Below are 230,686 nucleotides of genomic sequence, written 5' to 3'. Positions count from 1 at the left end.
AAAATGGATGGACCAGCGCAAAACCGCCGCTTGTCTGGGGTATTTATAGGAACCTTCCTTTTGCAGCCTTGGGGCTTTTGATCATTATCCTGTTTTACCAGAAGACACGGAATGGCAAAGACAGGCCGTTTCAGTGGATGTGGCTTACCATTACCCTGAGTTTTGCCTTCTATATCCCTGTTGTTCTGCTGGCAGACAGATTTCCGGCAGCAGGTATGCTGATGATTCCAAAAACATGTGCCTATGTCTGGACCGTTTTGATAGGATTCCGGGATATGAAAAAGTGACGTAACACCGCAAAAAATATCATGCACTGTTTGTACTCTTTCGGTATACTAGACATAGGAGACATCTAAAAACGAAAAGAGGTATTGACAAATGACAGATATTATAGTGCAGGGACTTACTCAAAATAATCTGAAACATGTTTCATTCAGGATTCCAAAGGAGAAGATCACCGTGTTTACGGGTGTGTCCGGCTCAGGAAAATCCAGCATAGTTTTTGATACCATCGCCGCAGAGTCACAGCGGCAGATGAATGCCACTTATCCGGCGTTTGTGCGCTCAAGACTGCCAAAGTATCCAAAGCCGGTGGTGGAACGGATCGACAACTTGACAGCGTCAGTGGTGGTGGACCAATCTCCTCTGGGAGGAAACGCCCGCTCGACAGTGGGGACTATAAGCGGACTGTACTCCAGCCTGCGGATTCTGTTTTCAAGAATAGGAAAACCTTATGTGGGAACGGCCTCTTATTTTTCTTTTAATGATCCCAATGGAATGTGCAAAACTTGTTCCGGCCTCGGGAAGGTCTCCCAAATTGATATAGAAGCCGTGATCGATCCCGATAAATCATGGAATGAGGGATGCATCAAAGATTCCCTTTACCGCCGCGGTTCCTGGTATTGGAGACAGTATGCCGAGTCTGGGCTGTTCGACCTTGACAAGCCTGTCAAGGATTACTCCAGTGAAGAGTACAATCTCCTTCTGTATGGTTCACGGAACGGAAAGGGAGAACCGGAGAATCCAAAAGTAACTGGTATCTTTCATAAATATACGAAAACTCTGTTAAACCGCGACCTCAGCAGCAAAAGTAAGCATACACAAAAGAAGTCACAGGATCTGGTCACGGAAATGGAATGTACGGAGTGCCACGGAAAAAGGTTGAATGAGGAAGCCCTGAGCTGCAAAATCAATGGGTATTCCATCGCAGATCTTTGCGAGATGGAATTGACTCAGTTGAGGGAAGTTTTATCACAGATTACAGATCAGACCGTGGGGGTACTGGTCCAGACATTAATAGAGGGGCTGGACAGGATGATAGAGATCGGTCTGCCATATCTTCATTTAAACCGTGAAACACCGTCGTTGTCCGGCGGGGAGGCGCAGAGGCTGAAACTGGTCCGATACATGGGCAGCAGTCTGACCGGGATGACCTATATTTTTGACGAACCCAGCGCAGGGATGCATCCAAGAGATGTCTACCGTATGAACAATCTGTTAAAGCAGCTTCGGGATAAGGGCAATACGGTCCTTGTGGTAGAACATGACAAGGATGTGATCTCGATTGCAGATTATGTGATCGACGTTGGACCTCAGGCAGGACAGGACGGCGGGGAAATTGTTTTTGCAGGCTGTTATGGTGATCTGCAAAAGTCCGGTACATTAACGGGAAAGGCAATGCTTCAGTCTCTTCCGGTAAAACAGGAACTGCGCCGGCCGTCGGGAAGTCTGCCGGTTCGAGGAGCAAACCTTTATAATCTAAAGAATGTAGATGTGGACATTCCTCTGGGGATCATGACGGTTGTGACCGGAGTGGCCGGTTCGGGAAAGAGTACCCTGATCTCCAAGGTATTTGCAAACCAATATGAGAACGATGTTGTAATGATTGACCAAGGGCCCATCACGGCAACCAGCCGTTCCACGCCAGCTTCCTATCTGGGCTTTTTTGATGCGGTCAGGAAACTGCTGGCGGAGGAGAATGGGAAACCGGTCAGCCTGTTCAGCTTTAACTCCACAGGAGCTTGTCCGGTGTGCGGCGGAAAGGGTGTCATCGTAACAGAGTTGGCTTTTATGGATCCGATCATCACAGAGTGTGAAGCCTGCGGCGGAGTACGGTATAATGAGGAAGCGCTTGCCTGCGCCTACAAAGGGAAGAATATAGTGGAGCTTCTGGGATTGACTGCATCACAGGCTTTGGAAGTGTTTGAAGATGCAAGGATCACGAAGCGGCTTAGAATGATGCAGCAGGTGGGATTATCCTATCTGACTTTGGGGCAGCCGCTCAGCTCATTGTCCGGCGGTGAACGCCAGAGGATCAAGCTGGCTAAGAATTTGGGAAAAAAGGGAAGCATTATCATTATGGATGAGCCAACCACAGGACTGCACATGTCAGATATCGAAAACCTGCTAAAGCTGTTTGACATGCTTGTGTCCCGAGGGAATACCCTGATAGTGATCGAGCATAATCTTGACGTGATGAAGCAGGCGGACTGGATCATCGATATCGGACCCGATGGAGGAAAAAACGGCGGCGAAGTAGTCTTTGCCGGGACCCCTGCGGATATGGTTAAGAGCGCCAAAACACTGACTGCACACAGCCTGCGGGCATCCTGTTCCTTTTTATAGACCTGGCTATCCGAACAGTACCTGAAAAGAGAGGATTCATTCAGCAGGATGGATTATAATGAGACAGGGAAAAAAGAGAGGAAACAAGGAGGACATAAAAATGGATTTACCTTTCCGTATCATGAAAAAGGACAGTTTTCGTGTTGTGGGCTACGCAATTCAGACAACGAACAAAAAAAGAGAGGCAAGAAAGGCAGTTCCTATGCATTGGGCCAGGATCAAGAAGGAGCACCTTGAAGAACCGCTGTTAAAACTGGCAGATGAGGAACACCGTGGACTATTTGGTATCAATATCTACAACACCAATCCAGCGGACTCCAGAAAATTTGAATACCTGATAGGGGTTTCCAGCGGCTGTGAAGTGCAGGAGGAACTTGTAGAATTTACTATGCCTGCTGTGACGTGGGCTGTATTTCCGTGTATAATGGAAACGATAGGAAAAACAGAGGCCCAGGCAATTACAAAATGGCTTCCAAAATCCAATTACAAGCCGTTGAATAAAGGTTATATAACCGGAAGGATGAAATCTGGGGCACCGGATATTGAATACTATGGAAAGGACGGGCATGTAGAGGTCTGGATCGCAGTGGAAGAAGGATAGAGACATTGCTGAAAAACTCTAACTTATGTTACAATTCTACCAGAGCACAGGTATGAGTTTTTCTCCATTATTTCCAGTCGGCTCTGGAAAGGCCTCCTTCCAACAATGAAGAAAAACTCTTAGAGGTGGAGCCTTTTGTCTTGTAGCAGCCTGCTCCAGCAGACATTACGTCCCTGAGACAGCAAGGCGGAGAACTGGTGAAAATGTAATGACATTTTCCACATGATCTCCGTTCGGCTCTTAGAATGTCTCACTCCAATCATGTAGAAAATGGACGTAATGTCTGCTGGAGAAGGACTTCTGTCAAAACATGGGATGCCCCAGAGGGTATAGGTTTTTTGACCAATATCTCCTATGCAGGGACAGATTATTGATTCTAAAGGAGTAGATATGTATACATTTGAGAGCAGAATAAGATACAGTGAAGTAGACGCAGAGGGAAAGCTTCCGGTACCGGGCATTATTGATTATTTTCAGGACTGCAGTGTATTCCAGTCAGAGGATCTGGGTGTGGGAGTGGAGTATCTGGCATCCAAAAATCGGGCTTGGATGCTGAACTCTTGGCAGGTTGTCATCGAAAGACATCCTCTGGAGGGGGAACTGGTGAGGACCAGCACCTGGGCGTCAGGCTTTGAACGGCTTTTTGGACTGAGAAATTTTACGATGAAGGATGAACAGGGAGAAATGCTTGCCTATGCAAATTCCTACTGGGTGTATATGGATCTGGAAATGGGAAGACCTGTGAAAGCAACACCGGAGGAAGTTGCGGTGTATCAGCCGGAACCTGCTCTTTTGATGGAATATGAGCCGAGAAAGATCAAACTTCCGAAGGAATGGAAGGAAAAGGAACCCCTGACGGTTCCGAAATCATGGATTGACAGCAATCATCATGTGAATAACAGCCAGTATGTCAGACAGGCATGGAACGCTCTGCCCCTTTATACAAAAATAAAGCAGGTCAGGGTGGAGTATAAGAATTCAGCAAAGCTGGGAGATGTGATGATCCCAAGGACATGGACCGCAGAGGAAAAGATCATTACCGAGTTATGTGATGAAGATAGGACCCCCTATGCAGCCGTAGAATTTCAGCTGAAGGTTTAAAAAGAATGAAACAAAACAGGAAGAGCCTTGTGAAAGGAGCCGTTATGCGGCGGCCCCAGCAAGGCTTTTTTCATTCCATAGGAAAGTTCTTCGAACCTCCCTATGGAATAAAAAAGCCCTGTGGGCAGTATGCACACAATGATATGTACCCCCTTCACTGGTTTTGTCCAGTAAAGGGGGTACATATCATAGGTCTAACTTTTGGGGATCAGTTCAGGGGAGATGAGTTGGGCTTGACCACTTTGTTCCTTTATAGGAAACTTGTCGTTTCCTATAAAGGGGTGTTTAGAATAAAAAAATATACCCATCAAAAGATGGGCATGGCAAACAGATGAAATGGATTAGAAGAGATAAAAACCTTCTTCTCCGATTTCATCATCAAGATCATCCTCCTCATGCAGGAAATAATCCATATCCAGTAAGTCATCATCGCTCATAGATCTGATGTCTTTCGTGGTCATCCCTTCAGGTGGATGCTGCATATACGTTTGTCTGAGTTCCTCGATGTGTTTTGGATCCATTTTGATTGTCCTCCGTTTGGTTCAGTATATCACAGCGGAGGAGGCTGTGGGAGTAAAGATTAAGGACCATGATATTTTTCCTTGGCTTTTCGATAAAGTTCATCGAGAGGAACGCGCTTGTGGTTATGATAAATTTCGAGCAATTCCATTTTTTGGTTACAGCATGGGCATTGAATCGGGTCATATCCAAAAGAGAGACTGATACAGTCCCGCCATCTGTTCATAGAAAGATAAAATTTATGCATTGATGAATGGATCGCATGATGGAGTTTGTAATCTTCTATATGGGATCTGGCATAAAGCCCATAGTAACGAACTTGTTTAAAATGTTTTTCTGGAATGTGTCGGATCAGTCTTTTGATGAAGTCCATGGAGGGAAGAGTTTCTTCCACATAGTGATCATCTTCATGACGGTTGTAATGAAACGTGACCGTATCATCAATAGAGTTGTAGAGATCAATGCGGGAAGTGGCGATGACGGGTCTGCCCAGATACCGGCCGATGTAGTTAATCACCTGTTTTGGCTTACAGCGGTTTGGTTTTGCATAGACATAAAAGCCATCCCTGCTGTTTTTGTAAACCTGAGAGACCACTTCTTTGAAAGAATGAGGAAGTTTCTTCTTAAGTTCATTCAAAAGAGCAGTTTGAAAGGAGCTGCGCATGAAAGTATAGTTAAAATGTGATTTTGCCTGCCACAGGCCACTTTTGCCCAGACCACCTTCTGAAAGGAGACAGTGAATATGCGGGTTCCATTTCAAATCTCTGCCAAAGGTATGAAGGACAAGAATGAAACCAGGAGTAAATAATTCTGTTTGATTATCCTTGTGGAACATGCGGAGAATGACACTTCTTACAGCAGAAAAAAGGCAGTTAAGAAGAGAACGATCCTGGAGGAAGTAAGAGCGAAGTTCATCTGCAATGGTAAAAACACAATGTCTGTGTTTGACGTTGATGATTTTAAAAGCCATAGAAGTAGTGCGGTCAATGGAATACTTGGCACCGCAGGTAGGACAGAAACGGCTTTTGCAACGAAAAGGAACAAACTTTAAGTTGCCACATTTGGAGCATCCATACATGGCACCACCGAAAGAAGGGTCGCCACAATGAAGCATTCGGTCAATGTTTTGGATGACAGAAGGACGAGGATGGAGAGTATATTTGATTTCTTCATAATGGTCACAAAAGATTTTCTGTAATATATTCATAGGACTATTATGAAGGAAAAAGAGACAAAAGAAAAGCCTTAACCCCTCATGAGTGAGGGGCAGGGGAGTTGAAGTGTCGAAGACACTTTTTTATATTTAAGGTCTTGCTTGTGACGCAGCGTAACGAAGTATAATGGTAGGCAGGAGGGGGATCAATGAAGAGAGAAAGAGCAATTCCAGAGAATTATATGACCGTAGGCGAACTTGCTAGAAAAATGGGAACGACGGTCCGCACATTACAGTATTACGACAGAGAAGGTATTTTCTCACCTTCTGCTGAAAGCAGCGGGGGCCGAAGGCTTTATACCTATAGGGATATGATCAGGCTACATCAGATCCTGTCTTTAAAGTCCCTTGGATTTTCATTAAAGGACATTAAAAATAAGCTGGTGTCGCTTGAGACACCGGAGGATGTCGCCGATGCTCTGACCCATCAGGCTGACGCCGTGAAAGAGAAAATTCAAAGCCTTACAGAATCGTTAAAGGCAATAGAAGCATTAAAATCGGAAGTGCTGAGCATGCAGTCCGTAGATTTTAAAAAGTATGCGGATATCATCATCAATCTGCAAATGGGAAATGAGTACTATTGGCTTATCAAACATTTTGACAATAAGATGCTGGACCATATCAGAACTCGTTTTGACATCGAAGGCGGTATGGCTTTTATGAACCGGTTTCAACAGCTGAACGATGAAGCCATGGAACTAAAAGAAAATGGTGTCCCTCCACAAGCCCCCAAAGCACAGATACTAGCAGAAAAGTTTTGGAATCTGGTTTTGGATTTTACAGACGGGGATATGAGCATGCTGCCCAGCCTTATGGAATTTGCAGGCCAAGGGGATATTGAGAAAGGCTGGGGGCAGAGACAGGCGGAGATCAGTACCTATCTGGAACCTGCATTATCTATCTATTTTTCAAGATCAGGGATTGATCCATTTGGGGAGGAATGAATATGGGCTGTGCCATACAGATTGAAAATCTGAGAAAAAGCTACGGGGAGCACCTGGTATTAAAGGGGCTTAATCTTAGGATTGAAGAGGGGGAGATTTTTGGTCTTCTCGGAATAAATGGAGCGGGAAAAACAACAGCATTTGAATGCATTGAGGGTTTAAGAAAATATGACAGCGGCCGGATCACGGTAAACGGAAAAATGGGAATTCAGTTACAGTCATCCTCTCTCCCTGCCTATATAAAGCCCCAGGAGGCGGTTTTGCTGTTTGCAAACTGGAATGGAACAGCGGCTGATCCGTCCATACTTGCGGCTCTCGGTATCCATGAACTGGAGAAAAAGCAATACAGGGAACTATCCATGGGCCAAAAGAGACGTCTGCATCTGGCACTTGCCCTGGTGGGCAATCCGGATCTTGTTTTCCTTGATGAGCCCACAGCAGGGCTTGATGTGGAGGGAAGGATCTCTCTGCATGCACAGATCCGACTGTTAAAAGAACAAGGAAAAACGATCCTGCTGGCCAGTCATGACATGGCTGAGGTGGAAGCCTTGTGTGACCGCATTGCCATTCTTAACAAGGGAAATCTCGCATTTCTTGGCACCGTAGATGAACTGACTGCAAGCATCGGAAGACGATATAACATTAAGATCATAACCAAAGCCGGTGAAGAAGACTATGCTGCAGAGAACATCGGTGAAGCTATGCTGGACCTGTTGGAAGGCTATAAGAAGAGAAATCTTACGGTTCTTGATATTAAGATTGACAGGGGAACTCTGGAAGAGCATTTTATCAATATCGCAAAGGGGGAATAAACTATGAAGGCGTTTCTGTATGGAATGGTCCTGCAGTGGAAATTGGATATCCGCAGCAGGGCATTGCTGATTACCTGCTATGTTGTCCCTCTATTGTTCTTTGCGGTCATGGGAGGAATCTTTACGTCCTTAATGCCGGAAGCGAAGGATACATTGATACAATCTATGACGGTCATGGGGGTATCTATGGGTGCGTTGATCGGGATGCCGCCTTCACTGTCCGAGATTTACGGCACAGATATAAAGAAAATGTATCGGGCAAACGGAGTACCGATGTATTTTGGACTTGTCTCACTGGCCTTCTCAGCTTTTGTCCATCTGCTGATCATGAGTGCTATCATCCTTATCACCGCTCCGATTGCCTTCGATGCGAAAATACCGTCTGACCTGCCGTTGTATTTTACAACACTGACAGCATTTATTGCTGTATCCTTAAGTGTTGCCGGTGTCTTGGGGCTATCTGTAAAAAACCAGGCAAAGCTAACGATGATTTCCCAGCTGATATTTTTGCCATCCATCATGCTGTCCGGAATTATGTTTCCAGCAAAACTGCTCCCTGGAATTTTGAATAAACTGGGAAAACTATTTCCAGCAGCCTGGGGATACCAGCTGCTTTCTGGTCCAAAGTTTGACATTTCAATCATCTTTCCGCTTCTGCTGATCTTTATAACCGCAGTAATCCTATGTCTTTTCCTGTTGAAGAAACAACGATCTGAATAAAAAAATAACTTCCTTTTTTAAACTCTGCATAGTGCAGAGTTTTTTTGTTCCATAGGAAAGTTCTGCGAACCTCCCTATGGAACAAAAAAGCCCTGCGGGTACTATGCACACAAATGCGTGAGGAAACTATTTGACTACGTCAAATCGCATTTGGCGCGCAAAGTTGCCAAGCCCCTCAAAGAGTGAGGGGTTGGGGAGATGAAGTGGGCTTGCCCACTTTGTTCCTTCCATAAGACAGTTCTCCGAAACTCCCTATGGAATACAAAAGCGAAAGGAATCCACCCTAAAAAACATGCTTTAAAGGCATTAATTTCTATTTAATATAGGTATTTGATATTGATAGAACGCAGTTGTATAGTAAAGCTACAGGGCACATTGTTTCTTATCCCCTTCGGGAGAGCGTGCTGTTGCAAAACAAAAGGCGACTCCTACGATACTTTTTTCCTATTGTCGGAAGGATGCCTTTCCAGAGCCGACTGGAGATAATGGAGAAAAACGATCGTAGGAGGTGATGAGGTGGCAGAGGATCAGGACTATGATTCCTTGGTACAGAATCTGAAGGATGCCGGATGCGCGGAGGAAATGATCGACCGTTTTATGGAAGAATGGAACAAGGATGATAGGAAGGAACAGATTCAGGTATTATCGGGGCACAGAAAAATATTACTTGACATGATGCATACAAAGCAGCGGCAGATCGATTGTCTTGACTATCTGATGTATCAATTAAGAAAGAGATAGAAAGGGGATGGAGGAACTTCCTATGAAGAAAAGTATCGTCTGTGCGGCGCTGGCTTTGCTGCTGACGGCATCTGTCACAGCATGTCAAAAGCAGGCGGATGAAAGACGGCCATCAGAAAACAAAGAGAAGTCTTCCAATACAGAGAACGGGCGAAAGAAGAAGGAGGAGACAGTTTTGAACATTGAGATTGGAAAAAGAATATTCCGGGCAGTCTTATACGACAATCAATCTGTGAGGTCCTTCAAAAAAATGCTTCCCATGACAATTTCCATGGAGGAACTAAATGGAAATGAGAAATATCAGTACTTAGATGAAAAACTTCCGGAAGATTCACAGAAAGTGAAGGAGATCCGTACCGGTGATTTCATGTTATATGGGTCCGACTGTCTGGTGTTATTTTATATGGATTTTAAGACAACCTACGCTTATACAAAATTAGGATATATAGAGGATCCAGAAGGAATGGCTTCCGCCCTTGGTCAGGGAAGTATAACGGTGACATTCCGGCTGGAAGAAAATTAGAAATCAGGGAAAAAGGAGAGTTTAGAATGAAACAGATTACACAGCAGTTTTTAACAGGCGAGAGGGCACTTTTTAAAGAAAATGATTTAGAGATTTATGATACTGTATTTGCAGACGGGGAGTCCCCGTTAAAGGAAAGCAGGAACATTGAATTGTACGGCAGTATGTTTAAATGGAAATATCCTCTCTGGTACAGCAAAAATATCAGGATGAAGGACTGTACTATTTTTGAAATGGGAAGGGCGGGCATCTGGTATACAGAAAATATTTCTATGGAGGATACTACAATTGAAGCGCCGAAAAACTTCCGCAGGGCGAAAGGAATCACCTTAAAATATGTAACGATGCCAAATGCACAAGAGACCCTTTGGAACTGTGAGGATATTACCATGGAGCATGTTTCGGCAAAAGGAGATTACTTTGCCATGAACAGCAGGGATATGGTGCTGTCTGACTTTACTTTGGTTGGTAATTACTCCTTTGACGGAGCTAAAAATGTGGAGATTCACCATGCGAAGATGTTGTCAAAGGATGCGTTTTGGAACAGTGAAAATGTGACCGTATATGACTCCTTTATTTCCGGTGAATACCTGGGATGGAACGCAAAAAATCTGACTCTGGTCAACTGTACAGTGGAAAGTCTGCAGGGAATGTGTTATATCGACCATCTGGTTATGGAAAACTGCAAACTGTTAAATACCACACTGGCTTTTGAATATTCCACAGTGGAAGCTCAGATCAACGGAACCATTGACAGTGTGTTCAACCCATCCGGCGGGGTGATTCAGGCCGGCCATATTAAAGAGCTGATCATGGAAGAGGACAAAGTGGATCCGAAAGAGACAAACATCATTCTTCAGGAGGAAATGAAAGATGCCGTATGATTTTAATAAAGTGATCAACAGAAGAGGCACAGGGTCCATGAAGTGGGATGTGCCTGAGAGAGAACTCCCCATGTGGGTGGCAGATATGGATTTTAAAACTGCACCGGAAATCATGGAGGCAATGAGAAGGAAAACAAATCTGGGCATCTATGGGTATTCTGTGGTGCCGGAAGATTGGTATGAAGCTTACATCCGCTGGTGGGAACGCCGTCATGGATTTACCATGGAAAAAGAATGGCTCATATTTTGTACTGGAGTAGTCCCGGCCATATCCAGTATGGTGCGCAAACTGACCACGGCAGGTGAGAATATTTTGGTATTGACGCCTGTTTATAATATCTTTTTCAACTCGATTATGAATAACGGAAGAAATGTGCTGGAGAGCAGACTAAGATATGACGGCAGCGGATATGAGATTAATTTTGAGGACCTGGAAGAGAAACTTTCAGATCCTCAGACCTCTATGATGCTTTTATGTAACCCGCATAATCCGGTAGGAAAGATATGGGACAGAGAAACACTGAGAAACATCGGAGAACTGTGTGTCAAACATCATGTGATCGTAATTTCTGATGAAATCCACTGTGATCTCACAGAACCGGGTTATGACTATGTGCCGTTTGCCTCTGTATCCAGAGAATGCAGGGAAAACAGCATCACCTGTCTGGCCCCTACCAAGGCATTTAACCTGGCAGGACTCCAGACTGCGGCAGTGGCAGTGCCGGACCCATATCTGCGTCATAAAGTGAGCAGGGGGTTAAATACAGATGAAGTCGCAGAGCCCAATGTGTTCGCCGCAGATGCTGCTGTGTCGGCGTTTACTCACGGGGAAGCCTGGCTTGAGGAACTGCGAAGCTATCTGTGGGAAAACAGAACCTATGCAGAAGAATATATAGGAAGAGAAATTCCATCCATAATGCCTGTGCCTGCCCATGCCACATATCTGCTGTGGATGGAGTGTAAAGATGTGATCGGAAGTTCTGTGGAATTCAGCCGTTTTCTGAGGAAACACAGTGGACTTTATGTGTCAGACGGCAATGAATACAGAAACGGAGAAGGGTTTCTGCGCATGAACCTGGCATGTCCACGCACAGTATTAGAAGACGGTTTATTGAGGCTGAAAGAAACGATTCCTGTCTATGAACAATGGATGGCATCCCAATGTTAAACGGAGGGAAAAACTCATGAATAAAAAAATGATTTTTATACTGACGGTGGGAGTGTTCAGTATCATCAATACAGAAATGGGCGTTGTGGGCATTCTGCCCATGATCGCGGAAAGGTACCAGGTGAGTATCTCCACAGCAGGGCTTTTGGTGAGCATGTTTGCCCTGGCCGTGGCGGTTTCAGGTCCCACGATGCCGCTTCTGTTTTCCGGGTTTAACCGAAAAAGGGTTATGATCCTTGTGCTGGGGGTATTTACTGTGTGCAATGTAATCTCTGCATTTGCCCAGCACTTCCCGGTGGTCCTGGCGGCCCGGGTGCTGCCCGCATTTTTTCATCCTATTTATGTATCTATGGCACTTTCTGTGGCGGGCGGATCTGTTGAAAAGAAGGAGGCTCCCAAGGCAGTTGCTAAAGTCATGATGGGAGTATCAGCAGGCATGGTGTTAGGAGTACCTGTGGTCAGCTATATTACAGGACTGACCTCCCTGCGGATCGGCATGTTATTTTTTGCTGCGGTCAATGGGTTTGTTTTGCTGGCCACGATATTCTTTGTGCCGGATCTTCCGGTAAAAGAGAAAATGTCCTATGGTTCGCAGGTAAAGGTTTTAAAAGAGCCTTCAGTTTGGATTTCCATCGCGGGGGTTGTGCTGTTAAACGGTTCTGTGTTTGGTGTGTACAGTTACCTTTCTGAATATATGGAAAAAGTGACAGGACTTTCTGCTGAGTGGATCAGTATTCTGCTGCTGGTGTATGGATTGTCAAACATCATAGGAAATATTCTTGCAGGCCGGCTGCTCAGCAGCAGGCCCATGGGATTCATCACCACATTTCCGTTTCTTTTGGCAGCGGTCTATATAGTGTTATTTTTCCTGGGGTATTTAAGTTTTATTATGGCTGTGCTGACCTTTGTGTGGGGTGTTCTTGCAGGGGCGGCGGCAAATATTAATCAGTATTGGATGACAACAGCAGCGCCAAAAGCGCCGGATTTTGCCAATGGTCTGTTTCTGGCAGCCACCAATCTCGGTACCACAGCGGCTACGACAGTCTGCGGATTTTTCTTGTCCGGCATGGGGACTCCTTATCTGATGATTGGAGGGATTTTATTCCTTCTGCTGGCATTCGCAGCCATCATGTTCAGGGTACTTGGACAAAGGAGGCTGGCAGATGCCGGACTGTGAGATTTAGAGCTTTCCCGCTGAAAATTCTTTCTTAGCCAGTTCCAGAAATTTTTCAGCGGCCTTTGAGAATACCTGATATTTTTTCCATACAAGGTCTAATTTAGCCTCATATCTTGGAGAAAGGGGGCGGAAGCACAGACGGCTGTCACCGGAGGTGTTGAGCAGTTTATCCAGGCAGAGAGCATAACCAAATCCCTCGTCCACCATGAGAGAAGCGTTGTAGATCAGATTGTAGGTACTGACAATGTTCAGAGTATTAATCTCTTTTCCCAGCCAGGCTAAAAAATCATTTCCGATGGACTGGCTGGAGGTGATCAGAGGAACGTCTGATAAATCCTCAGGAGTGATGACATCATTTTTGGCCAAAGGACAGTCTTTTGGCATGAGAAGCCCCCAGGTGTCTTCAACAGGGAGATGGATGTGATTATATTTTTTTAAGTCACCGTATTCAATAAGCACTCCAAAATCCAGGAGTCCTTTGTCCAGACGCTCCGTGACATTGTCCCCATTGCCGCTGTACAGGTGATAACGGATCCCAGGGTGTTTTTTTCGCAGGTCGGATGCGATCCGGGCAATCAGGCGCATGGCATCTGTCTCACCACCTCCGATGTAGATGTCCCCGGTGATGATGTCATCAGGGGCGTGAAGTTCGGCCTCTGTTTTCTCTACAAGGTCAAGGATTTCAGTAGCTCTTTTGCGGAAAAGAATCCCGTCTTCCGTCAGGGTGATCTTCCGGCTGCCCCGGATGAAAAGCCGTTTGCCAAGTTCTTCTTCCAGCTCCATCAGCTGTCTGGACAGAGTCGGCTGTGTGATATGAAGAGACTCAGCGGCGCCGGAAATGCTCTGCTCTCTGGCAACAGCGAGAAAATACCGCAGTACACGTAATTCCATAATAGTTACCTCCCAATTTGTTTCATGTATAGTCTGAGTATAGTAAGTCAATTTATGCCTGTCAAGTATAGAGACTAGTCTGACAGAGAAAGTAGTTATGGAAGAATGATGAAAAGGAAGGAGTCAATATGTGGGAAAATTTTTTCTTGAAAGGATTGGCTGTCGGGCTTCTGTTTGGAATGCCCGTGGGTGCTGTTGGTGCCCTGACCGTTCAGCGGATTCTGAAGTTTGGGCCGGGAGCCGGGATTCTGTCCGGCATGGGTTCATCAGTGGCAGACTGTATTTATGCCTGTATAGGGGTTTTTGGGCTGTCTTTTCTGTCTGATTGTCTGCTTCAAAACCAAGAGGTGATCCATATTTTGGGAGGCATCTTAATCCTTTTTATGGGAGTTGGAATCATCAGGAAAAAAGCAGAGACAGGCAGTGTAAAGGCAGACGCAAAAGCAGGTGCTGCCATGTTTCTTTCCTCTTTTGCGGTGGCCATCACCAATCCGGCCTCTATCTTGTCATTTCTGTTTGTATTTTCATATTTCGGAATTTCAGGCAAGGTAGAGGCGGCAAGGGGAATTCAGCTGGCAGCGGGAGTATTCATGGGAACCTTTTTTTGGTGGGGGATGCTCGCCGCAGGGGTAGTCAGGTTAAAAGCTAAGATAGGAGAACAAATGATTCAAAAAGTCCATCGGTGCTTCGGTGCTGTCCTGGTATTGTTTGGCACGGCAATATTTGTAAGGACCGTACTGTGAGAACCGGGCAGAACAAGCAGAGGATATCCGTTTTGCGTACAATGATTCACCTGTCCATTCCCACCATCATAGAACAGGTGTTGGAAACAGTCGTCCAGTATGTGGATACAGCTATGGTTGGACATTTGGGAGAACAGGCAACCGCAGCAGTCAGTGTCACAACCACAATTAACTGGCTGATTCACAGTCTGATGTCAGCCTTTGGTGTGGGAATCCTTGCAATGACTGCCAGGGCAGTAGGTGAAAAAAATAAAAAATTAACAGGAAAGCTGGCAGTGCTCACTGTCTGGCTGGTTTTGATCCTTGGAGCCATAGAAGGTACAGGGGCAGTTCTGTTAAGTCCCTATATTCCTGTCTGGATGGGAGCAGCACCCGGAGTGCGGGAGGATGCGGCCCTTTATTTTACCATCACCAGCATTCCCATGATCTTCCGGGCAGGAAGTGTGATCTTTGGAGCGGCTGTCCGTGCATCAGGTGACACAAAGACCCCGATGGTGGTCAATGTGTTTGTCAACGGGATCAATATTGTCTTAAACTACTGGTTGATATACACAGAGGGACTGGGGGTATTGGGGGCGGCGGCAGCGTCTGCAGTTTCCTATACATTCGGCGGAATCAGCATGTTTTATATATTCAAGAAAAAGTCTGTATTTTCCTGGAGGAAAGAAAAGCGGATCCCGGATATGGCTGTCTTAAGAAGATGTTTTAGGATCAGCATTCCTGTCATGATGACAAACACTGCATCCTGCCTGGGACAGATTATGTTTACGGGGCTGGTATCCGGTATGGGTACTTCTGTATTTGCGGCGCATTCTATAGCGGTGACGGCGGAGACTATTTTTTATATTCCAGGATACGGTATGAGTACTGCGGTGTCTGCAATGGTAGGATACTCCATAGGAGAACGCAGCAGGGAGAAGTTTGACGTGTTGTGGAAACAGGCTGTGTGCCTGACTATGATTCTCATGTGTGCCGCCGGGGCAGTTCTGTATTTTGTGTCAGATGCACTGATGGGGATCTTTACCCCCAGTCCACAGGTGGTGTCGCTTGGAGCACAGATGCTCAGGATCGTTGCAGTGTCAGAACCCTTTTTCGGTCTTATGATCATCATGCAGGGGATTTACAATGGCCTTGGAAAGACCGGGTATGCTTTTTTTGTGGAAACCGGAAGTATGTGGGGAATACGGATCCTGCTGAGCCTTTTATGCGTAAAGGTCTGGCAGCTGGGTCTTGGTGCCGTATGGTATTGTATGATCGCAGACAATATAACCAAGGCGGTGCTTTATATGATAAGGTTTCTTGTTCCGGGAAAGAGGGAAAAGCTGTGGAAACAGGCATTTCATTAAGGAGGGAAACATGAAAATTTTAATCTTAAACGGCAGTCCGCGGCCAAATGGAAGCACATCAGCCATCGTAGAAGCATTTGCGGAGGGAGCAGAGGAAGCAGGTCATTCTGTTGAGATAATAAAGGTGGGAAGAAAAAAAATTGCAGGATGTCTGGGCTGTGAATACTGCCATACAAAAGGAAATGGTCAGTGTATCCAGAAGGATGACGAGAAAGAAGTCTACAAAGCTCTTGAACATGCAGAAATGCTTGTATTGGCATCTCCAATCTACTACTATTCATTTTCGGCCCAGCTTCAGGCGGCACTCCACCGGACTTATGCGCTGAAGGTTCCGAAGAAGGTACGAAAAACAGCCTTGCTTTTAAGCTCTGGGTCCCCGGATGTGTACGGACCGGCAGTACGGCAATACCAGCTTTCTGTCGTGGAGTACTATAAGACAGAAGATCTTGGAGTGATGACAGTGAATGAAGAGAATTATAAGGCTGAGGATCATCTGGAGGAATTTAAGATGTTTGGAAGATCTGTCACTGAATAGAGTCAATTAAAAAACGAAACGTAACATCAGGTGTTGCAGTTACAATTTGTAGAAGTAGAAGTCATGGGGCCGCAGCGGCGATTTCATGACTTCTACTTCTACTTTTCTAAACAATGCTTAAGAAGCATGATTATGTATTTTCTATAGGTATTTGATATCGAAGCGCCAGATAGATATAATTTTACCAAAGGGTGGGGCAGGAAAGAAGAAACTATAAAAGTGGAATCAGGATAGGAGAATGGCAGAATTGAAAAAAACAAAAACAACAGTCATGATTTTATTGGCAGCTCTATTGGCTGCAGCAGTACTGGTCATTACAAAATGCGGCCGTACAGAAAAAGATGACAGCATCAAACAGGTAAGAAATACGAAGGGAGGAAGCACGAAGGAGGTCGACCCGGGGCATAAGATTGTGAAGCTGGAAAAGGGTCTGTCGGCTGTCAGGTATGATGGTGACTACGGGTTTGAGGATTACCTGAGACAGGGAGGTGCATCCTCAGACTCAGAGGTGATTAAATTTATAACCGGGCATCTGGGCATCGGACCCACAGGACTGGGTTTCAGGAAAAACGTATATGGATGTAGCACTATATCTGTAAAGAGTCCAAAAAATGAGGCACTGTTTGGAAGAAACTTTGACTGGGAAAGCTGTGAGGCCATGATCACGGTCTCAAAACCTGACACCGGATACGCTTCTGTATCTACAGTCAATATGGACTTTATCAATGCAGGATCAGGTTTTTCTGTTTCCAGGCTGCCTTCCAGGATACAGGCCATGGCGGCTCTCTATGCACCCCTGGATGGGATGAATGAAAAAGGGCTTTGTGTGTCAGTGAATATGATACAGGATTCAGACAGCATTGAGCAAAATACGGAGAAACCGGACATCACTACAACGACTGCGGTCCGTCTGCTGCTGAACAAGGCGGCTGACGTGAAAGAGGCTTTGGAACTTCTTGATCAATATGATCTTCATGCATCAAAAGGGATGATGATCCACTTTGCAATAGCGGATTCCTCCGGGCGAAGTGTTGCAGCAGAATATGTCAACGCTCAGATGACAGTGACAGATACTCCTGTGGTTACAAATTTTTACCTGGCAGAAGGAGAGAAAAAAGGGATCGGCACAGAGCAGTCCCACACACGGTATGATATTCTGACAAAACAGCTTTCTAAAACTCCGGCCATGGATATGGAACATGTCCGGGATGCTCTGGAAAGCGTGAGCAAAAAGAATTTCGGGGAATTTGAATCTACGGAATGGAGCATTGTATTTAATCAAAAAAGCAAAGAGGTCCGCTATTATCACAGGGAAGATTATGATAACAGCTATCGGATTTATGTGAAATAACGAATGAAATGAGGAAAGGAGACTTTGCAATGAAATACATCCGTTTATTGTGGAACTTATACATGCTGAAGAGAAATACGAAAAAATCAAAAAAGGAACTTGGTAAATTGCAGGAAAAGAAGTTAAGGACCATGCTTGGTTATGCATTAGAACATTCCGAGTATTACCGCAGGACATTTAAAGCGGCAGGCATAACAAAAGAAAATTTCGGAAGAATGCCGCTGTCTGCTTTTCCTGCTATGGATAAAGCGGCTTTTATGGAAAATTTTGATGAACTGGTCACGAATCCTGAACTGTCAGCAGAGGAACTTCAAAGATTCGATCAGGAAGCCCCGGCCGGAAAGAACAAATATAAGGATCGATTTCACGTAGTGCATTCTTCGGGAAGTACAGGGAAACCAGGATATTTCGTATACGATGAGAAGGCCTGGAGCCAGATGCTGCTTGGGATCATCAGGGCGGCTCTGTGGGATATGACCATGCCCCAGATTATAAAACTGCTGCTTCGGGGGCCAAGAATCGTCTATATTGCCGCTACAGACGGACGCTACGGTGGTGCCATGGCGGCAGGAGACGGAATCAGCGGAGTGGGCGCAGATCAGCTGTTTCTTGATATTAAGGAACCGATGAGTGAATGGAGTGAGAAAATCAACCAGTTTCAGCCAAATATAGTGATCGGATATCCATCTGCGGTAAAAATCCTTGGCGAGTTGAAGGAAAAAGGCGAGATCCAAATGGATCTATGCCGGGTGATCTGCTGCGGGGAGCCGCTGGGAACCGGACTGCGCCATTATCTGGAGACTGTTTTTGATACTGAAGTGGTCAATGTTTACGGGGCCAGTGAATCACTGGCGCTGGGAGTTGAGCTGCGCAGCCAGGAGGGAATGTTTCTGTTTGACGATCTGAATTATATCGAAGTGGAAGATGGATGCATCTATCTCACATCTCTCTATAACTTTGTACAACCGCTGATCCGCTACCGGATTTCCGATCAGCTGCAGCTGAAATCAGATTCAGGACAGGAGAGATATCCATTTTCCAGGGCAGAAAGCCTTCTGGGGAGAAACGAGGATCTGATGTGGTTTGAGGACCAGCAGGGAGGCAGAGAATTTCTCCATCCACTGGCCGTGGAGGGCTTTTGTATTGAGGGACTTCTGGACTATCAGTTCCGGAAATTCGGAGAGAATTCCTTTGAGATATTGGCAGAAGTACCCGAAGAAGGCAGACAGGACTGGATCCGGCAGGAAATCATGAGGCTTATGAAGGAAATCCTCAGAGAGAAGCATCTGGATCAGGTGAAGTTCTATGTCCGTTTTGTGGAGGAAATCCTGCCGGACCCGCAGACTGGTAAGAAACGGCTTATGGAGACCCTGGAGAAAAGGAGGGCAGGATGAAAAACGCGATGTTGTCAGGCAGAAATGTATGCAGAGTTTTTAGGGAAGGAGACACAAAAGTCCAAGTGCTGAACGGAGTGGACATTGACATCTATGAAGGCGATTTTACAGTTATCATGGGCCCCTCCGGTGCAGGGAAATCAACGCTTTTGTATGCTTTAAGCGGCATGGACGGCATAACCGACGGGCAGGTGTTTTACAGGCAGCAGGAAATCAGTGGCAGCAGTGAAAAGCAGATGGCGGCATTGAGAAGCCGGGAATTTGGTTTTGTGTTTCAACAGACCCATTTGGTAAGCAGCCTGACCTTATATGAAAATGTGCTTGTGAAAGGCTTACTGAACCAGCCCAAAGATCCGGATGATGTCCGGTCTAAAGCAGAACAGCTGCTTGGAAAGATGCAGGTTGGAGATGCCAGGGACAGACTGCCTTCCCAGGTTTCCGGAGGAGAGGCTCAGAGGGCGGCTATAGCCAGGGCGGTGATCCATGATCCGGGGATGATCTTTGCCGATGAGCCCACAGGAGCGCTCAACCGTGAGAATACAGAGAAGGTATTAAAACTTTTGTGGGAACTGAATGAAAACGGACAGAGCATCCTGATGGTAACCCATGATGTTTTCGCTGCTATGAGGGGAACCAGGCTGTTATATCTGGAGGACGGGATGGTCCTGGATGAACTTCTTCTGCCTCCCTACAGGGAGGAAGAGGCCAGAAACCGGGAAATAAAGGTCAGCGGATGGCTCTCCGCCCTGCAGTGGTAGGAGGGATGCAGATGGAAAATCGAATTCTTATAAAAGCCGGCATGCACCGGCACCGCGGAAGTCTGGCCGGGATTTTTATTCTGGTCTTTATGATATCCGCAGCGCTTTCTACCGCAGCGGCAGTGTGGACCAACGCGGGACATTATGTACGAACGGAAATGGACCGGACCGGCTTCGGAGATTTAACGGCATGGGTTTCAAAGGTACCGGAGATCAAAGAACTGAAAAGCAGCATAGAGAGTCTTAATGAGGTAGAACAGGTAAGGACTCAGGAACTGATTTTTTCAAAATATGAAGCAGCGAAAGAACAGTCTGACAGCGACGGACAGCTGATTCGCTGGAATCGGTCAGAGAACCGGTATCGATTTTTTGACGGAGATTTGTCCGGCTACAGAGATCCTCCAGATCGGATCAAACCAGGTCAGGTTTATGTGTCCCCGTCCATGGTATCTGTGATGGAAGTACAGATTGGTGATAAGATTACCTTTCCGATCGCCAGAAACGGCAAAAAAATAAGTCTGACTGTCAGCGGTTATTATGAGGATCCTTATATGGGAAGCTCGATGATTGGCATGAAAGGTTTTCTGGTCTCACAGGAAGATTATAGCATGATCCATGGCTTGATAAGGGATGCAGGTATGAATGCACTGGCTCGTGACGGAGCCATGCTGCATATTCAGAAAAAACAGGGCAGTAAGTTGTCAGTTTCAGGCTTAAACCAGATTCTGAACAAGGAGACAGAACTTCCGAAATACACAGAGTTTATCTACAGCAAAGACGCTGTGGCAGGCTTTATGCTCATCCTTCACAATGCCTTCTGCGGACTGTTTGCTGCTTTTGCAGCTGTGCTTTTGTGTGCAGCAGCATTGATTATGGGACACAGCATTTCAGCGGTGATCGAGCAGGAATACGTGAATATGGGAATTTTAAAAACTATGGGTGTGACTGGAAAAAGGCTTCGATGGATACAGCTGATCCAGTACCTTACTGTGATCGTTCCCGGGATGGGGGCGGGGCTTCTTGCTGCCATACCTTTGAGCAAAAGGGTGGGCGGCATGACGGTCACTGCCTCAGGAGTTCTGATTCCAGCCACATTGCCGGTGAGGTTCTGCATTTTTTGTTTTCTGGTAATTTTGCTGCTTTTAGCAGGATCAGCCGCTTTTAAATTGAGAAAGATCAGCCGTGTCACACCGATGAAGGCCATACGGGGAGAGACTGAGGATTCGGGGAAACAGCCGGGAATCCGTTTCTCCATAGGCGCAGAGGGACTAAAAGTACGTCTTGCCTTGAGACAGCTTTATACAGGAAGGCGAAGATACCTGGGTATTGTTTCGGTGGCAGTGCTGCTGGCATTTTCTGTTTCTCTGGTGGGACGTATGGACACATGGCTTGGACCGGACGGGAAAGGAATGATGGATGCTTTTAACCCCGCAGAACATGATATCGGTGTACAGGCATTGGGGAGACAGGAGCCGGAAAAAGTCAGGGAAACGATACTCTCTTTTACGGGCATCAAAGACAGTTATCAGCTGGCTATGCCCGATGTTTCAGTGAACGGCAGAAACTACACGGCAAATGTGATCACGGAACCAGAACGATTTCACATCCTGCAGGGAAAGACCTGCACAGGCGGGCAAGAGATCGTGTTGACGGAAGCTGCCGCCTCAGATTTAGGTGTTTCCATTGGGGACACCCTTACTGTCCGGGGAGATAAGGACAGTAAAAACTATCGGGTCTCCGGCATTTATCAGTGTGCCAATGGGATGGGAAATAACATTGGTATGAGCAGGGAAGGGTATCTGAGCATCGGAACTGATCACAGACAGCTGTGGTGCCATCATTATTTTCTGGAAGATCCGTCCCTGAAACCACAGATCACGAAAGCACTGTCAGCTGCCTATGGCGGCGATGTGCATGTCCATGAAAATTCATGGCCGGGACTTTGGGGTATTATTTCAGCCATGAAAGTTCTGCTGGTTTTCATGTACGGCATGACCGCATTGTTTGTTTCGATTGTGACGGCTATGACCAGCGGCAAAATTTTGGCAGCAGAGAAACAGGATATGGGAATTTTTAAATCCATGGGGGTTTCGTCAAGAGACTTAAGGCTTAACTTTGCCCTGCGGTTTGGGGTGACTTCGGCTATCGGATCAGCGGCCGGAGTCCTGCTCGCAGCCTTAGTGACTGACCCGGTTGTATCGGCAGTTATGAGATTTGCAGGGATCAGTAATTTTTCGTCTGTGTGGTCTGTTGGAAACAGCCTGTTTCCGGCAGCCGCAGTGACACTGCTATTTACAGGCTTTGCTTATCTTAGTGCAGGTAAGATTAAAAAGACAGATATGACGGTATTGATCACAGAATAAAACAATTTATGTGCCACAAGAAAAGGCAGAAAGGAAAGAGATATGAGAAAGAAAATAAAAAAAATCACAGGTGTGTTGACATTGGCAATGATGGCCGGGCTTGCTTTAAACGGGTGCAGACGCTCAGACAGTGCCGTAAGAGATACAAAAATAGAAAGCAGCAGCAAAGATTTGGATACAGAGAAGTCCGAGAACAGTGTTCCTTCCAAACTGGAAGTGCGTTTCGGGGACGATGGCGAGCCATTTGAAATGCATTTATATAACAATGAGACAGCTGCGTCTATCGCAGGGTATGTGGGGACTTCGGACTGGCGGCTGCCGATCTATGAGGATGACGATTCGGCCGACTATGATGTCATGCAGTATTATGACATCCCGGACAGCTATGAGATCCCGTCAGCACCAGAAACTGTCACTGCCGAAAAAGCAGGGGAGGTGTACTATTCTGATCCCAACCGGATTGTTCTATTCTATAAGGATGCCACGATCAAAGGTGAGTATACCAAGATTGGCTATTTTGATCCTACACAGAAGTTTGTGACAGCGGTAAAAAATAATCCGGTGCTGGAAGGATGGGGAAATAAGATTGTTAATATTGCACAGCCATGATTGAGATGAGTTTATTACGATATTTTACAGGAAAAATACAAGATTCAGAAGGAGGAGTTAAGAAATGTTAGGAAATTTTATATATTCAAACCCGACGAAATTATACTTTGGAGAGGATTCATTAAATTATCTCAATGAGGAACTTCCCAAATACGGGAAAAATGTACAGCTTGTATATGGCGGAGGTTCCATTAAGAAAAATGGGATTTATGACAAAGTAGTCGAAATATTAAAGGCTAACAATAAAGAGATCATTGAGGATGGCGGAATTATGCCCAATCCAACAGTAGAGAAGCTTTATGAAGGTGTGAAGCTTGCCAGAGAGGGAAATGCAGATCTGATCTTGGCGGTTGGCGGCGGCTCCTGCTGTGATTATGCTAAAGCAGTCTCTGTCTCTGTCCACTGTAAAGAAGATCCGTGGGAAAAATATTATATGAAATTTGAAGATGTAGATGCAGGTACAGAGATCATCCCTGTGGGCTGCGTACTTACCATGGTTGGCACGGGCTCGGAGATGAACGGCGGTGCTGTCATCACAAACCATGACAGCAAGCTGAAAATCGGCCATATTTTCGGAGACAGGGTATTCCCTAAATTCTCAATTTTAAATCCGGCTTTTACATTTTCTTTGCCTAAGTACCAGATGGTGGCTGGCTTTTATGACATCTTAAATCATATTACAGAACAATATTTTTCAGGAGAGGATGATAGTACATCAGATTACATTATGGAAGGTTTGATGAGATCTTTGATCCATAGTTCCAGAATTGCAGTCAAAGATCCCGAAAATTATGAAGCCAGAAGCAACATTATGTGGACTGCAACGTGGGCATTAAATACATTAGTGGCGATGGGCAAATCTACAGACTGGATGGTACATATGCTTGGCCAGGCTGTGGGAGCTTATACAGACGCAACGCATGGAATGACACTTGCGGCAGTGTCTCTGCCATATTACCGGCATATCATGCCATATGGACTTGCCAAATTCAGACGTTTTGCAGAAAATGTGTGGGACATCAGCACACAAGGAAAAACAGAAGAAGAAATAGCTGGGGAAGGATTAGATGCCATGGAGGCATGGATGAAAGAACTTGGCCTGATCATGAACTTAAAAAAACTTGGTGTAACGGAAGACATGATGGATGGTTTAGTAAAAGCGACCTTGATCATGGAAGGTGGATATAAAGTTCTGTCACAGGAGGATGTGCTTAAAATATTGAAGAAAAGCATGTAAGTAAAGAATAAAACTGTTATAGTAAACAAATTTATGAGAATGATCAAATTTCCCTTGACTTGGAGTTAACTACAAGGAGTATTCTTAATAGTAGGAAGCAAGCACAACGAGGATTTAGAGATGAAGTCAAGGAGGATTTGTATGATTTATAAAGATTTTAAAGGAACTAAACTTTCTGCACTGGGGCTGGGAGCAATGAGACTGCCGCTGATAAAAGGTGGAGGGGATACCCAGATCGATGTGGAGCAGACGGCACAGATGGTGGATTATGCCCTGAAACACGGGATTAATTACTTTGATACCGCTTACGGTTATCATGACGGACAGTCAGAAACTGTGATAGGTAAGGTACTGAGTGCCTATCCGAGAGAAAGCTATTATCTGGCAACCAAGTTTCCAGGGTATGACTTGTCAAATATGGACAAAGTGGACAGCATTTTTGAAGAGCAGCTGAATAAATGCGGGGTGGAGCATTTTGATTTTTATCTGTTTCCCAACGTTTATGAAAAAAATATCGATCCCTATGTGGACGAAAAGTACGGCATCATGGAATATCTCTTAGAACAGAAAAAGGCCGGAAGGATCAAACATTTAGGATTTTCCTGCCATGGCCGCTATGACACGTTAAAGCGCTTTTTGGATGTTTACGGAGAGCATCTGGAATTCTGCCAGATCCAGCTGAATTATCTTGACTGGAAGCTTCAGGATGCCAAGGCGAAGGTAGAACTGCTCAATGAATATGAGATGCCGGTCTGGGTCATGGAGCCGCTTAGGGGAGGAAAACTGTCCGCGCTTTCAAAAGAAAACAGCAAGAAACTTAAGAACCTCCGTCCAGATGAGGGGATTCCAGCCTGGGCATTCCGTTTTCTCCAGACCGTTCCCGGAGTGACCATGGTCTTATCCGGCATGTCAAATATGGATCAGCTGGAGGAAAATGTGGCTACATATGCCGAAGAAAAACCTCTGGATGATCAAGAAATGACGGCACTGATGGAAGTGGCAGATAGTATGCTGGATATCCTTCCATGCACTGGCTGCCGGTACTGTACCTCCCATTGCCCGAAGAAGCTGGATATTCCTACATTGCTTTCCCTATATAATGAAAGCCGCTTTAACACAACAATCATCACACAGATGGCTGTGGAAGCTCTGCCGGAGGAGAAACGCCCGGACGCCTGTATCGGGTGCAGAGGATGTGAGGCGGTCTGTCCGCAGCAGCTGAAGATTTCTGAGGCCATGGCTGACTTTACAGAGAAATTGAAGCAGCCTGCAGGCTTATAAGAGAAAAATAAGGGAGGAAACACTATGGAACTTCGTGTGTTGACTTATTTTTTGATGGTGGCAAGAGAAGAAAATATCACAAAAGCTGCCAATCTTCTGCATGTGACCCAGCCCACCCTTTCCAGACAGCTGATGCAGCTGGAAGAGGAACTGGGGGTGAAGTTATTTGAACGCAGCAGCCACAAGATCATGCTGACAGAAGAGGGCATGCTGTTAAAGCGCAGAGCCCAGGAGCTGGTCTCCCTTGCAGAAAAAACAAAACAGGAGCTGTCTGACAAGGGGCAGCTGTCCGGAGACATCGCCATCGGCTGCGGAGAGATCCACAGCATGGGTTGTTTTTCGGAGTTCCTTGTTTCTTTCCGGGATAAATATCCTCTTATCCATTATGAAATATACAGTGGAAATGCGGACAATATCAAAGACCGCATAGAGAGAGGTCTTCTCGATCTGGGGCTTTTGCTGGAGCCGGTGGATATCGGGAAATACGGGTTCATTCGTATGTCCCAGAAGGAGCAATGGGGAGTGCTGGTACGTAAGGACTCCCCGCTGGCTCATAAAAAGGAGATCCACCCGGAGGATCTTGTCGGCATCCCGCTGCTGTCTACGAAACGGGAGCTTGTACAGAATGAACTATCTAACTGGTTTGGTGAGTATGCCGATCAGATTGAGGTCGCCGCATAATCTAATCTACAATGCCGCTATCATGGCAGAAAAAAATGCCGGGGCTTTGCTCTGTATTAAATTGGAAAGTAAGTTTGACTCTCTTTGTTTTGTACCCTTTTCCCCGCAGCTGGAGCTAGGCTCTGTTCTGGCATGGAAAAAGCACCAGATCTTTTCAAAGACTACCTCTGCGTTTCTCGATCATGCCAAAGAGTATTTTAACAGAAATGCTTAAAACACATTCCTCATCATTAAGTATAGGTATTAGACATAAAATTCGGCTCAGATTAAAATAAAAAGTGTTCCAGAAAGGAGCACTTTTATTTTAATTCTATAAGGAGTGAGGTGATCGATTGACCATTAAGGAAGCAAGTGAAAATTATGGAATCCCGGTAGAAATATTGAGGGAATTATGAGGGCTGGGGCCTATGCGGTGCGGTGAAAAATGTCATGGGAGTGTGGCAGTATGATGACCAGGACTTGGAACGCCTGAGTCTGATCATGACACTGCATGATATTGGATTTGATATGGATGAAGTAGAAACTTATATGAAGCTTTTACTGTCGGGTGAGACAACGGATAATAAAAGAATGCAGATGCTGGAGGAAAAAAGAAGGAGGGCCCTGGACGAGATTCACTTCCGGGAAAAGCAGCTGGAACGATTGGATTATCTCAGATTTAAGATTCAAGAAGAAAAAGAGAATCAGTCATAAGGCAAAATCAAATTTTGTGGAGGTAAGGAATATGAAGAAGCAAAAAGTAACAGCAGGCAGAGAAGCATTGGGGAAATTTGCGCCACAGTTTGCAGAATTAAATGATGATATATTATTTGGGGAAGTATGGTCCAGAGAAGAGAAGCTGTCACCAAGGGACCGGAGCCTGATTACAGTGACGGCGCTTATGACCAGTGGAATTTTTGACAATTCGCTGAAATTTCACATGGAAAAAGCAAAGGAAAACGGCCTTTCAAAAGAAGAGATTGCTGAAACATTAACGCAGCTGGCCTTCTACAGCGGCTGGCCAAAAGCCTGGGCGGCATTTAACATTGCAAAAGAAGTCTGGAAGGAGGAAGAGAGTACCAATGTGATGAAATCCCAGCTGGGATCAGGGGCGGTTTTCCCTGTTGGAGAAAAAAATGATGCCTTTGCTCAGTATTTTGCAGGACAGAGTTATCTTAAAATGCTTACTACAAAAGGAGTTGGGATCGGTAACGTGACTTTTGAGCCTGGGTGCAGGAATAACTGGCATATCCACCACAAAGGAGGACAGATCCTTCTGGTGACCGGAGGGTGTGGTTATTACCAGGAATGGGGAAAAGAAGCGCAAAAGCTTCAGCCGGGAGACGTGGTGTCCATTCCGGCGGAGGTCAAACACTGGCATGGCGCGGCGAAAAACAGCTGGTTTTCCCATCTGGCTGTGGAAGTACCGGCAGACGAGGCTTCAAATGAGTGGCTGGAGCCGATGGCGGATGAAGACTATGAGAAATTACGATAGCGGCACAGAAGGACTGTTCGTCAGTGTGAAGCATACTGCAGATGCATGAAAGGATTCTGAGGTTAAAGAAAATGTCATAGAAATATAAAGAGATAATATTTCCGAGGTACAGGGAGAGATCAAAGGGTGGATTTCTGATATCGGATACTGACAAGGAGGAAGCTATTGAGACAAAAGAAAAAACTGATACTTACAGGAGCAGCTGTCATATCGGTATCGATGTTGTGTGTTATCTTTACACTCGCTTACTGCTGGAGAGAACATTGCCAGGCAAGAGACAGATCCTATGATATTAAGAAACAAGATAGCGAAAGTGAACTGGTACTGGATGACAGCAAGAAAACTTTGATTAAAATTTATACACCTGAAGAACAATATACTGCACTGGGATCTGTAGAGATAACCAGGAATGGAGTGCATGGATCAGAGACTGTTCTTGAGCTGAGGGGAAGCATCTATTCAGCAGGGACAACAAAATATAAAGGAGAAAACCAAAAAGAAACAGCCAGGAAAGATCAATTGACGATCTTGAGAGTTTACACTGCGGAAGATGAGATTTACAGTTTTTGCAGCCAGAAAAAAATATCCTCAAACATCATAAATGACCGGAATCAAATAGAGTTCCATGGTTATCTTGAAGGGTATTCTAACGGTGAACAGGAAGGTTACTAAAAATTATATAAGAGGTTTCATAAAAATTCCCAGCGAACAGTATGTAATATCGCTGGGAATTTTAATAGTATGATAAAGATATCACGGATCTCTACGGATGAATAGATAAAAATACTGGACGTCATATGCTATAATAAAAAAGAATCTTAGTTTTAGAAATGATCAAGGGAAAGGAGACAGCTATGCAGACAATTATGATCTATCTGCTTTTTATCAATGTAATAGCGTTTTTCTTGTATGGAAGTGATAAACAAAAGGCAAAAAAGAATCAGTGGAGAATACCGGAAAAGACATTGATCCTGCTGGCAGTGGCAGGCGGGTCCCTGGGAGCCTTTACGGGAATGCAGGTGTTCCGGCATAAGACGAGGAAACCGGTGTTCCGGTATGGGATCCCTTTCATTATCCTGTGTCAGGCAGGAATGTTTCTTTTCTTTTTATATAAGATGTTTTAATGTTGGGTGATAAAAATGTGTGAAAATGAAGAGATGATAAAATGCCATATGGAAAATCGATTAAAATCCCAAGAACAGAAGTTCCTGGATGTGACAGAGAGGATGTAAAGGGCGCGGGTGTCCATTTTCTTTTCTGTCAGGGCGATGACGGGGATGATTCCGTATATAGGAGAAGCGGAAAATGTTGTGGAACGGTTAAATCAACATTTGAGGGATTATCATGCAGGAAAAATACAGTTATGAAAGAATCACAGACCGCTGTGATGGAGGAATTCATAGAGAATGTAAAAGTTTTGATCAGTATTTTAGGCTATAAAGCGTTAGTGCCGGCTCCGCAGGCAACAGACGATACGATTTATCTGTACTGTAAGGGATCCGGCGGTTCTGCGAAAGGATTTGTCAGCTCAGAAGGATTTACCGTGCTAAAGGATTCTGTTATTTCCGATCATATTGTCCCATCACTGGAAACCAGAGGGAAGACTTATTTTAACCTGAGAAATAAGCTGGAGACGGATGGAACAATTGTTGACAGGACCTTTATAAAGAATTACGAATTCAGCGCGCCGTCGGCCGCTTCGGCAGTTGTCTTAGGGCACACTTCCAATGGAAATATAGACTGGAAAACAAAAGATGGGACAAAGCTGAAAGATCTATAGAAAAGGGGGACCCTCTATGGAGAAAGAAAAAATAATATCATACCGAAGGATGGACATACATGACATACCAACGATCGTCCAGATGAGAGTGGAGCAGCTCCAGGACGAGGGGGCACAGGCGGACTTTGATCTCACCCCCTATTTGACTGGATTTTATCATAAGAACCTGGGAAACGGCCGGTACATTTCATGGCTTGGGGTGTGCGGTAGGGAAATCGTGGACACCAGTGGAATGTCGTTTACGGAGAAACCTCCGTATTATGCGAATCCATCGGGGAAGATTGGTATTCTCTCCAGCATGTATACAAAGAAAGAGTTCAGGAGAAAAGGGATCGCTAGAGTTTTATTAAATATGGTCATGGATGAGGCAAAAAATTATGGATGCGGAGCTGTCCATGTGACCGCATCTGACATGGGAGTTTTGCTGTATTCAGATTATGGGTTTCAGAGGCATAAAAATTTTCTGCAGTATGTTTTTAAAGACGAAATGAATGGGATATGAAAGCGGAGGTCAGGATGAACGGAAGGATTTTATTGCTGGAAGATGACGAAAGTCTCAGACGAGGGATTTGTTTTAAATTAGAAAAGGAGGGGTATGAGACAGAAGCATGCGCAGGGATACAGGAAGGCATAAAACTCTGGAATGAAAATGAATTTGAACTGATCATCTGTGATATTACACTGGAGGACGGCAGCGGGCTGGACTTCTGCAGGGAGATACGCAGGACCAGCAACGTGCGGTTTATGTTCTTGACAGCCATGGACCAGGAAATTGACATTGTCATGGGATATGAAGCGGGAGCTGACGACTACGTGGTAAAACCGTTCAGTCTGGCGGTGCTCATATCAAAAGTTCATGCGGTATTTGCTCGTATGGAGGTCCGGGAAGAAAAGATTGAATCAGGGAGAGTCTGTGTCCATAAAAATGGGATGAAGGTGCTGATCTCAGGGGAAGAGAAAAATTTGACCAAAAATGAGTGGAAATTGCTTCTCTTATTTATTACTCATCCAAGGCAGGTGTTTTCCAAAGGACAGATCCTGGAACAGATTTTTGATATGGACGGGGAGTTTGTCGATGAAAACACGGTGGCAGTCAATATCAGAAGGCTTAGGGAGAAGATTGAGCAGGAGCCGTCAAAGCCTGAATACATTAAAAATATCAGGGGCATCGGGTATCTCTGGGATAAGGAGTGTACAGGATCTTGAGACAGATAACAGAAAAGAACAGGTGGATTTTCTTCAGCATCTTTACAGCGGCGATCTTCCTTTTTCTCTTCGGCCTTGGATGTGTCAGGGAAAACAGAAGGCTGATGGAAAAGGAGAGCCAGATCTTAAAGGCTGCCGGGGTTTTGGAGACGGAGAAGACACAGGACGCACTGTATCATATGCTCCGGGAAAAAGGGGAGGATACAGTGAAAGCGAGGGGAAGGGAGATCCTTGGGAAGTACGGATATAAAAAGGCAGTGCAGCAGAGCCTGCGCACCGAGATGAGACAATACATGCACTGGTCGGCTGCACTGCTTCTTGGAGTCTATGGTGCGGTGGCAGGGGCAGCGTTTCTCTGGATGAAAAAGACGAAAGCGCAGAGGGAGCAGGAATTTGAAGAACTCCGGGCCATGGCAGAACAGTTTTACTTAGGGAACTATCAGGTTTCCTATGAGGAAGCGGAGGGAACAAAGAGCCAGCTTCTGAGCCGGCTGGATTCTTTGGGAAGGAAACTTATGGTCAATGAGAACAAACTTTGGGAGGAAAAGGAAGGGACAAAGTCTCTGGTCACGGATATCTCCCATCAGTTGAAGACACCGGTGGCAAGTCTTGGTATATGCCTGGAACTGCTGGAAGGAGAGGAATTGACGAAAGAGGAACAGAAGGAATTCATTAAGCAGGCAGTGGGACAGACAAAGAGGCTGGACAGCCTTACAAAAGCCTTGATCAACATTTCCAGAATGGAGACAGGAATGATCTCGATCCAAAAGGAAATGAAACCGATCATGGATACCATCGCTCAGGCAGTCAGCACCATATATGTGAAAGCTCAGGAAAAACAGATCCAGATTGAGGTTATCAAGGAAAGCAGTTCCATAGAGAACCTGGAGATTTTCCACGACCCGAAGTGGACAAGGGAGGCCATTGCCAATATATTGGAAAACGCTGTAAAGTACAGTAATGAAGGCACGGACATTCAAATACGGATGATGGAACGGACCAGCTTTCTGCGTATTGAGATTGAGGATCAAGGGATCGGGATTGACCGGGAAAATTATTCCAAGATCTTTCAGAGATTTTACAGAGGAAACGAGGACAGGGTAAAAGAAGCGGAGGGATCCGGAGTGGGACTGTATCTCACGAGAAAAATACTGGAGGCCCAGGGCGGAACGGTTTCGGTTTCTGCCGGCAAACAGGGCAGTATCTTTATCTTACATTTAAGTCTTACAGATTTGTAAGGCTTTTTCTTTTTGATTGAAAGCCAAATGAAAGAGTAAAGGGTTATCATTGTCAGTATAACAAGGAGGTATAAGATCATGAGTGAAAATATTATGTTAGAGACAAAAGATTTATGTAAATATTACGGAGAGGGAGAAAACGAGGTAAGGGCGATTGACCACACCTCTCTTGAGATCAGGCAGGGAGAGTTTGCTGCCGTTGTGGGAAAAAGCGGTTCAGGAAAAAGTACGCTGCTTCATATGCTGGGAGGGCTGGACCATCCCACAAGCGGGAAAGTGCTGATCGGGGGTAAGGATATCAGCTGTATGAAAGAGGAGGAACTGGCAATTTTCCGCCGCAGAAAGATCGGTTTTATTTTTCAGTCTTTTAATCTGATTTCTTCTCTGAATGTGTGGGAGAATGTTGTCCTTCCCATTGGTTTGGATGGAAGGAAACTGAATGAAGAGTTCGTGGAAGAAATCCTAAAGACACTGGAAATGACAGAGAAGAAGCAGAGCCTTCCGAATACCCTGTCGGGAGGGCAGCAGCAAAGGGTAGCCATTGCAAGGGCTATCGCTTCTAAACCAGACATCATTCTGGCAGATGAGCCCACAGGGAATCTGGATTCCAAGACCGGGGATGAGGTGATCTCCCTGCTCAAGATGACGGCAAAAAAATATGGACAGACCCTGGTAATGATCACCCACGATGAGGAGATCGCACAGATGGCAGACCGGATCATCCTGATCGAAGACGGCAAGGTGGTGAGGTAGATGAAGACAGTCACAAAGTTATCCGAAAAAAACCTGAGGCAGAACAGAGGGCGCAGTATCCTGATCGCAATTTCGATTATTCTGACAACTGCGCTGCTTACGATCATCGGACTGAGCTGCAATGGTTTATTAAAGGCCAACAAGGCAAATAGTTCTGCGCTCTACGGAGATTTCCACGGGGCATTTATGAACGTCGGCGAAGAAAAAATGAAGGAGATCATAGTCCGGGGAGAAATTGAAAAAGCAGGAGTTATGGCCAATGCCGCCACGGCAGATCTGGGAAAAGCCAGTGGGATCCTGGCCTACTATGACCAAAAAGCAAGAGCTATGTCGAACCTTAAGATGACCGGACATAGCAGGATTCCTGTGGAAGAAAACGAAATCATGGCCCAAAAGGCATTTTTTAAAAACCTGGGTCTTAAAAAACCGGAGATAGGAGACAGTGTCACGGTTCCATACAGGATCGGCGCAAAAGGCAAAGTTATAAAAAAGGCTTTTAAGATCTCTGGTTTCCTGCCGGATAATGAGATAAATGATTTAAAGCAGACTTACGGTGCGGTGGTGTCTAAAAAGTTTTATGAGAACACGGTCCCTGTAAAAAAGCGGTCATATTCAGTATGTTTTAAAATGAAGAACGATCAGAAGATGACAGAAAATGAAATGGAAGAAAGTATCCAGGATTTAGGGAAAGCCCTATCCATCCCCGAACGTAATATTTCGTTAAATAAAATCTTTATCATGTGGGATACAGATCCGGGGACGCAGACGGTTGCTGTCGGGGCATTTGTGGCTGCCATTGTGATCCTGTTCAGCATCGTTGTGATCTATAATATTTTTTATGTGGGTATGGTGCAGAAGGTACAGGAATATGGAAAGCTGCGTGCCATCGGTATGACCAGGAAACAGATGAAGCAGATGATCTTCAGGGAAGGAATGATCTTGTCAGGCATCAGCATACCTCTGGGCCTGTTCATAGGATTTATCGTAACAAAGCTGTTCTTTGTGAAAATTGCAGGGATCGGAGGCACCAACAAGACTGTGGGGGAAGTGATCTCAAATACACCGCTGTTTAGCCTGCCGGTATTGATCGGGGCAGGGGTTCTGGCATTGCTCACAGTGTATCTGTCTATGAAACGGCCTATGCAGGTGGCAGCCAAGGTCTCTCCAGTAGAAGCCGTACGGTACCAGGAGGGCACAGGGAAAAAGAGACAGAACCGGAAAGGCTGCCGGCAGATCAATCTTATCAGGATCACCCAGGCAAATCTGGCGAGAAATAAAAAACGGACAGTGACCACCATCCTCACCATGGGACTCAGCTGTGTTATGTTCATTGTCATTGCGAACCTGGGAGGAAATATGAATCCGGCATACGAGGCCGGAAAGGATGTGAAAAAAGGAGACTTTTATATTACTCTGGATACAGGATTAGATGACAAAACGTACCCGGAGAAGAATCTGAACCGTGTGCAGCAACAAAATCTGATGGACAAAAATATGACGGATCAGATCCGCCAGATCGACGGTGTCACCAAAGTAGAGACCGGAAAATGGGCGGTGGTAAATGTGAAGAAAAAGGGTGGTGAAGGAACCTCTGTCATCCAGATTCTCTCAAAGAAGGATTTTGACGCTTTTGTAAAGAAAGAATTGGAGCGGGGAAGTGCGGACTATGATACGATGAAGAATAACAACGGGGTTGTATATCTTTGGGATCACTTTTTTGAAGACTACGGGTATCATATCGGCGGCAAGCTTCATATGGAGATACTGGATGGAACGAAAAAAATTCCATTTTCCGCAACTGTTGTCGGATCTGCCAATGGCCATATGGATGCCTCATGGGCAATGACGGAGGAGACATTTGAAAAGCTTGGTACGAAAACGGATCTGACCAGCGAGATTTATGTGACATGCAGGCCGGAGAAAAAGGCTTCAGTGGAAAAGAAGCTGAAAGAGCTTATGGATACCAGTGAATTTTATCATATTAAATCTTATGACGATGCTTATCAGGAGGTGCAGCTTAGCATCGGCCTGCTCAGGGATTCTCTGTACGCCCTGCTGTTTGTCATCGGGCTCATCGGGTTTATGAATATGGCAAACACTCTGATTACAAGCATTGTCACAAGGAAAAAGGAACTGGGGATTTTCCAGGCCATCGGTATGACGGCAAAACAGGTGAGAAGAATGCTTCAGATGGAAGGGCTCATTTTTACTGGAGGTACTCTGGTCATTGCACTCACCCTTGGAAATGTGATTGGATATTATCTGTTTCTTAAGTGCAAGGAGACAGGAATGATCGGACTGAATGACTATCATCTGCCGCTGTCTGAGATTCTGGTTATGGCAGGGATCCTGCTGCTTCTGCAGATGGTCCTCTCCGCGGTCATGAGCAGAAAATTCCAGAAAGAATCCGTGGTAGAAAGAATTCGGTATGATGAATAGCCGCGGATTAGTTATGCTATACTCATAGGGCACACCGCATTTTATATCCTTCAGATGGGCATGCTACGTATCATTAAGAAAGTTCTTTACCACTATTTCCGTCGCGCTTTTGAAATGCGCTCCTCCAATAGTGGTAAAGAACTTTCGAAAAGTGGCACCTTTTGACTTACATCATTTTACTTTTTGGTTTATTTTTTTAATGTTGCACATTCATTAAGTCTCATTGGCAACTCATTAAAACTAGGTGTAATATCTGTTGACAGATAAATTCAAAAAAACAAAAGGTGCCATCCTAAGATCGTTTTTCTTCATTGTTGGAAGGAGGCCTTTCCAGAGCCGACTGGAAACAATGGAGAAAAACTCATTATAAAAAGAAAAGGAGTCAGCATGGATAAAACATTGGAACAGGAAAATAAAACACATACCATTTATCTGGCAGGCGGCTGTTTCTGGGGTCTGGAAGCTTTTTTAAAAGAGCTTCCAGGCCTTTTGGATACCCAGGTGGGATACGCCAACGGGACGGTAAAAGATCCAACTTATGAACAGGTATGTAACGCAAACACCGGTCACGCTGAGGCTGTAAAAGCAGTATACGATGAGTCACGAATTTCCACTGAACGGCTGCTGGACGGCTTTTTTAAGGTGGTGGATCCGACCAGCGTAAACCGGCAGGGCAATGACAGGGGCAGCCAGTACCGCTCCGGGATTTATTATGTTGATGAAAACGATAGGGATCTGGCTATGAAGGCCGTAGAAAAACAGCAAAAACAATATAAGGCACTGGTCGTGACGGAGGTCCTGCCGCTTACATGCTTTTATCCGGCGGAGGAATATCATCAGGACTATCTGGATAAGAATCCAGGCGGTTACTGCCATATTAATTTAAGCGCTGCCGGGGAGTTTAAGAACGATGATCCTGTCTTTGACGAAAAAGAGCTGAGGTCAAGGGTTTGAGTCAGGCTGCGGATGGCCAAGCTTTTCAAAGCCTCTTGAGCCTGATGCAGTGACGGAACACGACGACAGGTCCTTCCTTATGCGCCGAACAGAGGTTAAAAGCCGTGTGGGGAGCAGCCATCTGGGGCATGTGTTCGATGACGGGCCCAGGGAGCTCGGAGGCCTCCGGTACTGCATCAACAGTGCATCCCTGAGGTTCATTCCCTATGAAAAGATGGAAGAAGAGGGCTATGGTTATCTAAAGCATGACATTTTCCACATGATTTCCGTTCGGCTCTTAGAATGCCTCACTCCAATCATGTAGAAAATGCATACTTTATCGTGCAAAGCACGCCTACCCGAAGGGTATAAGACACGGGATGCCCTACTGGGTATAAGTTTTCTGATTGATATGAAATAAAAAATCCTTCCGGGAATTGCTGCCACATTTAGGCCCGGAAGGATTTTTAACATTTATAGGATCAGGTTTCTTACCATTTCCAGCCGTTGACGTTCCTGGACGGTCATGGTTTCTGACAGGGCATCGATGATGATGCCGGTCTCTTCGTTGGTAAATGCAATTCCCTGTTCTGCAAGACGGCTGGAAGCTGCCATCAGATCCGGGAGAATATCTTCCATATTTTTGCCTCGGCTCTGATTGACCAGAAGTTCCATGATCTCTATTTTCTTCGGATCGATGTTCTGGACAGCGGGATTCATTTTCCATTGTTCATTCATGCGGGGTACCTCACTTTTTCAGAATTTGATTGATTTGGTTCAGCAGATCGCTGTTAGGTGCATTGGATGTCTCCTGCTTACCCGGCTGGGACTGGGACATGAAAAGCGGCATTAGCTTTGCCATCATGTCGGAGTCAGCTGATGAATTTCCTGACGGAGTATTGGCGTTGGGGTTTGCTTTCAGAAAATCCTGATAGGACTGGTACATCTTCGCCATTTTCATCATCTGGAGCAGCTGGTCAATTTGAGCGGCGGTTTCCTTCGGAGCTCTCATCCTCATGGCAGTCAGCATCATTTCCATAGAGGCGTCGTTCTGGTCCAGCCCGCAGGCAGAGAGAGTATCCTCGTCGTCAAAATCTTCCATGATATTCTGAAGTTCATGAAACTTGATGTAAAGTGCAGCGGATTTCTTTAGATTGGGAGGTAGATATGGAAGAGCATCTTCCAGCATATTGGACGAATCATCGCGGAAAAAATGCTCCCAGTGGGTTTGTTTTTGATCCATTTTGTCACAACCTTAGGTTTCGTTCTCATATCCTATATTATTAGGAGGTGAAGAAAAATATGAGTGAAATCTTTGTGGAAGAAGAAAATACTGTCTACGAACTGGATGAGGAATGTCTCAGAAAGAAGGGGAAACTAAACGTTTCCGGTCAGGGACATGATATGATGAGTAAACAAAGCATGGACGGCGGAAATATGTTAATCGTGCTTCTGGCACTGTTCTGCTGTATCAGGTAAATATAGATTTCTGCCCGGGAGTAGTCTTCCGGGCTTTTTTTTATTTCATAGGGAAGTTCTCCTTTCCTCCCTATGGAACAAAAAAGCCCTGCGGGCATTTGGCGCTCAAAGTTGTCAAACCGCTTATGATTTAGGGATTTGAATTGAACTTGTCCGCTTTTTTTAGAAAAAGAAAGAGAGCAGCAGGTAAATTACCCGCTGCCCTCCTTTTATCAGGACATGTCAGATTAGCATCCGCATCCGCATCCGCTTCCGCTTCCGCCGCCGAATCCACCACCGCAGCAGCACAGCAGGATGATGATCCAAATGATGGAGTCACAACCGCATCCGCAGCCGTCTCCGCCTCCGAATCCACCGTCACCTCCGCAGCAGCATAATAAGAGAATAAGAAGAAGACAGTTGTTTCCTCCGAATCCTGAATTGCATGATGTTCCGCAACCTGTAGCAGCTAAATCACTCATGTTATTTCCTCCTTGATTATATTTACAGTTTATATTATTCGGTCCCTGCCAATGTGTGATGAAAAAATAAAAACTTTTTTATGTCATAGGAAATTGCGAAGGAATTTCCTATGACACAAAAACGCTCCGCGGGGATGCACACAAATGAGCAAGGAAATCATTTGACTACGTCAAATCGCATTTGGCGTGCAAAGTGAACAAGCCCCTCAAAGAGTGAGGGATTGGGGAGATGAAGTGGGATTGCCCACTTTGTCTTGATTGGTAAAAAGTGGTGGTCAAACAATTGTAAGCTATTTGTAACAAATGGAAAGATGTGGTGTGATATACTTAAAAAATGAGAGATCAACAGAGGAAAGGAGAGAGTATGAGAAAGGTTAAAAGGTGGGCTGCATGGATGCTGTCCCTGGCACTTTTATCTACGGCAGCACCGATAACGGCAAAGGCTGCTTCTGATAAGGATCAGGTTACAGACATCAAAAAGCAGCTTTCAGAAAAGAAGAAATCCGGGTATGTAGAAGGGGAGGCGCTGGTTTTGTACCGGACAACCGTGTCAGGGCAGAAGAACAGGTCCGTTCCCTTTTCTTCGGGTATCAAGGTAAAAAAGACATGGAATTTTTCCACGGACTTGAAGGGAAAGACAAGGTCAAAGTCCAAGGATCCTGTGGTTTCCATTGCCAGAGTGTCTTCCGGCAAAAAGACGGAAGAGCTGCTTAGGGACTTGGACAAGAATCCCCAGGTGATTGCGGCACAGCCAAATTATAAGACGAAGATCCTTAGTGGCAGTGATCCCTATTATGATTTCCAGTGGGCCAACAGCAATCAAGGACAGAACAGGGGAACTGCCGGGAAGGATGTGGGCTATGACCAGTTTTACAGCAAGACCTCCAGTTCCGGCGGAAAAGAAACAGTTGTGGCTGTTGTGGACACGGGGATCGACTTAGGGCACGAAGAACTGAAGGGCCGTCTGTGGACCAACAAGTCGCACACATTGAGAGGAAGCCACGGATACGATTTTGAAAACAATGATCCCGACCCTTCCGATGACAACGGACATGGCACCCACTGTGCCGGGATCATCGCAGCGCAGGCGGGAAACGGGAAGGGGATTGCAGGTATCAGCCAGAGCAGTGATATCAAGCTGATGGCACTGAAGGTCTTTGATGAAGACGGCGGCGGTGATCTGTCAAATGTGATCGATGCCTACTATTATATTTACAAACAGCAGCTGGAAGGCGTCAACGTGGCGGCAGTCAACAACTCCTGGGGCACCGATGAGACCGAGTACGCGGAAGTGATGAAGTACGTGATCGACCTGGTCGGAAAGAAAGGAGCGGTTACCGTCTGTGCCGCGGGAAATGAAATGGAGAACAATGACAAGACCCTGACAATTCCGGCTGGCGTAGACAGCGATTATCTGATCTCAGTGGCAGCCACCAACGAAAATGGACAGCTGGCCGCTTATTCTAACTATGGAGCAGAATCCGTACATATGGCGGCGCCGGGCAATGATATTCTGTCTTCCGTTCATGAAGATTGCTTTAATCCCACGATTTACAGTGACGCAGAGAGAAACAGCTTATGCCAGTTCTACAATGGATTTGAAGATGGGAATGTCTCTGGCGTTAAGACAGAGGGTGGCGGGAATACCGGCAAAGGAACGGTGACGGTTTCTGCGGACAGAGATTACTTTGGAAAAGATAAGAAAGGAACATCTGCTAAGATTTCTGTGGAAGGGGCAAAATCCGGAGATATTTATACGGTGTTTCTTCCTTACGACAGCAGTAAAGGAAATACGAATTCTTATTTGAGTACCATGCTGAAAGCGGTGAGTAAGGCAGAGGCGGAGGATGAGACCGGCCTTGTTCTTGTAATGGACTATCAGCTGGACGAAGAGGGGCAGATCAAGGATCCGCTCACACTGGAAGATATCGCAATAAATATGCTGGCAGGGGGAATCCCTATGATATCTATCGGCAGCAAGGCAGATGACTGGACCCATTTTGTCTATTCAGACCGCAGCTCGACAAAGAATGAAAAGCGTGCGCTGGGAATCACCTTGATGGCTTTAAGTGACGGGGATTTCACAATCCATCTGGATGACGCGGCGGTGAGCAAGGCAGGGGTATCCAGTGAAGCGTTCGGCAAATATGACTTTTACAGCGGCACGTCCATGGCTGCGCCTCTTGTGGCCGGGGCGGTGGCCAATGCATCCAAGTATTATAACAGCAGCAATGCCGCGGCCAACCGGGAGACAGTCCTTGGGATGACAAGAACTGAAAACGGCATGCCTTTGATCACCAGAGGGGTATTGGACGGAAGAAAACTGGCTGACGTCAATCCGATTATCACCAAGGCCTTCGTTTCAGGAGGAAGAGTGGTCCTTCAGGGGAAGGGATTCGGAGCTTCAGGCGGCACTGTGTCGGTGAACGGCAATACAGAAAAAGTGTCTAGCTGGAGTGATACAAGGATCGTGATGGATAACAGGAAGCTGGTAAACCGGGTCGGAGAGGTGAAGATAACGACCAGGCAGGGCAAGACCGTTGCTGGGTCATTCTATTTTGTGAAAGGCAAAAGCGGACCCAGACAGGTGTTTACCACAGAAAATATCACAGACGGAGGAGATGTCTTTTCCGACGGTAGTAAGTTTTATTACTTGGACAGGGAGCTGAATCTCTATGTAATGGATGAGGAAGAGCGGGAGTTTTCCAAAATGTCTTCTATGGACATGGAAAAGGCATTCTCAGGCATACAAAAGGGAGAACTGGACCGGGCAAAGTTCGATCTGGATTCCGCGCCTGTTTACTGTGACCAAGCTGTCTATGCCATTGTGGAGGCAGAGCTTGGGTATGAAGTGAAACGGTCCCTGGTGTGCTACTCCTTTAAGACCAAGAAGTGGTCGAGAGTTGACTCTTATCTGTCAAAAGCAGGAGGCTCTAAGGTCCAGGGTTCCTCCCTGGCGGCTTATAACGGCAGGATCTATGTGATCGGCGGACAGAATAAAAAGAATCAATCTCTGGAGAAGAGTGTATACCGCTATGATACAGAGAAAAAGCAGTGGTCGAAAGCTGCGTCACTCCCGGAAGGCCGCTGCGAGAGTGCTGCAGTCCAGTCTGGCAGCCAGCTGCTCCTCACTTTAGGCAGCATCGGAAAGAAAGGGCAGATTCCTAAGAACCTTGTCTACAGCGACAGAACTAACCGGTGGATAAAAAAGTCGGCTTCTCTGACGCCGAGGAATATAAATGAGGAAACGTTCTCTGCCTGTGTCGGGGTATGTAAGGATGGAATTGCTTATGTAGGACTGGACACGGACGGTTACGGCAATGTATTCCGTTATTCCATTTCCAAAGATCGGTTTGAGGCTATGGATTACACCGCATCCTTTGACGAGGAGATAATCGGGACCACAGCAGGTTCAAGATTTCTTTTAATGCCGCTTGCCCAGCAGTATGACTTTGATCTCAAGCATCTGGGCAAGGGGAAAAAGACAGTTCAGTCCAAGGCACAAGATGACGGAGACGATGATGAGTTTGAGGACAGCAGCCCTGTGTATTCCTACTCTGTGCCCTCCGGCCTTGTGAAAGTCACAGCCAAGGCAAAGCATGGAACGATCACGGGCAGAGGATCTTATCTGCCTGGGCAGAAGGTGACGGTAAAGCCTAAGGCGGCAAAATATTATTGTTTTAAGCCTTCTACCATGAAAGCGGCAGGTAAAAAGATCAAAGGCAGCAGTCATTCTTTCCGCGTCACGGCAGCTACTACGGTTTCAGCCGTGTTCAAGAAGACCGTTGTAAAGTTAAATAAGAAGAAACTTACTTTAAGAGCTGGCAATAAATATAAGCTGAAGGCCAAGGTCAAGACTGTGGGAAAGAAAAAGTCTGTCACATGGAAATCCAGCAAGAGCAAGTATGCATCTGTCTCAAAACAAGGAGTTGTCAAGACAAAGAAAGCAGGGAAGGGAAAGACTGTTACGATTTATGCCTATGCAAAGGACGGCTCCAGATCCAAAGCCAAAATTAAGATAAAGATCCGCTAGATGGATCGGCAAAAAGAAATCCCTGTGTTTCTGAAGTATGGTATAATTAGAAACGCAGGGATTTTTAAAGTTTCCAGGAGGTTTTGTATGTATCGGACAATCTTACATAATGTAAAACAAAATCCATCCCTTGTCCATTGCATGACCAATTATGTGACGGTCAATGATGTGGCGAATATGGTTCTGGCATCAGGAGCATCACCGATCATGGCGGATGACAAGAGTGAGGTAGAAGAGATCACGAGTATCTGTACATCGCTGGTGATCAACATAGGAACATTAAATGCCAGGACCATAGAGGCTATGGTGCTGGCAGGAAAAAGGGCCAATCTGCTGGGGCATCCGGTGATCTTTGATCCGGTGGGCGCCGGTGCGTCAAGTTTAAGAACTGAGACGGCAAAGAGGCTTCTTGACGAAGTGAAATTTTCTGTCATACGGGGGAATGTTTCTGAGATCAAGACAGTGTATGCAGGAAGCGGAGCCACCATGGGAGTGGATGCCAATGTAGCCGATGCGGTGACAGAGGAGAATATAGGGGAAATGATCCGGATGGCACAGGATCTTTCTGTGCGGACCGGTGCGGTGATTGCCATCACTGGAGCCATCGACATTGTCACGGATGAGAGCAGGGCTTATATTATAAGAAACGGAGATCCGATGATGGCGAGGATCACCGGGACCGGATGTATGCTGGACGGTATCATCGCAGGGTTTGTGGGATCCAACAAGGACCATGTACTGGAGGCGGCAGCCGTTGCGGTATGTGCTATGGGATACTGTGGGGAGAACGCAAAAAGAAAATGCAGAGGTACATCTTCCCTTAGGATGCATCTCATTGATGAAATGAGTTGTCTTAAGGCCGAAGAGCTGGAAAGGGGCGCAAAAGTTGAAAGTAGAATCTAAGGCAATGACCCTGTATGCGGTGACGGATGCAGCATGGGTGGGAAAACAGACATTGATGGAGCAGGTAAAAGATGCGCTGGACGGAGGCATCACGTTTCTGCAGCTGCGGGAAAAGAATTTAGACCGTGATGCATTTTTAAAGGAGGCCAGGGAGATGGCTGAACTTTCACAGCAGTACCATGTACCTTTTGTCGTCAATGATGAGGTGGAGATTGCCTTGGAGTGCGGCGCCGACGGAGTACATGTGGGACAGGATGACATGGCATGCCAAAATGCCAGAAAACTCCTGGGCCCGGACAAGATCATCGGAGTGTCCGTACATAACGTGGAAGAGGCATTAAAGGCCCAGGCTGACGGAGCGGATTATCTTGGCCTTGGGGCTGTAAAGGCCACCCCCACAAAGACGGATGCCAAGGTTGTGGAGTTTGAGGAAATTCAAAGAGTGTGTAATGCAGTGTCCATACCGGTGGTCGCCATCGGAGGGATTAAAAAAGACAACCTGATGGAGCTTCAGGGCAGCCACGTGGACGGTATTGCCGTTGTCTCTGCCATTTTTGGCGCTGAAGATATCAGGCAGGAGACAAAGGAGTTACGAAAGAAAGCAGAGGAGATGAAACGAAGATGAAGACTGTATTAACCATTGCTGGATCTGACTGCAGCGGCGGCGCAGGAATCCAGGCTGATCTAAAGACTATGGCGGCCCATGGAGTTTATGGAATGTCAGCCATAGCGGCGCTGACCGCGCAAAACACTACTAAAGTTGCAGGAATCTATAATGTTTCAAAAGTATTTCTGGAGCAGCAGATGGACTGTATATTTACAGATATTTTCCCGGATGCAGTTAAGATCGGAATGTTATCGGAAAAGGAACTGATCCAGGCAGCTGCCGAAAAGCTGAAGGAATATGGAGCAAAGAACATTGTACTGGATCCGGTTATGGTGTCTACCAGCGGAAGCCGGCTGCTCAGTGAAGATGCCATCGGCGCATTGAAAGAAACTTTGTTCCCTCTGGCGGATATCATCACACCAAATGTGCCGGAGGCGGAGGTGCTTTCCGGAGTGCGCATCCAAACAAAAGAGGATATGCAGGAGGCAGCTGCAAAGATCGGGGAATACTTTGACGGAGCGATCCTGATGAAGGGAGGGCATTCGGTGGAGGATGCCAACGATTACCTGTTCTGTCATGGCAGGATGAAGATGTTCCGTGGTACAAGAGTGGATAATCAAAATACCCATGGGACAGGCTGTACTTTATCATCTGCCATTGCATCCAACCTGGCCATGGGATGTGATATGGAGACAAGCGTTCAGAATGCAAAAGAATATATTACCGGCGCTTTGCTTGACGGACTGGATTTGGGAAAGGGCAGTGGTCCTTTAAACCATATGTACCGTCTGAAATAAAAGAGACGCCGGTCCAGTTAGAAAGAGGGTGTTTTTTGTGAGGGAAAGCCTGATCAGCCAGTTGGAAGTCATAACAGAAGAAGAACAGAAGATCCTGGACGGGAGAAATGTAAGCAGAACTTTATATACCACAAAAAAGACGTTTGAAGTGGAAGCCGAAAAACTTCTGAGGGACGGGCGTCTGATCCAGGTGAGGACACACACAAGATTTATTGATTTTCCGGAGCATAATCATAATTATATAGAGATGATGTATGTCTGCCAGGGAAAGATCACCCATTTTATCGGCGGTAAGGAAGTGGTCATGGAGGAGGGAGATTTTCTCATCCTGAACCAACATGTCCGCCACAGCATCTGTTGCGCATCCAGGGAGGATCTGGGGATCAACTTTATCGCTCTGCCGGAGTTTTTTGATATTCCGCTGCAGATGCTCCAGGGAAATAATGTGTTAGCTGATTTTCTGGTGGATACGCTCAGACAAAATTCCTTTTCTGAAAAATATCTGCTGTTTAAGCTTTCCGGTATCTTAGAGATTGAGAATCTTATGGAGAACATCGTCTATTCCTTAAAAAACCTGGGCAAAAATGAAGAAAAGATCAACCAGCTGTCTATGGGGCTTGTGTTCCTTCATATACTAAACCATATAGACAAGCTGGACTATACTTCTCCCCAGAATTACAAGGAGATCGTACTCCAGACAACACTGAGTTATATAGACCAGCATTACAAGGAGGCGAATCTTTCTAAGCTTTCAGAGGATTTGAACCAGTCCCTGTCTGTGCTGAGCCGGATGATCAAACAAAATTTCGGACACACGTTCCAGGAACTGGTGCAGAGAAAGAAGTTCCAGAAAGCCATGACACTGTTGTCCGAGACAAATCTGTCCATCGCAGATATTGTGGCGGCTGTCGGTTATGAGAACAGCAGCTATTTTTACAGGAAGTTTAAAGAAAAATATCATATGTCCCCCAGAGAATACCGCCTGACTCACCGAAACGGGGATCAAATACGTATATAAAAGATAATAATAAAGTATAGTTATTTATATTTGACGTACGCCAAAACGTACGCTATAATATATTTAAGTAGATGAAAGAGGGAAGGAGGGATGATGATGAGTGTTGTAAATGTCACGAATGCAAGACGAGATATCTATAATCTTTTAGAGAAAGTGAATAACGGAAGCGAGCCTGTAACGATTGTAAATAGCAAAGGACAAAATGCAGTTTTAGTTGGCGAGCAAGATTGGAAAGCGATTGAAGAAACACTTTATTTGAATAACATACCAGGGATGAGAGAACATCTGCAAGTTGGAATGAAGACTCCTATTGAAGATTGTGAAGAATATAAGGAGGATGAAGAGTGGTAAAATACAAAATTGTATTTACAAAGCAAGCCTCTAAAGAAAAGAAGTTGATAAAACAGGCGGGCTTAGAAAAAAAGGCCAGACAATTACTCACAATTATTTCTTTGGATCCATTTCAGAATCCGCCTCCGTATGAAAAACTTGTAGGGAATTTCGATGGCTTGATTTCCCGGCGTATTAATATAAAACATCGTCTTGTATATCAAGTTTATGAAGAGGAACAGACGATAAAAATTTTAAGTCTCTGGTCGCATTATGAGCGGTTATAAGAAAAAGAGCATTGAAATATTCCGAATACAAACAAATGTGTTCGGGATATTTTTTTTGTTCCATAGGAAAGTTTTTTGTATCTCTCTATGGAACCAAAAAGCCCTGCGGGTACTATGCTCCTGTACAGTCAAATAAAGACACCTTTTTCGTCAAACCACGTCCTAACTTTTGGGCGTGGTTTTTCTTATACTTAATGTATCGAAGGAAAGAACGAAATCAAAAGGAGGAGAAACATATGAACGCAGAGTATCGAAGGAAGGCATCGGCTGTCCCGCCGGAAGACCGGCCCATTTCCAAAAAGAACATTTCCGGACTTGGGAATTTCTTTGGGATTTATGGCGGAGAACACATCGCGGCTACAGAGTTTGTCATCGGCGCTACACTGGTGACCTGGGGTGTCAAGGCCACAGACATTTTTATCGGACTGTTTATCGGCAACATTCTGGCAACGCTGACATACGCACTGATCTGTGCACCGATTGGGACTGACACAAGAGTTACCCTATATTCTTACTTAAAAAAGGTCATGGGACCTTACATGCAGAAGGTTTACAACTTTGTCTGGGGGCTGGCATCCATTGCCATGGCAGCATCCATGCTGACCGTATCGGCCTCAGCAGTGAGAGAAATCTTTGGGATCAGACTGCAGACTCAGTGGTATCCGACGGATATCAAATTTATTCTGGTGGTCATTGTGCTGGGTATCATTGTAACTTTAGTGGCGGCAAATGGATTTGAGGCGGTGGCCAAATTCTCATCCGTCTGTGTGCCGTGGATGATCATTATTTTTGCAGCAGGAGTCTTCGTGGTTGTCCCTGAACTGATCAAGGTAACCAACGGGGCGCCGGTACATAGTTTTGCCGACTTTATGAATCTTCTAAACACCAGTGTGTGGAACGGGGCAGTCATTCCGGGAGGACAGAAGCTGGGTATCATCCATGTCATTGGATTTGCCTGGATGTGCAATCTGGCTTACCATGGCGGACTGAACGATATGGCATTGTTCCGCTACGCAAAGACTCCAAAATACGGATTTATTACCTCTTACGGAATGTTTATAGGACATTTTTTTGCATGGGGAAGTGCGGGAATCATGGGAGCAACAGCTTCTGTCATATTGAACAAATCTCTGCTTATCCTGGATTCAGGAGCCATCACAGGAGCCGTTTTGGGGGCAACCGGCCTGCTGGCAGTCATTGTGGCAGGGTGGACCACTGCCAATCCGAATATTTATCGTGCAAGTCTCGCATTTGAAACTATATTTAACAAGATACCACTGAAAAAGCTCACCTATGTGATCGGCGCAGTTATGACCTTTGCGGCATGCTTCCCGATTACCATGAACATTATGGCGATTGTCAACATCATTGTGCTTGTGATTCCGGCCATCGGGGCAGTGATTTTTACGGAACACTGGATCCTTCCGAAACTGGGCGGCACCAGATACTGGGCTACATTTAAAGGATGGAAGATTAATTATGCAGGTCTCTTTGCATGGCTGATCTCACTGGTATTTGTGGTGGTGATGACCTTGACCGGAGTGATCCACTCTTATCTTTTATTCCTGCCCACGTATCTTCTTGCCATGGTAAGTTATATCATTCTGGCCTGTTCCATGGGAGCCAGGGAGGACTATACGGCCCAGAAGGAAGAAGACCAGAAGGTGCGGGCGGCACTTGAGGAATTAATGGAAGAGGAAGATGAAAATATCATCGAATATGTGCCGAAGAAACCTGAATTCCAGAAAGCGGCAGCGCTCCTGTCCTATGCAGTTTTAGCTGCTCTGGCAGCTGTGACAGTTTTGGTATTCGCAGGAGGCATCGGTGTGGAAACATGGAAAACAATCTCTTTTCCGATCACGGTCTGCTACTTTGTACTGGGAGGCATTGCCACCTATCTGAAGTATGGATTAACGGAAGCCAAAGAACAGCAGGAGGTAAAGAATGAAACAATACAAAGGATTCAAAATGAAGCTCTATGAAGGGCAGGCAGAAGAATATGAAAAAAGACACAACCAGCTGTGGCCGGAGATGAAGGATATGATCAATGAATATGGCGGAAGCAATTATTCTATCTATCTGGATCCGGAAACCAATGTTTTGTATGGATACATAGAAATCGAAGATGAAGAGAAATGGAACCAGGGGGCAGATACGCAGATCAACCGAAAATGGTGGGATTTTATGGCTGACATCATGGAGACGAATCCGGACAACAGCCCGGTCAGCCAAGACCTTCAGCTGGTATTCCATTTAGACTGATCAGGAGGCAGAAAAATGAAAAAATATTTTTTGGCAGTGGACATCGGAGCTTCCAGCGGAAGGCATATCTTAGGCACTCTGGAAAACGGAAAGCTGAAGCTTGACGAGATCTACCGGTTTCCAAACAGTATGGAGAACGAGGACGGCTCCCTGTGCTGGAACACAGACGCTCTGTTTTACGAGATCAAGCAGGGGCTTAAAAAATGCAGGGATCTGGGGAAAATTCCTGTCTGTATGGGAATCGACACCTGGGCAGTGGATTACGTTTTACTGGATGAAAATGACTGTCCTATAGGAAAGTCTTACGGGTACCGTGACAGCAGGACGCAGGGAATGGATACAAAAGTATATGAGGAGATCTCTCTTAAGGAGCTGTATGAGAGAACCGGGATACAGAAGCAGATCTTTAATACAATTTACCAGCTGACAGCGGACAGGGAGAAGGAACCAAAACGTCTTGATCAGGCCAAAAGCCTTCTTATGATCCCGGACTACTTTAACTTTCTTCTGACAGGAGTCAAGAAGACGGAGTACACCAATGCCACCACAACGCAACTGGTGGATCCGGAGACAAAGGATTGGGATTATCCTTTGATAAAGCGTCTCGGTTTTCCTGAAGAGATCTTTCAGGAAATAGCGGTTCCCGGAACTTTTGTCGGAAACTTCACTGAGGAGATCCAGAAGGACATCGGATTCAACTGCCAGGTGGTGCTTCCGGCAACCCATGATACTGGGTCTGCAGTGGCAGCCATACCAACGGAAGATGAACAGGCTTTATATATCAGCTCTGGCACATGGTCCCTGATGGGAACCGAGCTTACAAAAGCGGACTGTTCCATGGAAAGTATGAAGGCCAACCTGACCAATGAGGGAGGCGTGGATTACCGGTTCCGTTATTTGAAAAATATCATGGGACTGTGGATGATACAGTCTGTAAAGAAGGAGTTTGACACGGAATATTCATTTTCCTATCTCTGTGAGATGGCATCTAAGCAGACGATCCCATCCATTGTGGACTGCAACAATGAGTCATTTCTGGCACCGGACAGCATGATAGCGGCGGTAAAAGATTACTGCCAAAAGACCTCACAGCAGGTGCCGAAGAGCGAGTGGGAGACAGCGGCAGTGATCTATCACAGTCTGGCAGAATGTTATGCAAAGACCATCAGGGAGATCGAGAGCCTGACAGGTAAAACGTATGAAAAGATTTATGTAGTGGGCGGAGGCGCAAACGCCGGATACCTCAATGAGCTGACAGCAAAATATACCGGGTGTACCGTATATGCAGGACCGTCAGAGGCAACAGCCATAGGAAGCCTGCTCTTACAGATGAGATACGCCGGATGTTTTAAGGATTTGAAAGAAGCAAGAAACTGTGTGGCGCAGTCATTTGAAATAGAAATTTATAAACCGGAAAATATAGGAGGAAAAGCATCATGACAGTAGAAGAAAGATATGAGGCGGCAAAAGAAAGCTATAGAAACATCGGGGTGGACACAGATCAGGTACTGGAAAATTTAAAAAATGTACCGATCTCTATGCACTGCTGGCAGGGAGACGATGTGGCCGGTTTTGAAGGAGAGGGAGCGTTATCCGGAGGGATTCAGGCTACGGGAAACTATCCGGGAAAAGCGAGGACACCAAAAGAGCTGATGGAAGACATTGACAAGGCGATGAGCCTGATTCCGGGAAAACACAGGCTGAACCTGCACGCCAGCTACGCTGTGTTTGAAGATGGATTTGTGGACAGGGATGCCCTGGAACCGAAGCACTTTAAAAAATGGGTGGAATTTGCAAAGAAAAGAGGCCTGGGCCTGGATTTTAACCCTACTTATTTTTCTCATCCAAAAGCGGAGGAAGCGACTCTTTCCAGTGAAAATGAAGAGATCAGGCAGTTCTGGATCCGTCACGGCCAGGCATGCTTAAGGATCTCCGAATATTTTGCAGAGGAGCTTGGAACTCCCTGCACAATGAACATCTGGATCCCTGACGGCTTTAAGGACATTCCCTCAGACAGAAAGGCACCCAGAGCAAGGCTGAAGGACTCCCTGGACCAGATCCTGGCGGCAGGCTATGACAAGGAAAAAGTCAATGTGGCAGTGGAATCCAAGGTGTTTGGCATCGGCATGGAAAGTTATACCGTAGGCTCCCATGAGTTTTATATGAACTATGCGGCTAAGAATGATATCCTCTGCCTGCTGGACAACGGACATTACCATCCTACAGAGGTAGTCTCTGACAAGATCTCATCCATGCTTCTGTTTTCAGACAAGGTGGCTCTTCATGTAACCAGGCCGGTGCGCTGGGACAGCGATCATGTGGTTCTTCTGGATGATGAGACAAAAGAGATTGCAAAGGAGATCGTTATGAGCGGGACAGAGCATGTGCTCCTTGCGCTGGACTTCTTTGATGCCAGTATCAACCGTATCTCAGCCTGGGTGGTCGGCATGAGAAACATGCAGAAAGCCCTGCTCACAGCCATGCTGAGACCTAATGAGAAGCTTAAGGGGCTGCAGGAGAACAGGGAATTCACGGAGCTTATGGTGATGCAGGAGGAATTGAAGCTGTATCCGGCGGGGGACGTATGGAATTATTTCTGTGAGATCAACGGGGTACCTGCAAAAGAGGACTGGTTTCAGGAAGTAAAAGCTTACGAAAACAATATCCTGTTAAAGCGCGATTAGAGGAGGCAGAACATGAACGTATTGGGAGCAGAATTTATCAAAGGATTTATCAGAATGTGCACAGACGGCTTTGCGCAGGGGTGGCACGAGAGGAACGGCGGAAATGCAACCTACCGTATGAAGCCGGAGGAAGTTGCTAAGATCAGGGAGGCATTTAGCCTGGAACGGGAGTTCACTCCGATCGGAACAGAAGTTCCGGGACTGGCCGGTGAGTATTTTTTGGTGACGGGTTCCGGCAAATACTTCCGCAATGTGGAGCTTAAGCCGGAGACAAACATCGCTGTCATCGAGATCGACAGCAGGGGAGAGAATTATCGGATCGTTTGGGGACTGGAAGGAGGCGGAGTGCCCACCAGTGAACTGCCTTCCCATTTGATGAACCACGAGGTGAAAAAAGAAGCTACAGGCGGAGCCCACAGGGTGATCTATCATTCCCACACACCTAATGTGATTGCACTGACCTTTATCCTCCCCATTGATGACAAGGTATTTACAAGAGAACTGTGGGAAATGATGACCGAGTGTCCGGTTATATTTCCAGATGGGATCGGAACTGTTGGATGGATGGTTCCGGGAGGAAGAGAGATTGCGGTGGAATCCAGCAGGCTGATGAATAAGTACAACGCTATCATATGGGCTCATCACGGCATCTTTTGTTCCGGAGAGGATTTTGACAACACCTTCGGTCTGATGCACACCGTGGAAAAGGCAGCAGAGATTCTCATAAAAGTGCTGTCTGTAAGACCTGATAAGCTTAAGACCATCACACCGCAGAATTTCAGGGATCTGGGTGAAGCATTTCAGGTAAACCTGCCAGAGGAATTTTTATACGATAAGAAATAAGAATACAGAACATAAAAGAACTGCTGCCCCGGGGAGTAATATCCAAGGGCAGCAGTTCTTTTAGACTACTCGTGGTTCATGCACAATTTCGCTTTTTTAATATCCGGAACTGCCGTCAGGATTGGCAGCAGAATGGCTGCCACAATCAGGCCGGAACAGCCCTGGATGGCATTGGAAGGCACGCTTAAAAGTGCTGGTCCGATTCCCTCCGTAATATAGGAGTGGAGGAAGTATCCTGCCACCACAAATAAGATGTCAGCCAGTCCGCACGGGATCATGGCGATCAGTTCTTTCACTCCGTGACTGGTGAGGGCTTTATACAGTACGGCTGCACAGAGCGCCACCATGAACTTTACAATGAAGGTAGTCGGCGCATAGTAAGCATAGCCTGAAAAGATATCCGCAAAGGCAGAGCCGATACCGGCGGCCAGAGAGCCGTACTTCTTTCCCAAGATAACACCGCTTAAGATGACAAAGGCATCACCCAGATGAATATAGCCGTGGGTGGCAGGGGTTGGGATCTGGATGACCATGGTCCCCACACAGCACAAAGCCGTGAAAAGAGCGGTATATACAAGTTTTTTCGTTTGATTCATAACGATCATTCCTCCTCAATTAAGATTGCTCAAATCCGTTTCATTTATCTTAATAAAAAAGTGGCATTGATGAAAATGCCAGATATAAAGTTTTTAATGGTGCCAGCTTATTTTTCTTTCCTAAAACAGCATCTTATGATATAATCTCCTAAAAAGATTCAGGAGGAAAGTATGATTAATTTGTATGAAAAAGGTGCATTTTTAGTAGACGGCACCGAACTTGTAGATGAAAAAAACGCAGAACGATTAAACCAGCTTGTTGGGTCTGTCCCGACAAAAGAAGAAGCGAAACAAAACACCATCGCATATGGAATTCTTAACGATCATAACACGTCCGGCAGCATGGACAAGCTGATGATTAAATTTGATACATTGACATCCCATGACATTACTTTTGTGGGGATTATCCAGACCGCAAGAGCGTCAGGGATTGAAAAGTTCCCGGTCCCTTATGTGCTCACAAACTGCCATAACAGCCTCTGTGCCGTTGGCGGAACGATCAATGAGGATGACCACATGTTCGGCCTGACTGCCGCAAAGCGCTACGGCGGCATGTATGTACCTCCTCATCAGGCAGTCATTCATCAGTTTGCAAGAGAAATGCTCGCAGGCGGAGGAAAGATGATCCTTGGTTCTGACAGCCATACAAGATATGGTGCACTGGGAACCATGGCTATGGGTGAAGGCGGGCCGGAACTTGTAAAGCAGCTGCTGAACCGTACTTATGATATTAACATGCCTTCCGTTGTCGGTGTTTATCTCACCGGAAAACCTGAAAAAGGGGTAGGGCCTCAGGATGTGGCTCTGGCCATCATCGGCGCCGTATTTGAGTGCGGATATGTGAACAACAAGGTAATGGAATTTGTAGGGCCTGGTGTGGCAAACCTGTCAGCGGATTTCAGGATCGGCATTGACGTTATGACCACAGAGACAACCTGTCTTTCTTCTATATGGAAGACAGATGATACCATCAAGGAATTTTATGAGATCCACGGCAGGGAAAAGGACTACAAAGAATTAAATCCTGGAGCCGTTGCATACTACGACGGAATGGTGGAAGTGGATTTATCCAAGATCAAACCGATGATCGCCATGCCATTCCATCCGAGCAATACGTATACAATTGATGAAGTCAATGCAAACTTAAGTGATGTATTGGCAGAAGTGGAAAAACGCGCCATGGTAAGCCTAGATGGAGCTGTAGATTACTCGCTTCAGGATAAGATCAAAGACGGAAAACTGTATGTAGATCAGGGAATCATCGCGGGATGTGCCGGCGGCGGATATGAGAATATCTGTGAGGCAGCTCATATCTTAAAGGGAGCCAGCATCGGTTCTGATGAGTTTACCCTGAGTGTTTACCCTGCAAGTACGCCGGTCTTCATGGAGCTTGTAAAGAACGGAGCGGTGGCGGATCTCATGGCCACAGGAGCCGTTGTAAAAACAGCCTTCTGCGGACCGTGCTTTGGAGCCGGAGACACACCTGCCAACAATGCGTTTAGTATCCGTCACTCTACAAGGAACTTCCCGAACAGAGAGGGCTCCAAGTTACAGAGCGGGCAGATCGCATCCGTGGCACTGATGGATGCTAGATCCATCGCAGCCACTGCGGCAAACAAGGGATACCTGACTCCAGCCACAGATCTGGATTCTGATTTTAATGTACCAAAGTACTTCTTTGACAAAACAATTTATGAGAACCGTGTGTTTGACAGCAAGGGTGTGGCGGATACTTCCGTGGAAGTACAGTTCGGACCCAATATAAAGGATTGGCCTAAGATGTCTGCACTCCCTGAGAATCTCTTATTAAAGGTTGTGTCTGAGATCCACGATCCAGTCACCACAACCGATGAGCTGATCCCGTCAGGGGAGACTTCTTCCTACCGCTCTAATCCTCTTGGGCTGGCAGAGTTTACGCTGTCCAGAAAAGATCCTGCATATGTGGGACTTGCAAAGGAGATTCAGAAAGGCCAGAAAGCCATTGAGGCGGGAACCTGTCCTCTGGATGTAGTAGAAGAATTAAAGCCTGTCATGGAGGCTGTCAATAAAAAGTATCCGGGAACCGGAGAAGGCAATCTTGGGATCGGAAGTACCATCTTCGCAGTGAAGCCGGGTGACGGCTCTGCCAGAGAACAGGCGGCATCCTGCCAGAAGGTATTGGGCGGATGGGCAAACATTGCCAACGGATATGCTACTAAGCGCTACCGCTCTAATCTGATCAACTGGGGAATGCTTCCGCTGACAATCGAAGAAGGAGCGCTACCGTTTAAGAACAAGGACTACTTATTCCTGCCGGGTATCAGAGAGGCAGTGGAGAAGAAAGCAGGCAAGATCCAGGCCTTTGTTGTGAAGGACGGGGAGCTTCTTGAATTTGAGCTGTCCTTGGGAGAACTTACAGATGATGAGAGAGAGATCATCCTGAAGGGATGCCTGATCAATTACTATAAAGAGGAGAACTAAGGAGCAGCATAAATGGTCGGAACTATTTGGGCGCTGGTACCGCCCATCATTGCCATTGGACTGGCATTGATCACAAAAGAGGTTTATCTTTCCCTGATGGTGGGGATTGCTTCCGGGGCTTTGATGTTTGAACACTTCAACCCCGTGGAAGCAATGAATACCATATTTGAAATTATGACTGGAAAAATCGGGGGCAACTGTGACATCCTGATTTTTCTTGTGATGCTGGGTATTTTAGTAGCCCTGATCACCAAATCCGGGGCCTCAAGGGCCTATGGAAAATGGGCATTAAAGGCAATTAAGTCAAAGAGACAGGCCATGTTTGCCACGTCTCTTCTTGGAACTGTGATCTTCGTGGACGATTATTTCAACTGTCTGACGGTTGGAACCGTCATGAAGCCAATCACAGACAAATATAAGGTCACGAGGGCCAAGCTTGCGTATGTGATCGACGCCACCGCAGCGCCGATCTGTATCATTGCCCCGATCTCCAGCTGGGCTGCGGCTGTGGGCTCCTCGCTTCCAGAGGGAAGTAAGATTGACGGATTCTCTTTGTTTGTCAGGGCTATCCCGTTTAATTATTATGCTCTCCTGACTTTGGTGTTCCTCATCTTTCTGATCATCATCAACGTGGATTTTTCCAAGATGAAACAGTATGAGGAGGAAAAGGGGAACGAGACCCATGACCAGAAGCATGACGCGGATGTGCCTGTGGTGGGAAGAGGACAGGTAAAGGATCTGATCCTGCCCATCGTATTCCTGATCGCTTCCTGCATCGGATTTATGCTTTATACAGGCGGATTTTTTGGCGGCAAAGATATCATATCGGCCCTATCCGGCTGTAACAGCGGAAGAAGCCTTGTACTCGGGTCTTTTTCCACCCTGATCTTTACGTTCCTTCTGTATATACCGAGAAAGGTCGTGGCATTTGTGGACTTTTGCGGAAGCTTCAGCCAGGGATTTAAGTCTATGACTTCTGCCATTATGATTCTGTGCCTGGCATGGACACTTTCCGGCATCTGCGGAGATGAATACTTAAGGATCGGCCAGTTCGTCAGCGGAGTTATAAGCGGAAATACATCTGCCACCGCAGTTTTGCCAGCCCTGTTTTTCCTGGCGGCACTGGGGCTTTCTTTTGCCACAGGAACTTCATGGGGGACCTTCGGGATCTTGATCCCCATCTCCGTAGCGGTCATGGGCAGCGATATTTCTATGCTGACCTTATTGGTTGGATCGATCCTTTCAGGGGCTGTATGCGGAGATCATATTTCCCCGATCTCTGATACGACCATTCTGGCCTCTGCGGGGGCCGGATGCCGCCATATAGACCATGTGGCGACACAGATGCCCTACGCGTTTATCGTTGCGGGGTGTGCGGTGATCGGATATCTGACAGCCGGAGCTTTGGGAAATGGATTTTTAGGTCTGGCCATCGCGGCCGGGGCACTGGCTGTTGCCATGGCTTGGATTGTCTGGAATGTAAAAAAGAAGGCTTAGAGGTGATGTGATGAGCAATTTGGCCGGAAGGGCGATTGAGGAAATAGGAAAAGTGATCATTGGAAAGGACCATATCACGAGACAGGTGATGACGGCGATCTTAGCTAATGGACATATTCTGATCGAGGATATACCGGGGGTGGGAAAGACTACCCTTGCCATTGCATTTTCCAAGGTGCTGGGGCTTGATTATCAAAGGATCCAGTTCACGCCGGATGTGATGCCAGCGGATATCGCCGGTTTTTCTGTCTATAAGCAGGGCAGCGAGACCTTTGAATATCAGAGAGGGGCTGCGATCACCAACCTTCTCCTGGCGGATGAGATCAACCGTACTTCACCGAAGACTCAGTCCGCCCTTCTTGAGGCCATGGAAGAAGGTAAGATCACAGTGGACGGAGTGACAAGAGAACTTCCGGACCCGTATGTGGTCATTGCCACACAGAACCCTCTGGGAGCGGTGGGAACCCATTCCCTTCCGGAAGCTCAGCTGGACCGTTTTATGATTCGTATTTCCATGGGCTACCCTGACAGGGAGAGTGAAATTGCCATGTTGAAACAGGAAAGAGTCAATGTGGCCATCGATTCACTGGAGGAGATTATTAAGATCACGGATTTGGTTTTGATGAAACAGCAGGCAGAGAGGGTATATGTCCACGAGGATCTATATCGGTATATCGTCGACATTGTATGCGCCACAAGGAATCATCCTGATCTGAGCATGGGGATCAGCCCGAGAGGAACCATTTCTTTACTGCAGATGGCAAAAGCGAATGCTTATCTTGATGAGCGGGACTATATGGTGCCTGGCGACGTCAAAGATGTTTTTTATGCCACATCGGCACACAGAGTTGTAAAGAGCAAAGAGGCAAGAATCAAGCGTAAGACGGTAAGGGACATCCTGGAATCCATCGCCGAGGGTATCCCGGTCCCAGAGAGTAGATAAGGAGCGGCCATGATAATCGGAATCATCTTCCTGAGCATGATTTATGTTATTCTATATCAAGATATCATTGGAGGATGCCTGCTGGCATCCTTATTTGTTTTGGTTTTTATTTCCTGGTGGATCGTCCGCAGGAAGGCATCAAAACTCAGGGTAGAAGTTTCTCTGGAGCCGAAAGCGGCATCGAGGAATGACGAGATTCTTTTAAAAGGCGTCTTTACTGGAATCCGGTGTCTGGACGCAGTGGAATGCGAAGTGACCTACCAGGTGCGCTACTGGCTCATGGGACGGAAAAAAGTCATAAAAGAGAAGTTTGAGTATGCCGGAAGAGGAGGGGAAGGATTTCAGATTCCTCTGAAGTTTGAGCACTGTGACGAGGTACATATCACAGTAGCCAAGATCCGTATCAGGGATATAACAGGACTGTTCTGGGCAGAAAAGTTTGTAAAGTCCAAGGCCGGAGTACTCATCATGCCGGATGCATATCCGCTGGGACTGATGTTTGACCGGGTGGTGGAGGCAAAAACAAAGAACCAATATGAGTATGACGGGCTGAAGGAATATCATCCGGGAGATAAGAGCTCCAGAATCCACTGGAAACTGCTGGCTGGGAAAAATCTGATGATGGTAAAAGATTTGGAGGACGAAAAGGAAGAAAAACTGTTGATCCGGCTTTCCCTGCCGGACCAGGAGGAGGCATATGACGACTTTTTTACTGTATTTTTTTCCATATCCAAGTTTTTTTTGGAGCAGGAAATGCCCCAGACGGTCTGCTGGGGAACTAGGGAATTTTATTTGGAGCGTTATCAGCAGTATGAGGAATTGTTTGGATTGATGTTTGCCTCAGATTTTAATGAAGATTCCGGAGATGTTGAATCTGAGGGGATTCATATCTTTATGAAAAGCTCAGACACTGATTTCATTTATGTAGAAACGGGGTCAGAGACAAATGCAGTTGACCGGAGCGTACTGGAACAGGGAATTTATGATCTGGAATTATTTCTTTAGAGGTCTTTTTATATGAAAGAAAAAATAGAACCATATATTAAATACATATTTCTCAGCATGATATTTCTGGGGCTGGCAGACAGTGTATTTGTGGGCTTCTTTACCAGAGCCTTTCAATATTATCTGCTCTGTTCGGGCGTGGCGATCTTGACTGCTCTGTGTGTGCTTTTAGAGCGTTATCCAAAAGCGGTCTACGGAGTTCTGGGGTTTGCGGCGGTTACCGCCTTTTTCCTGCGCGGCGCGCTGGCCAACGGCTTTCAGGTGATCAGCAACAGGATGGCCGATGCCGTAAACAAAGTGTATGACATGGGGTTTTATTATTATGTGGATATACAGGCGGATGATACAAGGAGGGACAGCATTCTCTTTATTCTTCTGCTTTTTCTCGTGGGAAGTGTTCTGTTTCATCTGCTGGCCAAAAGGACCAAGATGCTCACAGCCGCTGTATCCATTGTGGAAGCGTGTCTGCTGATCCTGACTCCCTATTCCATTACGGGTCCGTTTCTGCTGTTCCTATGTGGAATTGCCGGATACAGTTTTTGGATGCGCAAAAAAAGGTACAGCGCTGTGGTGATCTCGGGCTGCCTGCTCTTGGGCGCTGTGGCTGCATCAGGAACCGTGGGGAGTCCCGTCAGTACCAATCCGCTTAAGGAAACTGCTCTGGAGTTTGTGAGAACTGTGTCCCAGGGCAAGGATTACCAGGTTGCAGGTGGGATCGGAAGCGGCGATATCGGAAAGATCGGCTCTGTGGCACCGCGTGGGACTGAACTTTTTAAGGTTCAGCTTTCAAAGCCCAGGACATTGTATCTGAAAGGGTTCACCAGCGGCATCTACGAAAATGGTATGTGGAAAAAGGAGAAGAAGGATGCGAAGGTGATCCTGGGAGAAAACAGCCTGGATCTTCCGTTTCAGTTTTTTGACCTGAAGATTCCGGAGCTTTCTCTGGAACTTTTAGATACAGGTCTTCAGGTGAAGGCAGAAAAGGCTGAGATCACCTATCAGAAGTTCACTGACGACTACTATTTATGGCCGTATTTTTGCAATATCTCACCTGAAAAAGGAAGATATTACGGCGATCTCAACATTGCAAGGATAAACCTTAAAAAGAAAGAGACTTTGTTGTATTATCCTGTTTCCTTAGACAGCATGCTGAAAGCGGACGGCAGGATCACGGATGCCCTGCTGGACGGACAGACAGGAGATGTCACTTTGGAACGGGAGTACTTTCAGGCAATGGATTCTTATAATCAGTATGTAGACAGCCAGTACACCAAAGTACCGGAAAGCCTTAAGAAAAAGCTGCTGAAGAAGTTTCCGGCACTGGGCGCAGTTGTCTCAACACGCAAAAAGACCCAGATGATCCAGGAGCTGTTAAAGAAGAACTATCATTATACCAGCGATTCTGGGATGACTCCGGAGGGGAAGGACCCTATTTGGTACTTTTTAAATGAGAATAAGAAAGGCTATTGTACCCAGTATGCTTCCGCGGCAGTCATGATGTTCCGGTCAGCGGGGATCCCGTGCCGGTATGTGGAAGGATACCGGATCGACAAGAAGAAATTCCAGAGGAGCAATACCGCGCAGGTCACAGATTTCTATGCCCATGCCTGGCCGGAGATTTACATAGAGAATGCAGGCTGGGTTCCGGTGGAGGTGACGAACACGAACAGCCTTCTGGCGCAACAGGAGCAGTCAAAGGAGGAGCCGTCCGCAGCGGTGGATCATAAGGGATCATTTTTTGAAAAAAATATGGTCCTCCAGAGTCTGATCGTATTGTTTCTATCTCTTTGCATAATTGTTACAATTGTTAAAATTATAAAGGAAATCCTGAGGTACCGTAGATGGAAAATGAGCTCTAATAAGGAAAAAGTCATAGTTTATCAAAATTTAATAAATTCCCTGATGGAGGGAAAGAATTTGGATGAAAAACACCGCCTTATCTACGAAAAAGCTCGAAATATCGCGGAAAAAGCAAGGTTCAGCCAGCATGAGATCACAGATGAGGAACTTAGATTTGTGAAGAGATTTGTCGATATCTTAAAGAAAAAAATATAATTGTTACACAATTGTTAAAAAACTCTTGACAATTTCATTACATATAAGCTACAATAACAACAGTGAAAGAAACACATGAAATAATATCGTAGCATTTGTAGTGATTGAGTAGGAGAGTACATGAAACGTTTAGTAGTAAAAGCACTGGTAGTCGTAATGCTCACAGTCGTGGGATGTTCCACAATCGGGGGAACAAGAGAAGCAGAAGCTGCTTCCAATAAAGGACAGAAAGTTGTAAACTATGCAAAACGCTTTGTAGGAAATAAATATAAGTACGGCGGAACAAGCTTAACCAGAGGAGCTGACTGCTCCGGATATGTAATGTCTGTTTACAGAAAGTTCGGTAAAAGACTTCCTCATTCTTCTTATGGAATGAGAAAAGTAGGAAAGAAAGTAAAAGGCGGCATCAAAAAGGCAAAACCGGGAGATATCATCTGCTACAGCGGACACGTAGCGATTTACATAGGTAAAAATAAAATTGTTCATGCCAGCAACTCAGCGCCATATCCAAGAGGGGGAATCAAGATCTCTCCTAACGCAAGATACAGAAAGATCGTGGCTGTAAGAAGAGTCGTAAAATAGCACATATACATAATATATAGAGATAAAACTGCCGTATCGGTCATAAGACTGCCGATACGGTTTTTTATTTCATAGGAAAGTTCCTCCAATCTCCCTATGGAATAAAAAAGCCTTGCAGGCAGTATGCATACAAATGCGTAAGGAATCTATTTGACTACGTCAAATCCATTTGGTGCTCAAAGTTTTTAAGCCCCTCAAAGAGTGAGGGGTTGGGGAGATGAGGTGGGCTTGCCCACTTTGTTTTCTTGGAATCGCAGTGAGATTCATTGCACTTTTACACTGCCTATGGTAGAATTAATTAATATATATATGGACAGAGTTAGTGCGGGAATGAGCGTTTTTTTTCCTGTCTGATGTGGGGAGCAGTAGCAAAGGTGGTGCTGTCAATGGAGAAAAGAGAACGTATGAAAAAGCAGGAGACGGCCGGCAGGACGCTGCAGGCATTGAGAGAGAAAGCGAAGCAGTCTTTGAGCCGTATTCCGGGCGGAGTGTGTGTCTATTATCTGGAAGATGGTTATGTTTATCCGGTGTTTTATAACCCTGCTTTTTATAACATGTTAGGGTACTCAAGCGAACATATTTCTGAGATCGAGAATTCCGGACAGGAACTGACATTGTCGGGAGTACACAAAGAGGATATCCCTGCGCTGAAAGAAAAAATAACGAAACTATTACATGAGGGTACGACTTTATCTCATACCTGCCGTATATTTCATGACAAGAAGGGGATATACCGGTGGATCCATTTGGATGGGGCCAAGGGCTGCATGGAAGATAAGGGGGTGCTCTTTTATGTTGTCTTAAGTGACGTGAGCGATCAGATCCAGATGGAAGAAGATTTGATCCGTGCCAACGAAAAAATGCAGGATATTATAAATGCAATCCCGGGAGGCGTAGCCATCTATAAAGTCTCCGATATTTTTGAGACGGTCTATTTTTCAGATGGAGTACCGGAACTGTCCGGTTACACGGTGGAAGAGTACAGGGAACTCGTCAAACAAGACGCGGTTGATATGACGTATTGGGAAGACAAGGAAATGGTCATATCCAAAGCCATGGAAGTCATTGAGAGCGGCGGTGTATCAGAGTTTGAATTTCGCAAGCAGCACAGGGACGGGCATATCGTATGGGTACATATTCACATAAAATGGATTGGTGAGGAGGATGGCTGTCCGCTGCTTCACTGTGTGTTCCACAATATCACCAGCCTGAAGCAGGTACAGCTGGAAAAGGACCATCTGATCAACTCCATACCAGGGGGCATTGCCAGCTACCGGGTAGAGGGAGGGCGTTTTATCCCTGAGTTTTTTTCAGATGGAGTTATGAGACTCTCAGGGCATACGAGAAAAGAGTATGAGGACATGGTGAGGTACGATGCCCTTGATGTTATCTACGGGCCGGACAGGGACCGGGTGTTTGAGGCCACGAAGGAGGCTCTGGCCAGCGGTGAGGTGCTGGATGTATCCTACCGTATCTTTCACAGGGATGGACACTTGATCTGGGTCCATTTAAACGGAAGGCGTATGGGACCACTGTCAAAGACATCAAGATTCTATGCTGTGTTTACAGGCATGTCGGCAGAAACCCGCCTGTTTCAGAGCATTGCCAACGAGACTGCGGACGGGATCTATGTCATAGATAAGCAGAACTATGACCTTCTCTATGCAAATGAATCCACCCATCTTTTTATGGAAGGAAAGGACTGTACCGGCCAGAAATGTTACAAAGCCCTGCACGGCAAAGACAGTCCCTGCAGCTTCTGTCACATGAATAATTATGAAGCAGGAAGCGGCGAACATAAGATGAAGATTCCCGCTTCTGACAGGGTATACAGTGCGCATTTCCGTGAGACAGACTGGAATGGAATACCAGCATATATCCAATATGTGCGGGATGTGACGGAGGAGGTCATTACAAAAAGAGAGAAAGACCGCCTGGAAATGTATTTTCAGACGATCATCAAAAATCTTCCTGGCGGTATTTCGGTCATCCGATGTGAGCCGGATGGGACGCTGGTTTCAGAATTTATCTCTGACGGCTATGCCGCCATGACCCATATGACGGTGGAAGAAGCCGAGAAAATGTACGAGAAGGATATCCTTGCAGGAATCTATCCGGAGGATGTCAAAGGGATCCGGGAGAAGCTTCAAAGCTATATCAGGAATGGAGAAGGCAACTGTGAGCTGACTGCCCGTGTGATGCAGGGAGACGGAGGATATATCTGGGTTAAATGCATGTTGTCCCTGCTTAAGGCAGAAGACGGGGCTGTCAGGCTTTATGCAGTCTATACCGATATCACCCAGTCGGTGGAGGAGCAGGAGAAGATCCGCAGCCAGTACAAAGATCTGATCCTGCAGCATTACCGGACACCGGGACCGAATGCGCTGGTCGTGGGGCACTGTAACATTACCCAGAGCAGGATCCTGGATATCATTGATTACACGGATTCTGATCTGCTGAAGACATTTAGTGATGACCGGCAGAGTTTTTTTACCGGACTGTCCGGTTTCATTGTGGACGAAAAGGAACGCAGGGAATTCCTTGGAACTTATCTGGACGAGCCGGCGTTAAGAGCCTTTGAGGAAGGGAAGCTGGAGCGGCAGATGGAGTGTTTTGTAAAGCTCCCTAAAGATACCAGAGGCCGTTATATACAGTTTAAAATGCATATGGTGGCAACTCCCGACAGCGGGGATGTCACAGGGATACTAACGGTCACAGATATTACAGAGCAGGCCATCTCGGAGCGTATCCTTCACCAGCTATCTGTGACAGGCTGCGACTTTGTTGTGGATGTGGATCTGACTACAGACAGATACAAGATTCTTTCGTGCAGTGAAAACGCATGTTGTATTCCGCCGCCCACGGGAAGCCATTCTGCATGGATGGATCAGATGCTCCGGACAAGGGTCGTGCCGAGAGACAAAGAACAGTATAGGAGAGGGCTTTACCCGGCAGATATGTATAGGAAGCTGAAGCGGGCAGGGGCATACACCTTCGCGTTCTCCGTGCTGGATGACAATGGGGATATCAGGACAAAGAATATGACAGTCTCGGCTGTTGACCTGAGACTGGGAAGGGTATGCCTCTCAAGAACTGATATTACGGACTCGATCCGTGAACAGCAGGGCCTGCTCCACATGATCGCCTATACATTTGAACTGGCAGCATTTATCAATATCGGCAGCAGGGAATTGACACTTTATACAAGGGAGAGTGTACTAGAAAATCTGCCAGCTCTGGTAATCGGCCAATATGATAAGGCAATCAGGAGATTTGTGGACAGCCATGGCACCACGGAGAATCTTGAGGAAGCCCGGATACAGTTCCGGATCTCAACGATGCTGGAGCGTTTGGAGAAACAGCCCAATGGATATGATTTTCTGTTTTCTTATCAGAGTGAGGAGGGAGAACGGTATAAGCAGATCAATGTCCTATGGGGGGATTTAAACCATCGGACGCTGTGCTTGGTGAGGGCAGACGTGACCGACATGCTGGCGGCGGAAAGAAGGACAAAAAAGGATCTGGAAAATGCGCTGGTTTTTGCAAAAGAAGCAAACAAAGCCAAAAGCGACTTTCTATCTGCCATGAGCCACGATATCCGTACACCGATGAATGCGATTATGGGAATGACGACGCTGGCATCCACTTTTTTGGATGACAGAGAGCGGGTGAAAGATTGTTTACAGAAGATCGAAATTTCTTCAAATCATTTGCTCAGCCTGATCAATGACATTTTGGATATGAGTAAGATTGAGCGTTCCCAGATCAATTTGAATCTTGACAAGGTTTTTCTTCCGGATTTGATGGAGCAGATCTCTGTCATGATCAAGTCGCAGACAGAAGAGGCGGGTCTTGAGTTCAGAATGCGGGCAGAGCATATCGATCAGGAGTGTTTTTGCGGGGATCTGCTGCGCATCAATCAGATCCTGATCAATATCTTAAGCAATGCGATTAAGTTTACGGAAAAAGGCGGCGTCATCGAATTTATAGCTGAGGAGTTAAGCCTGCCAAAGGATAAGGGCCGTGTCAGATACCGCTTTACCGTTAGAGATACGGGGATCGGAATGCCAGAGGAGTTCCTTGCACATGTGTTTGAACCTTTTACCCGCAGCGGCAATGCAGCGCGCATTGAGGGTACCGGACTGGGGTTGAGCATTACAAAGGGACTGGTTGACCTGATGGGAGGAGAGATAACGGCTGAGAGCCGGATCGGCAGCGGCTCCGTGTTTAAGGTAGAGTTAGAATTTGACGCAGCACAGGCCGGCGGTGAGTCCCACAGTGGAACAGCAATGGACTTTCTGGACTCTGTGAAAGAGAAATTGTTTGCCGGGAGGCATTTTCTTGTGGCTGAGGACAACGCTATCAATGCGGAGATCCTATGTGAGCTGCTTCGGATATGCGGAGCGGAATCTGTATTGGAGACCGATGGTGTACAGGCAGTCCGTGCGTTTCAGGAAGCGGAGCCTGGAACTTATGACGCAGTTCTTATGGATATCCAGATGCCGGAGATGGATGGCTATGAGGCAACACGGATGATCAGAAGGACTACACGGGCGGATGCGGCCAATATCCCGATCATCGCCATGACTGCCAATGCATTTGCGGAAGATGTACAGAATGCACGTGAGGCAGGGATGAACGCCCATGTGTCAAAACCCATTGACCTGAATGTGCTTCAGACAACGCTTCAGAGAATCTTACAGGATAAGAGCATAAGCAGGAAGGATATGGAAGGGGAAACTTGACAGTGGAAAAAGGAACGATTATAATTTTCAGTAATCGTTGAACTTGAAAAGCAAAGGAGATATACATGAAAATAAGTCCGAAAGTCCGTGAATTTTTGTGCCTTACCGCACATCCTCAGGGCTGCAGAAAAAATGTTGAAGATCAGATTACATATGTAAAAAAACACAGCGGTGTTGAGAATGGGCCGAAAAAGGTCCTGGTCATCGGCTCATCCACGGGATATGGCCTGGCATCAAGGATCACCGCTGCATTCGGGTGCGGAGCGGATACCTTGGGTGTCATGTTTGAGAGACCGGCGGCCGGTAAACGTACCGCCACTGCCGGATGGTATAATACAGCTGCATTTGAACAGGCGGCGGCCAGAGAAGGCTTATATGCGAAGACGGTCAACGCAGATGCATTTTCCAGGGAAGTAAAAGACCAGGTCATCCAACTGATCAAGAAGGATTTCGGTAAGGTTGACGCTGTCATTTACAGTCTGGCTGCACCGAGAAGAACGACAGAGGACGGCACGGTTTATCAGTCTGTCTTAAAGACAACAGGGGAAGATTTTACAAATAAGAACCTGAACCTTAAAGATAATACCATCAGTGAGAAAACCATCGAGGCTGCCACAGAGGAAGAAGTGAAAGCTACCGTGAAGGTCATGGGCGGGGAGGACTGGAAGGCATGGATCCAGGCGCTTACCGATGCGGATGCCATTGAAAAGGGCGCAGTCACCTTCGCATATTCTTATATCGGACCTAAGCTTACATATCCTATCTATTTTGAGGGAACCATCGGTGCCGCGAAGAAGCATCTTCATAAGACGGCGGGTGAGATCAATGAGGAATTCTCAAAGGATGGAATCAAAGCATACATCTCCGTCAATAAGGGGCTGGTGACACAGGCCAGTTCTGCCATTCCGATCGTACCGCTTTATATGGCTGTGCTGTACCGCGTTATGAAAGAAAAGGGACTTCATGAAGGCTGTATCGAACAGATCGTAAGGCTGTTTTCTGAAAAGGCTGTCTTTGGACAGGCCAAGACAGATGAACAGGGTCTGATCCGTCTGGATGACTGGGAACTGCGCCCGGAAGTCCAGGAAGAAGTGGAACGCCGCTGGGAGAAGGTCTGCACCGAAAATGTCCAGGAGTATTCTGATATTGACGGATACTGGGATGATTTCTACCAAATGTTCGGCTTCCGTATGGATGGAGTGGACTACGAGGAGGATCTTGACCCTTCTGTGGATATCCCAAGCATTTCCGGCCAAGAATAGTACATATGAATGAAGTAATCATCACCAGACGCCGGCAGCATATTGTCAGCGGCTGGCTTTTGGACGGAGAGTTTGTAGAATTTTCTTCTGAGCCCCTCACTGAGGGAAGTCTGGTCGGAAATATCTATAAAGGTAAGATAAAGAATATTGTGCCGAATATCAATGGGGCTTTCGTGGAGATTGACAGGGGCAGGCTCTGTTTTTATCCCCTGGATGAGCGGAGAAGCAAAGAGAAGCTTAAAAATGAACAGGAGATCCTTGTGCAGGTAAAGAAAGACGGCACGGACAAGAAGGAACCGCTGGCTACTGAAAACATAGAACTAACAGGAGAGTTTTTGGTGTTGTCTTCGGACAGATCTTTCGTGGGCATATCCGGCAAGATCCGGGACAAGGCAAGGAGAGAAGAGTTAAAGAGTCTCGTCTCTGGTTTTGTTACCGGGGACTACGGATTTATCGTACGCACGGAGGCCGCCGGTGCAGGGGATGAGGAGATCATAAGCGAAGCCAGAACTCTGGCTGAGCGGTTTATAAAGATTCAGGAAAAGCAGCAGTATCTGAAACCATGCCAGCTGGCAGCCACCAACCAGAGTTTTTCATCCCGCTATGTATTCGGCCTCTCGCCGGGGCAGACGGACAGGATTGTTTCCGATGACGGCGAGATATGCAGACAGGCACAGGAACATGGATATCAGGTCCGCCAAATGGAAAGGCAGGACCAGTCCATCGAGCGGGCCTATCGGTTCTCCCACAGCCTGGAGGAGGCATTCCATACGAGAGTATGGATGAAGTCAGGGGGATTTCTGATTATTGAGCGCACCGAAGCCATGACCGTGGTGGATGTAAACACAGGAAAATCCATCGGGCGGGGTAAAAAGGAAGGCCATATTATAAAAATCAACAGGGAAGCTGCAAAAGAGACGGCCAGGCAGATCCGGCTGAGAAACCTATCCGGCATTGTCCTTGTAGATTTTATTGATATGAAGGAAAAAGAGGAAGAGGATAAGCTTCTTTCTTACATGCAGTCCTGCCTGAACAGGGATTCCAAAAAGGCGGCGGCAGTGGATATGACGAGACTGGGACTCATGGAGATCACCAGGAAAAAAGTCAGAAAACCCATAGAAAAAGAGGATTTCCTGTAAGAAAACTTCTTGACACAGAAAAAATAAATTGCTATACTATACCAGTATGCCGCACAGCGAGGTATAAGAATCCTCAGAGATCACCAAAGCTGGCGAGTTTGATTATAGGAGGTGCCATAGATGTACGCCATTATTGCAACAGGAGGAAAACAGTACAAAGTAAGCGAAGGTGATGTGATCAAAGTTGAAAAACTTGACGCAGAAGTCGGAGCAAAGATTACTTTTGATCATGTTTTATTAGTTGGTGGAGATACTGTTAAGGTAGGAACACCGAACGTAGACGGTGCGAAGGTTGAAGCGAGCGTTGTAAGCGAAGGCAAAGACAAAAAAGTCGTTGTTTACAAGTATAAGAGAAAAACCGGATACCATAAGAAAAATGGTCACAGACAGTTATTCACACAAGTCAAGATCGACAATATTGTTGGATAATCAAGGGCCGAGAGAATGACAGAGATCACATTCTACCGGGACCATGAAGGAAAACCCAGAGGGTTTTCTGCAAAAGACCATACCGGATATGCGGAGGAAGGACAAGATATTGTCTGCGCCGCAGTTTCTGCACTGGTCATAAATTTCCTGAATTCTTTTGAACAGCTGACAGACGATGTTGGCACACATCATGTATCTGAAGAAGATGCAGTGATCAGTTTTGAAGTCTCAGGGATATGTTCTGAAAAGGGACAGATATTATTGGATTCTCTGGTTCTTGGGATAACCAACATTGAATCAGAGTATCATCGATATATTCACGTAGTATTTGAGGAGGTGTAAGACAATGATGAAAATGAACCTTCAATTTTTCGCTCATAAAAAGGGAATGGGTTCCACAAAGAACGGAAGAGATTCCGAATCTAAGAGATTAGGTGCGAAGAGAGCTGACGGACAATTTGTAAAAGCTGGAAATATTCTTTACCGCCAGAGAGGAACAAAGATCCATCCGGGTGTCAATGTAGGACGCGGTGGTGATGATACATTATTTGCATTAGTAGATGGTATCGTTCGTTTCGAGAGAAAAGGCAGAGATAAGAAACAGTGTTCTGTACACCCAGTTGCATAAATTGTTAACATCGTTTGTACAGGCAGACAGTTGAATGTTTAACGGCTTCAAATTTCACAATTTGGAGCCGTTTTTTTGAAAATAAGAAAGGAAAAGCCGATGTTTGCAGATAGAGCAAATATATATATCAGATCAGGAAAAGGCGGCAACGGACATGTGAGCTTCAGAAGAGAGCTCTATGTGCCCAACGGCGGTCCGGACGGCGGTGACGGCGGCCGCGGAGGCGATGTAATTTTCGCTGTGGATGAGGGAATGAACACTCTGGCAGATTACCGCCATAAAAGGAAATATAAAGCCGGAGACGGTGAAGAGGGCGGAAAAAGGCGCTGCCATGGTGCTGACGGACAGGATATCGTGTTGAAAGTCCCGCCGGGCACGATCATTAAAGAGAAAGAAACAGGGAAAGTAATCCTTGATATGTCAAATAAAACAGAGCCGGTGGCGCTCTTAAAGGGCGGCCGGGGAGGAAAAGGAAACCAGCATTATGCCACAGCGGTGATGCAGGCACCGAAATATGCCCAGCCGGGCGGCAAATGCCAGGAACTTGAAGTGACTTTGGAGTTGAAGGTCATCGCTGACGTGGGACTGGTAGGATTCCCGAATGTGGGCAAATCTACGTTCTTATCCAGGGTGACAAACGCAAGGCCGAAGATCGCCAACTATCATTTTACAACCTTAAATCCCAATCTGGGTGTTGTGGACCTGGCAGGCGGAAAGGGATTTGTCATCGCCGATATCCCGGGTATTATTGAAGGGGCATCCGAAGGCGTAGGCCTTGGATTTGAGTTCCTGCGCCACATTGAGAGGACAAAGGTGATGATCCATCTGGTGGATGCGGCTTCCGTGGAGGGCAGAGATCCCATTGCGGATATCCATGCCATCAACCAAGAGCTGGAGAAATACAATCCGGAGATCCTAAAACGTCCCCAGGTGATCGCGGCAAACAAGATTGATGCCATGACTCTGGAAGACAGAGAGACCGTGATGGACTTGCTGTCAGAAGAATTCGGAAAAGACGGCATTGAGGTGTTCCCGATCTCCGCAGTTACCGGAGAAGGTGTCAAAGAGCTTTTGTGGCACGTAAGCAGACTTCTGGACGAGCTGCCGGAGGGAGCGACTGAGTTTGAGCAGGAATATGACCTTACATTTGAGGAAGAAGAGGGCAGTATTATTGTAGCGAATCCAGAGGAAGGCCTGTTCACCGTAGAAGGCCCCAAGGTGGAGCGAATGCTCGGTTATACGAATCTGGAATCTGAGCGTGGATTCGATTTCTTTCAGAAATTCCTGAAGCAGAATGGTGTCGTAAAAGAGTTGGAAGCCCTTGGGATAGAAGAAGGGGATACCGTGAAGTTATATGATTTAGAGTTTGATTATTACAAATAAGGAGAAACAATGACAAGTAAACAGAGAGCCTATTTAAAGAGCCTGGCAATGAAAATCGATCCGGTATTCCGGGTCGGGAAAGACAGCATTTCCCCGGAATTGATTGAGGGGATCAGAGAGGCGGTTGACGCCAGGGAGCTGATCAAGATCGCTGTACTTCAGAATTGTATGGATGATCCGAAGGAACTTGCGCAGATCCTTGCTGAGAGGACCAGATCTGAAGTCGTACAGGTGATTGGAAAGAAGATTGTGTTATATAAAGAGTCTAAGGACCATAAGAAGATACAGCTGCCGAAAGCATGACATGTTCCACATGATTTCCGTTCAGCTCTTAGAATGCCTCACTCCAATCATGTAGAACATGGACGTAGTGTCTACTGGATAAGGATGACAGTTAAACAGAAGGTGCCATCCTACGATAGTTTTTCTTCATTGTCGGAAGGAGGCCTTTCCAGAGCCGACTGGAGATAATGGAGAAAAACTATCGCAGATGATTTACTAGATTCGGAGGGATTATGAAGAAGATTGGAATTCTGGGAGGGACGTTTAACCCGATCCACCACGGACATCTGATCCTTGGTCAGACTGCCCTGGAGGATTTTGGCTTGGACAAGGTATTGATTATCCCTACCAAAAATCCGGCATACAAAAAAATATCTAGGAATGTGGAGATTGAGGACCGTGTGAACATGGTCAAGCTGGCGATCGCAAGCCATCCTGGCTTTGAGTTTTCGGACATTGAACTCTACAGGGAGGGATATACTTATACAGTGGACACTCTAAGAAAGCTCACTCAGATGCATCCGGATGCAGAATACTATTTTATTATGGGTGCAGACTCCTTGTATCAGATTGAGTCCTGGAAGGATACAGAACAGATTTTATCCATGGCAACCATTCTGGTGGCATCCAGAAATGACTCTAGGAGCGCCCTGGACGCACAGATTGAGTATATTCAAGATAAGTATCAGTGCAGTATATGCCATCTGGACAGCCCGGACTTAGAGATCTCCTCCAACGAGATCAGGAAAAGAGCGGCTAGGGGACAGAGCATCCGTTATTTCGTGCCGGAGGAAGTCAGACTTTATATAGAAAGAAATGATTTGTATGGAACTGAATGAGATCAAAAAAAAGCTTTCAGAAAACTTGAAGGAAAGCCGTTATAACCATACTGTCGGGGTGGCCTATACAGCTGCCGCAATGGCGATGGCATTTGGCGCAGATATCCAGAAAGCGTTTATGGCAGGCATGCTTCACGATTGTGCCAAAGGATATCCGTTGGAGCGGCAGAAAGAGCTCTGCCAAAGATATGGCATTCCACTGACAAAAGAGCGCAGGGAAAGCCCGCAGCTGCTCCATTCAGCCCTGGCACCGTATATCGCCAGAGATTGCTACGGAAATGAGGATGAGGAAATCGCATCTGCAATCGAGTGCCATACCACCGGAAAACCAGGAATGACGCTCCTGGAGAAGATCGTATTTATCGCAGATTATATTGAGCCGGGAAGAAAAGAGATACCGGGTCTTTCCAGTGTGAGACAGCTGGCTTTTTCAGATATGGACCAATGTCTTTTGGGGATACTGGAAAGCACGATGCAGTATCTTGAGAGCAGGAACCAGACCATTGATCCTAAAACAAAGGAAACCTATCAATATTATAAGGAGGAAGACCGCACATGAACCAGTCTTTAGAGATGGCAAACATCGCTTATCATGCGTTGGAAGAAAAATTGGCAGAGGAGATCAAAGTGATTGATATCCAGAAGATTTCTGTGGTGGCCGATTATTTTATCATTGCAAACGGTAAGAATAAAAACCAGGTGCAGGCGATCGTAGATAATGTACAGGACGCCCTGTTTAAGGCGGGATATGAGATGAAACAGATGGAAGGGTATCAGAACGGTACCTGGGTGCTGATCGACTTTGGCGATATTGTCATCCATGTCTTTGACCAGGAAAACCGTCTGTTTTATGATCTGGAAAGGATCTGGAAGGATGGGGTGGAAGTGCCCATGGAAGCAGAAGGATAAATTAATATGTACAGAATAGAAAAAGCTGATTTGGAACTTACTCCAAATCAGCTTTTTCTATTCCATAGATATGTATGATTATGACATGCTGCGGTACAGGCCGATGACTTTGCCGAGAATGGAAACTTCGTCTACAATGATTGGATCCATAAAGTCATTTTCCGGCTGTAACCGGTAATGTCCGTCTTCTTTAAAGAAACGTTTTACGGTAGCCGAGTCCTCTATAAGGGCAACTACAATATCATTATTCTCGGCCGATGGGGTCTCTTCCACAATCACCATATCTCCGTCATAGATTCCGATATTGATCATGCTGTCTCCTTTGACATGGAGCATAAAGGTATTCTTAGAACCGATGAACTCAGGCAGCATCGGGAAATAGTCCTCGATATTCTCCGTGGCAATGATCGGTTCTCCGGCGGTGACGGTTCCAACGATAGGGATGTTGACAACCTCACGGCGTGTGAGCTGAAAGTCATCATCAATGATCTCGATGGCGCGCGGTTTTGTAGGGTCTCTGCGGATATAGCCCTTGCGTTCTAAGGACTCCAAATGAGAATGAACGGAAGAGGTGGACTTCAGGCTGACAGCGGCACAGATCTCACGGACTGCGGGCGGATAACCCTTCTCCAGTATCTGAGATTTTATATATTCTAAGATTTGTTCTTGTTTTGGGCTCAGCTTTTGTTTGCTCATAATGTGCCTCCTTTATTTTCTTGGTATTATCTTACCATATATTGCAGATTGAAACAAGTGTTCCCGAACAGATTTTCGACAAAACAGTTGACAAACAAACGTGCGTTCTATATAATAGTAATATAAACAAATGTTCGATAGGAGGAAGCGTTATGAAAACACTGAAGATAAGAGTTTTGATTACTGTTCTATTTATCGTTACGGTACTGGGCATCGCTGCAGCCGTTATATCAGAGAGCCGGCAGGTGGCCGGTGCCGCCGACGGCAGGGAGAAGTACTTTACCAGCATTCAGATTAAGAGAGGTGACAGCCTGTGGTCTATCGCCAAGAAAAATATATCGGAAGAATACAGCTCAGTTCATGAGTATGTAGAGGAAGTCTGTGAGGCAAACCATATTTATGATGGTGAGATCAAAGAGGGGATGTATCTTGTGATTCCATACTATAAGTGACCATCTTCTTGTCCTGTTGAGACTAGACACTAGCTGACATAAAGAAAAGACCGGAACAATTTCGGTACTATTGTTCCGGTCTTTCCATTATCACATGATGTTATCGTTTGCTTGGGTAGGTGGAAAATGAATTTACAATGGCGTTGTAGACAGCTTTTCCATAAGTGCCCGTATTGCTTTTCATTTTCTTAGCTTCTTTCTTATTGGAGATGAATCCGATCTCTGTCAGACTGGAAGCTGTTTTCGTATTCCTTAATACAGCCAGGCCGGTCCGGTTTTTAAGTCCCCTGTTCGTAAAGCCTGTGGCGGGTCTCACATAACCGTGAATCTTATTGGACCAGTTATAGCTGGTAAGCCCTGAGGAGGACTTATAACCTTTTGAGTTGTATAAGGTCTCTGTTCCATGAGCGGATGCAGAAGCAGAGTTGATATGTACACTGATGAAGCGGTCGGCACCCACATTATTAGCAAGGTCTGAACGTTCACTCAAAATGAGGCTCCGGTCAGATAGCCTCGTGTAATACACTTTGTAAGAACCAGTTTTGTCAAAATATGATTTTGCTGACTTTACAATATTTAGGGTCATATCTTTTTCTCTAAGTCCATTTCCAGTAGCACCTGAATCTGATCCACCGTGTCCCGCATCCAATACTACGATACGATTATATATTTTCTTCGGCGAATCATATTTTATATAGATATAGCTGGATGTCTGTGAAACCGCATAGGCTTTGATGACATCTTTTCTCGGCCGGATATAGATATTTGTGTAGCCTCCGCTGTAGGTGACTGTATAGGAGCGGAAGTACTTGTCCGGTTTTATGTATCGGTTAGAGCTGGAACTGAAGTGGGTTTTGTAATTACCTTTTACCTTTATGATCAGTCTTCGGTTTCCGTAATCATCCGATGTAGTGATGGCGGAAGATGAAAGTCCGCTGGGTTTCTTTATCCTCACGCTGTAGTTGGAAGCAGATGCTGTGATCCTTGTACTGGGAGTCACGGTTGAGGTGCCTGATGAAGAGCTGCTCCCTGAATTAGAGGAAGCCTGGCTTTTGGTTGTTATCAGGCCGCTCTTCTGGGAGGAACTCCATTTATAACTGTGTCCAAGTTTTGTGGCACAGAAAGCTCCCGGGACATAGATATAATTCTTCTTTTTGGCATAAGAATATACTTTTCTTGCTGGTGTGGGCATCTTTGTTTTCTTGCCATTTACATATGCATACATGCTGTCCAGAGTCATGACAACAGATGTACTACCACGCTTCAAAGTAACTTTTCTTGTTTTAGATGAATAACTGTAGGACACTCCAAGACTTTTTTGCTTCTTAAACAGCCAGTAGGCTGAATACATGGAAGTGTTAGCTCTTTCAAATCCCGGAGCATATGTCTTTACAGTCTTGCCATTGACTTTGACATTCCGGCATTTCTTTTTTTGTTTTTTACCCGCAATTTTTAATGTATAATAACTGCCTGCTTTTGGAACAGAAGCAGCTTTAACACTGGATGCAGGAATCGTAGTGACTGTTAACATCACAAGTGATAAATAAGCGATAGATTTTTTTAATTTATGCATACTTTCCCGTCCTTTCGGGTAGATTGTAACATATTCGTAATAAAAACGCAATAATCATATAAAAAATCCCATAATTGTTTTAAATTCTGAGGCGTCTGCCAAATAAAACAATCTGGGATTTTCTATTACTTCTATATTAATTATGAGAATACTGTTCTGTTAAAAGGAAGCTAAGATTCCATCATAAAATGCTTTACCAATCTTAGTGTAATTGTTTTTCATAAAAGCAGCATCAGAAGAATTTGTTATAAAACCGACTTCTCCCAATGTAGCAGCGGTATTTGAATAAGATAAAACTCCTACTCCTGCTCCACTGCCAGGAATACGTTGCGTAAGTTTGCGGTCAGTAAATTTAGTTGCAGCTAAAACTTTTTTGTGAACACTAGATGCAAAATTTTTACAACTTATACTATAAGGAGAGGAGGAGTTTTTCCCCTTAGGATTATATAATGTCTCCGTTCCATTAGCGCTTTTCTTTTTAAAAGAATTAATATGAACACTAACAAACCTATCTGGATGAATGTTATTAGAAAACGTATATCTTTCTTTAATTCCGGGATACCAGTCAGAAAGTCTTGTATAATAAACTTTGTAATTAGAGTTTCGATCAAAGTAATATTTCATTTTCAGGACAATAGACAGAGTCATATTCTTTTCATAAAGTCCATTTCCTACGGCTCCACTGTCGCTACCGCCGTGCCCGGCATCCACGACGATCACTCTCGAGAACATGGTTTTTGGCGCTGCGTACTTCACATAGATATAACTGGAATCCTGTGTGATACTGAAACCTTTGATCGAACTCGTAGTCAGATAGATTTTTGTCTTTCCTCCGGTATAGGATACAGAATAGGACAGGCTGTCCTTAATATTCCGGTTGGATGAAGAAGAAAAATGAGTTTTATAATTTCCATTGATATTTAATATTAGCCGTTTATTCCAATAATCATCCTCTGAAGTAACGGCAGCGGAAGATAATCCTGACGGCTTTTTTATCCGCACGGAGTAATTACTGCTGCCTGCCGTGATCTTAGTCTTAGGTGCAACTACTTGTCCCGTAGTCGGAGTTGAAGGAGACGAAGAGTTGGACGAAGAGGATGAAGAAGATGAAACTTTCATCACGCCAGATAACAGCCGGTTATTCCATGTGTATGAGATGCCCAGTTTTCCGGCAACGGTCTGCCCTGGCACCATGATATAATTTTTCTTTTTCGCCACATAACGGACTTTTCTGGGGGCAGCCGGAAGAGTAAAGGATTTGCCGTTTAAGGTGGCTTTTTTACTGTCCAAAGTCATGACAACGGTCTTGCTGCCTTTTTTAATAGTAATTTTTTTTGTTTTACTTGTATACTTATAAGAAGTACCCAATGATTTGCATCTGCCAAAGATCCAGTAGGCAGAGTACATAGAGGTAGACCCGTCCAGAAAGCCAGGCATGTTTGTCTTGATGATAGTATTGTTGTATCTGGCGTTTAGTGCTTTTTTTGTATAAGTCTTTTTGTTATGGGTGTATTGTACCTTAAACTTGGTCCCAGCACTGATAGCGGATGCAGGATGGATGTTTGAGACGAGCATCATGGCTGCAAGACCAAAGCAAAGAAGTGATTTACGATTCATATGTATTCCCCTTTTCCCTTTTTTATTCTGTTATTGCCATTATAATATATTTTTCTGGCTGAAACAACAGTGATATGCTTGATGGAAGATTATGGATCTCCTCTTTTTTCATTCTTATTGTTTCAAAAGCCAAAATCCGGCCTGTTCATCCATAATTCCTTCCAAAACAGCAAAAAGGGCCAGGGAATCGCATATTCAATGAAAAAACTATTTTCAATCTCTAATGAAATATGGTATCCTATTATATAAGTTCGCTTCAGGGGGATTTTTCTTCCTCCATATTATAGAAGCAGAACAATCAATGAAATAGTAACAGGAGAAGAAAATGAAAGTAGAGAACAGCTTTCGGCGCGGGGTTCTGGATTCGATTCCGATTGCGCTGGCCTATCTGGCGGTTTCTTTTGCTTTTGGGATCGCAGGAAGTGCAAAAGGGGTTCCTGTCTGGGCGGTAACCCTGATATCTGCCACATGCCTTACATCAGCAGGGCAGTTCGCAGGGCTGATTTCTATCACTGCGGGGGGATCCTTGATCGAGCTGATCCTGTCCCAGGTCATTATTAATCTAAGATATTCTATCATGTCCATTGCCATAGGACAAAAACTGATATCAAAAACAAAGCTTTGGAATCGGTTTCTGATGGCATTTGGTGTGACAGACGAGATTTTCGCCATGGCCTGCGGAAGAAAAGGGGAGATCGGACCCAAATATTTCTATGGACTCATGAGTATTTCGTGGTGTGCATGGACCTTAGGCACCTTTCTGGGAGCCACGGCAAGCGGCCTTCTGCCGCAGATGGTCATGAATGCACTTGGCATTGCCATTTACGGAATGCTGATCGCCATCGTTATTCCGCCTGCGAAGCACAACCCGAAAATCGTGGCAGTCATATTGATTTCAGTATGTTTCAGCCTAATATTTAGCTTTGTAAAATTATTTTCTTTCATCTCCAGCGGTTTTTCCATTATCCTGTGTACGCTGATCGCTGCAGGAGCAGGGGCTGTGATGTTTCCTGTCAAGGAGGAAGAAGAATGAGTCTTGAGAGATTGCTTTTGTATATCATTGCCATGGCGTTGACTACATATCTTGTAAGAATGATCCCTCTGGCTGCCATACAAAAAAAGATAACAAATCAGTTTTTCCGATCGTTTCTTTTCTATGTACCATATGCTGTATTGGCAGCAATGGTCATACCGGCGGTGTTTTCAGCTACAAAAAGCTTAGGGTCATCCGTTATAGGGTTTATTGTTGCTGTGATCTTGGCATACAGGGAGATGAACATTGTCACTGTGGCCTGTTTAAGCTGCGGGGCAGCTTTGGGCGTGGAGATGATATCGGTGATATTATAGGGAAGAGGAGAATTCTATGAATTTTAATGTAGCAGTTATCAAAGGTGACGGAATAGGTCCTGAGATCGTAGACCAGGCGGTGAGGGTACTGGATGCGGTGGCAGAAAAGTCGGGACATCAGTTTACATATGAACAGATTTTAATGGGAGGGGCATCCATTGACGCTTATGGAAAACCTCTCACAGATGAGACTCTGGAGATTGCCGGAAAAAGCGACGCGGTTTTGATGGGATCCATCGGGGGAGATACTTCCACATCCCCATGGTATCAGCTGCCTGCCAAGCTCAGACCGGAAGCAGGACTTCTTGCTCTGAGAAAGGGATTGGGGTTATTCGCCAATATCCGGCCTGCTTATTTATATGAAGAGTTAAAGAAGGCTTGCCCATTAAGGGATGAGATCATCGGAGACGGCTTTGACATGGTCATCATGAGAGAGCTGACAGGAGGCCTGTATTTTGGAGAGAGAAGCACAGAGGTGGTAGACGGCATCCGTGTGGCAAAGGATTCCCTGACGTACAATGAAAATGAGATCAGAAGAATCGCTGTCAAGGCATTTGATATTGCCAGAAAGCGAAAAAAGCATGTGATCAGTGTTGACAAGGCCAATGTACTGGATTCCTCCAGACTCTGGAGACAGGTTGTGGAAGAAGTGGCAAAGGATTATGAAGATGTGACATATGAACATATGCTGGTTGACAACTGTGCCATGCAGCTGGTGAACAATCCAAAACAGTTTGATGTGATTTTAACTGAAAATATGTTTGGAGACATTTTATCAGATGAGGCCAGCATGATCACAGGTTCCATCGGAATGCTTTCATCCGCAAGCCTGGCTGAAGGCAAATTCGGACTGTATGAGCCGAGTCACGGATCAGCGCCTGACATTGCGGGCAAGGATATTGCTAATCCGATCGCCACAGTTCTTTCGGCGGCAATGATGCTCCGGTACTCCTTTGATCTGGATGAGGAAGCTGATCTTATTGAAAAAGCCGTAAAGAAAGTGCTGGAAGACGGATACCGCACCGTAGACATCATGTCTGACGGCATGGTTCAGGTGGGAACCAAGGCTATGGGTGATTTGATTATCGAGAGAATATAAGACAATTTGACATAAAGTGCCTTCGGCACATGACCGCCTCCGGGATACCGGAGGCATAGATGAATTTAGGAGGTAGAGTGATATGAGCAATACTTATACCAATGGAGAGAATTTTGCTCCGCAGAGATCGTTATTTAATGCATTGGGCTATACGAAAGAAGAGATGGAGAAACCGTTAGTCGGGATCGTCAGCTCCTACAATGAGATCGTACCGGGACACATGAACCTGGATAAGATCGTAGAAGCAGTCAAGATGGGAGTTGCCATGGCAGGCGGAACTCCGGTAGTCTTCCCGGCCATCGCTGTATGTGATGGAATTGCCATGGGGCATATCGGAATGAAATATTCTCTGGTTACCCGTGATCTCATCGCTGATTCAACAGAGGCAATGGCATTGGCACATCAGTTTGACGCTTTGGTTATGGTGCCGAACTGTGACAAAAATGTCCCTGGACTTTTGATGGCAGCAGCGCGCGTTAATGTACCCACAGTGTTCGTCAGTGGCGGACCAATGCTCGCAGGACGTGTAAAAGGACAGAAGACCAGCTTGTCCAGCATGTTTGAGGCAGTGGGCTCTTACGCAGCAGGTACGATCACAAAGGATGACCTGGATGAATTTGAAAATAAGGCATGTCCGACTTGCGGTTCCTGCTCTGGAATGTACACAGCCAATTCTATGAACTGTCTGACAGAAGTGCTCGGTATGGGTCTGAAAGGAAACGGAACGATTCCTGCGGTGTATTCTGAAAGAATTAAGCTTGCCAAACACGCGGGAATGAAAGTCATGGAACTTTATGAAAAAAATATCCGTCCGAGAGACATTATGACGGAAAAAGCGTTTTTGAATGCCCTGACAGTGGATATGGCACTGGGATGCAGTACCAACAGTATGCTTCATCTGCCGGCCATCGCACATGAGGCTGGAGTGGAACTGAATCTGGAACTGGCAAATGAGATCAGTGCAAAGACTCCGAATCTCTGTCATCTGGCTCCGGCAGGTCACACTTATATTGAGGATCTGAATGAGGCCGGCGGTGTGTACGCAGTTATGAACGAATTAAATAAGAAAGAACTGCTATATACGGACCTGATCACTGCAACTGGAAAAACAGTGGCAGAAAATATTGAAGGATGTGTCAACAGGGATCCGGAGGTTATCCGCCCGGTTGAGAATCCATACAGTGAGACCGGAGGAATCGCTGTGCTGAAAGGAAATCTGGCACCGGATTCCGGTGTGGTAAAACGTTCCGCAGTTGCTCCTGAGATGCTCAAGATGGAAGGGCCTGCAAGAGTCTTTGACTGTGAGGAAGACGCCATTGATGCCATCAAAGGCGGAGCGATCAAAGCCGGAGATGTGGTTGTCATCCGATATGAGGGACCAAAGGGCGGACCGGGAATGAGAGAGATGCTGAATCCGACTTCTGCGATCATGGGCATGGGGCTTGGCTCTAGTGTGGCACTGATCACAGACGGCCGTTTTTCCGGTGCTTCCAGGGGAGCCTGCATCGGACACGTTTCTCCGGAGGCAGCAGTGGGTGGACCGATTGCCCTGGTGGAAGAAGGAGATATCATTTCCATCGATATTAATGCCAATACCTTGAATGTAAAAGTGTCTGAGGAAGAGATGCAGAAACGCAAAGAGAACTGGGAGCCAAGAAAACCGAAGATCACAACAGGCTATCTTGCCAGATATGCTTCCTTGGTCACTTCAGGAAACCGCGGCGCCATCTTAGAAATCAACCAGGATAAATAGAGAGGTATTCTTATGAAACAATTGACGGGATCACAGATTGTTTTAGAGTGTTTGAAAGAACAGGGGGTAGACACTGTTTTCGGTTATCCGGGCGGTGCCATCTTAAACATCTATGACGAATTATATAAGCAGCAGGACTGTTTTACCCATATATTGACCGGGCATGAGCAGGGCGCTTCCCACGCCGCAGACGGATATGCCAGGTCCACAGGAAAAGTCGGCGTTTGTTTTGCCACATCGGGTCCAGGGGCAACCAACATTGTCACTGGGATCGCAACCGCCTATATGGATTCTATCCCAATGGTTGCCATCACCTGTAATGTAGGAGTGGGGCTTCTTGGAAAGGACAGTTTTCAGGAGGTAGATATCACAGGTATCACCCTCCCGATCACAAAGCATAATTTTATTGTCAAAAATGTGGAGGATCTTGCGGACACGATCCGGCGAGCATTCCGTATTGCCCAGAGCGGACGGAAAGGGCCTGTCCTAATCGACATCCCGAAGGATGTCACAGCCGCTGTGGCCAACTATAAGGAGCAAGAACCGAAAGAGATCAAGAGAAAGATTGACAATATCCGTGAAATGGACATTAGAAGGGCGGTTGAATTGATTGAATCGTCCACCAAGCCGTTTATCCTTGTAGGCGGCGGGGCCGTACTGTCGGACGCATCGGAAGAACTCAGGGAGTTTGTGGAGAAGGTTCATGCTCCGGTTGCGGACACTTTGATGGGAAAAGGCGCTTTTGATGGAACAGATGCTTTGTATACAGGAATGCTCGGCATGCACGGCACGAAAACATCCAATCTGGGTGTCTCAGCATGTGATCTGCTGATCGCCATCGGAACCAGATTCAGTGATAGGGTGCTGGGCAATGCGGACGCTTTTGCAAAGCATGCAAAGATCCTGCAGATTGACATTGACCCTGCGGAGATCAACAAAAATATCATGGCACACACCCACATCATCGGTGACATCAAAGCGGTGCTTACCATGGTCAACCGGAGACTGGGCCAGCAGAATCATAATACATGGGTTAAAAATGTCATGGTGGATAAAGTCAATTATCCTCTCACCTATGACAAATCAAAGCTTTCCGGTCCGCAGATCGTGGAAGCCATCTATGAGAGAACAAAGGGGGATGCCATCATCGTGACCGAGGTTGGACAGCATCAGATGTGGGCAGCTCAGTTCTATAAATATAAAAAACCAAGGACTTTCCTGACTTCGGGAGGCCTGGGGACCATGGGGTATGGTCTTGGAGCCAGCATCGGAGCCAAGGTGGGCAATCCTGACAAGACTGTCATTAATATTGCAGGAGACGGATGTTTTCGGATGAACTTAAACGAACTTGCAACGGCAACCAGATATAATATTCCGATCATTGAAGTCATCATCAACAACAGTGTGCTCGGAATGGTGCGCCAGTGGCAGAATCTGTTTTACTCTGAGCATTATTCCTATACGACCTTCGAGGATCCAGTGGATTTCGTGAAGGTAGCTGAGGGAATGGGTGCTCTGGCTAAAAAAGTGACAACCCTGGAGGAGTTTGAATTTGCGTTTGAGGAAGCACTTGAAGCCGGAAGGCCGGTAGTTTTAGACTGCCATGTGGACCTGGATGATAAGGTCTGGCCGATGGTGAATCCTGGAGCCGCGATTCAGGAGGCATACACAAAAGAAGACTTGGAAAAAACTATAAAGTAAATTTTGGAGGATTATGAAAATGGCAAGAGTTTATAACTTTTCAGCAGGTCCGGCAGTGCTGCCGGAAGAGGTGTTAAAGGAAGCAGCGGAGGAGATGCTGGACTATAAAGGCTGCGGCATGTCTGTTATGGAGATGAGCCACAGGTCAAAGATGTTTTCTGACATTATTGAGACTGCTGAGGCGGATTTAAGGGAACTGATGAACATCCCGGACAACTACAAAGTGTTATTTCTGCAGGGAGGAGCATCTTCACAGTTTTCCGCGATCCCGATGAACCTGATGAAAAACAAAGAAGCAGACTTTATCATCACCGGACAATGGGCAAAGAAAGCATATCAGGAAGCCAGCCGTTACGGGAAAGCCAATATCATCGCTTCCTCTGAGGATAAGACTTATACATATATTCCAGACTGTTCTGACCTGAATATTTCAGAAAATGCAGACTATGTATATATCTGTTATAATAACACCATTTACGGAACCAAGTACCAGCAGGTGCCGGACACAAAAGGAAAGATCCTGGTGGCTGATATGTCTTCCTGTATTCTGTCTGAACCAGTCAATGTAGAAGATTTCGGAGTAATCTACTTTGGTGTCCAGAAGAACGTAGGACCTGCAGGAGTGGTAGTTGCAGTGATTCGTGAAGATCTGATCACAGATGATGTCATGCCGGAAACACCGACCATGTTGAAATGGAAGACTCAGGCAGACGCAAAATCTTTATACAACACACCTCCTTGCTATGGAATTTATATCTGCGGAAAGGTATTCCAGTGGCTGAAAAAACAGGGTGGACTTGAGGCAATGAAAAAGCATAATGAAGCAAAAGCCAAGATTCTCTACGATTTCTTAGACCAGAGCGAAATGTTTAAGGGAACTGTAGTAAAAGAGGATCGGTCTCTTATGAACGTGCCGTTTGTCACAGGAGATGATGACATGGATGCCAAGTTTGTCAAGGAGGCAAAGGAAGCCGGATTTGAGAATTTAAAGGGACATCGTACCGTCGGCGGAATGAGAGCGAGCATCTACAATGCAATGCCGACAGAGGGCGTAGAAAAATTAGTAGAGTTCATGAAAAAATTTGAAGAAGAAAACAAATAAGGAGTGTTGAGAATGTATACAGTTAAATGCTTAAACCCTATTTCAAACCGTGGTTTGGATTTATTTACAAGTGAATTTGAAGTGATCGATGATTTAAATGCTGCAGATGCAGTCTTAGTCCGCAGTGCATCCATGCATGATCTTGAGGTGCCGGATTCTATGATCGCAGTTGCGCGTGCCGGTGCCGGAGTCAACAATATCCCTCTGGAACAGTATGCAGAAAAAGGAATTACCGTATTTAACACACCGGGTGCCAACGCCAACGGTGTAAAAGAACTGGTCGTAGCAGGACTCCTCTTAGCATCCAGGGATATCATCGGCGGTGTAAACTGGGTCAAAGACAATGCCAAGGAAGCCGATCTTACGAAATTGATCGAAAAGAAGAAAAAAGAATTCGCTGGAAACGAATTAAAAGGGAAAAGTATCGGTGTGATCGGACTGGGAGCTATCGGTGTCCTTGTGGCAAACATCTGCAACCGTCTTGGAATGAATGTCTATGGATATGATCCATATGTATCTGTACGTTCCGCATGGAGTTTGTCCAGAATGGTAAATCACAGCAGCTCCTTGGATGAAATCTACGAGAAATGTGATTTTCTGACCATCCATGTTCCGTATATGGAGAGCACAAAGGGAATGATCGGACAGGAAGCGGTCCAGAAAATGAAAGACGGGGCAACGATCTTAAACTTTGCGAGAGGTGAGTTGGTAGACGACCAGGCAGTGCTGGACGGACTTGCAGCAAAGAAGATTAAGCACTATGTGACAGATTTCCCGAATCCTGCTATTGCAGCAGCAGACGGAGTGATCACAATTCCTCATCTTGGCGCGTCCACAGAGGAATCAGAGGAAAACTGTGCAGAGATGGCAGTAGATCAGCTGATGAACTATCTGGAAAATGGTAACATTGTCAACTCTGTAAATTATCCGAACTGTGACTTGGGAGATATTGAGGCTGAGTGCAGGATCACAGTACATCACAAGAATCTTCCGAACATGATCGGACAGCTGACTTCAGCTTTGGCAGAAGAGGGATACAATATTGAAAATATGCTGAACAAATCAAAAGGGGATTATGCTTACTCCATTTTCGATGTAGCAAAACGTCCTTCTGAAGCAGTTCTTTCAAAAATGAAACAGATCGACGGAGTGATCCGTTTGAGAGTATTATAGAGGTGATTGATATGAGTGAAAAATTAAGAGTCGGAATTCTCGGTGCTACCGGAATGGTGGGGCAGAGATTTATCTCCCTGTTAGAGAACCATCCTTGGTTTGAGGTTGTCACGCTGGCGGCAAGTCCAAGATCCGCAGGTAAGACCTATGAAGAGGCAGTGGGCGGACGCTGGAAAATGGATACTCCGATGCCGGAAGCAGTAAAGTCCATGGTCGTTAAAAATGTGAATGAAGTGGAAGAAGTGGCAAAGGAAGTAGATTTTGTTTTCAGCGCCGTGGATATGTCAAAAGATGAGATCAAAAAGATCGAAGAAGACTATGCCAAAACAGAGACACCGGTAGTATCCAATAACAGCGCTCATCGCTGGACACCGGATGTACCGATGGTCGTGCCGGAAATCAACCCGGAACATTTTGATGTGATCAAAAGCCAGAAAAAGCGTCTTGGAACTACAAGAGGGTTCGTGGCTGTAAAACCGAATTGTTCCATTCAGAGCTACGCACCAGTTTTAACGGCATGGAAAGAGTTTGAGCCTTACGAAGTTGTGGCAACAACCTATCAGGCGATCTCCGGGGCAGGAAAGACATTTAAAGACTGGCCGGAGATGGTGGGAAATATTATTCCGTTCATCGGCGGAGAAGAAGAGAAGAGTGAGCAGGAGCCGCTCCGTCTCTGGGGACACATTGAAAACGGGGAGATTGTTAAGGCAGAATCTCCAGTCATTACAACTCAGTGTATCCGTGTGCCGGTTTTAAACGGCCATACAGCAGCTGTGTTTGTGAAGTTTAAAAAGAAACCGACAAAGGAACAGCTTATCGAAAAGCTTGTGAATTTCAGCGGGCTTCCTCAGGAACTTGAACTTCCAAGTGCACCGAAACAGATGATCCAGTATCTGGAGGACGACAATCGTCCGCAGGTGAGCATGGATGTGGACTATGAGAACGGCATGGGAGTGTCCATCGGACGTCTCAGAGAAGACACCGTATATGACTACAAGTTTGTAGGTTTGTCCCACAATACAGTCCGCGGAGCAGCCGGCGGAGCCGTGCTCTGTGCAGAGACCTTAAAGGCGCAGGGATTTATTACGAAAAAATAAAATGAAGTTATTACCAGGACCAGCCATTATTCTTTAAAATGGCTGGTCTTCTTTGTTCCTTCCAGAATTTACACATATGAAGATGTTACAAATGTTACAAAAACAATTGTATTTGTTCATAATTTATATTATAATGAGATTGTTTCAGTGTAAAAACATTTTACGGGGACAAAGGGAGAGACGGATGAATAAAAAAAGGATCAGATTAGGAATTCTTGGCCTGGCACTTGGCCTGGCAGTTATTTTTCCTGTGGGGGGAAGAATAAAAGCGGCTATGACAGTCGTGGAGGTAAAAAAAGCAGGACAGGTAGTGGACAGTTTTCAGGGCGTAAATGCTGTGTACCGCCCAGGCAAATGGGACGGTGATGACAAGATCTACTCATGCGCGGCACTGGTAAAGAAATATTATCAGGCCAGATATGGATTTACACCGTACAATCTTTTTGCCGGTGCAACACCGTTAGAATACGACAAGGGTGGTAAATTTAAAAAGGTGACCTCACCGAAGGTGGGAGATATCGCATCCAAAAGTACACACTGGGCCATAGTACAGAATGTTTCAGGGAACAATGTCACCTTATTGGAACAAAATTGGAAAAGAGTGGTTGGGAAGAAAACTTATGCCAAATCAGACAGGGTTGTTTCAAAGAGTGAGATGAAGTATTTCCGCTATTATGACAAAAACGGAAAAGAAGTGTTAAACGGCAGCAGCAGCTCGTCCTCCTCTGTTTCAAAACCAAGAACTTTGTCCATCAATAGGACAAGCCTTAATGTCAAAACCAGAGCAACTGCAACGCTCACAGCTACAATCGGTAATAAGAGAAGTGGTGATACCGTCACATTCTCATCATCAAATAAAAAGATTGCCACGGTTTCATCCAGAGGGGTGATCACCGGAGTTAAAACGGGAACCTGTTATGTGACAGCTACGGTCAAGGGAACAAACCTTTCTAAAAAGTGCAAAGTATCAGTGTCATTGGGTTCCAGAAGCATCAAGCTGAATGCCAGCAGACTGACGTTGATCAAGGTAAAGAGTTACCCTCTAAAGGGTGTTATTTATAATAAGAGATCCAACGACAAGCTGAAGTACAAAACAAGCAATAAAAAGATTGCAACCGTTTCTTCCAAAGGCGTTGTGAAGAAAAAGAAGAAAAAGGGTACAGCAACGATCACAGCATGGATTCCAGGCACATCCACTAAGAAAACATGCAGAGTTACCGTAAAATAGTGTACATAGAGAAACACGCTCTGCGTGTTTCTTGTATTTTATTCCATAGGAATGTTCTGCGAACCTCCCTATGGAATAAAAAAGCCCTGCGGGCATTATGCACAAAAAGTACTTATAAAAAACAGGAGAAGAACATAAGATGATAGCATCAAACGTGAATTGGAATGTTGTATTGAATCATTATACAGATCAGATTTTAGATTTTGCCTTAAATATATTAGTCGCCCTGATCATTATCGGCGTCGGTTTTAAACTGAGCAAATGGCTGGTATCGCTGTTTCGGAAAGGAATGGAGAAAAGGGAAGTTGACTTTGGCGTTATTACATTCAGCTGCTCCTTTCTTAAGATCGCATTGCGCTGCATCGTGATCTTTATGGCCGTGGAGCGTCTGGGAGTCAAAGGGACATCCATTGTGGCGCTGTTCGGGTCTGCCGGTGTTGCAGTAGGTCTGGCGCTGCAGGGAAGCCTCTCCAACATTGCAGGGGGAGTCCTTCTGTTGATCTTAAAGCCGTTTCAGGTGGGAGACTATATCGTTGTAGACGGGACCAGCTGCGAGGGCGAAGTGGCAGCCATGGATATTTTCTATACAAAGCTTAAGACCGTGGACAACAGGGTCATTGTCATTCCAAACGGGACGCTGAGTAACAGCAACTTGATCAATAACACAAAACAGGACAGCCGCCTGATTGACCTAAAGATCGGGATTGCTTACGACAGTGATATCCAGAAGGTCAAACAGATCATGATGGATGTTGCAAAGAAGGAACATATGACAAAGGATGACAATATCCAGGTGTTTGTCAGCGACCTGGCAGACAGCTCCGTTATTATGGGACTGAGGGCCTGGGTATCCACTGAGGTGTATGTTTCCACCCGGTGGTCCTTGCTGGAGCACATCAAAGATGCCTTTGAAAAAGAAGGTGTTGAGATTCCATACAATAAGCTGGATGTCAATGTCATGGAGCTGAAAGAGTCAAAAAAAGAACCGGAAGAAATAACAGAAAACAATGAATAAAATAAAGAGGGTTCGTAGAACTTTCCGATAGAATAAAAAAATCAGGATCATGGAAATACATGTCCTGATTTTTTTATGAATGGAGGCCGAACAGAAAGTGTTGCCCAAGAGAATTATCTCTTCAGCAGTTCCTGGATCTTGTCTTTCAACCTTTTCAGCCAGTAGACTACGGAGTTCTGTTTAATGTATAGGAAGATTCCGGCTGATAGCAACAGCACCAATGGTAGTAAGAATTTTAATATATTTAAAATATAATGAGCTGAAGTGCTTCCTTTATAATGCAAGATAAAAGAATCCCCGGTGATCTGGTTTTTATGGATTGAAGAGATAGTCTCATCTCCGTTCAGGAGTGCGGACACCGGTTTATCCGCCACATTCTGGGCCATTTTGATTTCTTGGTAAGAGTCTGCGGTGACAGTGACATCTGCGGAAGAATCCTTGCTGATGGAGGCAAAGGTAAAAGTCCCCTTGGTCTTTTTATTGTTCAGATGCAGCCTGAACTTACTTGTATAATCGGAAGTCTGTCCGCGGAAGATTGAATTCTTGGATTCATAGCTGGAGGAAGTTCCCTTCCAGATCTTCCTTAAATCCGCATCGCATTGTTTGACACTTCCCCTTTGCTGGAAGGAAAGCCGGTGGTCATCCTCTTTGTCAAGGGAAACATTGGTTATGGTGCTACCCATAAAAGATTCCTTTAGTTTTGTAAGTTCCCGTTTATTGCACACGGATGAGAAAAGGAAGGTAAAGTTTCTGCGGATATCATTTTTATTCTTGTAAACTTCGGCAACCTCGTATTTCCGCACCGGCTGGGCGAAAGAGGATGAAAAGTTTACTTTCTTTTTGGAGACTTTTTCGTCAATTACGGTCTGTTCTCCACTGTCGGAAAAGGAATCGTTGGCAGTATAGGTATAGGTCACAGGGACCTTGCCGGATTCATCCGCAAAGTTCTTGAAATCCAGTGTCTCCTCAAAATCCAGCTGGAACTCAAAAGGACTGCCACTTTTAGTCTCCACCCGGTAAGTACCTCCGGTATCTGAGGTGTGCAGAACCTTTCGTGTCACGGCGCACAGATCAGAGAAGTTGTCTTTGGTAAAAGAGATGACCAGGGTTTTTCCGTCTTTCTCATTTTTCCACGTTTTCTTATAGGAAGAGCCGGAGAAGTAGCTGTTCACTGCAGAAGCGTGTTTTTCCAGTGTCTCCTTCGGAAGTCTGATGGAGATGGTGCGTGTAAGCTTCATGCCGGCGGTCTCTTTTGTTTTGATGTCAATGGATGAAATGGGCACATAATCCATCTCATCTATGTTGATCTTATCGTCTGTGTCGTACTTTTTCCCGGCAAAGGTAAACTCGGTGTTTTTCAGGTTCCAGAGATCATCCACAGACTTTTGGTCTACATAACCCTTCTCATAGAGAGCAGTATAAAGCCAGGACATGAGATCTTTTGTGGAAAAGTTTTCTGAATACCGTATCCCCTTGGCAAATGGAGAATCTGAGTAGCTGTATTTGATCTCAGGTGCAAAGTTAAGCAGAGACTCTACCTTCTTTTTGTAATCTTTTTTTGAGGAATAGTCCAGGCGGAAGGTATAAATGGTATTGTCGTTATCCGAGGTTTGTTTATAAACCAGAGCCTTCGGGCAGGCGTCTCGGATGACCTTGTCTAGGTCCTTTTTGGAGCCGGAAAAATACCTGGACAGATCCGCAGAGCTGACAGTACAGGTCATGATCCGGTGGCCCGAAAAGTCTTTGTTTAATTCCATGCGGCTGTTGAGTTCCAAGCCACAGCCCCATAAAAACACTAGGGACAGCAGCAGAACAGACAGCAAACATCTTCTTTTCATTTAGATTTCCTTTAAATATGCTTCGTTGATCTGGATCACTTTTTTCATTGCGTCCTGTCCCGGGGCTCCAATGGTGTTACGTTTTTCCACACATGTCTTCATGCTGACAGCCTCATAGATATCCTCTTCAAAGGCAGGACTGATCTTTTGATATTCATCCAGGGAAAGATCATCCAGGGAGATATTTTTATCAATGCACAGAAGTACCAACTGTCCAACGATACCATGGGCATCCCTGAACGGCACTCCGTGATTTACCAGATAGTCGGCCGCATCGGTGGCATTGGTGAAACCGTTCTTCGCACTGTCTTCCATGCGGTCCTTGTTGAACGTCATGGTCTTCATCATGCCCGTAAACAGGCTCAAGCAGCCTTTTACAGTGTCAATGGCATCGAAGGTATATTCCTTATCCTCCTGCATGTCCTTGTTGTAGGCCAGAGGAATTCCTTTCATGGTCGTAAGGATAGAGGTCAGTGCAGCGTAGACTCTGCCGGTTTTTCCGCGGACCAGCTCCGCAATGTCTGGGTTTTTCTTCTGCGGCATGATACTGCTTCCTGTACTGAAGCCGTCGTCGATGGAGACAAACTGGTATTCGTTGGAATTCCAGACGATGATCTCTTCACTGAACCGGCTTAAGTGCATCATAACCGTGGAAAGAGCAGATAATAACTCTATGACATAATCCCGGTCAGACACAGAATCCATACTGTTTAAGGTCGGTCCGTAAAAATCCAGAAGATCCGCAGTCATGTTCCGGTCTAAAGGATAGGTGGTGCCGGCAAGCGCTCCGGAGCCCAGCGGACAGTAATTCATTCTCTCATAAATGTCAGTCAGGCGGGAGTAGTCTCTCTTGAACATCTCCATATAGGCGCCCACATGATGAGCAAGTGTGACCGGCTGTGCCTTCTGCAGATGGGTAAATCCAGGCATAAAGGTGTCGAGATGGTCTTTCATGATCTGGTGCAGAGCTTCCATCAGATCCTTTATCAGATCTTTGATGGCGGTGATTTCATCTCTTGTGTAGAGCTTCATATCCAAGGCCACCTGGTCATTGCGGCTTCTTCCGGTGTGGAGCTTTTTGCCGGCATCGCCGATACGGTCGATCAAAGTTGCTTCTACAAAACTGTGAATGTCTTCATATTCGCTTGTGATCTCAACGGCTCCAGACTCTATGTCTGAAAGAATGCCCTTTAATCCAGCAATGATCTGGTCTTTTTCATCTTCCGTTAAAACACCTACACTGGCCAGCATGGTCACATGCGCCATGCTCCCCTGGATGTCCTGACGGTAAAATTTCTGATCAAAACCGATGGAAGCATTAAAATTGTAAACCAGCTGATCTGTTTCTTTGGTGAACCTGCCACCCCATAATTGTGCCATATGTATTTCCTCATTTCTTATTAGTTTGTCTTTTGATAAATTCTAACCATAATATTTTACACTATAAATGCAATATTTACTATATTTTTATTGGAAAAACCGCGTATAAGCAGACCCGGCATGACACACAATATTTAAAAAACGGGTGATGAGAATGGAACGAAGATTAAAAATAGAAAAGCATATAGTTTTATTTATTTTGGGCGGAATGGGATATTTCTTTTTAGAAGTTTTAGTCAGAGGGTACTCCCATTATACAATGTTCCTGTGCGGAGGCGCCTGTTTTTTGTGTATCGGGCTCTTAAATGAGAGTGTGAAATTCAAGATGAGTTTCGTGAGTCAGATGGTGCTCTCAACGTTTATCATCACAGGACTTGAACTGGTCACAGGCCTGATTGTCAATGTATGGCTCGGGTGGGACATATGGGATTATTCCAATCTGCCATATAATTTTAAAGGGCAGATCTGCCTTTTGTACTCGGTACTCTGGTTTTTTGCGTCCAGCGCAGCCATTGTCATAGATGACTTTCTGCGGTATAAGCTGTTTCATGAAGAAAAACCACATTATAAGTTTTTATAAATCCTTTCCTTCATGTTATAATAGAATACATTGGGGTGTCCGGGTCCGGTTGGGTTTTAGATTTTTATAAGAAACAATAATAAAAATATAAGTATTTTCATAAGAATTAGCCAGAGAGGGTTTTATATAATGGGAACTGTGAGGTGATTCTTATGAAAAAAATACCAACCGTACATAAAAAAATGGCAGCTGTTTTATTGTTCATCCTGCTGGTAGGATGTTTTTTGCTGGGTGTCTGGCACTCAGCCGGGAAAAAGGCGGCGAAGAAGTCTGTATACAAAGAAGGAACGGTTCAATATCATATCTTTTATAATAACAAAAAGGAAATCAAACGAATGGTAAGCCAGGGACTAGATCTCAACGCTTCCAGCCAGACTGCATCCAATGCGCCGTTGATCATGGCAATCGATGCCCTTGACAGGGACCGCATGTACAGCATGGTGGCTTTCCTGATTAAGCAGGGAGCTTTCGTGAATGCGGATTATCAGACAGACAGTGACATTGTGTTCCGGAGGAGAACGCCGCTCTATGAGGCTGTCTCCTTTGGGGATACGAAATTGCTGCGCCAGCTTCTTAACGCCGGGGCAAGCGCTGATTACCGGGATAAAGACGGGACAACTCCGCTGATGTTTGCCTGTTATATGGCCAACGGCAGCGTAAACCAGAATACGGTGGATAACATCCGCAGTCTTTTGTATGCAGGGGCCGATCCATCGGCAGTGAATCAGGACGGAAAAACAGCAGAGGACTATTTTGAAATGGGACGCAGGAATATAGAAGCAGATATGAAAGACAACCGGCTGACGGACGAGGAAAAGAAGCAGACCAGACGGTATCTGGGAAAGATCCGTGTGCTGCTTGACAGGGCGGTCCGCAGCCGGCGGTAGAAATAGGAAATGAGGATAAGAAATTGAAAAAACATTTAGTGATCGCAGAAAAACCTTCGGTGGCAAGAGATATTGCGAGGGTTTTGGGGTGTAAGCAAAAAGGTTCTTCTTTTATGGAGGGTGAGAAATATATTGTGACATGGGCGCTGGGGCATTTGGTGACCTTGGCAGATCCGGAGCAGTACGGGAACCAATACAAGCAGTGGAGCATGGAAACGCTTCCTATGATGCCTAAACAGTGGAAGCTCGTGGTGATCGGTAAGACATCAAAGCAGTACCAATCTGTTAAAAAACTGATCTTCAGAAATGACGTGTCGGATATTATCATCGCCACAGATGCAGGACGGGAAGGAGAGTTGGTTGCCCGCTGGATCCTTAAAAAGGCAGGAAATCAAAAGCCTGTACAGAGACTTTGGATTTCCTCTGTGACGGATAAAGCCATACGGGAAGGTTTTGCACATTTGAGGCCTGGAAAAGAGTATGAGAACCTTTACCATGCGGCAGTGGCAAGGGCAGAGGCGGACTGGCTTGTGGGGATCAACGCCACCAGAGCGCTGACCTGTAAATATAACGCACAGCTGTCTTGCGGGAGAGTCCAGACACCGACTCTCGCCATGATCGCAAAACGGGAAGAGGAGATCCGTACCTTTAAGCCGAAGAAGTTTTACGGGATCAAGGCGTTTGTACTGGGAATGACATTTACATGGAAGGACAGAATGTCAGGCAGCAGCCAGAGCTTTGACAGAGAGAAAATAGACAGAATAAAGAAAACGGCAGGGGGAGAAACTCTTCTGATTGGAAAGATTTCTAAGAAACCGAAGAAAACCCATGCTCCATCGCTTTACAACCTTACTGACCTTCAGACAGATGCCAACAAGAGGTTTGGATTTTCAGCCAAACAGACCCTGAATCTGATGCAGAGTTTGTATGAACACCACAAGGTCCTTACTTATCCTAGGACCGACTCTCGTTACCTGAGCAGCGATATGGCAGATACGATAAAAGAGCGGCTGAATGCAATCAGCGTAGGTCCATATAAAAAGTGGACAGCAAAACTTTTGTCAAAAAAGGTCAATCGTTCGGCTTCTTTTATTAACGACAGCAAAGTGACGGATCATCATGCCATCATTCCAACGGAGCAGTCGGTATTTCTGACGGATATGAGTTTTGACGAGCGCAAAATCTATGATCTGGTTGTGAAACGTTTCCTTGCCGTGTTATCACCGGCATGTGAGTACGAGCAGACTTCTATTTCTGGGACTATTCACGGGGAAATATTTGAGGCTAAAGGCACCGTTATGGTCAAGGCCGGATGGAAGGAACTATATCAGGAAGAGGAAAGCACAGGGGAAGCTCTGCCTCAGGATAAGCTTAACATGCTCAGGGAAGGAACACAGGTCACGGTGGACTCTATGAAGATCACGGAGGGGACCACCAATCCTCCAGCCAGATATACAGAAGGAACTCTGATCTCCAGGATGGAAAAACAGGGGCTTGGAACGGTAGCCACCCGTGCCGATATTATAGAGAAGCTGTTTTCCAGCTTTCTTCTTGAAAAGAATGGCAATGATGTGGTGATCACTGGAAAGGCTAAGCAGCTGTTAGAGCTGGTGCCGGAGGACCTTAGGAAAGCGGAGCTGACGGCGCAGTGGGAGCAAAGGCTCACAGCCATCGCCGAGGGTAGGGAAGATGACAGGAAGTTCATGGGAGAGATCAGTGGATATACAAGGCAGATCATCGAAGAGATCAAACATGCCCAGGGGACGTTTTGCCATGAAAATCTTACCCGCCATAAGTGCCCGGAATGCGGGAAGTTTATGCTGAAGGTGAAAGGAAAGCACGGGACCTTCTTAGTCTGCCAGGACCGGGAGTGCGGATGCAGGAAAACACTTTCAAGGACTACCAATGCCCGCTGTCCGGTCTGTCACAAGAAAATGGAGATGGTAGGCGAAGGGGAGGCACAGAAGTTTGTCTGTGTCTGCGGCCACAAGGAGAAGCTCAGTGCTTTTAAGGAGCGCAAGAAAAAAGACGGTGCGGGTGTCAGCAAAAAAGAAGTGAACCGCTATTTGAAAAAGCAGCAGGCCGAAGCAGAACAGCCGATCAATAACGCATTTGCTGATGCATTCGCAAAGTTAAAACTATGACATTTTCCACATGATTTCCGTTCGGCTCTTAGAATGCCTCACTCCAATCATGTAGAAAATGGACGTAATGTCTGCTAGAGCATGTTGCTACAAGACAGAGGATGTCTTTCGACGAGGGATTCTTTTTCATCTAAAAAAGGAATGGATGTCAGCGAAGTATTGGAAATAAAGTTAGGGGGTTGGGATGAGTCGAAAGAGAAAACAGATGAGGTTTTGGCTGAAATTGTTTGTGGTTTTTTTAGCCGCAGGTCTGTTGGCTGTGGGAGGAATCAACCTGTTTGTATTGAACCGGGCTGATAAAAGCATAGAAGCATGGGAATATATTTCAAGAGGGAAAGAGAAGAAAGCGGATGCGGTTATTGTACTGGGAGCAAAGGTCCGAAAAGACGGCAGTATGAGTCTGATGCTGAAGGAACGTGTGGACATGGGGATTGCAGCTTACAAGCAGGGGCTTACAGACCGGATCATCATGAGCGGGGATCACGGGACCCAGGGGTATGATGAAGTCAGCGCCATGAAAGCGTACGCAGTGAAGCAGGGAGTGCCGTCCAAATGCATTTTTAAAGACCATGCAGGATTTTCTACCTATGAGACTATGTACCGTGCGAGAGAGGTATTTCAGGCACGAAACGTCATCGTGGTCACGCAGAAGTATCATCTGTATCGTGCGGTGTATGACGCAAAGGCTCTGGGGCTTCAGGTAAAGGGTGTTGCCTGTGACAAGGCTGTCTACAAAGGGGACAAAGCCAGAAAGTTCAGAGAAGCCATAGCAAGGGTCAAGGACTTCGGATATACGCTTCTAAAGCCGAAACCAAAATATCTGGGAAAAGCAATCCCGGTGAACGGCAACGGGAATGTGACAGACAAGTGATAAATGTAAAAAAGAAGACGCATCTTAAATCAGTTTTAAAATGATTCAAGACGCGTCTTCTTTTTTATGTAGTTTAATCAGATGTGCAGATTAGTCTGCGAGTCCCTGGTCTTTTAAAGCTCTTACCTTCATAGATAGGCCGAACAGACGGATAAATCCTTCAGCGTCATGATGGTCATATAAATCTCCTGTTGTGAAGCTTGCCAGAGATTCACTGTAAAGTGTATGAGGAGAGGTGGTACCTGCCTTGATGATATTGCCCTTGTAAAGCTTAAACTTTACTTCTCCGGTTACGTCCTTATCGACGGTCTCGATGAATGACTGTAATCCTTCTCTTAATGGGCAGAACCATTTGCCTTCATAGACGAGATCAGCGAATTTGCCTGCAACGATCTTCTTGAATGCCATGGTGTCACGGTCTAAGACTAATTCTTCCAACTGCTGGTGAGCCTCCATTAAAATGGTTCCTCCCGGAGTCTCATAGACACCGCGGGATTTCATTCCAACCACACGGTTTTCCACAATGTCGATGATGCCGATGCCATGTTTGCCGCCCAGTTCATTTAACTTGCGGATAATGTCAGATGCCTTCATCTTCTCGCCGTTTACTGCAACCGGTGCACCGGATTCAAAGGCGATGGTCACGTATTCTCCCTCTTCCGGAGCCTGCTCTGGTGAGTTTCCTAAAACTAATAAGTGATTGTAATCAGGCTCCACAGCCGGATCTTCTAATTCCAATCCTTCATGGCTGATGTGCCATAAGTTACGGTCACGGCTGTAGCTGTTTTCAGCGGAAAACGGAAGGTCAATGCCGTGATCTTTGCAGTACTGGATCTCATCTTCGCGGGAATCCATTTTCCATGTATCCAGCTCACGCCATGGAGCGATGATCTTAATATCCGGAGCCAGTGCCATGATGGATAACTCAAAACGGATCTGATCATTACCTTTACCTGTGGCACCGTGGCAGATAGCGACTGCGCCTTCTTTTCTAGCGATTTCAACCAGTTTTTTTGCGATAACCGGGCGGGCAAAAGAGGTACCGAGCAAATATTTGTTCTCATAAACTGCGTCGGCTTTTACCGTCGGGATCACATAGTCATCCACGAACTCGTCAACGACATCTTCAATATATAATTTTGTGGCTCCGGAGAGTTTCGCGCGTTCTTCCAGGCCGTCTAATTCATTTCCCTGTCCCACATCCACACAGCAGCAGATGACTTCATAATCATAATTTTCTTTTAACCAAGGGATAATCGCGGTGGTGTCCAGTCCGCCGGAGTATGCCAATACAACTTTTTCTTTCATGTTTGTTCCTCCTCATATAGTTCGTACCATCAGATCTTCGTCTGTGTTCTATTCAATAATATACGGGATAACGGAAGAAGATGCAAGGGCTTTTTCAAAATAAAGTGCATAAAATTTCAAAATAAATGAATATATTCAAGTATAAATGTATAAATATGCAATGATAAGTTTCCGACAAAAGAATTAAAAACTCAGGTTTATCAGTAAAAAAGGTGTTGCATATTACATAACAGAGTTGTATAATTATAAACAATTCGTAAATGCAGGAAAAGAGGAGAATATTATGATAAAAGCAGGAATTATAGGATCTACGGGCTATGCAGGGCAGGAACTGGTCCGTCTGCTGATGCAGCATAAGGACGCAGAGATTGTCTGGTATGGTTCCAGAAGCTACATAGATCAGAAGTATTACGATGTCTTCCATAATATGTTTGAGATCGTGGATGCGGACTGTATGGATGACAACATGGAGGAATTGGCCGAGAAAGCGGATGTGATTTTCACAGCAACTCCTCAGGGACTGTGTAGCTCTCTTGTGTCAGAGGAGGTCCTCTCAAAGACAAAGATCATAGATTTAAGCGCAGACTTCAGGATCAAGGATGCAGACCGATATGAAGAGTGGTATGGGATCAAACACCCGAGCAGAGATTTTATCAAAGAGGCTGTCTACGGTCTCTGCGAGATAAATAGAGAGGATGTAAAGAAAGCAAGATTGATCGCCAACCCGGGATGTTATCCGACCTGTTCCATCCTCTCCATTTATCCGATGGCAAAGGAAGGTCTGATCGACATGGACACCATTATCATTGATGCCAAATCAGGAACTTCAGGGGCAGGCAGAGGAGCCAAGGTGAATAATCTGTACTGTGAAGTCAATGAAAATATCAAAGCTTACGGGGTGGCATCCCACAGGCATACGCCGGAGATCGAAGACCAGCTTGGGTATGCATCCGAACAGCAGGTGGTGCTTAATTTTACGCCGCATCTGGTTCCTATGAACCGAGGAATCCTGGTGAGCGCCTATGCTTCTCTGAAAGAGGACGTTACCTATGAGAAGGTGAAGAGCATCTATGATTCTTATTATAAGAAAGAAAAGTTTGTGAGAGTGCTTCCGGAAAATGTATGCCCGGAGACCAGATGGGTGGAAGGGAGCAACTATGTGGATCTTAATTTTAAGATCGACCAGAGGACAGGGCGTATCATTATGATGGGGGCCATGGACAATCTGGTAAAAGGGGCAGCAGGCCAGGCGGTACAGAATATGAACCTGATGTTCGGACTGCCTGAGACAGAGGGACTAGAACTTGTCCCGATGTTTCCGTAGGATCACATAAAGGAGGAAATGATGAAGATATTAGACGGAGGCGTGACAGCCCCAAAAGGCTTTCTGGCAGCAGGACTTCGGGCCGGAATGAAACCTGGAAAGACCAACAAAGACATGGCAATGATCTTAAGTGAGACACCGGCGGCGGCAGCCGGGACCTTCACAAGAAATATCGTAAAGGCGGCCCCGGTACTTTGGGGACAGAAACTGGTAAACGAGCAGAAAACAGTCCGGGCAGTGGTCGTAAACACAGGGATCGCCAATGCATGTACCGGAGAAAAGGGCTATGAGAATACGGTAAAAACCGCGGAATTGGCAGCAGAGGAGCTTGGAATTACAAAAGAAGAGGTTCTAGTTGGATCTACCGGTGTCATTGGGCAGCAGCTGCCAATGGATGTGATAGAGACAGGAGTAAAGCTTCTGGTACCTGAACTAAAACATGACCGCCAGAGCAGTAAAGACGCAGCGGCGGCGATTCTGACCACAGATACAAAGACCAAAGAGGCCGCTGTCAACATTATAATTTCTGGAACAGAAGTGACCGTGGGCGGCATCTGCAAGGGTTCCGGGATGATTCATCCCAATATGGGGACTATGCTTGGGTTTATCACAACCGATGTTTCCATCGACAAGGATCTGCTCTTAAAGCTTCAAAGAGAGCTGATTGAGGATACTTTTAATATGATTTCTGTGGATGGAGATACTTCTACCAACGATACGGTATTTGTTCTGGCAAACGGTATGGCTGGGAATCCTAAAATTACAGAACAGAATGAAGACTATGAGACATTCAAAGAAGCGCTTTTCTATGTAAACCGGGAGCTGGCAAAGAAAATAGCCGGGGACGGGGAAGGCTGCACCAAGCTGTTTGAAGTCCAGGTGCACCATGCGCCCAACAAAGACTGTGCCAAGACACTGAGCAAATCCGTGGTCACTTCAAGTCTTACAAAGGCGGCCATCTATGGAAAGGACGCAAACTGGGGAAGAATCCTATGCGCTATGGGTTATTCCGGCGCTTCCTTTGACCCTTTAAAAGTTGATATTTCATTAGAGAGCAAAAGCGGAAGTCTTGCCATCGTAAAGGATGGAGTTGCAACAGATTATTCAGAGGAAAAGGCGACCTTGATCTTATCGGAAGATGAGGTGAAAGCCATTATCGATATTCATAACGGAGAAGAACAGGCAACTGCATGGGGATGTGACCTGACCCATGAATATGTATCAATCAACGCAGATTACAGAAGTTAAGGAGAGGAATCATGGACGAAAAATTATTAGAGGAAGAATCACTGAAGGCAGAGATATTAATAGAGGCTTTGCCGTACATCCGTTATTTCAGCGGAAAATACGTGGTGGTCAAATACGGCGGGAGTGCCATGCTGGATTCAGACCTGCAGAAAAATGTAATCCGTGACGTGGCGCTTTTGAAACTGATCGGTATGAAACCGATTATCGTACACGGCGGAGGAAAAGAGATCAGCAAATGGGTGAAGCTTTCCGGCAAAGAACCGGAGTTTTATAACGGTCTGCGTGTCACAGATAAGGAGACTATGGAAATCGCTGAGATGGTTCTGTTTAAAGTGAATCAGGAGCTGGTTGCTATGATGGCGCAGCAGGGGATCAAGGCTGTTGGACTTTCCGGTAAAGATGCGGAAATGATGAAGGTAGAAAAGAAGGAGGTCCCGGGGAAAGATCTGGGATATGTGGGTAAAGTAAAAGAGGTCAACACGGACCTTCTGGAAGCTCTGATCGAAGACGATTTTGTCCCGGTCATCTCCCCAATCGGACTGGGAGAAGAGTATGCTGGTTACAATATCAATGCTGATGACACAGCCTGTGCGATCGCGTCTGCGCTGAACGCAGAAAAGCTTGTTTTCTTGACTGATATTGAAGGAGTCTTTATTGATCCGGAGGATAAGAGTACCCTGATCTCTGAGATGGATCTGACCCAGGCACACGAGTTTGTGGACAAAGGGGTTGTGGGCGGCGGTATGCTTCCGAAGCTTAAAAACTGTATTGAGGCCATCGAGAACGGTGTTGCCAGAGTCCATATCCTGGACGGACGCCTGGACCACTGTCTGCTGCTTGAGTTCCTGACACAAAAAGGTATCGGAACAGCGATCCTGAAAGATCCGATTTTTTAGGAGGAAATTATGAATCATTTTATAGAAGAAGGCGAAGCATACATATTAAAAACCTACAACCGTTTTCCGGTGGTCCTGGATCACGGGGAAGGAGTCTGCCTTTATGATACTGATGGAAAAGAATATCTGGATTTCGGTGCAGGGATCGCGGTCTTTGCCCTGGGCTATGGAAACAAACCATACAACGATGCGCTCAAAACTCAGATCGACAAACTGATCCATACTTCCAATCTTTATTATAATGTTCCGTCCATAGAAGCGGCAAAAAAGATCGTAGAAGCCTCCAAGATGAAAAAAGTATTTTTCACCAACAGTGGTACCGAAGCGATTGAAGGCGCCTTGAAGGTTGCCAGAAAATACGGTTATCGAAAGGATCCCAATAAGGAGTATGAATTTATCGCTATGAATCAGTCTTTTCATGGAAGAAGCCAGGGGGCACTGTCCGTGACAGGAAATGAAAAGTACCAGGAAGGGTTTGTGCCGAAAGAATTCCGGGCAGTGTTTGCGGAATTTAACAATCTGGAAGATGTGGCATCAAAAATAACGGACAGAACCTGCGGCATCATCTGCGAGGTGGTCCAGGGCGAGGGCGGTATTTATCCGGCTGATCCCGAGTTTTTAAAGGGTCTTCGGAAGCTTTGTGATGAAAAAGATCTTCTGTTGATCTTTGATGAAATTCAGTGTGGTATGGGCCGCTGTGGTTCTATGTTTGCACATGATCTCTACGGTGTGAAACCTGACGTGCTGACTCTTGCAAAAGCGCTGGGATGCGGGGTTCCGGTGGGCGCATTTGTGGTAGGAGAAAAGGCGGACGGCATTCTTGTGCCGGGAGACCATGGAACCACCTACGGAGGAAATCCTCTGGCAGGCGCGGCAGTCAACGCTGTCTTTGAACAGTTTGAAAGCCTTGATTTGGTATCCCATGTACAGGAGATCGGCAGTTACTTATGGGAAAAGCTTGAGGGCTTAAAAGAAGAATTTGATTTTATCACTGCCCATCGCGGTAAAGGATTGATGCAGGGACTGGAGTTTTCGCCGGAGAAGCCGGTCGGAGAAATCGTAACGAAAGCCCTGTCAAACGGCCTGATCCTTATCTCGGCAGGAAATAATGTTTTAAGGTTTGTCCCGCCGCTTGTGATCGAAAATGAACATGTGGATCTGATGGCGGAAAGGCTCAGAGCATCGTTTTAAATGAATAAACAAAAACCTCCAAGGACAAACTATGGATAACAAATCTTTGGAGGTTTTTTTATGATTGGATTTATAATAGCGTTAGTATCAGGAGCCCTCATGAGCATTCAGGGGGTATTTAACACGGAAGTTTCCAAACAGACCGGGTTGTGGACCGCCAGTTCCTTTGTACAATTTACAGGTCTTCTCACCTGTCTCGCAGTCTGGCTCTTTGCGGAGAGAGGTACAAGCTTTTTAAGCCTTGCGAAGGTATCACCGAAATATGTGCTTCTCGGTGGTATCATGGGAGCCGGGATCACCTTTACGGTCATCAAAAGCATCGGCATGCTGGGGCCGGCAAAATCTGCCATGCTCATTGTGGCTGCGCAGCTGATCGTTTCCTATCTGATTGAGGTTTTTGGGCTGTTTGGCGTCGAAAAAACAGGGTTTCAGTGGATGAAGCTTTTGGGAGTTGTTTTGTTTGTAGGGGGCATCCTTATTTTCAAATGGAAATCTTAAACTTATCCTGAAAGATGTCCTTGTAAAAATGAGGTAGATTAGTTACAATAGCAATAGAGATTTTACACTTGGATAGATGACGCTTTGTTCAGCTAAGGAGGATCCTTAATGTTCAAAGCAAAAAGTATATGTATGGCCGCCGTTTTGTTTTTTGCAGCCTGTACGGCAGGGTGCACAGAAAAGTCCGGAGTGCAGGTGGAAAAGGGATCAGAGGTCCAGAAAGCTGCCGACACACAAAAAGAGGATAAGATCTGTGTCTATGTCTGCGGCAGTGTCAAAAAGCCGGGGGTCTATGAACTCGTAGAAGATGCAAGAATCGTTTCAGCCATAGCTGCGGCGGGAGGATTTACAAAGAGTGCTTCTAAGGAAGATGTCAATCAGGCAGAACATGTGAAGGACGGGCAGCAGATTTATGTTCCCTCACGAAAGGAAGCCCAAAAGCAGCAGAAGGGTTCCTCAGAGAAGGGCTCTTCATCAGATGACAGAGTGAATTTAAACACTGCATCCAAGGAAGAGCTGATGAAGCTTTCGGGCATCGGAGAAGCTAAGGCTTCTGATATCATTTCCTATAGGGAAGAGAACGGAAGCTTTGCAAAACCAGAGGATATTATGAAGATCCGTGGAATCAAACAGGGGATCTACAGTAAGATCAAGGACATGATAACAGTTTAGTTTGAGGTGAAAATATGAAAAAGGTACTGGTTGTTGATGACGAAAAATTGATAGTAAAAGGGATCAAGTTCAGCCTTGAGCAGGATGAGATGGAGGTGGACTGCGCCTATGACGGAGAGGAAGCTCTGGAACTGGCAAAGGGAAACCAATACGATATCATTCTCCTGGATGTTATGCTCCCGAAGCTCACCGGATATGAAGTGTGCCAGGCGATCAGGGAATTTTCAACCGTACCGATCATCATGCTGACAGCAAAGGGTGATGACATGGATAAGATCCTGGGACTGGAGTACGGTGCTGATGACTATGTAACCAAGCCGTTTAACATCTTGGAAGTCAAAGCAAGGATCAAAGCGATTTTAAGAAGAAGCATAAGCCATGCGGTTCCGGCGGAGACTCCCAGAGTCATCGAGAGCCGCGGCTTAAAGATCGACTGTGACAGCCGCAGGGTCCACATCAATGGAAAAGAGGTCAATCTGACAGCTAAGGAGTTTGACCTGTTGGAACTTTTGGTGTTCCATCCGAACAAAGTGTACAGCAGAGAAGACCTGCTGAACACAGTGTGGGGCTACGACTATCCGGGAGATGCAAGGACTGTGGATGTCCACATCCGGAGGCTGCGTGAAAAGATCGAAGTGAATCCAGGGGTTCCTGACTATGTACATACAAAATGGGGGGTAGGTTATTATTTCCAGGCATAAGAAGGACAGATTTTCCTACCTGAAGAGCATGCAGTTCCTCATTTTTATTTCGGTGCTGGTGATCACAGTATTTGTGGTCATCTTGTTCAGCAAGCTTTTGAATGATTCATACAGCGAAAAAGCAGAACAGCAGAAGATAGACGGGGTCGTCAGCCAGTGCCAGTGGCTGGCCGGCCAGGTAGTTGGGGTGGATTTTCTTATCGATGACAGCTCCAACTCTATTTCTAATCAGACCAATGAGCTGGCGGCAGGCCTGCATGGGCGGATTATCGTCATAAAGAGCAATTATAAGATCGTAAAAGATACCATGACAGATTATCAGGACAAGTTTTATATTTCGGATGATCTGCTTAAAATAATGAACGGAAACAAGAAACGGATCGTTTCCAAGGCGGGTAAAAACGTGGAGATCATGATACCGATCATGAACAAGGGGAGCCGTAAGAAAAAGGTGCTGGGCAGTGTCATTGCCACGATCCCCAAGAGTGATATTGTTGCAGTCTCCAATGAGATGAAGCAGCAAAGGAATATGCTTATGGTGGCGTTCATTATCTGCGGAATGTCCGCCGGAGCTCTGTTGAGCTATTGGCTGACCAAGGATTACAGAAAGATCCAAAAGGATCTTGACTTTATCGCTTCCGGACATGAAGATGAGACCATCAGCGTGGTCGGATGTACAGAAGTGAAAAATATGGTCAACAGTGTCAACGAGATTCTTGCCAAGGCACAGGTCCTTGAAAATTCGCGTCAGGAGTTCGTCTCCAACGTGTCCCATGAGCTGAAGACACCAATGACCTCTATGAAGGTGCTTGCGGATTCACTTTTACAGCAGGGAGAGAGTGTACCGGCGGAACTCTACCGTGAATTCATGAATGACATCGTAGCAGAGATCGACCGGGAGAATGTTATCATATCTGATCTGCTTTCCCTTGTAAAATTGGACAAGAAGGCAGCGAAGCTGGAGATTTCCAGCGTGAAAATTAATGAATTGCTGGAGATGATCATGAAACGGCTCAAGCCGATTGCCGGCCAGCGGAATATCGAACTGATTCTGGAATCTTTCCGTCCGGTGACGGCAGAGATTGACGAGGTAAAACTCAGCCTGGCGCTGTCCAATTTGATCGAAAACGCCATCAAATATAACCAGGACAACGGATGGGTGAGGGTATCCCTGAATGCGGACCATAAGTATTTTTATGTGAAGGTGGCCGATTCCGGCGTTGGTATACCGGAAGACTGCCAGGGACAGGTGTTTGAGCGTTTCTACAGGGTTGACAAAGCCAGGTCCAGGGAGACCGGAGGAACAGGTCTTGGACTTGCCATTACTAAAAATGCCATCCTTGTCCACAACGGCGAGATTAAGTTATACAGCAAAGAAGGGGAAGGCACCACGTTTACGGTGAGAATTCCTCTAAAATATCAGGCATGAGGAGGGATACAGTGACAAAAAAACGAACGATTTCTATATGTATCCTTTTTGTCCTTACCTGTGTGCTGCTTCTCTGTGCGGGATGTTCCAAAGAGGAAGATGACAGCACAAAGACCAAAGGCGGGACAGGGATTTACTATACAAACAGAAGCTATACAAAGCTGATTAAAAAAGACAAAAAGATCGATGTCGATATGAACAGCCAGCTCGGGGCAGAAGAGCTTTTGGACCAGATGGAAAAGGTCGAAAAAAGCAGCAAATATAAAACTGCCATACCAGACAATATTGTCATCAGCAATGTGACGGTTTCCAACAATATCGCATATGTTGATTTTTCTATAGGATATAAGAAGATAGAACCGAATGAAGATGTCATCTGCAAGGCTGCCATCGTCTATACGCTGACGCAGCTGAAAGGAGTCGGATATGTGGAATTCACTGTTTCCGGCCGGCCGATCATAGATACAGACGGGAAACTGATTGGTGCTCTGAACCGTGACAGCTTTCTGTTCGGGGAACTTCCGATGGAGTAAAATTAAATGAATCATAGACCATTTCTTGCGTTGTTTGCAGGCTGTTGGCTTGGAGAACTCACAGCATGTAAAAACGTCTGGATGGTGTTTGCCGCGCTTCTCTTTCCGGGGATCCTTGTGCTCTTTTTTAAGAACAGGACCTGGTTTATGAGAGGCGCTGTTTTGTCTGCCTTGATCGGCTTTTTTTTGGGAGGCTTTGTGTTTTCCTACCAGGACCAAAGGATCAGGGGACAGGAAAAGGCACTGGAAGGCCTAGGGCAGGTCAAAGCAGTGGGCACGGTTGAATGGAAGGGAAAGACAAAAACGAAGGAGTACCTGCTGGTCTCTCATCTCTTTCTACCTGAACAAAAGCTTTATCTGGATGGGGATATTATGGTATATGACGACGATTTTAACGGGGTGCTTTCCGGAAATAAGATTTCCTTATCAGGGGAGCTTAAGCCCCACGAGGGCCCCACAAATCTGGGGGAGAACGATATGAGAGTCTATTATCTTTCCAGGAATGTCGAGTTTACCATGTTTCCAAGGGACCGGGAGATCGTGGGGCAGGAGAAAAACATATGGAAGAATGTGCTGTTTTCGTTACGGGAGCAAATGTCTAAAAACCTGTCTTCTCAATACACAAATGAGATCCTTTCTGTTTCACAGGCTATGATCCTGGGAGATAAGACAGGAATCTCAGATGATACCAAGGATGCATTCACCGAAAGCGGCATTGTTCATATTCTGGCAATTTCAGGTCTGCATATTTCTCTGGTCGGAAGAGGCATCTTGCGCAGGCTGAGAAAGGCCAGTTTCCCCTTTTGGTTTTCGGGGACTTTCGGACTGCTGTTCGCGTTTTCTTACTGTGTCATGACGGGTATGTCTGGATCTTCTGAAAGGGCATTTTTGATGTTTCTGATCTTTCTTTTATCCCAAGCTTTGGGACGCTCCTATGACCTGCTCTCCTCGGGAGGCGTTGCGGGCATTGTTCTGCTGTTGGAGTGTCCGTTTCGATGTGCGGACGCAGGTTTTTTGATGTCCATGGGTGCAGTCATTTCTGCGGGGATCTATGGGGAGATATTCGGCGGAGGGAAAAAGAAGACATTGTTAGAAAAACAGAAAAGCCGTCTTGTCTTCTGTTGTGTAATTCAGGTGATTATGGCACCGGTTCTTTTATATTTCCAGTATGAGTGTTATCTATACTCTTTTCTTTTTAATTTTCTTATGTTGCCACTGGTAACGGCAGGATTCACTGCTGGTTTTCTCAGTTCCTTTTTTCCGTTCTTTTTATTTTCTGTGCCCGCTTCTATGCTGTTTTCTGTGACTCTTTCTGCAACCCGGTTGGCTGGATGTCTTCCTTTTTCAAATATTGTTTTAGGAAAGCCTCCACTTCTTTGGATCATTGTATTTTATCTGGAGCTGTTTTTTGTCTGTCAGGGACTTAAGGGAAAGCCTTTTTGGAAGTATGCCTGTCTTTTGGCAGGAGCCTGTTTTCTGGTTTTAGGGGTACAAAAGAGAGCGGATAAAATTTCTTTTTTGGACGTGGGGCAGGGAGACTGCATCGCCTTATCCCTGAACCGCAGTGACATGATCCTGGTGGACGGGGGAAGCTCCTCCAAAAAGAATGTGGGCCGGTACCTCATTGCTCCCTACATAAAATCCCAGGGCTACAAAGCCGTCAGTGCCGCTGTGGTCACCCACTTGGATTCGGACCACTATTCAGGTATTCAGGAGCTTCTGTCCATGGGGATCATCAAACGGCTTTATCTGCCGGATGTAACAAAGGATCAGGCTTATAAGGAGATGGAGAAACTGGCGCAGAAGAATCATGTCCCTGTAGCGTATCTGGCACGGGGCAGTAAAATTTCCGGGCAGGACTGGTCAATGGAATGCCTGCATCCAAAACCGGATGACAAACTGGAGAAAAATGCGGCATCCCTGGTGTTCCGGCTGGAAGTGGGACAATTCTCCGCTCTCCTGACCGGTGATTTGGAGAAGGAAGGGGAGGAGCTTTTGGTGCAGGAGGGAGTGGAACCGGCAGATGTTTTAAAGGCAGGGCACCATGGATCCAGGAATGGGACGGGGGAAGCACTGCTTAGACAGTTAAAACCTGGAATTGCTGTGGTGTCTGCTGGGAAAAACAACCGGTATGGGCATCCGCACAGGGAGACCATAGAACGACTGAAAGCTTCTGAGTGCAGGATTTACGAAACATCCAAACAAGGAATGCTGTGGTTTTCTATGGAAAGAAAGCGGTGGTATTTACATTCATACAGATGATATAAATTTTTGTGAATACGAAGAAAAAGTGTTTTTATTTACTCCATATCTATAATTTGATATAATTATATCAAATTATAGATATGGAGGTGTGAAAAATGATTATAAAAGCATCCGCTGCATTGAGAAATGATTATTCATCTATTTCTGATATGGCAAAAGAAACAAAAGAACCTATTTATATTACACGAAACGGCGAAGGTGATGGAGTATTTATGAATATTGATGCCTTTGAGAAGAGAGAACAGATGCTGGATCTTCGGGAAAAAGTATTGCAGGCGGAACTGGAACGTCTAAGCGGCGCAGAAACACTCAGCGTCACAGAGGCGAGAAAGAGATTGAGGGATCGGATTGATGCATTATAAAGTTGGGATTCTTCCAACAGCGTGGGAAGATTTAAAACGTATCGAAGATTGGTATATACTACAATTTGATGTTAGAACAGCGTTAAAAGTCAGCGATCATATTTTGAATACGATTGAAAGGCTGGAATCATATCCTGATTCGGGGTCTTTGACCCCGGATAAATGGCTGAATGAACGGGGATACCGTATGATCATCTGCGAAAAACAGGTGGCGATTTACCGCAAGATTGATAAAACTGTATATATTTATCATATAGCGGATACACAGACCGAGTATACAAAATTATTTTATTGATTTATAAATGTCTGATCCGTATAATACCTGTTCATTTAGAGCAGGATGTTCTGGTTTTTACGTTCTAAAATTGATATAATAAGAAAATGAATAAAAAGAAGAAATTTGCCGGCATCGTCCCATGTGCAGGTCTTTCCCGGAGGATGGGAGCCTTTAAGCCGCTGCTCCCATTTGGAGACAGCACCATTATCAGGGCCACGGTAGTAAGTCTTCTGGATGCCGGGGTTTGTAAGGTCATAGTGGTTGTTGGATGCCGGAGCAAAGAGATTGAAGAGGAGCTTTCCGGTCTTGAAAGAGTAGAGTTTGTATATAATCAGAATTTTGAGCACGGTGATATGATGCAGTCAGTGCAGCTAGGTTTGGCACAGGCCCTGTCGTTTGACGGCGCTGTGGTCGTGCCAGGAGATATGCCTATGATCTCCGGGAGAACTTATGAGACGCTTTTTGCCTGGTTTGAGGCAGCGGCGCCTTTGGTTGTGATTCCTGTCAAAGAGGGGAGGAGAATCCATCCTCCGGTGATCTCCTGTGAGTGTTTTCCTTATCTTTTAAAGTTCCGGGGAAGTGGAGGGCTGAGGCGGGCGCTCCTGCAATTTTTAGAATCCACGGTTCTGGTGACTGTGGAGGATGACCCGGGCTGTATGCTGGATACGGACACGCCCCAGGATTATGTGAGACTGATGGAATATTACGGCAGAGTGAGGTAAAGACATGGAGTTTCGACAGCTAGAGGCATTTGTAAATGTAGTGCAGCATCACAGCTTTTCTAAGGCCGCAAAAGAGATGTTTCTGTCCCAGCCTACGGTCAGTGCCCATGTGGTGTCTTTGGAGCAGGAACTATCCTGCAGGCTGTTTGACCGGACAACAAAGCATGTGGAGGTTACAGAAGAGGGAGAAAAGCTATACGGATATGCCAAAAAGATGCTGGATTTAAGGAATGAAGCATATAAAGAGTTTATTCGTTCCGGGGATGAGAAGACATCCCTTGTGCTGGCAGGGGATTCTGTTGCCCTCCAGTATGTTCTGCCGGACATTTTAGAGAAGTTCAAAAAACTGCATGGAGATACAGATATTGCCCTGATTCAGAAGAACAGTGCAAAGACGGTGGAGATGCTCCTTACAAAAGAAGCGGATCTTGGATTTCTGGGGAGGCACGAAGATGTGCCGGAGCTTACCTTCATTCCGTACGGCTGTGACCAGCAGGTGGTGATCGCCCCCAACCGTGAGAGGTATCGGAACCTGCTGGAAAATGGATATACCCTGGAGGGCCTCCTAAGGGAACCGTTTATCTTAAGGGAACTGACCGATGACACGGAGGAAGATGAGGACCGCTTTTTAGAAGAACACGGCATCGACTTAAAGACTCTGCATGTGGCGGCAAAGATCCACGACAAAGAGATTATGAAGCGGTCGGTGAGCATGGGGATGGGAATCGCTGTCATGCCTCTGAAAGCTGTGGAGGAGGAAGCAAAAAAAGGAAACCTCCTGATCTTTTATTTAGATCTCGAGCAGAATGAGAGGACTCTTTATCTGGCTTTCAGGAAAGAGGATGAAGGGCAGGCCATGCTCGCGGAGCTTACGGCATTGTGTATTGAATATAACGGAAGAGAGAGACTGTGACCATGAAAAGAGTATTGGAACATATAAAAGAACAAAATTATCAGAATCTTTATCTGTTTTATGGAAAAGAAAAGTATCTGCTTGCCCAGACGAGAGACAGATTAAAAAAAGCTCTGATTCCCGCGGAAGATACGATGAATTATTCTTATTTTGAGGGGAAAAAGGCAGATCTTCCGGAAATCCTGGAGCTTATGCAGACCATGCCGTTTTTTAATGACCACCGTCTTATCGTGCTGGATCAGACGGAACTTGGGAAAAAGAGCAATGAAGATTTTTTAAAAGCGCTGAAGGATATCCCTGAGTCTACCATTCTTCTGATCATAGAGGATGAGGCAGACAAAAGATCCAAGATCTATAAGTACATCAACAAAGAGGGGTGTGCAGTAGCCTTTGAGACGCCGAAGGAAAAAGAACTGGTTCTATGGATTGCCCAGATGCTTGCTAAGGAAGGCAGGAAAATGACCCAGAAGGATCTTCAGCTTTTTCTTTATAAGACGGGGCATGATATGTTTACCATAAAAAATGAGATCGTAAAGCTGATCGACTATACCCGGGGCCGGGAAGTCATAACTGCTGCGGATCTGGAAGCCCTTACCACCTCCCAGACGACCAATCAGATCTTTGTCATGCTGGAGGCTATTGCGAAGAAGCAGAGGGACACTGTATTAAAGCTCTACTATGATTTGATTGAATTAAAAGAATCACCGTTCGGTATTCTTGCCCTTTTAGTAAGACAGTGTAACCAGTTGTTACAGACCCAGTCTCTTGCCGCGGCCGGAAAATCCCAGAGTGAGATGGCAAAGGAATTAAAAGTACCGCCTTTTGTGGCAGGAAAGCTAAAACAGCAGGTCCGTCTGTTTCAAAAGGAAGAACTGTATACGATGATAAAGAAATGCGCGGCCACTGACGAGGGGATTAAGACTGGAAAGATAGGAGACCGGATCGGAGTGGAACTTTTGCTGGTTGAGTTCAGCAGATAATGAGTTTTTCTCCATTATCTCCAGTCGGCTCTGGAAAGGCCTCCTTCCGATAATAGAGAAAAACTATCGTAGTGGTGCCTTCTGTTCCGCTGTCATCCTTATCCAGCAGACACTACCTAAGAGCCGAATGGTATAAAACACGGTGTGTCCTATGGGTATAATAGATCGAATGAAAGCCGGGAAACCGTAAATTCTAAAAAGAATTACGTTTTCCCGGCTTTTTGGCTGGATATTGGATCAACTGATCCGGTCCGTTAAGCCCTCTGGCATTTGAGACGTCCCCTGTCCTACATACTTATAGATTTCTACCGTCTGCCTGATCTGGGCATCGCTTAATTCCTTTGTTGGTCCGCATGCTTTTGCCGCGAGATATGCCTTTGCGGTCTCTTCAAGATAGACGGCTGCGGTCAATGCCTGTTTTAAGCTTTTTCCCACGGTCATCACACCGTGATGGGCTAAAATAACAGCGAGACTTTCTCCCAGATACTCTACCGTATCCATTCCCATTTCTGTGGAGCCGGGAGAACTGTAAGGAGTCACTTTCACATTACCGCCGCACGCATTCCCCAGTGTCGTAAGATCCGCCCGGAATTCATTCTGGATCAAAGAAATAGCCGTTGCATATGGCTGATGGGTATGGATTGCCGCATAAATGTCAGGCCGGCGGCTGAAAATATATAAAATTCCGTCCATATCGGAAGATGGTTTGTTGGTCCCTTCTATGATGTGCCCCTCAAGATCCATGACCAGCACATCATCAGGTTCCATATCTTCATAAATCATGCCGGAAGGTGTCATGAGGATTTCACCTGTATCTGTTTTGGTACTGATGTTTCCTCCTGCCAACGAGATGAGACCGTACCGGTCTAATTTAATTCCTGCTTCGATGATTCTCTTTTTCTCTTCTAAAAACATTAGGTGCTCCTTTGCAAATTAAACTTCCAGGAAATCCACAAACCGGACGTCCTCCAAATCGGATTCGTTTAGATTCAGCTTTTTTCCTGTCAGATCTTCAACGGCATAGACCAGGTTCATGGCATCAATTCCGTATTTTTTCATCAGATACATCTTAGAGGCTCCGTGGGGATAGCTCTTTAGGCCGATCTTTATCAGCCTCTTGCCAAGACCATTCTCCGCGATGACATCGGCAACAGCGGTTCCCAGACCGCCAGTGGTCAAATGGTTCTCAATGGTTACAACCCCGTACTTCGCTTTTTTGATCGCGGCCGTTACGCTGGGATCTGTGAAGGGTTTTAACGTTGATATGTGCATGTGCTGGACAGAAATTCCTTTTTCTTTCAGGGCGGCAGTGGCTCTCATGGCTTCCTCCGTACAGATGGAGGAAGAAAAAATCACTACGTCATCTCCCTCGGACAGCACCCGGGCATGATTAAACTGCATCGGTTCGTTGGCAGGGAACAATCTGGGGACCTCCTTGCGGAGCATACGGATATAGACGGGGCCGTTCCATTCATATGCAAGATCCAGGACCCCTTCAATTTCTGTGGCATCCCCGATATCAAAAATAGCCATATTGGGAACAGACCGCAGGGTAGCTACATCATTGATGGATTGATGGGTTACCCCGCCTGGAGTTGTGATGCCGGGAACGAATCCTACAAAAACAACTGGGAGATTTGGATAGGCCACGCTCATCTCCAGCTGGTCCAGAATGCGGCGGTACAAAAATACCGCAAAGGTATGTAAAAACGGGCGGTATCCCTCTCTGGCAAGCCCTGCAGCCCAGGAACACATATTTTGTTCCGCGATTCCCATCGTTAAATAAGATTCCGGCTTTTGCGCCCTGAACTTTTTGACTTCACATGATGTTCCAAGATCTGCCGATAACACAAGTGTTTCCGGATGCTTTTCGGCGAACGCCAGCATAGACTTTTCGTGTGTATTGACTTCAATTTTCATATTGGCACTCCTTTCTATAATTCCTCATATATTTTTATGAATTCATCCCGCTCATCTTCCTTGATCCGTACAAAATGTAAAAACGGCCATCTTTTTTGAAGCGGCGGGATACCAGTTGTTCCGTTGGTTCTGGCGATGACAACAAGTGGTTTATCTTTGTGCGGGGTCTTTGACGCCGCATCAATGACAGCCTGGATATCATGGCCGTCACAGGAGACGCAGACGGCTCCAAAAGCTTCAAACCGGTCAGTCATAGGTTCAACATTTGTCTGATGGTCTGTGGCACCTTCTACCTGCTGGCCGTTGGCATCCACCAGGACAATAAAATTATCTAATTTAAAATAGGAGGCAGACTGGATACATTCCCAGAGCTGTCCTTCCTGCAGTTCTCCGTCTCCGAGCAGGCAGAATACTTTGCCGGTTTCACCTTTCATTTTTCTGGCGTGTGCGGTGCCGGCTGCGATGGACACCGTCTGTCCCAGGGATCCTGCAGTGTTTTCAAACCCTGGGGAATGCTCGGCTCCGATCATTTCCATATTCCACCCGTCCACATTAAACTTTTCCATACAGTCGGGAGAAATCCGTCCGGTTGCAGCCAGTGCGCAGTAGATAACGGATGCATAATGGCAGCAGGATACAAAAAATCGGTCTTTGTCAGGAGCAGGTACCCCGTGATAGGCAGCTCCCCGCTGATAATTCATATTGCCGGGACCAGGTACGCCCGGAAAGGGAATGGGTTCCCATTCGCCGGCAGATGGTCCCAGGTTCATGATTTCCATATAGAGGCTGGCCACCAGTTCCGCGGAGGAACAAGCCTGTGCCAGATAACAGCCGCCTTTATCCAGGGCGGTTTTTAAAATCTGTCTGCGGATACTGTCCGCAGTTTTCTGTATTTCATCCACTGTAGCTTTTTGACTCATTAGAAGCTCCTTTCGATTTCAACAAATGATATGATACATTATTTCTTAAAGATGAACAAATGATATAACCAGTATCTCACTGGTATAAACATATGTCAATCTGGTTTTTTCTAAAATATGCACAAATAGGTCTGAGAATTATTGAGATAATTATACAAAATAACAATTATCAGAAAAAAATAAAAGAAAAAAGATTGTATTCATGGGAAAACAATGCTATTATCATATTACAAAAATTCTTAAAAGTGAACAAATGTAAAATAAAAGGAGGTAAAACACAACAATGAAAGCAGTCGTAAAAACCGCAGACGGTTTTGACAAAATGGAGTATCAAGAGATTGATGAGCCGGCGGCAGTTAATGACCTGGTGAAGATCAAGGTGGCTTACTCCGGTATATGCGGCACCGATCTGCACGCTTACAAAGGGGAGTATCCCAGTACAAGGACACCTGTGATCCTCGGTCATGAGTTCTCGGGGATCGTCACGGCAGTGGGACCGGATGTAACAAAAGTCAAAATCGGTGACAGGGTAACCAGTGAAACTACATATAAAACCTGCGGTACCTGTGCTATGTGTAAAAGCAAAGATTATAATTTGTGCAGAGAACGGCAGGGGCTGGGAACCCAGGTAAATGGATCTATGGCAGAATTTTTGCTGAGCAGGGAAGAAAGTGTGCATGTTCTGCCGGATCATGTGAGTTTATTATCCGCTTCTCTGACTGAACCACTGGCCTGCGGAGTTCATGCAGTGATAGAAAAAGGGAATGTAGGAAAGGGGGATGTATGTGTGGTATTCGGTGCCGGAGCAATCGGCCAGATGGTATCACAGGTTGCGAAGGGATGCGGCGCATCTGTCATCATGGCAGGGCTGCCCAACGACAGGGAAAGGTTTGAAATTGCCGCTAAGTCCGGGATTGACCGCACGGTTGACCAGACGAAAGAAGATTTGAATGACATCGTCATGAAAATGACCAAAGGAGATGGGGCGGATCAATGTTTTGAATGTTCCGGGGCGGTGCCGGCCTTAAACAAGGCGCTGGAGCTTGTGAAGAGAAAAGGAACTGTAGTTCAGATGGGGGTCTTTCCCAATGCAAAGGAAGCGATACGGGCTGATCTGATCCTGAACAAAGAGATTGTCTATGTGGGATCCAGAAGCCAAAAACCGAGTTCTTGGAGAACATCGATCCAGATGCTTGCAGAGGGCAAAATTGTTCCGGAATATATGGTGACTGCTATGGTATCCCTAAAGAATTGGAAAGAAGGATTTGAAAAAGCGGTCCGGGGAGAAGGGGCGAAAGGGGTGATATATATAGATAAGACATTAGAATAGCATCATTCTAATGTCTCGGCTAATTTCAATAATTCCAGAGCCAGAGGTTCATCGGCAATCAAGCTGTTGATATAACCGCCTCGTATGGCTGCAAGGGTGGCTTCTGCTTTTTGTGAGGTGACCACTATCCCGATGGACCATTTTGGGACTTTCAGTGCATCCAGAGGTACTGTGATTGGATAATGGTTCGGAAAGAAGACTTCTTTTCCGTCTTTGTCGATGAAGCGTGCGAGGATGTGGCCTACGGCGCCGTTTTGGATAGCTTCTGCCCGTTCTTCCTCCGTGGAGCAGTCGGAGAGCAGCAATGTGCTGTTTTTGTCATTGAATGTACCCACTCCAGTGAGGGCAATGTCAAGATTGGAAGCGATATCAAGAGCCTTTTTAATCTGCGGTGTGGCCAGAAGAGCATTCTGGACCAGCAGATGGTCTACGAATACAGGAGAGACCACATTTGTATATGTGCCGTTGAACTTTCTTGCCACATCCATGGCAAGTTCCATACCGTCTAGGTGTGGATTGCCGGTTGCCAGGCATCCTGCCATCTGTGCCACGGTCACATTGTAATATTCTTTTGGTTTGATGGCATTGCATACAGCGGTGATGGCACGTCCCCATGAAAATCCTATGGACATATTGTTCTCCAGTATGCCGGACAGAAATTGGGCGGCAACCTGCGCACAGCGTTCCATGGCGATATCATGCTTGAAATTCCCGGAGATGATCACTGCCTCCCGCAGATCAAATTTTTTGCGGACCTCAATGGAGAGATCGGGATTTTTGCGTATGGGGTCATGGACAATGATTTCCACAACGCCGGTCTGGCGCGCTTCGTCGAGAAGTCTTGACACTGTGGGGCGGGAAATACCGATGATCTTGGCAATTTCATTCTGGCTTAAGTTTTGTTGATAATAGAGCTGAGATATATGGACGAGCAAATCGTTGTGATTTTCCATTTATAATTCCTTTCTGAAATGAAACCATACATCAGGTTTCGTTGTTAAGTTAAATATAACATAAGGAATAAAGATTTGGAAAGATAAAATTATACACCAGGACATGGAAGAAAGGAAAAAGAATGCAGACAGTATTCAGGGAGCTGACCGCGGTGAATATGGAAGCGCGGGATTCAGAGGAGGCAATCAGAAAAGCCGGGGCATTATTTTATGAAAATGGTTTTGTCAAAGACAGTTATGTTGACGCAGTGGTGGCGAGGGAAGAAAGATTCCCCACAGGACTGCAGCTGGACGGCATCGGGGTGGCAATGCCTCACACAGATCCGCCGCATGTGTCCAGATCGGGGGTATGTGTCGTAAAGCTTTCACGGCCGGTAACATTCTGCCATATGGGAGAGCCTGAAAAACAGGTAGAGGCGGAGCTGCTGTTTATGATGGCGATCTTAAACCCGGATGAACATATGGAAACATTGCAAAAAGTGCTGAAAGTATTTCAAAACGCGGAGATTGCGAAGAAATTCAAAGATGCCCAGGATGCGGAGCAACTTTATCAGGTGGCAGCAAAATATATCGGTGAATGAGGATTGATAAAAGAAAGGAGTATCATAGATGAAAAAATGTAAAATTTTATGCGTGTGCGGATCGGGAACAGTGAGTTCTGCCATGGTGGCGGGGAAGATCACGGAGCAGCTGAACGAAAGAGGATGGGAAGTGCATGCGGTGGAGACGAGTCCCAACGGTGTTGAGACAGCGCTCTCCGGTGACACCTATGATCTGATCGCGTGCGTAAGCCCGGTGTATCAAGACTTTGGCATACCGAAAGTCAATGCGGTCGGCATGCTCACGGGGATGTCGGAAAATCAGGTAATAGAGGAATGTCTGAAGATCTTGGACAACAAATAACGAAATTTTTAGAAAAGAAAGGATATCAATATGGCAGCTTTTTTTCAAACATTAAGTAATGTATTTTCAACTCTGGGCGCTGCGGTTTTTGTTCCGGTCATGCTTTTTATCATCGCCAAGATTATGGGACTGCCTTTTAACAAAGCATTCAAATCCGCGCTGTTATGTGCCGTCGGACTGACAGGATTTAATCTGGTCATCAACAGCTACAGCGGTGTGATCTCACCGGTGGTGAACCAGATGGTCAAGAATGCCGGTGTGAATCTGCCGGTGCTGGATATGGGATGGCAGTCCACATCGGTCATTGCATACTCCACAAATATAGGGCTGATTTTTATCGGGATCGCAATTTTAATACAGATCGTTCTCTTTGTGACAAAATGGACGGACGTCTTTATGGCTTCCGACCTGTGGAATAATTATTCCTTTATGGTATGGGGATCCATGTTATACATACTGACAAAGAATCTCTGGCTGTCCTTGGGACTCATGGTGGCCCAGCTGCTTTATATACTGTTGTTCTCTGAGGCATGCGCAAAGCGGTGGTCTACCTACTATCAATATCCTAACTGCTGTATGACGGCACCCCACCATTTGGAATCCTTTCCGTTTGCGGTGGGCATGAATCTGCTTCTCGGAAAACTAGGATTTGACAAGATCAAAATCAATGCCCAAAGTCTGCAAAAAAAACTGGGACTGTTCGGTGAGCCCATGTTTATCGGGCTGATCGTCGGAGCGGTGATCGCGGTCATAGGAAACTTTAATGCTCTGGGCACATTACAGGCGTGGGGAACGATTTCATCGGCGGCAGTGTCCACGGCAGCGATCATGGCAGTTTTTCCGAAGGTGGCGGGTATCTTTGCCAATGCATTCACCAGTCTCACAGACGCATACAAACAAAAGGCGGTACAGAAAGGGGAGGGGCGTGAATGGTATCTGTCTGTCAATGATGCAGTCGGCTATGGAGAACCCAATACTCTGGTTGCAGGTGTAATCCTGATACCGATCATGTTAGGTCTGGCTTTTGTCCTGCCGGGAAATCAAGTGCTTCCAATGGCGGATCTGGTTGCCCTGCCATATATGATCGAAGTGTTCTGCTGCGTGTCCAATGGAAATATAGCCAAGACCATTGTTATGGGAGCCATATGGTTCAGCCTGGGAATGGTGATCTGTTCACAGCTTGCACCTACATTTACAGAGGTTGCGTTAAAAGCTGGATTCCAGCTTGACCAGACCGGAGTTTTTATTACCAGTTTCGGGATCATGTGTCATCCACTGATTGCAGGCTTGTTTTATGTATTTTGGAGCCAGAATCCTATTTTAATCGCTGTGGCAGTCTCTGTGTATTTTGTTCTGTATTATATATTTAAAAAGAACAGAGGAAGATTTACCGACTGGATGGAGAGTTGCGCAGAAAACTATTCCAAGGAGTGATTATTTATGAAAGAACTATTTTTGCATCCGGTGAAAGCTGCAGTGATAGGAGATGTTTTTGTTGACCCTGAAGATATGGCGGATGCGTTGGAAAACAGCAGCCTCCGGACCTCTGAAATAAAAAAATACTTTTGGGGAAGCCATGACCGGCAGGAATTTACAAGACGACAGCAACATATTGAGCGGGAAGGCCCGGATGCAGTCCCTTATGTGCCGGAATTGAAACAGGACATCGGATCCATTGAGGTCCTGGTGACGCATTTTTGCCCGGTACCAAAAGAACTTATTCAAAAAGCATCCAGATTAAAAGCAATTTTTACATGCAGGGGAGGGCTGGAACACATCTGTGTGGAGGAAGCGTCAAAAAGTAAGATTCCGGTGGTGAATGTCATCCGGAATGCAGAACCGGTGGCGGACTTTGCCCTTGGTCTGATGCTTTCGGTCACAAGGGGAATATCAGATTCCTTTTGTGCATTAAAAGCAGGGCGGTGGAAAAAGACATTTTATAATTCAGATCACTTTAAGACATTAGACCAGCATGTGGTCGGACTGCTCGGTGCCGGGAACGTTGGCAGTGCATTGGCAGGGAAACTGAGGGCACTTGATGTACAGGTGGTTATGTATGATCCGTACATGGACTTAAAGGAATTTTCAAAACAATTTCCAGATATTAAAATTGCGGAATCCATCGACGAAGTATTAGAAGTATCAGATATTGTAAGTCTGCATATGCGTTTGACCAGGGAAAACCAGGCCTTTTTCGGCAGAGATTATTTCCGTAAGATGAAAAAGACGGCATATTTTATCAACACAGCCAGAGGGGGCCTGGCAGATCAGAAGGCATTAGCTGAAGCATTAAAAAATGGAGAAATCCTCGGGGCAGCGCTGGATGTTTTTGAGACAGAGCCGATCGAGAAAGAGGATCCTCTGCTACAATGTAAAAATGTTCTGGTAACACCCCATCTGGCAGGCACAACGGTGGATGCGATTCCTAGATCACCGTATCTGCTGATGAAAGAGATCGATCATATGGTGGAAAGCGGAACATACGGAAGAGTTGTCAACAGAAGAGAACTGGGATATTAGGAGAGATGTTATGATATTAGAAAAGGAAAGGAAGTCTATTGTTGAGTACGGAAAGAAACTGGAAGGGGCGGGATTAGTTGAAGGTACCTTTGGAAACATCAGCATATATAATGAAGAAGAGCATCTCATGGCTATCAGCCCAAGCGGCCTGGACTATGAAAGAACTATGCCGGAAGATGTGGTCGTATTGTCTTTGGACGGCACGGTGGCTGATGGAAAAAGAAAACCTTCCAGTGAACTGGATATGCACCGGATTTTTTACCTGAACAGAACGGATGTGAGGGCAGTGGTACATACTCATTCACATTACGCCGCAGTGCTTTCCTGTCTGAACTGGAGCATTCCACCTCTGCACTATGAGACTGCCTATGCCGGAAAAGAGGTGCCGTGTTCTGAATATGTGCAGTTCGGGACATGGGACTTGGCAGAATCGGCTCTAAAGACTATGGGAGAAGGTAACGCATGTCTCCTTGGCAACCACGGACTGCTGTCTGTCGGGGAAACCATTTCTTATGCGTTTGATACTGCACAGCAGATCGAATTCGTTGCCGGACTATATTGTGGGGCAAAAGCGCTGGGAAGTCCAGTATTGCTGACAGATGAACAAATTGGTGCTGTACTGCATGCATTTAAGACTTACCGTACAAAATAAGAAGGGGGTGCCAGGCATGGAAAAGTGCATTTACTGCGGGAAAAGATTACCGGGGGATCCGATGAAAGCAAAAGCACATACAAGAGAGTTTGATGTATGTGGACAGGATTGTAAAATCAGGATGGAACGTTACGTCCGGCAGGATAAAAAATATAAACTTCCGATGTTTCTGATGATCTTTGCCGGAGGACTGGGGTTTTTGGCCAGCGCCTTGTTTGGAAAGGGTGGACTGGGAATGCTCGGCGCATATCTGGGACAAATCCTTGCAGGTACTGCATTTTTGATCTTTCCTTATCCCATGCTTTCCTTTGAGACGTTTTTTACCACGCCTATCAAAACTTGTTCTTTGATCTGCAGAGTGATTGGCATCCTTCTGGTTCTGTGGGGAGTTATCTTAGTCTTTGCTGTGATGTTTTAGGATCATATTAAGCAATAAAAAAAGAGCTGACGGTTGGCTCTTTTTTTGCGGTATTTTTAAATTAAGCTACGTTGTTGACAGCTTTTGTTAAACGGGAGATTTTTCTTGCAGCAGTGTTCTTGTGGTAGATTCCTTTGGATGCTGCTTTATTGATCTCTGAGATGCATGCTGTTAAAGATTCATTTGCTGCAGTTTTATCTCCTGCTGCGACAGCTGCTTCTACTTTTTTAATATATGTTTTCACTTTCGTTTTGATCGCTTTGTTTCTTTCTGTTTTTGTGTTGATTACAAGAATTCTCTTCTTTGCAGATTTAATATTTGCCAATGTGGGCACCTCCATATAATAATTGTACTTATCTTTTCGTTCGGTGTTTATATCGAAGCGAGACACGGTATAGCTTCTATAAACATACTTCTCTATTTTATAGAAATCTATCCGTTCTGTCAATGCAAAGTTACCTGTTTTTACATATTTTTTTGGTTTCTTTTCATACTAAGGACAGGAAGAAAGGAGAATAGGATGCAGAACAGAACAGATTTAGCGTTAGAATTGAAGGAAGAAGCAGAGGAAGAGTCCAAATTAAAAGGTGTCTCCATGAAGACTAGGATTGATGCTTCCAATCATATCAGGGAGACAAGGATTACCATAAAAGATAAAGAAGGCGAACAAGTGCTCGGAAAGCCTATGGGCCAGTATATTACCATAGAGACGAAGGATCTGTCAGCCAACGACGGAAGCTACCACAAAGAGATGAGCGAGGCACTGTACCTGAATTTAAAAGAGATGATCCCAAGAAATGCAAAGGTGTTTGTGGCGGGACTTGGCAATTCTGATGTGACAGCGGATTCTCTGGGCCCAAAGGTGGTGGGTAATCTCTGGATCACCCGCCATCTGAAAAGAGAGGGGTATTTAAAGGATGCCATAGAATTGAGCGCCATTGCCCCTGGAGTGATGGCACAGACAGGCATTGAGACGTCGGAAGTACTGGAAGCGCTGGCAGAAAAGATCAAACCGGATCTTTTGATCGTTGTGGACGCCCTGGCGGCCAGGAGTTCATCCAGGCTTAATAAAACCATCCAGATCAGTGATACCGGTATCGCGCCTGGGTCTGGAGTGGGCAATCACCGAAATGAGATCACAGAGAAAACAGTGGGGATCCCAGTCCTTGCCATTGGAGTTCCGACGGTCATTTCAGTGCCTGCTATCATCAGTGATATTGTGGGAAATGAAACAGACAATGGGGATATCCTGGAGATGCTGGATGAAGACTTTGCATCCATGCATGTGACACCAAAAAACATTGATGAATCTATCAAGCGCATCAGCTATACGATTTCCGAGGGAATTAATCATTTACTGCATAATCATATAAAAGCTGAATAAAATGATGATATGGGGAAAAAGAAAAGAGCAGCAGGATGTGTTTTGTTTGCTGTCTTCATCATCATGGGAATCCGCTATTTTTCTGGGCATCCGGACATGGTGTCCACTGCGGTCCAGAACTATTATCTAAAAGCGGTGAATGAACTGGTCCCGTCCTACCACAGCGGCGGACAGCCGATTTACGGGTCGGTGCTCAATAAGATCATAACGACCTACAGGAATGACATTGTCCCGTCCATCTGTTTCAGTGAAAATTATTCCCAGGTCAAAAGTTCCGATCTGGTGACCAATCAGTTCTACGACCTGGAGGGAAACGAGCAGAGCGGAGTCCATGTGGAAGAGGTGCCGGTCAAGAAGACGGTGTTTAACAGCAAGAAATGGAACAATCCCAATTATTTAAGAAAATATATTTACCAGGTAGACAGCACTACCATGGTTACCAACAGTGAGATCAACGGAAAGGTTCTTTTAAATAAGGACCTTTCCCTGAAAAAATCCAAGGAACCGCAGATCTTGATTTTTCATACTCACGGCAGCGAAGCGTACAAGGACAGCAGGAAAGGAGAAAAGTCAGACACTGTCATCGGAGCCGGAGATGTTCTTACAAAACTCCTGGAAGAGCAGTATGGGATCAAGGTGATCCACGACAGGGGAATTTATGATGTAAAGAACGGAAAAGAAGACCGGTCCAAAGCATATTATTATGCGGCCGCAGCCGTAGAAAAATATCTGAAGAAGTATCCGAGCATCCAGGTGGTGATCGATCTGCACCGGGACGGTGTGAAAGAAAGCACAAAGCTTGTGACAAAACAAAACGGGGTGGAGATGGCCCAGTTTATGTTCTTTAATGGTATCAGCCGTACTGCCAAAAACGGAGATATCAAATACCTGAAAAATCCAAATAAAAAAACAAACCTGGCATTCAGTCTGCAGCTCCAGGCGGAGGCGATGAAGAAATATCCCGGACTTACAAGAAAGATTTACATCAAAGGATACCGGTACAATCTGCACTACAGAGGCAGGAGTCTTCTGATCGAGCTGGGAGCCCAGAATAACACGGTGAAGCAGGCAAAGAATGCAATGAAACCGCTGGCAGAAATTCTAAATGATGTATTGTTTCCATAGAGAATGTGCTATAATAAAACAGACAAAACAGTAAGATTAAGGGAGATACATATGAATAAGAAATGGATACAATTTATTACAGGGGCAGCACTTGTCACCGGCCTCCTGGCAGCTCCCGGGCTGCCGGAATCAGTACAGCAGGTAAAGCAGGTAGAAGCAAAAGGAAAAACTTACACCATCACGCCAAAGTCAAAGCCAAAAAAGAAAAATTATCTCAAGTCCAACAAGTATACGAAGTATACAAAGAACTATTACACGTTGAGAGACCGGCTGGAATCGCTTGAGAAGAGCAAGGGCGGAACAATCATTTTCAAGAAGGGTACCTATACATACACTAACGCAGTGTTTGTGCCGTCCAATGTAAAGATCATCTTCCAGGACGGCGTAGTGATCAAGAAAGGTTCCAAGACCGGGGCAAGAAGCCTGAAACCGTCTACCTCCATCTTCCAGCTGGTAAAGCCCAGCAAGAGCAAGAAAAAGAAGGTATACGGCAAATATAACGGAACCAAGAATGTTACGTTTGAAGGGCAGGGCAATGTGACCATTGACCTGAAGTATTTTAATAAAGGCATTGCAATCATAGCCGGACATAATAAGAACATCAAGATCAATAACATTAAGTTCCGTAATATGAAAAACGGACACTTTATTGAGATGGATGCCAACCAGAATTCTTCGGTGACCAACTGCAGTTTTTCCAACGCCAAAGGAGACATGGTCAAGGAAGCGATCAATCTGGATACGCCGGATAAAGCCACTAAGGGATGGTCACAGCCGTGGAGCAAGTACGATAAGACACCGAACATGAACGTGACCATCGACCGGTGTTATTTCAGCAATATGGGAAGGTCCATCGGCACCCATAAGTACAGCGGCGGCAAATACCACACCAATATCACCATCAGCAACTGTACTATGAAGGGCATGAAGAAGGATGCCATCCGCATGATGAACTGGAAGTCGGCAAAGATCACCGGCAATGTCATCTCTGGAACAAAAAAAGGAAATTACCGTGCGATCCTGGGATCAGGCGTTTACTATCCGGTCATCAAGGACAATAAACTGGTGAATTTTGACCGTGCCATCCAGTTTATGGCCTGGAAGAACAAAGGGCCGGGAAGCGGATATAAGACTATATACAATAAGTTCTCAGATTACAGCTACCAGTGCCTGAAGCAGAATCAATGCTCCGGCGTCAGAGAAAACTTTGTCAGGATCAACTGGAGATACAACGATTTTGCTACAAAGCATTCAAAAACCATCTATCTGGAAACGTTTTAGGAAAGAAAAAGGTTGAAATGGACTTTCAGCCTTTTTTTTGCTATACTGAATCGAATATCTTTATTTGTAACAGGAGGAATCTATGGCAGTCGATCAGAGTAAAATCCGCAATTTTTGTATTATTGCGCATATAGATCACGGAAAGTCCACGCTGGCGGACCGGATCATTCAAAAAACAGGAACCCTCACGGACCGGGAGATGCAGGAACAGGTGCTTGACAATATGGACCTGGAGCGGGAGCGGGGGATCACCATCAAATCACAGGCTGTCCGCATCGTCTATAAGGCGAAAGACGGAGAAGAGTATATTTTTAACCTGATAGATACACCGGGACATGTGGACTTTAACTATGAGGTTTCCAGAAGCCTGGCGGCCTGCGAGGGGGCTGTCCTTGTGGTGGATGCCGCACAGGGCATTGAGGCACAGACTCTGGCCAATGTTTATCTGGCTCTGGATCATGATCTGGAGATCATGCCGGTCATCAATAAGATCGACCTTCCAAGTGCAGAGCCGGAGAGAGTGAAGACTGAGATCGAAGATGTGATTGGAATCGAGGCTGAGGATGCACCTCTGATCTCAGCTAAAAACGGCATCAACATAGAAGATGTGCTGGAGCAGATCGCAGCTAAGATCCCAGCGCCGTCCGGGGACCCTGAGGGACCTCTACAGGGCCTGATCTTCGACAGCATCTATGATGCCTACAAGGGTGTCATTATATTTGCAAGGATCAAAGAGGGAACCATCCGGCCGGGAACAAAGATGAAGATGATGGCATCGGGCGCAGTGGCAGAGGTGGTAGAAGTAGGGATTTTCGGTGCGGGTCAGTACATTCCGGCAGAAGAGCTGAGCGCCGGCATGGTAGGATATGTGACAGCCAGTTTAAAGAATGTCCATGATACAACAGTGGGAGATACGATCACAGATGCGGACAACCCTTGTGCTGAGCCGCTTCCGGGATATAAAAAGGTAAACCCTATGGTGTTCTGTGGACTCTATCCCACAGACGGAGCCAAGTACCCGGATCTCAGGGATGCCCTGGAAAAACTGCAGCTAAACGACGCATCCCTGCAGTTTGAGCCTGAGACATCGGTGGCTCTCGGATTTGGGTTTAGGTGCGGATTTTTAGGCCTTCTGCATCTGGAGATCATCCAGGAGCGCCTGGAGAGAGAATACAATCTGGATCTGGTGACCACTGCGCCGGGTGTTGTCTACAGGGTGTACAAGACGGACGGAACGATGATTGAGCTGACAAACCCGTCCAACCTTCCGGACCCGTCCCAGATCGATTATATGGAAGAACCCATCGTATCTGCGGAGATCATGGTGACATCTGACTATGTGGGAGCTATTATGGGACTCTGCCAGGAGCGCAGAGGCGTGTATATCGGAATGGAGTATATCGAGGAAGGACGAGCTGTCTTAAGGTATGAGCTGCCGCTCAATGAGATCATCTATGACTTTTTTGACGCTCTGAAATCACGTTCCAGGGGATACGCATCATTGGATTATGAGATGAAGGGATACCAGCAGTCAGAGCTTGTAAAACTGGATATCCTGATCAACAAAGAAGAGGTGGACGCGCTGTCCTTTATCGTCCACGCTGAGACAGCCTATGAGCGCGGAAGAAAGATGTGTTCAAAATTAAAAGAGGAAATACCGAGGCATTTATTTGAGATCCCGATCCAGGCGGCAGTGGGAAGTAAGATCATTTCTAGAGAGACAGTTAAAGCCATGAGGAAGGATGTCCTGGCCAAGTGCTACGGCGGTGATATTTCCAGAAAACGAAAGCTTCTCGAAAAACAAAAACAGGGAAAGAAGCGGATGCGACAGGTGGGAAATGTTGAAATCCCTCAGGAAGCGTTTATGAGCGTGCTGAAGTTAGATGAAGACTAGAGAAATAGAACTGTATCTCCATATTCCGTTCTGCAAAAGAAAATGCAATTATTGTGACTTTTGTTCGTTTCCTGCTGGAGATGGACAGATCAAACGATATATGGACAAACTAAAAGAGGAAATCCGTTACTGGGGAGATCGTTATCCGGACCGGACGGTGAGCACGGTATTTATTGGAGGGGGAACCCCCTCCCTGGTCCCGGCAAAACAGATAGAATCTTTGATGGATACCGTCAGAGGTTCTTTTTCCTGTACCAGGGACATGGAATGCAGCATAGAGGCCAACCCTGGCACGGTCACAAAAGAAAAGCTTAAGACATACCAAAGTTCTGGCATCAACCGGATCAGTTTCGGACTCCAGAGTGCAAGAAAAGAAGAGTTAAAGATCTTGGGAAGGATACACAGCTTCGAGGACTTTGTCTCAGGATTTCATATGGCAAGAGAATGCGGATTTGAGAATATCAATGTGGATCTCATGAGTGCGCTTCCTCTTCAGACGATGGAAACCATGGAACAGACCCTTACAAAGACCGCAAAGCTGAACCCAGAACATATATCTGTCTACAGCCTGATCATAGAAGAGGGAACCCCCTTTTATGAAGAGAAAGGGATCGGGGATCTTCTGCCCTCAGAGGATGAGGATGCAGCCATGTATGAGAGAACCGGGGAACTGCTTGACACTTTTGGTTACAGACGGTATGAACTGTCCAATTATGCAAGGCCAGATTTTGAGTGCAGGCACAACTGCGGTTACTGGGCTGGAACTCCGTACCTGGGACTTGGACTTGCTGCATCCTCCTATTTTGAGGGGAAACGTTTTTCAAATCCTTCCTGTATGGATGAATATCTTTTCATCCAGGATCATGGCAGATATTTCGCCGAAGCAGAAATGCTTTCCCGGAAGGAAGAGATGGAAGAGTATATGTTTTTAGGCCTTCGGATGATCACGGGGATCACAAAAACAGCATTCCTAAAACGGTTTGGCATCAGCATTCTTGATGTCTACGGAACACCAATCCGCGAGCTTACTAGAAAAGGACTGCTGAAACAGGATACTGACAGGATTTGGATTCCAAAACAGGCCCTGTTTCTGAGCAATCAAGTGATGGTAGAGTTCCTTTTATAAATCCAGGAGTTTCTGGACATTGATCTGTCCCCAGCCCTGATGGTTTCTTGGCGTGGACAGCTTGTCACAATTGAACCGCAGTTTCATTTTTACGTCTTTGTTTGTGTAGTATGGATATCGTTCCAAAAGCAGGGCGATGGCTCCTGAAACTGCCGGAGTGGCCATAGAAGTTCCACTTTTTATACTGTGCCCGCCGTTTAAGCCGCAGGAATAAATATTTGTTCCTGGAGCCACAACGTCCGGTTTCATGACACAGGAGGACGTAGGCCCCCGGCTGGAATAATTTTTTGCGAAGCGCTGGGAACCCATAGGGCGGGCGGCATCATCGCTGGAGCCGATGGTAATGATTTTGCGGCTGTTGCCGGGAGCGGTGATGGAACCATCCCTAGGACCGTTATTTCCACTGGCAATACAGACCACAAGCCCGTCATCCCAGAGCTGGTTTACCTGCTGCACAATGGCATTGGCTGCCTCATCACTGCCGGAGGCAGGAGTGCCGATGGAAATGTTCACGATACGGATGCCGTACTGTTTGTGAAAGTGATGGATCCAGGAAAGGCCGTTTAAAAAGGTTCTCTGGTTTCCATTTCCCAGTGCGTCTAGAACTTTAATAGATATGATATGTGATTTTGGCGCGACGCCAAAGTTTGCGGACGCGGCGATCCCTGTGATGTGGGTCCCGTGTCCGTTGTCGTCATAGGGTGATGTTCTGTGATGGACATAATCTATAAATCCGGCGATCCGCTGATCAGCCGGATAAAATTCTTTATGGGGAGAAATACCGGTATCCAAAAAGGCGATTCCGATCTTATCCCCGAAGAAGCCATGTTTGTGGGCGATATCCGCATGGATCATCTGTGATATAAGCTTCATAAATACTGTCTCCTAATTAAGTGTTATATTATAAGATACGCCGGAGAAACAGAAAAGACATGAGTTTTTCTCAAATAGCTTTGGACTGCAGCCGTAGACGGCCGTCAGCCGTCCAGTCAGAATTATAAAGATATGAGGGCCGGTTGAATAATGAGGTGTGATAGCGATAGCGGCAAAAAGCTAATAAAATCAATGGTTTTGCGGACAGCGGATAGACAGGGAATGTGTTAAAAACTGAATACGCACACAAACGGCGTTACCTTAACCCCTTTGGGGGAGAAAGTAACGCCGTTTTTTTATGCCCGCAGGAAAGGAGGTGCAGCCGGAATGTATTTCACAAAGGGCAAGCAGCGGGCGTTTGAATTGCTCATGCAGCAGAAGCCGGGATTTGACCGCTATCAATCCGGTTGTGCCGGAGATGATGAAGATTGCGGCACTTGCCGTTTCTACCGCCCCGGGTGGAAATATGAGTTTTGCGTTTTCAAAGAGTGTCCCTATTGCCCCGGCAAAAGGACGCGGAAAACGCACGCCAGCATGGACAAATAGACGGGCAAAAGCCCTTGTGCCATGCGGCTTTGCAGACGCGAAAACGGCAAAGGGCATATTGCAATACCAAAACAGCCGAAAACGGCTTTCTAATTGTCCACGCATACCAAGAGAGGAAGTGAGGAAATATGGCAGTTTTCAGAGTGGAGCGAAATACGGGATATACCGTTATGAGCAACCACCACTTGCGAAACAAGGAATTGTCCTTAAAGGCAAAGGGCTTGTTGTCGCAAATGCTTTCGCTGCCCGAAGATTGGGATTATACCCTTGCGGGCTTATCCCATATCAACCGGGAGAAGATCGACGCAATCCGCGAAGCGGTAAAGGAACTCGAAAAAGCCGGATATATCGTGCGCAGCCGGGAGCGCGACGAAAAGGGACGCTTGCGGGGCGCAGATTACGTCATATACGAGCAGCCGCAGCCGCGAGAGCCGGAAGCAGCTACCAGCGGCGGACAGCCGCCTATATTGGATTTACCTACATTGGAAAATCCAACATTGGATAATCCAACGTTGGAAAAACCTACGCAGGAAAAACCTACGTTGGAAAATCCAACGCAATTAAATAAAGATATATTAAGTAAAGAACAATCAATTACTGATTTATCAAGTACCGATTCCATTCCTTTCCATTCCCTAAACCCCTTGCCCTTTGCGCATGGCGAAGCGGCTACGCCGCCGGAAAGGAAAAGAACGGAAGCGAAAAGCAATAGCGCAGTAGAGATTTACAGGGAGATTATCAAGGACAATATCGAATACGACCATCTCATTCAAAACTGCAAAATTGACAAAGACCGTTTGGACGAGATTGTTGACCTTATGCTGGAAACCGTCTGCACAGCCCGAAAGACAATCCGTATTGCCGGGGACGACTACCCCGCCGAATTGGTGAAATCCAAGTTTTTGAAGCTGAACAGCAGCCATATTGAGTTTGTTTTGGATTGCATGAGGGAGAACACAACCAAAGTGCGCAACATCAAGCAGTATCTAAAAGCGGTGCTGTTCAACGCGCCGAGTACCATTGACAGCTACTATACCGCCCTTGTCAATCACGACTTATACGGCGGCGAATGAGCATAGCCGCACTTTACCGGGAAAGGAGTTGATACCTTGCAGGAGGAAGTAACCCAAAAAACGATTGCCCTATACGTCAAAGTGGGAAAAGGCGCGGCGCGGCTTACCGAACAGGCGTTACAGAAAGCAATCCAAAAGTTTTTGGAGCAGAAAAGCAAACCCGCGCATGGGAAACAGACCATGCGGCAGCTTATGAAGCAGAACGCGGGTGTTTCCAACATCGAGATCACCGACAGCAATATTAAAGCCTTTGAGAGTACGGCGAAGAAATACAACATAGATTTTTCGCTAAAAAAGGTTAAGGGCGAGCAGACCCGTTACCTTGTGTTTTTCAAAGGCCGGGACGCGGACGTTATGACCGCAGCGTTTCAAGAGTTTTCCGCAAAGAAGCTGAACCGGGAGAAAAAGCCCTCTATCCGCAAAGCCCTTGCCGCTGCAAAGGACAAGGCGAAGCAGCTTAACGCCGCCCGCGACAAGGTAAAGAAAATGGACAGGGGGCGCGAGATATGAAGCAGATCAACTACAAAAAGCTGATACTTCCGAATATCCCCTATGTGTTCTTTGTCTATCTCTTTGATAAAGTCGGACAGGCGGTGCGGCTTGCCCCCGGCGCGGATATTTCTGCAAAGATACTGAATATCACACAAGGATTTTCCGCAGCCTTTGAAAACGCCTTGCCGAGCGTTTACCCGTTGGATTTGCTTGTCGGCATTGTCGGTGCGGTGATTATCCGCTTGATAGTCTATGTCAAAGGGAAAAACGCGAAGAAATACCGCAAGGGCGCGGAGTACGGCTCTGCCCGATGGGGAAACGCCGAAGATATAAAGCCCTACATAGACCCGGATTTCCAAAACAACATCATTTTGACGCAGACGGAACGGCTTACCATGAACAGCCGCCCGAAGCAGCCGAAGTACGCGAGAAATAAGAACGTCGTCGTGATCGGCGGCAGCGGCAGCGGAAAAACAAGATTTTTTGTCAAACCTAATCTAATGCAGCTTCATTCCTCTTACGTCTTAACCGACCCGAAAGGTACGGTTTTGATTGAGTGCGGGAAGCTGCTGCAACGGGCGGGCTACCGCATTAAGGTACTGAATACGATTAACTTCAAAAAATCTATGCACTACAACCCCTTTGTGTATATCCGCAGCGAGAAAGATATTTTGAAGCTGGTAAATACGTTGATAGCGAATACCAAAGGTGAGGGAGAAAAAAGCGCGGAGGATTTTTGGGTAAAGGCAGAACGGCTTTTGTATTGCGCGTTGGTGGGCTACATCTGGTACGAAGCCCCCGCCGAGGAAATGAACTTTATTACCCTGTTGGAACTTATCAACGCCAGCGAAGCCCGCGAGGACGACGAGGAATATCAAAGCCCCGTCGATTTGCTGTTTGCCGACTTGGAAGAACGCGACCCCGACCATTTCGCGGTGAAGCAGTACCGAAAATATAAATTGGCGGCGGGCAAAACCGCAAAATCAATCCTCATTTCTTGCGGTGCGAGGCTCGCTCCTTTTGATATAAAGGAATTGCGCGATCTTATGTCCTACGACGAATTAGAACTTGACACGTTAGGCGACAGAAAAACAGCTTTGTTTTTGATTATGAGCGATACGGACAGCACGTTTAATTTTGTTATCGCTATGCTGCAATCGCAGTTATTTAATCTCTTGTGCGACAAGGCCGACGACGAATACGGCGGCAAGCTGCCGGTTCATGTTCGCTGCCTGTTAGACGAGTTTGCAAACATTGGACAAATCCCGCAGTTTGAAAAATTGATTGCCACAATCCGCAGCCGGGAAATCTCGGCTTCTATCATTCTGCAATCGCAGAGCCAGCTAAAAGCCATTTACAAGGACGCGGCAGAAATCATACTTGACAATGCCGACAGCACCTTGTTTTTGGGAGGGCGCGGGAAAAATGCAAAGGATATTTCGGAGAACTTGGGACGTGAAACAATCGACAGTTTCAACACTTCCGAAAATCGCGGCACGCAGGTTTCTCATGGCCTCAATTATCAGAAATTGGGAAAGGAGTTGATGACACAGGACGAAATCGCAGTTATGGACGGAGGAAAATGTATTTTGCAGTTGCGCGGCGTGCGCCCCTTTTTCAGCGATAAGTACGATATAACGCAGCACCCGAACTACAAATACCTTTCCGACTTCGACAAGAAAAACGCTTTTGACGTTGAACGGTATATGTCCACCCGTCCGGCAATCGTAAAGCCCGACGAACCCTTTGACATATACGAAATAGATTTGTCCGACGAGGACGCAGCCGCCGAATAAAAACGGCGGCATTTTTATTTCCAACAACATTTTTTGAGCCGTTTTAGCGGCAGAAAGCGAGGTTTATATGGATTTTTTCAACAGCGCAGTTGACGTATTGCAGACTTTGGTAATCGCGCTTGGCGCAGGACTTGGCATTTGGGGCGGCATTAACCTCATGGAGGGGTACGGCAACGATAACCCCGGCGCGAAGTCGCAGGGCATGAAACAGTTGATGGCGGGCGGCGGCGTTGCCCTTATCGGCCTTACCCTTGTCCCGCTGCTCTCCGGCCTGTTTGGATAATGCCACAAACTAACACTACCCGCCGCGCTCTCCCGCTTCACGCGGGAGGGCGCGGGAAAGGAGGGATTAGCTTTTGATATGGCAGATGATTGAAGATTGGTTTCGCGGCATTTTGACAGACGGAATACTCTCTAATCTCTCCGGGCTGTTCGACAGCGTAAATACAGAGGTTGGAGAAATCGCAACGCAAGTCGGCACAACCCCCGCCGGGTGGAACGCGGGCATATTCAATATGATACGCAGCCTATCGGAAAACGTCATTGTGCCGATTGCGGGCGTTATCATTACCTTTGTCATGTGCTACGAACTAATCCAGCTTGTAATTGAGAAAAACAATCTGCACGATCTCGACACTTGGATTTTCTTCAAGTGGATTTTCAAAACCTTTGTTGCGGTGCTGCTGGTAACAAATACTTGGAACATCGTCATGGGCGTATTTGACATTACACAGAGCGTCGTCAACGACAGCGCGGGCGTTATCATATCCGACACAAGCATAGATATTGCAACCGTTATCACCGATATAGAAGCAAAGCTGGACGCTATGAGCGTCGGCGGGCTTTTGGGGCTATGGTTTCAATCACTCTTTGTGGGGCTTACCATGAAAGCGTTGTCTATCTGTATCATGCTGGTGGTGTACGGGCGCATGATTGAAATATACCTTGTAACGAGTATCGCCCCTATCCCCGTTGCGACAATGGTAAATCGTGAATGGGGCGGCATGGGACAGAACTACTTAAAATCCTTGCTTGCCCTCGGTTTTCAGGCTTTTCTAATTCTTGTGTGCGTCGGTATTTATGCGGTTTTGATACAGACAATCGCAGCAACCGATGACATATCCGGCGCGATCTGGTCTTGCATGGGCTATACCGTCCTCTTGTGTTTTACGCTTTTCAAAACGGGAAGCCTTGCAAAATCCGTATTCAGCGCGCATTAAGGGGGTGCAGATGAAGAAATACAAAATCATTTACGCCGATCCCCCTTGGAGATACGCGAGAAGCAAGGTACAGGGCGCAGCGGAAAAGCACTATCCCACTATGAGTATTGAGGAACTTTGCGCTTTACCCGTCAAAGAAATTGCGGATAAGGACTGTATTTTATTCCTATGGGCGACGTTCCCGCAGCTTAAAGAAGCGTTGCAGTTAATCAAGGCTTGGGGATTTACCTATAAATCCGTTGCCTTTGTATGGTTAAAGCAAAATCGGAAATCGCCCACTTGGTTTTATGGCTTGGGCTTTTGGACGCGAGGAAATGCGGAAATCTGCTTGCTTGCTACCAAAGGACACCCGAAGCGACAATCAAACAAGGTACATCAATTTATTATTTCCCCTGTTGAGCAGCACAGCAAAAAGCCGGATATAACGCGGGAAAAGATACTTGCCCTTATGGGCGACCTACCGCGTATTGAACTGTTTGCAAGGCAGCATACCCCTGGTTGGGACGTATGGGGAAATGAAATCAAAAGCGACATACGGTTTGCCGGAAAGGAGGTTTGAAATGGCGTATGTAACCGTCCCAAAGGATTTAACCAAAATCAAGAGCAAGGTAATGTTCAACCTTACCAAAAGACAATTACTCTGTTTCGGCGCGGCGGTGGCTATCGGGCTACCGCTATTCTTTTTGACAAAGGACAGCGCGGGAACGACAACGGCGGCTTTGTGCATGGTGCTTGCCATGCTGCCCATGTTCCTACTCGCTATGTACGAGAAGAACGGGCAACCGCTGGAAGTGATTATACGGCAATTTGTGGAAGTGAAGTTTCTTCGCCCCAAAGAGCGACCTTATCAGACCAACAATTTTTATACCGCCCTTGCGCGGCAGGAGCGATTAGATAAGGAGGTACGGGCGATTGTCAAAGGAAAAGGGAAAGACCCAAAACAAAAAGCGTAAACTTACGCGGCAGGAAAAGAAACAGATCGACGCGCTTATCCGGCAGTCAAAGGGCGACGGGAAGCCCCATACGGCGCAGGACAGCATACCGTTTGAACGAATGTATAAGGACGGGATTTGCCGCCTTGCAAACGGGCGGTATTCCAAGTGCATTGAGTTTGAAGATATTAACTATCAGCTTGCGCAGCCGGACGACAAGACCGCCATTTTTGAAGCCCTTTGCGATATGTATAACTCTTTTGACGCTTCTATCAGTGTGCAGCTTTCCTTAATCAGCCGCCATGCGAACAAGGAGGATTTCAAGAGCAGTATCACGATTGCCCCACAGAATGACGACTTTGACAGTATCAGAGCCGAATACACCGAAATGCTGCAAACACAGCTTGAACGCGGCAACAACGGGCTTATCAAGACAAAGTTTCTCACCTTTACCATTGAAGCAAAAGATATTAAATCGGCGCGGGCGCGGCTTGCCCGTATCGAAACGGACACCCTCAACCATTTTAAGGTGATCGGCGCGGCGGCGCGGGTATTGGACGGGAAGCAGCGGCTTGAAGTGCTGCATGGGCTTTTCCACCCGGACGGGGAACGCTTCAACTTTGCGTGGGAATGGCTACCCGTAAGCGGCCTTTCCGTCAAAGACTTTATTGCCCCGTCCTCTTTCCGTTTTGGCGACGGGCGAATGTTTCAAATGGGCGGGAAGTTTGGCGCGGTTTCCTTTTTGCAGATTGCCGCGCCGGAACTTTCAGACCGTATGCTTGCCGACTTCATGGAAGCGGAAAACGGGATTGTCGTCAATCTGCACATTCAGAGTATCGACCACAACGAAGCGATCAAGACGATCAAGCGGAAAATCACCGACCTTGACCGTATGAAAATCGAGGAACAGAAAAAGGCAATCCGCAGCGGCTACGATATGGATATAATTCCGTCCGACCTTGCCACCTACGGCGGCGAAGCGAAAAACCTTTTGCGGGATTTGCAGAGCCGGAACGAGCGAATGTTTTTGCTTACGCTGTTAGTTTTGAATGTGGCAGACACAAAGCAGAAATTGGACAACGACGTATTTCAGGCCGCAAGTATCGCACAGAAATACAACTGTATGCTCACCCGCCTTGACTACCGGCAGGAACAGGGGCTTATGTCCTCTATCCCATTGGGCGAAAACCTAATCCAAATCCAGCGGGGCTTGACGACTTCCAGCACCGCCATTTTCGTCCCCTTTACGGTACAAGAGCTGTTCCAAAGCGGCGAAGCGTTGTATTACGGCTTAAACGCATTATCGAATAACATGATTTTGTGCGACAGGAAAAGGCTGAAGAACCCTAACGGCTTGATACTCGGCACACCCGGCAGCGGCAAGAGTTTTTCGGCAAAGCGCGAGATCACCAACGCTTTTCTCATTACCGCAGACGATATTATCATTTGCGACCCGGAAGCGGAATATTACCCCCTTGTGGAACGGCTGAAAGGGCAGGTTATCAAGGTTTCGCAGAACAGCACGCAGTACATTAACCCGATGGATATAAACCTCAATTACAGCGAGGGCGACACGCCCATAGCCTTAAAGAGCGATTTTATCCTTTCCTTTTGCGAGTTGATTATGGGCGGCAAAAACGGGCTGGAAGCGGTTGAAAAGACTTTGATTGACCGCGCCGTTATCAGCGTGTACCGCAGCTACCTTGCAGACCCGAAGCCGGAGAATATGCCGATTTTGGGCGACCTCTACAATGAAATCAAGAAGCAGCCGGAAAAGGAAGCGCAGCGTATCGCGTCGGCATTGGAACTCTATGTAAATGGCAGTTTGAACGTGTTTAACCACCAAACAAACGTTGACATTCACAACCGCCTTGTCTGCTTTGATATTAAAGAACTCGGCACCCAGCTACGAAAACTCGGTATGCTCATTGTCCAAGATCAAGTTTGGAACAGAGTTACCATAAACCGCAGCGAAGGCAAGGCGACGCGGTACTATATCGACGAGTTTCATTTGCTGCTCAAAGAGGAACAGACCGCAGCGTACAGCGTTGAGATTTGGAAGCGTTTTAGAAAATGGGGCGGTATTCCGACAGGTATCACCCAAAACGTGAAAGATTTGTTATCGTCCCGCGAGGTGGAGAACATTTTTGAAAACAGCGATTTTGTGTATATGCTCAACCAAGCCCAGGGCGACAGGGAAATCCTTGCAAAGCAGCTTAACATTTCGCAGCAGCAAATGACCTATGTAACCCATTCCGACGCGGGCGAGGGGCTTATCTTCTATGGCAACGTGATTTTGCCCTTTATTGACCGTTTCCCGCAAGATACGGAACTCTATCGTGTAATGACGACCAAACCCGGCGAGGTGTCGGCATGAGGATAGAAATGGACAAAATCTATTGCGGCGACAGCTTGCAGGTGCTTCAAACCTTGCCGGAAAATGCAGTTGATTGTTGCGTAACGTCCCCACCCTACTATGCCTTGCGGGACTACGGCGCAGACGGGCAGATCGGACGGGAAGCAACGCCGGAGGAATATGTTTCCCGTATTACGGCGGTATTCCATGAGGTAAAGCGGGTGCTTACGCCGGAGGGTACTTGTTGGCTGAATATCGCGGACACTTATTGCGGCACAGGCAGCAAAGCCGACCACCAAGACCCCAAATACCCCAAAGGCAGGAACGGGCAGCAAGTGGCGTTTAACCACCGCGCCCCCGGCTGCAAGCCCAAAGATTTAATTGGTATTCCGTGGCTTGTAGCCCTCGCCTTGCGGGGCGACGGTTGGTATTTGCGCAGTTCTATCATTTGGCACAAAACAAACCCCATGCCGGAAAGCACGCGGGACAGGCCGACCCGCTGCTATGAATATGTGTTTCTGCTTACCAAGTCAAAGAAGTATTATTACGATTGGCAAGCAGTAGCCGAGCCGATAGCCCCCACAACGGCGGGGCGGCTGAAAAGCGGAGTTAGCAAAGGAAATAAGTATAACGTTACTGTTCCGGGGCAAAACCAACCGCAGAAAATCAACCGCCCCCGCGAAAAGGGCGCATACGCCGACGAGTTGATTTCTCCCGTCCGCAGCCGCCGCAACGTTTGGCAGATTAACAATGTCGGCTATCATGGCGGGCATTTCGCAGCGTTCCCGCCGAAACTTGCGGAAACGTGCATTTTGGCGGGCTGTCCCATCGGCGGGATTGTCCTTGACCCCTTTTTCGGCAGCGGCACGACGGGCATGGTAGCAAAACGGCTTAACCGCCGCTATATCGGCATTGAGTTAAACCCCGACTATTGCGAACTTGCAAAACAGCGGATTGGAGGTGATGAAGATTGAGCAAGGAACTGAAAGCCCCCGACAAGGTAACGCAAAAAATGACCCGCGACGGTGCGGTTGCGGAAAACCTCACGACGGGCGAAACGTCCAGTATCAGCGAAAGGCCGCAGGAAGAAAACTATTCAGCCCCCGCAGGGGTGGCAGCGGAAAAGGTTGTGCAGCATATCGGCGCAGAGATTGAGCGACACGCAGCAAAAGGCGCGGAGAAAAAAGCCCTTGACGCGACGCAGCCTAAAACCCATTCTTCCCGCTTGCAGTTTTCCGAAGCGGAACGGGCAACGCCGGAACTTCAAAAAGCGATCAAGAAATCGGATAAGGCGGCAGACTGTTTAGACGCAGCGCGGGCGGCTATCCCCAAGCAGACCAAAATCAAGAAAGAGCGCGTTTTTGACGAAGCGAAAGGCAAGGCAAAGACGCGCCTTTCCTTTGAAAAGACGGATAAGCCCCCAAACGGCAAGTTGCGGCATAACCCCTTATCCCGTCCGGCACAGGAGTTAAACAGTACCGTACATGGGAAAATCTACGAGGTAGAGAAAGAAAACGTCGGTGTGGAAAGCGGGCACCGGGTAGAACTTGCCGGAGAGAAAGCGGGCGGCATGGCGGCGCGGGCAGTTAAGGGCGGCATACGCCGCCATAAGCTGAAACCCTACCGGGCAGCGGCGGCAGCGGAAAAACAAGCGGTAAAGGCAAACGCAGATTTTCTCTATCAAAAGGCGTTGCACGATAACCCCGCGCTTGCGCACTCCAACCCCATTTCCCGTTTTTGGCAGAAGCAGCGCATTAAAAAGCAGTATGCAAAAACGCTGAAAGCGGGCGGCAAAGCGAAAAAAACCGCTGAAGCCACCGCAAAGGCGGCGAAGAAAACCGCGCAGGAAACCAAACGGGCGACGTTCTTTGTTGTCCGGCATTGGAAAGGCTGCTTGATTGTGGGCGGGATTGCCTTTATCGTGCTGCTGCTTTTCGGCGGGCTGTCCTCTTGCTCCCTCTTTGGCGGCAACAGCGGCAGCGGCTTGATTGCGTCGTCCTATCTCTCCGAGGACGCGGATATAACGGGCGCGGAAAGCGCGTATGCCGCTATGGAAGCCGAGTTACAAGATATGCTGGACAATATCGAAAGCGAATACCCCGGCTATGACGAATACCGGGTAAACGCGGACGAGATCGAGCATGACCCCTATGTGCTAATTTCTATCCTTTCCGCGTGGCATGAGGGCGTGTTTACACTCGATGAAGTGCAAAGCACCCTTGAAATGCTCTTTGAGAAACAGTATATCTTGACGGTCGAGGAAGAAGTACAGGTACGCTACCGCACCGAAACAAGGACGGACAGCGAGGGCAACCCCTATACGGTTGAAGTCCCCTATAACTATTACATTCTTCATGTGGATTTGGAAAACTTCAACCTCTCCCATGTCCCCGTTTACATCATGGGCGAAGAACAGCTATCCATGTACGCTATGTATATGTCGTCGCTGGGAAACAGACCCGACCTTTTCCCGCAATCCGGCTATGTGTCTAAATACTATGAAAACCCGCCCGCCGATTATGAAGTACCCGCCGCGCTGCTGGGTTCCGATGAAAAGTTTGCGCGGCTCATGGAGGAAGCAGATAAATACGTCGGTTTTCCCTATGTGTGGGGCGGCAGCACCCCGGAAACCTCTTTTGATTGCAGCGGCTTTGTGAGTTATGTGTTGACGAACAGCGGCCTATACAATACGGGCAGACTTGGGGCGCAAGGGCTTTACAACATCTCAACCCCTGTTTCTAACCCGCAGCCGGGGGATTTGGTGTTCTTTACGGGTACATACGACACCCCCGGCGTTTCCCATGTGGGGATTTATGTGGGCGAGGACGGGGACGGAAGCCCCGTCATGCTGCATTGTGGCGACCCTATCCAGTATTCAAAGCTGGACACCAGCTATTGGCAATCCCACTTTTACGCCTACGGGCGGTTAAATTACAATTAAAAGGAGTTGAAAAATGAATATTGTATCTTTTGGCGGCGGCACGAATAGTGCCGCCTTACTTATTGGCCTATACAAGCACAAAATCCCGATTGACCTTATCACCTTTGCCGATACGGGCGCGGAACACCCGCATACCTATCAATTTATCGAGATAATCAATCAATGGCTTGCGGAACACGGTATGCCGCAGATTACCGTTGTGCAGTATGTTGACCGCTACGGCAACCGCCTATCTCTTGAAACCGAGTGCTTGCGCTCTCATACGCTCCCGTCGATTGCCTACGGGCATAAGCGTTGTTCGCAGAAACACAAAATCGCACCGCAGGAAAAGTTTTGCAACCACTATGCGCCTTGCCGCGAAGTATGGCAGCGCGGCGAGAAAGTCAACCGCTATATCGGCTATGACGCGGGAGAAGTGAAACGGTATGAACATTCCCGCAAGTACAACGAAGCCGACAAAAAATATCATAACCGCTACCCCCTCATTGAAGAATGGGGCTGGAACAGGGACGATTGTATCCGGGAAATCAAAGCGGCAGGATTGCCGCAGCCGGGTAAATCGTCCTGTTTCTTTTGTCCGAGCATGAAGAAACAAGAGATTTTATATCTCAAAGAACACTATCCCGATCTATTTAACCGGGCGGCGACTTTGGAAGAAAACGCTATGCCCTATCTTAAAACCGTTAAGGGATTGGGGCGCAGCTATTCATGGAAAGAACAGTTTGGAAAGGAGTAAATGACTATGGCGAACACGAAACTTGACCGTATCGAAAGGGATATTGAGAAAACGAGGGCAAAAATCCTTGAACAGCAAAAGAAGCTGAAAGACCTTGAAGCGCAGAAAGTCGAGGAAGAAAACGCGCAGATCGTGCAAATGGTAAAGGCGGTACACCTTGACGGGACGCAGCTTGCCGCGTTCCTCTCCGCTTACGCCAGCGGCGAAATCACCTTGCCGCAGCCGGAAGCCACTTACCCCGCCGAACAGGAGGACAACGACAATGAAGAATAAAAAGATAATCCGAAAGTTTACCGTATTGCTTGCCGCACTGGTTATCATGTGCGGCTTTTCTGTTACCGCTTATGCGGGCGGTGGCGATGAAAGCGACGACACGCCTACCCCCGTAACCGAGGAAACCCCCGCGCCGGAAACCGAGCCGGAAGAAACGACGGGCGGCTATGAGCCGCAGCCCCTTACCCCGGACGGGAATATGTCCCTTGTGGACGATATAACGGGTGAAGCGTCCGGCGACAAGCAGTTTATCACCGTCGTTACCAAAAGTGGCAACTATTTTTACATCATCATTGACCGCGCCGAGGACGGGGAAAATACCGTCCATTTCCTTAACCAAGTGGACGAAGCGGATTTAACCGCCCTTATGGAGGACGGGCAGACCGAAGCCCCCGTTTGTAGCTGCACCGATAAATGCGTTGCCGGAAGCGTCAACACCGCTTGCCCGGTTTGCAGCGTCAACATGAGCGAGTGCGCGGGTGTGGAAGCCGAGCCGGAGCCGGAAGAAACCGAGCAGCCGCCGGAAGAAGAAAAAGGCGGCGGCATGGGTATTCTGCTTGTCGTGCTGCTTGTTGCCGCAGCGGGCGGCGGCGCGTTCTACTACTTTAAGATTTTGAAGCCCAAAAAGGACGCGGCGAAAGGCAGCAGCAGCCTTGACGACCTTGATTTTGACGAGGACGACGAGGAAACGGAAGTAGTCGAAACCGAACAGACCGAGCAGGAGGACGATAATCTATGAAACTTGTAATTGCAGAAAAACCGAGCGTCGGGGCGGCGATTGCCGCCGTTATGGGCGCGAATGAAAAGCGCAGCGGATATTTTGAGGGCGGCGGCTACCTTGTGTCGTGGTGTATCGGGCATTTGATTAGCCTTGCAGACGCGGCGACCTACAATGAACAATTCCGTAAATGGAAGTACGACGATCTTCCCATTGTCCCGCAGGAGTGGCAGTTTATTGTTGCCAGCGGCAAGGAGCAGCAGTTTTCCATTCTCAAAGACCTTATGCACCGCAGCGACGTTACCGAGATTATCAATGCTTGCGACAGCGGGCGCGAGGGGGAACTCATTTTCCGCTTTGTCTATGAACAGGCGAATTGCAAAAAGCCCTTTTCCCGCCTTTGGATTAGCAGCATGGAAGCAAGTGCAATCCGCGAGGGCTTTTCAAATCTCAAAGACGGGCGCGGCTATGACAACCTCTATCAATCCGCGCTTTGCAGAGCAAAGGCCGATTGGCTCATTGGCATTAACGCGACCCGCCTTTTCTCTATCCTCTACCATAAAACATTGAATGTCGGCAGAGTGCAAACGCCCACCCTTGCTATGCTGGTAAACCGCGACTATGCAATCAGCAGCTTTAAGAAAGAGAAATATCATGTCGTCCGGCTGGACGTTGGCGGCGTTGCCGCCCTTTCCGAAAGGCAGGACGACGAAGCGGCGGCGCGGCAGATGAAAGCGGCTTGCGAGAAATCGCAGGCCGTTTGTACTTCCCTTAAAAAAGAGAAAAAGACCGCAGCCCCGCCGAAACTGTTTGACCTCACCGCCTTGCAGCGGGAAGCAAACCGTTTGTATGGGTTTACGGCGAAACAGACCCTTGACTATGCGCAAGCCCTTTATGAAAAACGGCTTTTGACCTATCCCCGCACCGACAGCAAATATATCACTTCCGATATGGAGGGCAGCACAAAGGAACTTATCACCGGCCTTTGCGCTGCTCTCCCCTTTATGCAGGGCGTGAAGCTGCAAGCCGACCTTGCGAGGATTTGCGACAACAGCAAAGTAACCGACCATCACGCCATTTTGCCGACAGCGGAGTTTGTGAAAACGGGCTTTTCTTCCCTTGCCGAAAGTGAGAAAAAGCTAATGACCCTTGTGTGCGCAAAACTGCTTTGCGCCGTTGCCGCGCCCTATGAGTATGAAGCGGTTACGGCGGTTTTCACTTGCGGCGGCTATACCTTTACCGCAAAGGGCAGGACGACGCTTTGCGAGGGTTGGCGCGAGATTGAAAGACTATCCCGCGCCGCGTCCGGGGAACAGGACGAGGACGCAGAGCCGGAAGCGGTTTTACCCCCGCTTGCCGAGGGGCAGACCTTTGACAATCCGGCAGCGGAGATCTCCGAACGTTACACGCAGCCCCCAAAGGCATTTACCGAAGATACGTTACTTTCGGCTATGGAGAGTGCGGGAAAGGAGGACACGCCGGAGGACGCGGAGCGCAAAGGGTTAGGCACCACCGCGACGCGGGCGGGTATCATTGAAAAACTCATTAGCGCGGGCTTTGCCGAGCGCAAGGGCAAAAAGCTAATCCCCACAAAGGACGGGTATAACCTTGTCGCTATTCTGCCCGACAGCCTTACGTCCCCGCAGCTTACGGCAGAATGGGAAACGCGCCTTACCGGGATTGCAAAGGGCAGCGACAGCCCCGCCGACTTCATGCGCGGGATTGAGGAAATGACAGCGGGGCTTGTCAAGACCTATTCCGCGATTTCCGAGGATAAAGCGAAGCTGTTTACCCCGCAGCGGGAAGCAATCGGCACTTGCCCCCGTTGCGGCGCGGCGGTTTACGAGGGCAAGAAAAACTTTTACTGCTCCGACAGGGCTTGCAGCTTTGTGATGTGGAAGAATGACCGCTTTTTTGAGCAGCGCAAAAAGGCTTTCACAAAGGCGATTGCCGCCGCCCTTTTGAAAGACGGAAAGGTAAAAATCAAAGGTATGTACTCGACCAAGACGGGAAAGACCTTTGACGGAGTTGTGCTGCTTGCCGACACAGGCGGCAAGTATGTAAACTTCCGCGTCGAGCAGAACCGAAAATGATAAGGCTTGATGAAAAGCAATACCGCGCCGTAAAGAAAATGACCCGCGCCGCTTGTGCAAACAACGATTGCGGGAATTGTCTGCTGCTGGACGACGGGGAAACTTGCGTTTGTGTGCAGAGTATCAGCTATTCGCTGCTATGCCGCTATTTCCGCGAAGCGGTATTACCCGCCGACAGGCAGCTTTGCGAACAGATCACCCGCAGCGGGGAAACCGATTTGAAGCGTTGCGCGGTATGCGGCAGCACGTTTGCGGCGGGCAGCAACCGGGCGAAATACTGCCCCGATTGCGCGGCAAAGATACGCCGCAGACAGAAAGCCCAAAGCGAGAGAAACAGGCGTTTACGGATAAAAACAACTACATAGCAAGCACAGCAAACGAGTACCCGTTTGCGAGAAATGCCCGCGCTTCCCATAGAGAGCGCGGGCATTTTGCTTGTTGGGATAGTCCCAAACCCTTATATGACCGAGAAAGGACGTGATGAAAGAATATGCCGTATTCCTCATACGACCATGACAAATTAGAAGCCGCCGAAACCATGCGGATAGAACGCCGGATATATTTTGAAGCAAAGGACAGGGAGATTGCCCCTTATGCTTCCTTGCCGATTGCGCAGCTACTTTCCATGCGCAGCGAAAGCGCGGCGGCAGAACAGGCGATTTTTGACGACCTTAAAGAACGCGCCGCCGCATGGGAAGAACAGGCGGGAAGAACGCTTTTGCTGGATAAAACACTTGAATATGTGAGAACGCCGCACGTCCAGCACACCGCTAACGAGTGGCAGACCACCGAGCATAACCGCCATATTCGCAGCAACCGGGTATATCAGATGAATTACTACATTTACGAGAATACCCGCTACGACAAAGAAGCGCAGAAATCTATCCCGTATTCATGGACGCTTACATGGAGCGTGCGCACCAACAGCCCAAGCAGAACCCAAGCGAAGATTGCCGGACAAGATAGAAAGGTTTTCACCGACAAGGCAGCTATGGAAAAGTATCTGAATGGGCGTATCAAAGCGTATGACCGCTTGTTTACGGAAATCTCCCCGCCTATCCCGCAGGAGTACGCCGACTATTTCAAAGTAAACGGTATGCTCATGCCGGACTACACCATAGAGGGCGAAGAACCCCCGCAGCAGCAACAGGCGGCAGCTATCCCCGAAAATACCGGGCAGGAAAAGGAGCGTGAACACATGAGCGAACAGTTTTCTATTATGATAGGCAACCGCAGCCGCTTTGACGCGGGCGACCCCGGCGGCTATTGGTTGGATATGCCCGCCACAAAGGAGCAGTTGCACGAAGCTATGCGGAACGTCGGCATTACCGCCGACAACCCGCAGGATTTTTCCATTCGCGGCTATTCCGACGACCCGGAGAAACATATTGCCTTGCCTTATGAAATGGTATGCGCCGCCGACGTGGACGAACTCAATTTTCTTGCGGCGCGGCTCGAACAGCTTGACCCCGCCGAGGTTGGCAAGCTGAACGCAGCTTTGCAGCAGAAAAACGGGCTTGCAAATATTGGACAGGTAATTGACTTCACCTACAACGTGGATTTTTACGTCCATATCCCCGAAGTACATAACTACCACGATTTGGGCGACTATTACTTAAATCAATCCGGCATGGTACAAATGCCCGAAGAATGGAAAGGCGGCATTGACCTTTCTACTTTTGGCAGGAACGCTGCCGCGCAGGAAAAAGGCGCGTTTACCGAGTACGGCTATATCGTGGAAAGCGGCGACGAGTGGGAACGGCAGTTTGAGGGGCGCGAAGTGCCGGAAGAATACCGCATTATGAGTTACCCGCAGCCGGAGCGCGGCGAACAGGACAAAGCCTATATGGACGCAGCCGAAACGCAGCAAGCAGACGCACAGGCCGCAGAGCCGCAGCAGCCCCGCCCCGTCGTCCCCATTATCCTTACTTCCGAAAAGCCCGCCGAAAAGGTAAAGGAGATCACCGCGCGTTTGGAACAGGGCGTACAGGCGATTTTTGACAGCGACCGCTACAAAGAGTTTCTAACCGCTATGTCAAAGTTCCATGATTATAGTTTGAATAACACTATCCTAATTGCTATGCAGGGCGGCAATTTGGTAATGGGCTTCCGTCAATGGGAAAAGGAGTTTGACCGCCATGTAAAGAAAGGCGAGAAAGGCATTAAAATCTTTGCCCCCGCGCCCTACAAGGTGAAAAAGCTGGTTGATAAAATCGACCCCGAAACGAGAAAGCCCATGCTTGACCGCGAGGGAAAAGTGGTAAAGGAAGAAAAGGAAATCACCGTCCCCGCCTTTAAGGTTATAACCGTCTTTGATATTTCGCAGACCGAGGGCAAGGAGTTTCCCGACCTTTCCGTTAAACCGCTGCTTGCCGATGTGGAGCAGTACGAGGATTTTTTCGCCGCCCTTGAAAAAGCGTCCCCCGTCCCGATTGCATTTGAGCAGATCACAAACGGCGCAAATGGGTATTTCAGTTTGACCGACAAGCGTATTGCAATCAAAGAGGGCGTGAGTGAATTACAGGCGGTAAAGACCGCCATTCACGAAATCGCCCATGCGAAGCTGCACGACGTAGACTTAAACGCCCCGCCGGAGCAGCAAAACCGCGTTGACCGCCATACCTGCGAGGTAGAAGCGGAAAGCGTCGCTTATACGGTTTGCCAGCATTTCGGCCTTGATACTTCCGATTACTCTTTCGGCTATGTGGCTGGTTGGAGCAGCGGCAAGGAAATGACCGAGTTAAAAGCGTCCCTTGAAACAATACAGACCACCGCAAAGGAACTCATTACCGAGATTGAGGGGCATTTTACCGAGTTGCAGCAGCAGCGGCAAGCCGAGCAGGAGCAGGGCGATACCTTTTCCATTTATCAGTTAAAGCGCGGGGACGAAACAAGGGACTTGCGCTTTGAGCCTTATGACCGTCTGCAAGCGGCTGGACTTACCATTGACCGGGTAAATTATGAACTCGTCTATACTGCACCGCTTACAAAGGATATGACGCTGGGCGACATTTGGGAAAGGTTTAATATCGACCACCCCGCCGACTTTAAGGGGCATAGCCTTTCCGTTTCCGACATTGTTGTGCTTCATCAGAACGACGAGGACACCGCCCACTATGTAGACAGTATCGGTTTTCAGCAAGTGCCGGAGTTTTTGCAGGAGCAGCAGACCCCCGTATTTGACAAGCTGCCGCCCGAACAGCAGCAAGCCTTGTCCGACACCGTACAAGACACTTTGCAAATGCTGGTTGACGCAGACAAGCGGATTTATGGCGACGTTACGGGCAAGACCCTTGAAGCAATCGCGGCGCAAGGATATTCCTACAAGGACGGGCAGCTTGAAAAGCAGCAGCCGGAAGCGACCCCCGACAGCCTTTTGACGGGTGAAACCGTTAGAACGCCGAGGGGCAATTTTCATATTACCGATATGAGCCGTGAACAGATCGAAGCGGCGGGATTTGGTTTTCACCATGCGTCGGAGGACGGGAAGTATCTCATTATGGGGAATGGCACACAGGCTTATGCCATAGCCGCCGAGCAGCCGCAGCGGGATAATCCCTTAAAGCACGTCGAGGACACCATAGAGCAGAACGACAACAATTTTGACGGGCTTATCAACAATACGCCGCAAACGCCCACCGTTGCAGATTTTGAGCAGCGGGCAAAGGCGGGGGAAGCGATTTCCGTTACCGACCTTGCAAAAGCGGTAAAAGCCGAGAAACGGGAACAGCCGCAGAAAAAACCGTCCATTTTGAAGAAGCTGGACGAATACAAGAAACAGGCGGCGCAGCAGCCGAAAGATAAACAGAAAGAGCATAAAAAGGATTTGGAGGTTTGATAGCATGAATACCCGCTTTACCATTGAGGAAGAAAACATTGTTGCGATCTACGCCGAGGACAGCCGGGAAACAACGCTTGAAAATATCCTTGCCGCCATGCCCTACATGGACGAGGATATGCGCCAGCTTGCCGCCGCAGCGGTGAACAAGCTGCAAGCCATGACGGACAGCGAGTTTTCCGAAAGGGAGTTTATCTTGACCGACGAGGAATAGCCCATAGAGAACAGGGGCGCGGTTGCCGATTTCCGGCACCGCGCCCCTGTTCTTTTTTTGTCCTTGCGTGGACAATTAGAAAGCCGTTTTTGCGGGTTTGAATATACTTTATCGTCTATGTCGTTTTCATGCGCTGGAAGCCGCAGAAACACAGGCGTTTTCAGCCCTTAACATTCCACTTGCCACCCCATGTTTTGCGCCTTATCGCTCCTGCTCCCGCGCCCTGCTTTGGGACGGGTAAAGAATACTATCGACGTTCTTTTTGACAACGCCGTATTCCTGCATTTGCTTCTTGGCTTGCCGATAATCTTCATACAATTTGGTTTTCCTGTCGTTTAAGCTTCTATACTCCTTGCGCAGCGCGGCGAGATCGGGCAGCTTCTTTATCTGCATTTCCTTTAATGCCCTTGCCGCAGCTTCAAACAGGATAATTTCGCTTTCATGCCCCCGCAGATACTTTTCCTTGTCCGGCGATTTTCGGTATTCATCGTAAATCGGTTTTAACTGTCGGTATGTGGTGGTGTGCTTGATAAGCAGCGACAAATCAGACATACGCTGTTCCACTTCCTTAACCGCCTTTGCCGCCGCGTCATGAGCGGTCATAATATCGGCTATCTTGCTTTCAAGTTCGCTATAATACTCAATCTTGTTTTCGGTTAGGAAGTTCATGCTTTTAGCAGCCTGTTTCAGATTATGGATTTTTGCCCACCGTTCATAGCCCGCCGACTGTTGGGCTTTGATACTGTTTTCAAGATCGACGACAAGCCGGATTTTCTTATCTTCCCGCAGCGTTTTTGTTTTGGCAACATACACGCCCTTGATACGCTCCTTTATCGCTTCTTCCGTATAGGCCGCGCCGAGCGTCTTTGTGCGGGTAAACCGTTCCTGTCCGGCAGCGCGAAAGGAAATGTATTTGCCCTGTTTGATTTCATACCCCATTTCCTGCAAGCGGCGCAGCAGTTCGTCAAAATCTTTCACTTGGGGAATGAGAGTATCTATCGCCGTTTTCAGCTTTGCTTTGTAGCTTGTCCCTTGCTTTTCGGCGGTGTATTCTGCATAGCTTTTTCCCTTGTCCTGTCCCGGTACGACGACGGATAGCCCATGCTCTTTACATATCCTGTCGCTGGTGCGCCGGATAAAGTGATAGCTTTGCTTGTTGGAATGGTACTTTTTGTAGTCAACGAAGCTAACCGCGTTGAAAATCAAGTGATTATGCAGATGGTCTTTATCGACGTGAGTTGTCAAAACAAACTCATACTTGCCGCCTAATACCGCCCCGGCAAGTTCCATGCCGATTTTGTGCGCTTCTTCCGGTGTGGTTTCTCCCACCGCAAAGGATTGTATCAAGTGCCGCCCTAAATGTGTGCCGCGATCTCCGGCAGCTTCCCGCGTCCATGCAAACTCAATATCGGCGGTTTCCAGCCCGCAGCCGAAAGAGGACGCAAGCAGCTTCCCGTCTGTCTTTTCGGGATTTAAGATATAGTCTATCGCAGCCTTTAAGGTTGATTTAATAGGGTGCGTCTTTGTAACCGCCATATCTCGTCCACCGCCTTTTTAATGTCCTCTATATCCTGCCTGTAAACCGTCCCCGTCGCATTGGCGCGTTTTGCAATTTGGTTGATGTTCCGGCTCACCGCTTGCAGTTCCCGGATATATGCTTTTGTGTCGCTTCGGTCAACGACAAGAATATACCCGTCTATCGCCATTTTACGGAAGTATGCCCCATACTGCTTTATGGGAAGCTGCTTCATCTTCTCGTCGATCAGCCGCTTTTCTTCTTCCGTAACGTAAAACTTCATCTGTATATTTCTCTTTCGGTTTTCCATTTCCGCACCGCCTTTCGGTATAAGGGTTTGGGATTATCCCAACAAGCATTTTCCGCAAACGGGTACTCGTTTGCTGTGCTTGCTATCTACTCCATACCCCCACCGAAAGGCGGTATTTGTTGCGCGTTCCTTTGATTTTGGACGCAAAAAAAGATTGCAGCCGCCATGCGCTGCAATCTCCCGATTTCTCATATTGTGAGGTTAATCCTCTGCTTTTTCGACTTCCGTTATCTCCCTTGCTGTTGCGGTTACAATCCGTATGCCTTTATCGCTCATACCGTCCAGCAGCGCGTCAAGCTGCCGCCGCCCGGTGGATTTCTCCGCATTGCTGTTCGGGAAGAAAAATTGATCTACCGAAATATGATACCGGGTTACAAGGTCATAGAATACCTGTAAACTCGGCTGTTGTCCCTTGTTCTCGATATTCGCAAGGTAGCGCGGGGAAATATATAACTCGTCGCTTACCTTTTTGCGGCTCTCGCCGTATTCATTTCTCGCGGCTTTTATAGCTGCCCCGAAAGCCTTAAAGTCGTACAATGGTACGGGTCTTTTTGCCATTTTCATTCACCCTGTTACATTTTACAGTTCACCTTTCTTTTTGGATATGTCCACACAATTCATATCATTAGGTTAAATACTTCCTGTTGTGTATTGACAGTAGACTGATTTTCTGATAAAATAAAATTTATGTAAAAGGAGGCGGCGTTTATGTTGCATAGCATGCGTATTAGATAAGCATTGAAAAAAAGGATTTTCCCATTTTCAACATGGGCTTTTTTGTCATGCTTATTTTGCGGATGCTATACAAAAAACTAACGACGTATAGATATAGTATAGACATAGTGCAAGCTATGCCTTAGTTTTGTTGTACTGCTCTGTGCATTATAAATGCAGGTCAATGCTCATGTTGAGGATTGACCTGCATTTTTTTGTGTAAAAAGGACGAGTGAAATATAATGCTTAAAAAATATTGGATAAAATGTCCGATTTGTAACGGAAAGACGAGAGTTCAAGTATTTCATAATACTGTATTAAAAGATTTTCCTCTTTTCTGCCCTAAATGCAAATTGACGCATATCATTGATGTAGAAAAATTAGAGATTGTAATCAAAAATACAGAAAAACAAACTTTTATTATTTAGAAGAAAGGATATAAAAATGAAACGTTTACCTAAATATACGCCTGCGGAAGTACGGAATGATCCATACGGATTTACTTACAAAGAAATGTCGGAAGTTATTGGCGAGAATGAAGCAAAAGCCTTATATGAAGAATTATATAAGCAATTACCACGCAAAAAAAATCTATCAATGTTGGTAAAAAATATTTGCAAAAGCAGTGATACTGAAAAGTATGTTTACGAACTGAAAGACAACAAATACATTGAAACGGTTTTTATCAAGCGGCGAGATGGTGGAACTGTTTGCGTGAGCACACAAGTCGGTTGTCCTGTTGGTTGTATTTTTTGTGAGTCCGGGCGAAATGGCTTTGTTCGTAATCTAACATCGTCAGAAATCGTACAACAGATTATATTGTTGCGTCGAAAAGTAAACCGTATCGTTTTTATGGGTATGGGAGAGCCTTTATTCAATTATGACAACTTGATAAAAGCAATCCATATTCTCCGAGATAGATATGGGCTCAACTTTCCAACCGACGGCATTACCATATCAACAGTTGGTCCGGTCGATCAATTAAAAAAATTGCGCGAGGAACATCTTAAAATTCAGTTGACAATATCTTTACACGCAGCAACACAATCTGCAAGAAATCGTATTATTCCTCACATGCGCATATATGCTATTGAAGATGTTGTTAAGCAAGCCTTATCCTATTCTGAAAGGCATAATCGCAAAATTGTCTTTGCGTATTTGCTTTTACCGGGTATAAATGACCGGCCCTCAGATGTAAGACAACTTGCAAAATGGTTTCGGGGCAAAAAAGTTATGATTAACGTGTTACAATACAACCCAACAAGCAATTCAAGAATTAAAGCACCACAGAAACGGGAAATAGTTGCATTCAAACATCAATTAGAGCAAGCAGGACTTGAAGTTACTATGAGAGTTTCTCATGGCAGAGAGATTAACGCGGCTTGTGGACAGTTAGCTAACACATATAATAAATTCAAAAAAAAATGATTAAAAGTGCCAGACGCATAGACGCAGAGCCGATAACGCATTAGGTCAAAAAACCTATGTGTTATCGGCTTTTTTATTTAATATTGCGCAAAAGCCGCTGTTCCCTATTATAGAATGGATTGCGGGTAGTGTATTAAAGTCGCCCTTTTTTAAGGATACGGCGGTATCGGGGAGGTATCGCCGTGTCCATTTTTATTTACTGTAACCCGCCTAATGCTTTGCGGTCAAAAAAAGCTATGCTCCGCAAGCGGGATATTCCGGCTATGAATGTGAACTGTCAATACATTTAGCTACTGCTTACATTTCCTTTGCGCCCGTCCGCGTCTTGCGGACGGGCGCATTTTGCTTTTTTCAACTTTTTTCTGAAAAGCGCACTCAAGAGCCATCTCCCGAACGGGTACGGAGCGAAAGGGGCAGAGAGGACAAGCCCTTAACTCCCGTCCTCTACTCCACGCGGGAAGGAGGTGAACTCTATGGAGCTATCTTCTTCCGACAAGGAAAGAATACAACATCAGTACGACGCATTAGCAAAGAAAACTTTGGTCGGCGAAGCGAAAAGCCACCGCCGCACTCTTGCGAAACGCGCAGCACGCGAAGTTACTTTTTCGGATTTGAGCGAAAGCGAACTCGCGCAGCTTTTCACAACGGACGAATACGAAAGCGATTATTTCCGTTTTCAAGTGTCCGGCTTTGATGTACTCGTCAAAAATGAACTGCTTGCCGAAGCCCTTAACGCTTTGCCCGAAAGGAAACGCGACATTATCCTTTTGTCCTACTTCTTGGATATGAGCGACGCGGAAATTGGCGAACTGCTGAATGTTGTACGCACGACGGTTTTCCGGCACAGGAAATCCGCGCTTGCGAAAATCAAACAGTATTTGGAGGGAAAAGCAGATGATGAATACCGTTAGGAAGTCTGAAAATCTGTTGCCGTTCCCTGTCATTTCCGCAGCGGCAAACGGCGACACAACCGCCATGTGCGCGATCTTGAAGCACTACGAGGGTTACATAGCGAAACTTTGTACCCGCACGCTGAAAGACGACGCGGGCAATACCTATTCCTATGTGGACGAGGAAATGCGTAACAGGCTGCAAGTGCGCCTTATTACCCGCACCCTTGCTTTTCATGTAGGATAATCTTTTAGCCCATGCGGGGAGCGTGTCCCCTTTCCACGCTTCCCGTTATGGGCTATTTGTCGTTCCGCAAAAGCATATCCGCTGTTGATGTGCTTTTGCAGGCCGACAAAGCCTATTGTTCTTTGACAAAGAAAGCGGCCTTTGGTGCGCAGCATAACAGGCAAACGGGTACATTCCGTCTGTACCGAGCCAGTCGGCGGGTACGCCATGACAGCTTTTCCCCATAGGGGAAAAGCCGAGCGAGAACTACCGCGCCGTAAAACAGGTTTAGCAGCTTGTGGGCGACGACATACAAGGCGGCACAATGATACTCCCGCGTTGAACACCCTCAAAGTATTGCGCGGCGCACCCATAAGCATGGGCCGGGGTGAAACTCCCGTGAGGTTGCAGCTAACAACCGCCCGTTTTTGCCTTTTGACGAATATAGTTTATCCATACAGGAAAAGGAGGTTTTTCTAATGGATAAAAAACAGACAATTACAACCGAACGCAAAATAGGGAAAATCACCTATCTTGTTCAAGCGTTGCCGAGTGAAAAGGCAACCGATACAATCCATAAAAAGATTGAGAAACTCATTGTAAAGGATTTGCAGAAAAAGCCCGGAAATCCGGGATTTTTAGCGTCCGAGTAGTGCATTAGGCGGCGGGATATGGTATAATGATAGCAACACATTATACCTGTTTATTCGGCTGTCGGAAAGGAGGACTAATGTTACAGTCGAATAAAATCACCGCCCTTTACTGCCGTTTAAGTCAAGAGGATATGCAAGCCGGAGAAAGCGGAAGCATACAGCACCAAAAAATGATACTTCAACGCTATGCGGACGAACACCATTTTTTGAACACAAAGTTTTTTGTGGACGACGGATTTTCCGGCGTGAGTTTTGAGCGCGAGGGGCTGCAAGCGATGTTGCAGGAAGTGGAAGCCGGACGAGTGGCGACGGTCATTACCAAAGACCTTTCCCGTCTTGGCAGAAACTATCTGAAAACGGGCGAACTCATAGAGATTGTATTTCCCGAAAACGGAGTACGCTATATCGCGATCAACGACGGAGTTGACACAGCGCGGGAGGATAACGAGTTTACCCCCTTGCGGAACTGGTTTAACGAGTTTTACGCCCGCGACACAAGCAAGAAAATCCGCGCAGTTAAACAGGCACAGGCGCAAAAAGGCGAGCGCGTCAACGGGGAATATCCATACGGCTATATCCCAGACCCGAACAACCGCCACCACCTTATACCCGACCCGGAAACCGCGCCGATTGTCAAACAGGTTTTCGCTATGTTTGTTAGCGGCGTGCGTATGTGCGAAATCCAAAAATGGCTTGCGGAAAACAAAGTCTTGACGATTGGAGCGTTGCGCTATCAGCGTACAGGACAGGCGCGGTATCAGCGGGCAATGATCGCCCCCTATACTTGGCCGGACAAAACGCTCTATGACATATTAGCAAGGCAGGAATATTTAGGGCATACCATAACCGCGAAAACTCACAAGGTATCCTACAAGTCGAAAAAGACCCGGAAGAACGAAGAAGAACAACGCTATTTCTTCCCAAACACCCATGAGCCGCTTGTTGACGAGGAAACCTTTGAACTTGCGCAAAAGCGGATTGCTACCCGCCACCGCCCGACAAAAGCAGCGGAGATTGATATTTTTTCCGGCTTGCTGTTTTGCGCTGGTTGCAGACATAAGATGTATTACCAACAGGGCGTAAATATCGAGCCGCGCAAGTTTTCCTATTCTTGCGGCGCATGGCGCAACAGGGCAAGGACAGGCAGCGAGTGTACCTCTCATTATATCCGCAAAAACGTACTTCTTGATTTAGTGCTGGAAGATATGCGGCGGGTTTTGCGGTATGTTAAGGAACACGAACAGGACTTTATCTGTAAAGCTACCGAGTACGGCGACATGGAAGCGAGAAAGGCATTAGCGCAGCAGCAAAAGGAACTTTTCAAAGCACAGGCGCGTATGACCGAACTTGACACGCTTTTCCGCAAGCTGTATGAGGACAACGCATTAGGCAGACTGACAGATGAACGGTTTGTGTTTCTAACTTCCGGCTATGAGGACGAAAAGAAATCCCTTGCCGCAAGGATAGACGAGTTACAACAGCAGATCGCAACCGTTACCGAGCGAAAAAGGGATATATCAAGGTTTATTCAGATTGTCGGGAAATACAGCGACATACAGGAATTGACCTATGAAAACGTCCATGAGTTTATCGACCGTATTTTGATACATGAATTAGACCGGGAAACCAACACCCGGAAAATCGAAATCCATTATAGCTTTGTCGGACAGGTTGATACCGAGCAGGAGCCGACGCAAGTTGTCAACCATGACCGCCGCAACATGGTAGATGTAAAAAGTATCGCTATCTAACCCCAGCAAATAACCGGCCGCTTTTTTATTCCCACTTAAAAAATCTAAGAGCGATAAGACTACAGACTACGGCTACACAAATAGTTGAAATAACCGGAACTGCAGTGCTGCCCAAGAATTCTCCCAAGGAAGCGGCTTTCAGCAGCTTGATTCCCTGAGTCAGCGGCAATAGATTGGCTGCCTTTTGCAGTGCTCCCGGCATAACTTCATACGGCAGTGTTGCACCGGAAAAGATCAGCATAGGGAAGTAGAGCAGACTGGCGATCACACTTGCTATTTTGGCGTTGGGGGCGATTCCGCCGACCATCATGCCGATGCTGAACGTAGAGACGATGACCAAGAGATAGCAGCCCAGAAAACTGATGATATTTCCACGGAATTGATATCCAAAAAACAGGACTGCCTCAGCATATAAGAGCAAAAGAGAGGTTATGGCATATAAGGTATAGACTGTCACCTGTACCAGCAGGATCATGGAAGGGTGTACCGGCGTGACTTTATAGCGTTTTAATATTCCTTTGTTTCTGTAGTCCGACACTACCAGCGGAAGCCCCATGACTCCTCCCGCGCAGATTGATATTGTGGCAGCAGCCCCGAAGGACTGTTCCAGAAAAGTAAATTCCGCACCTGAAAAAGCAGGTTTATTTCCGTAAAGGATTCCGATGAGAGCCAGGGCCACAACTGGGACGCAGATCGCAAAGATGACCATATCCATACCTCTCAGGGATATTTTTAACTCATTTTTCAGCATTGTCTTATAAGTTTTCATATGTCAGTTCCTCCTCGTCAGTATACCAAAGATAAGCGTCCTCAAATCGACTGTGGGGACTTGAGTCGATTGCTTCGGACACGGTGCCGTAAAATATGATTTTTCCTTTCTTCAAAATGCAGATGCAGTCACATAGCTTTTCGATCTCGTCCATGAAATGGGATGTGAGAAAAATTGTCAGTCCGCTTTCTTTGAGCAGGGAAAGAATGTTCCAAACTTCCCGACGGGCTCTGGCGTCAAGCCCTGTTGTCAATTCATCCAAAAAAACCACTTCAGGTTTTGGGATGAGTGCAAGGATAATGAAAAGACGCTGTCTTTGACCGCCGGATAAATCCTTTACTTGGGTTTTCAGTTTATCCGCGATTCCAAACCTGGAAAGAAGCTCCAGGGGATCCTCAGCTTCATGGTAAAGAGAAGCAGTGACCTGACAGAGCTCCTGTACGGTAATACTGTCCTGATAATTTGTTTCCTGAAATTGAACTCCCACTTTCTCAAAGAGTTTTTTTCTTTCTTTAAGCGGATTCATTCCAAGAATGGAGATTTTGCCGCTGTCAGCTTTTTTCGTGCCTAACATACACTCGATCACAGTACTCTTTCCGGCACCGTTGGCGCCGATCAGACCGAATACGGTTCCTCGGTTTACCGACAGACTGATCTGATCTGCCGCAGGAGTCCCGGAGTATGTTTTTGTCAGTTGACTGACTTTGATGATTTCTTGCATTGATTGATACCTCCTTGTTTTTTGTAACAAAAGAATACCACCAACAGAAACGCTGGTGGTAAAGTGGAGGGTTTAGGAAAAAAATTTTTTCATTTCTTTTAGCATGCGGATCATGTCTATGGCGTTTTCTTCCGCATCTGCCAGAGAAGAGATCAGGTTATCGCACACAGCGATGATATCGTCATCGGATTTCGGCGTGTCCAATATCGATTTGATATCTGCCCTTGGATTTTTAGAAAGGTGGGAGAGCATTCTTAGGATCGCTTCTAAAGAATAATTTGCGCAGCGCAGGGAACGGATGATCTTAAGCCGTCTGATATCCTCTCCAGTATACACCCGGTATCCGTTTTGTCTCCGTTTGACTGTAAGCAAGCCGTTCATCTCCCAATTTCTTAAGGCATCCATCGTGATGTTTAGCTGTTCGGATACTTCCTTCCTTTTAAGGGAAAGAGTGTTTTCTGAACTCTCGCCGGATATGATCTGATTTACGATCTCTATGGCCTCTTCCGCGTTAAAGCGTTCCTTACGGATCTGGTCCAGATATTCGTTGGTCAGAAGAAGTGCCGTGTCATAATCCCCCAAGGCAGATACCTTTACCATCTGTACGATTTTTTTCCGAAGGCCGTTCTGCAGTACCTCGATTTGGAAAGCCAGACGGGCCAGCCGAAGCTGGGCAATATGTAGATCGGTAAAGATACGGTATCCGTTGGCCTGACGCTCCGGTTTTGGTATCAGCCCAGATTCTTCATACAGCCTTACGGTGTTTGGGTGTATTCCGATCATGGACGCGATTTCAGATGTTTTATAAGTGTTCATAATGATTCCACCTCCGTTTCTATCTTCATGGTAGCACAAACAAAAAGCCTGGTGTTATAGTGGAGGGAAGAACAGAGCAGATAATAGAAAATGACATTGAAACCGATAAGGATCCAATGTCATCTTTATAATTCTTAGTTAAAGCCGATAAATTTCCGGGCTGCTTTGTAGGCTGCGATAACGACTTTCCGCCCTCCATATCCCGGAAGGTTTACGGCATTTCCTACCAGAGATCCGCGGATCTGACGGTAAAGTTTTTTGTTTTTGGTTTTTAGGTATCTCCACAGCTCTTTTTTCTTCTGAATGTGCTCCGGGGTGCCGGATTTGATGGCGATCACAGAAGAGACAGTCATGATGATACTCAGGTAATGTTTCATATAGCGGTATAATGGTTTGTTCACAAGCTCAAAGCTGCTCATGTAGTCGATCATTGCCTGTGTGACAAAGAACTGCTGATCAATTCTTTTGATCATATTGTTCTCGTTGACAGACTGATCGTCCCTGCCGATAAAATATCGGTAGAAATTCACGTCCAGGTAATAGATCGTCTTCACATAAGGAAGCGGTTTAAACACATATAGATTGTCTACATAAAATGTATGCTCCGGCAGACATAAGCGGCACTCATGGAGCAGAGAAGTCCTGTAGATGACGGAGTGCATTAAAATGTACTGGCTCAGTGGGAAACGCTTCACATCATCCCATGTAAACAGCTCCTCAATAGGGATGGAATGGCGGTAGTGAATGACCGTCTTTTTCTTCACGCCCTGTTTTTCATAGACATAGTTGGACATAAACATATCAACAATCGTTCCCTGACGGTAAAATGTCTCCAATTTCTTCATGATCTCTTCATAAGCGTGCTCGTTTACCCAGTCATCGCTGTCCACGACCTTAAAGTAGATTCCTTTGGCATGGGCAATACCGGTATTCACGGCACCTCCATGCCCTTTGTTCTTCTGATGGATTGCACGGCAGATGCCAGGGTATTTGTTTTCATATTCATCGGCGATCATGCCGGTATTGTCTGTAGAACCATCGTCAATGATCAGGATCTCGACTTTGTCACCACCGATCAGTAAAGTATCGATGCAGTGTCTCATATATTCCTGAGAGTTATAACACGGTACGGCGAATGATAATAATTTCATTTTGTAACCTCCTAAAAATGGTACTCTGTCTATTATAAACAAACAAACGAAAAAATGCTATAAGTTTTTCTCCATTGTTCTCAGTCGGCTCTGGAAAGGCCTCCTTCCAACAGCGGAGAAAAACTAGCGTAGATTGGCGCCTTTCGTGAGATATTACACTATTTTTAACGAGCTGCCAGTGCGGAGCACGCTCACCCGAAGGGTATGAAATGCGCGTTGGCAGCAGTGCTAAACAACGTTATCTGCTACTCTGTTTCTTCAGAGAGGGTTTCCCACTCTTCATAAAATGTTTCAAGCTGTTGGTCATTCTGGGCTTTGGCTGTGGAGAGTTCCAGCAGCTTTTGTGTGTTTACAGCGTTTTCCGGGAGACACATTTCTTCTTCCAGTTTTGTGTTTTCCTCTTCCAGCCGTTCAATCTCCGACTCCACCCTTTTCAGCCGGTTTTTAGTTTTGCGGCGCCTTGCCTCTTCCTCTTTTTGCTTCTGCCAGTTAAGCTTGGTGTCTGAGACGTTTTCACCTTCGGCTGTCTGTAGTTCCTCTGTTCCTTCCTTTTCCTTTTCAAAAAGATAATGCTGGTAATCCCCGGAATAGGAGTGAAGCCCTTTGGAAGGAGAAAGCTCCAGGATTCTTGTGGCGGTCTTGTTAATGAAATAACGGTCATGAGAGACATACAAAACAGTTCCTGTGTATTGGGATAAGGCGGATTCCAGAATTTCTTTGGAATGGATGTCCAGATGGTTGGTCGGTTCATCCAGAATCAGGAAATTAGCACGGGAGAGCATAAGCTTTGCAAGTGATACCCGTCCCTTTTCCCCGCCGCTTAAGGAGGAGATCAGTTTGAAGACATCCTCTCCTTTAAAAAGAAAAGCAGCCAGGGTATTGCGGATCTTTGTATTGGTCAGTTCTGGGAAGGAATCTGATATTTCGTCAAAGATGGTCTTTTCCGGGTGCAGGTTGTCCTGGGCCTGGTCATAGTATCCGATGGACACCTGGGAGCCCAGTTTGATCTGTCCTTTGTTTTTTGCCATCTGCTTGCAAATGATCTTTAACATGGTGGTTTTTCCAGTACCGTTGGCGCCGATCAGCGCCACACGTTCTCCCCGGAAGATTTCAAAATCGATATCGGAAAACAACGTATGTGACCCAAAGCTTTTTTCCAGATGTTCCACAGTGAGGACATCATTCCCGCTGACAATGGACGGTTCGATGGAAAAGCGCATTTTCCCGTCAATCTCCATTGGCTTCTCGATCACGTCGATCTTATCGAGCATTTTTTCACGGCTCTCAGCACGGCGGATCGATTTTTCCCGGTTAAACTGTTTGAGTTTTTCGATGACCGCTTTCTGATGTTTGATCTCCTGCTGCTGGTTTTCGTATTCCTTTAACCGAATGGCTTTTACCTGGTCTCTTTTCTGGATAAATGCAGAATAGTTTCCATCAAAGAGCATGGCATGTCCAGCCTCGATCTCCATGACCTTGTTGACGATCTTGTCCAGGAAATACCGGTCATGGGAGACTAAGATCACAGCTCCTTCATAGTGGCTTAGGTAAGTTTCCAGCCACTGAATAGATTCCACGTCCAGGTGGTTGGTGGGCTCATCCAGAAGAAGGATCTCAGGCTTCATGAGCAGAAGCTTTCCCAGGGCAACCCGTGTCTTCTGACCACCGGAGAGAGTTGCGATCTGCTTCTGGAAGTCTTCCTCTTTAAAACCAAGGCCTTTTAAGATACCAGTGATTTCACTTTCATAGGCAAACCCGTTTTTCTGTTCAAATAAATGGGTGGCTCTGGTGTATTCCTCCATCTTATCCTCAAGCTCTTTGCCGCTTAAATGCTTCATCATCTGTTCCAGGGACCGAAGCTTTTTATCCAGTTCGATCACATCTTGCTTGATGGTCAAAAGCTCTTCGTAAATGGTGAGGGAGGAAGTATGGTCCTGGTGCTGTGCGAGATAACCAATCTCGGCATCCTTTTTCTTGTGGATCTCTCCCTCGTCGGGGGTCATCTGATCCATGATGATCTTTAAAAGGGTGGATTTCCCAGCCCCATTTAATCCGATCACGGCAAGACGGTCTTTTTCATTAATATGAAAGGATATTCCTTTCAGGACTTCCTGGTCAACGAAAGTTTTATGTATATTCTGACAAGATAAAACCATAGTGTACTCCTTCAAAACTTCTTAGCAATAAAAATTCTTTATTAGCATAACATAATTTCTGAAAAAACGCACTAAAAGTTTGACAGATATTAGACAATCTTATATAATTTATTTAATTTAGGAAGTTGATAAAATAAGTGGGAGGGTAATAATGTCATCAATGGATAAGAATATATCACCGGCAGTTATAAAGAGATTACCTAGATATTACCGTTATTTGGGAGCCTTGAAAGCAAAGAACATTACAAGGATTTCCTCCAAAGAACTGAGTGAGCGGATGAAGGTGACTGCATCCCAGATCCGCCAGGATCTCAATAATTTTGGAGGTTTCGGGCAGCAGGGATACGGATATAACGTGGAAAATCTTTATGTGGAGATCGGTAAGATCCTGGGGCTTGATAAGAGTAACCAGATGATCATCGTGGGCGCGGGTAATCTCGGCCAGGCACTGGCCAACTATCAGGATTTCAACAACAACAGCATCGGATTCCAGGTGATCGCGCTTTTTGACGTGAATCCGAAACTGATCGGCATCACTGTGCACGGCGTGGAAGTTCACGATATCGATGATATGGAAGAATTTATTAAAAATCATGAGATCAAGATCGCTGCTCTGACACTTCCGCAGGACCAGGCGCCCAAGATCGCCAAAGAGCTGGCATCCTGGGGCATCAAAGGCTTTTGGAATTTTGCGCCGGTGGATCTTACACTGCCGGACAGCGTTACCGTAGAAAACGTGCATCTGGCAGAATCTCTCATGACACTGACTTACAATATCCACAGCCGGGAAGACAACGAAGACACCGGGGAGTAGACGGGAGGAGCGTCATGATCGTGGGAATTGGGACTGATCTTGTTGAGATTGGGCGGATTCAGAAGATGACTGAGAGGAAAAAAGGCCTCAGCCGGATATTTTCAGAATCAGAACTGGCGTACGCGGGCTCAGACAGTACGACTCTTGCTGGGAATTTTGCAGTTAAAGAAGCCGTTTCCAAGGTATTTGGAACCGGCTTCTTCGGATTGGAGCCTTATGAGATCGAAGTGTTACGGAATGAAAAAGGAGCGCCTTATTTAAAACTTTCAGGGAGAGCCAAACAGATGGCTTCGGCTCAAAAGATCACAAAGTTTCATGTGTCAATCACTAATACAGGAGAACTGGCACAGGCTTTTGTCATAGGAGAATGTCTATGAAATATGTATTAAAAAACCAGGAAATGCAGAACGTGGATAAAGAAACAATAGAAGACATCGGAGTGCCGGGCCTTGTACTGATGGAGCGGGCCAGCGAAAAGATTGCTGGCAGGATTAAGGCTTCTGTCCAAAAACAGGACAGGATTCTGTCCGTGGCAGGATGCGGAAACAACGGAGGGGATGCGCTGGCGGCGGCCAGGATTCTTTTGGAGGAAGGCTACTCAGTAGATTTCGCGGTGGTAGGAAATCTTGAAAAGGCATCCAAAGACTTAAAGACCCAGCTGGGCATCTTAAACCGACTGGGTTATGAGGCGGAAACCAGTGTCAACTATAATGATTATGACTGGATCCTGGAGGGGCTGTTCGGTGTGGGGCTTTCCAGAAAGATCTCTGGTTCGTACCGTACTGCCATAGAGGCAATCAATGCAAGCAAAGCCAAGGTAATGTCCGTGGATATTCCCTCAGGCATCAGCGGGGATACGGGAAAGGTCCTTGGGTGTGCTGTCAAAGCGGATGCCACAGTGACGTTTGGAGGCCCAAAAGCGGGGCATCTTCTCTATCCGGGCAAGGATCATACAGGCCGGCTTTTTGTGGAGAGGATTGGTTTCTTTGACCAGACTTTAAAAAAATATGCCCGGGGATTTACTTATGACAGAAAAGATCTTAAAAGACTGCCCAAAAGGACCGCAGATTCCCACAAAGGAACCTATGGGAAGGTCCTGATCGTTGCAGGCAATGAATCCATGTCAGGAGCGGCCTATTTCGCGGCAAAAAGTGCCCTGCGCATGGGCAGCGGGCTGGTAAAGGTGATTTCCCACGCCTCCAACCGCCCGATCCTTCTGTCCATGCTTCCGGAAGTGCTGTTCGGGGCAGAGGAAGATCTAAAAGCTTCTCTTAGATGGTGTGATTGTATTTTATTCGGTCCTGGAATGGGCGTATCTGAGCGGACAAAAAGGCTTTTAGAAACCGTACTGTCCGACGGAACAAAACCACTTGTTCTGGACGCAGACGGTTTAAATACGGTCAGCCATTACAAGCTGCGGATCGATTATCCGGCCGGGTGCATTTTGACACCGCATCTTAAGGAGGCAGCAAGACTGCTGGAGACATCAGCAGAAGAGGTGAAAGAAAACCTGCCTGAAACAGCACATCGTGCAGCGGACCTGTTTCAAAGTGTGGTGGTGCTCAAAGATGCCACAACACTGGTAGTGTCAGCAGATGAGCCTGTTTACTACAACTGCAGCGGAAATCACGGAATGGCCACGGGAGGAAGCGGCGATGTGCTGGGCGGCATCATCACAAGCCTTTTAGGACGGGCCATGGAACCGTTGGAAGCTGCGGCTCTGGGTGTGTACGTCCACGGCCTTGCGGGAGACGAGGCCGCAAAGAGACTTGGATATGACAGTATGCTGGCTTCCGACATCATAGAAGCTCTCAGCAGTATTTTAGGAGGAATCAATGATGAATCAATACTATAGAGTGTATGCAGCCATAGACTTGGATGCGATCTGCCACAATATCAGTGAGATAAAGAACATTGTTGGAACGGACACGAAGATTATGCCGGTGATCAAGGCGGACGGATACGGCCACGGGGCAGTTCCGGTGGCAAAGGCATTAAACAAGATCGGCGTTGACGGGTTTGCAGTGGCGATCATAGAGGAAGGGATCGCCCTGAGGAAACAGGGAATAACAAAGCCCATACTGATCCTGGGTTATACTTCAGAATACCAGTATGCCTCTTTGATTCAGCATGAGATAGAGCAGACGGTGTTTTCCTATGATATGGCGGAGGCAATCTCCAAGTTTGCGGTGACGATGAAAAAAGATGCAAACATACATATCAAGGTGGACACTGGAATGAACCGGATTGGATTTAAACCGACGGAGGAATCCGTTTCGCAGGTGGAGCGGATACAAAAGCTTCCGAATATAAAGATTCAGGGCATCTTCACCCACTTTGCATGCGCGGATGAGGAAGATAAGACATCGGCCAGACATCAGAAGGAGCTATTTGATCAATTTGTGCGGAGTCTTGAGGACAAAGGAATCGAGATCCCGGTCAAGCATGTTTCCAACAGTGCCGCTATCATGGATCTTTGCGACTGCCGTATGGATATGGTGCGTTCCGGGATCATTACCTACGGACTGTATCCCTCCGAAGAGGTAGACAAGTCGGCCATTGATTTGAGGCCGGCCCTTTCCCTGATCAGCCACGTGATCCATGTAAAGGAAGTGGAGCCGGGGGAAGGGGTCAGCTACGGATCGACCTTTGTCACAGAAAGAAAGACTAAGATCGCAACGATCCCGGTAGGCTATGCGGATGGTTATCCCAGGGCACTATCTTCCAAAGGGAGAGTGATCATCCGAGGACAGTATGCACCGATCATCGGGAGAATCTGTATGGACCAGTTTATGGTGGATGTAACGGATATCGAAGGTGTTTGTGTCATGGATCAGGTCACCTTGGTAGGTACCGACGGAGACAAGAACATATCAGTAGAAGAGGCAGCCAATCTGGCGGGATCCTTTAATTATGAATTCGTGTGTGGGATCGGGAAGCGGGTCCCACGGGTGTATTTTCAGGACGGCAAAGCAAAAGAAGCAGTTGACTATCTGGAAGATTAGAAATCCATGTCCTTTACACAGCAAGCCGGAAAACAGGTGAAAATGGAATATATATTGAATAGAACTGAAAGAAATGTTAATACTCTTCATAAACTATTATGAAAGAGATGGAGAGTGATTAGGCTTATGGTAATTAAGCGAGGAGATATTTTTTATGCGGATTTGAGGCCTGTGGTTGGCTCAGAGCAGGGAGGCGTCCGTCCGGTCATTATTTTACAGAACGATGCCGGCAACCGCTACAGTCCGACGGTGATCTGCGCAGCGATCACCAGCAAGATGAACAAGGCAAAGCTTCCGACCCATGTGCCGGTGGACTGCCGGAAATGCCAGCTGGAAAAAGATTCCGTCATACTGTTAGAACAGATTAGGACGATTGATAAAAGCCGGCTCAGAGAAAAGGTCTGTCATCTGAACAGTTCTATATTAGAGAAAGTTGACAAGGCATTAAGGATCAGTTTAAGTCTTGATACATAGATGGACAGATTGACCTTTTCTTCGTAAAATGGTATATTTTATTACGACTGATGAATAAAGGAGATGTATATGGAAGATTTAAGTGCCATGATGATTCTGATACCGTTGCTGACGCTGGTGTTAGGTGCCGTCATCGGCTACATAATTGGAACAAAACGCAAAAATAAGCCCAAGGGGAAGCTGAACGAACAGACAGAACGAGAAGCGGATGACGACGGTGACAATGAGTATGAAGAAGAGATCATGAACATCGTCAATGAAGGGCATGAGCAGGGAGCAATCTTGGAAGATGAAGCCAAGATGATCACCAATATTTTTGAGTTCGGGGACAAAGATGTTACCGATGTCATGACTTCCAGAAAGAAGATCGCAGGGATTGGATGTACCATGTCTCTGGAGGAAGTACTGCATTTTATGCTGGATGAACCGTATTCCAGATTTCCGCTGTACGAGGAAGATATCGACCACATCATCGGGGTTTTGTATTTAAAGGACGTGATCGATGCCTATATAAACCATAAGGATCTGGAACTTTATGAGATTGCCAGAGAGCCTTTTTATGTGCATCAAACCATGAATCTGTCGGCATTGTTCCAGGAAATGCAGACAAAGAAAATCCATATGGCGATCGTCGTGGACGAATACAGCCAGACCGAAGGCATAGTATCCATGGAAGATATGCTGGAAGTGATCGTGGGAAATATTTTGGATGAGTATGATGTGGAAGACCGGGAGATCACCAAGCTTGGATGGGCTGATATTTTTCTGATGAGGGGAAGCACCAGGCTGGAAAAGATCGAGGAGGTTCTCGGGATTGAGTTTGACACAGAAGAAGTGGAAACACTGAGCGGATTTTTAGTTGACCAGCTGGGCCATCTTCCGGACCAGGGAGAAGAGGTGGAGATCATCTATCAGGGATGGTCTTTTAAGTCCGTCGATATCCACGACAATGTGATCAAACAGGTGAAAGTGGAGAAGAAGCGCACCAAAAAAGAAGAAAATGAAAAAGATAAGGAGTAATTACAGTTATGTCAGGACATAGTAAGTTTGCGAATATCAAACACAAAAAAGAAAAGAACGATGCAAAAAAGGGAAAGATCTTTACAAAGCTTGGCAGAGAGATCGCAGTGGCAGTTAAGGAAGGCGGAGCGGATCCGGAAAACAACAGCCGGCTCCGTGACATTGTGGCTAAGGCAAAGGCCAATAATATGCCCAATGACACCATTGACCGAAGCATCAAAAAGGCGGCGGGGGACGCAAACGCTGTCAACTATGAATCAATTACATATGAAGGATACGGCCCAAGCGGAGTTGCCATCATCGTGGAAGCTCTGACAGACAACAAAAACAGGACGGCTTCCAATGTAAGGAGCGCCTTTACAAAGGGGAGCGGCAGCATCGGAACACCGGGATGCGTTTCCTATATGTTTGAAAAGAAAGGCCAGATCCTGATCGCAAAAGAAGACTGTGAGATGGATGAGGACGATCTGATGATGACCGCATTGGACGCAGGGGCAGAAGATTTTGCTGCGGAGGAAGACAGCTATGAGATCGTTACAGATCCGGATGATTTTTCTAAAGTCAGGGAAGCACTGGAGGCAGAGTCCATTGAGATGGCCAGCGCGGAAGTGACCATGATCCCGAATACCATGGTAGATCTCACCTCGGAAGACGATATCAAGAATCTTCAGAAGACATTAGATTTACTGGAAGAAGACGATGATGTTCAGGATGTCTGGCACAATTGGGACGAATAATTCTGATAAACCAGAAGACCTTTCATTGAGGAACAACACCTCAATGAAAGGTCTTTTTATGTTATAATAGTGATATGGAGCGGTATTTGATAAAAAGCAATATATAAGCAAAGCTCTATCCCGCGTAAAATTACAGGGATAGTTTCCTACAAAAAAGTATACGGCTCCAAATCATTTAAGTTAAATGCCAAGACGCCAGGGTCTGGAGTACTTGCTTATAAATCAAGTAATGGTAAAGTGGCTTCTGTAAACAGCAGAGGTTATGTGACGGTTAGAGGGACAGGAAAAGCTGTGGTGAAAGCGTCTGTTCCAAAGTCAGGGATTTATGGAAGTGCCTCAAAAAACATTACGGTTACAATAACACCGAAGCGTCCGGCAGTGCAAGCTAAAAATATCAAGAAAAAGAAACTGCAGATAAGCTGGAAGAGAAACAAAAGGGCAAGCGGGTATGTGATCTATGTGGCATCCAACTCAAAATTTAAAAAGCTGAAAAAGTATACGGTAAAGAGAACCTTATCTAAGAAAATCGTATCTAAACTCAAGAAGGGGAATAAGTATTGGATCCGTATGAGAGCATATAAAACGGCAGACGGTAAAAAGATATATAGCAGTTACAGCAAAACAAAAGCGGTAAAAATTAGAAGATAACGGGAGTACAGCAATTCCTGCATGAAATTTTACCTGGAAGGATAGAATGTTAGTATAAAAAATCTTAAATTACTATAAATTCTATTGATTTTAATTCCTTAGACAGATATAATGCATCTTACAACAGACCGGGTTTTATCCGGTGAAGAAGACAGATAACTAAGAAGGCCGGAGTACACAGGCCTATGGAGAAGGAAGGTATTAATTATGTTTCCTATGTATGGAGTTTTTTGGGACCCAACGTATATATTGATCATTATCGGCATCATTATCACATTGATTGCATCCGGTAAGATGAACTCAACATTCAGCCGGTATTCCAAGGTACACAGCCACACCGGGCTGACTGGAGCGCAGGCGGCTACAAAGATTTTAAATCAGGCAGGAATCTTTGATGTAGTGGTGGAGCGTGTGTCCGGCAATCTGACTGACCATTATGATCCAAGGAGTAAGGTTTTGAGGCTTTCCGACGCAACCTACAACGCCACATCCGTTGCGGCGATCGGAGTCGCGGCACATGAGTGTGGTCATGCGATGCAGGATAAAGAATCCTATGCCCCTTTAAAGATCCGTGGAAGCCTGGTACCGGCAGCAAGTATTGGTTCCAACCTCTCATGGGTATTTATTATTCTTGGTATTGTGTTAGGAGCTAACCAGACATTGCTGAACATAGGGATTCTGCTGTTTTCTCTGGCTGTACTTTTTCAGCTGGTGACGCTGCCAGTAGAGTTTAATGCGTCAAGTCGTGCGCTGAAGGCTTTGCGGGGTTCTGCTATGATGTACGAGGATGAACTGGAGGATACAAGAAAGGTGTTGTCAGCGGCAGCTTTGACCTATGTGGCGTCTGCGGCGGCAGCTGTTTTAAGTCTTCTCCGTCTGGTGCTTTTATTCGGAGGCAGCAGGGACGATTAAGCTTATTGATTCCATTTGCCCGGAGTCTGAAACATTTCGTGTTTCAGGCTCCGGGTTTTTCTTTGTTCGATAGGAAAGTTGGGGAGATGAAGTGGCTTGTCATTTGGTCATAGAAAGCTTAAAATAATCAAAAGAAAACGAAAAGGACAGAAAGGATGATAGGACATGTCAGTAACAGCAGTCAGGAATTATTTAAAATTATATGGTATGGACGAGAGGGCTAAAGAGTTTGAGGTTTCCAGCGCTACAGTAGAGCTTGCGTCAAAAGCCCTGGGAGTTGCGGAGGCCAGGATCGCCAAGACCTTGTCGTTTTATGGGCAGGAGGAAGGATGCATTCTCATCGTGACGGCCGGAGACGTTAAAATTGATAATAAAAAGTTTAAATCTTTCTTCGGAATGAAGGCAAAGATGCTCAGGGGAGAAGATGTAGAAGCACTGACGGGCCATGAAAGAGGCGGTGTCTGCCCGTTTGCGAATCCGGAGGGGGCAAAAGTTTATCTGGATCGGTCCTTACAGCGGTTTCAGACTGTTTTTCCGGCCTGCGGGAGCGCAAGTTCAGCTATTGAACTCACGAAAGAAGAATTGTTTACCTGTTCACAGGCAAGGGAGTGGATTGATGTGACAAAACCAGCGAGGGAGAAGTCATGAAGGTCAGGCTCATCTGTGTGGGGAAGATCAAGGAACCATACCTCAGAAAGCTCATTGAACGCTGTGAAACAACTTTAAACAGCCGGTGTCGGCTGGAAATCATTGAACTGAAGGATGAAAAAACACCGGATGGGGCAAGCCAAAAAGAGGAGGAGCGCATTCGTCAAATTGAGGGAGAGCGGATTCTTAGCAGGATTCCGGAGGGAAGCTTCGTGGTGCCTTTATGCATCGATGGAAAACAGATGGGAACAGAGGAACTAAGGCGTAGATGGGAGAATTGGAACCGGGAAAAGGATGCGGAAGTTGTTTTTATCATCGGAGGATCCCTGGGCCTTAGCAGGGCTGTCCAGAAAAGAGGAAACATGAAGCTGAGCTTCAGCCGTATGACCTTTCCCCATCAGCTGATGCGCCTGATTCTTTTGGAACAGCTTGTAACGGTATCAGGAACAAAGGAGAAATGATGGAGACAATCTTGATCATAGAAGACCATAAGGATGTGAGCGCTATGCTGCTTGAATGTCTTGTAGAGGCAGGTTATAGGGCTGAAATATCAGCAACCGGCACAGACGGGATCAAAAAGCTCAGGGAACACAGTTTTGATCTGGTGTTGTTAGATCTGATGCTTCCTTACAAAAGCGGTGACCAGGTGTTAAGAGAGCTGCGGACATTTTCTGATATCCCGGTGATCGTCATCTCTGCAAAGGATATGGTTGGCACAAAGATCGACCTGTTAAAACTAGGGGCAGATGATTACATAACGAAGCCATTTGACTTGGGCGAAGTGGAAGCCAGAGTCCTGTCGAATCTCAGAAGGCGGAGTTCTCTGAGGAAGAAGGAGCAGACTCTCAGATATAAAGACCTGATGCTCTCAAAGGATGCAAAAAGTGTTTTCCTGGGAGAAAGGGATCTGGAATTTACAGCCAAGGAGTATGCCATTCTGGAGCTTTTGATGGAACATCCCAATAAGGTCTATACGAAAGCAAATCTGTACGAGACGGTCTGGGAAGATGATTATTTGGGGGATGACAACGCGGTAAAGACTCACATGAGCAACTTAAGAAGCAAGTTAAAGAGGGCAAATCCTGAGGGACAATACATAGAGACAGTATGGGGCATCGGTTACCGGCTGTTCAAGGTTTAAATTGACCAATTCTTTACCAGAGGACGGGAAAGCTTAACCTTTTCTTGACGATTGGCATCTATAATCTACTTGTAGCAGAAAAAGGAAAGGATAGGTGAGAAGCATGGATTATGTATTAGAGACAGAGAACCTTTCAAAAGACTTCGGCGGATTCCGTGCCCTTGATCAAGTATCCGTAAAGCTTGAGGCGGGTAAAATCTACGGTCTGATCGGTCAAAACGGAGCCGGAAAGACGACCCTGATGCGCCTGGCGGCCGGACTCAGTTTTCCGGCCCAGGGCAGTCTTTCGTTGTTTGGTCATCAGGGAGAAAAGGAGCTTAAGGAGGAAAGAAAACGGATCGGCTGTATGATAGAATATCCCGGGATTATCGGAAACATGAGTGCAAAGGAGAACCTGAGAGTCCGCAGGGTCTTAAAGGGGATTCCCAATAAGGAATTGGAGGATGAGATGCTTGAGCTGGTAGGGCTTTCAAATACCGGAAAGAAAAAGGCAAAGAATTTTTCTCTGGGAATGAAACAGCGGCTTGGGATCGCGGATGCACTGATTGGGAATCCAGAATTTCTAATCTTAGATGAGCCGGTCAATGGATTGGACCCGCTGGGGGTTGTGGAGATCCGAAGGCTTTTGACAGAACTTTGCAGGGACCGTCATATCACGATCTTGATCTCCAGCCATAATCTGCCGGAGCTTTATCAGATTGCCACAGACTATATTATCATACACAAAGGAAAGATTTTAAAAACTCTCAGCCAGGAACAGCTGGATGAAAACTGCAAGCGGCATATAAGAATTCAGTGTCAGGAAACAGCGAAGCTGGCAGCTGTTTTGGAGGAAGGTCTCGGTACCACAGACTATAAGGTAATGCCGGACGGAGTGGTGAAGCTGTATGACCATCTGGATCAGCAGGATCAGGTCGCAGCTATCTTATACAAAAATGGATTGGCGGTGACCGGCTTTTCTCTGGAAGGAGATAGTCTGGAAAATTACTTTATATCTGTGATAGGAGGCGGTCAGAATGATTAATGTTGTAAGAGCCGATATACTGAAATTGAAAAAGTCTGCCGCACTCAAGGTTTTGTTTTTAGTCTCTGCAGCGGGAGCGGTGCTCATGGTGCTGGCGGCGCACTGGTTTGAAAGCGGGACCCTGGGCCAGGGAGCTGTAGGCAACGCTTCCTTTTTGGCAGACGCCCAGATGGTGGCCCTATTGGGAACGATATCCGCGGGACTGTTTTTATGCGGAGATTTTGAAAATAAAACCATACATGACGCAGTGTCAAGCGGTACCGGAAGAGGTGAGATCATTTTGGGAAAGGCAGTTTCCTATTTTCTTGTCCTGCTCCTGATGGTACTCCCGTACTTTCTGGTGACTGTTGCCGCATTCTTTGTGGACAGCCAGTTTAAGCTGTATATTCCATCCGTATTTTTGACGATGATATGCATGGAGGCTGGAAATCCAATGACATTTTCCACTGTCCTGAAGATCATCGGCATCACAGTTACAGTATGCATTGTCTATGCCGGACAGCTGAGCATCTGTCTTCCGCTGTCATTTATCTTCCGGAAACCGGTGCCTGTGATAGGAATAGGATATCTGATCTCTTTAGTCTGCGGAATGCTCCAGGCCAGCGGCGGAAACCAGGCATTTGAGAAAATGATCTCCCTGACTCCATTTTACGGCAAATATTTAATCCAGCTGTCTATGAATGCAAAGTCGGAAATCTTTTTCAAAAGTATTGCGGCGGGGGGTGGATTTGCGGTATTGATGGTGTTGATCACTTTTCTAGTCTTTAAGAGAGCTGAAATCAAATAAGAGGGGGAAAAAACATGATAATCATACTGGCAGCAGGTGTTGTCATACTGGCTGTCTATGTGGTGCTGCAAAGACAGCAGATCCATAAAATAAACCGGCAGCTTGAAAAACGCAGAGAAGAGAATACAAGACAGCCCATAAGCCTGGAATTGATGGATTCCGGGCTTATCCGCCTTGCGGGAAATATAAACCAGTGCCTGAAAAATGAAGAGAAACTGAAGGAGCAAAGCCTTAAAAAAGAAAAGGAACAGAAAGAGATGATTGCAAATCTGTCCCATGATCTGCGGACGCCGCTGACAGCGATCAAAGGATATCAGCAGCTGCTCCTTAAGTCTCTGACAGACGAGGGTCAAAAGGAGAGGCTTCTTATCGCCCAGAAGCATGCGGATGAGCTGGGAAAACTAATTGAGCAGTTTTTTGAATATTCCCTGTGGGCCAATAAAGAAACAGAACCTTACCTTGAAAAAATAAACCTTGGGGCATTCATCACTGAGTGCGTCGCAGAAATGATTCCGGTCCTGGAGGAAAAAAACATCAGAATCCAAATAGAGCAGACAAATCCCGTCTATGCGCTGGCAGACCAGGAGATGCTCATAAGGATCATACAGAATCTCATCCGTAACTGTATCTTCTATGCGGAATCAGATGTGACAGTAACGGTAGAGGGGGAGGAGAAAGCAGGATTCTCATTTGGAAACCGCGTTGCAAAAAAGGTGGACACTGAACGGATGTTTGAGCGCTTTTACAGAGAAGACCGTGCCAGAAGCCGGGCAGGAGGACTGGGGCTTTCCATTGCAAAACTTTTGTCTGAGCAGATGGGAGGGACAGCCGGCGCACGGTGGAGCAATGGATGGCTTTGGATTGATATTGAACTGCCTTTATACTGACAGACTCACAGATCACCCTGTGCCTCAACCCTGACCATGATCTGGGTAACATAGTCATCCAAACCGGAGACCGCAAAATCATTAAGCCCCGTTTCATAGGCATATCCGGTAAGGCTTAGATTTCTGTCCTGCGCAAACTCCAGTATTTCATCATAAAAATCAGGAAGGCCGCTCCAATCCCCTTTAAAATAACCGCACAGATAAGTTCCTTTGGGTTTTTTTGAGGTATTGTTTTTTGCTCTCTTCGGTGCGGCAGTGAACAGGCCGTCATAATCCTGAAAGTTTCCTGCTCTGATCTTGTCAGCAGAAATATAGCTTCCGATTCCTGTGCTGTACTGCTCGGTATGCCAGGTATCTTTCACAAGAGCATACCATTGCTCGATGTCCTCACTTCCATATGGGAGCGGAATCACATAGTAGTTTTCTTCCGGGCAGTGAATGATCCGGATCTCCTTATGTCTGATCTGGCTGCATAGTTCCAGCTGTTGCTTTTTCTGTTCAAGGGCTTTTTTTGCTCCTTTTAGTCTTTTTATTTCAAGGTCGATCTCTTTTAACTTTGAATCAGCGATGCATAAAAAAGATGCCTCATTCGGATGATTCAAATATTCTTTAATTTCTTTCAGACTCATATTCAGCTCTTTCAGCATGCGGATATATTCTAATTCAATTCCCTGAGAATAATCATAATACCTGTAGTTGTTCCCGCCCTTGGAGATAGGAGAGAATAAACCAATGGCATCGTAGTAATGCAGAGTTCTTTTGTTGACCTGGTGCATTTTTGCAAACTGTGCCGTTGTCATTTTTATCGTGTCGCGGTTCATGTGATTTCCTCCTTGACTTTACACTTACTGAATACTTTAAGGTAATTATATACCAGCAACGTGCATTAGAATAGGAGTAATAAATGAAAGAACAGGTAATCTTGAGAGAATTTCAGGAAATGGACAGAAAACCATTGGAGGATGTGATCAGAAAGACATGGAAGTATGATGAACTGACCGGCCCAAAGACGGCAAAAAAACTTGCAGAGGTGTATTTAAACAGCTGTCTTGCCAACCAGACTTATGTACAGGTCGCAGTGTTGGACGGAGTGCCGGTGGGAGTGATCATGGGGAAAAATATAAAAACATACCGGTGTCCGCTCAGGTATCGGATCAGGCAGTTGTTATCGGTTCTGTCCCTCTACCTGACAAAGGAGGGAAGGCGCATCTCAAACATCTTTGGAAGGATCAATGGCATAGATCAAAAGCTGCTTAAGAACTCAGCAAAGAAGTACGAAGGTGAGATCGCATTTTTTGCTGTAGATCCCAGATTCCGGGGCAGCGGCATTGGAAAAATGCTGTTCCAGAAGATGAGGGCTTATATGGAGCGTGAAAAGATCCGTAGTTTTTTTCTATTCACGGACACAAGCTGCAGCTATGAATTCTATGAACATCAGGGGATGAAAAGAAGACAGCAGCATATGGATAGCTTTGAGATCCGGAATCAGACGGTTGAAATGAAATTCTTTTTATATGAAGGTCAGTAAATATATAAATGCCAGGGGAATGCTTGTGGAAGCAGCCCCTGGCATTTTTTAAGATCTTTCCTTGTCCATGCTCTCTTCAAACATCCGGTAGATCTCGGGATGTTCCTTCTTTACATTGACCGGTACTAAGTTTTTGCTGACCATTCCATGAGAAGTGGTACCTGTGGCGATGACCGCGTAAGGAGTTTCCCGAATCACTTCATAAGAAAATTCCAGCCTTACCGGCGTCAGCCTCGTAAGCTTTATGTGGACGAAGAGTTCGTCTTCATAAAAGGCTGCCTGCCTGTATTTGACCGTCAGCCCGGTGAGCGGAGTGATGATGCCGGCCTTTTCCACTTCCGAGTAGCTGATACCAGAAGCCTTTATAAAATCGGTCCTTGCCACCTCAAACCAGACTGGATAATTGCTGTGGTGAGCAATTCCCATCTGATCGGTTTCTGCATATCTTACAGTGATTTTTGATGTGTACATGAAATCATCCCTTCTTTCTCTGTCGATTTTATCAGTATATAATAAAATATCCTGATATGTCCAATTCTTTCTTGCTGAAAAGAGGGTATCCTTTTGTACAAACCGTTTTTTGGCGCACCTGCCATAAGATCCTCCGCTTATGCAGATGAATTCGATTGTTTTCATCTTCAATCAATGGTATAATCCGACATATAAAGGATATAAGTCTGTTTAGGAAAAAGTACACGATAAATCAAGTACAAAGCTTAAGAACAGGAAAAAATCGGGATAGCAGGGGGAGCTTCGATGAAAAATAAGCTGAAAGACAGCGCAGGATATACATTGGTAGAGCTGATGGTCGTTTTGGTCATTTTCGGGATCCTTCTGGCAATTGCCGGAGGAGGGATCGCAGCCTATCAGAAGCACTCTGCGTTTAAAAAGAATAATGAATATGCTCAGACGATCTTTACTGCGCTCCAGTCGTCTATGGCCCATGCCAAAGCCGGAGGGAGCCTGGATGATCTTACGAAGGAGCTCTCAGCGTCTAAATATAAAGAAAACCAGCTGAATGGAACAATGATTGATGACGGGGCGCCGGTCGCGGATGATGCCAAGGGAATGTACTATTTTTTCTTCCAAAAAGGAGAAAACCGGGCGGATTATGAAGGAGCAAAAAAGACTGTCTATGACATGATCGCGCCGTATATCTATGATGCGGATGTCTTAAATGCCTCATTTTGTGTAGAGTTTGATCCAAACGAAGGGATTGCCCTAGGCGTCTGTTACTCAAACAAAGCTAAAAGTTTTTATTATGGAAATACCCAGCCAAAAGGCGGGGACGGCAGTGTCGATATCAGCGGCAGAAGCAGTGGTGACCGATATAAAGAGCTTGTGGGATACTATGGGGTGGATTCCATATCCACAACTCCGCAGCCTATGGAGGGATCTATTTTTAAAGAGTTAAAGCTTGCCAACAAGGAGACACTGTCGATCCAGTGGCAGCTTGAGGATGCATATAAGGCTTCGGCGCTGAGCCTTGCATACGAGCTGAAGCTTTATGACGCTTCTACGGATCAGCTGGTCTGCTCCTTTAAGATCAATGACCTGGATAAAACGGAGACGATCTTACGGGAAGAGGGCAAAGACAAAGATCTTACTTTGACCTGTGATGTTTCTTTTTATGATGGGGATGGGAAAGTCACGGATACCAAAAAGAATATGAAGTTCATGGGTTATACGGACAAAGACGGGCAGATGATGTTGATGCTGGATGCCGTGGATCTGGAGTCTGCATCCCAGCTCTCCGAAAAGGATTCGGATTATGATGGAACCTACAGTATCCGCAGGCTTGGATTTTCCAGCACTACTCTGTATGTCCGGATGCAGGCGTCAGGCAGCGGCTACCGGCCCAGCCAGTGGGAACAGACCAATACGGAACACTCTTATTTCGCCAAAGAAGAGATAAAAAAAGACAGTACAAAAGTCTTTGATCTTAAAAATGGAAGACATTTATATAATCTGAGATTTGAGGAAGAGGAAGCAAAGGATGGGACCGTGCTGTACCGTCTGGCTGGAGATATAAGCTGGAACGGTGATAAAGGCATGGCAGCAGGAGGTTTTCTGTTCAATAAGACAAGACAGCTGTCAGCTTTAGAGGATGATACTCCCCTCCCTTCCGTCAGCAAACTGAATCAGAAGCATACCCTTCAGGGGATGGATGTGGACGGGAAATCTTATGTGATCCAGAACATCAGGTTTGGGAAAAAGGACCAGAAGACCCCGACAGGACTGTTTGAGGTGAATGAAGGAACCGTAAGGGAATTGATCCTTGAACAGATCACATCGGAGGGAACCGATTATGTTGGAACCGTATGCGGAGTCAATTACGGAACCCTGAAAAATATTTCCGTGGACAAAAAGAGCACTGTGACCGGCAAGGAGTTTGTGGGAGGCATTGCGGGCAGCGATATTACAGGAAAACCTTTGGATACCGGAACAGAAAAGCTGATTTTAGTGGGGACTATGAGGACCTATGAGTCTCTGAAAAACAGCGCCCGGGTGTCGGGAGAGAAGTTTGTGGGAGGCATTGTCGGATATTTGAATGGAATCTATATAGAAGATCCTGCAAAACCGGATGAAGTCCGCAGTTTATCGGTCAAAGAGTGTGAAAACTTTGGATATGTCACGGGCACCAGGCAGTGTATCGGAGGAATCCTTGGATATAATAAAGAATCCTCCATTAAGGAATGCCTGAGCGCACCAGCACTCACAGAAAAAGAGATTGTGGAGTTGAAAGAAAGTGCAAAGAACGGCCAGCTGAAGGGAGACTTTGTAGGCGGGATCGTGGGACTTAACGATCATGGAACCATCACCAAGTGCAGTACTGGAAAACAAGATGAGGAGAGTTTTGTCACCGGAAATCAGTACGTAGGCGGTATTACCGGCTTCCATATGAAAACATCGGACACAGGTGTGATTGACTCAGAACTAGTCATGGACGGAAATGGATCTAAAAATTATTCTAATGTGATCGGAAGCCAGTATGTGGGCGGCATTACAGGAGTCAATGGCAGTGTTCAGGGAAGTGCGGCCAATATTTTAAACACAGACATCAGTCTCAGAAACTTTGTTGTGGATAAAGAGGAGTATACTTCCAAGGCGGTTTTAAAAAATTGGACCAACTGCGGTATCATTACTGTAGTGGATTCTTCTAATGGATTTGGCCAGTTTGGAGGAGGCATTACCGGACTCAATACCGGAAAGATTCAAAACTGTACTTCCCAAATGAAAATGAAAGAGGATTCCAAGGATGAGATCCGGAAAACACTGCTTGAATACGGAGGACAAGGAATCCAGGTGGGAGGCATCACCGGTTATAATAACGGAATCATTGAAAGTGACGAGATCTCAGAAGTAACCGCATTTGTATCAGGAGATACCTATGTAGGGGGAGTCACAGGATACAATGAGAAGAATGGTAAGATAAGGAATTATTCCAAGGTCAAAGGATATTTGTTTGGCAATGACTGCGTTGGCGGGGTTGCGGGATTTCAAAAAGGAGAAGAGGAACTGAAAGGATTTGAAAATCACGCGGTGATCACGGCTGTTCTTAGAGACGCAGGAGGTATTTGTGGATTGATGGCGTCCGGTACGATCGTCATGGACAGCGGAAATAAAGGAGATGTCAGCTCTGAATATGGAAATGCCGGGGGAATTGCCGGCAGTGCAGAAGATCCTTCCATTGAAGGAGCCTATGTAGAGGACTGTACAATTTCTTCTGAAGAGGGGGCAGCCGGAGGTGTAGCAGGATCCGTGGTAAAAGGAGGAAAGATAAGCAGATGCTCTGCGGCGGCAGATGTGATGATACAAAGCAAAAAAGAAATGGCCGGAGGCATCATCGGTTTATCTGATGAGATGAAGGGTACCCAGGATGACACCTTGGAGTTATCTGTGATCGAATGTGTCAACGCGGCTTTGCTGGAAGCAGAAACCGCAGGAGGTATCGTTGGCGAAGCGGATCTGACCGATGGAAACACGAAATTAAGCCGGAGCAGAAATTATGGCTTTCCGGCTAATAAAACAAAGATGTCAGGAATGATCGGCAAAAAGAAAGGACCTGCCAAAAATTTGAAACTCCTTCAGTGTTTTGGGGTTGCACCTTTGGATCATCCGCTTGCAGGCATGGAATTTAATCAAGCGGATATTTCTAAATGTTACTACTTTGTCAGTGCAGATGCTTCCTCACAGAATAACACTGTCGGAATCCCGCTGACGGTCGAAAAAATAGGGGAACAGAATTATCAAGCATCAGGGACAGACGGGGGAGCGATGGTTACCATCAAAAACTTTACGGTTGACCCGGCGAAACTCACAATAAATAACTTAAAAGAGTACTATCTGAAACTAGAAAAGACGATCCAGGGATATTATAACGGTGTGAACTGAGAGGGTGTAGATTATGAAAAGATATCAGAAAAGGAATGAAGGCAGTGCGCTGATCTTTGTTATGTGCATCCTCTGTGTATTTATGGCAGTGGCACTGATCATGATCATGGTCTCCTATCAGGTCCTTACCAATGCACAGCAGTCCGCCGTGAAAGACCAGTGCAGGATTTCGGCTGTCTCATTTAATAAGATTCTTCAAAAGGAGATCACGGATGCCAAGGGGCAGGGAACGGCCGAGGATAATATACGATATTTCCTGTATGACCAGATCAAAAATGACAAGTGGGCGTATTACAACGATAAGGAAGACGGCCATGGGGAGAAAGAGGCATTTCGTACGCTGGATATAGGGATGATCCAGTCGGCAAAGGATACCCTTGGAGAGATTCAGGTCACGATCTACTGGGAGTCTGAAAAGGATGCGCCCCTTGACCAGACGGTGCTTGTCACAAGGGTCAGTTCAAGTTCTCGGAAACAAGAATATCATGTTACAACCAGATACTCGTTGAAGATCAGTACAGTTGAACCGGAGAAATGGACTTGGGCTGAGCAATGGCAGGAGTGATCATATGAAGAGATTTTGGGAAAATTTCATAAAAGAGCGCGGCGGTATGACGTTAGTGGAAGTTCTTGTGGCTTTTTCCATCCTGTTGATGGGCATTGCATTTCTTTACAAAAGTACTGTTATGTCGTTAAACCAGATCAGGAAGGCGAGACAGGTGCAGGAGCAGTCGGATCAGGCTGTGTCCGAATTCTATGAGAAAAAGTCTTCTGAATCAACGGAGAAGCAGACTGTTTTGCTGACCGTGAAAAGACAGGACTCGGAGGATGCTGTGGCAGAATGGGGCATGGAAGTTCAGGTTGGAGAAGCCAAGAGCAGTGATGGATATTTTATCTATTTCTTCGGGCAGGAAGGAAGTGAATGATGGAACATCGGCCAAAAAAGTGGGCAGTATTTAAAAAGGTTTTAAACTCAGAAGGTGGTTTGACACTCGTGGAACTGATGGTCACCTTTCTTCTTCTGGGCATCCTGATGACAGCCGCTATCACCACACTGTCACCTGCCATGAATGTTATGGCCAGAATATCCAATATGAGCAGGGCCCAGAGTGTCGCGGATATCCTTCTGGAAAAGATCTGCGGGGAGATCGGAAGTTCAGCCGGGCAGGTGCAGATTGATACTGGAGGAGAAAAGATCACCTATACGGATAAAAAAGGGCGTACAGTAATCATGTATGCAAAAGAAGAGGAGGGGGAGAAGCGTCTTGTACTCCATTATCAGGCAGCTTCCATCTCTGAGGGAGGCGCAGCGGCAAAGAAGGGAGTGGATTGGACTTTTTCCCGAAAAACGTATATGAACCAGGAGATCAAGAATCTGAAGTTCGAGAGGGAGAAGGATACAAATCTTGTAAAGATTATCCTAAATGTCCGCAATGTAAAGACCGGTCAGTCGTATAAACGGACAAAAGTAGTGGAGTGTTACAAGCTGGATGAATCAGGTTTTATCACAGGTTCAGGCTTTCCGGATGAAACTTGAAGAAGCGGAAAAGCTGCACATATTATAAACTCGATATTGTTTGACAAGTATAGGGATTCGGCATATAATTTATCTATAAGATTTAGGAAAAATTTAATGACAGGAAGGGGAAATTATGAGTAAGAAGTTATTTGATTTAAAGAAAAAACTGAGAAAGGACAAGAAGGGGTTCACTCTGGTAGAACTGATCGTTGTATTAGTTATCCTGGCGATCCTGATTGCACTGTTGGTACCTACTTTGACAGGGTATATTGATAGTGCCAATAAGAAAAAAGTAGCTACAGAAGGCAGACAAATTTTAATGGCGGCTAAGACTGTTGCTGCAGATGATTACAATAGTGATGCGGCCACTAAAAATCTGTGTGGTAAAACTATTACAACGTTAGATGTTAAAGCAGCGGGCGCAGCTGCGGATGATCCGAGCATTGAGAAGCTTGCAGAGGTAAAAGCCAGCAAGTATGAGAGTGTTTCCATCACTTTTGATGCCGATGGAACTGTATCAAATTTGGTTTACAAAGGAAAGAAATTTACAGCAACATTTGACGGTTCTGCATGGACCACAACAAAAAATAGTTAAGGAATATATTTTCGGAAGGCGGACGGTAAACCTTGGGCACAAATAGAAACTTTAAAAACCAGAAGTTCATAGAGATCATAGAATGGATTCTGCTTCTAGTGCTTTTGTCCGTTTTGTTTCTCGGAGTGCTTCCTTATGTTAAGACATCGATCCAGCGGCAGAAAGCAAGGAACATTTTAAGAAACGCCAAGGATGTCCGGGTTTCCGCACAGATTTGTTTCTACGATACATATGCAAAGGGCGGGGAAGTCCCTGTTGCGGGGAAACGCCAGATACTCTCCAAATCAGTAGAGACGGAGATTCTGGATACTGCTAAAAGCCACGGAAGGATTGACACGATTGCCTATGACAGGCGGGATGTAAAAGTGACTGATTTTGTATACGTTGAGGACGGCTATATCGTCAGATACAAAGAAGTGAAGGGAAAGCCAGTCTGGAAGGTATACCGCCTGGACCAGATGATCGGGGATTCATAAGATATTTAGGAAAAGAGTATCCCAAAAGTAGTTTACTTCTGGGGTGCTCTTTCTTTGTTCTTCCATAGGAAAGTTCTCCGAACCTCCCTATGGAACAAAAATGCCCTACGGGCACTATGCACACAAATGCGTGAGGAAACTATTTGACTACGTCAAATTGCATTTGGCGCTCAAAGTTGTCAAGCCCCTCAAAGGGTGAGGGGTTGGGGAGATGAAGTGGACTTGCCCACTTTGTTTGTAAAAAGGGGGAACCATGGGACTTGTATATTTTATCTTCTTCTGGATCGGAGCATCTATTTTTTCGTTTGTGAATGTTTTAATTTACCGGGTGCCGAGGAACATCTCATTTGTGGGCGGCAGAAGCTTTTGTCCGTCCTGCAGTGCCAGATTAAAGCCTTATGATATGGTACCGGTTCTGAGTTATCTGATCCTCAGAGGAAAATGCAGAAACTGTGGAGCTAAAATCCCATTTCGGTATTTGCTGGTGGAACTTCTGGGAGGAGGACTGGCCGTTCAGTCGGCAATGCTTTTTCCACTAAATGATGCGGGGATCGGCATCTATTTATGCAGAGTTTTTTTGTTACTATCTGTGGCAGCTTTGCTGACTGCGGTTTTATTTGTAGATATTGATACAATGGAAATACCCAATGGGTTTGTGCTGGCACTTTTGTGTCTGGGTATCTTGTCTGTTTTTTTGTTTCCGGATGTTTCCATCGCCATGAGAGCAGCTGGCTGTTTTGCTGTCAGCGTTCCCATGCTGCTTCTGGCCGTGCTGATTCCAGGCGCGTTCGGAGGAGGAGATATAAAGCTGATGGCCGCTGCCGGACTGCTTCTGGGTGTGAAGCTTGTGGCCGCCGCATTCTTCTTTTCTGTCCTTACGGGAGGAGTCTATGGGATTTATCTGTTGGCCGGAAAGAAAAAAGGAGGCAAAGACCATTTTGCGTTTGGACCATTCTTATGTGCAGGGATCTGGGCTGCCATATGCTGTGGTAATGAGGTGATCAGCTGGTATCTTGGTTTTTTGCTGTAAAAGTTATGCTCAGGGAGGGAAGTTATCTATGCCGAAATATAAATATAAAGCGAAAGACAGTAACGGGAAAATATCGAAAGGCGTTTTTGAAGCCGCCGATGAAATGGCTTTATATCAAGCTCTGAGAGCTGACGGGAGATATTTAATCTCCAGCAAGGACATGGAAGAAAGCAAACTCAAATCCAAGAGAAGAATGAAAACCGCTGTTCTGGCGGACTTCTCCAGACAGTTAGGAACGCTTTTAAAGGCGGGAGTTTCTCTTGTTCGCTCACTGAATATCATCTCCAATGAGATTGGTGTGAAAAGCGCTGACAAGGAGACCTACCAGAATCTGCTCAATGCTATCCGCCAGGGTGTCCCCCTGTCGGAAGCCATGGAGGAGCAGGGGAAAACATTTCCGGTGCTCTTAGTCAGTATGATGCGTTCTGCGGAGGCCAATGGTAATCTGGACCAGACCTCACTGCGTATGGCAGAACATTACGACAAGGAACACAGGCTCAACGGCAAAGTAAGAAATGCGATGATCTATCCTATGATCTTGTCTGTGCTGCTGGTCTGCGTGATCATTTTTATTCTGTCCTATCTGGTACCTCAATTTCAGGATATTTTTGATACAATGGAATCCCTGCCGCTGCCTACAGTGATCCTGCTTGGCATGAGTGACGGAATTCAGAAGTATTGGCCGTTTATTATTTTGGCTGTAGTAGTTTTGGTGTTTGGGCTGAATCTTCTGTTCCGCATTCCAAAAGTGCAGTGGAAGAAAGACCAGTTAAAGCTTAAGCTTCCGGTCATCGGAAATCTGCTTCGGAAAATATATACGGCGAGATTCGCGAGGACCCTGTGTTCCCTGTATTCCAGCGGTATCCCGATCATACAGGCACTGCAGATTGGAAGTTCCACTGTCGGGAACCGGTACATAGAAGACCAGTTTGACGGGGTGATCGATCTGATCCGGCGGGGAGAATCCCTATCCGGCTCTTTGATGCAAATCGACGGATTTCAGAAAAAACTGTCCTCCTCAATTTTAGTAGGAGAGGAAACTGGAAGCCTGGATGAGATGCTGGACTCCATTGCCGACAGTTTGGAGTTTGAGGCCGAAAGGGCATTGGAACGTTTGGTGACATTGATGGAGCCGATTTTAATCATTTTGATGGCACTGATCATCGGGTTTGTAGTTGTGGCAGTGATTCTGCCGATTTATGAATCTTACTCTACCATTGACCAGGGATATTAAAGGGGGATCTTTTTTATGAGGACATCAGTATATTTATCAAACCACAGAGTGCAGATCGCTGTGGGGGAGGCAAAAAAGAATAAGATCCAGGTTCAAAATTTTATTCAGTTTGATATCCGGGAAGGAAGCCTGATCAATGGAGTCATCACATCAGAAGAAGGATTAAAAAACCAGCTTTTGAAGCTGTGGGAAAGGGAAGGATTGTCAAAAAAGATCAGCCTGGTCATTGACAGTACCCAGATCGCGGCTAAGATGATGACGATTCCGAAAATGAATAAGAAAAAGACTCTGGAAGTGGTTAAAAAAGAGCTTACCAGTCTGGAAAATCCGGAGAATTATGTCTACGACTACCGTGTCTGTGACATGGATAAAAAAAGTGGAATGGCAACAGTTCTGGGAGCGGCCATCCAGGAGACTATGCTGAAAAGCTATCTGGATGTATTTGCGTCCATGGAAGTGGAAGTAGAATCCGTGGATATTGCCCTGAACGCCCAGTTAAAAGCGTTTGAACGCATACAGGATTTAAGGAAAGAAACCTTTATCTTTTCTAAGCTTGACGGGGAGATTTTGATCAGCACATTATTTGTGCAGGGTACATACAAATATCTGAACCGCACGAGAATATTTGCAGAGCACGGTACGGACGGTATTGCCGGGGAAGTGGGGAATACGATCAGTTCTATGATCCAGTTTCTCGCCACAGAGCAAAAAGGGGAAAAAATAAAGAATATTTATCTGGGAGGATTTCCGAAAGAGGATTTAGGGATACTTGCGGCCCCTCTCCGGGAATTGGGGCTGGAAGTAGGAAACACGTTTCAGCTGACAGGTTATCAGCTGCCGGACGAGAAAGAATTCTATCATTATATTTTTGCCGTGGGAGCATTGATCTCGGATAAAAAACAGGATATTGACTTCGCGCAGAGGATCAAGCTGAAGGAAGATCATAAAAAATCTTCCAAGGTATATCCTGGAGTTTTCGCCGCTGCAGGCGTCCTGGTGCTTTGCCTGGCTGTATCTGCAGTGCTCTTCGGCATGAACATGATTAACAACTCTAAGATCAATGAGATGGATTCTTATATTGAGGATTCAGGGAACCAGGCAGACTACACCAATGCCAAAAACCTGGATCTGGAACTTGCCAACAAGCAGTCTGGAAAAGAACAGCTGGCCGTTGTAAAACAGGTCCTTGACTCCTATCCGCAGGCTAACAGCCGGGTAGAAAAAATGGTTAAAAACAGCGCGGGGACAAAGGTCTCCATAACGGTGGACCGATATGACGCATCGACCGGAATGTATGAGTTTGTCGCTATGGCACCGAAAGTTACGAGTATCTATGATTTTATCAACCGCCTGAAGAAGTCGGAGCTGTTCGCAGACCTGAAGTATTCCGGTTACAATTATACAGAAGAAACGAAACAATATGATATTCATATCAGCACTTATCTAAGTGAAAATGCAGGAAAGTAGGTGAAAACATCCATGGAAATAACAAATCGGGATAAAAAACTGTTAAGTCTGCTTTCTGTTATACTGATCATTGTACTTTTTGCTAATTTTGTGATCCGTCCACTGCTGGCACAGAGAAACGATCTGGCTGCGGAGTTCAAAGAAAAACAGCAGACAAAAGAGACAATGGAAAATGCCATTGCCTCTATTCCCCAGAAGGAAGCCCGGCTGAAGGCCTCCAGAACTGATTTTGAAAAAGAGACCAAGGACATTTATCCAATGATGGAATCCCATAAGGTGGAGCGCATGATTACAAAGCTGATATTAAAATGCGGTCTTTCCTCCAGGGATTTTGAGATCGCGGCCAAACCGTCAGTCAGCGTGCTGACCCCTTATCTGGAATCTTCCCTGGCAAAAAGTCTGGGAACCAAAGGCAGCGACGACAGCAGCTCAGAGGACAGCAGCAAAAACAGCATTACGCAGAGTGTGCTGTATTCTTATCCGGTTTCTGTCAACATCCTTGGGACAAAAGCAAATGCAAAGAAGCTGATTGATAAAATATATGCAGATTATCCTTCCATTCGTATTGTCAGTTACGGCATGAGTTCCGAGACGGCATTGACTACGTCGAATAAAGTCGTGGATGCATCAACTCTGTCTCTGGTGCTGGAAGTTTATATGTGCCGGAAGTAATTCTTAGAAAGCGGGGAAGACAATGAAGAATATTCCAATCGGGGAAGTTTTGCAACAGTACGGATATATCACAGAGGAGCAGATTCATCAAGCGCTGGATTATCAGAAAGAGCATCCAGGGAAGCGTCTGGGGACGATCCTCATGGAACTGGAGTTTATCACGGAGCAGCAGATGCTGGAGGCTTTGGGCCAGCGCCTTTCGCTTTCCCACATCAATCTGGGGAGTTATCCGGTCAACAGTGAAGCAGTAGAAAAGATCCCAAAACAGCTGGCAGTAAAATATAATATCCTGGCGCTGGACATCAAAGACAATCAGTTATATATCGCAGTCAATGATCCTTTGAACTTTTATGCCATGGAGGACATCCGCCAGCTCACGGGAATGCAGCTGAAAGTGTTTCTTGCGGAGCTTCATCCGCTAAAAAAAGCGCTGGAGTACTATTATGCCGAAGTTTCTGCCAGGCAGGCGGCCAGACAGGCCAATGAGACGTCCCAGGAGGTAGAAGATATTTCTTTTCTGGATGACCTGGAGAATGAGGGGGACAGCGATGCACCGATCATCAAACTGCTAAATACTCTGGTCCTGAGGGCATATAATACCAATGCCAGTGATATCCATATCGAACCGTTTGAAAAAGAGACCGTGGTCAGAATGAGGATTGACGGAACTATCGTAGACTATGTGACCCTGAAACGTTCACTGCACGCTTCTCTGACGGCCAGGATCAAGATTATGGCCGGAATGGATATCGCGGAAAAAAGGATTCCCCAGGACGGGCATTTCAGGATGCGGCTGGAGGAAGACAACATCAATATGCGTGTGTCAGTGATCCCAACCGTTTACGGAGAGAAATCCGTGCTGCGTCTTTTAAGTAACCGCACGCCGATCGACCATAAGGATCACTTTGGCATGAATGAAGAAAACTTTGAGAAGTTTCAGTCCCTGCTAAAGTCACCCAATGGTATTTTGTATATCACGGGGCCTACTGGAAGCGGTAAATCAACGACTCTTTATATGGTTCTGGAACATTTGTCAAAAAGGAATGCAAACATTTCAACCATAGAAGATCCGGTGGAAAAGAATATCACCAGGGTCAATCAGATGCAGGTGAATAATACTTCCGGTCTGACCTTTGAGACCGGTCTTAGGGCACTGCTCCGCCAGGATCCGGATATCATCATGGTGGGAGAGACAAGGGACTCCGAGACTGCGGCAATCTCTGTGAGGGCCGCCATCACCGGGCATTTTGTTCTTTCCTCCCTGCATACAAACAATGCGGTATCTTCCGTTGTGCGTTTGGTCGATATGGGGATCGAGCCGTATCTGGTAGCCAATTCCCTGATCGGCCTGGTGGCTCAGAGACTGGTCCGCAAAGTCTGTCCGGACTGTGCAAAGGAAGTAAAAGCAACAGAGGCGGACCGGCAGATTCTTGGAGCGGATATCGGTACGGTCAAAGAGGCCGTTGGATGTTCAAAATGCAATCAGACCGGATACCAGGGAAGGATCGCTGTCCATGAGATCGCGGTCATTGACCAGGACATCCGTAAGATGATTTCAGAGAGCAGGTCAATCGACGATATCCAGGACTATGTGACCAGAAAGCAGGGCATGAGAACACTGAAGGAGAGTGCCGCCCAGCTGGTAAAACAGGGTGTTACGACCATGGAAGAATTCTGGAAGATTGCTTACTATGTATAGGAGGGTTTTATGACAATAGAAGAGATGATCGGGACCGCCAGACAAAGAGATGTATCAGATATCCATCTTTCAGAAGGTATGCCGGTGGCTTTCAGGAGCTGCGGACGTCTTGTGGACAGCGGGATAGAACTGTCTGACGGAGAGATCCGGCAGATGATCCTGGATTTGCTGCCGAAAGCACAGAAGGAACTGTTTGAGCAAGGGCAGGATGCCGATTTCGCACTGCAGACCCCGGACCAAAACCGTCAGAGGATCAATGTTTTCCGCCAGCAGGGGAAATTAGCGGCAACCATCCGCCTGTTGAGCAACCATATCCCCACACTCAGTGAGCTGAAGCTTCCCAAGTGCCTAAAGGATCTGGCAGACCAGCCCAGGGGGCTGATTCTTGTCACAGGACCCACAGGAAGCGGTAAATCCACCACACTTGCGGCAATGATTGATTATATCAACAACAGCCGTGCGGAACATATCATCACGGTGGAGGATCCCATTGAGTACGTGTACGACAGGCGTAAGTCCATCATTCACCAGAGAGAGACCGGGGTTGATGTGAAAGACTTTGCCTCCGCGCTGAGGTCCTCCCTGAGAGAGGATCCAGATGTGATTTTGGTAGGGGAAATGAGAGATTATGAGACGATTTCCGCTGCCCTCACAGCTGCGGAAACCGGGCATCTGGTCATGTCAACGCTTCATACCACAGGAGCGGCCCAGACCATAGACCGTATCATTGATGCGTGTCCCGGTGAGAGCCAGAACCAGATTCGTACACAGCTTGCCGGTGTGCTTGCCGGAGTTGTGACCCAATGTCTGATCCCTACGTTAAGCGGCATGGAACGGATTGCCGCGACTGAGGTGTTGATGGGTACGGATGCTGCTTTAAACCTGATCCGTGAGAACAAATGCCACCAGCTCAATACGATCATGCAGTCCGGCATGGCCCACGGCATGCATACATTAAACCGGGATCTCTCAAGACTCGTGGCGGAAGGAATTATATCCAAAGAGTCCGCCAAAAAGTATACAAACGATCTCCAGGATCTGGAACAATATATGTAAAGATTTAAAATTTAGGATTGCAAATCAAATCAAAATGTTGTAATATATAACACGGACGTTAAATCACGGCATTGTGCATCAGTAACTCAGTGGATAGAGTGACAGCCTCCGAAGTTGTTGGTCGCAGGTTCGACTCCTGCCTGGTGCATTTTATATTCAAGGGCAGACCTTGATATAAAAATGAATCGCCGCCTATTCAACATAGGCATTTTACATCATTCATACAGAGCGTTAGAATAAAGATGTGCCAGAAAAAGGTACATCTTATTTTTGATTAAGGAGGAATAAAAAGTGAGCAAAACCTTAGTAGCGTATTTTTCTGCAAGTGGTGTAACCGCGGGACTGGCAAAAAACCTTGCGAAAGCTGTCGGCGGCGAGCTGCATGAAATACAGCCGGAGCGGCCATACAGCAAGGCGGATCTTGATTGGATGAATCCGGAAAGCCGCAGTTGTATTGAGATGAAAGAGAAGGCTTCTTTCCGTCCGCCTATTGCAAATAGGGTAGAGAATATGGAACAGTTTGATACGGTCTATCTCGGATTTCCGATCTGGTGGTATGTCGCTCCTACGATTATTAATTCTTTCCTTGAGCAGTACGATCTGACCGGAAAGACGGTGGTTCCGTTTGCTACATCGGGAAGCAGCGGTATGGGAAATACCAATGCAGAACTAAAAAAGTCTTGTCCTGGAGCTATATTAAAGGCAGGAAAACGATTTAATGCTAATGCAGGGCAAAACGACATCAAAACATGGGCAGATAGTCTCGGATTGTGATCATAAGATGTCCGGAATTAATAGAAAAAAGGGAAAGAACCGTGTGATTTTTACGGTTCTTTCCCTTTTTTCTATAAGTAAGCACTGGCTAATCCTGTCTTGCTATTCAGCATTCTATCATGTATACTTAAAAACAACATAAATAAATTTGCATTGATCGTCTAACAATAAAAGAAGCGCATAGCAATATGCGGCTTTTTCTTTATTTCATAGGAAAGTGCATCCTATGGAAGAAAAAAGCCCTGCGGGCATTATGCACACAAATGCGTAAGGAAATCATTTGACTGCGTCAAATCGCATTTGGCGCGCAAAGTTGCCAAGCCCCTCAAAGAGTGAGAGGTTGGGGTGTTGAAGTGGGCTTGCCTACTTTGTTCTATAATCACAGAAACAAAAGGAGAACCTCATTGAAGATTATTAAAAGAATTGTTCTGCTTATTCTGCTGCTCCTGGTCTTAGCAGGTCTGTCAGCGGCATATGCAGTGAAAATAGAACCGTACCGTCTTGTGGTCCATGACTATCAGCTGGGAAAAGAAACGTCAAATACAAAATTTAAAGTCGTCCATATATCAGATATTCAGGTCAGTGAATCCTACACAGAAAACAGGCTGGACAAACTGGTCGAGAAGATTAACAGCCAGTCCCCGGATATTGTGGTATTTACCGGAGACTTGTACGATAACTATGCAGTTTACCATCCAGAAAAAAAAGTGCAGAGGGCCCTGGCCGGAATCCATGCCAAATACGGAAAATACGCTGTATGGGGTAACCGGGACTATGGAGGCGGTGCCATGCGCTCCTACCCGGATATTATGAAAAAGGGAGGATTTCAGCTTCTCACCAATGAGACTGAGACCGTGCGTCTTCCCAACGGCAGGAAAATCTGTATCGGCGGACTGGACGATGTGCTGTTCGGCAAACCGGATTACACACTGATGGATTCAGCGGATATCAAAAACTGCGACTACAGGATTCTAATGCTTCATGAACCGGACGCGGCGGACCGCCTTCCGGCCCAAAATGCTGATCTGATTTTGGCAGGCCACAGCCATGGTGGACAGGTGAAGCTTCCCTTTTTTAAGATGAAAACCTCGCTCGCTAAGAAATATACGAACGGTTTTTATTCTGTAAACGGGATGAAGCTGTTTGTCAATACAGGAATCGGGACGTCCCATTATCCTGTCCGATTTTTCGTTCCTCCCGAAATAGACGTTTTTCATATTTCAATTTGATCCAAAATCAGGTATATTAGACTTATAAGCTGTCAACGCCTGTAAGGAGGAAGAAGGATGAAACAGACTTTCAAAAATAAAAAAGGGTTCACACTGGTGGAACTGGTAGTTGTCCTTGTGATCATCGGCATCTTAGCTGCGGTCGCGATTCCATCCTTCACTGCGTATCTGCAAAGACAGAAAGAATCGGATGCCAAGTCGGAGTGCAAGCTTGTGGTGGCAGCTTCCCAGAGCGCTTATATGGAACTTTATTCAAAAAACAGGCTGACTTCCGTGGGAGCTGATAAAAAACAGATATTATCCATGGCCGGAGTGAACGGGACATTTAAGGGAAGTATCTTTTTTGATGACAGCGAGATGAAGATTCAGACGCTGACCTATAAAGCAGAAAATGGGCTTTGTGTAAAATATGACAAGGATGCCGGTGTCAAATACGTCATCTCCAACGAAAACGCCCTGACCCCTTTGGACCAATACGTGGATGAGTATGAAAAGCTGGTAGAACAGCTCTATAAAGAGGGAAAGATAAACAACTGGGCCGGCAGGGAGTCCCTGATGAAGTATATGCATGAACATGGGAACGGATATATGCCGGTAGACTCCTCCTTCCTCACATCCAAGTACTTTGACCAGCTGGAAGACCAGCTTTACTGGCAGCCCTATTATTTGTCTTCCAAGGGAGTTTCCAATTCCTTTGGTACCCTGCTGATCGCTACAAAAAGTGACGGATCTAATCCCAGTGACATGCACGGGCAGTGGAAAGCATACCTTATATATTATGACGGGAAAATATATGAAACGGGCAAGACCACAACCGACAAGACAGGCACTCATCCGGCATATATTGTAGTTTCATCCCTGACGAACATTAAAAGTCCGGACGAGGTGCATGACTTCCTGCTGAAGCTTGGTTTCAGGGAACAAAAGTAACGGAGGATCAGCTGTCGTTTACAGCCGCATCCCAGCCGTATTTCTGCGCAGTGCGTACGATATGCTGGGATGCGGTTTTATGTTTTCTTTGTATCAAAAAAAGGGATGTGCTATAATTAAAAAAACTATTTATATGGAGGCATGGTAAGTGAAGCTAAAGAAATCAACAGTCACCGTTATCGTTTTGAGCTGGATTTTATTTTTTTGCGCTTGTTTTTTGATTTTTCTGAAATTGGACAAGGAGCATACAGAAAAGATCACAAATGAAAAAATATTCAGGGAAGAGACAAAAGCCTCAGAAAAGGAGAATACAGATGTATCTGCCACGGCCCGGCAAGTGGAGTCGGAAACAGATAAAGTCCTTGCGTTCATGAAGAATTACTATAAGAAACTGGAAGCAGGAGATGAAAAAGGCCTCAAGGCCATGACGGAGGACCCCAAGGAACTGATTTCCAGCCGTACGGTCAAAAAGTTACATAAGTATGTGGAAGCATATCAGGATCTATCATTCCATGTTGAGGAGGGTGCAGATGACAACTCTTATATTGTCTATGCCGTCTACAACACAAAGATCCGCGGCATCAAGACGTCTGCGCCTGGGATGAGCCAGTATTATGTTGTGAAAAAGGGCCAGTCTTTTCAGCTTTATAACAATGAAAAACACTATACTGACCAGATCAAGAATGCCCTGAATATAGCATTAGGAAAAGAAAAGGTAAAACAGTTGATCAAGGAGACAAACAATGCGTTTGAAAAGGCGCTGAAATCAGATAAGAAGCTTAAAAAGTTTTTTGACAAAGGCAAATCATCATGAAGTTTTCTATTTTCATATTACAGAAGAACAAAGACGCATTTTATGTCCAGGCAATGGAAGAATATTTGAAACGTCTGGGAAAATATTGTACAATAGAAATCAAGTATGTAAAAAAAGAGAAACAATTGGGAAGAATCTTTGAGAAGGAAGGAAAGCATTTTTTCGTGTCCAGTTTAGGGAAGAGTATGGAGAGCACTGCATTTGCAGATGAGATCAGCCGTTGGATGATAGACGGCTGTTCTAATATCTGCTTTTATATTGGGGAGTTCAGCAAAGAGCATGACTTCTCGGAGTTTTCCATCTCGTCCTTTCATATGGCCCCGGAATTGTGCGCGACCGTCCTTTTAGAGCAGATTTACAGGGGCTTTCGGATCATCAACCGTCAGCCTTATCATAAATAATTAAAGGAGTTTACAATGGATTTTAAGACACCGCAGTTGGAAGATAAAGAAATGCTGGATGAGTATTTTAAAAAAGTGAATTACCGGAGCGCTGATTTTTCAGCGGCAACTTTGATTCTATGGAAGGATCATTATCATATGTCATATGCTATGGCAGAAAATATGCTCATCATCCGGTCCGATGACGAGAGCGGCTGTACCTTCAGCTACCCGATCGGGGACGGAGACGCTAAAAAGGCCGTGGAAGCTGTCATGGAATACTGTAAAGAGCAGGGCATTCCATTTGCCATGCACGGCATTCTGAAAGAGACAGAAGAAAAGATGAAGGAGATGTTCGGGGATATTTTCACAGTGGAATATGACCGGGATCTTTTTGATTATATCTATGAGAGGGAGTCTCTTGCCACATTAAAAGGAAAGAAGCTCCATGGAAAAAGGAATCACATCAATCGGTTTAAGGAAAACCATGAATGGTCCTATGAGTCATTAAATGATGAAAATGCCTTAGAGGCATTGACTATGCTTATGGAATGGAAAATGGCAAATGAGGCCACAGAGCAGGAAGATTCCGACAAGCATGAAGAGATCTGTGCAGCGAAAAATGCCCTGATGTATTACAAGGAACTGGATTTAAAAGGCGGGATTTTGAGAAGTGACGGTAAGATCATTGCGTTTGCTATTGGAGAGGGCACAACAGACGATACCTTTGTGGTCCACTTTGAAAAGGCTTTTGGAGAGATTCAGGGCGCCTACCCGATGATCAACCAGCAGTTTATTCTGCATGAGGCCATGGATTACGAATATATCAACAGGGAAGAGGACCTGGGAGAAGAAGGACTCCGGAAGGCAAAGCTTTCTTACAGGCCTTCGGAACTGCTGGAAAAAGGACTGCTAAAATATAAGTAATTCATTGACACTATTGGTCTAAAAATGTAGAATTATTATAACATAAGATTAGGAGGTACTTTCAATGAAACATTTAATCGATCCTATGGATTTGTCTGTGGATGACGTCGACAGGCTGTTAAATCTTGCGGATGAGATCTCGTCAAGGCCGGAAAAGTATCGGGAAGTATGCAGATATAAGAAGCTGGCGACTTTATTTTTTGAACCAAGTACCAGGACAAGGTTAAGCTTTGAAGCGGCCATGATGGAGTTAGGCGGCAGTGTACTTGGTTTTTCTTCTGCTGATTCTTCCTCCGCGGCCAAGGGAGAAAGTATCGCCGACACTGCGCGCACGGTGGCCTGCTACGCAGACATCATTGCCATGCGGCATCCAAAGGAAGGGGCTCCGTATGTGGCATCAAAGCATGTGGATATCCCAATTATCAATGCCGGGGACGGCGGTCATAACCATCCGACACAGACACTGACCGATCTTTTGACCATCCGTAGGGAGAAAGGGCGCCTTAATAATCTGACCATCGGTTTCTGCGGGGATTTAAAGTTCGGCCGTACCGTACATTCCCTAATCAAAGCGCTTTCCAGATATGAAAATATTACGTTTATCATGATCTCACCGGAAGAACTGCAGATACCGGAATACTTGAAGAAGGATGTATTTGAAAAGAAAAATATCCCGTTCCGCGAAGCCAGGAGAATGGAAGAAGTCATGCCTGAACTGGATATCATCTATATGACCAGAGTCCAGAGAGAACGTTTCTTTAATGAGGCTGACTATGTGCGTTTAAAGGACAGCTACATCCTGGATCCTGAAAAGTTAAAAAACGCGAAGGCTGATCTGTCCATCCTGCATCCATTGCCGAGAGTCAATGAGATCTCTGTAAAAGTGGACGAAGATCCGAGGGCGTGCTACTTTAAGCAGGCGTTAAACGGCAAGCATGTGAGGATGGCGTTGATCATGGATTTATTGGGGGTTATGGCATGAACATAGATAGTATTAAGAACGGGATCGTTTTAGATCATATCACAGCCGGAAAAGGAATGGATATCTACTACCAGCTGGGGCTTGATAAGCTGGACTGCAGCATTGCCATCATACAGAACGCCAAGAGTAACAAGCTCGGCAAGAAAGACATCATTAAAATTTCGGACAATTTTGACATCGATCTGGATGTCCTGGGGTATGTGGACCCCAATGCCAGTGTCTGTATCATCGAGGACGGCAAATTAAAGTCCAAGCATAAGGTGGCGCTTCCTGAGGTCATCACCAACATTGCAAGATGTAAGAATCCGCGGTGCATCACATCCATAGAACAGGAGATCGATCATACTTTTAAGCTTGTGGACAAAGAGAACAAGGTTTACAGGTGTATTTACTGTGAATCAAAATTAAAAAATAATTAAACTGGAGTGGCTGCCAATGGAGCAAAACAGCAAAACAAAAATAAACCGTGTAAAAAAAGATATCAGCAATCCGAAGAGTTTTACAGCTCCTGAGGAACTCCGTCTGCAACTGATGGATACCATGAAGAGCTTATACAGTGATGAAGATATAGAGATGGTGGGAAAGGCCTATGACATGGCCTATGAAGCCCACAGGGATCAGAAGAGAAAGTCTGGGGAACCCTATATCATTCATCCTATTTGTGTCGCCATCATCCTGGCGGAACTGGAACTTGACCGAGAGACGATCATTGCTGGCCTTCTGCACGATGTGGTGGAAGACACGGATGTGACCTACGAGGATGTGGTCCGGGAGTTCGGGGTGGAAGTCGCCCAGCTTGTGGATGGTGTCACGAAGTTAGGACAGCTGAGCTATTCCAAGGATAAGATCGAAGTACAAGCGGAGAATCTTCGCAAGATGTTTCTGGCCATGGCAAAGGACATCCGGGTCATTTTGATCAAGCTGGCAGACCGTCTGCACAATATGCGGACCATGCAGTTTATGAAGCCTGAAAAGCAGAAGGAGAAGTCCAGGGAGACTATGGATATTTATGCTCCAATCGCCCACAGGCTTGGTATTTCCAAGATCAAGGTGGAGTTGGATGATCTGTCCTTAAGGTATTTAAAGCCGGATGTTTACAAAGAATTGGAGCATTCTCTGGATTCACAGAAGGTCCGAAGAGAAGCCTACATCAAGGATATTGTAGATGAGGTCAGCGGGCATATTGAGCGCAGCGGCATCAAAGCGGAGATCGATGGCCGGGTGAAGCATTTTTTCAGCATTTACAAAAAGATGGTGAACCAGAATAAGACCCTGGACCAGATCTATGACTTGTTTGCGGTGCGCATCAAGGTGGACACTGTAAAAGACTGTTATGCGGCTCTGGGAGTGATCCATGAAATGTACAAGCCAATCCCCGGAAGATTCAAAGACTATATCGCTATGCCGAAGCAGAATATGTACCAGTCACTGCATACAACACTGATCGGGCCGGAGGGGCATCCCTTTGAGATCCAGATTCGGACATTTGAGATGCACAAAATTGCGGAATACGGTATAGCGGCCCATTGGAAGTATAAAGAAGACAGCCATAACGTAGGTGTCAACAAAGAAGAAGAAAAGCTTTCCTGGCTTAGGGAGATCTTAGAGTGGCAGCAGGATATGGACGACAACAAGGAGTTTTTATCCCTGTTAAAAACCAATCTGGATCTGTTTGCTGAGCAGGTTTACTGCTTTACGCCCAACGGAGATGTGAAAAGCCTTGCCAACGGTTCTACGCCGATTGACTTTGCCTACTGTATCCACAGTGCCGTGGGGAATACCATGGTGGGAGCCAGAGTTAATGGAAGACAAGTGCCGTTTGACTATCACCTGCAAAACGGAGACCGGGTGGAAGTGATCACATCCCAAAATTCCAAGGGACCCAGCAGGGACTGGCTGGGCATCGTCAAGTCCACGCAGGCTAAGAGTAAGATTAATCAGTGGTTCAAAACCCAGTTTAAGGAAGAGAACATTGTCAAGGGCAAGGATATGCTGGAGAAGTACTGCAAGGGGAAACGAATTGAACTGCCACATTACTTAAAGCCGGAATATATTAAAAAGGTACAGTTGAAATACGGGTTTAAGGACTGGGAATCTGTCTGTGCCGCCGTGGGGCACGGCGGGCTGAAGGAGGGCCAGGTCGTCAACAAGCTGGTGGAAGAGTTTAATAAGGACCAGAAGCAGAAGGTCACCGATGAACAGGTGTTAGAGGCGTCAGAACATGTTCGGGAGCGCCGTCCAGAAGAAAAGCAGAAGGGCGGTATTGTCGTCAAAGGTGTGGATGATGTGGCAGTGCGGTTTTCCAAATGCTGCAATCCTGTGCCGGGGGACGAGATCGTGGGATTTGTCACCAGGGGACGCGGAGTCTCCATTCACAGGACAGACTGCGTCAATCTGCTGAGTATGTCAGAGACAGACCGGTCACGGCTGATTGAGGCCGAATGGCAGGAAGGCTCCGAGGGCTCCGGGCAGACTTATACGACGGAGATTTCTATTTACGCCAACAATCGCAAGGGAATGCTGGCGGATGTCTCCAAGGTTTTTTTGGAACTGGACATTGATATTTTGACCATGAACGTTTCAAATTCTAAAAAGGGCAGGGCTACGCTCAGTATGTCATTTGACATCAATGGCGTCGCCCAGCTCAACCAAGTGATCGCAAGGATTAGAAACATTGAAGGTGTGGTAGATATAGAGAGAAAGGTAGGATAGTTTGGCAGCTATGAATGATAATATTATTTTACTGGGAGCGAGCCTTGGACAAATGCAGACCAACTGTTATATTGTCGGCAACCGTCAGACAAAAGAGGCGCTTGTATTTGATCCGGGAGATGAAGGCTTCCGTGTTATGGAGATGCTGAACAAGGAAGGGTTTAAGCTTTCGGCGGTGCTTTTGACACACGGACATTTTGACCATGTGATGGCACTGCCGTATTTACAGGAACAAAAACCGGGACTGCCGGTTTACCTGCATGAGGACGAGGTAGATGTGCTCAGGGAGCCCTCATTGAATCTGACTTCCATGTTTGGGGAGCCCATTTCCATGGAAGCAGATCATATTATAAGGGACGGACAGGTGTTAAATCTCCTGGAAACCGAGATCACATGCATCCATGTGCCGGGCCACACAAAAGGCGGGGTCTGCTATTATTTCAGAGAACAGGGATGGCTGATCGCTGGGGATACCCTGTTTCGCCAGAGCATTGGGAGGACAGATTTTCCTACAGGGGATACGGAAGCACTGCTGTCCGGTATCCGGGAAAAGCTGTTTGTTTTGCCGGATGACACAGAAGTTTATCCAGGCCACATGAACAGCACGACCATTGGGCTGGAAAAACGCACTAATCCGTTTCTTGTAAAGCCATGATCGGACTGATCCAGAATGAAACCCTGTATGAATATGATATCAGAAGCCTGATCCTGGCGTTCTGCATTGGAGAAAAGATAGAATTGTCTTCCGAAGAAGTTGACAATTCTATCTATGATTTTATATGCAGAGTGTTCTACGCACAGGAGGAAACTCTCCTGGAGCTTTGTGCCGGAGAGACGGTTCTTTCAGAAAAAGTTAAGGGAAACTGCAGGGATAAAAAGCAATTCAAGAATAAGCTGAAAGCGGCACTGTACCGGCTTCTTTCCCGCCATCTGAACAAAAAACTGCCGTGGGGAACTTTAAACGGCATCCGCCCTACGAAGCTTGTGTTTGAGGACTGTGCTTTAGGAAAGAGCAGAGAAGAGATGGAAGCTAAGCTTCGGAAACAGTATCTGGTCAGCCAAGAAAAGGCGGAGCTCTGTGTCACTGTGGGTTTAAAGGAGACACAACTGCTGAAGGATATCGCTTACGGGAAAGGGTACAGTCTGTATGTGGGGATCCCGTTCTGTCCCAGTACCTGTCTGTACTGTTCCTTTACCTCATACCCTATTTCTGCGTACAAGGAGTATGTAGACCAGTATCTGGATGCCTTGCTTAAGGAGATCCGCTATGTGGGAGACCAGTACAAGGACAGGCAGGTGGTCAGCTTGTATGTGGGAGGCGGAACCCCTACCACTCTTTCACCAAAACAGCTGGGATCTCTGTTCGGAGAACTGAGGCAGTGTTTTGATTTTAACAGGATCCGTGAGATCACGGTGGAAGCCGGAAGGCCGGACAGCATTACGCCGGAGAAGCTTGTTGTCCTAGCAGAGAACGGAGTCACCAGGATCAGTATCAATCCCCAGACTATGAACAATGATACCTTAAAGAGGATTGGAAGAAACCATACGGCGCAGGATGTGGCGGACAGCTTTGAGACAGCCAGAAAGTTAGGATTTGACAATATTAATATGGATACCATCTGTGGATTACCGGGGGAGGGAATAAAAGAACTTGAAACGACCTTTGGGGCGCTAAAGCAGCTAATGCCCGACAGTATTACAGTCCATGCCCTGGCGATCAAAAGAAGTGCGCCGTTAAACCAGATGAGGGAGCAGTACTCCTTCGGTGCCGATGAGCAGATGATCCAGTATGCACAGGATGCATGCTTTTCCATGGAGATGGAGCCGTACTACATGTACAGGCAGAAAAATATTCCCGGAAATTTTGAAAATATCGGCTTTTCTTTGGAAGAAAAAGAATGCCTTTATAATATACTGATTATGGAGGAACTGCACGATATCGTTGCAGTGGGAGCTGGCGCCTCGTCTAAGTTTTTAGGCCCTGGAAAGAATGTCCAGAGAGTGGAAAATTTAAAGGATGTCAGACAGTATACAGAACGGATCGGCGAGATGATTTTACGGAAAGATAAATTACTAAAAAGTATGTGTTAGGTGGTGTTGCATTATGCCAATGAAATATGAATCCCGGGATGTGGAGACTCCAATCCAGGTTACCTTAGATGATGCTATTGAACACGGGATCGTTGTCAGCAATCTTGCATACAGTGTGGGAAAGGAACTGGGCCTTAGCGAAGCGGTCTGTTATGACCTGGCTGTGGCAGGACTGTTACATGATATTGGGAAGGTCCGCTTAAATTTTTACATGAATGAAAAGGAAGAGCAGATCCTTGCGGTTGATGAGACACGCTATCTGCGAATGCATTCCACCATCGGCCATTCTATTTTGATCGAGCATGGGTATGATGATATTGTGCTGGATGCGGTTTTGTACCATCATGAGCACTATGACGGCACTGGATATCCCAGCAATTTAAAGAGGGATGAGATCCCGCTGGTGGGAAGGATCATGCATGTATGCGACATTTTTGGAGCCCTGATCGCCAATCGGGATTATAGAGAGGGTTTTTCTGTGGAAACTGCCCTGGAAGTTATGATTGAGGAAGTAAAGAACTTTGACATGAAAGTGTTTCTCGCATTTCAGCGGGTTGCATTTTCCAAAGAAATGCTTACAATATTAGAAAAGAGTAATCTGCACGATACAGATACAACTTAAAGGAGGAACTGTGAATGATAACACAAGCACCGAGAGGAACGAAGGACTGGTTTGGAGAGGAGATGCAGAAGCGGACATACCTGGAGAAGGTCTTTAAGGATTTATGCGAGACATACAATATCCATGAGATCATTACGCCGGTTTTTGAACATACGGTATTGTTCCAGCGAAGCGTAGGAGAGACGACTGATGTGGTACAGAAGGAAATGTACACATTTGAGGATAAGGGAAACAGGAGCATTACTTTAAAGCCGGAAGGGACCGCAGGGGCTATCCGTGCTTATCTGGAGCACGGAATGCAGAATGAGCCCCAGCCAGTAAAGATGTTTTATATCACCCCGGCTTTCCGCTATGAAAAACCTCAGAGCGGAAGGCTCAGACAGCACCATCAGTTTGGCATTGAGTTTGTGGGGGCGGAAAGTCCCCTGGCGGAAGTAGAACTGATCACTCTGGTCACATCTTTTATCAAAAAGATCGGGCTTCAGGACGCAAAACTCCATATCAACAGCATTGGATGCTCAAACTGCAGAAAAGATTACAACGAAGCTCTGCTTAATTATCTTCACCAGCATGAGGACAAGCTTTGTCCGACCTGCCGTGAGAGAATGGAGAAGAATCCCCTGCGTGTCATCGACTGCAAGGTGCCTGACTGCAAGGAGATCATCAAGGACGCGCCCAGAACCATTGACTATCTAGATGAAGAATGCAGTGCCCATTTTGAAGAGCTTAAAAGCCTTTTGGACAGCCTGAATATCCCTTATGAGGTGGACACGGGAATTGTGCGCGGACTGGATTATTACACGAAGACGGTGTTTGAGTTTGTAAACGAGGATGGGTTTACCCTGTGCGGAGGCGGACGGTATGACAATCTGGTCCATGAGATCGACGGAAAAGCTTCTATGCCGTCTGTCGGCTTCGGAATGGGAGTAGAACGTATCTTATATTTCCTGGAAGAGGAAGGTGTGGAGCTTCCGATGGGCCGGCCGCTGAACCTGTATGTCGGTATCCTTGGAAAAGAAGCCAAGGCCAGAGCTTACGAGATTGTTGCGGGCCTGCGTGCCGAAGGTTTTAAGGTGGAGACCGATTACCTTGGCCGTGGAGTCAAGGCCCAGATGAAATATGCCAATAAGCTGCACGCACAAAATACGATCATCATAGGTGAAAACGAATTACAGGAGAATAAGGGCAGGCTTAAAAACATGGAATCCGGGGAAGAGACAGAGATCTCTCTGGACGAAATCGGAAAAGCCTTATAAATAATAAAATATATGTTGTGCTGAAGCAAAAAGCTTCTTTGATCTTGTTGATGAGGTCAAGGAAGCTTTTTTTATTCCATAGGAAAGTTCTGCGAACCTCCCTATGGAACAAAAAAGCCCTGCGGGCATTATGCACACAAATGCGTGAGGAAACTATTTGACTGCGTCAAATCGCATTTGGAAACTTTGTTATTTTTGTGAGATTTCATGAAATTCAGAAAGAGAGTATATTCACGGAGAGGAAAAAATTCCAAATTTCTATCATTCCAGAAGGGGATAAAAGGAAATAATAAATTTGAAATTCAGCATGTTGCACAATAAAATTCAATAATGTAATCCTCTATTCATGCAAAAGGACTTGACAACTTTTGAAATTGGTCCTACCATAAGGGGCAACAAGGGGATTGGTAGAACCAATTTATTTGGGTGTAACCCGTAGTCCTGAACAGAAAGGAGATTCTGCTCGTGATGTTCATTAAATTTATTTTGGCTTTGCTTCCTATTCTTTGGCTCATGTTAGCCCTAAGTGGCTTAAAGATGCCTGGATACAAAGCCTGTCCTATTTCACTTGCGATTACACTAGTTCTAGCACTGCTTCTTTGGAAAATGCCGCTTTTAGATGCCCTCACCGGAACACTTGAGGGTGCAGCCATGGGAATATGGCCGATCTGTCTGGTCATCATTGCGGCCATTTTTACTTACAACCTGACAGTACATACAAAACATATGGATTTGATCAAACGGATGCTGACCAGCGTATCCAGAGACAAACGGATCCTGATTCTCATCATTGCATGGGGCTTCGGAGGATTCATGGAGGGAATGGCCGGGTTTGGCACGGCGGTTGCGATTCCGGCAAGTATCCTATGCGGGCTGGGAATTAATCCAATCTTTGCGGCGACGGTCTGTCTGGTTGCCAATGCAACACCGACAGCATTCGGCTCCATCGGAATTCCGACCATCACGGCAGCCTCCGTGAGCGGACTGGATCCAGGGAGCGTAGCAGTGGCTGTTGTCCTGCAGCTGGCAGTCTTAGTGATCCTGACTCCGTTTCTGATGATGATCATGACCGGAGGTTCCATAAAGGGACTGAAGGGGATCGGCCTGATCACACTGCTTTCCGGATTAGGTTTTATCCTCCCGGAATACCTCACAGCAAAGTTTGTGGGGGCTGAGCTCCCGGTTGTGATCGGCTCCGTGTGCAGCATGGTGGTCACGATCCTTTCCGCAAAGCTTTTGAAGAGAAAAGAAGACCCGGAATATATCCTGGAGGGATTAAACGATTCGGAGCTCACAAAAAAAGAGCCTCTTGGGTTAAAAAAGGCTGTGACCGCGTGGCTTCCGTTTCTGCTGATCCTGGTTTTCCTCCTGGTCACTTCCAGCCTGGTTCCTGCCATTCATGACCCATTGGCAAGCGTGAAGAGTTCCGTGCAGATCTACACAGGTGCCGGAGCCGCCCCGTATACCTTTACATGGCTGGCAACCCCCGGAGTCCTGATCTTCCTGGCGGCTCTGATCGGAGGAAAAGCACAGGGCGCATCCTGGGGAGAGATCGGAATGGTATTGAAAGATACTTTGATCCAGATGTCTAAGACTGTTCTGACCATCGTATCCGTACTGGCAACGGCAAAAGTGATGGGATACAGCGGTATGATCAGCGACATCGCGGCCTTGATCGTGGCAGTCACCGGTTCCTTTTATCCGCTGGTGGCACCGCTGATCGGTTCTATTGGAACCTTTGTGACGGGAAGCGCCACATCCTCAAGTGTGCTGTTTACCGGACTTCAGGTCCAGACAGCCCATACCCTCGGTATGAACGATGTCTGGCTGGCAGCGGCCAATACGGTGGGGTCCACGGCAGGAAAGATCATTTCACCCCAGAGTATTGCCATTGCCGTAGCTGCCACCGGAACAGTTGGAAAAGAGAGCAAGATCCTGAACGGATCCATAAAATACTTCATTCTGTTTATTGTACTTTACGGAGTGATTGCATTTACAGGACTTCGGTTCATCTAAAACATTCGACGGAGGTAACTTATGAAAAGAATCAACCTTCCCTACGGAAAAGGGAAATTAACCATTGAGATCCCGAAGGAGCGCCTGGCAGGCATCCTTCTGTCAAAAGCCCACGATTACCGGGCCAAGATGGGGGAAGAAGAGCTTGTGAGGGACGCCCTGCTGCATCCGGTGGGAACCCCGCGGCTCAGGGAATTAGCCAGAGGAAAAGACAATATCGTTTTGATCGCCAGCGACCACACCCGTCCGGTTCCGAGCAAGGTGATCATGCCGGCTGTATTGGAGGAGATCAGGCAGGGGAATCCTGATGCCAAAATAACAGTTTTGATCGCCACAGGATTTCACCGTCCTACCACAAGAGAAGAACTGATCGCAAAATTTGGGGAGAAGATCGTGGACCATCCGGCCATCAGGTTCGTGGTACATGAAAGCGGAAAGTCCGAAGATATGGTAAGCCTTGGTACACTTCCATCGGGAGGGGAACTCCTGATCAACAGGATTGCCTGGGAGGCCGATCTTCTGATCTCGGAGGGATTTATTGAACCTCACTTTTTTGCAGGATTTTCCGGCGGAAGAAAGAGTGTTCTTCCCGGAGTATCCAGCAGAACCACAGTGCTGGCTAACCATTGTTCAGAGTTCATTGATGATGCTCATGCCAGGACAGGAATCCTTGAGGGCAATCCCATTCACCGGGATATGATCTACGCGGCGGGAAAGGCCAAACTTGCATTTATCGTAAATGTGGTTCTGGATGAAGATAAAAAAGTCATCGAGGCTTTCGCAGGACATTATGAAAAAGCACATGAAAAGGGATGTCAATTCGTGGATCAACTCTCTGGAGTGGATGCGGTACCGTCCGACATTGTCATTTCTACCAACGGAGGCTATCCTCTGGACCAAAATATTTACCAGTCAGTCAAAGGTATGACTGCGGCGGAAGCCACCTGCAGGCCGGGCGGGGTGATCATCATGGCTGCAAGCTGCATAGACGGGCACGGCGGCAAGGAACTGTATGATACGTTTGCCAAGGAAAAGGACAAAGAAAAGATTATGAAGAGATTTCTTTTAACGGACCGGAACTCTACCGTGCCGGACCAGTGGGAATCCCAGATCTTATGCCGTATCTTGTTAAAATATAAGGTCATCATGGTGACACAGGCTCCGAAGGATATGGTGGAGGAAATGCAGATGGATTATGCCGACAGCGTAGAGGACGCGATCCGTTTGGCAGATGAGTATCTGGGCAGAGAAAATAGTAAGATCACTGTGATACCGGACGGTGTCGCGGTAATTGTAAGAAATAAAAACCAAGGTTGAGCAAGGAGGATAAGATGAGTGAATATCAATATGGCAAAGTGACACAAGAAATCATAGATCAGCTGAAGGAAATTGCTCCGAAGCGTGTCTATACGGGGGATGAGATCAACGATGACTTTACCCATGATGAGATGTCAATCTACGGAAAGGCAATGCCGGAAGCGGTTGTGGAGCCATTGACCACGGAGGAAGTGGCTTTAGTGATGAAGCTCTGCAATGAGCACAAGATCCCTGTGACACCGAGCGGAGCCAGGACTGGACTGGTAGGAGGAGCTGTCAGCATCCACGGCGGAATCTTGCTGTCCATCACAAAGATGAATAAGATCCTGGGATATGATAAAGAAAACTTTGTGGTAACTATCCAGCCGGGGGTTCTTTTAAATGATCTGGCAGAGGATGCCGAAAAGCAGGGACTTCTCTATCCGCCGGATCCGGGAGAAAAATTTGCCACCGTGGGAGGAAATGTGGCAACCAATGCAGGAGGCATGAGAGCAGTAAAATACGGCACCACAAGGGATTACGTCAGGGCAATGACGGTAGTGCTCCCCACAGGCGAGGTTGTAAAGTTCGGTGCCACGGTATCTAAGACCAGCTCCGGCTACAGCCTGCTGAATCTGATGATCGGTTCTGAGGGAACTCTGGGAGTGATCACAGAGCTTACGTTAAAGGTGATCCCTCAGCCCAAAGCGGTCATCAGCCTGATCATTCCTTACGAGACTTTGGAAGACTGTATTGCCACAGTGCCCCAGGTTTTCATGAACAATCTGCATCCCCAGGCGCTGGAGTTCATGGAAAAGGATGTTGTCATGGACACAGAAAAGTTCCTTGGAAAGAAGGTCTATCCAAAAAAAATGGAAGGCATGGAAGTGGGAGCATATCTGCTGGCCACCTTTGACGGGGATTCAGAAGAGCAGCTGGAAGATATTATCGAAGCCGCGTCAGAGGTTGTGTTGGAGGCTGGAGCTATCGATGTCCTGGTAGCGGATACTCCGGCACTTAAGCGTGACGCATGGGCAGTGAGAAGTGCACTTTTAGAAGCCATCGAGGCGGATACAGTGCTTTTGGATGAATGTGATGTGGTAGTGCCTACAAATAAGATCGCGGAATTCCTGACGTATACAAAGTCGCTGGAGGCAGAGGCAGACTTCAGGGTAAAAAGCTTTGGCCATGCTGGAGACGGAAACCTGCATATTTATACATGCAGCAATGACATGGAAGAGGCAGAGTTTAGGAAACAAGTGTCTGTTTTCATGAAAAAGGTCTATGAGAAAGCCACGGAGTTCGGCGGCCTGATCTCCGGTGAACACGGGATCGGGCACGGAAAACTGGACTATCTGGCAGAATCCGCGGGACCGGTCAGCATGAGGATCATGGAAGGTGTAAAACATACCTTTGACCCGAATATGATCCTAAATCCGGGAAAAGTCTGCTATAAACTGTAAAAAATAAAGAAACAATATCAAATATAAAGGAGAAATCAATCATGGCATATTTAATTTCAGAGGAAGCAAACGATTTACTGCAGGACGTGAGAGAATTCTGTGAAAACGAAGTAAAAGAACAGTGCAAAGAATTTGATAAATCAGGAGAATGGCCGAAGGAGATTTACGATAAAGCCATCGAAATGCAGCTTCACTCCCTGGAGGTACCGGAAGAGTACGGCGGACCAGGACTTTCCAGAGTGGATGTGGCGGCTCTCATCGAGGAGATGGCTATTGCGGATGCAGGATTTGCCACGACCATTTCTGCCAGCGGACTGGGAACAAAACCGGTTTTAATCGCGGGAAATGAAGAACAGAAACAGCATGTATGCAGCCAGATTATAGAAGGCGGATTTGGGGCATTTTGTCTGACAGAGCCGGGAGCAGGCTCTGATGCCGGGGCAGGAACGACAACCGCGGTCAAAGATGGAGATGAGTACATACTAAACGGACGGAAGTGCTTTATCACAAACGGCGGTATCGCTTCTTTTTACTGTATTACAGCTATGACAGACAAAAGCAAGGGTGTCAAAGGAATCTCCATGTTCCTTGTGGATGCAGGAACTCCGGGACTGAGCACCGGAAATGAAGAAGATAAGATGGGAATCCGTACTTCCAACACTTGTGATGTGGTGCTGGAAGACTGCAGGATCCCGGCAGCAAATCTGATCGGCCAGGAAGGAAAAGGTTTTGGAATTGCCATGAAGACACTTGACCAGGCAAGGGCATGGATGGGATGTGTCGCCGCAGGAATCGCACAGAGAGGCATTAATGAAGCTATCGCCTACGGAAAAGAAAGGATCCAGTTCGGAAAACCGATCATCAGGAACCAGGCACTGCAGTTTAAGATCGCAGATATGGCAATCAAGACAGAGACAGCACGCCAGATGGTGGCCCACGCACTGACCAAAATGGATCTCTCACTCCCACATTCTAAAGAGGCAGCCATCGCAAAATGCTATGCCAGTGATATTGCAATGGAAGTGGCATCCGAAGCCATCCAGATGTTCGGAGGATACGGATACAGCAGAGAATATCCGGTGGAGAAACTTCTGCGCGACGCGAAGATTTTCCAGATCTTTGAGGGAAGCAATGAGATCCAGAGAATCGTCATCGCAAATAACACCATCGGCAGATAAGAAAACGACTGAACAAAGGAGTGAAGATTATGGAAATTTTAGTGTGTGTAAAACAGGTGCCGGATGATTCTGTGGAGGTACATTTGACAGACGAAGGAAAACCGGATCTTTCCAATATTACGCCTGTGGTCAACGCGTTTGACACTTATGCGCTGGAGATGGCAGCCCGCCTGAAAGAAGCCAGAGAAGGGGAGATCACGGCCCTCTGCATCGGCGGTGAGGAAGCCAGGAATTCATTAAAAAACTGCCTCGCAGTGGGAGCCGACCATGCGTATCTGGTCCGGGAGGATCAGTTTGACGGTTCGGACTCCAGAGGAATCAGCCATATTTTAATGTGTGCGGCCAAAAAGATAGAGGAAGATACGGGAAAGAAGTTTGACTTGATCTTCTGCGGAAAGGAAGCCACGGACGCAGCCCTTGGTCAGACAGGTGTAAGCCTTTCGGAGATGATGGGTATCGGAATTGTCACCAATGTGATTGAAGTGGACTCCTCTGAAGGCCGTGTGACCGCAAAGCAGGAAACAGAGGAGGGATACCGTCTGATAGAAACAGTAGCCCCCTGTGTGCTCACTGTGACAAAGCCGGATTATGATCCGAGATACCCAACTATCAAAAATAAAATGGCGGCAAGGAAAAAGCCCATTGGAACCTTAAAAGCAGAAGATCTGACCATGCTGGAACCTGAAAAAACAGGGGAGGCCGGAGCCTTTGTAAAAACTCTGAAGCTCTATGAACCGCCGAAAAAAGAGGCCGGAATCAAAATCCAGGAAGAGACAGCAGAGGATTCAGCGTTAAAAGCTGTGGCCATGATGGCAGACGCGAAAGTATTCTAAGGAGGAGTTTACAATGGATATGACAGAATATAAGAATATCGTGGTTTATATCGAAACCACGGAAAAAAATCCGGTCAAGGTCGGCCTGGAAATGCTCTCCCCCGCCAGACAAATTGCCGGGGAACTGGGAGGAAAGGTCCTTGCGGTCATGATTGGAGACGGGATCCGGGAAGCAGCCGAAAAAGCGGCGTCTTCCGGTGCGGATGAAGTTATCCTGGTTGAAGATCCGCAGTATAAAATGTTCCATCTGGACCGTTATACAAACGTTTTGGAGGCCGTGGCAGCTAAAGAGAAGCCGTTTGCGGTACTGGTCGGCGGCACTCAGGACGGAAAAGATCTTGCCCCGAAACTGGCGGCAAGACTTGGAGCAGGCTGTGTCTCTGATGTGATGGATATGAAGTTTGCTGACGGGAAAGTTGTTTATACTTGTCCTCTCTACGGGGGATGTGTCTTAAAGGATGTGGCCTTGGAAGAGTCTGTGCCGCAGATCGCCGTGCTGCGATCCGGAGCTTTTAAAAAGGCAGAAAATCCGGTCCAGGGTACCATCACCGAAAGAAACATTTCAGTTTCTGACGAAAAGATCCATCTGGACATCAAGGATGTGGTCAAAGAAATAGCCGAGACTGTCAACCTGGAAGACGCCGAGGTGATTGTGTCCGGCGGACGGGGTATGGGAAGCAAAGAAAACTTTTCCATGGTGAAAGAACTGGCGGATCTGCTGGGCGGAGTGGTGGGAGCCACAAGACCTGCCATCGAAGACGGATGGATCTCCAGAGTCCACCAGGTAGGGCAGTCAGGAAAGATCGTAGCGCCGAAGCTCTATATCGCCTGCGGTATTTCCGGCGCAACACAGCATGTCTCAGGAATTATGAATTCCGATTATATAGTAGCCATCAACAAAGATGAAGATGCGCCTATTTTTGAAGTGGCCAATATCGGCATCGTAGGCAATGTAGTAAATGTGCTTCCTGTTATGATCGAAGAGATCAAGAAGAGAAAGGAAGCAGAATAAACCAGCGTGTTTCTATGCTTAATGCATATTGACCATCTTAATGCACCTCCTGCCCAGGAGTATTCCAGGGCAGGAGGTATCCTCATGTTAATATTTACTTCTCAATTGAAATAAATGGAGGAAAGGTATCATAGCTATCGTTGCGCTGCATGGTTTCTACATCCACGTCAAAAGATTTGCCATCGTATTCATAGTGTAGCTTTTCCTCTTTGACATAAAAACGATGTTCTGACTGAAATGCAACTGGCTTGAAGCGCTCTTCCTGTATCGGCTGATCTCGGTACAATGCCTGGCTTTCTGATAATTTCAGCACATCATCTTCAAGCCGCACATCATAAATACCACTTACGATAGCCTCTGCCGCCACACTTTTTCCTGACGCTGAAATGAAACGAAAACATCCAGTAATATCGTTCGTGCTTTTTCTCTTTGCCAGCTCAAATCGGAATAGGGATACAGCACTAAAATCTTTTCTTAGTTTCTCCCGATGTTCATCCTTTCCTATGAGCCATATCTTTTCATTGGATATAATAAACATATCAAACTGAAATCCACTCTGGGAGTATTTTAGATTAGAAAAGGATATTTGATCAGAGTAAACGCCCTGTAACGCACCGTTTTCCAGTTCGTAAACTAATTCCTTTGTAAACAGCGTTTTGCCATCCACATTCGTCTCAATAAAGTTGATGATTTCTTTCATTTATACCTCTCCATCCTTTTATATAACTTCTGTGAATATTTTTATCATCTTAAAGTTTGCAAATCATTATATATTCTTCATCATTTTCAGCAATCGTGTAAAAACCTAAATCCTTATACATTTTTACAGCATAATTTGATTTTTGAACTGCCAAGGAAGTCTGTTTATATCCGTTTTTCTTTAATAGTTCAAGCATTCTTTTCATTAGATCTGTACCGATCCCATAACCTCTATATCCTTTATAAATTGAAATAGCAAATGATGGAGTTTTATCATCTACATGACCATAATCATCCATGATCCGTACCCATACAGCACCAACAACTTCATGATCTACTTCTGCGACAAAACCGTAATCGCCGATTCTTTTCCCAAACAAAGATATATATACTTGCAGCTCTGGCTGCTTTATAATGTCTTTCGGCGGCGGCTGTACTCCATTTGGAATAAAGATTGCTTCATATAGAAAATTATCTAGAAGATTAATCTCGTTTTGTTTTATCTCTCTAATAATATAATTCATAATTCTTTCCCGATTGTTTGTGATATTTAAAATTTGACAATTACACAAATTCTGCGATCACGACTTCGTTTCCGTCAAGATCGTTAAAGCGAACTTCATAGGTTCCCCAATCATACCGAATGGCTTCGGACAATGTAAGCCCTTTTTCCGTTAGATCTTCCATTGTTAAATCAAGATTTTGGGTTTGAAAAACAAAGGACTGATGTCCCGTCGGCTGTACATTACATTTTTTGCAATCCCATATACAAAGAGTGGGAGCATGTTCGATAAAACCGAGGTAAACCCCATTTGTATTATCATCATCAGTTTTCATAATGGGGATTCCCAATTTTAGTGTATAAAACTCAATTAGTTCTTTTGCGTGCTCAGAAAAAATATTGGTGCAATAGTATCCTGTTATCATCTTTTCACCTCATCAATTTTTGCTTGCTTTTACATGGATACGCCGAAACGTTTCAAAGCAAGCAGCATCTGGCTGTAATGTCTTTTTTATCATTGATTGAATGACATCATCTCGAAATTCCATTTTCATTTCCTCTGGGATATTGCTTATAAAGGGTACGATACTCGGCTGGTCTATCCATTTTATCATTTCATCCGCACTTGCAAAAAACCTATCCCGGTTTATTTCTGTAATACTGTATGTAGTAAAACCAGAAGCTGCTATGATTTTTTCATAAATATTTTTCGTCGGCATATACCAAGGCCATTCAAAGTTTCGAAAATATGGTTTGTATTTTTTACTATGAATTGTTTCTCGCATGACTTCAAAAAAATTAGAACAATTCCCATCACCTGCAAAATCCCATAAGAGTAAGCCGTTCTCTTTTAATGCTCTAAAAGCATTACTTAAAAGTCTTTCATGGTTCTTAACCCAATGTAGAGCTGCATTTGAAAATATAACATCGAACCTATTCTGAAAATCGATTGTGTTAATATCCATTTGCATAAACACTAAATTTGACTTCAGCCGGTTTTGGGCAGCAGCAATCATTCCCGCTGAAGCGTCAATTCCCAAAACTCTTCCTCTAGGTACGGATTGAGCCAGCTGTTCGGTTAAACCGCCATCTCCGCAGCCTAAATCAAGTATTTCCTCATCACCAGTTAAAGACAATTCGTCAATTAGGTTATTGCCCCATTCTTTTTGGTGCTTTGAAGCCTTTTTATATTTCTCTCCGTCAAATTCAAATGTTTTCATATTTATTACCATCCCATAAATCTCCAGCGTGTATGCTAATATACTTATTTACAATTATATCATGATATTCAAAAAACGTCATGGATTCTTCTTTCCACACCAAAAACATGATATTTAGCCAGGAAGAGACAGAAATCTGATGAAAAAGCCGGAAATAATACAAATTCCCTTGATTTCGGGATACCTGAAAGGTATAATTTTCTCCAAGTGTATTCATAGAAAGAGGGATAGAGATGCAGCAGGGAAAAGCATATGAAAAGGTGATAGAGCACATTAAGAAACAGATCATCAATCATGATCTGACCATTGGGGAGAAACTGCCTCCGGAGAGAGAAATTTCAGAGAACCTTGGCGTCAGCCGGAATTCTGTACGCGAGGCGATCCACATGCTCGAGATGATGGGTTTTATCTCAAGCCAACAGGGTGCGGGGAATTATGTTTCCTGTAACTTTGAAAAGAATCTGGTGGAATCCATGTCTATGATGTTTATTCTGCACAAACTGGACTACGGTTCCATCACACAGCTGCGTTTTGCGCTGGAGATGGAGGCCTTTGTTCTGGCCGTGGACAACATCAGCGAGGAGGAGATCCAGAGGATCGGTGAGTATATCTCAAATTTGGACAGAGGCAAAACCGAGGAAGAATGTGTGATCTGGGACAAAAAAATTCATTACGCCATAGCAAAGGCTTCCCGCAATGTTTTGATTATTGATATTTTACAGGCATTGTCCGATGTTTTGGACACCTATATCACAGATATGAGGCGGGAGATCTTTAAGGATGACAACAAAGAAAAGCTTCAGCAGACTCATAAAGAGATTGCAAAATGTATGATCGAAAAGAATCTGGAAGGCGGAAGAAGAGCAATCGAGGACCACTTTGACATTATCAACAAGACCTTGGAGCGAATGAAAGCTAGATAATTTGTGCAATATGACCAAAAATAATGGAATTTAAAAATAATACTAGACGGAAAATACAAATACGTTTATAATGAATATAAATTGGTAGGGCCAATACACAAAACAAGGAACCTGGAGATGAACAATCATTTCCAATTATTTTTCAGACGATTGGTAGGACCAATCGTGAAGGCAGGAGGAACGAAGATATGAATATTTTAGTTTGTATCAAGCAGGTACCGGAGTCCAACAAGGTGGAAGTAGATCCTAAGACTGGTGTCCTGAAGAGAAACGGCGCGGCATCCAAGATGAACCCTTATGATCTCTATGCCATAGAGACCGCAATGAAGTTAAAAGAAGAACTGGGAGGAAGTGTCAGTGTGATTACCATGGGGCCTCCTCAGGCAGCACAGGTGATCCGGGAAGCCTATGCCATGGGAGCAGACCATGGGGCACTGATTTCTGACCGGAGATTCGGGGGAGCCGATGTGCTGGCAACAAGCTACACTCTGGCACAGGGAATCAAAAAAATGGGAGATTTTGACCTGATCCTTTGCGGAAAGCAGACCACGGACGGAGATACAGCCCAGGTCGGTCCGGAAATTTCTGAATGGCTTGGCATCCCAAGCGTATCCAATGTCCGGAAGATTACCGAGGCTAATGAGCAGAATATCACAGTCGAGATGGATATGCCGGATGACATTGAGATCACCAGAATTACATATCCATGTCTCTTAGCAGTGGATAAGGACATTTTTCAGCCAAGACTTCCATCTTATGTGAGAAAAATGGAAAAAGCAGATACGGAAATCGTTATGCTCAGTCTGGATGACATGGATGACCAGGATGAAACTCATTACGGATTGAATGGTTCACCTACACAGGTCCAAAAGATTTTCCCTCCGGAAACAAACCACCATAGGGAACTGTGGAACGAGGAGAGCAGTATTCTTTCAGAAAAGCTGTTTCACAAAGTAAAAGAACTGAAATTTATATGACATTTTCCACATGATTTCCGTTCAGCTCTTAGAATGCCTCACTCCAATCATGTAGAAAATGGAGGTAATATCTGCTGGAGAAGGGATTCTGTCAAAAGAAAGGTGCCTCTTGTTTCTAAGAATCCTACGAAAGCAGACAAACTGTCAAATAAAGATGTTATTTTAAAGTGCGGCGTAGATAGCTGTAAAAGCACTCATTTAGGAGGGAATATATATGGCAAAGTTAGTAATTAACCAGGAAAAAATAAATGATCTTGGAGAGATGATCAAGCTCTGTCCGTTTGGGGCCATGGAAGAAAAGGACGGAAAACTGGAGATCAATTCAGCCTGCAAGATGTGTAAGCTGTGCGTAAAGAAAGGGCCCGAAGGAGCAGTAACCTACGTGGAGGACCAGAAGAAAGAGGAGATCGACAAATCTGCCTGGAACGGAATCGTAGTCTATGTGGATCATGTGGACGGAAAGATCCACCCGGTGACTTATGAACTGATTGGGAAGGCCAGAGAGCTGGCCAGGAAGATCTCCCATCCTGTGTATGCACTGTTCATCGGAAGCGGAATCAGGGAAGAAAGCGAAGAGCTGCTTCACTATGGAGTCGATCAGGTATTCTTGTATGACGACCCGGAACTAAACCGGTTTAAGATCGAGCCGTACACTGCAGTGTTTGAGGATTTTATACAGAAACAGCATCCGTCAGCTATTTTAGTAGGTGCCACAACCGTGGGCAGACAGCTGGCTCCGAGGGTAGCCGCAAGAATGAAGACAGGTCTTACGGCGGACTGTACGATCCTTGAGATGAACGAAAATACAGATCTCTCCCAGATACGCCCGGCTTTCGGTGGAAATATCATGGCCCATATCACCACGCCAAACCACCGTCCTCAAATGGCGACAGTGCGCTACAAGGTGATGAATGCCCCAGAACGGATGGAAGAGGCACACGGAGAGATCATAGAATGTTCCATTGACAAACCAAAACTTCAGACCAATGTGGAAGTACTGGACATTGTGTTAAAGGAAAAGGAAAAATTCATTGAATCTGCCGATGTGCTTGTGGTGGCAGGCCGAGGTGTCAAAAAAGAAGAGGATCTTTTGATGCTGACGGAACTGGCTGACCTGCTCGGCGGACAGGTGGCATGTACAAGGCCCGTGGCAGAAAACGGATGGCTGGACGCCAAAAAGCAGGTAGGCTTAAGCGGCCGGACCGTCCGGCCGAAACTGATGATTACCTGTGGCGTGTCCGGAGCCATTCAGTTTGTTGCCGGAATGGACCATTCGGATCAGATCATTGCTATCAACAAAGATGAGAAAGCTTCTATATTTAAAGTAGCACACTACGGCCTGGTGGGAGATTTATATGAAATCATTCCTCAGTTCATAGAAAAAATCAAAGTAAGTCAGGGGGCATAACTATGGATTATAAAAAATTAGATGAGAAAGATCTGGAATACATAAAACAAGTAATCAACGATGACGAGAGGATTTTGTCCGGGGAACATATCAATGAGGAGTACAGCCATGATGAGCTCTCCGGCACTCAGAGTTATCCCGATGTGGTAGTGAAAGCCGCAAATGCCCAGGAAATCTCAAAGATCATGTCTTATGCCTATGAGCATACGATCCCTGTCACCCCAAGAGGAGCGGGCACTGGATTGGTGGGATCTTCCGTGGCAATGGAACATGGCATCATGATTGATACGAGTCTCATGAACCAGATCCTGGAGCTGGACGAAGAAAATCTGACGGTCACAGTAGAGCCGGGAGTGCTCTTGATGGAATTATCCGCTTTTGTGGAGGAACACGATTTCTTCTACCCGCCGGATCCAGGTGAAAAATCTGCCACCATCGGAGGAAATATCAGTACAAACGCCGGTGGAATGAGGGCGGTGAAGTACGGAGTGACAAGGGATTATGTCCGTGGCCTGGAAGTGGTGCTGCCCAACGGAAGCATCGTGGAATTCGGCGGAAAGATCGTTAAGAACAGCTCTGGATATGCGATGAAGGATTTAATGGTCGGTTCGGAAGGAACACTGGGGATCATCACGAAAGCTGTCTTAAAGCTGCTCCCGCTTCCGAAAAAAGCCATCAGCCTCCTGATACCTTTTAAAGATCTCAACTCAGCGATACAAACGGTGCCGGAAATCATTAAGTCTAAGTCGATCCCTACGGCTATTGAGTTTATGCAGAGGGAAGTCATCGAGGACGCGGAGGAGTATCTGGGTAAGAAATTTCCTGACCATCAGGCGGATGCCTACTTGCTGCTGAAGTTTGACGGAAATTCAGCGGAAGAGATCGAGGCCGATTATGATAAGGTCGCAAAGCTCTGTTTAAGCCAGGGGGCGTTGGATGTGCTCATCTCCGATACGGAGGAGAGAGACGAATCCATCTGGAAAGCCAGGGGGGCATTTTTGGAGGCGATTAAGGGATCCACAACCTACATGGATGAGGTAGATGTGGTAGTTCCGAGAAATAAGATTAGTGAGATGGTCGAGTATATGCACAACCTTCATCATGAGGTAGATATCAGGATCAAGAGTTTCGGTCATGCAGGAGACGGTAACCTCCATGCCTATATTTTAAAGGACGATCTCACCGATGAGCAGTGGGAGGAACGGATGAAGATGGCTATGGATAAGATTTACCAGAAGGCAGCTGAATTAAACGGCCAGGTGTCCGGTGAACATGGGATCGGATATGCCAAAAAACCTTATCTCAATGAATCCCTTGAGGAAGAAACCATGAACATCATGAGGGGAATCAAAGCAGCCTTTGATCCAAAAAATATCCTGAACCCTCATAAAGTTTGTCAGATATAAGAACTAGGAATTTCTTATGACATAAATATAAAATCCGATGGAGACCTGACGGTTTCCATCGGATTTTATTGTTTTAATCTTGTTTTACGAGGATCTGTTCGATCTCTGCCACATATAAAGTATGGTAATCTTTATCTGCGTACCACTGTGCATCCAGTGCCTTTGCGTCTCCTATGAACCCTTCCGGGTCCATGGGCTGGCAAAACAGCTTTTTACACATCAGGACGATCTTTGCTTCCTCAAAATACGGAATTCCGTTGGCATCGGTTGGAGTCAGCCTTGTCTTTGAGATTTTATCTTCGGTCCGTCCGGACACACTTCCAAGATAAGTCAGATCCTTCTTAAAGGCCTCGTCATAAAATGACAGGGAAAAAGTATCAGAATTATCGATAAATTCTTTTGTATAGCGCTGCGGACGGATCACAGACAATGCTACGTCCTTGCCCCACATGACTCCGAATCCACCCCAGGATGCGGTCATCGTGTTGATCTTGCCCTCGCTGTTTTTGGCGGTTACCAGCATCCAGTCCTTCCCAATCAGGCGGAAGGCACTCTGGTCAAAATCCTCTGGTGCAACAATTGCATATTCACTCATGTTACTTGCCTCCTTTTTTATGTATTTACCATTATAATGCATTTTTCTTTAAAAGTACAGAATTTAAGAAACAATTGTTGGGTGGCAGATACTGCTCTTTTTTCTATTGAATAAAGTAACTGGGAAAGAAAAAGGAGCAGCCTTCGGAAGTTATTTACCATTGCTGGAGGAGCGCATTTTAAAAGTGCGACGGAGACAGTGGTAAATAACTCATAAGTTTCATTGAAATTCAACCATTCCTTATGATATAATGACAAACAGGTTTAATATATGTAAGGAGGAAGCAACATGGCAGAGTCAATGGCCGGGCTATCACGCAGCCACAGGTGTACAGAAGTGAGCCGTGAAAATATCGGTGAGAAAGTAACCGTCATGGGATGGGTACAGAAGAGAAGAAATTTAGGAAGTCTTATATTTGTTGATTTAAGAGACCGCTCAGGATTGCTGCAGCTGGTTTTTGATGAAGATACATTGGCAGACGACGATTATGAAAAAGCCAATTCCCTGCGGAACGAATACGTGATCGCGGCAGAAGGAGAAGTGCAGAAACGAAGCGCCGCGATCAATGAAAATTTAAAAACAGGGGATATAGAGATCAAGGTAACCAAGTTAAGGATCCTTTCTGAGTCCAAAACACCGCCGTTTCCTGTAGATGATCAACAGACAGTCAAGGATGAGCTGCGCCTTAAATACCGCTACCTGGATTTAAGAAGGCCGAACCTTCAGAAGAATCTTCTGATCCGCAGCCAGGTCACAAAGACAGCGAGAGACTTTTTGGCAGAAGAAGGATTTCTGGAGATAGAAACCCCAATCCTTGGAAAAAGTACGCCAGAGGGGGCCAGGGACTATCTGGTGCCGAGCCGTGTACATCCGGGCAGTTTCTATGGGCTTCCACAGTCACCGCAGCTGTTTAAGCAGCTCTTGATGTGTTCCGGCGTAGACCGCTACTATCAGATCGCTAAATGCTTCCGGGATGAAGATTTAAGGGCAGACCGCCAGCCTGAATTTACACAGATTGATATGGAGCTGTCCTTTGTGGACGTGGATGACGTGATCGATGTCAATGAACGGCTGCTTAAGAGAGTGTTTAAGGACGTGCTTAACGTGGATGTACAGATCCCCATGAAGCGTCTCACCTATCAGGAAGCCATGGACAGGTTTGGTTCTGACAAGCCGGATACAAGGTTTGGAATGGAACTGGTCAATGTATCGGAAACAGTTTCCGGCTGTGACTTTATGGTCTTTAAAGGGGCACTGGAAAACGGAGGTTCCGTTAGAGGATTAAACGCCAGGGGACTCGGAGATCTGGGCCGTAAAAAGATTGACGCCTTTGTGGATTTCGCCAAGGAATTCGGTGCCAAGGGTCTTGCCTATATCCAGTTAAAAGAGGACGGAAGTGTAAAATCCTCCTTCGCCAAGTTTATGAAAGAAGAGGAAATGACGGCGCTGATCGACGCCATGGAAGGAAAGCCGGGGGATCTGCTCTTATTTGCTGCGGACAAGGACTCTGTGGTCTATGATGTCCTTGGCAATCTCCGTCTGGAGATCGGTAAGAAGTATGATATGATCGATGAATCCCTATACAATTTCCTTTGGGTGACAGAATTCCCTCTTCTGGAATGGAACGAAGAACAGAACCGCTATACAGCCATGCATCATCCGTTTACTATGCCGATGGAAGAAGATCTTGAGTACATTGACACGGATCCGGGTAAGGTCAGAGCCAAAGCTTACGATATTGTACTGAATGGTACAGAGCTGGGCGGAGGTTCCGTCAGAATCCACCGTGATGACATCCAGAAGGCAATGTTTAAATCTCTTGGATTTACAGAAGAAGATGCCAATGAACGGTTTGGATTCCTCCTGGAGGCTTTCCAGTACGGGGTGCCGCCTCATGCAGGCCTGGCGTACGGCCTGGACCGTCTTGTCATGTGGATGACCGGCGAGGACAGCATCCGTGACGTTATTGCATTCCCGAAGGTAAAAGATGCTTCCTGTCTGATGACACAGGCACCGGGCGGAGTGGTCACAGTGCAGCTTGATGAGCTTGGAATCGAAATAAAGGAAAACGATACGAACGAGGAATAAGGAGAAGCAGATTATGGAGAAAATGTTATTTAGCGGCGTGTTGTCAAACACAGATGTTGCACAGGTGGCGATCAAGGGATTAAAGCATGAACCGGGCATTGCGGCAAAACTGTTCACTGCCATCGCAGACAAAGGGATCAATGTAGAATTGATCCTACAGTCCATCGGAAGAAAAGACAGCAAGGATATTTCCTTTGTTGTGAAAAAGTCAGATGCTGATGCGGCTGTGGAGACTTTGAAGGAAACATTTGAGGAAGACTCATACAAAGAAATCGTCTCCGACAAAAACGTAGGGATCGTCTCCATCGTTGGTGCGGGAATGATGTCAAACTCAGGGGCAGCATCTAAAATGTTTGAAGCCCTTTATAACAAAGGCGTCAACATCCATATGATCTATACATCCGAGATCAAGATCACAGTCCTGATCAGAGAAAGCCGTGTGGAAACAGCTGTGGAAGCGTTAAAGGAACAATTCCAAGATTAACATATAAATATAATAGGAGGACACAGAGATGTTCGATTTTAACGAAGTGAAGAATTATGATCCTGAAGTTGCCGGGGCAATGCAGGACGAGTTATCCAGACAGAGAAATAATCTGGAGCTGATTGCTTCTGAGAATTTAGTATCAAAAGCAGTCATGGCAGCCATGGGCAGTCATCTGACCAACAAATATGCGGAAGGGTATCCTGGAAAGAGATATTACGGCGGTTGTGAGTTCGTGGATGTGGTAGAAAATCTGGCCAGAGAACGCGCAAAAGAATTGTTTGGCTGTGAATATGTCAATGTTCAGCCCCACTCCGGAGCCCAGGCTAACATGGCAGTATTTTTCGCTGTCTTAAATCCGGGAGATACTTATATGGGAATGAGCCTGGACCACGGCGGACATTTATCCCACGGAAGCCCTGTCAATATGTCAGGAAAATACTACAACTGTGTACCTTACGGTGTCAACGATGAGGGATTCCTTGACTACGATAATGTACTTGAGATCGCAAAGGAATGTAAGCCGAAGCTGATCATCGCAGGTGCCAGTGCATACGCAAGATCCATTGATTTTAAGAAGTTTCGTGAGATCGCTGACGAAGTCGGAGCTGTACTCATGGTGGATATGGCACATATCGCAGGATTGGTGGCAGCAGGCGTGCACCAGAGCCCGATCCCTTATGCTCATGTGACAACCACAACTACCCATAAGACATTGAGAGGTCCTCGCGGCGGCATGATCCTGTGCAGCAATGAGATCAATGAAAAATATAATTTCAACAAAGCTATTTTTCCAGGCATCCAGGGCGGTCCGCTGATGCATGTGATCGCTGGAAAAGCAGTATGCTTTAAAGAGGCATTGTCTGATGACTTCAAGGACTACGGAAAACAGGTAGTCAAAAATGCGGCAGCACTTGCAAAAGCATTGATGGAAGAAGGATTTGACATCGTATCCGGCGGAACAGACAATCATTTGATGCTGGTAGATCTTAAAAAATATGATTTGACCGGAAAAGAGGCAGAAAAGGTTTTAGATTCTGTCCATATCACATGTAATAAAAATACAGTACCAAACGATCCGAAATCCCCGTTCGTCACATCAGGACTCCGTCTCGGAACACCGGCTGTGACAACCAGAGGATTAAAAGAAGAGGATATGGCAGCCATCGCAAAGGCTATCCGTTTCACACTCTTAGACCAGAAGCTTGAAGAGGCAAAACAGCTGGTAAAAGAACTGACAGAAAAATATCCTTTATATGAGTAAACTAAGCAGAGCAGTATAAAAAGAAGCGCCAGTCATCCAATGTGATTTCTGGCGCTTCTTTTTATGGCATTGACAACAGATGGGACTTCTCTTATAATATAATTAATAACACCAGTGGAGAAAATAATATGAAAAATCAAAAACAACAAGACCAGCTGCAGATGAAGATCAGCAACCGTCAGCTGGTACTCAACCAAATCAAGTCATCTGACAATGTTTCCCGGGCCTCTCTGGCCAAGGAATTAAAAATGAGTCCTACCAGCATGACCAGGATCTGTGGGGACCTGTCAGATCTGGGTTTTATTAAAGAATCCCAGGGAGATTCCAAGGGCGTCGGAAGAAAAGCATTGTTACTGGAAAGAAATCCCCATGCCTTTTACAGCCTTGGTATCCTGGTACGCCTGGATTTTATAAGTTTTCTGGTCATGGATTACAAAGAGCAGATCCTCGCCATAAAAAAATGGATGCTGCCTGTGGCCGGAAGCCCGGAAGAAGTAGCGGAGCTGATCAAAGATTGTTTTGACAAATGCAGATCAGAGATTCCGGAAATCATGGACAGAGTAAAAGCAGCCGGAGTGAGTTTCCCGGGGGTGGTCTCGGAAGACGGCAGACGTATTATAAGATCCAGGTTCACCGGTTGGGAAGAGACAGACTTCCAAGAACTTCTCAGAAAGAAAACGGGTTTGTATATCTGTCTGGAAAATGATGTGAAGGCATCTGTCCTGGAGGAATACTTTCATTTTCCGGAACTGCAGGTAAACCGTCTGGCATTTTTAAGCCTGAGCATTGATGTGGGAGCAGCGTTTATGAACGAAGGCAGGATCATAGGGGGAGCCTGCGGGGAGATTGCCCATAAGATTTTGGTTTACGGCGGACGGAAGTGCAGCTGCGAAAAATCCGGCTGTGTCTCAGCTTACCTCTCTGTCCAGGAAATTTTAAACCAGGCAGAGGAAGCTGGAGGACGGTGTAATGACCTTACGGATCTTGCAGCTGCATATGACCGGAAGGAACCTTGGGCACAAGAACTGATGACCCGCCTTGGAGGATACACAGCGCTTCTGATCCAGGATATGATGGTCTGGAACAATCCAGAGATCATCCTTTTGGGGGGAAGGACGGTGAGGGACCTGCCTATGCTGCTTGATGAAGCCTTAAAGAGGCAGGATATTTTAAATCAGGACCTGCTGAAGGAAACCATAATTTGTGAATCAAAGAATACCGGAAATGAGAGTATGCTCGGAGCGGCCTATCTTGCCATGGAGTATTATGAAAAGATAAGACTTAACCAGTTGAGAGAGATGGAACTATAAATTTGCATTTAAGGAGGGAATCAATGAAAGAACAACAAATCATGGACGTCCGGCGGATGGAGTGGAATTACCGCCCTAATTCAGTCACCGGAAAAGTATTTGGACAAAAACCACTGGTAGAGGATAAGGATATGGAAGTCAGCATCGTTATGAACCGCTATCCTGCAGGTTTTCAGACGGTGACCCATACCCACCCGTGTGGCCATGGACTTTATATTCTGGAGGGACAGATCAAAACAAACGGCAGTGTTTACGGGCCGGAGACCCTTATCTGGTATCCGGAAGGATGTGTTGCCGAACACGGCGCCACCCAGCATGATGATGCCACGGTGCTCTTGATCTCCAACAAGGCCTTTTCGATTCATTACATAAAGGATGAGGAAGAAAAGAAACGGCTGGACAAAGGAATCCAGCCGGTTATTAGCGACGTGGGAAGAATGCCGTGGTTTTACCGCATGGCAAGCACAACCGGAAAGATGTTCGGAAAAAAACAACTGCATTTGGATGAGGCAACCGGAATGCAGATCAACTACATCAATTATCCAGCGGGATTCACTACAGATACCCATACCCATCCTTCCGCCCATGGCTTGTTTGTTTTGTCAGGGCAGCTGAAATCAAATGATGAGTACTTTGGGCCGGGCACCATGGTATGGTATGAGGAAGGGTGTATCGCAGAGCACGGAGCCACAGCGCATGAGGATTTAATCTGTCTGCAGATATCCAACAAAGACTTTTCTATCCAATACAGGCAGAAAGATTACCAGAAAATAAAAAATGAAAGATAGGAAGAAAAAATGGACTTAAAAGGAATTATATTTGACTTTAACGGAACTATGTATATTGACGGAGACAAACAGGAGGCCGCATGGTTTGAATTCTTTCAGAAATATGCAGAAGGGAAATATACGGTGAAACAGCTGCATGAAATGATCCATGGTGTCAACGGAGGAGAGCTGTTGAAGATGGCTTTAAATCCGGAACTTACCGAGGATGAGATTTATAAGCTGACGGAAGAGAAGGAAGATATTTACCGTAATATGTGTCTGAATGACCCGGAAGGGATGAATTTCACGCAGGGGCTTCCGGAATTTCTCACGGAGCTGAAGGAGAGGAAGATTCCGTTTGCCATCGCCACGGCCTCAGCTATCGGAAATGTCCGTTTTTACATAAAGCATATGCATCTGGACCACTGGGTCCCTGTTGAAAATATCGTGTACGATGACGGGACCTTTTTGGGGAAACCGGAGCCGGATATCTATCTGCTGGCCATGGAGAGGATCGGCCTTAAGCCTTCCCAATGTGTTGTCTTTGAAGATGCGGATGCGGGAATTGAAGCCGCAAGGAGAGCGGGGGCTGGAAAGATCATAGCCATTGGGCCCAAGGAGGAGCATAAGAGACTGCGCTTACTTCCGGGAGTAACAGGAGTTATACAAGATTTCAGGGACATCAGTCCAGACATTTTAAAGGAATAAAAAAAGAACCCGCGGTGTGTCTAATTTGGTCATACACCGCGGTCTTAAGGATTTAATATCCCAGATCTTCCCCTACTAAGATGATCTTAATACGGTCTTTCTGTCCGCATCTTCTTGTGATCAGCAGGTGGGAACAGATGGAAGAATCACCATAACATTCTCCGCAGTGTCCGGTGATGGAACAAGGGGTCGTAAGCCCCAGACGGATGGTATTTGGACAGGCAGCTTTGCTTCTTGTGCGGTGCACACCCTCTTCTACGGTGCTTACGACCTTATTCATTCCGACAATCAGGATTACCTGTCTAGGACCGTAGCTTAAGCATCCAACCCGGTTTCCGGAACCGTCAATATTGATCAGTTCTCCTTCCAGGGTGATGGCATTTGTACTCATAAGATAAGTATCCGCCAGAACGGCTTTGGCATAAATCTGACGCTGTTCCTCATAGTTCTTGGCTGCCGCCCGGTCTACCACTTCATAATCGGCAGAATTCTTTACGGCATCCAAAAGGCCGATCTCTGCAACACTCATGGAGCCTCCCCATGAAACGACTGATCCCTTTTCTATGTAGGATAAAGCCTGTTCTAAAGCTTCTTCTTTTGTAGCACAGTAAACCCCTGTGAAGTTTCTTTTTTCCATGTTCTTGATAATTGTTGCCGCAGTTACTTCATTTGCTTTTTCCATACTCATATCAAACACACTCCTTTGCTGATTTTATCTCTGGATATTATTGTATCACAGGAGACTTAAATATGGTATAATAGCAAAAGAAAAAAATGAAAGCAGGATTACGTTTGAAGTCATTATTTATTACCGAAAAACCAAGTGTGGCGAGAGAATTTGCCAACGCATTAGACCTAAAACCGTCCAGCAGAGACGGATATCTTGAGAGTGAAAATACTGTGATCACATGGTGCGTGGGTCACCTGGTCACTATGTCATATCCGGACAAGTATGATCCAAAGCTGAAACGCTGGGAACTGGAAACACTGCCGTTTCTTCCTGAAGATTTTAAGTACGAGATCATCCCGGCGGTGAAGAAGCAGTATGACATCGTGAGTTCCCTTCTGAACAGGGAAGATATCGATACCATCTATGTTTGTACTGACTCCGGACGGGAAGGGGAATATATCTACCGGCTGGTGGACCAGGAAGCCCACGTGACGGGAAAGCGGAAGAAGAGGGTCTGGATTGACTCCCAGACAAAGGAGGAGGTACTCCGGGGTGTTCGGGAGGCCAAAGACTTAGATGAGTATGATAACCTGGCGTCTGCCGCGTATTTAAGAGCCAAGGAAGACTATTTGATGGGGATCAATTTCTCCAGGGTTTTGACATTAAAGTATGGATGGACGCTGGGAAACTTTATGAAGCAGAAGAGAAGTGTCGTGGTGGCAGTGGGACGGGTTATGACCTGCGTTCTCGGGATGATCGTCAAAAGAGAAAGAGAGATCAGGGGCTTCGTGCCCACACCGTTTTATAAGGTGCTCTCTCATATCACACCTCAGGGTGTTAAAATCGAGTCCGAGTGGAAGGCGGTCAAAGGATCCAGGTATTTTGAATCAAAGAAATTATACAAGGACAACGGTTTTCTGAAAAAAGAGGACGCACAAGCCTTTATAAAAGAGATTGAGGAAGCATCCGGCATGGAGACGGTCGTGGAAGCTTCCACAAAACGCCAGGAGAAAAAGAATCCGCCGCTTTTATACAATCTTGCAGAGCTTCAGAATCAATGCTCTAAGATGTTTAAGCTAAGCCCTGATGAGACCTTAAAAATCGTACAAGAGCTGTATGAAAAAAAGCTGGTCACTTATCCAAGGACCGACGCGAGGGTCTTGTCCACGGCCGTCAGCAAGGAAATCTATAAAAATCTATCAGGCTTAAAGAATTATGGGATCTTGTCGGAAACGGCAGCGGACATCCTGGAAAAAAAGTCCTACACGGGGCTTGCCAAAACCAGGTATGTGGATGATAAAAAGATCACAGACCATTATGCCATTATTCCTACAGGACAGGCCCTGAACAATTTAAAAAGTATCTCGCAGACCGGACAAAAGGTGTATGAAGTGATTGTCCGGCGGTTTCTATGTATCTTTCTGCCTCCGGCTGTATATTCTAAGATAAAGCTTGTTACAAAAACAGCAGGCGAAACCTTCACGGCTAACTTTAAGCTGCTTGTGGATCCCGGATATCTTACGGTAGCCGGCGGAAAAGAAGCCAAAAAGGAAGATTCTGTTTCAAAAGAACAGATTGACGCCATTCTTTCCCTGAAAAAGGGAATGAAGCTTCCGATTAAAAAGCATCTGATCAAGGATGGAACCACAACACCGCCGAAGCGCTATAATTCCGGATCCCTAATCCTTGCCATGGAGAATGCCGGGCAGCTGATCGAAGATGAGGATCTGAGGGCACAGATCAAGGGAAGCGGCATCGGCACCAGTGCCACACGGGCTGAGATCGTCAAGAAACTGATTAATAACAAGTACATTGCACTGAACAAAAAGACGCAGACGGTGACGCCCACACTTATGGGGGAGATGATCTTTGACGTAGTCAGGGGATCCATTCAATCCCTTCTGAATCCGGAGCTGACAGCCAGCTGGGAGAAGGGTCTTACCTATGTGGCGGAGGGCACGGTCAGCGAAGAAGAATATATGAAGAAGCTGAATCATTTTGTGGCGAAGCATACAGATTTAGTGAAAAAGACCAATCATCAGTATGTACTGCGCCAGATGTTTGATCAGACCGCTCAGTATTATAATACCAAGAAAGGGAAAGGTGAATGAAATTGAAACAACTGACAAATCAGCAAATTTTTAAAGATATGGACCAGACCATCGCAAAGGAACTATTTGAGCAGACTACATATCCATGGGAGGTTCTGGCACTGATCGGTGATTTTATCTTAAAGACAGGGCCAACGCTTTCTAAAGAAGAATTCGAACAGATCGGAGATGATGTGTGGATCGCAAAGTCAGCTACAGTTGCAAGGACCGCGGAGATCAACGGACCGACCATCATCGGGGCAGGCACAGAGGTAAGGCCGGGAGCTTTTATCCGGGGCAATGCGCTGATCGGGGAAAACTGTGTGGTGGGAAATTCCACAGAGATTAAAAATGATATCTTGTTTAATCATGTACAGGTTCCGCATTATAATTACGTAGGGGATTCTATTTTGGGATATAAATCCCACATGGGTGCAGGTTCCATCACCTCCAATGTGAAGTCCGACAAGACAAACGTAGTGATCAAGTGCGGGGAGGAGAAGATTGAGACCGGAAGAAAGAAAATAGGTGCCATCCTGGGTGACCATGTAGAGGTGGGATGCGGTACTGTTTTAAATCCAGGCTCTATCGTGGGAGCTAACACGAACATTTACCCACTTTCCATGGTAAGAGGTTATATAGAGGAAAACAGTATTTATAAAAAAGCAGGGGAGATCGCCCAGAAACAATAAGACAAAGAAAGGATTTCACAGCATGAGAAAAAGAATGATGACGCTGTCGCTTTTAATCTGCGTTTCTTTTGCGCTTTCCGCATGCGGGAAAGCATCCAAACAGGAAATCATTGAATCAGAATACTATCAGAAGCTCCAGGACCAGAATGAAAAGCTGACCCAGGACTTAAAAAAATCAAGAGCCAGGGAAGATTCACTGGACAAAAAGATCAAAGAGATCCATGAGTATACCGGCGATCAGAAGTTAGCCTCGTATAAAAAAGAAGTGGAAGGAAGCACCATTTCCAAGACGGACTTTGTCCGGATTCAAAAAGGAAAACAATTTAAAAGCTTCGCTGTCACCAATGAACCTGTCTGCAGCTATGTGAAAAATATCGTCAAAAATGCTTACCGGATCATCGGCCTTACGGTTACTGACTTAAGGGAAAATTACTCAGGCAGCATTTATTCTTATGCGTTAATTGATGAAGATAATACGACCTACGAATTTAAGGTTTACGGCAACAGCTACATTGTATTTGACTCAATCCCTGAAAATGTGTATTGTTTTGACAATGCAAGTGTGATCGGAGATGGATTAATCGACGCAGAAAATGAAAAAAGATATGCCTCATCCATTGACAGGATGAAGGACGCAGCGTTGATCGTCACGGATAAGGATTTAAAGTTTAATGACACTGCCATCAAGACAGCAAATCTTTTGGAGAAAGCGGACAAAGCGAAAGGAAAGCATGATGCCTCCAAATGGACAGAATACCGTTTCTACACTCAGGGCACGGTGACGACACTGTCTCTTTCAGACAGCAAGGAATTATGTATTACAGACAAGTCAGGAAGCCAGGACTTTTACACAGTCAGTGATAAGACATTTTCAAAGATCAAGAAGCTTTTAAAATAAATCAAAATTAGAGAGAGAAAAGAAGGGATAAAAGGGGATAGAATTTTATGTATGCGATCAGAAGCAAAAATGTCTGGGGGATTATCAAGAGGACATTAAACCGGGTGGATCCCCGTCTCATAGAGCACGGAGAGCGGGTTGCCTACATTGCACTTCAGATTTTAGAAGAGAGTGGGAGGGAACTTCCAAAGGACGTGGTCAAGAATATCCTTCTGACCTGCCTGATCCACGATATCGGGGCATATAAGACAGAAGAGATTGACTGTATTGTAAAGTTTGAGTCAGGAAACGTGTGGGAACATTCTATTTATGGAAGTCTGTTCCTTAAGATGTTCGCACCGCTGGATGACTATGTGGAGGCGGTATTATACCATCACGCTGACTACAAATGCCTAAAAGATAACGGTGTCACCGGGAATTCCTTGCTTTTTGCGGATATTATTCACCTGGCGGACCGGGCAGACCAATTATGGCAGATGAAATCAGAGATAAAGCATGAAATCAGACAGAAGAAGGGAACTGTATTTTCTGCAGAAGCAGTGGAACTGCTGATCGCCGCAGATGAGAAAAAGCACATCAGGGACCAGCTCACTTCCGAACGGTTTTTGGATGAGATCGAAGAGCGCGTGGAACAGATGCAGTTTTCCGAGAAAGAACAGCGCACTTATCTTGAGATGCTTGCCTACTCTATCGATTTCAGAAGCGAATTTATGGTGCTGCATACAATTACTACGGTAAACGCCAGTATGGCCATAGCGGATGTAATGGAGCTTACAGACAGTCAGAAGAAGTGTCTTTATTACGGTGCGCTCCTACACGATGTGGGCAAGGTTTCCACTCCGGTGGAAATTCTTGAAAAACCGGGAGCTCTGACACCGGAAGAGTTTGAGATCATGAAGCAGCATGTGGTGGAGAGCGGAAAGATCCTGGAGGAGTATGTTCACCCAGACATCTATAGGATCGCAGTCAGACATCATGAAAAATTAGACGGGTCAGGCTACCCTCTGGGGCTTCATGGGGAAGACCTTTCTAAGGAGGAGAGGATCTGCGCCGTGGCAGACATTGTCAGCGCTCTTATACGAAAGCGAAGTTATAAGCAGGTGTTCTCCAAAGAACAGACTATCAAGATCTTAAACGACATGGCAGAGAGAAACAAGATATGCCCGGAAGTTACGGAGGCAGTTGTTTCCAATTATGATACATTGATGGATCAAATTAATGCCAACGGTGTTTACCTGTCAGACATCTATCAGAACATGAAAACAGAATACAGGGCTATGCTTGGGATGCTCGGCGAAAACGGTTTTCCAAGATTATTGTCCTAAAATAATTTCCGCGAAAAATTACAAAACATAACAAAGTTATTGAGATAATTTCTTGTTTTAATTTTAACAATATGATAAAATAAACTAGAGCAAATGAGCTTAAAAACATTACTTACATATGAGTGTGGAATGTTTATTATTTATTCACTGAAAGGAGTTTCAACATGATTTATTCACATGAAGTAGAACAAATGTGTACTGTAGCTCAGGGTGTAAACCACGGAGCTGCTCCAATCCCTGAAGAAGCGAAATGGATCAGTGCAAAGAACGTAACTGATATTTCTGGACTGACTCACGGTATTGGATGGTGCGCACCTCAGCAGGGGGGATGTAAGTTAACTCTGAACGTAAAAGAAGGAATTATCCAGGAAGCATTAGTAGAGACTATCGGATGCTCTGGTATGACTCACTCAGCTGCTATGGCATCTGAGATTTTACCGGGAAGAACAATTTTAGAAGCATTAAATACTGACTTAGTATGCGATGCTATCAATACAGCGATGAGAGAACTGTTTTTGCAGATTGTATACGGAAGAACACAGAGTGCATTCTCTGAGGACGGGCTTCCAATCGGTGCAGGCCTTGAAGATTTAGGAAAAGGGTTAAGATCTCAGGTTGGTACAATGTACGGAACATTGAAAAAAGGACCTCGTTACCTTGAAATGGCTGAAGGATATGTTACAGGAATCGCTCTGGACGAAGAAGACCAGATCATCGGATACCAGTTTGTCAGCTTTGGTAAGATGATGGACTTCATCAAAGCAGGCGATGACGCTCAGACAGCTTTAGACAAAGCAAAAGGTCAGTACGGCAGAGTAGATGATGCTGCTAAAATCATTGACCCAAGAAAACAATAGGAGGTAACGAACATGGCTTTATTTGAATCATATGAGAGAAGAGAAAAACAAATTCTTGCTGTATTAAAAGAATATGGTATTAATTCTATTGAAGAAGCTGCTGAAGTTACAAAAGCTGCAGGATTAGATGTTTATTCTCAGGTAGAAGGCATCCAGCCGATCTGTTTTGAGAACGCAAAATGGGCCTATACAGTAGGTGCCGCTATTGCAATCAAAAAAGGCTGCACAAGAGCTGCTGACGCTGCTGCTGCAATCGGTGAGGGACTTCAGGCATTCTGTATCCCTGGATCTGTTGCGGAACAGAGAAAAGTAGGTCTTGGACACGGTAACTTAGGTAAAATGCTTTTGGAAGAAGAGACAGAATGTTTTGCATTCTTAGCAGGACATGAGTCTTTTGCGGCAGCGGAAGGTGCCATCGGTATTGCCGAGAAAGCAAACAAAGTACGTCAGAAACCTTTAAGGGTTATCTTAAACGGACTTGGAAAAGATGCCGCACAGATCATCTCCAGAATCAATGGATTT

General features: G+C 46.2%; 231 protein-coding genes and 1 tRNA gene (2 of these 232 running past the window's edge). 197 read left to right on the top strand and 35 right to left on the bottom strand.

Annotation, left to right across the window (positions count from 1 at the left end):
* The 5 genes from AR1Y2_RS10915 to AR1Y2_RS10895 form a co-directional block, all read left to right on the top strand.
* Window positions 1-287: the 3' portion of a hypothetical protein gene (locus AR1Y2_RS10915; protein WP_137328974.1), read on the top strand. The gene continues 370 nt to the left of window position 1, outside the view; 287 of the gene's 657 nt are visible here — the last part of the coding sequence; its start codon lies beyond the left edge, outside the window; the stop codon is at window positions 285-287.
* Window positions 288-378: 91 nt separating this feature from the next.
* A complete protein-coding gene (locus AR1Y2_RS10910; protein ID WP_137328973.1) occupies window positions 379-2,625 on the top strand; it encodes an ATP-binding cassette domain-containing protein in 2,247 nt (748 codons plus the stop codon).
* Window positions 2,626-2,725: 100 nt separating this feature from the next.
* On the top strand, window positions 2,726-3,226 hold the full coding sequence (locus AR1Y2_RS10905; protein ID WP_137328972.1) for a GyrI-like domain-containing protein: 501 nt from the start codon (window positions 2,726-2,728) through the stop codon (window positions 3,224-3,226).
* Window positions 3,227-3,616: 390 nt separating this feature from the next.
* A complete protein-coding gene (locus AR1Y2_RS10900) occupies window positions 3,617-4,327 on the top strand; it encodes an acyl-[acyl-carrier-protein] thioesterase (RefSeq protein WP_137328971.1) in 711 nt (236 codons plus the stop codon).
* A 5-nt stretch (window positions 4,328-4,332) separates the two neighbouring features.
* Window positions 4,333-4,662 (top strand): hypothetical protein, encoded by a 330-nt coding sequence (locus AR1Y2_RS10895; protein WP_137328970.1) that lies wholly within the window; start codon window positions 4,333-4,335, stop codon window positions 4,660-4,662.
* 6 nt (window positions 4,663-4,668) lie between these two features.
* Here the strand turns inward: AR1Y2_RS10895 and AR1Y2_RS10890 are convergent, their stop codons facing one another.
* Together AR1Y2_RS10890 and AR1Y2_RS10885 are read right to left on the bottom strand one after the other, a co-directional pair.
* Complete coding sequence (locus tag AR1Y2_RS10890; RefSeq protein ID WP_137328969.1) at window positions 4,669-4,848, bottom strand: hypothetical protein; 180 nt, start codon at window positions 4,846-4,848, stop codon at window positions 4,669-4,671.
* 59 nt (window positions 4,849-4,907) lie between these two features.
* Window positions 4,908-6,053, bottom strand: a complete 1,146-nt coding sequence (locus tag AR1Y2_RS10885) for an IS91 family transposase (RefSeq protein ID WP_137328968.1) — start codon at window positions 6,051-6,053, stop codon at window positions 4,908-4,910.
* 155 nt (window positions 6,054-6,208) lie between these two features.
* Between AR1Y2_RS10885 and AR1Y2_RS10880 the strand changes: the two genes are divergently transcribed.
* The 8 genes from AR1Y2_RS10880 to AR1Y2_RS10845 all read left to right on the top strand — a co-directional run bounded on the left by AR1Y2_RS10880 (window position 6,209) and on the right by AR1Y2_RS10845 (window position 13,028).
* A complete protein-coding gene (locus AR1Y2_RS10880) occupies window positions 6,209-7,003 on the top strand; it encodes a MerR family transcriptional regulator (RefSeq protein WP_137328967.1) in 795 nt (264 codons plus the stop codon).
* 2 nt (window positions 7,004-7,005) lie between these two features.
* Entirely contained in the window at window positions 7,006-7,815 is an 810-nt protein-coding gene (locus AR1Y2_RS10875; protein WP_137328966.1) for an ABC transporter ATP-binding protein, read from the top strand.
* Between the two features lie 3 nt (window positions 7,816-7,818).
* On the top strand, window positions 7,819-8,535 hold the full coding sequence (locus AR1Y2_RS10870) for an ABC transporter permease (protein WP_137328965.1): 717 nt from the start codon (window positions 7,819-7,821) through the stop codon (window positions 8,533-8,535).
* Window positions 8,536-9,051: 516 nt separating this feature from the next.
* Window positions 9,052-9,276, top strand: a complete 225-nt coding sequence (locus tag AR1Y2_RS10865; RefSeq protein WP_137328964.1) for a hypothetical protein — start codon at window positions 9,052-9,054, stop codon at window positions 9,274-9,276.
* Between the two features lie 22 nt (window positions 9,277-9,298).
* On the top strand, window positions 9,299-9,799 hold the full coding sequence (locus AR1Y2_RS10860) for a cyclophilin-like fold protein (protein ID WP_175403633.1): 501 nt from the start codon (window positions 9,299-9,301) through the stop codon (window positions 9,797-9,799).
* A gap of 26 nt (window positions 9,800-9,825) precedes the next feature.
* A complete protein-coding gene (locus tag AR1Y2_RS10855) occupies window positions 9,826-10,683 on the top strand; it encodes a DUF3737 family protein (RefSeq protein WP_137328963.1) in 858 nt (285 codons plus the stop codon).
* A complete protein-coding gene (locus AR1Y2_RS10850) occupies window positions 10,673-11,851 on the top strand; it encodes a MalY/PatB family protein (protein WP_137328962.1) in 1,179 nt (392 codons plus the stop codon). The genes AR1Y2_RS10855 and AR1Y2_RS10850 overlap by 11 nt, the downstream gene beginning before the upstream one ends.
* Window positions 11,852-11,867: 16 nt before the next feature.
* Complete coding sequence (locus AR1Y2_RS10845) at window positions 11,868-13,028, top strand: MFS transporter (RefSeq protein WP_137328961.1); 1,161 nt, start codon at window positions 11,868-11,870, stop codon at window positions 13,026-13,028.
* A gap of 3 nt (window positions 13,029-13,031) precedes the next feature.
* On the opposite strand, the gene AR1Y2_RS10840 is transcribed toward AR1Y2_RS10845, so the two are convergent.
* A complete protein-coding gene (locus AR1Y2_RS10840; protein ID WP_137328960.1) occupies window positions 13,032-13,919 on the bottom strand; it encodes a LysR family transcriptional regulator in 888 nt (295 codons plus the stop codon).
* A gap of 128 nt (window positions 13,920-14,047) precedes the next feature.
* Here AR1Y2_RS10840 and AR1Y2_RS10835 point away from each other — a divergent pair, with 128 nt between their 5' ends.
* The 24 genes from AR1Y2_RS10835 to AR1Y2_RS18400 all read left to right on the top strand — a co-directional run bounded on the left by AR1Y2_RS10835 (window position 14,048) and on the right by AR1Y2_RS18400 (window position 36,365).
* Window positions 14,048-14,662: a LysE family translocator gene (locus AR1Y2_RS10835; protein ID WP_137328959.1), complete on the top strand. Its 615-nt coding sequence runs from the start codon at window positions 14,048-14,050 to the stop codon at window positions 14,660-14,662.
* A gap of 41 nt (window positions 14,663-14,703) precedes the next feature.
* A complete protein-coding gene (locus AR1Y2_RS10830) occupies window positions 14,704-16,008 on the top strand; it encodes an MATE family efflux transporter (RefSeq protein WP_243118908.1) in 1,305 nt (434 codons plus the stop codon).
* Between the two features lie 10 nt (window positions 16,009-16,018).
* Complete coding sequence (locus AR1Y2_RS10825) at window positions 16,019-16,543, top strand: flavodoxin family protein (protein ID WP_137328957.1); 525 nt, start codon at window positions 16,019-16,021, stop codon at window positions 16,541-16,543.
* A 238-nt stretch (window positions 16,544-16,781) separates the two neighbouring features.
* On the top strand, window positions 16,782-17,894 hold the full coding sequence (locus AR1Y2_RS10820; protein WP_243118733.1) for a linear amide C-N hydrolase: 1,113 nt from the start codon (window positions 16,782-16,784) through the stop codon (window positions 17,892-17,894).
* A gap of 29 nt (window positions 17,895-17,923) precedes the next feature.
* Window positions 17,924-19,288, top strand: coding sequence for a phenylacetate--CoA ligase family protein (locus AR1Y2_RS10815; protein ID WP_137328956.1), 1,365 nt, complete (start codon window positions 17,924-17,926; stop codon window positions 19,286-19,288).
* Complete coding sequence (locus tag AR1Y2_RS10810) at window positions 19,285-20,046, top strand: ABC transporter ATP-binding protein (protein ID WP_137328955.1); 762 nt, start codon at window positions 19,285-19,287, stop codon at window positions 20,044-20,046. Before AR1Y2_RS10815 ends, AR1Y2_RS10810 begins: the two co-directional genes overlap by 4 nt.
* A gap of 11 nt (window positions 20,047-20,057) precedes the next feature.
* Entirely contained in the window at window positions 20,058-22,409 is a 2,352-nt protein-coding gene (locus AR1Y2_RS10805; protein WP_137328954.1) for an FtsX-like permease family protein, read from the top strand.
* Window positions 22,410-22,451: 42 nt separating this feature from the next.
* The gene (locus AR1Y2_RS10800; protein ID WP_137328953.1) at window positions 22,452-23,018 is read left to right on the top strand and encodes a cyclophilin-like fold protein; all 567 of its coding nucleotides are present in this window, start codon (window positions 22,452-22,454) and stop codon (window positions 23,016-23,018) included.
* Window positions 23,019-23,082: 64 nt separating this feature from the next.
* Complete coding sequence (locus AR1Y2_RS10795) at window positions 23,083-24,255, top strand: iron-containing alcohol dehydrogenase (RefSeq protein WP_137328952.1); 1,173 nt, start codon at window positions 23,083-23,085, stop codon at window positions 24,253-24,255.
* A 141-nt stretch (window positions 24,256-24,396) separates the two neighbouring features.
* A complete protein-coding gene (locus AR1Y2_RS10790; RefSeq protein ID WP_137328951.1) occupies window positions 24,397-25,536 on the top strand; it encodes an aldo/keto reductase in 1,140 nt (379 codons plus the stop codon).
* A gap of 24 nt (window positions 25,537-25,560) precedes the next feature.
* Window positions 25,561-26,217 (top strand): LysR family transcriptional regulator, encoded by a 657-nt coding sequence (locus AR1Y2_RS10785; protein WP_330554846.1) that lies wholly within the window; start codon window positions 25,561-25,563, stop codon window positions 26,215-26,217.
* Complete coding sequence (locus AR1Y2_RS18440; RefSeq protein WP_330554845.1) at window positions 26,189-26,431, top strand: hypothetical protein; 243 nt, start codon at window positions 26,189-26,191, stop codon at window positions 26,429-26,431. Before AR1Y2_RS10785 ends, AR1Y2_RS18440 begins: the two co-directional genes overlap by 29 nt.
* Window positions 26,432-26,646: 215 nt before the next feature.
* Entirely contained in the window at window positions 26,647-26,910 is a 264-nt protein-coding gene (locus AR1Y2_RS10780) for a MerR family transcriptional regulator (protein WP_334295173.1), read from the top strand.
* Between the two features lie 31 nt (window positions 26,911-26,941).
* Entirely contained in the window at window positions 26,942-27,691 is a 750-nt protein-coding gene (locus AR1Y2_RS10775) for a carboxymuconolactone decarboxylase family protein (protein WP_137328950.1), read from the top strand.
* A gap of 165 nt (window positions 27,692-27,856) precedes the next feature.
* A complete protein-coding gene (locus tag AR1Y2_RS10770; RefSeq protein WP_137328949.1) occupies window positions 27,857-28,363 on the top strand; it encodes a hypothetical protein in 507 nt (168 codons plus the stop codon).
* Between the two features lie 182 nt (window positions 28,364-28,545).
* Window positions 28,546-28,815 carry a DUF1294 domain-containing protein gene (locus AR1Y2_RS10765; RefSeq protein ID WP_137328948.1) on the top strand — a complete coding sequence of 90 codons (270 nt, stop codon included), beginning with the start codon at window positions 28,546-28,548 and terminating at the stop codon, window positions 28,813-28,815.
* 41 nt (window positions 28,816-28,856) lie between these two features.
* Window positions 28,857-29,471: a DUF4357 domain-containing protein gene (locus AR1Y2_RS10760; RefSeq protein ID WP_207670565.1), complete on the top strand. Its 615-nt coding sequence runs from the start codon at window positions 28,857-28,859 to the stop codon at window positions 29,469-29,471.
* A 16-nt stretch (window positions 29,472-29,487) separates the two neighbouring features.
* The gene (locus tag AR1Y2_RS10755; RefSeq protein ID WP_243118732.1) at window positions 29,488-29,973 is read left to right on the top strand and encodes a GNAT family N-acetyltransferase; all 486 of its coding nucleotides are present in this window, start codon (window positions 29,488-29,490) and stop codon (window positions 29,971-29,973) included.
* Window positions 29,974-29,987: 14 nt separating this feature from the next.
* A complete protein-coding gene (locus AR1Y2_RS10750; protein WP_137328947.1) occupies window positions 29,988-30,677 on the top strand; it encodes a response regulator transcription factor in 690 nt (229 codons plus the stop codon).
* On the top strand, window positions 30,674-31,915 hold the full coding sequence (locus tag AR1Y2_RS10745; RefSeq protein ID WP_243118731.1) for a sensor histidine kinase: 1,242 nt from the start codon (window positions 30,674-30,676) through the stop codon (window positions 31,913-31,915). Before AR1Y2_RS10750 ends, AR1Y2_RS10745 begins: the two co-directional genes overlap by 4 nt.
* A 78-nt stretch (window positions 31,916-31,993) precedes the next feature.
* The gene (locus tag AR1Y2_RS10740) at window positions 31,994-32,668 is read left to right on the top strand and encodes an ABC transporter ATP-binding protein (RefSeq protein ID WP_137328946.1); all 675 of its coding nucleotides are present in this window, start codon (window positions 31,994-31,996) and stop codon (window positions 32,666-32,668) included.
* On the top strand, window positions 32,669-35,107 hold the full coding sequence (locus AR1Y2_RS10735) for an ABC transporter permease (protein ID WP_137328945.1): 2,439 nt from the start codon (window positions 32,669-32,671) through the stop codon (window positions 35,105-35,107).
* 387 nt (window positions 35,108-35,494) lie between these two features.
* Window positions 35,495-36,061, top strand: a complete 567-nt coding sequence (gene msrA, locus AR1Y2_RS10730; protein WP_330554864.1) for a peptide-methionine (S)-S-oxide reductase MsrA — start codon at window positions 35,495-35,497, stop codon at window positions 36,059-36,061.
* 49 nt (window positions 36,062-36,110) lie between these two features.
* Window positions 36,111-36,365 (top strand): peptide-methionine (R)-S-oxide reductase, encoded by a 255-nt coding sequence (locus AR1Y2_RS18400; protein WP_330554863.1) that lies wholly within the window; start codon window positions 36,111-36,113, stop codon window positions 36,363-36,365.
* 149 nt (window positions 36,366-36,514) lie between these two features.
* On the opposite strand, the gene AR1Y2_RS10725 is transcribed toward AR1Y2_RS18400, so the two are convergent.
* Together AR1Y2_RS10725 and AR1Y2_RS10720 are read right to left on the bottom strand one after the other, a co-directional pair.
* The gene (locus AR1Y2_RS10725) at window positions 36,515-36,778 is read right to left on the bottom strand and encodes a hypothetical protein (RefSeq protein ID WP_137328944.1); all 264 of its coding nucleotides are present in this window, start codon (window positions 36,776-36,778) and stop codon (window positions 36,515-36,517) included.
* A 10-nt stretch (window positions 36,779-36,788) separates the two neighbouring features.
* Window positions 36,789-37,283 carry a hypothetical protein gene (locus AR1Y2_RS10720; RefSeq protein WP_137328943.1) on the bottom strand — a complete coding sequence of 165 codons (495 nt, stop codon included), beginning with the start codon at window positions 37,281-37,283 and terminating at the stop codon, window positions 36,789-36,791.
* Between the two features lie 59 nt (window positions 37,284-37,342).
* Here AR1Y2_RS10720 and AR1Y2_RS17805 point away from each other — a divergent pair, with 59 nt between their 5' ends.
* Entirely contained in the window at window positions 37,343-37,519 is a 177-nt protein-coding gene (locus AR1Y2_RS17805; protein ID WP_175403632.1) for a hypothetical protein, read from the top strand.
* 227 nt (window positions 37,520-37,746) lie between these two features.
* Here the strand turns inward: AR1Y2_RS17805 and AR1Y2_RS10715 are convergent, their stop codons facing one another.
* Window positions 37,747-37,980 carry a chorion class high-cysteine HCB protein 13 gene (locus AR1Y2_RS10715; RefSeq protein ID WP_137328942.1) on the bottom strand — a complete coding sequence of 78 codons (234 nt, stop codon included), beginning with the start codon at window positions 37,978-37,980 and terminating at the stop codon, window positions 37,747-37,749.
* A gap of 364 nt (window positions 37,981-38,344) precedes the next feature.
* Between AR1Y2_RS10715 and AR1Y2_RS10710 the strand changes: the two genes are divergently transcribed.
* From AR1Y2_RS10710 to rhaD, 12 genes are all read left to right on the top strand, one after another.
* Window positions 38,345-42,013 (top strand): S8 family serine peptidase, encoded by a 3,669-nt coding sequence (locus tag AR1Y2_RS10710; RefSeq protein WP_243118730.1) that lies wholly within the window; start codon window positions 38,345-38,347, stop codon window positions 42,011-42,013.
* Window positions 42,014-42,100: 87 nt separating this feature from the next.
* Window positions 42,101-42,916 (top strand): hydroxyethylthiazole kinase, encoded by an 816-nt coding sequence (thiM, locus tag AR1Y2_RS10705; protein WP_137328940.1) that lies wholly within the window; start codon window positions 42,101-42,103, stop codon window positions 42,914-42,916.
* Between the two features lie 4 nt (window positions 42,917-42,920).
* Entirely contained in the window at window positions 42,921-43,541 is a 621-nt protein-coding gene (gene thiE, locus AR1Y2_RS10700) for a thiamine phosphate synthase (protein ID WP_137330251.1), read from the top strand.
* The gene (thiD, locus tag AR1Y2_RS10695; protein ID WP_137328939.1) at window positions 43,538-44,320 is read left to right on the top strand and encodes a bifunctional hydroxymethylpyrimidine kinase/phosphomethylpyrimidine kinase; all 783 of its coding nucleotides are present in this window, start codon (window positions 43,538-43,540) and stop codon (window positions 44,318-44,320) included. The genes thiE and thiD overlap by 4 nt, the downstream gene beginning before the upstream one ends.
* A 37-nt stretch (window positions 44,321-44,357) precedes the next feature.
* On the top strand, window positions 44,358-45,338 hold the full coding sequence (locus tag AR1Y2_RS10690) for an AraC family transcriptional regulator (RefSeq protein WP_137328938.1): 981 nt from the start codon (window positions 44,358-44,360) through the stop codon (window positions 45,336-45,338).
* Between the two features lie 90 nt (window positions 45,339-45,428).
* The gene (locus AR1Y2_RS10685) at window positions 45,429-45,689 is read left to right on the top strand and encodes a type II toxin-antitoxin system Phd/YefM family antitoxin (RefSeq protein ID WP_243118728.1); all 261 of its coding nucleotides are present in this window, start codon (window positions 45,429-45,431) and stop codon (window positions 45,687-45,689) included.
* Window positions 45,683-45,955 carry a Txe/YoeB family addiction module toxin gene (locus AR1Y2_RS10680; protein ID WP_137328936.1) on the top strand — a complete coding sequence of 91 codons (273 nt, stop codon included), beginning with the start codon at window positions 45,683-45,685 and terminating at the stop codon, window positions 45,953-45,955. The genes AR1Y2_RS10685 and AR1Y2_RS10680 overlap by 7 nt, the downstream gene beginning before the upstream one ends.
* A 236-nt stretch (window positions 45,956-46,191) precedes the next feature.
* On the top strand, window positions 46,192-47,937 hold the full coding sequence (locus tag AR1Y2_RS10675) for a purine-cytosine permease family protein (protein WP_137328935.1): 1,746 nt from the start codon (window positions 46,192-46,194) through the stop codon (window positions 47,935-47,937).
* A complete protein-coding gene (gene rhaM, locus AR1Y2_RS10670) occupies window positions 47,900-48,217 on the top strand; it encodes an L-rhamnose mutarotase (RefSeq protein WP_137328934.1) in 318 nt (105 codons plus the stop codon). The genes AR1Y2_RS10675 and rhaM overlap by 38 nt, the downstream gene beginning before the upstream one ends.
* 15 nt (window positions 48,218-48,232) lie before the next feature.
* Window positions 48,233-49,657, top strand: coding sequence for a rhamnulokinase (gene rhaB / locus AR1Y2_RS10665; protein ID WP_137328933.1), 1,425 nt, complete (start codon window positions 48,233-48,235; stop codon window positions 49,655-49,657).
* The gene (locus AR1Y2_RS10660; protein WP_137328932.1) at window positions 49,654-50,901 is read left to right on the top strand and encodes an L-rhamnose isomerase; all 1,248 of its coding nucleotides are present in this window, start codon (window positions 49,654-49,656) and stop codon (window positions 50,899-50,901) included. The genes rhaB and AR1Y2_RS10660 overlap by 4 nt, the downstream gene beginning before the upstream one ends.
* A 12-nt stretch (window positions 50,902-50,913) precedes the next feature.
* Window positions 50,914-51,744 (top strand): rhamnulose-1-phosphate aldolase, encoded by an 831-nt coding sequence (gene rhaD, locus AR1Y2_RS10655; RefSeq protein WP_137328931.1) that lies wholly within the window; start codon window positions 50,914-50,916, stop codon window positions 51,742-51,744.
* A gap of 65 nt (window positions 51,745-51,809) precedes the next feature.
* Here rhaD and AR1Y2_RS10650 read toward each other — a convergent pair whose 3' ends face one another.
* Entirely contained in the window at window positions 51,810-52,340 is a 531-nt protein-coding gene (locus AR1Y2_RS10650) for an ECF transporter S component (RefSeq protein WP_137328930.1), read from the bottom strand.
* A 171-nt stretch (window positions 52,341-52,511) separates the two neighbouring features.
* On the opposite strand from AR1Y2_RS10650, the gene AR1Y2_RS10645 reads away from it, so the two are divergent.
* The 17 genes from AR1Y2_RS10645 to rsfS all read left to right on the top strand — a co-directional run bounded on the left by AR1Y2_RS10645 (window position 52,512) and on the right by rsfS (window position 72,498).
* On the top strand, window positions 52,512-54,800 hold the full coding sequence (locus AR1Y2_RS10645; protein WP_137328929.1) for a hydratase: 2,289 nt from the start codon (window positions 52,512-52,514) through the stop codon (window positions 54,798-54,800).
* Between the two features lie 12 nt (window positions 54,801-54,812).
* A complete protein-coding gene (locus AR1Y2_RS10640; RefSeq protein ID WP_137328928.1) occupies window positions 54,813-56,297 on the top strand; it encodes a Na+/H+ antiporter NhaC family protein in 1,485 nt (494 codons plus the stop codon).
* 10 nt (window positions 56,298-56,307) lie between these two features.
* Window positions 56,308-57,240 carry an AAA family ATPase gene (locus tag AR1Y2_RS10635; RefSeq protein WP_137328927.1) on the top strand — a complete coding sequence of 311 codons (933 nt, stop codon included), beginning with the start codon at window positions 56,308-56,310 and terminating at the stop codon, window positions 57,238-57,240.
* Between the two features lie 9 nt (window positions 57,241-57,249).
* Entirely contained in the window at window positions 57,250-58,245 is a 996-nt protein-coding gene (locus AR1Y2_RS10630) for a DUF58 domain-containing protein (RefSeq protein WP_137328926.1), read from the top strand.
* Between the two features lie 12 nt (window positions 58,246-58,257).
* Window positions 58,258-60,300, top strand: coding sequence for a transglutaminase-like domain-containing protein (locus AR1Y2_RS10625; RefSeq protein ID WP_137328925.1), 2,043 nt, complete (start codon window positions 58,258-58,260; stop codon window positions 60,298-60,300).
* Between the two features lie 120 nt (window positions 60,301-60,420).
* Window positions 60,421-60,882, top strand: coding sequence for a C40 family peptidase (locus AR1Y2_RS10620; protein ID WP_137328924.1), 462 nt, complete (start codon window positions 60,421-60,423; stop codon window positions 60,880-60,882).
* A 386-nt stretch (window positions 60,883-61,268) separates the two neighbouring features.
* Window positions 61,269-65,627, top strand: coding sequence for a PAS domain-containing protein (locus AR1Y2_RS10615; RefSeq protein ID WP_243118727.1), 4,359 nt, complete (start codon window positions 61,269-61,271; stop codon window positions 65,625-65,627).
* Between the two features lie 65 nt (window positions 65,628-65,692).
* Window positions 65,693-66,889, top strand: a complete 1,197-nt coding sequence (gene fabV / locus AR1Y2_RS10610; RefSeq protein ID WP_137328922.1) for an enoyl-ACP reductase FabV — start codon at window positions 65,693-65,695, stop codon at window positions 66,887-66,889.
* 5 nt (window positions 66,890-66,894) lie between these two features.
* Window positions 66,895-68,028, top strand: coding sequence for a ribonuclease E/G (locus tag AR1Y2_RS10605; protein WP_137328921.1), 1,134 nt, complete (start codon window positions 66,895-66,897; stop codon window positions 68,026-68,028).
* A 120-nt stretch (window positions 68,029-68,148) separates the two neighbouring features.
* Window positions 68,149-68,457, top strand: a complete 309-nt coding sequence (gene rplU / locus AR1Y2_RS10600; RefSeq protein WP_137328920.1) for a 50S ribosomal protein L21 — start codon at window positions 68,149-68,151, stop codon at window positions 68,455-68,457.
* Window positions 68,458-68,472: 15 nt separating this feature from the next.
* Window positions 68,473-68,799: a ribosomal-processing cysteine protease Prp gene (locus AR1Y2_RS10595; protein ID WP_137328919.1), complete on the top strand. Its 327-nt coding sequence runs from the start codon at window positions 68,473-68,475 to the stop codon at window positions 68,797-68,799.
* 4 nt (window positions 68,800-68,803) lie between these two features.
* Window positions 68,804-69,085 (top strand): 50S ribosomal protein L27, encoded by a 282-nt coding sequence (gene rpmA, locus AR1Y2_RS10590; RefSeq protein ID WP_137328918.1) that lies wholly within the window; start codon window positions 68,804-68,806, stop codon window positions 69,083-69,085.
* A 99-nt stretch (window positions 69,086-69,184) separates the two neighbouring features.
* The gene (obgE, locus tag AR1Y2_RS10585) at window positions 69,185-70,468 is read left to right on the top strand and encodes a GTPase ObgE (protein ID WP_137330250.1); all 1,284 of its coding nucleotides are present in this window, start codon (window positions 69,185-69,187) and stop codon (window positions 70,466-70,468) included.
* Window positions 70,469-70,477: 9 nt separating this feature from the next.
* A complete protein-coding gene (gene yhbY / locus AR1Y2_RS10580; protein ID WP_137328917.1) occupies window positions 70,478-70,771 on the top strand; it encodes a ribosome assembly RNA-binding protein YhbY in 294 nt (97 codons plus the stop codon).
* A 212-nt stretch (window positions 70,772-70,983) separates the two neighbouring features.
* Entirely contained in the window at window positions 70,984-71,589 is a 606-nt protein-coding gene (gene nadD, locus AR1Y2_RS10575; protein WP_137328916.1) for a nicotinate-nucleotide adenylyltransferase, read from the top strand.
* A complete protein-coding gene (gene yqeK, locus AR1Y2_RS10570; protein ID WP_137328915.1) occupies window positions 71,576-72,148 on the top strand; it encodes a bis(5'-nucleosyl)-tetraphosphatase (symmetrical) YqeK in 573 nt (190 codons plus the stop codon). The genes nadD and yqeK overlap by 14 nt, the downstream gene beginning before the upstream one ends.
* Window positions 72,145-72,498 (top strand): ribosome silencing factor, encoded by a 354-nt coding sequence (gene rsfS, locus AR1Y2_RS10565; protein ID WP_137328914.1) that lies wholly within the window; start codon window positions 72,145-72,147, stop codon window positions 72,496-72,498. Before yqeK ends, rsfS begins: the two co-directional genes overlap by 4 nt.
* A gap of 78 nt (window positions 72,499-72,576) precedes the next feature.
* Here rsfS and lexA read toward each other — a convergent pair whose 3' ends face one another.
* Window positions 72,577-73,194 carry a transcriptional repressor LexA gene (lexA, locus tag AR1Y2_RS10560; RefSeq protein WP_137328913.1) on the bottom strand — a complete coding sequence of 206 codons (618 nt, stop codon included), beginning with the start codon at window positions 73,192-73,194 and terminating at the stop codon, window positions 72,577-72,579.
* A 152-nt stretch (window positions 73,195-73,346) separates the two neighbouring features.
* Between lexA and AR1Y2_RS10555 the strand changes: the two genes are divergently transcribed.
* Window positions 73,347-73,646 carry a LysM peptidoglycan-binding domain-containing protein gene (locus AR1Y2_RS10555; RefSeq protein ID WP_137328912.1) on the top strand — a complete coding sequence of 100 codons (300 nt, stop codon included), beginning with the start codon at window positions 73,347-73,349 and terminating at the stop codon, window positions 73,644-73,646.
* Between the two features lie 100 nt (window positions 73,647-73,746).
* Here the strand turns inward: AR1Y2_RS10555 and AR1Y2_RS10550 are convergent, their stop codons facing one another.
* Window positions 73,747-75,219: an N-acetylmuramoyl-L-alanine amidase gene (locus AR1Y2_RS10550; RefSeq protein ID WP_137328911.1), complete on the bottom strand. Its 1,473-nt coding sequence runs from the start codon at window positions 75,217-75,219 to the stop codon at window positions 73,747-73,749.
* A gap of 159 nt (window positions 75,220-75,378) precedes the next feature.
* Window positions 75,379-76,836 carry an N-acetylmuramoyl-L-alanine amidase gene (locus tag AR1Y2_RS10545; RefSeq protein ID WP_243118726.1) on the bottom strand — a complete coding sequence of 486 codons (1,458 nt, stop codon included), beginning with the start codon at window positions 76,834-76,836 and terminating at the stop codon, window positions 75,379-75,381.
* A gap of 325 nt (window positions 76,837-77,161) precedes the next feature.
* On the opposite strand from AR1Y2_RS10545, the gene AR1Y2_RS10540 reads away from it, so the two are divergent.
* The 10 genes from AR1Y2_RS10540 to AR1Y2_RS10495 all read left to right on the top strand — a co-directional run bounded on the left by AR1Y2_RS10540 (window position 77,162) and on the right by AR1Y2_RS10495 (window position 88,351).
* Window positions 77,162-77,869 (top strand): AzlC family ABC transporter permease, encoded by a 708-nt coding sequence (locus tag AR1Y2_RS10540; RefSeq protein ID WP_137328910.1) that lies wholly within the window; start codon window positions 77,162-77,164, stop codon window positions 77,867-77,869.
* Window positions 77,866-78,183, top strand: coding sequence for an AzlD domain-containing protein (locus tag AR1Y2_RS10535; protein ID WP_137328909.1), 318 nt, complete (start codon window positions 77,866-77,868; stop codon window positions 78,181-78,183). Before AR1Y2_RS10540 ends, AR1Y2_RS10535 begins: the two co-directional genes overlap by 4 nt.
* Before the next feature lie 16 nt (window positions 78,184-78,199).
* Entirely contained in the window at window positions 78,200-79,282 is a 1,083-nt protein-coding gene (leuB, locus tag AR1Y2_RS10530; RefSeq protein ID WP_137328908.1) for a 3-isopropylmalate dehydrogenase, read from the top strand.
* A gap of 82 nt (window positions 79,283-79,364) precedes the next feature.
* Window positions 79,365-81,035 (top strand): dihydroxy-acid dehydratase, encoded by a 1,671-nt coding sequence (gene ilvD / locus AR1Y2_RS10525; protein ID WP_137328907.1) that lies wholly within the window; start codon window positions 79,365-79,367, stop codon window positions 81,033-81,035.
* Between the two features lie 12 nt (window positions 81,036-81,047).
* Entirely contained in the window at window positions 81,048-82,736 is a 1,689-nt protein-coding gene (gene ilvB, locus AR1Y2_RS10520) for a biosynthetic-type acetolactate synthase large subunit (protein WP_137328906.1), read from the top strand.
* A 19-nt stretch (window positions 82,737-82,755) separates the two neighbouring features.
* Entirely contained in the window at window positions 82,756-83,838 is a 1,083-nt protein-coding gene (gene serC, locus AR1Y2_RS10515) for a 3-phosphoserine/phosphohydroxythreonine transaminase (protein WP_137328905.1), read from the top strand.
* A 12-nt stretch (window positions 83,839-83,850) separates the two neighbouring features.
* The gene (locus AR1Y2_RS10510) at window positions 83,851-85,011 is read left to right on the top strand and encodes a phosphoglycerate dehydrogenase (protein ID WP_137328904.1); all 1,161 of its coding nucleotides are present in this window, start codon (window positions 83,851-83,853) and stop codon (window positions 85,009-85,011) included.
* 11 nt (window positions 85,012-85,022) lie between these two features.
* A complete protein-coding gene (gene asd / locus AR1Y2_RS10505; protein WP_137328903.1) occupies window positions 85,023-86,108 on the top strand; it encodes an aspartate-semialdehyde dehydrogenase in 1,086 nt (361 codons plus the stop codon).
* 184 nt (window positions 86,109-86,292) lie between these two features.
* Window positions 86,293-87,336 carry an Ig-like domain-containing protein gene (locus AR1Y2_RS10500; protein ID WP_243118725.1) on the top strand — a complete coding sequence of 348 codons (1,044 nt, stop codon included), beginning with the start codon at window positions 86,293-86,295 and terminating at the stop codon, window positions 87,334-87,336.
* Window positions 87,337-87,475: 139 nt separating this feature from the next.
* Window positions 87,476-88,351, top strand: a complete 876-nt coding sequence (locus tag AR1Y2_RS10495) for a mechanosensitive ion channel family protein (RefSeq protein ID WP_137328902.1) — start codon at window positions 87,476-87,478, stop codon at window positions 88,349-88,351.
* Between the two features lie 113 nt (window positions 88,352-88,464).
* Here the strand turns inward: AR1Y2_RS10495 and AR1Y2_RS10490 are convergent, their stop codons facing one another.
* Window positions 88,465-90,189 (bottom strand): hypothetical protein, encoded by a 1,725-nt coding sequence (locus AR1Y2_RS10490; RefSeq protein WP_137328901.1) that lies wholly within the window; start codon window positions 90,187-90,189, stop codon window positions 88,465-88,467.
* Complete coding sequence (gene argH / locus AR1Y2_RS10485) at window positions 90,190-91,569, bottom strand: argininosuccinate lyase (RefSeq protein WP_137328900.1); 1,380 nt, start codon at window positions 91,567-91,569, stop codon at window positions 90,190-90,192.
* Between the two features lie 154 nt (window positions 91,570-91,723).
* On the opposite strand from argH, the gene AR1Y2_RS10480 reads away from it, so the two are divergent.
* The 4 genes from AR1Y2_RS10480 (at window position 91,724) to AR1Y2_RS10465 (ending at window position 96,051) form a co-directional block, all read left to right on the top strand.
* A complete protein-coding gene (locus AR1Y2_RS10480) occupies window positions 91,724-92,149 on the top strand; it encodes a putative ABC transporter permease (protein ID WP_137328899.1) in 426 nt (141 codons plus the stop codon).
* 152 nt (window positions 92,150-92,301) lie between these two features.
* A complete protein-coding gene (locus tag AR1Y2_RS10475; RefSeq protein WP_137328898.1) occupies window positions 92,302-93,036 on the top strand; it encodes an ankyrin repeat domain-containing protein in 735 nt (244 codons plus the stop codon).
* Window positions 93,037-93,059: 23 nt separating this feature from the next.
* Complete coding sequence (locus AR1Y2_RS10470; protein ID WP_137328897.1) at window positions 93,060-95,180, top strand: DNA topoisomerase III; 2,121 nt, start codon at window positions 93,060-93,062, stop codon at window positions 95,178-95,180.
* A gap of 184 nt (window positions 95,181-95,364) precedes the next feature.
* Window positions 95,365-96,051, top strand: a complete 687-nt coding sequence (locus AR1Y2_RS10465) for a SanA/YdcF family protein (RefSeq protein WP_137328896.1) — start codon at window positions 95,365-95,367, stop codon at window positions 96,049-96,051.
* A gap of 90 nt (window positions 96,052-96,141) precedes the next feature.
* Here the strand turns inward: AR1Y2_RS10465 and AR1Y2_RS10460 are convergent, their stop codons facing one another.
* Entirely contained in the window at window positions 96,142-97,359 is a 1,218-nt protein-coding gene (locus AR1Y2_RS10460) for an argininosuccinate synthase (RefSeq protein WP_137328895.1), read from the bottom strand.
* 283 nt (window positions 97,360-97,642) lie between these two features.
* Here AR1Y2_RS10460 and argC point away from each other — a divergent pair, with 283 nt between their 5' ends.
* From argC to holA, 15 genes are all read left to right on the top strand, one after another.
* Window positions 97,643-98,683 carry an N-acetyl-gamma-glutamyl-phosphate reductase gene (gene argC, locus AR1Y2_RS10455; protein ID WP_137328894.1) on the top strand — a complete coding sequence of 347 codons (1,041 nt, stop codon included), beginning with the start codon at window positions 97,643-97,645 and terminating at the stop codon, window positions 98,681-98,683.
* A 21-nt stretch (window positions 98,684-98,704) separates the two neighbouring features.
* The gene (gene argJ / locus AR1Y2_RS10450) at window positions 98,705-99,931 is read left to right on the top strand and encodes a bifunctional ornithine acetyltransferase/N-acetylglutamate synthase (protein WP_137328893.1); all 1,227 of its coding nucleotides are present in this window, start codon (window positions 98,705-98,707) and stop codon (window positions 99,929-99,931) included.
* A gap of 11 nt (window positions 99,932-99,942) precedes the next feature.
* Window positions 99,943-100,827: an acetylglutamate kinase gene (argB, locus tag AR1Y2_RS10445; protein ID WP_137328892.1), complete on the top strand. Its 885-nt coding sequence runs from the start codon at window positions 99,943-99,945 to the stop codon at window positions 100,825-100,827.
* A gap of 9 nt (window positions 100,828-100,836) precedes the next feature.
* Window positions 100,837-102,018 (top strand): aspartate aminotransferase family protein, encoded by a 1,182-nt coding sequence (locus AR1Y2_RS10440; protein WP_137328891.1) that lies wholly within the window; start codon window positions 100,837-100,839, stop codon window positions 102,016-102,018.
* 60 nt (window positions 102,019-102,078) lie between these two features.
* Entirely contained in the window at window positions 102,079-102,516 is a 438-nt protein-coding gene (locus tag AR1Y2_RS10435; protein WP_137328890.1) for a DMT family transporter, read from the top strand.
* A 108-nt stretch (window positions 102,517-102,624) separates the two neighbouring features.
* Entirely contained in the window at window positions 102,625-103,188 is a 564-nt protein-coding gene (locus AR1Y2_RS10430; protein WP_137328889.1) for a helix-hairpin-helix domain-containing protein, read from the top strand.
* Window positions 103,189-103,202: 14 nt separating this feature from the next.
* Window positions 103,203-103,889, top strand: a complete 687-nt coding sequence (locus tag AR1Y2_RS10425; protein ID WP_137328888.1) for a response regulator transcription factor — start codon at window positions 103,203-103,205, stop codon at window positions 103,887-103,889.
* A 28-nt stretch (window positions 103,890-103,917) separates the two neighbouring features.
* Entirely contained in the window at window positions 103,918-105,318 is a 1,401-nt protein-coding gene (locus AR1Y2_RS10420; RefSeq protein ID WP_137328887.1) for a HAMP domain-containing sensor histidine kinase, read from the top strand.
* Between the two features lie 11 nt (window positions 105,319-105,329).
* Entirely contained in the window at window positions 105,330-105,851 is a 522-nt protein-coding gene (locus AR1Y2_RS10415) for a GerMN domain-containing protein (RefSeq protein WP_243118724.1), read from the top strand.
* 6 nt (window positions 105,852-105,857) lie between these two features.
* Complete coding sequence (locus AR1Y2_RS10410; RefSeq protein WP_137328885.1) at window positions 105,858-108,113, top strand: DNA internalization-related competence protein ComEC/Rec2; 2,256 nt, start codon at window positions 105,858-105,860, stop codon at window positions 108,111-108,113.
* A gap of 98 nt (window positions 108,114-108,211) precedes the next feature.
* Window positions 108,212-108,478, top strand: a complete 267-nt coding sequence (locus AR1Y2_RS10405) for a type II toxin-antitoxin system Phd/YefM family antitoxin (protein ID WP_137328884.1) — start codon at window positions 108,212-108,214, stop codon at window positions 108,476-108,478.
* Window positions 108,468-108,773 (top strand): type II toxin-antitoxin system RelE/ParE family toxin, encoded by a 306-nt coding sequence (locus AR1Y2_RS10400; protein WP_137328883.1) that lies wholly within the window; start codon window positions 108,468-108,470, stop codon window positions 108,771-108,773. Before AR1Y2_RS10405 ends, AR1Y2_RS10400 begins: the two co-directional genes overlap by 11 nt.
* Before the next feature lie 86 nt (window positions 108,774-108,859).
* Window positions 108,860-109,477 (top strand): nucleotidyltransferase family protein, encoded by a 618-nt coding sequence (locus AR1Y2_RS10395; RefSeq protein ID WP_137328882.1) that lies wholly within the window; start codon window positions 108,860-108,862, stop codon window positions 109,475-109,477.
* Between the two features lie 4 nt (window positions 109,478-109,481).
* Window positions 109,482-110,390: a selenium metabolism-associated LysR family transcriptional regulator gene (locus AR1Y2_RS10390; protein ID WP_137328881.1), complete on the top strand. Its 909-nt coding sequence runs from the start codon at window positions 109,482-109,484 to the stop codon at window positions 110,388-110,390.
* A 2-nt stretch (window positions 110,391-110,392) separates the two neighbouring features.
* Window positions 110,393-111,370 (top strand): DNA polymerase III subunit delta, encoded by a 978-nt coding sequence (gene holA, locus AR1Y2_RS10385; protein ID WP_137328880.1) that lies wholly within the window; start codon window positions 110,393-110,395, stop codon window positions 111,368-111,370.
* Between the two features lie 237 nt (window positions 111,371-111,607).
* Here holA and AR1Y2_RS10380 read toward each other — a convergent pair whose 3' ends face one another.
* From AR1Y2_RS10380 to AR1Y2_RS10370, 3 genes are read right to left on the bottom strand one after another with little or no spacing between them, the layout of a single operon-like run.
* On the bottom strand, window positions 111,608-112,285 hold the full coding sequence (locus AR1Y2_RS10380; protein WP_137328879.1) for a class II aldolase/adducin family protein: 678 nt from the start codon (window positions 112,283-112,285) through the stop codon (window positions 111,608-111,610).
* Between the two features lie 18 nt (window positions 112,286-112,303).
* Window positions 112,304-113,290, bottom strand: a complete 987-nt coding sequence (locus tag AR1Y2_RS10375; RefSeq protein ID WP_137328878.1) for a transketolase family protein — start codon at window positions 113,288-113,290, stop codon at window positions 112,304-112,306.
* A gap of 14 nt (window positions 113,291-113,304) precedes the next feature.
* Window positions 113,305-114,210 carry a thiamine pyrophosphate-dependent enzyme gene (locus AR1Y2_RS10370; RefSeq protein WP_137328877.1) on the bottom strand — a complete coding sequence of 302 codons (906 nt, stop codon included), beginning with the start codon at window positions 114,208-114,210 and terminating at the stop codon, window positions 113,305-113,307.
* 283 nt (window positions 114,211-114,493) lie between these two features.
* Here AR1Y2_RS10370 and AR1Y2_RS10365 point away from each other — a divergent pair, with 283 nt between their 5' ends.
* A complete protein-coding gene (locus AR1Y2_RS10365) occupies window positions 114,494-115,540 on the top strand; it encodes a zinc-binding dehydrogenase (RefSeq protein WP_137328876.1) in 1,047 nt (348 codons plus the stop codon).
* A 2-nt stretch (window positions 115,541-115,542) separates the two neighbouring features.
* Here AR1Y2_RS10365 and AR1Y2_RS10360 read toward each other — a convergent pair whose 3' ends face one another.
* Window positions 115,543-116,493 (bottom strand): sugar-binding transcriptional regulator, encoded by a 951-nt coding sequence (locus AR1Y2_RS10360; protein WP_137328875.1) that lies wholly within the window; start codon window positions 116,491-116,493, stop codon window positions 115,543-115,545.
* A gap of 122 nt (window positions 116,494-116,615) precedes the next feature.
* Here AR1Y2_RS10360 and AR1Y2_RS10355 point away from each other — a divergent pair, with 122 nt between their 5' ends.
* From AR1Y2_RS10355 to AR1Y2_RS10330, 6 genes are read left to right on the top strand one after another with little or no spacing between them, the layout of a single operon-like run.
* Window positions 116,616-117,074 carry a PTS sugar transporter subunit IIA gene (locus tag AR1Y2_RS10355; RefSeq protein WP_137328874.1) on the top strand — a complete coding sequence of 153 codons (459 nt, stop codon included), beginning with the start codon at window positions 116,616-116,618 and terminating at the stop codon, window positions 117,072-117,074.
* Window positions 117,075-117,102: 28 nt separating this feature from the next.
* Complete coding sequence (locus AR1Y2_RS10350; RefSeq protein ID WP_137328873.1) at window positions 117,103-117,396, top strand: PTS sugar transporter subunit IIB; 294 nt, start codon at window positions 117,103-117,105, stop codon at window positions 117,394-117,396.
* A gap of 30 nt (window positions 117,397-117,426) precedes the next feature.
* On the top strand, window positions 117,427-118,830 hold the full coding sequence (locus AR1Y2_RS10345) for a PTS galactitol transporter subunit IIC (RefSeq protein WP_137328872.1): 1,404 nt from the start codon (window positions 117,427-117,429) through the stop codon (window positions 118,828-118,830).
* Window positions 118,831-118,836: 6 nt separating this feature from the next.
* Window positions 118,837-119,916 (top strand): NAD(P)-dependent oxidoreductase, encoded by a 1,080-nt coding sequence (locus AR1Y2_RS10340; RefSeq protein WP_137328871.1) that lies wholly within the window; start codon window positions 118,837-118,839, stop codon window positions 119,914-119,916.
* Between the two features lie 10 nt (window positions 119,917-119,926).
* The gene (locus AR1Y2_RS10335; protein WP_137328870.1) at window positions 119,927-120,568 is read left to right on the top strand and encodes an L-fuculose-phosphate aldolase; all 642 of its coding nucleotides are present in this window, start codon (window positions 119,927-119,929) and stop codon (window positions 120,566-120,568) included.
* A gap of 16 nt (window positions 120,569-120,584) precedes the next feature.
* On the top strand, window positions 120,585-120,986 hold the full coding sequence (locus AR1Y2_RS10330) for a hypothetical protein (protein WP_137328869.1): 402 nt from the start codon (window positions 120,585-120,587) through the stop codon (window positions 120,984-120,986).
* A 61-nt stretch (window positions 120,987-121,047) separates the two neighbouring features.
* Here the strand turns inward: AR1Y2_RS10330 and rpsT are convergent, their stop codons facing one another.
* Window positions 121,048-121,311, bottom strand: coding sequence for a 30S ribosomal protein S20 (gene rpsT / locus AR1Y2_RS10325; protein WP_330554859.1), 264 nt, complete (start codon window positions 121,309-121,311; stop codon window positions 121,048-121,050).
* A gap of 195 nt (window positions 121,312-121,506) precedes the next feature.
* On the opposite strand from rpsT, the gene gpr reads away from it, so the two are divergent.
* From gpr to hemW, 5 genes are all read left to right on the top strand, one after another.
* Window positions 121,507-122,370, top strand: coding sequence for a GPR endopeptidase (gene gpr, locus AR1Y2_RS10320; protein WP_137328868.1), 864 nt, complete (start codon window positions 121,507-121,509; stop codon window positions 122,368-122,370).
* Between the two features lie 9 nt (window positions 122,371-122,379).
* The gene (gene spoIIP / locus AR1Y2_RS10315) at window positions 122,380-123,495 is read left to right on the top strand and encodes a stage II sporulation protein P (protein WP_137328867.1); all 1,116 of its coding nucleotides are present in this window, start codon (window positions 122,380-122,382) and stop codon (window positions 123,493-123,495) included.
* 51 nt (window positions 123,496-123,546) lie between these two features.
* Window positions 123,547-124,776 carry a right-handed parallel beta-helix repeat-containing protein gene (locus tag AR1Y2_RS10310; protein WP_137328866.1) on the top strand — a complete coding sequence of 410 codons (1,230 nt, stop codon included), beginning with the start codon at window positions 123,547-123,549 and terminating at the stop codon, window positions 124,774-124,776.
* Between the two features lie 82 nt (window positions 124,777-124,858).
* Entirely contained in the window at window positions 124,859-126,670 is a 1,812-nt protein-coding gene (gene lepA / locus AR1Y2_RS10305; protein ID WP_137328865.1) for a translation elongation factor 4, read from the top strand.
* Window positions 126,660-127,796 carry a radical SAM family heme chaperone HemW gene (hemW, locus tag AR1Y2_RS10300; RefSeq protein WP_137328864.1) on the top strand — a complete coding sequence of 379 codons (1,137 nt, stop codon included), beginning with the start codon at window positions 126,660-126,662 and terminating at the stop codon, window positions 127,794-127,796. The genes lepA and hemW overlap by 11 nt, the downstream gene beginning before the upstream one ends.
* Here the strand turns inward: hemW and AR1Y2_RS10295 are convergent.
* The gene (locus tag AR1Y2_RS10295; RefSeq protein ID WP_137328863.1) at window positions 127,791-128,669 is read right to left on the bottom strand and encodes a S8 family peptidase; all 879 of its coding nucleotides are present in this window, start codon (window positions 128,667-128,669) and stop codon (window positions 127,791-127,793) included. The two genes, hemW and AR1Y2_RS10295, sit on opposite strands and share 6 nt — an antisense overlap.
* 327 nt (window positions 128,670-128,996) lie before the next feature.
* On the opposite strand from AR1Y2_RS10295, the gene AR1Y2_RS10285 reads away from it, so the two are divergent.
* The 18 genes from AR1Y2_RS10285 to AR1Y2_RS10200 all read left to right on the top strand — a co-directional run bounded on the left by AR1Y2_RS10285 (window position 128,997) and on the right by AR1Y2_RS10200 (window position 147,897).
* Entirely contained in the window at window positions 128,997-129,215 is a 219-nt protein-coding gene (locus AR1Y2_RS10285; RefSeq protein WP_002604486.1) for a hypothetical protein, read from the top strand.
* Window positions 129,216-129,343: 128 nt separating this feature from the next.
* The gene (locus tag AR1Y2_RS10280; RefSeq protein ID WP_002604485.1) at window positions 129,344-130,288 is read left to right on the top strand and encodes a DUF6017 domain-containing protein; all 945 of its coding nucleotides are present in this window, start codon (window positions 129,344-129,346) and stop codon (window positions 130,286-130,288) included.
* A gap of 36 nt (window positions 130,289-130,324) precedes the next feature.
* A complete protein-coding gene (locus AR1Y2_RS10275) occupies window positions 130,325-130,798 on the top strand; it encodes a PcfB family protein (RefSeq protein WP_002604484.1) in 474 nt (157 codons plus the stop codon).
* A complete protein-coding gene (locus tag AR1Y2_RS10270; RefSeq protein ID WP_002604483.1) occupies window positions 130,795-132,576 on the top strand; it encodes a VirD4-like conjugal transfer protein, CD1115 family in 1,782 nt (593 codons plus the stop codon). The genes AR1Y2_RS10275 and AR1Y2_RS10270 overlap by 4 nt, the downstream gene beginning before the upstream one ends.
* A gap of 67 nt (window positions 132,577-132,643) precedes the next feature.
* The gene (locus AR1Y2_RS10265; RefSeq protein WP_002604482.1) at window positions 132,644-132,859 is read left to right on the top strand and encodes a Maff2 family mobile element protein; all 216 of its coding nucleotides are present in this window, start codon (window positions 132,644-132,646) and stop codon (window positions 132,857-132,859) included.
* An 85-nt stretch (window positions 132,860-132,944) separates the two neighbouring features.
* The gene (locus AR1Y2_RS10260; protein ID WP_003502113.1) at window positions 132,945-133,796 is read left to right on the top strand and encodes a VirB6/TrbL-like conjugal transfer protein, CD1112 family; all 852 of its coding nucleotides are present in this window, start codon (window positions 132,945-132,947) and stop codon (window positions 133,794-133,796) included.
* Between the two features lie 10 nt (window positions 133,797-133,806).
* Window positions 133,807-134,355, top strand: coding sequence for an MT-A70 family methyltransferase (locus tag AR1Y2_RS10255; RefSeq protein ID WP_002604480.1), 549 nt, complete (start codon window positions 133,807-133,809; stop codon window positions 134,353-134,355).
* A gap of 1 nt (window position 134,356) precedes the next feature.
* Window positions 134,357-134,749, top strand: coding sequence for a PrgI family protein (locus tag AR1Y2_RS10250; RefSeq protein ID WP_002604479.1), 393 nt, complete (start codon window positions 134,357-134,359; stop codon window positions 134,747-134,749).
* Window positions 134,709-137,105, top strand: coding sequence for a VirB4-like conjugal transfer ATPase, CD1110 family (locus tag AR1Y2_RS10245; RefSeq protein WP_002604478.1), 2,397 nt, complete (start codon window positions 134,709-134,711; stop codon window positions 137,103-137,105). The genes AR1Y2_RS10250 and AR1Y2_RS10245 overlap by 41 nt, the downstream gene beginning before the upstream one ends.
* Window positions 137,102-138,058, top strand: a complete 957-nt coding sequence (locus AR1Y2_RS10240; RefSeq protein ID WP_002604477.1) for a DNA-methyltransferase — start codon at window positions 137,102-137,104, stop codon at window positions 138,056-138,058. The genes AR1Y2_RS10245 and AR1Y2_RS10240 overlap by 4 nt, the downstream gene beginning before the upstream one ends.
* The gene (locus AR1Y2_RS10235) at window positions 138,055-140,025 is read left to right on the top strand and encodes a C40 family peptidase (RefSeq protein ID WP_002604476.1); all 1,971 of its coding nucleotides are present in this window, start codon (window positions 138,055-138,057) and stop codon (window positions 140,023-140,025) included. Before AR1Y2_RS10240 ends, AR1Y2_RS10235 begins: the two co-directional genes overlap by 4 nt.
* Before the next feature lie 13 nt (window positions 140,026-140,038).
* Window positions 140,039-140,761: a phosphoadenosine phosphosulfate reductase domain-containing protein gene (locus tag AR1Y2_RS10230; protein WP_002604475.1), complete on the top strand. Its 723-nt coding sequence runs from the start codon at window positions 140,039-140,041 to the stop codon at window positions 140,759-140,761.
* Between the two features lie 6 nt (window positions 140,762-140,767).
* Window positions 140,768-141,034, top strand: coding sequence for a DUF4315 family protein (locus tag AR1Y2_RS10225; RefSeq protein WP_002584965.1), 267 nt, complete (start codon window positions 140,768-140,770; stop codon window positions 141,032-141,034).
* Window positions 141,024-141,773, top strand: a complete 750-nt coding sequence (locus AR1Y2_RS10220; protein WP_002584964.1) for a DUF4366 domain-containing protein — start codon at window positions 141,024-141,026, stop codon at window positions 141,771-141,773. Before AR1Y2_RS10225 ends, AR1Y2_RS10220 begins: the two co-directional genes overlap by 11 nt.
* Window positions 141,770-143,845, top strand: coding sequence for a type IA DNA topoisomerase (locus tag AR1Y2_RS10215; RefSeq protein WP_002584963.1), 2,076 nt, complete (start codon window positions 141,770-141,772; stop codon window positions 143,843-143,845). Before AR1Y2_RS10220 ends, AR1Y2_RS10215 begins: the two co-directional genes overlap by 4 nt.
* Complete coding sequence (locus AR1Y2_RS10210; RefSeq protein WP_002584962.1) at window positions 143,842-144,210, top strand: cysteine-rich VLP domain-containing protein; 369 nt, start codon at window positions 143,842-143,844, stop codon at window positions 144,208-144,210. Before AR1Y2_RS10215 ends, AR1Y2_RS10210 begins: the two co-directional genes overlap by 4 nt.
* 125 nt (window positions 144,211-144,335) lie before the next feature.
* Window positions 144,336-147,683, top strand: coding sequence for a YodL domain-containing protein (locus AR1Y2_RS10205; protein ID WP_002584961.1), 3,348 nt, complete (start codon window positions 144,336-144,338; stop codon window positions 147,681-147,683).
* Between the two features lie 4 nt (window positions 147,684-147,687).
* A complete protein-coding gene (locus tag AR1Y2_RS10200) occupies window positions 147,688-147,897 on the top strand; it encodes a transposon-transfer assisting family protein (RefSeq protein WP_002584960.1) in 210 nt (69 codons plus the stop codon).
* A 201-nt stretch (window positions 147,898-148,098) separates the two neighbouring features.
* On the opposite strand, the gene AR1Y2_RS10195 is transcribed toward AR1Y2_RS10200, so the two are convergent.
* The 3 genes from AR1Y2_RS10195 to AR1Y2_RS10185 all read right to left on the bottom strand — a co-directional run bounded on the left by AR1Y2_RS10195 (window position 148,099) and on the right by AR1Y2_RS10185 (window position 150,281).
* Window positions 148,099-149,433, bottom strand: coding sequence for a relaxase/mobilization nuclease domain-containing protein (locus tag AR1Y2_RS10195; RefSeq protein WP_002584959.1), 1,335 nt, complete (start codon window positions 149,431-149,433; stop codon window positions 148,099-148,101).
* The gene (locus AR1Y2_RS10190) at window positions 149,394-149,723 is read right to left on the bottom strand and encodes a plasmid mobilization protein (RefSeq protein ID WP_002584958.1); all 330 of its coding nucleotides are present in this window, start codon (window positions 149,721-149,723) and stop codon (window positions 149,394-149,396) included. Before AR1Y2_RS10190 ends, AR1Y2_RS10195 begins: the two co-directional genes overlap by 40 nt.
* 201 nt (window positions 149,724-149,924) lie before the next feature.
* The gene (locus tag AR1Y2_RS10185) at window positions 149,925-150,281 is read right to left on the bottom strand and encodes a helix-turn-helix transcriptional regulator (protein WP_002584957.1); all 357 of its coding nucleotides are present in this window, start codon (window positions 150,279-150,281) and stop codon (window positions 149,925-149,927) included.
* A 398-nt stretch (window positions 150,282-150,679) separates the two neighbouring features.
* On the opposite strand from AR1Y2_RS10185, the gene AR1Y2_RS10180 reads away from it, so the two are divergent.
* The 6 genes from AR1Y2_RS10180 to AR1Y2_RS10150 all read left to right on the top strand — a co-directional run bounded on the left by AR1Y2_RS10180 (window position 150,680) and on the right by AR1Y2_RS10150 (window position 155,385).
* Entirely contained in the window at window positions 150,680-150,865 is a 186-nt protein-coding gene (locus AR1Y2_RS10180; protein WP_003431289.1) for a cysteine-rich KTR domain-containing protein, read from the top strand.
* Window positions 150,866-150,881: 16 nt separating this feature from the next.
* Window positions 150,882-151,865: a 23S rRNA (adenine(2503)-C(2))-methyltransferase RlmN gene (rlmN, locus tag AR1Y2_RS10175; protein ID WP_002584956.1), complete on the top strand. Its 984-nt coding sequence runs from the start codon at window positions 150,882-150,884 to the stop codon at window positions 151,863-151,865.
* A gap of 473 nt (window positions 151,866-152,338) precedes the next feature.
* The gene (locus tag AR1Y2_RS10170; protein ID WP_002604474.1) at window positions 152,339-152,776 is read left to right on the top strand and encodes a sigma-70 family RNA polymerase sigma factor; all 438 of its coding nucleotides are present in this window, start codon (window positions 152,339-152,341) and stop codon (window positions 152,774-152,776) included.
* On the top strand, window positions 152,760-153,002 hold the full coding sequence (locus tag AR1Y2_RS10165; protein ID WP_002604473.1) for a helix-turn-helix domain-containing protein: 243 nt from the start codon (window positions 152,760-152,762) through the stop codon (window positions 153,000-153,002). The genes AR1Y2_RS10170 and AR1Y2_RS10165 overlap by 17 nt, the downstream gene beginning before the upstream one ends.
* Before the next feature lie 458 nt (window positions 153,003-153,460).
* Window positions 153,461-153,634, top strand: coding sequence for a transposon-encoded TnpW family protein (locus AR1Y2_RS10155; protein ID WP_002604472.1), 174 nt, complete (start codon window positions 153,461-153,463; stop codon window positions 153,632-153,634).
* Window positions 153,635-153,711: 77 nt separating this feature from the next.
* Entirely contained in the window at window positions 153,712-155,385 is a 1,674-nt protein-coding gene (locus AR1Y2_RS10150) for a recombinase family protein (protein WP_002604471.1), read from the top strand.
* Window positions 155,386-155,410: 25 nt separating this feature from the next.
* Here AR1Y2_RS10150 and AR1Y2_RS10145 read toward each other — a convergent pair whose 3' ends face one another.
* From AR1Y2_RS10145 to AR1Y2_RS10125, 5 genes are all read right to left on the bottom strand, one after another.
* Window positions 155,411-156,154, bottom strand: a complete 744-nt coding sequence (locus AR1Y2_RS10145) for an ABC transporter permease (RefSeq protein WP_137328862.1) — start codon at window positions 156,152-156,154, stop codon at window positions 155,411-155,413.
* A complete protein-coding gene (locus AR1Y2_RS10140; RefSeq protein ID WP_137328861.1) occupies window positions 156,141-156,875 on the bottom strand; it encodes an ABC transporter ATP-binding protein in 735 nt (244 codons plus the stop codon). Before AR1Y2_RS10140 ends, AR1Y2_RS10145 begins: the two co-directional genes overlap by 14 nt.
* A 72-nt stretch (window positions 156,876-156,947) precedes the next feature.
* Complete coding sequence (locus AR1Y2_RS10135) at window positions 156,948-157,691, bottom strand: MerR family transcriptional regulator (RefSeq protein ID WP_137328860.1); 744 nt, start codon at window positions 157,689-157,691, stop codon at window positions 156,948-156,950.
* Between the two features lie 134 nt (window positions 157,692-157,825).
* On the bottom strand, window positions 157,826-158,842 hold the full coding sequence (locus AR1Y2_RS10130; RefSeq protein ID WP_137328859.1) for a glycosyltransferase family 2 protein: 1,017 nt from the start codon (window positions 158,840-158,842) through the stop codon (window positions 157,826-157,828).
* A 245-nt stretch (window positions 158,843-159,087) separates the two neighbouring features.
* Window positions 159,088-160,998 (bottom strand): ABC-F family ATP-binding cassette domain-containing protein, encoded by a 1,911-nt coding sequence (locus AR1Y2_RS10125; protein ID WP_137328858.1) that lies wholly within the window; start codon window positions 160,996-160,998, stop codon window positions 159,088-159,090.
* Between the two features lie 151 nt (window positions 160,999-161,149).
* Here AR1Y2_RS10125 and AR1Y2_RS10120 point away from each other — a divergent pair, with 151 nt between their 5' ends.
* The 15 genes from AR1Y2_RS10120 to AR1Y2_RS10050 all read left to right on the top strand — a co-directional run bounded on the left by AR1Y2_RS10120 (window position 161,150) and on the right by AR1Y2_RS10050 (window position 173,095).
* Window positions 161,150-161,812, top strand: coding sequence for a redox-sensing transcriptional repressor Rex (locus tag AR1Y2_RS10120; RefSeq protein WP_137328857.1), 663 nt, complete (start codon window positions 161,150-161,152; stop codon window positions 161,810-161,812).
* Window positions 161,813-161,826: 14 nt separating this feature from the next.
* Entirely contained in the window at window positions 161,827-162,189 is a 363-nt protein-coding gene (gene acpS / locus AR1Y2_RS10115) for a holo-ACP synthase (protein ID WP_137328856.1), read from the top strand.
* A complete protein-coding gene (locus AR1Y2_RS10110; protein WP_137328855.1) occupies window positions 162,186-163,667 on the top strand; it encodes an NAD(P)H-hydrate dehydratase in 1,482 nt (493 codons plus the stop codon). The genes acpS and AR1Y2_RS10110 overlap by 4 nt, the downstream gene beginning before the upstream one ends.
* A complete protein-coding gene (alr, locus tag AR1Y2_RS10105) occupies window positions 163,651-164,817 on the top strand; it encodes an alanine racemase (RefSeq protein WP_137330246.1) in 1,167 nt (388 codons plus the stop codon). The genes AR1Y2_RS10110 and alr overlap by 17 nt, the downstream gene beginning before the upstream one ends.
* 126 nt (window positions 164,818-164,943) lie before the next feature.
* Window positions 164,944-165,291, top strand: coding sequence for a type II toxin-antitoxin system PemK/MazF family toxin (locus AR1Y2_RS10100; RefSeq protein ID WP_137328854.1), 348 nt, complete (start codon window positions 164,944-164,946; stop codon window positions 165,289-165,291).
* Window positions 165,292-165,360: 69 nt separating this feature from the next.
* Window positions 165,361-166,311 (top strand): hemolysin family protein, encoded by a 951-nt coding sequence (locus tag AR1Y2_RS10095; RefSeq protein ID WP_137328853.1) that lies wholly within the window; start codon window positions 165,361-165,363, stop codon window positions 166,309-166,311.
* Between the two features lie 8 nt (window positions 166,312-166,319).
* Window positions 166,320-167,048 (top strand): YebC/PmpR family DNA-binding transcriptional regulator, encoded by a 729-nt coding sequence (locus tag AR1Y2_RS10090; protein ID WP_137328852.1) that lies wholly within the window; start codon window positions 166,320-166,322, stop codon window positions 167,046-167,048.
* 264 nt (window positions 167,049-167,312) lie between these two features.
* On the top strand, window positions 167,313-167,696 hold the full coding sequence (locus tag AR1Y2_RS10085) for a fibronectin type III domain-containing protein (RefSeq protein WP_137328851.1): 384 nt from the start codon (window positions 167,313-167,315) through the stop codon (window positions 167,694-167,696).
* Between the two features lie 207 nt (window positions 167,697-167,903).
* Window positions 167,904-168,608: a zinc metallopeptidase gene (locus tag AR1Y2_RS10080; protein ID WP_137328850.1), complete on the top strand. Its 705-nt coding sequence runs from the start codon at window positions 167,904-167,906 to the stop codon at window positions 168,606-168,608.
* A 165-nt stretch (window positions 168,609-168,773) separates the two neighbouring features.
* Complete coding sequence (locus AR1Y2_RS10075; protein WP_137328849.1) at window positions 168,774-169,256, top strand: YbaK/EbsC family protein; 483 nt, start codon at window positions 168,774-168,776, stop codon at window positions 169,254-169,256.
* A complete protein-coding gene (rlmH, locus tag AR1Y2_RS10070; RefSeq protein WP_137328848.1) occupies window positions 169,253-169,717 on the top strand; it encodes a 23S rRNA (pseudouridine(1915)-N(3))-methyltransferase RlmH in 465 nt (154 codons plus the stop codon). Before AR1Y2_RS10075 ends, rlmH begins: the two co-directional genes overlap by 4 nt.
* Complete coding sequence (locus AR1Y2_RS10065; protein WP_330554798.1) at window positions 169,714-170,397, top strand: response regulator transcription factor; 684 nt, start codon at window positions 169,714-169,716, stop codon at window positions 170,395-170,397. Before rlmH ends, AR1Y2_RS10065 begins: the two co-directional genes overlap by 4 nt.
* 103 nt (window positions 170,398-170,500) lie before the next feature.
* Window positions 170,501-171,421 (top strand): ATP-binding cassette domain-containing protein, encoded by a 921-nt coding sequence (locus AR1Y2_RS10060; protein ID WP_137328847.1) that lies wholly within the window; start codon window positions 170,501-170,503, stop codon window positions 171,419-171,421.
* The gene (locus tag AR1Y2_RS10055) at window positions 171,414-172,208 is read left to right on the top strand and encodes a hypothetical protein (protein ID WP_137328846.1); all 795 of its coding nucleotides are present in this window, start codon (window positions 171,414-171,416) and stop codon (window positions 172,206-172,208) included. Before AR1Y2_RS10060 ends, AR1Y2_RS10055 begins: the two co-directional genes overlap by 8 nt.
* A 14-nt stretch (window positions 172,209-172,222) precedes the next feature.
* Window positions 172,223-173,095: a sensor histidine kinase gene (locus tag AR1Y2_RS10050; protein ID WP_137328845.1), complete on the top strand. Its 873-nt coding sequence runs from the start codon at window positions 172,223-172,225 to the stop codon at window positions 173,093-173,095.
* A 5-nt stretch (window positions 173,096-173,100) separates the two neighbouring features.
* On the opposite strand, the gene AR1Y2_RS10045 is transcribed toward AR1Y2_RS10050, so the two are convergent.
* Window positions 173,101-173,916, bottom strand: coding sequence for a MerR family transcriptional regulator (locus tag AR1Y2_RS10045; RefSeq protein WP_137328844.1), 816 nt, complete (start codon window positions 173,914-173,916; stop codon window positions 173,101-173,103).
* Window positions 173,917-173,999: 83 nt separating this feature from the next.
* On the opposite strand from AR1Y2_RS10045, the gene AR1Y2_RS10040 reads away from it, so the two are divergent.
* A complete protein-coding gene (locus tag AR1Y2_RS10040) occupies window positions 174,000-174,623 on the top strand; it encodes a GNAT family N-acetyltransferase (RefSeq protein ID WP_137328843.1) in 624 nt (207 codons plus the stop codon).
* A gap of 48 nt (window positions 174,624-174,671) precedes the next feature.
* Here AR1Y2_RS10040 and AR1Y2_RS10035 read toward each other — a convergent pair whose 3' ends face one another.
* Window positions 174,672-175,094 (bottom strand): acyl-CoA thioesterase, encoded by a 423-nt coding sequence (locus tag AR1Y2_RS10035; RefSeq protein ID WP_137328842.1) that lies wholly within the window; start codon window positions 175,092-175,094, stop codon window positions 174,672-174,674.
* Between the two features lie 285 nt (window positions 175,095-175,379).
* On the opposite strand from AR1Y2_RS10035, the gene AR1Y2_RS10030 reads away from it, so the two are divergent.
* From AR1Y2_RS10030 to AR1Y2_RS09875, 32 genes are all read left to right on the top strand, one after another.
* Window positions 175,380-179,018 carry a type II secretion system protein gene (locus AR1Y2_RS10030; protein WP_137328841.1) on the top strand — a complete coding sequence of 1,213 codons (3,639 nt, stop codon included), beginning with the start codon at window positions 175,380-175,382 and terminating at the stop codon, window positions 179,016-179,018.
* A gap of 13 nt (window positions 179,019-179,031) precedes the next feature.
* Entirely contained in the window at window positions 179,032-179,583 is a 552-nt protein-coding gene (locus AR1Y2_RS10025) for a hypothetical protein (RefSeq protein ID WP_137328840.1), read from the top strand.
* A 4-nt stretch (window positions 179,584-179,587) separates the two neighbouring features.
* Window positions 179,588-179,944 (top strand): type II secretion system protein, encoded by a 357-nt coding sequence (locus tag AR1Y2_RS10020; protein WP_137328839.1) that lies wholly within the window; start codon window positions 179,588-179,590, stop codon window positions 179,942-179,944.
* Entirely contained in the window at window positions 179,941-180,555 is a 615-nt protein-coding gene (locus AR1Y2_RS10015) for a PilW family protein (protein ID WP_243118723.1), read from the top strand. Before AR1Y2_RS10020 ends, AR1Y2_RS10015 begins: the two co-directional genes overlap by 4 nt.
* Window positions 180,556-180,670: 115 nt before the next feature.
* Window positions 180,671-181,132, top strand: a complete 462-nt coding sequence (locus AR1Y2_RS10010; protein ID WP_137328838.1) for a type II secretion system protein — start codon at window positions 180,671-180,673, stop codon at window positions 181,130-181,132.
* A gap of 32 nt (window positions 181,133-181,164) precedes the next feature.
* Window positions 181,165-181,608 carry a hypothetical protein gene (locus AR1Y2_RS10005; protein WP_137328837.1) on the top strand — a complete coding sequence of 148 codons (444 nt, stop codon included), beginning with the start codon at window positions 181,165-181,167 and terminating at the stop codon, window positions 181,606-181,608.
* 253 nt (window positions 181,609-181,861) lie between these two features.
* The gene (locus tag AR1Y2_RS10000; RefSeq protein ID WP_137328836.1) at window positions 181,862-182,638 is read left to right on the top strand and encodes a prepilin peptidase; all 777 of its coding nucleotides are present in this window, start codon (window positions 181,862-181,864) and stop codon (window positions 182,636-182,638) included.
* 28 nt (window positions 182,639-182,666) lie between these two features.
* On the top strand, window positions 182,667-183,872 hold the full coding sequence (locus AR1Y2_RS09995; RefSeq protein ID WP_137328835.1) for a type II secretion system F family protein: 1,206 nt from the start codon (window positions 182,667-182,669) through the stop codon (window positions 183,870-183,872).
* 15 nt (window positions 183,873-183,887) lie between these two features.
* Window positions 183,888-185,339 (top strand): pilus assembly protein PilM, encoded by a 1,452-nt coding sequence (locus AR1Y2_RS09990; RefSeq protein ID WP_137328834.1) that lies wholly within the window; start codon window positions 183,888-183,890, stop codon window positions 185,337-185,339.
* Window positions 185,340-185,351: 12 nt separating this feature from the next.
* Window positions 185,352-186,011 carry a type II secretion system protein GspM gene (locus AR1Y2_RS09985; protein ID WP_137328833.1) on the top strand — a complete coding sequence of 220 codons (660 nt, stop codon included), beginning with the start codon at window positions 185,352-185,354 and terminating at the stop codon, window positions 186,009-186,011.
* Between the two features lie 22 nt (window positions 186,012-186,033).
* Complete coding sequence (locus tag AR1Y2_RS09980; protein ID WP_137328832.1) at window positions 186,034-187,710, top strand: GspE/PulE family protein; 1,677 nt, start codon at window positions 186,034-186,036, stop codon at window positions 187,708-187,710.
* Between the two features lie 9 nt (window positions 187,711-187,719).
* Window positions 187,720-188,766 (top strand): type IV pilus twitching motility protein PilT, encoded by a 1,047-nt coding sequence (locus tag AR1Y2_RS09975; protein WP_137328831.1) that lies wholly within the window; start codon window positions 187,720-187,722, stop codon window positions 188,764-188,766.
* A gap of 75 nt (window positions 188,767-188,841) precedes the next feature.
* Window positions 188,842-188,914 (top strand) — tRNA-Arg (locus AR1Y2_RS09970).
* Window positions 188,915-189,057: 143 nt separating this feature from the next.
* Window positions 189,058-189,540: a flavodoxin gene (locus AR1Y2_RS09965; RefSeq protein WP_137328830.1), complete on the top strand. Its 483-nt coding sequence runs from the start codon at window positions 189,058-189,060 to the stop codon at window positions 189,538-189,540.
* A gap of 404 nt (window positions 189,541-189,944) precedes the next feature.
* Window positions 189,945-190,769: a metallophosphoesterase gene (locus AR1Y2_RS09960; RefSeq protein ID WP_137328829.1), complete on the top strand. Its 825-nt coding sequence runs from the start codon at window positions 189,945-189,947 to the stop codon at window positions 190,767-190,769.
* Between the two features lie 57 nt (window positions 190,770-190,826).
* Complete coding sequence (locus tag AR1Y2_RS09955; RefSeq protein WP_137328828.1) at window positions 190,827-191,699, top strand: prepilin-type N-terminal cleavage/methylation domain-containing protein; 873 nt, start codon at window positions 190,827-190,829, stop codon at window positions 191,697-191,699.
* A 148-nt stretch (window positions 191,700-191,847) separates the two neighbouring features.
* Complete coding sequence (locus AR1Y2_RS09950) at window positions 191,848-192,513, top strand: hypothetical protein (protein ID WP_137328827.1); 666 nt, start codon at window positions 191,848-191,850, stop codon at window positions 192,511-192,513.
* Window positions 192,510-192,914, top strand: a complete 405-nt coding sequence (locus tag AR1Y2_RS09945; RefSeq protein ID WP_243118722.1) for a 23S rRNA (pseudouridine(1915)-N(3))-methyltransferase RlmH — start codon at window positions 192,510-192,512, stop codon at window positions 192,912-192,914. The genes AR1Y2_RS09950 and AR1Y2_RS09945 overlap by 4 nt, the downstream gene beginning before the upstream one ends.
* Before the next feature lie 15 nt (window positions 192,915-192,929).
* Complete coding sequence (locus AR1Y2_RS09940) at window positions 192,930-193,820, top strand: DUF2156 domain-containing protein (protein WP_137328825.1); 891 nt, start codon at window positions 192,930-192,932, stop codon at window positions 193,818-193,820.
* 64 nt (window positions 193,821-193,884) lie between these two features.
* Window positions 193,885-194,802 carry an aspartate carbamoyltransferase gene (gene pyrB, locus AR1Y2_RS09935; RefSeq protein WP_137328824.1) on the top strand — a complete coding sequence of 306 codons (918 nt, stop codon included), beginning with the start codon at window positions 193,885-193,887 and terminating at the stop codon, window positions 194,800-194,802.
* On the top strand, window positions 194,799-195,221 hold the full coding sequence (locus AR1Y2_RS09930; RefSeq protein WP_137328823.1) for an aspartate carbamoyltransferase regulatory subunit: 423 nt from the start codon (window positions 194,799-194,801) through the stop codon (window positions 195,219-195,221). The genes pyrB and AR1Y2_RS09930 overlap by 4 nt, the downstream gene beginning before the upstream one ends.
* Before the next feature lie 16 nt (window positions 195,222-195,237).
* A complete protein-coding gene (locus AR1Y2_RS09925; RefSeq protein ID WP_137328822.1) occupies window positions 195,238-197,514 on the top strand; it encodes a RelA/SpoT family protein in 2,277 nt (758 codons plus the stop codon).
* A 10-nt stretch (window positions 197,515-197,524) separates the two neighbouring features.
* A complete protein-coding gene (locus tag AR1Y2_RS09920) occupies window positions 197,525-198,169 on the top strand; it encodes an MBL fold metallo-hydrolase (RefSeq protein ID WP_137328821.1) in 645 nt (214 codons plus the stop codon).
* Window positions 198,166-199,605: a coproporphyrinogen dehydrogenase HemZ gene (gene hemZ / locus AR1Y2_RS09915; RefSeq protein ID WP_137328820.1), complete on the top strand. Its 1,440-nt coding sequence runs from the start codon at window positions 198,166-198,168 to the stop codon at window positions 199,603-199,605. The genes AR1Y2_RS09920 and hemZ overlap by 4 nt, the downstream gene beginning before the upstream one ends.
* A gap of 13 nt (window positions 199,606-199,618) precedes the next feature.
* A complete protein-coding gene (locus AR1Y2_RS09910; RefSeq protein ID WP_137328819.1) occupies window positions 199,619-200,227 on the top strand; it encodes an HD-GYP domain-containing protein in 609 nt (202 codons plus the stop codon).
* A 14-nt stretch (window positions 200,228-200,241) separates the two neighbouring features.
* The gene (gene hisS / locus AR1Y2_RS09905; RefSeq protein ID WP_137328818.1) at window positions 200,242-201,483 is read left to right on the top strand and encodes a histidine--tRNA ligase; all 1,242 of its coding nucleotides are present in this window, start codon (window positions 200,242-200,244) and stop codon (window positions 201,481-201,483) included.
* A 468-nt stretch (window positions 201,484-201,951) separates the two neighbouring features.
* Complete coding sequence (locus AR1Y2_RS09900; RefSeq protein ID WP_137330243.1) at window positions 201,952-203,499, top strand: L-lactate permease; 1,548 nt, start codon at window positions 201,952-201,954, stop codon at window positions 203,497-203,499.
* 21 nt (window positions 203,500-203,520) lie between these two features.
* Window positions 203,521-204,816 carry a nickel-dependent lactate racemase gene (gene larA / locus AR1Y2_RS09895; RefSeq protein WP_137328817.1) on the top strand — a complete coding sequence of 432 codons (1,296 nt, stop codon included), beginning with the start codon at window positions 203,521-203,523 and terminating at the stop codon, window positions 204,814-204,816.
* Between the two features lie 14 nt (window positions 204,817-204,830).
* Window positions 204,831-206,258, top strand: coding sequence for an FAD-binding oxidoreductase (locus tag AR1Y2_RS09890; RefSeq protein ID WP_137328816.1), 1,428 nt, complete (start codon window positions 204,831-204,833; stop codon window positions 206,256-206,258).
* A 41-nt stretch (window positions 206,259-206,299) separates the two neighbouring features.
* Window positions 206,300-207,436: an acyl-CoA dehydrogenase family protein gene (locus AR1Y2_RS09885; RefSeq protein ID WP_137328815.1), complete on the top strand. Its 1,137-nt coding sequence runs from the start codon at window positions 206,300-206,302 to the stop codon at window positions 207,434-207,436.
* Window positions 207,437-207,465: 29 nt separating this feature from the next.
* Window positions 207,466-208,269: an electron transfer flavoprotein subunit beta/FixA family protein gene (locus tag AR1Y2_RS09880; protein WP_137328814.1), complete on the top strand. Its 804-nt coding sequence runs from the start codon at window positions 207,466-207,468 to the stop codon at window positions 208,267-208,269.
* A 13-nt stretch (window positions 208,270-208,282) separates the two neighbouring features.
* Window positions 208,283-209,281, top strand: a complete 999-nt coding sequence (locus AR1Y2_RS09875) for an electron transfer flavoprotein subunit alpha/FixB family protein (protein WP_137328813.1) — start codon at window positions 208,283-208,285, stop codon at window positions 209,279-209,281.
* A 94-nt stretch (window positions 209,282-209,375) separates the two neighbouring features.
* Here the strand turns inward: AR1Y2_RS09875 and AR1Y2_RS09870 are convergent, their stop codons facing one another.
* Genes AR1Y2_RS09870 through AR1Y2_RS09855 form a run of 4 tightly spaced genes read right to left on the bottom strand, consistent with a single transcriptional unit; the run spans window position 209,376 to window position 211,714 of the window.
* Window positions 209,376-209,981, bottom strand: coding sequence for a hypothetical protein (locus tag AR1Y2_RS09870; RefSeq protein ID WP_137328812.1), 606 nt, complete (start codon window positions 209,979-209,981; stop codon window positions 209,376-209,378).
* Between the two features lie 49 nt (window positions 209,982-210,030).
* Entirely contained in the window at window positions 210,031-210,504 is a 474-nt protein-coding gene (locus AR1Y2_RS09865) for a GNAT family N-acetyltransferase (protein WP_137328811.1), read from the bottom strand.
* Window positions 210,505-210,544: 40 nt separating this feature from the next.
* Complete coding sequence (locus AR1Y2_RS09860) at window positions 210,545-210,907, bottom strand: VOC family protein (protein ID WP_137328810.1); 363 nt, start codon at window positions 210,905-210,907, stop codon at window positions 210,545-210,547.
* A gap of 12 nt (window positions 210,908-210,919) precedes the next feature.
* The gene (locus AR1Y2_RS09855; protein ID WP_137328809.1) at window positions 210,920-211,714 is read right to left on the bottom strand and encodes a class I SAM-dependent methyltransferase; all 795 of its coding nucleotides are present in this window, start codon (window positions 211,712-211,714) and stop codon (window positions 210,920-210,922) included.
* A gap of 221 nt (window positions 211,715-211,935) precedes the next feature.
* Between AR1Y2_RS09855 and AR1Y2_RS09850 the strand changes: the two genes are divergently transcribed.
* The 4 genes from AR1Y2_RS09850 to AR1Y2_RS09835 all read left to right on the top strand — a co-directional run bounded on the left by AR1Y2_RS09850 (window position 211,936) and on the right by AR1Y2_RS09835 (window position 216,416).
* On the top strand, window positions 211,936-212,625 hold the full coding sequence (locus AR1Y2_RS09850; RefSeq protein ID WP_137328808.1) for a FadR/GntR family transcriptional regulator: 690 nt from the start codon (window positions 211,936-211,938) through the stop codon (window positions 212,623-212,625).
* Between the two features lie 188 nt (window positions 212,626-212,813).
* The gene (locus AR1Y2_RS09845; RefSeq protein WP_137328807.1) at window positions 212,814-213,602 is read left to right on the top strand and encodes an electron transfer flavoprotein subunit beta/FixA family protein; all 789 of its coding nucleotides are present in this window, start codon (window positions 212,814-212,816) and stop codon (window positions 213,600-213,602) included.
* Window positions 213,603-213,816: 214 nt separating this feature from the next.
* Window positions 213,817-215,010, top strand: a complete 1,194-nt coding sequence (locus AR1Y2_RS09840) for an electron transfer flavoprotein subunit alpha (protein ID WP_137328806.1) — start codon at window positions 213,817-213,819, stop codon at window positions 215,008-215,010.
* Between the two features lie 2 nt (window positions 215,011-215,012).
* The gene (locus tag AR1Y2_RS09835; protein ID WP_137328805.1) at window positions 215,013-216,416 is read left to right on the top strand and encodes an FAD-binding oxidoreductase; all 1,404 of its coding nucleotides are present in this window, start codon (window positions 215,013-215,015) and stop codon (window positions 216,414-216,416) included.
* Window positions 216,417-216,489: 73 nt separating this feature from the next.
* Here the strand turns inward: AR1Y2_RS09835 and AR1Y2_RS09830 are convergent, their stop codons facing one another.
* A complete protein-coding gene (locus AR1Y2_RS09830) occupies window positions 216,490-217,011 on the bottom strand; it encodes a flavin reductase family protein (protein ID WP_137328804.1) in 522 nt (173 codons plus the stop codon).
* A gap of 288 nt (window positions 217,012-217,299) precedes the next feature.
* On the opposite strand from AR1Y2_RS09830, the gene aspS reads away from it, so the two are divergent.
* From aspS to AR1Y2_RS09795, 6 genes are all read left to right on the top strand, one after another.
* The gene (gene aspS / locus AR1Y2_RS09820; protein WP_137328803.1) at window positions 217,300-219,099 is read left to right on the top strand and encodes an aspartate--tRNA ligase; all 1,800 of its coding nucleotides are present in this window, start codon (window positions 217,300-217,302) and stop codon (window positions 219,097-219,099) included.
* A gap of 13 nt (window positions 219,100-219,112) precedes the next feature.
* Window positions 219,113-219,583: an ACT domain-containing protein gene (locus AR1Y2_RS09815; protein ID WP_137328802.1), complete on the top strand. Its 471-nt coding sequence runs from the start codon at window positions 219,113-219,115 to the stop codon at window positions 219,581-219,583.
* A 28-nt stretch (window positions 219,584-219,611) separates the two neighbouring features.
* Entirely contained in the window at window positions 219,612-220,847 is a 1,236-nt protein-coding gene (gene glyA, locus AR1Y2_RS09810; RefSeq protein WP_137328801.1) for a serine hydroxymethyltransferase, read from the top strand.
* A gap of 128 nt (window positions 220,848-220,975) precedes the next feature.
* Entirely contained in the window at window positions 220,976-222,157 is a 1,182-nt protein-coding gene (locus tag AR1Y2_RS09805) for an ROK family protein (RefSeq protein ID WP_137328800.1), read from the top strand.
* Window positions 222,158-222,180: 23 nt separating this feature from the next.
* A complete protein-coding gene (locus tag AR1Y2_RS09800) occupies window positions 222,181-222,945 on the top strand; it encodes a cupin domain-containing protein (RefSeq protein ID WP_137328799.1) in 765 nt (254 codons plus the stop codon).
* Window positions 222,946-222,954: 9 nt separating this feature from the next.
* A complete protein-coding gene (locus AR1Y2_RS09795; protein WP_137328798.1) occupies window positions 222,955-223,632 on the top strand; it encodes an HAD family hydrolase in 678 nt (225 codons plus the stop codon).
* A gap of 52 nt (window positions 223,633-223,684) precedes the next feature.
* On the opposite strand, the gene AR1Y2_RS09790 is transcribed toward AR1Y2_RS09795, so the two are convergent.
* Window positions 223,685-224,320 carry a lactate utilization protein gene (locus AR1Y2_RS09790; RefSeq protein ID WP_137328797.1) on the bottom strand — a complete coding sequence of 212 codons (636 nt, stop codon included), beginning with the start codon at window positions 224,318-224,320 and terminating at the stop codon, window positions 223,685-223,687.
* A gap of 86 nt (window positions 224,321-224,406) precedes the next feature.
* On the opposite strand from AR1Y2_RS09790, the gene AR1Y2_RS09785 reads away from it, so the two are divergent.
* The 6 genes from AR1Y2_RS09785 to AR1Y2_RS09760 form a co-directional block, all read left to right on the top strand.
* Window positions 224,407-226,413: a DNA topoisomerase gene (locus AR1Y2_RS09785; protein ID WP_137328796.1), complete on the top strand. Its 2,007-nt coding sequence runs from the start codon at window positions 224,407-224,409 to the stop codon at window positions 226,411-226,413.
* 2 nt (window positions 226,414-226,415) lie between these two features.
* A complete protein-coding gene (locus tag AR1Y2_RS09780; protein WP_137330242.1) occupies window positions 226,416-227,084 on the top strand; it encodes an acyltransferase in 669 nt (222 codons plus the stop codon).
* Between the two features lie 22 nt (window positions 227,085-227,106).
* A complete protein-coding gene (locus AR1Y2_RS09775) occupies window positions 227,107-227,982 on the top strand; it encodes a basic helix-loop-helix domain-containing protein (RefSeq protein ID WP_137328795.1) in 876 nt (291 codons plus the stop codon).
* 47 nt (window positions 227,983-228,029) lie between these two features.
* Entirely contained in the window at window positions 228,030-229,307 is a 1,278-nt protein-coding gene (locus AR1Y2_RS09770; protein WP_137328794.1) for an HD domain-containing phosphohydrolase, read from the top strand.
* Window positions 229,308-229,471: 164 nt separating this feature from the next.
* Window positions 229,472-230,164: an iron-sulfur cluster assembly scaffold protein gene (locus tag AR1Y2_RS09765; RefSeq protein WP_137328793.1), complete on the top strand. Its 693-nt coding sequence runs from the start codon at window positions 229,472-229,474 to the stop codon at window positions 230,162-230,164.
* A 12-nt stretch (window positions 230,165-230,176) separates the two neighbouring features.
* Window positions 230,177-230,686: the 5' portion of a GGGtGRT protein gene (locus tag AR1Y2_RS09760; RefSeq protein WP_137328792.1), read on the top strand. Its footprint extends 501 nt past the window's final position; 510 of the gene's 1,011 nt are visible here — the first part of the coding sequence; its start codon is at window positions 230,177-230,179; its stop codon lies off the right edge, out of view.

Origin of the sequence: Anaerostipes rhamnosivorans (assembly GCF_005280655.1) — a bacterium.
Taxonomy (GTDB): Bacteria; Bacillota; Clostridia; order Lachnospirales; family Lachnospiraceae; genus Anaerostipes; species Anaerostipes rhamnosivorans.
Note: the sequence above shows the minus strand (reverse complement) of the source record. Positions and strands in the feature narration are given on the sequence as shown.

Bases quoted from the DNA above. Each gene is read 5' to 3' on its own strand.
- AR1Y2_RS10900 (WP_137328971.1), top strand. From the start codon at position 3,617: ATGTATACATTTGAGAGCAGAATAAGATACAGTGAAGTAGACGCAGAG.
- AR1Y2_RS09910 (WP_137328819.1), top strand. From the start codon at position 199,619: ATGCCAATGAAATATGAATCCCGGGATGTGGAGACTCCAATCCAGGTT.
- AR1Y2_RS10820 (WP_243118733.1), top strand. From the start codon at position 16,782: ATGGCAGAATTGAAAAAAACAAAAACAACAGTCATGATTTTATTGGCA.
- AR1Y2_RS10040 (WP_137328843.1), top strand. From the start codon at position 174,000: ATGAAAGAACAGGTAATCTTGAGAGAATTTCAGGAAATGGACAGAAAA.
- AR1Y2_RS09880 (WP_137328814.1), top strand. From the start codon at position 207,466: ATGGAAATTTTAGTGTGTGTAAAACAGGTGCCGGATGATTCTGTGGAG.
- AR1Y2_RS18440 (WP_330554845.1), top strand. From the start codon at position 26,189: ATGCCGATCAGATTGAGGTCGCCGCATAATCTAATCTACAATGCCGCT.
- AR1Y2_RS09955 (WP_137328828.1), top strand. From the start codon at position 190,827: ATGAAACAGACTTTCAAAAATAAAAAAGGGTTCACACTGGTGGAACTG.
- AR1Y2_RS10845 (WP_137328961.1), top strand. From the start codon at position 11,868: ATGAATAAAAAAATGATTTTTATACTGACGGTGGGAGTGTTCAGTATC.
- AR1Y2_RS10065 (WP_330554798.1), top strand. From the start codon at position 169,714: ATGATGGAGACAATCTTGATCATAGAAGACCATAAGGATGTGAGCGCT.
- AR1Y2_RS10880 (WP_137328967.1), top strand. From the start codon at position 6,209: ATGAAGAGAGAAAGAGCAATTCCAGAGAATTATATGACCGTAGGCGAA.
- msrA (WP_330554864.1), top strand. From the start codon at position 35,495: ATGGATAAAACATTGGAACAGGAAAATAAAACACATACCATTTATCTG.
- AR1Y2_RS10750 (WP_137328947.1), top strand. From the start codon at position 29,988: ATGAACGGAAGGATTTTATTGCTGGAAGATGACGAAAGTCTCAGACGA.
- AR1Y2_RS10030 (WP_137328841.1), top strand. From the start codon at position 175,380: ATGAAAAATAAGCTGAAAGACAGCGCAGGATATACATTGGTAGAGCTG.
- AR1Y2_RS10755 (WP_243118732.1), top strand. From the start codon at position 29,488: ATGGAGAAAGAAAAAATAATATCATACCGAAGGATGGACATACATGAC.
- AR1Y2_RS10250 (WP_002604479.1), top strand. From the start codon at position 134,357: ATGGCGTATGTAACCGTCCCAAAGGATTTAACCAAAATCAAGAGCAAG.
- AR1Y2_RS10875 (WP_137328966.1), top strand. From the start codon at position 7,006: ATGGGCTGTGCCATACAGATTGAAAATCTGAGAAAAAGCTACGGGGAG.
- AR1Y2_RS10255 (WP_002604480.1), top strand. From the start codon at position 133,807: ATGAAGAAATACAAAATCATTTACGCCGATCCCCCTTGGAGATACGCG.
- AR1Y2_RS10280 (WP_002604485.1), top strand. From the start codon at position 129,344: ATGGCAGTTTTCAGAGTGGAGCGAAATACGGGATATACCGTTATGAGC.
- AR1Y2_RS10355 (WP_137328874.1), top strand. From the start codon at position 116,616: ATGCAGACAGTATTCAGGGAGCTGACCGCGGTGAATATGGAAGCGCGG.
- AR1Y2_RS10380 (WP_137328879.1), bottom strand. From the start codon at position 112,285: ATGTTTTTAGAAGAGAAAAAGAGAATCATCGAAGCAGGAATTAAATTA.
- AR1Y2_RS10100 (WP_137328854.1), top strand. From the start codon at position 164,944: ATGGTAATTAAGCGAGGAGATATTTTTTATGCGGATTTGAGGCCTGTG.
- AR1Y2_RS10780 (WP_334295173.1), top strand. From the start codon at position 26,647: ATGGGAGTGTGGCAGTATGATGACCAGGACTTGGAACGCCTGAGTCTG.
- AR1Y2_RS09995 (WP_137328835.1), top strand. From the start codon at position 182,667: ATGCCGAAATATAAATATAAAGCGAAAGACAGTAACGGGAAAATATCG.
- AR1Y2_RS10185 (WP_002584957.1), bottom strand. From the start codon at position 150,281: ATGGCAAAAAGACCCGTACCATTGTACGACTTTAAGGCTTTCGGGGCA.
- spoIIP (WP_137328867.1), top strand. From the start codon at position 122,380: ATGGGGAAAAAGAAAAGAGCAGCAGGATGTGTTTTGTTTGCTGTCTTC.
- AR1Y2_RS09800 (WP_137328799.1), top strand. From the start codon at position 222,181: ATGAAAGAACAACAAATCATGGACGTCCGGCGGATGGAGTGGAATTAC.
- AR1Y2_RS10060 (WP_137328847.1), top strand. From the start codon at position 170,501: ATGGATTATGTATTAGAGACAGAGAACCTTTCAAAAGACTTCGGCGGA.
- AR1Y2_RS10135 (WP_137328860.1), bottom strand. From the start codon at position 157,691: ATGAACACTTATAAAACATCTGAAATCGCGTCCATGATCGGAATACAC.
- AR1Y2_RS10335 (WP_137328870.1), top strand. From the start codon at position 119,927: ATGATATTAGAAAAGGAAAGGAAGTCTATTGTTGAGTACGGAAAGAAA.
- alr (WP_137330246.1), top strand. From the start codon at position 163,651: ATGAATCAATACTATAGAGTGTATGCAGCCATAGACTTGGATGCGATC.
- AR1Y2_RS09845 (WP_137328807.1), top strand. From the start codon at position 212,814: ATGAATATTTTAGTTTGTATCAAGCAGGTACCGGAGTCCAACAAGGTG.
- hemZ (WP_137328820.1), top strand. From the start codon at position 198,166: ATGATCGGACTGATCCAGAATGAAACCCTGTATGAATATGATATCAGA.
- AR1Y2_RS10835 (WP_137328959.1), top strand. From the start codon at position 14,048: ATGTGGGAAAATTTTTTCTTGAAAGGATTGGCTGTCGGGCTTCTGTTT.
- AR1Y2_RS09815 (WP_137328802.1), top strand. From the start codon at position 219,113: ATGGAGAAAATGTTATTTAGCGGCGTGTTGTCAAACACAGATGTTGCA.
- AR1Y2_RS10500 (WP_243118725.1), top strand. From the start codon at position 86,293: ATGAATAAAAAAAGGATCAGATTAGGAATTCTTGGCCTGGCACTTGGC.
- AR1Y2_RS10420 (WP_137328887.1), top strand. From the start codon at position 103,918: ATGCAGTTCCTCATTTTTATTTCGGTGCTGGTGATCACAGTATTTGTG.
- AR1Y2_RS10815 (WP_137328956.1), top strand. From the start codon at position 17,924: ATGAAATACATCCGTTTATTGTGGAACTTATACATGCTGAAGAGAAAT.
- acpS (WP_137328856.1), top strand. From the start codon at position 161,827: ATGATCGTGGGAATTGGGACTGATCTTGTTGAGATTGGGCGGATTCAG.
- argH (WP_137328900.1), bottom strand. From the start codon at position 91,569: ATGGCACAATTATGGGGTGGCAGGTTCACCAAAGAAACAGATCAGCTG.
- AR1Y2_RS10855 (WP_137328963.1), top strand. From the start codon at position 9,826: ATGAAACAGATTACACAGCAGTTTTTAACAGGCGAGAGGGCACTTTTT.
- AR1Y2_RS10850 (WP_137328962.1), top strand. From the start codon at position 10,673: ATGCCGTATGATTTTAATAAAGTGATCAACAGAAGAGGCACAGGGTCC.
- gpr (WP_137328868.1), top strand. From the start codon at position 121,507: ATGCAGAACAGAACAGATTTAGCGTTAGAATTGAAGGAAGAAGCAGAG.
- rplU (WP_137328920.1), top strand. From the start codon at position 68,149: ATGTACGCCATTATTGCAACAGGAGGAAAACAGTACAAAGTAAGCGAA.
- aspS (WP_137328803.1), top strand. From the start codon at position 217,300: ATGGCAGAGTCAATGGCCGGGCTATCACGCAGCCACAGGTGTACAGAA.
- AR1Y2_RS10210 (WP_002584962.1), top strand. From the start codon at position 143,842: ATGATAAGGCTTGATGAAAAGCAATACCGCGCCGTAAAGAAAATGACC.
- AR1Y2_RS10805 (WP_137328954.1), top strand. From the start codon at position 20,058: ATGGAAAATCGAATTCTTATAAAAGCCGGCATGCACCGGCACCGCGGA.
- rlmN (WP_002584956.1), top strand. From the start codon at position 150,882: ATGAAACGTTTACCTAAATATACGCCTGCGGAAGTACGGAATGATCCA.
- serC (WP_137328905.1), top strand. From the start codon at position 82,756: ATGGCAAGAGTTTATAACTTTTCAGCAGGTCCGGCAGTGCTGCCGGAA.
- AR1Y2_RS10220 (WP_002584964.1), top strand. From the start codon at position 141,024: ATGAAGAATAAAAAGATAATCCGAAAGTTTACCGTATTGCTTGCCGCA.
- AR1Y2_RS09785 (WP_137328796.1), top strand. From the start codon at position 224,407: ATGAAAGCAGGATTACGTTTGAAGTCATTATTTATTACCGAAAAACCA.
- AR1Y2_RS10860 (WP_175403633.1), top strand. From the start codon at position 9,299: ATGAAGAAAAGTATCGTCTGTGCGGCGCTGGCTTTGCTGCTGACGGCA.
- AR1Y2_RS10055 (WP_137328846.1), top strand. From the start codon at position 171,414: ATGATTAATGTTGTAAGAGCCGATATACTGAAATTGAAAAAGTCTGCC.
- AR1Y2_RS09890 (WP_137328816.1), top strand. From the start codon at position 204,831: ATGAGTGAATATCAATATGGCAAAGTGACACAAGAAATCATAGATCAG.
- AR1Y2_RS10230 (WP_002604475.1), top strand. From the start codon at position 140,039: ATGAATATTGTATCTTTTGGCGGCGGCACGAATAGTGCCGCCTTACTT.
- AR1Y2_RS10785 (WP_330554846.1), top strand. From the start codon at position 25,561: ATGGAACTTCGTGTGTTGACTTATTTTTTGATGGTGGCAAGAGAAGAA.
- AR1Y2_RS10035 (WP_137328842.1), bottom strand. From the start codon at position 175,094: ATGTACACATCAAAAATCACTGTAAGATATGCAGAAACCGATCAGATG.
- AR1Y2_RS10015 (WP_243118723.1), top strand. From the start codon at position 179,941: ATGATGGAACATCGGCCAAAAAAGTGGGCAGTATTTAAAAAGGTTTTA.
- AR1Y2_RS10495 (WP_137328902.1), top strand. From the start codon at position 87,476: ATGATAGCATCAAACGTGAATTGGAATGTTGTATTGAATCATTATACA.
- AR1Y2_RS10465 (WP_137328896.1), top strand. From the start codon at position 95,365: ATGAGTCGAAAGAGAAAACAGATGAGGTTTTGGCTGAAATTGTTTGTG.
- AR1Y2_RS10550 (WP_137328911.1), bottom strand. From the start codon at position 75,219: ATGCATAAATTAAAAAAATCTATCGCTTATTTATCACTTGTGATGTTA.
- leuB (WP_137328908.1), top strand. From the start codon at position 78,200: ATGAATTTTAATGTAGCAGTTATCAAAGGTGACGGAATAGGTCCTGAG.
- AR1Y2_RS10725 (WP_137328944.1), bottom strand. From the start codon at position 36,778: ATGAATGAACAATGGAAAATGAATCCCGCTGTCCAGAACATCGATCCG.
- AR1Y2_RS10145 (WP_137328862.1), bottom strand. From the start codon at position 156,154: ATGAAAACTTATAAGACAATGCTGAAAAATGAGTTAAAAATATCCCTG.
- hemW (WP_137328864.1), top strand. From the start codon at position 126,660: ATGAAGACTAGAGAAATAGAACTGTATCTCCATATTCCGTTCTGCAAA.
- AR1Y2_RS10760 (WP_207670565.1), top strand. From the start codon at position 28,857: ATGCCATATGGAAAATCGATTAAAATCCCAAGAACAGAAGTTCCTGGA.
- AR1Y2_RS10620 (WP_137328924.1), top strand. From the start codon at position 60,421: ATGAAACGTTTAGTAGTAAAAGCACTGGTAGTCGTAATGCTCACAGTC.
- fabV (WP_137328922.1), top strand. From the start codon at position 65,693: ATGAAAATAAGTCCGAAAGTCCGTGAATTTTTGTGCCTTACCGCACAT.
- AR1Y2_RS10595 (WP_137328919.1), top strand. From the start codon at position 68,473: ATGACAGAGATCACATTCTACCGGGACCATGAAGGAAAACCCAGAGGG.
- AR1Y2_RS10535 (WP_137328909.1), top strand. From the start codon at position 77,866: ATGAGTCTTGAGAGATTGCTTTTGTATATCATTGCCATGGCGTTGACT.
- AR1Y2_RS10555 (WP_137328912.1), top strand. From the start codon at position 73,347: ATGAAAACACTGAAGATAAGAGTTTTGATTACTGTTCTATTTATCGTT.
- AR1Y2_RS10545 (WP_243118726.1), bottom strand. From the start codon at position 76,836: ATGAATCGTAAATCACTTCTTTGCTTTGGTCTTGCAGCCATGATGCTC.
- AR1Y2_RS10720 (WP_137328943.1), bottom strand. From the start codon at position 37,283: ATGGATCAAAAACAAACCCACTGGGAGCATTTTTTCCGCGATGATTCG.
- AR1Y2_RS10390 (WP_137328881.1), top strand. From the start codon at position 109,482: ATGGAGTTTCGACAGCTAGAGGCATTTGTAAATGTAGTGCAGCATCAC.
- AR1Y2_RS10685 (WP_243118728.1), top strand. From the start codon at position 45,429: ATGATGATGAGTGTTGTAAATGTCACGAATGCAAGACGAGATATCTAT.
- AR1Y2_RS10195 (WP_002584959.1), bottom strand. From the start codon at position 149,433: ATGGCGGTTACAAAGACGCACCCTATTAAATCAACCTTAAAGGCTGCG.
- AR1Y2_RS09840 (WP_137328806.1), top strand. From the start codon at position 213,817: ATGGCAAAGTTAGTAATTAACCAGGAAAAAATAAATGATCTTGGAGAG.
- glyA (WP_137328801.1), top strand. From the start codon at position 219,612: ATGTTCGATTTTAACGAAGTGAAGAATTATGATCCTGAAGTTGCCGGG.
- AR1Y2_RS09850 (WP_137328808.1), top strand. From the start codon at position 211,936: ATGCAGCAGGGAAAAGCATATGAAAAGGTGATAGAGCACATTAAGAAA.
- AR1Y2_RS10260 (WP_003502113.1), top strand. From the start codon at position 132,945: ATGATTGAAGATTGGTTTCGCGGCATTTTGACAGACGGAATACTCTCT.
- AR1Y2_RS09765 (WP_137328793.1), top strand. From the start codon at position 229,472: ATGATTTATTCACATGAAGTAGAACAAATGTGTACTGTAGCTCAGGGT.
- pyrB (WP_137328824.1), top strand. From the start codon at position 193,885: ATGAAACATTTAATCGATCCTATGGATTTGTCTGTGGATGACGTCGAC.
- AR1Y2_RS10645 (WP_137328929.1), top strand. From the start codon at position 52,512: ATGATTAATTTGTATGAAAAAGGTGCATTTTTAGTAGACGGCACCGAA.
- AR1Y2_RS09805 (WP_137328800.1), top strand. From the start codon at position 220,976: ATGAAAAATCAAAAACAACAAGACCAGCTGCAGATGAAGATCAGCAAC.
- AR1Y2_RS10080 (WP_137328850.1), top strand. From the start codon at position 167,904: ATGTTTCCTATGTATGGAGTTTTTTGGGACCCAACGTATATATTGATC.
- AR1Y2_RS09865 (WP_137328811.1), bottom strand. From the start codon at position 210,504: ATGAATTATATTATTAGAGAGATAAAACAAAACGAGATTAATCTTCTA.
- AR1Y2_RS10165 (WP_002604473.1), top strand. From the start codon at position 152,760: ATGATGAATACCGTTAGGAAGTCTGAAAATCTGTTGCCGTTCCCTGTC.
- AR1Y2_RS10825 (WP_137328957.1), top strand. From the start codon at position 16,019: ATGAAAATTTTAATCTTAAACGGCAGTCCGCGGCCAAATGGAAGCACA.
- AR1Y2_RS10625 (WP_137328925.1), top strand. From the start codon at position 58,258: ATGAAAGAAAAAATAGAACCATATATTAAATACATATTTCTCAGCATG.
- AR1Y2_RS10710 (WP_243118730.1), top strand. From the start codon at position 38,345: ATGAGAAAGGTTAAAAGGTGGGCTGCATGGATGCTGTCCCTGGCACTT.
- AR1Y2_RS10605 (WP_137328921.1), top strand. From the start codon at position 66,895: ATGAATGAAGTAATCATCACCAGACGCCGGCAGCATATTGTCAGCGGC.
- AR1Y2_RS09770 (WP_137328794.1), top strand. From the start codon at position 228,030: ATGTATGCGATCAGAAGCAAAAATGTCTGGGGGATTATCAAGAGGACA.
- AR1Y2_RS10020 (WP_137328839.1), top strand. From the start codon at position 179,588: ATGAAGAGATTTTGGGAAAATTTCATAAAAGAGCGCGGCGGTATGACG.
- AR1Y2_RS10790 (WP_137328951.1), top strand. From the start codon at position 24,397: ATGATTTATAAAGATTTTAAAGGAACTAAACTTTCTGCACTGGGGCTG.
- nadD (WP_137328916.1), top strand. From the start codon at position 70,984: ATGAAGAAGATTGGAATTCTGGGAGGGACGTTTAACCCGATCCACCAC.
- AR1Y2_RS10675 (WP_137328935.1), top strand. From the start codon at position 46,192: ATGAACGCAGAGTATCGAAGGAAGGCATCGGCTGTCCCGCCGGAAGAC.
- hisS (WP_137328818.1), top strand. From the start codon at position 200,242: ATGATAACACAAGCACCGAGAGGAACGAAGGACTGGTTTGGAGAGGAG.
- argC (WP_137328894.1), top strand. From the start codon at position 97,643: ATGATAAAAGCAGGAATTATAGGATCTACGGGCTATGCAGGGCAGGAA.
- larA (WP_137328817.1), top strand. From the start codon at position 203,521: ATGAAAAGAATCAACCTTCCCTACGGAAAAGGGAAATTAACCATTGAG.
- AR1Y2_RS10410 (WP_137328885.1), top strand. From the start codon at position 105,858: ATGAATCATAGACCATTTCTTGCGTTGTTTGCAGGCTGTTGGCTTGGA.
- AR1Y2_RS10045 (WP_137328844.1), bottom strand. From the start codon at position 173,916: ATGAACCGCGACACGATAAAAATGACAACGGCACAGTTTGCAAAAATG.
- ilvD (WP_137328907.1), top strand. From the start codon at position 79,365: ATGAGCAATACTTATACCAATGGAGAGAATTTTGCTCCGCAGAGATCG.
- AR1Y2_RS10050 (WP_137328845.1), top strand. From the start codon at position 172,223: ATGATAATCATACTGGCAGCAGGTGTTGTCATACTGGCTGTCTATGTG.
- AR1Y2_RS10130 (WP_137328859.1), bottom strand. From the start codon at position 158,842: ATGAAATTATTATCATTCGCCGTACCGTGTTATAACTCTCAGGAATAT.
- AR1Y2_RS09945 (WP_243118722.1), top strand. From the start codon at position 192,510: ATGAAGTTTTCTATTTTCATATTACAGAAGAACAAAGACGCATTTTAT.
- AR1Y2_RS10615 (WP_243118727.1), top strand. From the start codon at position 61,269: ATGGAGAAAAGAGAACGTATGAAAAAGCAGGAGACGGCCGGCAGGACG.
- AR1Y2_RS09860 (WP_137328810.1), bottom strand. From the start codon at position 210,907: ATGATAACAGGATACTATTGCACCAATATTTTTTCTGAGCACGCAAAA.
- AR1Y2_RS09900 (WP_137330243.1), top strand. From the start codon at position 201,952: ATGTTCATTAAATTTATTTTGGCTTTGCTTCCTATTCTTTGGCTCATG.
- AR1Y2_RS10395 (WP_137328882.1), top strand. From the start codon at position 108,860: ATGAATAAAAAGAAGAAATTTGCCGGCATCGTCCCATGTGCAGGTCTT.
- AR1Y2_RS10240 (WP_002604477.1), top strand. From the start codon at position 137,102: ATGAGGATAGAAATGGACAAAATCTATTGCGGCGACAGCTTGCAGGTG.
- AR1Y2_RS10225 (WP_002584965.1), top strand. From the start codon at position 140,768: ATGGCGAACACGAAACTTGACCGTATCGAAAGGGATATTGAGAAAACG.
- AR1Y2_RS10375 (WP_137328878.1), bottom strand. From the start codon at position 113,290: ATGAAAATTGAAGTCAATACACACGAAAAGTCTATGCTGGCGTTCGCC.
- AR1Y2_RS10090 (WP_137328852.1), top strand. From the start codon at position 166,320: ATGTCAGGACATAGTAAGTTTGCGAATATCAAACACAAAAAAGAAAAG.
- AR1Y2_RS10480 (WP_137328899.1), top strand. From the start codon at position 91,724: ATGGAACGAAGATTAAAAATAGAAAAGCATATAGTTTTATTTATTTTG.
- AR1Y2_RS09930 (WP_137328823.1), top strand. From the start codon at position 194,799: ATGAACATAGATAGTATTAAGAACGGGATCGTTTTAGATCATATCACA.
- AR1Y2_RS10890 (WP_137328969.1), bottom strand. From the start codon at position 4,848: ATGGATCCAAAACACATCGAGGAACTCAGACAAACGTATATGCAGCAT.
- AR1Y2_RS10400 (WP_137328883.1), top strand. From the start codon at position 108,468: ATGCATTATAAAGTTGGGATTCTTCCAACAGCGTGGGAAGATTTAAAA.
- AR1Y2_RS10075 (WP_137328849.1), top strand. From the start codon at position 168,774: ATGTCAGTAACAGCAGTCAGGAATTATTTAAAATTATATGGTATGGAC.
- AR1Y2_RS09830 (WP_137328804.1), bottom strand. From the start codon at position 217,011: ATGAGTGAATATGCAATTGTTGCACCAGAGGATTTTGACCAGAGTGCC.
- AR1Y2_RS10740 (WP_137328946.1), top strand. From the start codon at position 31,994: ATGAGTGAAAATATTATGTTAGAGACAAAAGATTTATGTAAATATTAC.
- AR1Y2_RS09875 (WP_137328813.1), top strand. From the start codon at position 208,283: ATGGATATGACAGAATATAAGAATATCGTGGTTTATATCGAAACCACG.
- AR1Y2_RS10200 (WP_002584960.1), top strand. From the start codon at position 147,688: ATGAATACCCGCTTTACCATTGAGGAAGAAAACATTGTTGCGATCTAC.
- AR1Y2_RS09835 (WP_137328805.1), top strand. From the start codon at position 215,013: ATGGATTATAAAAAATTAGATGAGAAAGATCTGGAATACATAAAACAA.
- AR1Y2_RS10345 (WP_137328872.1), top strand. From the start codon at position 117,427: ATGGCAGCTTTTTTTCAAACATTAAGTAATGTATTTTCAACTCTGGGC.
- AR1Y2_RS09870 (WP_137328812.1), bottom strand. From the start codon at position 209,981: ATGAAAGAAATCATCAACTTTATTGAGACGAATGTGGATGGCAAAACG.
- AR1Y2_RS10830 (WP_243118908.1), top strand. From the start codon at position 14,704: ATGATTCACCTGTCCATTCCCACCATCATAGAACAGGTGTTGGAAACA.
- AR1Y2_RS10460 (WP_137328895.1), bottom strand. From the start codon at position 97,359: ATGAAAGAAAAAGTTGTATTGGCATACTCCGGCGGACTGGACACCACC.
- AR1Y2_RS10025 (WP_137328840.1), top strand. From the start codon at position 179,032: ATGAAAAGATATCAGAAAAGGAATGAAGGCAGTGCGCTGATCTTTGTT.
- AR1Y2_RS10510 (WP_137328904.1), top strand. From the start codon at position 83,851: ATGTATACAGTTAAATGCTTAAACCCTATTTCAAACCGTGGTTTGGAT.
- AR1Y2_RS09920 (WP_137328821.1), top strand. From the start codon at position 197,525: ATGAATGATAATATTATTTTACTGGGAGCGAGCCTTGGACAAATGCAG.
- AR1Y2_RS10295 (WP_137328863.1), bottom strand. From the start codon at position 128,669: ATGAAGCTTATATCACAGATGATCCATGCGGATATCGCCCACAAACAT.
- AR1Y2_RS09795 (WP_137328798.1), top strand. From the start codon at position 222,955: ATGGACTTAAAAGGAATTATATTTGACTTTAACGGAACTATGTATATT.
- ilvB (WP_137328906.1), top strand. From the start codon at position 81,048: ATGAAACAATTGACGGGATCACAGATTGTTTTAGAGTGTTTGAAAGAA.
- AR1Y2_RS10425 (WP_137328888.1), top strand. From the start codon at position 103,203: ATGAAAAAGGTACTGGTTGTTGATGACGAAAAATTGATAGTAAAAGGG.
- AR1Y2_RS10905 (WP_137328972.1), top strand. From the start codon at position 2,726: ATGGATTTACCTTTCCGTATCATGAAAAAGGACAGTTTTCGTGTTGTG.
- AR1Y2_RS10765 (WP_137328948.1), top strand. From the start codon at position 28,546: ATGCAGACAATTATGATCTATCTGCTTTTTATCAATGTAATAGCGTTT.
- AR1Y2_RS09975 (WP_137328831.1), top strand. From the start codon at position 187,720: ATGACAATAGAAGAGATGATCGGGACCGCCAGACAAAGAGATGTATCA.
- AR1Y2_RS10190 (WP_002584958.1), bottom strand. From the start codon at position 149,723: ATGGAAAACCGAAAGAGAAATATACAGATGAAGTTTTACGTTACGGAA.
- AR1Y2_RS09990 (WP_137328834.1), top strand. From the start codon at position 183,888: ATGAGGACATCAGTATATTTATCAAACCACAGAGTGCAGATCGCTGTG.
- obgE (WP_137330250.1), top strand. From the start codon at position 69,185: ATGTTTGCAGATAGAGCAAATATATATATCAGATCAGGAAAAGGCGGC.
- AR1Y2_RS10810 (WP_137328955.1), top strand. From the start codon at position 19,285: ATGAAAAACGCGATGTTGTCAGGCAGAAATGTATGCAGAGTTTTTAGG.
- AR1Y2_RS10490 (WP_137328901.1), bottom strand. From the start codon at position 90,189: ATGAAAAGAAGATGTTTGCTGTCTGTTCTGCTGCTGTCCCTAGTGTTT.
- AR1Y2_RS10350 (WP_137328873.1), top strand. From the start codon at position 117,103: ATGAAAAAATGTAAAATTTTATGCGTGTGCGGATCGGGAACAGTGAGT.
- AR1Y2_RS10885 (WP_137328968.1), bottom strand. From the start codon at position 6,053: ATGAATATATTACAGAAAATCTTTTGTGACCATTATGAAGAAATCAAA.
- AR1Y2_RS09855 (WP_137328809.1), bottom strand. From the start codon at position 211,714: ATGGTAATAAATATGAAAACATTTGAATTTGACGGAGAGAAATATAAA.
- AR1Y2_RS10435 (WP_137328890.1), top strand. From the start codon at position 102,079: ATGATTGGATTTATAATAGCGTTAGTATCAGGAGCCCTCATGAGCATT.
- AR1Y2_RS10640 (WP_137328928.1), top strand. From the start codon at position 54,813: ATGGTCGGAACTATTTGGGCGCTGGTACCGCCCATCATTGCCATTGGA.
- AR1Y2_RS10795 (WP_137328952.1), top strand. From the start codon at position 23,083: ATGTTAGGAAATTTTATATATTCAAACCCGACGAAATTATACTTTGGA.
- AR1Y2_RS10800 (WP_137328953.1), top strand. From the start codon at position 22,452: ATGAGAAAGAAAATAAAAAAAATCACAGGTGTGTTGACATTGGCAATG.
- AR1Y2_RS10475 (WP_137328898.1), top strand. From the start codon at position 92,302: ATGAAAAAAATACCAACCGTACATAAAAAAATGGCAGCTGTTTTATTG.
- AR1Y2_RS10735 (WP_137328945.1), top strand. From the start codon at position 32,669: ATGAAGACAGTCACAAAGTTATCCGAAAAAAACCTGAGGCAGAACAGA.
- AR1Y2_RS10365 (WP_137328876.1), top strand. From the start codon at position 114,494: ATGAAAGCAGTCGTAAAAACCGCAGACGGTTTTGACAAAATGGAGTAT.
- AR1Y2_RS10650 (WP_137328930.1), bottom strand. From the start codon at position 52,340: ATGAATCAAACGAAAAAACTTGTATATACCGCTCTTTTCACGGCTTTG.
- AR1Y2_RS10155 (WP_002604472.1), top strand. From the start codon at position 153,461: ATGGATAAAAAACAGACAATTACAACCGAACGCAAAATAGGGAAAATC.
- AR1Y2_RS10910 (WP_137328973.1), top strand. From the start codon at position 379: ATGACAGATATTATAGTGCAGGGACTTACTCAAAATAATCTGAAACAT.
- AR1Y2_RS10285 (WP_002604486.1), top strand. From the start codon at position 128,997: ATGTATTTCACAAAGGGCAAGCAGCGGGCGTTTGAATTGCTCATGCAG.
- rpmA (WP_137328918.1), top strand. From the start codon at position 68,804: ATGATGAAAATGAACCTTCAATTTTTCGCTCATAAAAAGGGAATGGGT.
- AR1Y2_RS10405 (WP_137328884.1), top strand. From the start codon at position 108,212: ATGATTATAAAAGCATCCGCTGCATTGAGAAATGATTATTCATCTATT.
- AR1Y2_RS10180 (WP_003431289.1), top strand. From the start codon at position 150,680: ATGCTTAAAAAATATTGGATAAAATGTCCGATTTGTAACGGAAAGACG.
- AR1Y2_RS10360 (WP_137328875.1), bottom strand. From the start codon at position 116,493: ATGGAAAATCACAACGATTTGCTCGTCCATATATCTCAGCTCTATTAT.
- AR1Y2_RS10010 (WP_137328838.1), top strand. From the start codon at position 180,671: ATGAGTAAGAAGTTATTTGATTTAAAGAAAAAACTGAGAAAGGACAAG.
- AR1Y2_RS10430 (WP_137328889.1), top strand. From the start codon at position 102,625: ATGTTCAAAGCAAAAAGTATATGTATGGCCGCCGTTTTGTTTTTTGCA.
- AR1Y2_RS10270 (WP_002604483.1), top strand. From the start codon at position 130,795: ATGAAGCAGATCAACTACAAAAAGCTGATACTTCCGAATATCCCCTAT.
- yqeK (WP_137328915.1), top strand. From the start codon at position 71,576: ATGGAACTGAATGAGATCAAAAAAAAGCTTTCAGAAAACTTGAAGGAA.
- AR1Y2_RS10870 (WP_137328965.1), top strand. From the start codon at position 7,819: ATGAAGGCGTTTCTGTATGGAATGGTCCTGCAGTGGAAATTGGATATC.
- AR1Y2_RS10150 (WP_002604471.1), top strand. From the start codon at position 153,712: ATGTTACAGTCGAATAAAATCACCGCCCTTTACTGCCGTTTAAGTCAA.
- yhbY (WP_137328917.1), top strand. From the start codon at position 70,478: ATGACAAGTAAACAGAGAGCCTATTTAAAGAGCCTGGCAATGAAAATC.
- AR1Y2_RS10630 (WP_137328926.1), top strand. From the start codon at position 57,250: ATGATAATCGGAATCATCTTCCTGAGCATGATTTATGTTATTCTATAT.
- holA (WP_137328880.1), top strand. From the start codon at position 110,393: ATGAAAAGAGTATTGGAACATATAAAAGAACAAAATTATCAGAATCTT.
- AR1Y2_RS10330 (WP_137328869.1), top strand. From the start codon at position 120,585: ATGGAAAAGTGCATTTACTGCGGGAAAAGATTACCGGGGGATCCGATG.
- rlmH (WP_137328848.1), top strand. From the start codon at position 169,253: ATGAAGGTCAGGCTCATCTGTGTGGGGAAGATCAAGGAACCATACCTC.
- AR1Y2_RS10110 (WP_137328855.1), top strand. From the start codon at position 162,186: ATGAAATATGTATTAAAAAACCAGGAAATGCAGAACGTGGATAAAGAA.
- thiM (WP_137328940.1), top strand. From the start codon at position 42,101: ATGTATCGGACAATCTTACATAATGTAAAACAAAATCCATCCCTTGTC.
- AR1Y2_RS10660 (WP_137328932.1), top strand. From the start codon at position 49,654: ATGACAGTAGAAGAAAGATATGAGGCGGCAAAAGAAAGCTATAGAAAC.
- rhaD (WP_137328931.1), top strand. From the start codon at position 50,914: ATGAACGTATTGGGAGCAGAATTTATCAAAGGATTTATCAGAATGTGC.
- AR1Y2_RS10000 (WP_137328836.1), top strand. From the start codon at position 181,862: ATGGGACTTGTATATTTTATCTTCTTCTGGATCGGAGCATCTATTTTT.
- AR1Y2_RS10170 (WP_002604474.1), top strand. From the start codon at position 152,339: ATGGAGCTATCTTCTTCCGACAAGGAAAGAATACAACATCAGTACGAC.
- lexA (WP_137328913.1), bottom strand. From the start codon at position 73,194: ATGAGCAAACAAAAGCTGAGCCCAAAACAAGAACAAATCTTAGAATAT.
- AR1Y2_RS10205 (WP_002584961.1), top strand. From the start codon at position 144,336: ATGCCGTATTCCTCATACGACCATGACAAATTAGAAGCCGCCGAAACC.
- AR1Y2_RS10715 (WP_137328942.1), bottom strand. From the start codon at position 37,980: ATGAGTGATTTAGCTGCTACAGGTTGCGGAACATCATGCAATTCAGGA.
- AR1Y2_RS10140 (WP_137328861.1), bottom strand. From the start codon at position 156,875: ATGCAAGAAATCATCAAAGTCAGTCAACTGACAAAAACATACTCCGGG.
- argB (WP_137328892.1), top strand. From the start codon at position 99,943: ATGGACGAAAAATTATTAGAGGAAGAATCACTGAAGGCAGAGATATTA.
- AR1Y2_RS10775 (WP_137328950.1), top strand. From the start codon at position 26,942: ATGAAGAAGCAAAAAGTAACAGCAGGCAGAGAAGCATTGGGGAAATTT.
- AR1Y2_RS10370 (WP_137328877.1), bottom strand. From the start codon at position 114,210: ATGAGTCAAAAAGCTACAGTGGATGAAATACAGAAAACTGCGGACAGT.
- AR1Y2_RS10095 (WP_137328853.1), top strand. From the start codon at position 165,361: ATGGAAGATTTAAGTGCCATGATGATTCTGATACCGTTGCTGACGCTG.
- rsfS (WP_137328914.1), top strand. From the start codon at position 72,145: ATGAACCAGTCTTTAGAGATGGCAAACATCGCTTATCATGCGTTGGAA.
- AR1Y2_RS10215 (WP_002584963.1), top strand. From the start codon at position 141,770: ATGAAACTTGTAATTGCAGAAAAACCGAGCGTCGGGGCGGCGATTGCC.
- rhaM (WP_137328934.1), top strand. From the start codon at position 47,900: ATGAAACAATACAAAGGATTCAAAATGAAGCTCTATGAAGGGCAGGCA.
- AR1Y2_RS10540 (WP_137328910.1), top strand. From the start codon at position 77,162: ATGAAAGTAGAGAACAGCTTTCGGCGCGGGGTTCTGGATTCGATTCCG.
- AR1Y2_RS09940 (WP_137328825.1), top strand. From the start codon at position 192,930: ATGGATTTTAAGACACCGCAGTTGGAAGATAAAGAAATGCTGGATGAG.
- thiD (WP_137328939.1), top strand. From the start codon at position 43,538: ATGAAGACTGTATTAACCATTGCTGGATCTGACTGCAGCGGCGGCGCA.
- AR1Y2_RS10340 (WP_137328871.1), top strand. From the start codon at position 118,837: ATGAAAGAACTATTTTTGCATCCGGTGAAAGCTGCAGTGATAGGAGAT.
- AR1Y2_RS10440 (WP_137328891.1), top strand. From the start codon at position 100,837: ATGAATCATTTTATAGAAGAAGGCGAAGCATACATATTAAAAACCTAC.
- AR1Y2_RS10840 (WP_137328960.1), bottom strand. From the start codon at position 13,919: ATGGAATTACGTGTACTGCGGTATTTTCTCGCTGTTGCCAGAGAGCAG.
- AR1Y2_RS10635 (WP_137328927.1), top strand. From the start codon at position 56,308: ATGAGCAATTTGGCCGGAAGGGCGATTGAGGAAATAGGAAAAGTGATC.
- AR1Y2_RS10120 (WP_137328857.1), top strand. From the start codon at position 161,150: ATGTCATCAATGGATAAGAATATATCACCGGCAGTTATAAAGAGATTA.
- AR1Y2_RS09790 (WP_137328797.1), bottom strand. From the start codon at position 224,320: ATGAGTATGGAAAAAGCAAATGAAGTAACTGCGGCAACAATTATCAAG.
- AR1Y2_RS10125 (WP_137328858.1), bottom strand. From the start codon at position 160,998: ATGGTTTTATCTTGTCAGAATATACATAAAACTTTCGTTGACCAGGAA.
- AR1Y2_RS09980 (WP_137328832.1), top strand. From the start codon at position 186,034: ATGAAGAATATTCCAATCGGGGAAGTTTTGCAACAGTACGGATATATC.
- AR1Y2_RS10310 (WP_137328866.1), top strand. From the start codon at position 123,547: ATGAATAAGAAATGGATACAATTTATTACAGGGGCAGCACTTGTCACC.
- AR1Y2_RS10895 (WP_137328970.1), top strand. From the start codon at position 4,333: ATGAAACAAAACAGGAAGAGCCTTGTGAAAGGAGCCGTTATGCGGCGG.
- rhaB (WP_137328933.1), top strand. From the start codon at position 48,233: ATGAAAAAATATTTTTTGGCAGTGGACATCGGAGCTTCCAGCGGAAGG.
- AR1Y2_RS09775 (WP_137328795.1), top strand. From the start codon at position 227,107: ATGAGAAAAAGAATGATGACGCTGTCGCTTTTAATCTGCGTTTCTTTT.
- argJ (WP_137328893.1), top strand. From the start codon at position 98,705: ATGAAGATATTAGACGGAGGCGTGACAGCCCCAAAAGGCTTTCTGGCA.
- AR1Y2_RS09925 (WP_137328822.1), top strand. From the start codon at position 195,238: ATGGAGCAAAACAGCAAAACAAAAATAAACCGTGTAAAAAAAGATATC.
- asd (WP_137328903.1), top strand. From the start codon at position 85,023: ATGAGTGAAAAATTAAGAGTCGGAATTCTCGGTGCTACCGGAATGGTG.
- AR1Y2_RS10265 (WP_002604482.1), top strand. From the start codon at position 132,644: ATGGATTTTTTCAACAGCGCAGTTGACGTATTGCAGACTTTGGTAATC.
- AR1Y2_RS17805 (WP_175403632.1), top strand. From the start codon at position 37,343: ATGAGTGAAATCTTTGTGGAAGAAGAAAATACTGTCTACGAACTGGAT.
- lepA (WP_137328865.1), top strand. From the start codon at position 124,859: ATGGCAGTCGATCAGAGTAAAATCCGCAATTTTTGTATTATTGCGCAT.
- AR1Y2_RS09985 (WP_137328833.1), top strand. From the start codon at position 185,352: ATGGAAATAACAAATCGGGATAAAAAACTGTTAAGTCTGCTTTCTGTT.
- thiE (WP_137330251.1), top strand. From the start codon at position 42,921: ATGACCCTGTATGCGGTGACGGATGCAGCATGGGTGGGAAAACAGACA.
- AR1Y2_RS09885 (WP_137328815.1), top strand. From the start codon at position 206,300: ATGGCATATTTAATTTCAGAGGAAGCAAACGATTTACTGCAGGACGTG.